General features: G+C 55.0%; 216 protein-coding genes and 3 riboswitches (1 of these 219 only partly in view). Of the genes, 70 read left to right on the top strand and 146 right to left on the bottom strand.

What is annotated here, in order from left to right:
* Positions 1 to 38: 38 nt before the first annotated feature.
* Entirely contained in the window at positions 39 to 1,883 is a 1,845-nt protein-coding gene (gene asnB, locus C7820_RS30225; RefSeq protein WP_116234194.1) for an asparagine synthase (glutamine-hydrolyzing), read from the top strand.
* A gap of 86 nt (positions 1,884 to 1,969) precedes the next feature.
* Here asnB and C7820_RS30220 read toward each other — a convergent pair whose 3' ends face one another.
* The 7 genes from C7820_RS30220 to C7820_RS30190 form a co-directional block, all read right to left on the bottom strand.
* The gene (locus tag C7820_RS30220; RefSeq protein ID WP_116234193.1) at positions 1,970 to 2,959 is read right to left on the bottom strand and encodes a LacI family DNA-binding transcriptional regulator; all 990 of its coding nucleotides are present in this window, start codon (positions 2,957 to 2,959) and stop codon (positions 1,970 to 1,972) included.
* Between the two features lie 99 nt (positions 2,960 to 3,058).
* The gene (locus C7820_RS30215) at positions 3,059 to 6,424 is read right to left on the bottom strand and encodes a GH36-type glycosyl hydrolase domain-containing protein (RefSeq protein ID WP_116234192.1); all 3,366 of its coding nucleotides are present in this window, start codon (positions 6,422 to 6,424) and stop codon (positions 3,059 to 3,061) included.
* A 156-nt stretch (positions 6,425 to 6,580) separates the two neighbouring features.
* Positions 6,581 to 8,740, bottom strand: coding sequence for a beta-glucosidase BglX (gene bglX, locus C7820_RS30210; RefSeq protein ID WP_116234191.1), 2,160 nt, complete (start codon positions 8,738 to 8,740; stop codon positions 6,581 to 6,583).
* Positions 8,741 to 9,131: 391 nt separating this feature from the next.
* Complete coding sequence (locus C7820_RS30205; RefSeq protein ID WP_116234190.1) at positions 9,132 to 10,730, bottom strand: type 2 periplasmic-binding domain-containing protein; 1,599 nt, start codon at positions 10,728 to 10,730, stop codon at positions 9,132 to 9,134.
* Between the two features lie 55 nt (positions 10,731 to 10,785).
* Positions 10,786 to 11,688 (bottom strand): carbohydrate ABC transporter permease, encoded by a 903-nt coding sequence (locus C7820_RS30200; RefSeq protein ID WP_076174223.1) that lies wholly within the window; start codon positions 11,686 to 11,688, stop codon positions 10,786 to 10,788.
* A gap of 18 nt (positions 11,689 to 11,706) precedes the next feature.
* The gene (locus C7820_RS30195) at positions 11,707 to 12,666 is read right to left on the bottom strand and encodes an ABC transporter permease (RefSeq protein WP_116234189.1); all 960 of its coding nucleotides are present in this window, start codon (positions 12,664 to 12,666) and stop codon (positions 11,707 to 11,709) included.
* A 14-nt stretch (positions 12,667 to 12,680) separates the two neighbouring features.
* On the bottom strand, positions 12,681 to 13,445 hold the full coding sequence (locus C7820_RS30190) for an alpha/beta hydrolase (RefSeq protein WP_116234188.1): 765 nt from the start codon (positions 13,443 to 13,445) through the stop codon (positions 12,681 to 12,683).
* A 550-nt stretch (positions 13,446 to 13,995) separates the two neighbouring features.
* Between C7820_RS30190 and C7820_RS30185 the strand changes: the two genes are divergently transcribed.
* Positions 13,996 to 14,901: a serine hydrolase domain-containing protein gene (locus tag C7820_RS30185; RefSeq protein WP_116234187.1), complete on the top strand. Its 906-nt coding sequence runs from the start codon at positions 13,996 to 13,998 to the stop codon at positions 14,899 to 14,901.
* Between the two features lie 123 nt (positions 14,902 to 15,024).
* On the opposite strand, the gene fucU is transcribed toward C7820_RS30185, so the two are convergent.
* Positions 15,025 to 15,453 (bottom strand): L-fucose mutarotase, encoded by a 429-nt coding sequence (fucU, locus tag C7820_RS30180; protein WP_076174215.1) that lies wholly within the window; start codon positions 15,451 to 15,453, stop codon positions 15,025 to 15,027.
* Between the two features lie 172 nt (positions 15,454 to 15,625).
* Between fucU and C7820_RS30175 the strand changes: the two genes are divergently transcribed.
* Positions 15,626 to 16,831 (top strand): SLC45 family MFS transporter, encoded by a 1,206-nt coding sequence (locus C7820_RS30175; protein WP_116234186.1) that lies wholly within the window; start codon positions 15,626 to 15,628, stop codon positions 16,829 to 16,831.
* A gap of 87 nt (positions 16,832 to 16,918) precedes the next feature.
* Here C7820_RS30175 and C7820_RS30170 read toward each other — a convergent pair whose 3' ends face one another.
* The 4 genes from C7820_RS30170 to C7820_RS30155 form a co-directional block, all read right to left on the bottom strand.
* Positions 16,919 to 17,788 carry an endonuclease/exonuclease/phosphatase family protein gene (locus C7820_RS30170; protein ID WP_258875585.1) on the bottom strand — a complete coding sequence of 290 codons (870 nt, stop codon included), beginning with the start codon at positions 17,786 to 17,788 and terminating at the stop codon, positions 16,919 to 16,921.
* 241 nt (positions 17,789 to 18,029) lie between these two features.
* Positions 18,030 to 18,653 carry an XTP/dITP diphosphatase gene (locus C7820_RS30165; protein ID WP_116234185.1) on the bottom strand — a complete coding sequence of 208 codons (624 nt, stop codon included), beginning with the start codon at positions 18,651 to 18,653 and terminating at the stop codon, positions 18,030 to 18,032.
* A gap of 1 nt (position 18,654) precedes the next feature.
* Positions 18,655 to 19,416, bottom strand: a complete 762-nt coding sequence (gene rph / locus C7820_RS30160; protein ID WP_116234184.1) for a ribonuclease PH — start codon at positions 19,414 to 19,416, stop codon at positions 18,655 to 18,657.
* 83 nt (positions 19,417 to 19,499) lie between these two features.
* Entirely contained in the window at positions 19,500 to 20,576 is a 1,077-nt protein-coding gene (locus C7820_RS30155) for a GerMN domain-containing protein (RefSeq protein ID WP_076174208.1), read from the bottom strand.
* A 223-nt stretch (positions 20,577 to 20,799) separates the two neighbouring features.
* On the opposite strand from C7820_RS30155, the gene C7820_RS30150 reads away from it, so the two are divergent.
* Positions 20,800 to 21,378 carry a phosphatidylglycerophosphatase A family protein gene (locus tag C7820_RS30150; protein WP_116234183.1) on the top strand — a complete coding sequence of 193 codons (579 nt, stop codon included), beginning with the start codon at positions 20,800 to 20,802 and terminating at the stop codon, positions 21,376 to 21,378.
* 150 nt (positions 21,379 to 21,528) lie between these two features.
* Here the strand turns inward: C7820_RS30150 and C7820_RS30145 are convergent, their stop codons facing one another.
* The 3 genes from C7820_RS30145 to C7820_RS30135 form a co-directional block, all read right to left on the bottom strand.
* Positions 21,529 to 22,521, bottom strand: a complete 993-nt coding sequence (locus tag C7820_RS30145; protein ID WP_258875584.1) for an MBL fold metallo-hydrolase — start codon at positions 22,519 to 22,521, stop codon at positions 21,529 to 21,531.
* A gap of 19 nt (positions 22,522 to 22,540) precedes the next feature.
* A complete protein-coding gene (locus C7820_RS30140) occupies positions 22,541 to 23,296 on the bottom strand; it encodes a class I SAM-dependent methyltransferase (RefSeq protein WP_116234182.1) in 756 nt (251 codons plus the stop codon).
* A gap of 164 nt (positions 23,297 to 23,460) precedes the next feature.
* Complete coding sequence (locus C7820_RS30135) at positions 23,461 to 23,997, bottom strand: GNAT family N-acetyltransferase (protein WP_116234181.1); 537 nt, start codon at positions 23,995 to 23,997, stop codon at positions 23,461 to 23,463.
* 239 nt (positions 23,998 to 24,236) lie between these two features.
* On the opposite strand from C7820_RS30135, the gene C7820_RS33625 reads away from it, so the two are divergent.
* Positions 24,237 to 24,419, top strand: a complete 183-nt coding sequence (locus C7820_RS33625) for a hypothetical protein (protein ID WP_181909242.1) — start codon at positions 24,237 to 24,239, stop codon at positions 24,417 to 24,419.
* Between the two features lie 158 nt (positions 24,420 to 24,577).
* On the opposite strand, the gene C7820_RS30125 is transcribed toward C7820_RS33625, so the two are convergent.
* The 3 genes from C7820_RS30125 to gpmA form a co-directional block, all read right to left on the bottom strand.
* The gene (locus C7820_RS30125) at positions 24,578 to 25,507 is read right to left on the bottom strand and encodes a manganese-dependent inorganic pyrophosphatase (RefSeq protein WP_116234180.1); all 930 of its coding nucleotides are present in this window, start codon (positions 25,505 to 25,507) and stop codon (positions 24,578 to 24,580) included.
* A gap of 128 nt (positions 25,508 to 25,635) precedes the next feature.
* Positions 25,636 to 25,986 carry a DUF1904 family protein gene (locus C7820_RS30120; protein WP_089548421.1) on the bottom strand — a complete coding sequence of 117 codons (351 nt, stop codon included), beginning with the start codon at positions 25,984 to 25,986 and terminating at the stop codon, positions 25,636 to 25,638.
* Between the two features lie 160 nt (positions 25,987 to 26,146).
* Complete coding sequence (gene gpmA, locus C7820_RS30115; RefSeq protein WP_116234179.1) at positions 26,147 to 26,896, bottom strand: 2,3-diphosphoglycerate-dependent phosphoglycerate mutase; 750 nt, start codon at positions 26,894 to 26,896, stop codon at positions 26,147 to 26,149.
* A 301-nt stretch (positions 26,897 to 27,197) separates the two neighbouring features.
* On the opposite strand from gpmA, the gene C7820_RS30110 reads away from it, so the two are divergent.
* A complete protein-coding gene (locus C7820_RS30110; protein WP_116234178.1) occupies positions 27,198 to 27,659 on the top strand; it encodes a DinB family protein in 462 nt (153 codons plus the stop codon).
* Between the two features lie 207 nt (positions 27,660 to 27,866).
* Here the strand turns inward: C7820_RS30110 and C7820_RS30105 are convergent, their stop codons facing one another.
* Entirely contained in the window at positions 27,867 to 28,535 is a 669-nt protein-coding gene (locus C7820_RS30105) for a DUF899 domain-containing protein (protein ID WP_116234177.1), read from the bottom strand.
* A gap of 172 nt (positions 28,536 to 28,707) precedes the next feature.
* On the opposite strand from C7820_RS30105, the gene C7820_RS30100 reads away from it, so the two are divergent.
* Positions 28,708 to 28,932 (top strand): DUF6199 family natural product biosynthesis protein, encoded by a 225-nt coding sequence (locus C7820_RS30100; RefSeq protein WP_116234176.1) that lies wholly within the window; start codon positions 28,708 to 28,710, stop codon positions 28,930 to 28,932.
* On the opposite strand, the gene C7820_RS30095 is transcribed toward C7820_RS30100, so the two are convergent.
* On the bottom strand, positions 28,927 to 29,253 hold the full coding sequence (locus tag C7820_RS30095; protein WP_116234175.1) for a GNAT family N-acetyltransferase: 327 nt from the start codon (positions 29,251 to 29,253) through the stop codon (positions 28,927 to 28,929). The two genes, C7820_RS30100 and C7820_RS30095, sit on opposite strands and share 6 nt — an antisense overlap.
* Positions 29,187 to 29,924: a GNAT family N-acetyltransferase gene (locus C7820_RS30090; RefSeq protein ID WP_181909241.1), complete on the bottom strand. Its 738-nt coding sequence runs from the start codon at positions 29,922 to 29,924 to the stop codon at positions 29,187 to 29,189. Before C7820_RS30090 ends, C7820_RS30095 begins: the two co-directional genes overlap by 67 nt.
* A 241-nt stretch (positions 29,925 to 30,165) precedes the next feature.
* Here C7820_RS30090 and C7820_RS30085 point away from each other — a divergent pair, with 241 nt between their 5' ends.
* Entirely contained in the window at positions 30,166 to 30,540 is a 375-nt protein-coding gene (locus C7820_RS30085; protein ID WP_076174186.1) for a hypothetical protein, read from the top strand.
* 152 nt (positions 30,541 to 30,692) lie between these two features.
* Here C7820_RS30085 and C7820_RS30080 read toward each other — a convergent pair whose 3' ends face one another.
* Positions 30,693 to 30,917: a helix-turn-helix domain-containing protein gene (locus C7820_RS30080; protein WP_036649309.1), complete on the bottom strand. Its 225-nt coding sequence runs from the start codon at positions 30,915 to 30,917 to the stop codon at positions 30,693 to 30,695.
* Between the two features lie 350 nt (positions 30,918 to 31,267).
* Between C7820_RS30080 and efeO the strand changes: the two genes are divergently transcribed.
* The 6 genes from efeO (at position 31,268) to nagA (ending at position 38,329) form a co-directional block, all read left to right on the top strand.
* Positions 31,268 to 32,170 carry an iron uptake system protein EfeO gene (efeO, locus tag C7820_RS30075; protein WP_181909240.1) on the top strand — a complete coding sequence of 301 codons (903 nt, stop codon included), beginning with the start codon at positions 31,268 to 31,270 and terminating at the stop codon, positions 32,168 to 32,170.
* Between the two features lie 3 nt (positions 32,171 to 32,173).
* Complete coding sequence (gene efeB / locus C7820_RS30070; RefSeq protein ID WP_116234173.1) at positions 32,174 to 33,475, top strand: iron uptake transporter deferrochelatase/peroxidase subunit; 1,302 nt, start codon at positions 32,174 to 32,176, stop codon at positions 33,473 to 33,475.
* A 48-nt stretch (positions 33,476 to 33,523) separates the two neighbouring features.
* Positions 33,524 to 35,344, top strand: coding sequence for an FTR1 family iron permease (locus tag C7820_RS30065; protein ID WP_116234172.1), 1,821 nt, complete (start codon positions 33,524 to 33,526; stop codon positions 35,342 to 35,344).
* 203 nt (positions 35,345 to 35,547) lie between these two features.
* A complete protein-coding gene (locus C7820_RS30060) occupies positions 35,548 to 36,432 on the top strand; it encodes a MurR/RpiR family transcriptional regulator (protein WP_076174180.1) in 885 nt (294 codons plus the stop codon).
* Complete coding sequence (gene nagB / locus C7820_RS30055) at positions 36,429 to 37,157, top strand: glucosamine-6-phosphate deaminase (protein WP_089548430.1); 729 nt, start codon at positions 36,429 to 36,431, stop codon at positions 37,155 to 37,157. Before C7820_RS30060 ends, nagB begins: the two co-directional genes overlap by 4 nt.
* Positions 37,154 to 38,329 (top strand): N-acetylglucosamine-6-phosphate deacetylase, encoded by a 1,176-nt coding sequence (nagA, locus tag C7820_RS30050; RefSeq protein WP_116234171.1) that lies wholly within the window; start codon positions 37,154 to 37,156, stop codon positions 38,327 to 38,329. The genes nagB and nagA overlap by 4 nt, the downstream gene beginning before the upstream one ends.
* A gap of 65 nt (positions 38,330 to 38,394) precedes the next feature.
* Here the strand turns inward: nagA and C7820_RS30045 are convergent, their stop codons facing one another.
* Together C7820_RS30045 and C7820_RS30040 are read right to left on the bottom strand one after the other, a co-directional pair.
* On the bottom strand, positions 38,395 to 39,417 hold the full coding sequence (locus tag C7820_RS30045) for a YhcN/YlaJ family sporulation lipoprotein (RefSeq protein ID WP_181909239.1): 1,023 nt from the start codon (positions 39,415 to 39,417) through the stop codon (positions 38,395 to 38,397).
* 103 nt (positions 39,418 to 39,520) lie between these two features.
* Complete coding sequence (locus C7820_RS30040) at positions 39,521 to 40,084, bottom strand: hypothetical protein (protein ID WP_116234169.1); 564 nt, start codon at positions 40,082 to 40,084, stop codon at positions 39,521 to 39,523.
* 198 nt (positions 40,085 to 40,282) lie between these two features.
* Between C7820_RS30040 and C7820_RS30035 the strand changes: the two genes are divergently transcribed.
* Complete coding sequence (locus C7820_RS30035; protein WP_116234168.1) at positions 40,283 to 41,200, top strand: NAD-dependent epimerase/dehydratase family protein; 918 nt, start codon at positions 40,283 to 40,285, stop codon at positions 41,198 to 41,200.
* A gap of 108 nt (positions 41,201 to 41,308) precedes the next feature.
* Here the strand turns inward: C7820_RS30035 and C7820_RS30030 are convergent, their stop codons facing one another.
* The 3 genes from C7820_RS30030 to C7820_RS30020 are packed head-to-tail and all read right to left on the bottom strand — an operon-like array spanning position 41,309 to position 43,146.
* The gene (locus C7820_RS30030; RefSeq protein WP_116234167.1) at positions 41,309 to 41,695 is read right to left on the bottom strand and encodes a hypothetical protein; all 387 of its coding nucleotides are present in this window, start codon (positions 41,693 to 41,695) and stop codon (positions 41,309 to 41,311) included.
* Between the two features lie 26 nt (positions 41,696 to 41,721).
* Positions 41,722 to 42,783: a glycosyltransferase family 4 protein gene (locus C7820_RS30025; RefSeq protein ID WP_116234166.1), complete on the bottom strand. Its 1,062-nt coding sequence runs from the start codon at positions 42,781 to 42,783 to the stop codon at positions 41,722 to 41,724.
* 27 nt (positions 42,784 to 42,810) lie between these two features.
* Positions 42,811 to 43,146, bottom strand: coding sequence for a hypothetical protein (locus C7820_RS30020; protein WP_116234165.1), 336 nt, complete (start codon positions 43,144 to 43,146; stop codon positions 42,811 to 42,813).
* A 196-nt stretch (positions 43,147 to 43,342) separates the two neighbouring features.
* Here C7820_RS30020 and C7820_RS30015 point away from each other — a divergent pair, with 196 nt between their 5' ends.
* A complete protein-coding gene (locus C7820_RS30015; RefSeq protein WP_116234164.1) occupies positions 43,343 to 43,975 on the top strand; it encodes a DUF1796 family putative cysteine peptidase in 633 nt (210 codons plus the stop codon).
* Positions 43,976 to 44,127: 152 nt separating this feature from the next.
* On the opposite strand, the gene C7820_RS33620 is transcribed toward C7820_RS30015, so the two are convergent.
* The 21 genes from C7820_RS33620 to C7820_RS29915 all read right to left on the bottom strand — a co-directional run bounded on the left by C7820_RS33620 (position 44,128) and on the right by C7820_RS29915 (position 68,002).
* Positions 44,128 to 44,304: a hypothetical protein gene (locus C7820_RS33620; protein ID WP_181909238.1), complete on the bottom strand. Its 177-nt coding sequence runs from the start codon at positions 44,302 to 44,304 to the stop codon at positions 44,128 to 44,130.
* 29 nt (positions 44,305 to 44,333) lie between these two features.
* Positions 44,334 to 45,551: a glycosyltransferase family 4 protein gene (locus C7820_RS30010; RefSeq protein WP_116234163.1), complete on the bottom strand. Its 1,218-nt coding sequence runs from the start codon at positions 45,549 to 45,551 to the stop codon at positions 44,334 to 44,336.
* 257 nt (positions 45,552 to 45,808) lie between these two features.
* A complete protein-coding gene (locus tag C7820_RS30005; RefSeq protein WP_116234162.1) occupies positions 45,809 to 46,522 on the bottom strand; it encodes a glycosyltransferase in 714 nt (237 codons plus the stop codon).
* Positions 46,519 to 47,448 carry an NAD-dependent epimerase/dehydratase family protein gene (locus C7820_RS30000; RefSeq protein ID WP_116234161.1) on the bottom strand — a complete coding sequence of 310 codons (930 nt, stop codon included), beginning with the start codon at positions 47,446 to 47,448 and terminating at the stop codon, positions 46,519 to 46,521. Before C7820_RS30000 ends, C7820_RS30005 begins: the two co-directional genes overlap by 4 nt.
* Entirely contained in the window at positions 47,409 to 48,257 is an 849-nt protein-coding gene (locus C7820_RS29995) for a dTDP-4-dehydrorhamnose reductase family protein (RefSeq protein ID WP_116234160.1), read from the bottom strand. The genes C7820_RS30000 and C7820_RS29995 overlap by 40 nt, the downstream gene beginning before the upstream one ends.
* Positions 48,257 to 49,240, bottom strand: coding sequence for a polysaccharide biosynthesis protein (locus C7820_RS29990; RefSeq protein WP_116234159.1), 984 nt, complete (start codon positions 49,238 to 49,240; stop codon positions 48,257 to 48,259). The genes C7820_RS29995 and C7820_RS29990 overlap by 1 nt, the downstream gene beginning before the upstream one ends.
* A complete protein-coding gene (gene wecB, locus C7820_RS29985; RefSeq protein ID WP_116234158.1) occupies positions 49,233 to 50,321 on the bottom strand; it encodes a non-hydrolyzing UDP-N-acetylglucosamine 2-epimerase in 1,089 nt (362 codons plus the stop codon). The genes C7820_RS29990 and wecB overlap by 8 nt, the downstream gene beginning before the upstream one ends.
* A gap of 17 nt (positions 50,322 to 50,338) precedes the next feature.
* The gene (locus C7820_RS29980; protein ID WP_116234157.1) at positions 50,339 to 51,790 is read right to left on the bottom strand and encodes a glycosyltransferase family 4 protein; all 1,452 of its coding nucleotides are present in this window, start codon (positions 51,788 to 51,790) and stop codon (positions 50,339 to 50,341) included.
* A gap of 145 nt (positions 51,791 to 51,935) precedes the next feature.
* Complete coding sequence (locus tag C7820_RS29975) at positions 51,936 to 53,075, bottom strand: CgeB family protein (protein WP_116234156.1); 1,140 nt, start codon at positions 53,073 to 53,075, stop codon at positions 51,936 to 51,938.
* Positions 53,076 to 53,107: 32 nt separating this feature from the next.
* Positions 53,108 to 54,193, bottom strand: a complete 1,086-nt coding sequence (locus C7820_RS29970) for a CgeB family protein (RefSeq protein WP_397334237.1) — start codon at positions 54,191 to 54,193, stop codon at positions 53,108 to 53,110.
* A 184-nt stretch (positions 54,194 to 54,377) separates the two neighbouring features.
* Entirely contained in the window at positions 54,378 to 54,704 is a 327-nt protein-coding gene (locus tag C7820_RS29965) for a FliH/SctL family protein (RefSeq protein WP_116234155.1), read from the bottom strand.
* 3 nt (positions 54,705 to 54,707) lie between these two features.
* Positions 54,708 to 55,007, bottom strand: a complete 300-nt coding sequence (locus tag C7820_RS29960; protein ID WP_116234154.1) for a hypothetical protein — start codon at positions 55,005 to 55,007, stop codon at positions 54,708 to 54,710.
* A complete protein-coding gene (locus C7820_RS29955; protein WP_116234153.1) occupies positions 55,004 to 55,354 on the bottom strand; it encodes an alpha-helical endospore appendage domain-containing protein in 351 nt (116 codons plus the stop codon). The genes C7820_RS29960 and C7820_RS29955 overlap by 4 nt, the downstream gene beginning before the upstream one ends.
* Positions 55,355 to 55,384: 30 nt before the next feature.
* Positions 55,385 to 55,672, bottom strand: coding sequence for a nucleoside-diphosphate sugar epimerase (locus C7820_RS29950; protein WP_076174121.1), 288 nt, complete (start codon positions 55,670 to 55,672; stop codon positions 55,385 to 55,387).
* Positions 55,673 to 55,824: 152 nt separating this feature from the next.
* On the bottom strand, positions 55,825 to 57,204 hold the full coding sequence (locus tag C7820_RS29945) for a glycosyltransferase family 2 protein (protein ID WP_181909237.1): 1,380 nt from the start codon (positions 57,202 to 57,204) through the stop codon (positions 55,825 to 55,827).
* Positions 57,205 to 57,254: 50 nt separating this feature from the next.
* Complete coding sequence (locus C7820_RS29940) at positions 57,255 to 58,223, bottom strand: GT-D fold domain-containing protein (protein ID WP_251679037.1); 969 nt, start codon at positions 58,221 to 58,223, stop codon at positions 57,255 to 57,257.
* Between the two features lie 113 nt (positions 58,224 to 58,336).
* Positions 58,337 to 59,068: a sugar phosphate nucleotidyltransferase gene (locus C7820_RS29935; protein WP_116234151.1), complete on the bottom strand. Its 732-nt coding sequence runs from the start codon at positions 59,066 to 59,068 to the stop codon at positions 58,337 to 58,339.
* Positions 59,065 to 59,853, bottom strand: a complete 789-nt coding sequence (locus C7820_RS29930) for a glycosyltransferase family 2 protein (RefSeq protein ID WP_116234150.1) — start codon at positions 59,851 to 59,853, stop codon at positions 59,065 to 59,067. The genes C7820_RS29935 and C7820_RS29930 overlap by 4 nt, the downstream gene beginning before the upstream one ends.
* On the bottom strand, positions 59,850 to 60,965 hold the full coding sequence (locus tag C7820_RS29925; protein WP_258875581.1) for a glycosyltransferase: 1,116 nt from the start codon (positions 60,963 to 60,965) through the stop codon (positions 59,850 to 59,852). Before C7820_RS29925 ends, C7820_RS29930 begins: the two co-directional genes overlap by 4 nt.
* Positions 60,966 to 60,970: 5 nt before the next feature.
* On the bottom strand, positions 60,971 to 61,753 hold the full coding sequence (locus tag C7820_RS29920; protein ID WP_116234149.1) for a glycosyltransferase family 2 protein: 783 nt from the start codon (positions 61,751 to 61,753) through the stop codon (positions 60,971 to 60,973).
* Positions 61,754 to 62,056: 303 nt separating this feature from the next.
* Complete coding sequence (locus C7820_RS29915) at positions 62,057 to 68,002, bottom strand: WIAG-tail domain (protein ID WP_116234148.1); 5,946 nt, start codon at positions 68,000 to 68,002, stop codon at positions 62,057 to 62,059.
* Positions 68,003 to 68,368: 366 nt separating this feature from the next.
* On the opposite strand from C7820_RS29915, the gene C7820_RS29910 reads away from it, so the two are divergent.
* Positions 68,369 to 69,472 (top strand): YheC/YheD family endospore coat-associated protein, encoded by a 1,104-nt coding sequence (locus C7820_RS29910; protein ID WP_258875580.1) that lies wholly within the window; start codon positions 68,369 to 68,371, stop codon positions 69,470 to 69,472.
* A gap of 123 nt (positions 69,473 to 69,595) precedes the next feature.
* Here C7820_RS29910 and C7820_RS29905 read toward each other — a convergent pair whose 3' ends face one another.
* From C7820_RS29905 to C7820_RS29895, 3 genes are read right to left on the bottom strand one after another with little or no spacing between them, the layout of a single operon-like run.
* On the bottom strand, positions 69,596 to 70,408 hold the full coding sequence (locus tag C7820_RS29905; protein ID WP_116234146.1) for an energy-coupling factor transporter transmembrane component T family protein: 813 nt from the start codon (positions 70,406 to 70,408) through the stop codon (positions 69,596 to 69,598).
* Positions 70,405 to 72,015, bottom strand: coding sequence for an ABC transporter ATP-binding protein (locus C7820_RS29900; RefSeq protein WP_258875579.1), 1,611 nt, complete (start codon positions 72,013 to 72,015; stop codon positions 70,405 to 70,407). Before C7820_RS29900 ends, C7820_RS29905 begins: the two co-directional genes overlap by 4 nt.
* The gene (locus C7820_RS29895; protein ID WP_116234145.1) at positions 72,008 to 72,619 is read right to left on the bottom strand and encodes an ECF transporter S component; all 612 of its coding nucleotides are present in this window, start codon (positions 72,617 to 72,619) and stop codon (positions 72,008 to 72,010) included. Before C7820_RS29895 ends, C7820_RS29900 begins: the two co-directional genes overlap by 8 nt.
* 79 nt (positions 72,620 to 72,698) lie before the next feature.
* A riboswitch (TPP riboswitch) is annotated at positions 72,699 to 72,812 on the bottom strand.
* Between the two features lie 281 nt (positions 72,813 to 73,093).
* Here C7820_RS29895 and asd point away from each other — a divergent pair.
* A complete protein-coding gene (gene asd, locus C7820_RS29890) occupies positions 73,094 to 73,888 on the top strand; it encodes an archaetidylserine decarboxylase (RefSeq protein ID WP_116234144.1) in 795 nt (264 codons plus the stop codon).
* An 18-nt stretch (positions 73,889 to 73,906) separates the two neighbouring features.
* Here asd and C7820_RS29885 read toward each other — a convergent pair whose 3' ends face one another.
* From C7820_RS29885 to pdxR, 5 genes are all read right to left on the bottom strand, one after another.
* Positions 73,907 to 74,764: an SDR family oxidoreductase gene (locus tag C7820_RS29885; RefSeq protein WP_116234143.1), complete on the bottom strand. Its 858-nt coding sequence runs from the start codon at positions 74,762 to 74,764 to the stop codon at positions 73,907 to 73,909.
* Between the two features lie 24 nt (positions 74,765 to 74,788).
* Positions 74,789 to 75,784, bottom strand: a complete 996-nt coding sequence (locus C7820_RS29880) for a phosphotransferase enzyme family protein (protein WP_181909236.1) — start codon at positions 75,782 to 75,784, stop codon at positions 74,789 to 74,791.
* 233 nt (positions 75,785 to 76,017) lie between these two features.
* Entirely contained in the window at positions 76,018 to 76,140 is a 123-nt protein-coding gene (locus C7820_RS33965) for a hypothetical protein (protein ID WP_258875576.1), read from the bottom strand.
* Positions 76,141 to 76,231: 91 nt separating this feature from the next.
* Positions 76,232 to 77,017: an AraC family transcriptional regulator gene (locus C7820_RS29875; protein WP_076174099.1), complete on the bottom strand. Its 786-nt coding sequence runs from the start codon at positions 77,015 to 77,017 to the stop codon at positions 76,232 to 76,234.
* Positions 77,018 to 77,206: 189 nt separating this feature from the next.
* Positions 77,207 to 78,670 (bottom strand): MocR-like pyridoxine biosynthesis transcription factor PdxR, encoded by a 1,464-nt coding sequence (gene pdxR, locus C7820_RS29870; protein WP_116234141.1) that lies wholly within the window; start codon positions 78,668 to 78,670, stop codon positions 77,207 to 77,209.
* 208 nt (positions 78,671 to 78,878) lie between these two features.
* Between pdxR and C7820_RS29865 the strand changes: the two genes are divergently transcribed.
* The 3 genes from C7820_RS29865 (at position 78,879) to C7820_RS33960 (ending at position 81,268) form a co-directional block, all read left to right on the top strand.
* Positions 78,879 to 79,532, top strand: coding sequence for a pyridoxamine 5'-phosphate oxidase family protein (locus tag C7820_RS29865; protein ID WP_116234140.1), 654 nt, complete (start codon positions 78,879 to 78,881; stop codon positions 79,530 to 79,532).
* A 165-nt stretch (positions 79,533 to 79,697) separates the two neighbouring features.
* Positions 79,698 to 80,999 (top strand): aminotransferase class I/II-fold pyridoxal phosphate-dependent enzyme, encoded by a 1,302-nt coding sequence (locus C7820_RS29860; protein ID WP_116234139.1) that lies wholly within the window; start codon positions 79,698 to 79,700, stop codon positions 80,997 to 80,999.
* A gap of 140 nt (positions 81,000 to 81,139) precedes the next feature.
* On the top strand, positions 81,140 to 81,268 hold the full coding sequence (locus C7820_RS33960) for a YjcZ family sporulation protein (protein WP_208629380.1): 129 nt from the start codon (positions 81,140 to 81,142) through the stop codon (positions 81,266 to 81,268).
* A gap of 109 nt (positions 81,269 to 81,377) precedes the next feature.
* Here the strand turns inward: C7820_RS33960 and C7820_RS29855 are convergent, their stop codons facing one another.
* The 5 genes from C7820_RS29855 to C7820_RS29835 all read right to left on the bottom strand — a co-directional run bounded on the left by C7820_RS29855 (position 81,378) and on the right by C7820_RS29835 (position 86,493).
* The gene (locus C7820_RS29855) at positions 81,378 to 82,598 is read right to left on the bottom strand and encodes an ABC transporter permease (RefSeq protein ID WP_116234257.1); all 1,221 of its coding nucleotides are present in this window, start codon (positions 82,596 to 82,598) and stop codon (positions 81,378 to 81,380) included.
* Positions 82,599 to 82,601: 3 nt separating this feature from the next.
* Positions 82,602 to 83,348 carry an ABC transporter ATP-binding protein gene (locus tag C7820_RS29850; protein ID WP_076174092.1) on the bottom strand — a complete coding sequence of 249 codons (747 nt, stop codon included), beginning with the start codon at positions 83,346 to 83,348 and terminating at the stop codon, positions 82,602 to 82,604.
* A gap of 91 nt (positions 83,349 to 83,439) precedes the next feature.
* Positions 83,440 to 84,903, bottom strand: coding sequence for a DEAD/DEAH box helicase (locus tag C7820_RS29845; RefSeq protein WP_116234138.1), 1,464 nt, complete (start codon positions 84,901 to 84,903; stop codon positions 83,440 to 83,442).
* A 163-nt stretch (positions 84,904 to 85,066) separates the two neighbouring features.
* The gene (locus C7820_RS29840) at positions 85,067 to 85,840 is read right to left on the bottom strand and encodes an SDR family NAD(P)-dependent oxidoreductase (RefSeq protein ID WP_116234137.1); all 774 of its coding nucleotides are present in this window, start codon (positions 85,838 to 85,840) and stop codon (positions 85,067 to 85,069) included.
* 194 nt (positions 85,841 to 86,034) lie between these two features.
* Complete coding sequence (locus C7820_RS29835) at positions 86,035 to 86,493, bottom strand: chemotaxis protein CheX (protein WP_076174086.1); 459 nt, start codon at positions 86,491 to 86,493, stop codon at positions 86,035 to 86,037.
* A 384-nt stretch (positions 86,494 to 86,877) separates the two neighbouring features.
* On the opposite strand from C7820_RS29835, the gene C7820_RS29830 reads away from it, so the two are divergent.
* Together C7820_RS29830 and C7820_RS29825 are read left to right on the top strand one after the other, a co-directional pair.
* Positions 86,878 to 87,780, top strand: a complete 903-nt coding sequence (locus tag C7820_RS29830) for a LysR family transcriptional regulator (protein WP_116234136.1) — start codon at positions 86,878 to 86,880, stop codon at positions 87,778 to 87,780.
* Between the two features lie 50 nt (positions 87,781 to 87,830).
* Positions 87,831 to 88,640, top strand: a complete 810-nt coding sequence (locus tag C7820_RS29825; protein ID WP_116234135.1) for a histidinol-phosphatase — start codon at positions 87,831 to 87,833, stop codon at positions 88,638 to 88,640.
* Between the two features lie 151 nt (positions 88,641 to 88,791).
* On the opposite strand, the gene C7820_RS29820 is transcribed toward C7820_RS29825, so the two are convergent.
* The 6 genes from C7820_RS29820 to C7820_RS29795 all read right to left on the bottom strand — a co-directional run bounded on the left by C7820_RS29820 (position 88,792) and on the right by C7820_RS29795 (position 94,596).
* A complete protein-coding gene (locus tag C7820_RS29820; protein WP_116234134.1) occupies positions 88,792 to 89,421 on the bottom strand; it encodes a GNAT family N-acetyltransferase in 630 nt (209 codons plus the stop codon).
* Positions 89,422 to 89,481: 60 nt separating this feature from the next.
* Positions 89,482 to 90,396: a metallophosphoesterase gene (locus tag C7820_RS29815; RefSeq protein ID WP_116234133.1), complete on the bottom strand. Its 915-nt coding sequence runs from the start codon at positions 90,394 to 90,396 to the stop codon at positions 89,482 to 89,484.
* Between the two features lie 182 nt (positions 90,397 to 90,578).
* A complete protein-coding gene (locus tag C7820_RS29810; protein ID WP_116234132.1) occupies positions 90,579 to 91,217 on the bottom strand; it encodes an ion channel in 639 nt (212 codons plus the stop codon).
* 168 nt (positions 91,218 to 91,385) lie between these two features.
* On the bottom strand, positions 91,386 to 92,150 hold the full coding sequence (gene sdhB / locus C7820_RS29805; RefSeq protein ID WP_116234131.1) for a succinate dehydrogenase iron-sulfur subunit: 765 nt from the start codon (positions 92,148 to 92,150) through the stop codon (positions 91,386 to 91,388).
* A gap of 16 nt (positions 92,151 to 92,166) precedes the next feature.
* Positions 92,167 to 93,912: a succinate dehydrogenase flavoprotein subunit gene (gene sdhA, locus C7820_RS29800; protein ID WP_116234130.1), complete on the bottom strand. Its 1,746-nt coding sequence runs from the start codon at positions 93,910 to 93,912 to the stop codon at positions 92,167 to 92,169.
* Between the two features lie 15 nt (positions 93,913 to 93,927).
* A complete protein-coding gene (locus C7820_RS29795) occupies positions 93,928 to 94,596 on the bottom strand; it encodes a succinate dehydrogenase cytochrome b558 subunit (protein ID WP_105446082.1) in 669 nt (222 codons plus the stop codon).
* 351 nt (positions 94,597 to 94,947) lie between these two features.
* Between C7820_RS29795 and C7820_RS29790 the strand changes: the two genes are divergently transcribed.
* On the top strand, positions 94,948 to 95,850 hold the full coding sequence (locus C7820_RS29790) for a LysR family transcriptional regulator (protein ID WP_089548454.1): 903 nt from the start codon (positions 94,948 to 94,950) through the stop codon (positions 95,848 to 95,850).
* Between the two features lie 70 nt (positions 95,851 to 95,920).
* Here the strand turns inward: C7820_RS29790 and C7820_RS29785 are convergent, their stop codons facing one another.
* The 3 genes from C7820_RS29785 to C7820_RS29775 all read right to left on the bottom strand — a co-directional run bounded on the left by C7820_RS29785 (position 95,921) and on the right by C7820_RS29775 (position 99,302).
* Positions 95,921 to 97,183 carry a cation:proton antiporter gene (locus tag C7820_RS29785; RefSeq protein WP_116234129.1) on the bottom strand — a complete coding sequence of 421 codons (1,263 nt, stop codon included), beginning with the start codon at positions 97,181 to 97,183 and terminating at the stop codon, positions 95,921 to 95,923.
* A 19-nt stretch (positions 97,184 to 97,202) separates the two neighbouring features.
* Positions 97,203 to 97,874: a potassium channel family protein gene (locus tag C7820_RS29780; protein ID WP_116234128.1), complete on the bottom strand. Its 672-nt coding sequence runs from the start codon at positions 97,872 to 97,874 to the stop codon at positions 97,203 to 97,205.
* An 87-nt stretch (positions 97,875 to 97,961) separates the two neighbouring features.
* Positions 97,962 to 99,302, bottom strand: coding sequence for a TrkH family potassium uptake protein (locus C7820_RS29775; protein WP_251679019.1), 1,341 nt, complete (start codon positions 99,300 to 99,302; stop codon positions 97,962 to 97,964).
* 67 nt (positions 99,303 to 99,369) lie between these two features.
* Positions 99,370 to 99,516, bottom strand: a riboswitch (cyclic di-AMP (ydaO/yuaA leader).
* A 258-nt stretch (positions 99,517 to 99,774) separates the two neighbouring features.
* On the opposite strand from C7820_RS29775, the gene C7820_RS29770 reads away from it, so the two are divergent.
* Positions 99,775 to 101,469: a CPBP family intramembrane glutamic endopeptidase gene (locus C7820_RS29770; RefSeq protein ID WP_116234126.1), complete on the top strand. Its 1,695-nt coding sequence runs from the start codon at positions 99,775 to 99,777 to the stop codon at positions 101,467 to 101,469.
* Here C7820_RS29770 and uvrC read toward each other — a convergent pair.
* Both uvrC and trxA read right to left on the bottom strand, forming a co-directional pair.
* On the bottom strand, positions 101,438 to 103,321 hold the full coding sequence (uvrC, locus tag C7820_RS29765) for an excinuclease ABC subunit UvrC (RefSeq protein ID WP_116234125.1): 1,884 nt from the start codon (positions 103,319 to 103,321) through the stop codon (positions 101,438 to 101,440). The genes C7820_RS29770 and uvrC overlap by 32 nt on opposite strands.
* A 229-nt stretch (positions 103,322 to 103,550) precedes the next feature.
* Positions 103,551 to 103,868, bottom strand: a complete 318-nt coding sequence (gene trxA / locus C7820_RS29760; protein ID WP_076174051.1) for a thioredoxin — start codon at positions 103,866 to 103,868, stop codon at positions 103,551 to 103,553.
* Positions 103,869 to 104,267: 399 nt separating this feature from the next.
* Between trxA and C7820_RS29755 the strand changes: the two genes are divergently transcribed.
* On the top strand, positions 104,268 to 104,426 hold the full coding sequence (locus C7820_RS29755) for a YqzM family protein (protein WP_089548459.1): 159 nt from the start codon (positions 104,268 to 104,270) through the stop codon (positions 104,424 to 104,426).
* A 142-nt stretch (positions 104,427 to 104,568) separates the two neighbouring features.
* Here C7820_RS29755 and dnaI read toward each other — a convergent pair whose 3' ends face one another.
* From dnaI to C7820_RS29735, 4 genes are all read right to left on the bottom strand, one after another.
* Positions 104,569 to 105,522: a primosomal protein DnaI gene (dnaI, locus tag C7820_RS29750; RefSeq protein WP_116234124.1), complete on the bottom strand. Its 954-nt coding sequence runs from the start codon at positions 105,520 to 105,522 to the stop codon at positions 104,569 to 104,571.
* Between the two features lie 31 nt (positions 105,523 to 105,553).
* Entirely contained in the window at positions 105,554 to 107,074 is a 1,521-nt protein-coding gene (locus C7820_RS29745) for a replication initiation and membrane attachment family protein (RefSeq protein WP_116234123.1), read from the bottom strand.
* Between the two features lie 36 nt (positions 107,075 to 107,110).
* The gene (locus tag C7820_RS29740; protein WP_116234122.1) at positions 107,111 to 108,802 is read right to left on the bottom strand and encodes an alpha/beta hydrolase family protein; all 1,692 of its coding nucleotides are present in this window, start codon (positions 108,800 to 108,802) and stop codon (positions 107,111 to 107,113) included.
* A 95-nt stretch (positions 108,803 to 108,897) separates the two neighbouring features.
* Complete coding sequence (locus C7820_RS29735) at positions 108,898 to 109,194, bottom strand: YuiB family protein (protein ID WP_076174042.1); 297 nt, start codon at positions 109,192 to 109,194, stop codon at positions 108,898 to 108,900.
* Between the two features lie 273 nt (positions 109,195 to 109,467).
* Between C7820_RS29735 and hemQ the strand changes: the two genes are divergently transcribed.
* The gene (gene hemQ / locus C7820_RS29730) at positions 109,468 to 110,217 is read left to right on the top strand and encodes a hydrogen peroxide-dependent heme synthase (RefSeq protein WP_076174040.1); all 750 of its coding nucleotides are present in this window, start codon (positions 109,468 to 109,470) and stop codon (positions 110,215 to 110,217) included.
* A 122-nt stretch (positions 110,218 to 110,339) separates the two neighbouring features.
* On the opposite strand, the gene C7820_RS29725 is transcribed toward hemQ, so the two are convergent.
* The 3 genes from C7820_RS29725 to C7820_RS29715 form a co-directional block, all read right to left on the bottom strand.
* Positions 110,340 to 110,600: a hypothetical protein gene (locus C7820_RS29725; protein ID WP_116234121.1), complete on the bottom strand. Its 261-nt coding sequence runs from the start codon at positions 110,598 to 110,600 to the stop codon at positions 110,340 to 110,342.
* Positions 110,600 to 111,793 (bottom strand): NAD(P)/FAD-dependent oxidoreductase, encoded by a 1,194-nt coding sequence (locus tag C7820_RS29720; RefSeq protein ID WP_076173727.1) that lies wholly within the window; start codon positions 111,791 to 111,793, stop codon positions 110,600 to 110,602. The genes C7820_RS29725 and C7820_RS29720 overlap by 1 nt, the downstream gene beginning before the upstream one ends.
* 89 nt (positions 111,794 to 111,882) lie before the next feature.
* On the bottom strand, positions 111,883 to 112,065 hold the full coding sequence (locus C7820_RS29715; protein ID WP_116234120.1) for a hypothetical protein: 183 nt from the start codon (positions 112,063 to 112,065) through the stop codon (positions 111,883 to 111,885).
* A 156-nt stretch (positions 112,066 to 112,221) separates the two neighbouring features.
* Between C7820_RS29715 and C7820_RS29710 the strand changes: the two genes are divergently transcribed.
* The gene (locus C7820_RS29710; protein WP_076173725.1) at positions 112,222 to 113,217 is read left to right on the top strand and encodes an NAD(P)/FAD-dependent oxidoreductase; all 996 of its coding nucleotides are present in this window, start codon (positions 112,222 to 112,224) and stop codon (positions 113,215 to 113,217) included.
* A gap of 203 nt (positions 113,218 to 113,420) precedes the next feature.
* Here C7820_RS29710 and sda read toward each other — a convergent pair whose 3' ends face one another.
* Positions 113,421 to 113,564, bottom strand: a complete 144-nt coding sequence (sda, locus tag C7820_RS29705; RefSeq protein ID WP_089548462.1) for a sporulation histidine kinase inhibitor Sda — start codon at positions 113,562 to 113,564, stop codon at positions 113,421 to 113,423.
* A 278-nt stretch (positions 113,565 to 113,842) separates the two neighbouring features.
* Complete coding sequence (locus C7820_RS29700) at positions 113,843 to 114,505, bottom strand: YheC/YheD family protein (RefSeq protein WP_116234119.1); 663 nt, start codon at positions 114,503 to 114,505, stop codon at positions 113,843 to 113,845.
* 194 nt (positions 114,506 to 114,699) lie between these two features.
* Between C7820_RS29700 and C7820_RS29695 the strand changes: the two genes are divergently transcribed.
* A complete protein-coding gene (locus C7820_RS29695) occupies positions 114,700 to 114,915 on the top strand; it encodes a hypothetical protein (protein WP_116234118.1) in 216 nt (71 codons plus the stop codon).
* Between the two features lie 81 nt (positions 114,916 to 114,996).
* Here the strand turns inward: C7820_RS29695 and C7820_RS29690 are convergent, their stop codons facing one another.
* Positions 114,997 to 115,356: a HesB/IscA family protein gene (locus C7820_RS29690; RefSeq protein ID WP_076173722.1), complete on the bottom strand. Its 360-nt coding sequence runs from the start codon at positions 115,354 to 115,356 to the stop codon at positions 114,997 to 114,999.
* Positions 115,357 to 116,175: 819 nt separating this feature from the next.
* Between C7820_RS29690 and mqnE the strand changes: the two genes are divergently transcribed.
* Together mqnE and C7820_RS29680 are read left to right on the top strand one after the other, a co-directional pair.
* Positions 116,176 to 117,282, top strand: coding sequence for an aminofutalosine synthase MqnE (mqnE, locus tag C7820_RS29685; RefSeq protein WP_076173721.1), 1,107 nt, complete (start codon positions 116,176 to 116,178; stop codon positions 117,280 to 117,282).
* 59 nt (positions 117,283 to 117,341) lie between these two features.
* Positions 117,342 to 118,403 (top strand): NAD(P)/FAD-dependent oxidoreductase, encoded by a 1,062-nt coding sequence (locus C7820_RS29680; RefSeq protein WP_116234117.1) that lies wholly within the window; start codon positions 117,342 to 117,344, stop codon positions 118,401 to 118,403.
* Here C7820_RS29680 and C7820_RS29675 read toward each other — a convergent pair.
* On the bottom strand, positions 118,400 to 118,654 hold the full coding sequence (locus C7820_RS29675) for a YuzB family protein (RefSeq protein ID WP_076173719.1): 255 nt from the start codon (positions 118,652 to 118,654) through the stop codon (positions 118,400 to 118,402). The genes C7820_RS29680 and C7820_RS29675 overlap by 4 nt on opposite strands.
* A gap of 162 nt (positions 118,655 to 118,816) precedes the next feature.
* Between C7820_RS29675 and C7820_RS29670 the strand changes: the two genes are divergently transcribed.
* Positions 118,817 to 119,062: a NifU family protein gene (locus C7820_RS29670; protein WP_076173718.1), complete on the top strand. Its 246-nt coding sequence runs from the start codon at positions 118,817 to 118,819 to the stop codon at positions 119,060 to 119,062.
* Positions 119,063 to 119,146: 84 nt separating this feature from the next.
* Here C7820_RS29670 and C7820_RS29665 read toward each other — a convergent pair whose 3' ends face one another.
* From C7820_RS29665 to C7820_RS29630, 8 genes are all read right to left on the bottom strand, one after another.
* Positions 119,147 to 119,932 (bottom strand): SDR family oxidoreductase, encoded by a 786-nt coding sequence (locus C7820_RS29665; RefSeq protein ID WP_116234116.1) that lies wholly within the window; start codon positions 119,930 to 119,932, stop codon positions 119,147 to 119,149.
* Positions 119,933 to 120,218: 286 nt separating this feature from the next.
* A complete protein-coding gene (locus C7820_RS29660; protein WP_116234115.1) occupies positions 120,219 to 121,067 on the bottom strand; it encodes a MetQ/NlpA family ABC transporter substrate-binding protein in 849 nt (282 codons plus the stop codon).
* A gap of 138 nt (positions 121,068 to 121,205) precedes the next feature.
* Positions 121,206 to 121,874, bottom strand: coding sequence for a methionine ABC transporter permease (locus C7820_RS29655; RefSeq protein WP_116234114.1), 669 nt, complete (start codon positions 121,872 to 121,874; stop codon positions 121,206 to 121,208).
* Positions 121,874 to 122,890 carry a methionine ABC transporter ATP-binding protein gene (locus C7820_RS29650; protein ID WP_116234113.1) on the bottom strand — a complete coding sequence of 339 codons (1,017 nt, stop codon included), beginning with the start codon at positions 122,888 to 122,890 and terminating at the stop codon, positions 121,874 to 121,876. Before C7820_RS29650 ends, C7820_RS29655 begins: the two co-directional genes overlap by 1 nt.
* A 152-nt stretch (positions 122,891 to 123,042) precedes the next feature.
* Positions 123,043 to 123,178: riboswitch (SAM riboswitch) on the bottom strand.
* 89 nt (positions 123,179 to 123,267) lie between these two features.
* Positions 123,268 to 123,987, bottom strand: a complete 720-nt coding sequence (locus C7820_RS29645; RefSeq protein WP_116234112.1) for a Cthe_2314 family HEPN domain-containing protein — start codon at positions 123,985 to 123,987, stop codon at positions 123,268 to 123,270.
* A gap of 24 nt (positions 123,988 to 124,011) precedes the next feature.
* Positions 124,012 to 125,778, bottom strand: a complete 1,767-nt coding sequence (locus C7820_RS29640) for a UbiD family decarboxylase (RefSeq protein WP_116234111.1) — start codon at positions 125,776 to 125,778, stop codon at positions 124,012 to 124,014.
* 101 nt (positions 125,779 to 125,879) lie between these two features.
* Positions 125,880 to 126,875 carry a COX15/CtaA family protein gene (locus C7820_RS29635; protein ID WP_116234110.1) on the bottom strand — a complete coding sequence of 332 codons (996 nt, stop codon included), beginning with the start codon at positions 126,873 to 126,875 and terminating at the stop codon, positions 125,880 to 125,882.
* Between the two features lie 309 nt (positions 126,876 to 127,184).
* Positions 127,185 to 127,529: a thioredoxin family protein gene (locus C7820_RS29630; RefSeq protein WP_116234109.1), complete on the bottom strand. Its 345-nt coding sequence runs from the start codon at positions 127,527 to 127,529 to the stop codon at positions 127,185 to 127,187.
* Between the two features lie 140 nt (positions 127,530 to 127,669).
* Between C7820_RS29630 and C7820_RS29625 the strand changes: the two genes are divergently transcribed.
* Positions 127,670 to 129,046, top strand: a complete 1,377-nt coding sequence (locus C7820_RS29625) for a DUF2515 family protein (RefSeq protein WP_116234108.1) — start codon at positions 127,670 to 127,672, stop codon at positions 129,044 to 129,046.
* A gap of 32 nt (positions 129,047 to 129,078) precedes the next feature.
* Here C7820_RS29625 and C7820_RS29620 read toward each other — a convergent pair whose 3' ends face one another.
* The 8 genes from C7820_RS29620 to C7820_RS33615 form a co-directional block, all read right to left on the bottom strand.
* A complete protein-coding gene (locus C7820_RS29620; RefSeq protein WP_116234107.1) occupies positions 129,079 to 130,713 on the bottom strand; it encodes a putative polysaccharide biosynthesis protein in 1,635 nt (544 codons plus the stop codon).
* Between the two features lie 69 nt (positions 130,714 to 130,782).
* Positions 130,783 to 131,268, bottom strand: coding sequence for a DUF456 domain-containing protein (locus C7820_RS29615; protein ID WP_076173695.1), 486 nt, complete (start codon positions 131,266 to 131,268; stop codon positions 130,783 to 130,785).
* 9 nt (positions 131,269 to 131,277) lie between these two features.
* Complete coding sequence (locus tag C7820_RS29610) at positions 131,278 to 132,024, bottom strand: Cof-type HAD-IIB family hydrolase (protein ID WP_116234106.1); 747 nt, start codon at positions 132,022 to 132,024, stop codon at positions 131,278 to 131,280.
* 244 nt (positions 132,025 to 132,268) lie between these two features.
* On the bottom strand, positions 132,269 to 134,320 hold the full coding sequence (locus C7820_RS29605; RefSeq protein WP_258875574.1) for a peptidoglycan D,D-transpeptidase FtsI family protein: 2,052 nt from the start codon (positions 134,318 to 134,320) through the stop codon (positions 132,269 to 132,271).
* A 253-nt stretch (positions 134,321 to 134,573) separates the two neighbouring features.
* Entirely contained in the window at positions 134,574 to 136,631 is a 2,058-nt protein-coding gene (locus C7820_RS29600) for a peptidoglycan D,D-transpeptidase FtsI family protein (protein ID WP_397334236.1), read from the bottom strand.
* A 309-nt stretch (positions 136,632 to 136,940) separates the two neighbouring features.
* The gene (locus C7820_RS29595) at positions 136,941 to 137,900 is read right to left on the bottom strand and encodes a helix-turn-helix transcriptional regulator (RefSeq protein WP_116234104.1); all 960 of its coding nucleotides are present in this window, start codon (positions 137,898 to 137,900) and stop codon (positions 136,941 to 136,943) included.
* 175 nt (positions 137,901 to 138,075) lie between these two features.
* On the bottom strand, positions 138,076 to 138,774 hold the full coding sequence (locus tag C7820_RS29590; protein WP_116234103.1) for a hypothetical protein: 699 nt from the start codon (positions 138,772 to 138,774) through the stop codon (positions 138,076 to 138,078).
* A 389-nt stretch (positions 138,775 to 139,163) separates the two neighbouring features.
* Entirely contained in the window at positions 139,164 to 139,325 is a 162-nt protein-coding gene (locus C7820_RS33615; RefSeq protein ID WP_181909250.1) for a hypothetical protein, read from the bottom strand.
* A gap of 271 nt (positions 139,326 to 139,596) precedes the next feature.
* Between C7820_RS33615 and C7820_RS29585 the strand changes: the two genes are divergently transcribed.
* The 3 genes from C7820_RS29585 to C7820_RS29575 all read left to right on the top strand — a co-directional run bounded on the left by C7820_RS29585 (position 139,597) and on the right by C7820_RS29575 (position 142,139).
* Positions 139,597 to 140,019 (top strand): MreC domain-containing protein, encoded by a 423-nt coding sequence (locus C7820_RS29585; RefSeq protein WP_116234102.1) that lies wholly within the window; start codon positions 139,597 to 139,599, stop codon positions 140,017 to 140,019.
* Positions 140,020 to 140,133: 114 nt separating this feature from the next.
* Positions 140,134 to 140,760 carry an AIM24 family protein gene (locus C7820_RS29580; protein WP_181909247.1) on the top strand — a complete coding sequence of 209 codons (627 nt, stop codon included), beginning with the start codon at positions 140,134 to 140,136 and terminating at the stop codon, positions 140,758 to 140,760.
* A 113-nt stretch (positions 140,761 to 140,873) separates the two neighbouring features.
* Entirely contained in the window at positions 140,874 to 142,139 is a 1,266-nt protein-coding gene (locus tag C7820_RS29575) for an MFS transporter (protein ID WP_116234100.1), read from the top strand.
* Between the two features lie 95 nt (positions 142,140 to 142,234).
* On the opposite strand, the gene C7820_RS29570 is transcribed toward C7820_RS29575, so the two are convergent.
* Positions 142,235 to 143,113 (bottom strand): EcsC family protein, encoded by an 879-nt coding sequence (locus C7820_RS29570; protein WP_258875572.1) that lies wholly within the window; start codon positions 143,111 to 143,113, stop codon positions 142,235 to 142,237.
* Between the two features lie 136 nt (positions 143,114 to 143,249).
* Positions 143,250 to 143,705: an Lrp/AsnC family transcriptional regulator gene (locus tag C7820_RS29565; RefSeq protein ID WP_089548473.1), complete on the bottom strand. Its 456-nt coding sequence runs from the start codon at positions 143,703 to 143,705 to the stop codon at positions 143,250 to 143,252.
* Positions 143,706 to 143,934: 229 nt separating this feature from the next.
* Here C7820_RS29565 and C7820_RS29560 point away from each other — a divergent pair, with 229 nt between their 5' ends.
* Both C7820_RS29560 and C7820_RS29555 read left to right on the top strand, forming a co-directional pair.
* Positions 143,935 to 144,774 (top strand): sulfite exporter TauE/SafE family protein, encoded by an 840-nt coding sequence (locus tag C7820_RS29560; protein WP_076173677.1) that lies wholly within the window; start codon positions 143,935 to 143,937, stop codon positions 144,772 to 144,774.
* On the top strand, positions 144,771 to 145,157 hold the full coding sequence (locus C7820_RS29555; protein WP_116234098.1) for a DUF1634 domain-containing protein: 387 nt from the start codon (positions 144,771 to 144,773) through the stop codon (positions 145,155 to 145,157). The genes C7820_RS29560 and C7820_RS29555 overlap by 4 nt, the downstream gene beginning before the upstream one ends.
* 60 nt (positions 145,158 to 145,217) lie before the next feature.
* Here C7820_RS29555 and C7820_RS29550 read toward each other — a convergent pair whose 3' ends face one another.
* From C7820_RS29550 to C7820_RS29540, 3 genes are all read right to left on the bottom strand, one after another.
* On the bottom strand, positions 145,218 to 146,768 hold the full coding sequence (locus C7820_RS29550; RefSeq protein WP_116234097.1) for a potassium/proton antiporter: 1,551 nt from the start codon (positions 146,766 to 146,768) through the stop codon (positions 145,218 to 145,220).
* A 288-nt stretch (positions 146,769 to 147,056) separates the two neighbouring features.
* Positions 147,057 to 148,754, bottom strand: a complete 1,698-nt coding sequence (gene ilvD / locus C7820_RS29545; protein WP_116234096.1) for a dihydroxy-acid dehydratase — start codon at positions 148,752 to 148,754, stop codon at positions 147,057 to 147,059.
* Entirely contained in the window at positions 148,751 to 149,446 is a 696-nt protein-coding gene (locus C7820_RS29540) for a GntR family transcriptional regulator (protein ID WP_116234095.1), read from the bottom strand. Before C7820_RS29540 ends, ilvD begins: the two co-directional genes overlap by 4 nt.
* Positions 149,447 to 149,682: 236 nt before the next feature.
* Between C7820_RS29540 and C7820_RS29535 the strand changes: the two genes are divergently transcribed.
* Positions 149,683 to 150,057 (top strand): winged helix-turn-helix transcriptional regulator, encoded by a 375-nt coding sequence (locus C7820_RS29535; RefSeq protein ID WP_116234094.1) that lies wholly within the window; start codon positions 149,683 to 149,685, stop codon positions 150,055 to 150,057.
* A gap of 206 nt (positions 150,058 to 150,263) precedes the next feature.
* Here C7820_RS29535 and C7820_RS29530 read toward each other — a convergent pair whose 3' ends face one another.
* On the bottom strand, positions 150,264 to 151,340 hold the full coding sequence (locus C7820_RS29530; RefSeq protein WP_116234093.1) for an SDR family oxidoreductase: 1,077 nt from the start codon (positions 151,338 to 151,340) through the stop codon (positions 150,264 to 150,266).
* Between the two features lie 254 nt (positions 151,341 to 151,594).
* Here C7820_RS29530 and C7820_RS29525 point away from each other — a divergent pair, with 254 nt between their 5' ends.
* Positions 151,595 to 152,722, top strand: coding sequence for a GNAT family N-acetyltransferase (locus tag C7820_RS29525; protein ID WP_181909235.1), 1,128 nt, complete (start codon positions 151,595 to 151,597; stop codon positions 152,720 to 152,722).
* A gap of 93 nt (positions 152,723 to 152,815) precedes the next feature.
* Here C7820_RS29525 and C7820_RS29520 read toward each other — a convergent pair whose 3' ends face one another.
* Positions 152,816 to 155,359, bottom strand: coding sequence for a beta-mannosidase (locus tag C7820_RS29520; protein ID WP_116234091.1), 2,544 nt, complete (start codon positions 155,357 to 155,359; stop codon positions 152,816 to 152,818).
* Positions 155,360 to 156,089: 730 nt separating this feature from the next.
* A complete protein-coding gene (locus tag C7820_RS29515) occupies positions 156,090 to 158,003 on the bottom strand; it encodes a sensor histidine kinase (protein ID WP_116234090.1) in 1,914 nt (637 codons plus the stop codon).
* A gap of 241 nt (positions 158,004 to 158,244) precedes the next feature.
* On the opposite strand from C7820_RS29515, the gene C7820_RS29510 reads away from it, so the two are divergent.
* The gene (locus tag C7820_RS29510) at positions 158,245 to 159,174 is read left to right on the top strand and encodes a hypothetical protein (protein WP_116234089.1); all 930 of its coding nucleotides are present in this window, start codon (positions 158,245 to 158,247) and stop codon (positions 159,172 to 159,174) included.
* A 74-nt stretch (positions 159,175 to 159,248) separates the two neighbouring features.
* On the top strand, positions 159,249 to 159,488 hold the full coding sequence (locus C7820_RS29505; RefSeq protein ID WP_076173667.1) for an NHLP leader peptide family RiPP precursor: 240 nt from the start codon (positions 159,249 to 159,251) through the stop codon (positions 159,486 to 159,488).
* Positions 159,489 to 159,574: 86 nt separating this feature from the next.
* Here the strand turns inward: C7820_RS29505 and C7820_RS29500 are convergent, their stop codons facing one another.
* Positions 159,575 to 161,479 (bottom strand): sensor histidine kinase, encoded by a 1,905-nt coding sequence (locus C7820_RS29500; protein ID WP_116234088.1) that lies wholly within the window; start codon positions 161,477 to 161,479, stop codon positions 159,575 to 159,577.
* 357 nt (positions 161,480 to 161,836) lie between these two features.
* Here C7820_RS29500 and C7820_RS33610 point away from each other — a divergent pair, with 357 nt between their 5' ends.
* Both C7820_RS33610 and C7820_RS29495 read left to right on the top strand, forming a co-directional pair.
* Positions 161,837 to 162,001, top strand: coding sequence for a hypothetical protein (locus tag C7820_RS33610; RefSeq protein ID WP_167372908.1), 165 nt, complete (start codon positions 161,837 to 161,839; stop codon positions 161,999 to 162,001).
* 72 nt (positions 162,002 to 162,073) lie between these two features.
* Complete coding sequence (locus C7820_RS29495) at positions 162,074 to 162,508, top strand: hypothetical protein (RefSeq protein WP_116234087.1); 435 nt, start codon at positions 162,074 to 162,076, stop codon at positions 162,506 to 162,508.
* Positions 162,509 to 162,598: 90 nt separating this feature from the next.
* Here the strand turns inward: C7820_RS29495 and C7820_RS29490 are convergent, their stop codons facing one another.
* Positions 162,599 to 163,633: a YeiH family protein gene (locus C7820_RS29490; protein WP_116234086.1), complete on the bottom strand. Its 1,035-nt coding sequence runs from the start codon at positions 163,631 to 163,633 to the stop codon at positions 162,599 to 162,601.
* Positions 163,634 to 163,851: 218 nt separating this feature from the next.
* Here C7820_RS29490 and C7820_RS29485 point away from each other — a divergent pair, with 218 nt between their 5' ends.
* Positions 163,852 to 164,754: a LysR family transcriptional regulator gene (locus C7820_RS29485; protein ID WP_116234085.1), complete on the top strand. Its 903-nt coding sequence runs from the start codon at positions 163,852 to 163,854 to the stop codon at positions 164,752 to 164,754.
* On the opposite strand, the gene C7820_RS29480 is transcribed toward C7820_RS29485, so the two are convergent.
* From C7820_RS29480 to C7820_RS29465, 4 genes are all read right to left on the bottom strand, one after another.
* Entirely contained in the window at positions 164,739 to 165,554 is an 816-nt protein-coding gene (locus tag C7820_RS29480) for a formate/nitrite transporter family protein (protein ID WP_116234255.1), read from the bottom strand. The genes C7820_RS29485 and C7820_RS29480 overlap by 16 nt on opposite strands.
* A gap of 346 nt (positions 165,555 to 165,900) precedes the next feature.
* Positions 165,901 to 166,914, bottom strand: coding sequence for a GTP 3',8-cyclase MoaA (gene moaA, locus C7820_RS29475; protein ID WP_116234084.1), 1,014 nt, complete (start codon positions 166,912 to 166,914; stop codon positions 165,901 to 165,903).
* Positions 166,915 to 167,011: 97 nt separating this feature from the next.
* Positions 167,012 to 167,818 carry a formate dehydrogenase accessory sulfurtransferase FdhD gene (gene fdhD, locus C7820_RS29470; protein WP_076173758.1) on the bottom strand — a complete coding sequence of 269 codons (807 nt, stop codon included), beginning with the start codon at positions 167,816 to 167,818 and terminating at the stop codon, positions 167,012 to 167,014.
* A 7-nt stretch (positions 167,819 to 167,825) separates the two neighbouring features.
* Positions 167,826 to 168,173: a Na-translocating system protein MpsC family protein gene (locus C7820_RS29465; RefSeq protein ID WP_076173660.1), complete on the bottom strand. Its 348-nt coding sequence runs from the start codon at positions 168,171 to 168,173 to the stop codon at positions 167,826 to 167,828.
* 324 nt (positions 168,174 to 168,497) lie between these two features.
* Here C7820_RS29465 and fdhF point away from each other — a divergent pair, with 324 nt between their 5' ends.
* Together fdhF and C7820_RS29455 are read left to right on the top strand one after the other, a co-directional pair.
* Positions 168,498 to 171,440 carry a formate dehydrogenase subunit alpha gene (fdhF, locus tag C7820_RS29460; protein ID WP_397334235.1) on the top strand — a complete coding sequence of 981 codons (2,943 nt, stop codon included), beginning with the start codon at positions 168,498 to 168,500 and terminating at the stop codon, positions 171,438 to 171,440.
* An 18-nt stretch (positions 171,441 to 171,458) separates the two neighbouring features.
* Positions 171,459 to 171,932 carry a helical membrane plugin domain-containing protein gene (locus C7820_RS29455; RefSeq protein WP_105445051.1) on the top strand — a complete coding sequence of 158 codons (474 nt, stop codon included), beginning with the start codon at positions 171,459 to 171,461 and terminating at the stop codon, positions 171,930 to 171,932.
* Between the two features lie 221 nt (positions 171,933 to 172,153).
* Here C7820_RS29455 and C7820_RS29450 read toward each other — a convergent pair whose 3' ends face one another.
* On the bottom strand, positions 172,154 to 173,062 hold the full coding sequence (locus C7820_RS29450; protein WP_116234083.1) for a hypothetical protein: 909 nt from the start codon (positions 173,060 to 173,062) through the stop codon (positions 172,154 to 172,156).
* A 249-nt stretch (positions 173,063 to 173,311) separates the two neighbouring features.
* Between C7820_RS29450 and C7820_RS29445 the strand changes: the two genes are divergently transcribed.
* Positions 173,312 to 174,229, top strand: a complete 918-nt coding sequence (locus C7820_RS29445; RefSeq protein WP_116234082.1) for a polysaccharide deacetylase family protein — start codon at positions 173,312 to 173,314, stop codon at positions 174,227 to 174,229.
* Positions 174,230 to 174,513: 284 nt separating this feature from the next.
* On the opposite strand, the gene C7820_RS29440 is transcribed toward C7820_RS29445, so the two are convergent.
* Positions 174,514 to 175,059, bottom strand: coding sequence for a glutathione peroxidase (locus tag C7820_RS29440; protein ID WP_116234081.1), 546 nt, complete (start codon positions 175,057 to 175,059; stop codon positions 174,514 to 174,516).
* A gap of 238 nt (positions 175,060 to 175,297) precedes the next feature.
* On the opposite strand from C7820_RS29440, the gene C7820_RS29435 reads away from it, so the two are divergent.
* On the top strand, positions 175,298 to 176,041 hold the full coding sequence (locus tag C7820_RS29435; RefSeq protein ID WP_116234080.1) for an SDR family NAD(P)-dependent oxidoreductase: 744 nt from the start codon (positions 175,298 to 175,300) through the stop codon (positions 176,039 to 176,041).
* Between the two features lie 81 nt (positions 176,042 to 176,122).
* Here the strand turns inward: C7820_RS29435 and C7820_RS29430 are convergent, their stop codons facing one another.
* Positions 176,123 to 177,496 carry an N-acyl-D-glucosamine 2-epimerase gene (locus C7820_RS29430; protein ID WP_116234079.1) on the bottom strand — a complete coding sequence of 458 codons (1,374 nt, stop codon included), beginning with the start codon at positions 177,494 to 177,496 and terminating at the stop codon, positions 176,123 to 176,125.
* A 134-nt stretch (positions 177,497 to 177,630) separates the two neighbouring features.
* Between C7820_RS29430 and C7820_RS29425 the strand changes: the two genes are divergently transcribed.
* Positions 177,631 to 178,011 carry a hypothetical protein gene (locus tag C7820_RS29425; protein WP_258875570.1) on the top strand — a complete coding sequence of 127 codons (381 nt, stop codon included), beginning with the start codon at positions 177,631 to 177,633 and terminating at the stop codon, positions 178,009 to 178,011.
* A gap of 238 nt (positions 178,012 to 178,249) precedes the next feature.
* Here the strand turns inward: C7820_RS29425 and C7820_RS29420 are convergent, their stop codons facing one another.
* The 4 genes from C7820_RS29420 to C7820_RS29405 form a co-directional block, all read right to left on the bottom strand.
* Positions 178,250 to 178,711, bottom strand: coding sequence for a DUF2269 family protein (locus tag C7820_RS29420; protein WP_116234077.1), 462 nt, complete (start codon positions 178,709 to 178,711; stop codon positions 178,250 to 178,252).
* Positions 178,708 to 179,328 (bottom strand): TetR/AcrR family transcriptional regulator, encoded by a 621-nt coding sequence (locus tag C7820_RS29415; protein ID WP_116234076.1) that lies wholly within the window; start codon positions 179,326 to 179,328, stop codon positions 178,708 to 178,710. Before C7820_RS29415 ends, C7820_RS29420 begins: the two co-directional genes overlap by 4 nt.
* 32 nt (positions 179,329 to 179,360) lie before the next feature.
* Positions 179,361 to 179,819, bottom strand: coding sequence for a DoxX family protein (locus tag C7820_RS29410; RefSeq protein WP_116234253.1), 459 nt, complete (start codon positions 179,817 to 179,819; stop codon positions 179,361 to 179,363).
* A 104-nt stretch (positions 179,820 to 179,923) separates the two neighbouring features.
* A complete protein-coding gene (locus C7820_RS29405; protein WP_116234075.1) occupies positions 179,924 to 180,556 on the bottom strand; it encodes a TraX family protein in 633 nt (210 codons plus the stop codon).
* Between the two features lie 171 nt (positions 180,557 to 180,727).
* On the opposite strand from C7820_RS29405, the gene C7820_RS29400 reads away from it, so the two are divergent.
* The 4 genes from C7820_RS29400 (at position 180,728) to C7820_RS29385 (ending at position 185,232) form a co-directional block, all read left to right on the top strand.
* A complete protein-coding gene (locus C7820_RS29400; RefSeq protein WP_116234074.1) occupies positions 180,728 to 181,930 on the top strand; it encodes a MalY/PatB family protein in 1,203 nt (400 codons plus the stop codon).
* Positions 181,931 to 182,244: 314 nt separating this feature from the next.
* Complete coding sequence (locus C7820_RS29395; RefSeq protein ID WP_116234073.1) at positions 182,245 to 183,042, top strand: SDR family NAD(P)-dependent oxidoreductase; 798 nt, start codon at positions 182,245 to 182,247, stop codon at positions 183,040 to 183,042.
* On the top strand, positions 183,039 to 183,815 hold the full coding sequence (locus C7820_RS29390; protein ID WP_116234072.1) for an SDR family NAD(P)-dependent oxidoreductase: 777 nt from the start codon (positions 183,039 to 183,041) through the stop codon (positions 183,813 to 183,815). Before C7820_RS29395 ends, C7820_RS29390 begins: the two co-directional genes overlap by 4 nt.
* Before the next feature lie 28 nt (positions 183,816 to 183,843).
* Entirely contained in the window at positions 183,844 to 185,232 is a 1,389-nt protein-coding gene (locus tag C7820_RS29385; protein WP_116234071.1) for a mandelate racemase/muconate lactonizing enzyme family protein, read from the top strand.
* Between the two features lie 227 nt (positions 185,233 to 185,459).
* Here the strand turns inward: C7820_RS29385 and C7820_RS29380 are convergent, their stop codons facing one another.
* The 4 genes from C7820_RS29380 to C7820_RS29365 all read right to left on the bottom strand — a co-directional run bounded on the left by C7820_RS29380 (position 185,460) and on the right by C7820_RS29365 (position 189,801).
* Positions 185,460 to 186,443 (bottom strand): mannonate dehydratase, encoded by a 984-nt coding sequence (locus C7820_RS29380; protein ID WP_089548502.1) that lies wholly within the window; start codon positions 186,441 to 186,443, stop codon positions 185,460 to 185,462.
* A gap of 226 nt (positions 186,444 to 186,669) precedes the next feature.
* On the bottom strand, positions 186,670 to 187,947 hold the full coding sequence (locus C7820_RS29375) for an ABC transporter substrate-binding protein (protein ID WP_258875568.1): 1,278 nt from the start codon (positions 187,945 to 187,947) through the stop codon (positions 186,670 to 186,672).
* A 64-nt stretch (positions 187,948 to 188,011) separates the two neighbouring features.
* The gene (locus C7820_RS29370) at positions 188,012 to 188,782 is read right to left on the bottom strand and encodes a carbohydrate ABC transporter permease (RefSeq protein WP_116234251.1); all 771 of its coding nucleotides are present in this window, start codon (positions 188,780 to 188,782) and stop codon (positions 188,012 to 188,014) included.
* A 53-nt stretch (positions 188,783 to 188,835) separates the two neighbouring features.
* On the bottom strand, positions 188,836 to 189,801 hold the full coding sequence (locus tag C7820_RS29365) for a carbohydrate ABC transporter permease (protein ID WP_374954734.1): 966 nt from the start codon (positions 189,799 to 189,801) through the stop codon (positions 188,836 to 188,838).
* A 933-nt stretch (positions 189,802 to 190,734) separates the two neighbouring features.
* Between C7820_RS29365 and C7820_RS29355 the strand changes: the two genes are divergently transcribed.
* Positions 190,735 to 191,640, top strand: coding sequence for an RraA family protein (locus tag C7820_RS29355; protein WP_116234069.1), 906 nt, complete (start codon positions 190,735 to 190,737; stop codon positions 191,638 to 191,640).
* A gap of 59 nt (positions 191,641 to 191,699) precedes the next feature.
* Here the strand turns inward: C7820_RS29355 and C7820_RS29350 are convergent, their stop codons facing one another.
* On the bottom strand, positions 191,700 to 192,869 hold the full coding sequence (locus C7820_RS29350) for a helix-turn-helix domain-containing protein (protein ID WP_116234068.1): 1,170 nt from the start codon (positions 192,867 to 192,869) through the stop codon (positions 191,700 to 191,702).
* Positions 192,870 to 192,915: 46 nt separating this feature from the next.
* A complete protein-coding gene (locus C7820_RS29345) occupies positions 192,916 to 193,563 on the bottom strand; it encodes a GntR family transcriptional regulator (RefSeq protein ID WP_076173642.1) in 648 nt (215 codons plus the stop codon).
* Positions 193,564 to 194,273: 710 nt separating this feature from the next.
* On the opposite strand from C7820_RS29345, the gene C7820_RS29340 reads away from it, so the two are divergent.
* Positions 194,274 to 196,277, top strand: a complete 2,004-nt coding sequence (locus C7820_RS29340) for a methyl-accepting chemotaxis protein (RefSeq protein ID WP_309545792.1) — start codon at positions 194,274 to 194,276, stop codon at positions 196,275 to 196,277.
* 224 nt (positions 196,278 to 196,501) lie between these two features.
* Here C7820_RS29340 and C7820_RS29335 read toward each other — a convergent pair whose 3' ends face one another.
* The 4 genes from C7820_RS29335 to C7820_RS29320 all read right to left on the bottom strand — a co-directional run bounded on the left by C7820_RS29335 (position 196,502) and on the right by C7820_RS29320 (position 202,528).
* On the bottom strand, positions 196,502 to 197,605 hold the full coding sequence (locus C7820_RS29335) for a Leu/Phe/Val dehydrogenase (protein ID WP_116234067.1): 1,104 nt from the start codon (positions 197,603 to 197,605) through the stop codon (positions 196,502 to 196,504).
* A gap of 196 nt (positions 197,606 to 197,801) precedes the next feature.
* Positions 197,802 to 199,544 (bottom strand): beta-N-acetylhexosaminidase, encoded by a 1,743-nt coding sequence (nagZ, locus tag C7820_RS29330; protein ID WP_116234066.1) that lies wholly within the window; start codon positions 199,542 to 199,544, stop codon positions 197,802 to 197,804.
* 208 nt (positions 199,545 to 199,752) lie between these two features.
* Positions 199,753 to 201,120: a (Fe-S)-binding protein gene (locus tag C7820_RS29325; RefSeq protein WP_397334234.1), complete on the bottom strand. Its 1,368-nt coding sequence runs from the start codon at positions 201,118 to 201,120 to the stop codon at positions 199,753 to 199,755.
* Positions 201,113 to 202,528: an FAD-binding oxidoreductase gene (locus tag C7820_RS29320; RefSeq protein ID WP_116234065.1), complete on the bottom strand. Its 1,416-nt coding sequence runs from the start codon at positions 202,526 to 202,528 to the stop codon at positions 201,113 to 201,115. The genes C7820_RS29325 and C7820_RS29320 overlap by 8 nt, the downstream gene beginning before the upstream one ends.
* A gap of 207 nt (positions 202,529 to 202,735) precedes the next feature.
* On the opposite strand from C7820_RS29320, the gene C7820_RS29315 reads away from it, so the two are divergent.
* On the top strand, positions 202,736 to 203,464 hold the full coding sequence (locus C7820_RS29315) for a FadR/GntR family transcriptional regulator (protein WP_116234064.1): 729 nt from the start codon (positions 202,736 to 202,738) through the stop codon (positions 203,462 to 203,464).
* A gap of 133 nt (positions 203,465 to 203,597) precedes the next feature.
* Here the strand turns inward: C7820_RS29315 and C7820_RS29310 are convergent, their stop codons facing one another.
* Both C7820_RS29310 and C7820_RS29305 read right to left on the bottom strand, forming a co-directional pair.
* Positions 203,598 to 204,215, bottom strand: a complete 618-nt coding sequence (locus tag C7820_RS29310; protein WP_309545791.1) for a glycerol-3-phosphate acyltransferase — start codon at positions 204,213 to 204,215, stop codon at positions 203,598 to 203,600.
* The gene (locus C7820_RS29305) at positions 204,212 to 205,321 is read right to left on the bottom strand and encodes a glycosyltransferase (protein WP_116234063.1); all 1,110 of its coding nucleotides are present in this window, start codon (positions 205,319 to 205,321) and stop codon (positions 204,212 to 204,214) included. Before C7820_RS29305 ends, C7820_RS29310 begins: the two co-directional genes overlap by 4 nt.
* 296 nt (positions 205,322 to 205,617) lie before the next feature.
* Between C7820_RS29305 and C7820_RS29300 the strand changes: the two genes are divergently transcribed.
* Positions 205,618 to 206,046: an Rrf2 family transcriptional regulator gene (locus C7820_RS29300; RefSeq protein ID WP_116234062.1), complete on the top strand. Its 429-nt coding sequence runs from the start codon at positions 205,618 to 205,620 to the stop codon at positions 206,044 to 206,046.
* Between the two features lie 142 nt (positions 206,047 to 206,188).
* Positions 206,189 to 206,827, top strand: coding sequence for an NAD(P)-dependent oxidoreductase (locus tag C7820_RS29295; RefSeq protein WP_116234061.1), 639 nt, complete (start codon positions 206,189 to 206,191; stop codon positions 206,825 to 206,827).
* A gap of 78 nt (positions 206,828 to 206,905) precedes the next feature.
* Here the strand turns inward: C7820_RS29295 and C7820_RS29290 are convergent, their stop codons facing one another.
* Both C7820_RS29290 and C7820_RS29285 read right to left on the bottom strand, forming a co-directional pair.
* A complete protein-coding gene (locus C7820_RS29290; RefSeq protein ID WP_116234060.1) occupies positions 206,906 to 207,256 on the bottom strand; it encodes a hypothetical protein in 351 nt (116 codons plus the stop codon).
* 110 nt (positions 207,257 to 207,366) lie between these two features.
* Complete coding sequence (locus tag C7820_RS29285; RefSeq protein ID WP_116234059.1) at positions 207,367 to 207,681, bottom strand: hypothetical protein; 315 nt, start codon at positions 207,679 to 207,681, stop codon at positions 207,367 to 207,369.
* A gap of 128 nt (positions 207,682 to 207,809) precedes the next feature.
* Here C7820_RS29285 and C7820_RS29280 point away from each other — a divergent pair, with 128 nt between their 5' ends.
* Complete coding sequence (locus C7820_RS29280) at positions 207,810 to 208,730, top strand: AEC family transporter (protein WP_116234058.1); 921 nt, start codon at positions 207,810 to 207,812, stop codon at positions 208,728 to 208,730.
* Positions 208,731 to 208,786: 56 nt separating this feature from the next.
* Here the strand turns inward: C7820_RS29280 and C7820_RS29275 are convergent, their stop codons facing one another.
* The gene (locus C7820_RS29275) at positions 208,787 to 209,650 is read right to left on the bottom strand and encodes a helix-turn-helix transcriptional regulator (RefSeq protein WP_220376686.1); all 864 of its coding nucleotides are present in this window, start codon (positions 209,648 to 209,650) and stop codon (positions 208,787 to 208,789) included.
* A 211-nt stretch (positions 209,651 to 209,861) separates the two neighbouring features.
* Here C7820_RS29275 and C7820_RS29270 point away from each other — a divergent pair, with 211 nt between their 5' ends.
* Complete coding sequence (locus tag C7820_RS29270; protein WP_116234057.1) at positions 209,862 to 210,881, top strand: aldo/keto reductase; 1,020 nt, start codon at positions 209,862 to 209,864, stop codon at positions 210,879 to 210,881.
* Between the two features lie 143 nt (positions 210,882 to 211,024).
* Positions 211,025 to 212,524, top strand: coding sequence for an MDR family MFS transporter (locus tag C7820_RS29265; protein WP_251678970.1), 1,500 nt, complete (start codon positions 211,025 to 211,027; stop codon positions 212,522 to 212,524).
* Positions 212,525 to 212,667: 143 nt separating this feature from the next.
* Here C7820_RS29265 and arsC read toward each other — a convergent pair whose 3' ends face one another.
* The 3 genes from arsC to C7820_RS29250 form a co-directional block, all read right to left on the bottom strand.
* Entirely contained in the window at positions 212,668 to 213,087 is a 420-nt protein-coding gene (arsC, locus tag C7820_RS29260) for an arsenate reductase (thioredoxin) (RefSeq protein ID WP_116234055.1), read from the bottom strand.
* A gap of 26 nt (positions 213,088 to 213,113) precedes the next feature.
* Complete coding sequence (locus C7820_RS29255) at positions 213,114 to 214,409, bottom strand: arsenic transporter (RefSeq protein WP_116234054.1); 1,296 nt, start codon at positions 214,407 to 214,409, stop codon at positions 213,114 to 213,116.
* Between the two features lie 91 nt (positions 214,410 to 214,500).
* Positions 214,501 to 214,827 carry an ArsR/SmtB family transcription factor gene (locus C7820_RS29250; RefSeq protein WP_116234053.1) on the bottom strand — a complete coding sequence of 109 codons (327 nt, stop codon included), beginning with the start codon at positions 214,825 to 214,827 and terminating at the stop codon, positions 214,501 to 214,503.
* A 158-nt stretch (positions 214,828 to 214,985) separates the two neighbouring features.
* On the opposite strand from C7820_RS29250, the gene C7820_RS29245 reads away from it, so the two are divergent.
* From C7820_RS29245 to C7820_RS29230, 3 genes are all read left to right on the top strand, one after another.
* Positions 214,986 to 215,435, top strand: a complete 450-nt coding sequence (locus tag C7820_RS29245) for a MarR family winged helix-turn-helix transcriptional regulator (RefSeq protein ID WP_116234052.1) — start codon at positions 214,986 to 214,988, stop codon at positions 215,433 to 215,435.
* Positions 215,436 to 215,808: 373 nt separating this feature from the next.
* Positions 215,809 to 216,621, top strand: coding sequence for an arsenite methyltransferase (locus tag C7820_RS29235; protein WP_116234050.1), 813 nt, complete (start codon positions 215,809 to 215,811; stop codon positions 216,619 to 216,621).
* Positions 216,622 to 216,750: 129 nt separating this feature from the next.
* Entirely contained in the window at positions 216,751 to 218,736 is a 1,986-nt protein-coding gene (locus tag C7820_RS29230; RefSeq protein ID WP_116234049.1) for a DUF2339 domain-containing protein, read from the top strand.
* Between the two features lie 153 nt (positions 218,737 to 218,889).
* Here C7820_RS29230 and C7820_RS29225 read toward each other — a convergent pair whose 3' ends face one another.
* Together C7820_RS29225 and C7820_RS29220 are read right to left on the bottom strand one after the other, a co-directional pair.
* Complete coding sequence (locus C7820_RS29225; protein ID WP_116234048.1) at positions 218,890 to 219,612, bottom strand: HAD family hydrolase; 723 nt, start codon at positions 219,610 to 219,612, stop codon at positions 218,890 to 218,892.
* Positions 219,605 to 219,817, bottom strand: coding sequence for a hypothetical protein (locus C7820_RS29220; protein ID WP_116234047.1), 213 nt, complete (start codon positions 219,815 to 219,817; stop codon positions 219,605 to 219,607). The genes C7820_RS29225 and C7820_RS29220 overlap by 8 nt, the downstream gene beginning before the upstream one ends.
* A 220-nt stretch (positions 219,818 to 220,037) precedes the next feature.
* Between C7820_RS29220 and qoxA the strand changes: the two genes are divergently transcribed.
* The 5 genes from qoxA to C7820_RS29195 all read left to right on the top strand — a co-directional run bounded on the left by qoxA (position 220,038) and on the right by C7820_RS29195 (position 225,138).
* Complete coding sequence (qoxA, locus tag C7820_RS29215) at positions 220,038 to 220,988, top strand: cytochrome aa3 quinol oxidase subunit II (protein ID WP_397334233.1); 951 nt, start codon at positions 220,038 to 220,040, stop codon at positions 220,986 to 220,988.
* Positions 220,989 to 221,015: 27 nt separating this feature from the next.
* Positions 221,016 to 222,962 carry a cytochrome aa3 quinol oxidase subunit I gene (gene qoxB / locus C7820_RS29210; protein ID WP_089548517.1) on the top strand — a complete coding sequence of 649 codons (1,947 nt, stop codon included), beginning with the start codon at positions 221,016 to 221,018 and terminating at the stop codon, positions 222,960 to 222,962.
* Entirely contained in the window at positions 222,959 to 223,555 is a 597-nt protein-coding gene (gene qoxC / locus C7820_RS29205) for a cytochrome aa3 quinol oxidase subunit III (protein ID WP_105445023.1), read from the top strand. Before qoxB ends, qoxC begins: the two co-directional genes overlap by 4 nt.
* 1 nt (position 223,556) lies before the next feature.
* Positions 223,557 to 223,838: a cytochrome aa3 quinol oxidase subunit IV gene (gene qoxD / locus C7820_RS29200; RefSeq protein WP_076173618.1), complete on the top strand. Its 282-nt coding sequence runs from the start codon at positions 223,557 to 223,559 to the stop codon at positions 223,836 to 223,838.
* 181 nt (positions 223,839 to 224,019) lie between these two features.
* Positions 224,020 to 225,138 (top strand): acyltransferase, encoded by a 1,119-nt coding sequence (locus C7820_RS29195; protein ID WP_181909234.1) that lies wholly within the window; start codon positions 224,020 to 224,022, stop codon positions 225,136 to 225,138.
* A 469-nt stretch (positions 225,139 to 225,607) separates the two neighbouring features.
* Here C7820_RS29195 and C7820_RS29190 read toward each other — a convergent pair whose 3' ends face one another.
* The 6 genes from C7820_RS29190 to C7820_RS29165 all read right to left on the bottom strand — a co-directional run.
* Complete coding sequence (locus C7820_RS29190) at positions 225,608 to 225,862, bottom strand: hypothetical protein (protein ID WP_181909233.1); 255 nt, start codon at positions 225,860 to 225,862, stop codon at positions 225,608 to 225,610.
* A 541-nt stretch (positions 225,863 to 226,403) separates the two neighbouring features.
* Complete coding sequence (locus C7820_RS29185) at positions 226,404 to 227,579, bottom strand: response regulator (RefSeq protein ID WP_116234045.1); 1,176 nt, start codon at positions 227,577 to 227,579, stop codon at positions 226,404 to 226,406.
* A 614-nt stretch (positions 227,580 to 228,193) separates the two neighbouring features.
* Positions 228,194 to 228,709, bottom strand: coding sequence for a mismatch-specific DNA-glycosylase (locus C7820_RS29175; RefSeq protein WP_116234043.1), 516 nt, complete (start codon positions 228,707 to 228,709; stop codon positions 228,194 to 228,196).
* Positions 228,710 to 228,733: 24 nt separating this feature from the next.
* Complete coding sequence (locus C7820_RS29170; RefSeq protein ID WP_089550357.1) at positions 228,734 to 229,588, bottom strand: MurR/RpiR family transcriptional regulator; 855 nt, start codon at positions 229,586 to 229,588, stop codon at positions 228,734 to 228,736.
* A 196-nt stretch (positions 229,589 to 229,784) separates the two neighbouring features.
* Positions 229,785 to 229,886, bottom strand: coding sequence for an NAD-dependent epimerase/dehydratase family protein (locus tag C7820_RS34150; RefSeq protein ID WP_397334232.1), 102 nt, complete (start codon positions 229,884 to 229,886; stop codon positions 229,785 to 229,787).
* 45 nt (positions 229,887 to 229,931) lie between these two features.
* Positions 229,932 to 230,686 carry the 3' portion of an NAD-dependent epimerase/dehydratase family protein gene (locus C7820_RS29165; RefSeq protein WP_116234042.1) on the bottom strand. It continues 187 nt past the right edge of the window, so only the last 755 of its 942 coding nucleotides appear in the window; its start codon lies off the right edge, out of view; the stop codon is at positions 229,932 to 229,934.

The following is a 230,686-nucleotide window of genomic DNA, read 5'->3' as shown; positions in this document are numbered from 1 at the left end:
CAGCGAGTGGACAAACGACAAAGAGAGGATGACCCATCATGTGCGGAATAACCGGTTTTATACAATGGAGCGGCGACTTAACCCAGGATTCGCAGATCCTTGTCAAAATGACGGAAACGATGTCGGATCGCGGACCGGACGCTTCGGGAACCTGGATCTCCAATCCATGCGCCTTCGGCCACCGCCGTCTGAGCGTCATTGACCCCGAAAACGGCGCACAGCCCATGATCGTTCATGATGATGATGATGTGTATGCGATTTGTTACAACGGGGAGCTATATAACGCGGCCGAGCTGCGGAGCGAATTGGTCAAAAGAGGACATCACTTCCGGACCCATTGCGATACGGAAGTTCTTTTGGTTTCATACATCGAGTGGGGGCCGGCCTGCGTGGACCGGTTCAACGGCATTTTTGCCTTTGCCATCTGGGACAGCGTCCGGGAGCAGGTGTTTATGGCTCGGGACCGCCTGGGCGTCAAGCCCCTGTTCTACGCCTACATCGACGGCACTTTAATATTCGGCTCCGAACCCAAAGCGCTGCTGCAGCATCCCAAGTTGGAGCCCGTGGTCGGCCCGGAAGGGCTCGCCGAGGTGTTCATTATCGGCCCGGCGCGGACGCCGGGACAGGGCGTCTATAAAGACATGAAGGAGCTGCGGGCAGGCCACGCGATGATCTTCAGCCGCGACGGGCTGCGCAGTTACGCCTACTGGCGTCTGGACAGCCACATCCACGAAGACAGCGTGGAGGAAACGGCAGCCAAGCTGCGCGAGCTGCTGCAGGATACGCTGGAGCGGCAGCTGGTTTCGGACGTACCGGTCTGCACGCTGCTGTCCGGAGGGCTGGATTCCAGCGCCCTGACGGCCCTTGCCGTCCAGTATTATAACCGGACCAACCAAGGGCAGGTCCACACTTACTCCGTCGATTACGTCGGCAATGAGAAGCATTTCAAATCGCATGCTTTCCAGCCGGGAGCCGACGCTCCGTTTATCCAGCGGATGGTGGAGGAACTCGGGACACAGCACCATTACATCGAATTTGATACCCCCGAGCTCGTGGAATCGCTCAACGCCTCCACCCTGACCCGGGACCTGCCCGGCATGGCGGACGTAGACGGCTCGCTCTACTTGTTTTGCCGTGAGATCAAAAAAGGGGCGACGGTAGCCGTCTCCGGCGAAGCGGCCGACGAAATTTTCGGCGGTTATCCCTGGTTTCACCGCGAGGAAATGCTGAATTCCGGCACGTTCCCTTGGTCGGTCGCACCCGACATGAGAGCCAGCCTGCTGTCACCCGAAATCCGCGAATGGATCCGTCCGCTGGATTACCTGGGGGACCGTTACGCCGATGCGGTACGTGAAGTTCCCAAGCTGCGCGGCGAGACCGGCCAGCAGGCCAAAATGCGGGTCATGTCCTACCTGAACATCACCCGCTTCATGCCGACGCTGCTGGACCGCAAGGACCGCATGAGCATGGGCGTCGGCCTCGAAGTACGCGTGCCTTATTGTGATCACCGGCTGGTCCAGTACGTATGGAATATCCCTTGGGAAATCAAAATGACAGGCGGTCGGGAAAAGGGCATTCTGCGCAAGGCACTGGAAGGCGTGCTGCCGGACGACGTGCTCTACCGCAAGAAGAGCCCGTATCCGAAAACCCACAATCCGGATTTCCTTGCCGCCGTCAAGCAGCAGATGCTCGACATTCTGGACGATCCGTCTGCCCCGATCCTGCCGCTGATCGACAAGAACAAAATTCTCGAGATCGCCGCTTCCCCTGAGGCGTCCTCGAATCTGCCATGGTTCGGCCAGCTGATGTCGGGGCCGCAGCTGTTTGCTTACCTGGCCCAGGTCAACAACTGGTTGAAAACCTACAATGTGGCCATTCGTTAACGTAAAATGAACATGCAAAAAGGGTATCCGACAGGCTCTAGTCAGCCGGATACCCTTCTGTTTGTTCACCGCGGTGTATGCGTGCTTCATCTAGCCACGTTAACCTGCCTGGCGCTTTTTCCGACAGATTCCCCTTTGATCAGCGTGACGTAGATGCGCTCATGCTCCACTTCCTCACCGGATAAAATTTTGATCAGCTGCTCCGACGCCAGCGCCCCCCATTTCCGTTTGGAGTAGTTGATGGTCGCGAGACGCGGCTGCATGTAGCTCGTCAGCTCAATATTATCGAAGCCGATCAAATGCACATGCTCCCCGATCCGGTAATCGGTCTCCGCCAGCCGGTTGCAAAAACCGATGGCCATTTCGTCATTGAGACAGAATACGGCCGCCGGGCCGGTATACTCACCGATGACCCGTTCGGCGGCACGTTCCCCTCCGCTTTTCTTGAAGTCGCCGGGGATCTCGATCCACTCCACATCTTCCGTGCGGTCCGCAACCATTTTGACCGCCTTCATGCGCTGAATGGAGTCAAACGAGTCATCAGGCCCCGTCACGACGTAAATCTTTTTGTGGCCCTGCTCGACCAAAAATTCGGTGGCCAGCGTAGCCCCTGCCTTATTATCCAGCAGCACCTGATTGATGTTGGGATGCTCGAGCTCCCGGTCCAGCACGACGATTTTGTGGTTCCGTTCGGCATACTTGAGCAGCTCGGCGTTCGTAAACGCATGGTCCAGAATAATGGCCCCGTCGATCATCCGCTCCGGAAGCATCCGGTGGGCCTGCTTGCCGCTGCATACGATCAGGTCGTAGCCTTGGGCGTTGCAGACCTCCTTCATCCCGTCGAGCAGGTCGCCATACACGTCCCCCTTAAAATCCGTCAGAAATACCCCGATGATGCGGGACTCCCGCTTCTTCAGCGATCTCGCGGCCGCGTTCGGCACATAGTTCAGTTCCTTGGCGATCGCCAAAATTTTCGAGCGGGTTTCATCCGTCACCTTGCTGCTGCCGTTCAGGGCATATGATACCGTCGATATGGAAACCCCGGCTTTTTTAGCGATATCCTTAATACTAACCAATGTTCCTCGCTCCCCCGTATCAAACCATTGCTAGGTCCAAAATTATCCATATTCCAGTTCTCATGGAAAAGGGCGATCCGTGAAGATCGCCTTAAACTGCTACATAAAAATCTCAACCACATTGTGGCCGTCCGGCTTCATTCCCTGCTCGAACACGTCCTTCGAAATCCGCAGTCCGCCCTCGCGGTACGGATTGCTCACCGCCGAAGCTTCCAGCTCCCGGCCGTTCAGCTTCACGCGGCGCTCGCCGGTGCCGTTCAAATGGTAAATGAAGGCCACGTCCTGACCGTCGTAGCGGAAGTCGAAGCGCAGGCCGTCCAGCTTCTGCGGCAGCACCGGATCCACGATGAGATCCTGCTGCTCCTGGCGGATGCCCAGCGCGTTCGAGATCAGCTGATTCATGTAGATCCCCGGGCCGCTGGAATAAATACGCCATCCGCCCTTCACCTGCACGCTGCCGCTGCGCAGCTCATCGAAATGCGCCTGCGCGTCATAACGCGTGTTGAACTTGCCGTCGGAGCTGCTGAAATAGGCGTTGCTCTGACGCAGCTCGGCATTCGGCACGACATTGCGGATGCCGACCGGGTTGATCACGTTCATGCCGTTCCATACATCATCCGCATGCCCGAGCTTCGCCATCGCTTCGATGAAGCGGATATGGGCGTGAACATACTGCAGGCCCACTTCGCGCCCGAAGTTCGACGCCTGCTCCGCCCGTTTGAAGTGCGTGCTGACGCCGCCGGCATACTGGGCCGGACGGTTCATGAGACGGACGCCGTCCGGGAAGAAGAGCTTCTCTTTGATCAGCTCATAATGCGCCTTCGCGCGCTCCGGATCCAGCAGCTCCGCAATCATGCTCCGGGTCATCGGCAGCAGGCGGTACTGAATGCCGGTCTCTTCGTCGGTCGGATGGAGCATCAGCTTCACCTCGTCCGGATTCTCCATATAGAGGAACCCAGGAATGACTTCCGTTCCGAGCATGTATTTTTCGTAATCGCGCTTGATTCCTTGCGCCATGTCATGAAGCTCCTGAGCCAATTCCGGCTTGGCGGATTTCAGGGCGCCTGAGAGCTGCGTCATCGTCTGGTACGTCAGGGCGACGGTCCAGCTGCTGACCATATACTGCTTCAGCTGGGCGTTGGCCGGCTGCAGCGTATCGTCCCAATCTCCATCCCCATAAGAGGACAGGTGGGTATCGTGCAGGAAGTGGCTGCGAATGTAACCGATCTCCTTGTACACGTGATCCAGAATCGTGGCGGTTTCTTCGGTAAAATGGAACTTGTGCTTGACCGTATACGGAACCTTCTCCTCGAGAATGCCGAAGTCTTCGGTCGCCCGCAGGTAATCGCTGAGCACCTTCAGCGGCCATACGATGATATCGCCGTGGCTCTCCTCCTGCTGGACGGTAAAGTAGTTGTCGAACATAAACCACTGCGGCCAGTTGCCGTCGTCTTCGTACTGGTGAGAGTACACCATTGTCAGAATGTCGCGCACCTGTTCGAATTTTTGCGTCGCCATAAAGTACTCGGTCGGCCCCTGGCAGACGTCCCGCGTTCCCCAAGCCGCGCCTCCGTACTGCTCCAAGCCATGCGGCACCGAATAATGAACCAGCATATTATGGGTGTACCACCAGGCCAGCGCATTCACTTTGAAAAAGTCCTTGCCTTCCGTGCCATCCCCGCCGGTTAAGCGGAATCCGTTCATCACGTCCCGGAAGAACTCCCGGTACTTCGCGATTTCATCCTCTGCGCTTCGGTTAGCCTCAGGAAGGTCTTCACCGTCCAGCAGCCCCTGCATCGTCAAAGTCCATTCCGAGGCAGCATCCAGCTTGAGCGTCACTACCGACGCTTCCCCAGCCTGAACGCCGCTTGCGAGTGCCGTTTCATCGCTAACAGCCGCCTTGGCGCCGTCAATCCGCATGGTATATTTCAGGTGCGGATAGGCTTCCTTCCGGAGTGCATCCTGGGCGCCGTGGAACGTCAGCACACCCGCCGATTCCGTCATGCGGACCGGTGCTTCGAACTCGTTGACAGCCATGGTGACCTGGCTGGTCACCAGGAATTCATACGTTTTGCCGCTCTCCGAGCGCACATGAAGGCGTACTTCAGGCGCATCCGCCGCCGCAAAATTAGTGATTACCAGCATGTCCTCCGCCGTTTTGTAATACCAGCGCACGTAGTTGAAGCCGATCTCGAACAGGGACGGCATCGTCAGGAGACGGTACACTCCCTCGATGTTTACGTATATCCGCTGTCCCGCCGTCTTCGGCACGTTCAAGGCGCTGCGGGCATTGCTCATCATTTTGTTGAAGTTGGTATTGCCCACCACCAGATGGGAGTTGAAAATGCCGTACATATAAGAGGTCGTCGTCACGACTTTGGCGCCCAGCTTGACGCTGCCGCCGCTCATCAGAATATGACCGTGCGGACGCTCCACCCGCAGCTCCTTCTCTTTCAGTACGACATGCTCATAGGTGTCGGTAAAGAACGCAAGAAGCTGTCCGTTCTCGGTCTCCTCCTCCTGTCTTTCATCTGCCGGGAAAAGGGCTTCGAGCTCCTCCGCGGTAAGCGGCAGGGTACGCAGCGGTTCACCGATCTCCGGATTCAGGCGGACCCGCGGCAGTTCGTGCAGCGGACCGGCCGCAGCGGCCAGATTTGCCTGCACCTGATCCCAGGCTTTCAGCACCTCGTCCTTGAATTCCAGCTCGGTTACCGCAGCCGCATGATCCGGCTTGAACAAGCCGTAGAACACGAAGCGTGCTTCCCCGTCCAGCGTTACCGCTTCGGACTGAAGCGCCGTGTAGGCGAACTCGTATTGATAGACCTCGTTCGCCAATTGAGGCTGGCTGAGGCATGCCGGCACGTTCGTTTCTTTATAAGACAGGCCGAAGAACTGGAAGCCGTCCGTAGAGAACCCCGCGGCACGCGTCAGCGAACCCTGCTGTATGTAAGGGAACGCTCCGCCCTGCGGCTGGTTCTGGCGCGAGCACACCACATAGCCGTGGTCTTTGTCTTCGAAGACGGTATGGTCGATATATTGGGACAGGTACGCCTCGTTGCTGCGAACGGCGCCCGGATCCGCGTCCCCGATATCCTGGCCGTAAACAACGTCGATCTTGAGGCCCTGCCCGGTCGCCCGGACGTCCCAGAACCATACGCCGAGCGGACTGAGCGCAAACGTCACGCTGTACGCTACCCCTTCGGCTTCGCCTGTCCAGACGATACGTCCCTCGCCTGTGCTGACCCTACTGTCCGAACGGATGCCGAGCAGCGGGTAGAAGCGGATGGCGGAATCGTCATGGATGCGGAGATACAGATTATTTAAAGCCCCATCGAGCGGGCTGCTCATCAGCTGGTTGATCATCGTTTTGCCGCTGACGGCTTGGAACAGGTCGCCGCTTTCCCAGAACGTAAAGGACAGATCGCCCGCCTGGACGTGAAGCTTGGAATTCGTAATGGTTGTCATAGTTGTTCATCCTCCTATCCCGGAAGCCGGCCGGAACCTGTCCGGTACGGCTTCGAGGCAGCTTTTACAGTATTTTTCATCCTGCATCGTCTTGTTGGTCAGCTCTCTCCAAGACCATACGCTGTTCTTTGTGTACACGCATGGCCGTCTGTTCATCTAAACCAGCCGGAACGACTCAACAAGGGTGTCCCGGCTGTTCGGACCGACAAACACCTGGAACGTTCCCGGATCGCTGGCTTGCGTAAGGTCGGAATGATGATAACGAAGCTGTTCCTCCGTGATCGTAAAGACCGCATCCGCGCTTTCCCCGGGAGCAAGCTCGAGACGTACGAAGCCTTTCAGCTCGCGCATCGGACGGACCACTTCACCGGCTACGTCACGGATATACAGCTGAACCGTTTCGATGCCTGCGCGATCCCCGGTGTTCGTTACGTTCACGCTGACCTGAAGCGGCTGATTGGCCGTTATCTCGTTTCCGGACAATTTCAGCTCGCCGTATTCAAACGTCGTATAGGATAGGCCGTATCCGAACGGAAGCAGCGGATCATTCGGACTGTCGATATATTTGGACACATACCGCTCTTCCGTTTTGTCCGGATTCATCGGACGGCCGGTATTGTAATGGTTGTAATAGACCGGAATTTGACCCACCGAATGCGGGAAGGACATCGTCAGCCGGGCCGAAGGATTCACGCGCCCGATCAGAATGTCGGCGATCGCGGCTCCGCCTTCGCTGCCCGGGAACCAGGCTTCCAGGACGGCGTCCGCTTCGTCAATGATTCCGTGCAGGTCCAGCGGACGGCCGTTGAAGATCACCGCAGCCATTGGCTTGCCAACCTTCTTCAGCTGCCGCACCAGCTCCAGCTGGGCTTCCGGCAGGCGGATGTTCGTTCGGGACCCGCCTTCCCCGCTCATGGCCGAATCTTCGCCAAGGGCGAGCACGATCACGTCCGCGTCTTGAGCCGCGGCGATGGCAGCGTCAATCTGCGATTGCTCCACGCTTACGAAGCCGGAGCCTTCGGCAATGACCAGCTGCCCCTCAGCCAGCCGCTCCTGCAGCGCGGTTCCCAGCTTCACGGCGTCTTCCTTCACGCCGACGCAGGACCACCAGCCGAGGATGTCGTCGCTCTGGGCGAACGGCCCAATCAGGGCAACCTTCTTTCCAGGCGCAAGCGGCAGCAGGCCGCCTTCGTTTTTCAGCAGTACGCTCGACTTGGCTGCCAGCTCGTAAGAAACGTTTCGATGTTCCTGACAGAACAGCACTTCGCGCTCACGCTCCGGATCGGCTCCTCGCAGCGGATTGTCGAACAACCCGAGCTTGTCTTTCAGCCGCAATATCCGCAGCACCGCTTCGTCGACCAAGGCTTCGTCCACGCGTCCGCTCTCGATGAGGCCCGGCAGATGCTGTACGTAACAAGGAGTCATCATCTCGATATCCACGCCGGCCCGGATCGCCCGGTAAGCAGCCTCGCAATCGTCCTCCGCCGCGCCGTGCGCGATCATTTCGCGGATCGACGCCCAGTCCGAAATCAGGACGCCGTCAAAACCCCACTCATCGCGGAGGATGCCGCGCATCAGCTTCTCATTGCCGGTAGCCGGAATGCCGTCCACGGTATTGAACGACGTCATGACCATCTCGCAGCCTTCCTCCAGTGCCGCTTTATAAGCCGGCAGATACTGCTCCCGCAGATTGCGTTCCGACATGTTGACCGTGTTGTAGTCGCGTCCCCCTTCAGGAGCGCCATATGCGGCGAAGTGCTTCACGCAGGCAGCCAGCCGCTCCGGCTCTTCCTTCAGGCTCCCGCCTTGATAGCCGCGGACAAAAGCCCGGGCAAACAGGCTGTTCAGGTACGGATCTTCGCCGGTCGTCTCCATGACGCGTCCCCACCGCGGATCGCGCACCAGATCGACCATTGGGGCAAAAGTTACGTGAATGCCGGCCACCGCCGACTCTCTCGCGGCAATTTCGGCGCTCTTCTCGGCCAGCTCCGTATCCCAGGAGCATCCGATCGCCAGCGGGATCGGAAAGATCGTTTTGAAGCCATGCACCACATCGGCCATAAACATCAGCGGAATGCCGAGCCGGCTTTTGCTTAAATATGATTTCTGCACGTCGATGACCGACTGCGCTCCCGATAACCCCAGAACGGAGCCGCTGGCGGTCACCATCGATTCGGTGATCCCCATTTCCTCAAGCGGTCCGGTGATTTGGCTTTTGCCGCCTTCATGAAAATTGGCGGTCAGCTGGAGCAGCTGCGCAATCTTCTCCTCCAGCGTCATCTGATGTAACAGTTCGGTTAACTGCCGGTTGTCCATTCCATTCCCTCCACAACAAAGTCGTATGATGATCCAGGCCTCCGGACACGAATGGTCCGGCGCTTTCAGACCCTTTCTCCTTTCTCAGGAGCTTGCACAAAACCTGGCTGACAAGGGCAGCAAGGATGAAACCCGTCCTTGGCGCTTATCTTTTGTGCAAATTCCTCATGAAGAAAAGCGTCTATCGATGTACAATTGCATTCTTTAATCGTTATAAGAATCCAAATCTCCTCCCTGTGGCCAGGCCGGCCTATCTATAATAGAAGGAACCTGGCCCGGCACCACCGTGGAAGAGAAGAACCCGGATGCATCAAAATGTGCTGCACACCGGGTTCCTTAGACTCGGACTGCGTATAATGCTCAGTTCTTATCCTTATTTCAGAACGATCTGTTACTTGGCAAATTTGCTGTTCAGTTCATCCAGAACCGGTTGAACGAGGGACTGCTTGCTTTGTACCCACTTTTTCCAGTTTGCTTCCAGATCGCCGCCTTGCAGGATCAGGTTGGCATACTCGTTCTGGTAATCGAAGGATGCCTGGCTCTTCGCTTTGGAATCGTACAGCTGCACATCCCAGTCGTAAGTTGCCAGCTTGCCGCCTTCACTGCCCAATTTCGCTTTCTCTTTAAACAGCTCAACGGCGCGGTCACGGTATTCCTTCTTGATCGCAGGGTTCACGATACTGAAGTCGTCGCCCAAAATGTACAGTCCTTCAAAACGTGCCGGATATTTGTCTTCCAGGGTCGTTCCTTCCGGAAGCAGGCTGACCGGCTCTTTGTTCTCGTCGTACTTCCAATCCTTGCCCTCAAAGCCCATGTTCAGGAGCATTTGTCCTTCTTTGGTCGTCGAGTAATCGATAATATCCATGATACGTTCGAACTTCTCTTTGCTGATGTTCGGCGAGAAGATCAGCGCAGACCAGAAGTTCGGCTGCTCCAGGTTGCGGTATTTGCCGTCGTCACCCAGAACGATCGCCGTATGGACGAGGTCGTCGCTGCTTACGCCCAGGTTCTTCTGCATGTTCTTGTCCATGTCTTGTCTGTACGAAGCCAGACCGCCCAGGGACATCATCGCAGCAACGCCTTTGACTCTGAAGTTGTCGCTGCCTTCGTTGTTTTTCCAGGTGTAGAATTCCGGATTAAGCAGGCCTTCTTTGTACGCTTTCTGCATCAGCTTCAGACCGGTCAGCGTCTCCGGATCGGCTGGTCCCCAATGGAACTTGCCGTCTTCTCCTTTGTAGAACGCCGATTCCACGCGGGAGTGCTCACTGTTGGCCATGATGATGTTGGTCAAAGCGTCATCCGCTGTGTATGAGATCGGAACGAGCTTGGAGCCCAGCTTCCCTGGGTCTTTCTCTTTGACCAGTTCCGCATAATGGATCAGTTCGCTTGTGGTGTATGCATCCTTCAGTTCAAACCCGACAGCTTTGGCCCAGTCTTTGCGGATCGCAATGACGCCGATTTGGTTCACAAGCGGATCGGCCGGTTTGTTCTGGTAGTACACAGGTTTCGGCAGAATGTAAGTACCGCCTGTCAGCTCTTCCAGCTTGTCGCCGAGGCCGGTCAGCTTGTAGGCCGCCGCCACATTCGGCCAGCGCTCTTTCCAGTCATCCGGGAATTTGTAGAGCAGTCCTTGATCGACATAGTTCATGAAATCGCCGTGCACGTAGTTCCAGCTGGCCACGTCAGGCAGGTCGCCGGAGTTGATCCACAAGCGGAGTTTTTCCGGCCAGGAATCCCACTGTACGTAGTTGTAATCCCACTCGACGTTGAATTTGTCCATCCAGTACTTGTGGAACTCGTTGTCGAGCACACCGTCTTTTACTTCTGTGGTCTGCGCGACGGAAATTTTTAATTTGTCCTTGTAGTTCCCGTCCGCGTCTTTTTCGTTGCCGCCGGATGATGCCGTGTCTTTCCCGCAGGCAGTCACCGTCAGCATCACCGCCGACAGCGCAACGGCCAGAAGCGGTTTGAACAGCTTTTTGGTGTTCATGTTTTTTCCCCTCTTTTGATCAGATTTTTTGTGGTAAAAAAAATCTATTGTGTAATCAGGTCTTGATAGCCCCTGTTAACACCCCTTTGGCGAAGTGCTTTTGCAGCATCGGGAAGAAGCACATGATCGGCACCATCGATACGAAGACCGAAGCCATCTTCATTCCCGTGGAAAAACCGGATTTGTTCAGGGCGTCCACGCTGGCCGCATTCGAAACGTTTGTCGACGATTCGACGATAATGGTCCGCAGGACGTTTTGCAGCGGAAGCATTTCCGCTTTTCGCAGGAAGATCATCGCATCATACCATCCGTTCCAGAAGGCCACGCCATAGAACAGCGTAATGGTCGCCATAATCGGCGCCGCGAGCGGAAGGACGACGGAGAACAAGATGCGCCATTCGCCCGCCCCGTCGAGCCGCGCGGATTCCATCAAGGACTCCGGCAGGCCCTGGAAGTAGTTCATCATCAGGATCATATTGAAGGCACTGAAGCTTCCTACCAGGATGACAGACCACAGGGAACCGGTGAGGTGCAGCGATTTCATGACCAGGTACAGCGGCACAATCCCGCCGTTAAAGATCATGGTGAACAGGACGAGGAAGAAAATAAACTTTTTCCCCGGGAACTTGTTGCGACTGAGGCCATAAGCCATCGTGCTTGTCAGGAACAAGCTCAGCGGCAGGCCAACCACCAGAATTTTAATGGTGTTCCAGAAGCCCGTCAGCAGCCTGCCGTCTTCGAACAGCGCACGGTAGGCGTCCAGCGTCGGATGCTTCGGCCACAGCATCATCGGATTATCGGCATATTCCTTCTGCGAGGCGAGGGAGATCGCGATCACGTTCAGGAACGGAATCAAAATAATTAAAGCCAACACAATCAACACGATAAACATGATGTAATCGAGAAGCGTCATTTTACCGACCCGGTATTTATGCCGTTTCTCAGCATGCGTACTCATCTCTCTAACACTCCTTTCCTAACGGAACAATCCGTCTCCGCCCATCAGTTTGGCCACGCGGTCCGCAGCAAGCAGCAGAATCATGTTCACGAGCGAACGGAACAAGCTGACCGCCGTCGAGAACGAGAAGTCCGTCGAAGACTGGAACGTGATCCGGTAAATGTACACGTCGAGCACCTGGGACACGTTCTGCGTCGCCGCATTCGCCAAGTTGAAAATCTGGTCGAAGCCGGCGGACATCAGGCCGCCCACGTTCAGGATGAACATGACCGTGACGGTCGGCAAAATGTTCGGCAGCGTAATTTTGAAAATTTGCTGCATTCGCGAAGCGCCGTCGATCTGCGCCGATTCGTATTGGTCCTGGTCGATCCCCGAGATAGCAGCCAGGAAGATGATGGCCCCCCATCCGGTGGATTTCCAGATGTCCGTCAAAATCAGCATCGGCAGGAACATAGGCTCGGAGCCGAGGAAGTTGATCGTCGGAAGTCCAAGAAGCTGCAGCGCGCTGTTCAGCAGGCCGTCATAGGAAAGGACGTTGATCACGATCCCCGAAACAATGATCCACGACAGGAACTGCGGAAACGTAAAGATCGTCTGGAACAGCTTCTTCGTCTTCCGCATCCGGAGCTCGTTCAGAAGGAGCGCCAGCAGAATCGGGAACGGGAAGGTGATGATCAGCTTGATAATGTTGATGTACAGTGTTCTCCACACCGCTTGGGCAAACGTCGGGTCGCGGAATACATACTTGAAGTTCTCCAGGCCGACCCAAGGGCTGCCCCAAATTCCCATATTGGCTTTGTAATGCTTAAATGCGAGCGATAAGCCGCCCATCGGCAGATAAGCAAACAGGATCAGCCAGATGATGCCGGGAATAAGCAGCGTATACGTCATCCGGTGCTTCCAAATTTCCGTAAACAGATTACCGGTTTTGGAACGCCCCTTTGCATTTTTGTTCGGCCCTAAGGCTGCGGGTTTCAATTGGCATCTCCTCACTATTCTTGGGTCTTGTCTTCAAACAGAAAATCAAAAGCGGTTTTTAAATGCTCTTCCCAAAAGAGCCAGTCATGCGTTCCCGGTCCCTCAACGTACCGGAAATCGAACGGGCTGTTCTCCATGCTGGCGGCAAACTGCCGGTTCATTTCTACGAACGGATCCTCCGATCCGCAGCAGCACAGCACCGGCGGCAGCCTTCGGCCCTCTTCGATCAATTTCGCGGACAGCGCATACACATCCTGATCCGGCTTCACCTCAAGCCCCGGTCCGAAGACGGCCTGCATCTCCCTGCGCATCCCTTCCGGCATAGCCGGGTCCTTCAGACGCTGACGGATGTCGGTCACGCCCGAGAAAGATACGGCTTTGGCGTACCGCTCCGGGTAGGTGAGAGCGCATTTGAGCGCTCCGTAGCCGCCCATCGACAATCCCGCCACAAACGTTCTTTCGGGATCGGTATTCAAATGCAGCAGGCGCCTGCACAGCTCGGGTAGCTCCTCCGTGATGTAGTGAAAATAGTCCAGCCCGTAAACCATGTCGGTATAAAAGCTTCGCCCTGCTTCCGGCATGATCACCGTACAGCCGTGCCTCGCCGCGAACATTTCCACGGTCGTCAGGCGGTGCCAGGTGCTGGCGTTGTCCCCCGCTCCGTGCAGAAGATACAGCGTGCTTGAAGTGGGGACGCCGGTATCCACCGGAGAGATCACATGGATGCTGGTCGTCATCCGCAGTGTTGGCGAGCCGGTATCGATCGTTAGATGCGCCATATGTAACCCCTTTCATTTCAGTTCGACTGCTCTATCGTGTTGTCCGCCTTAGTCAGCGGCAGCCCCCTTTCGGGAAGCCGGCCCGGCTGAGCCGATAACGGACAGTTTCGGCCCGTCATTGGTTCTTCTGATCGCCGATTGCGTTCCCGCCTAAGCAAGATCCGATTCAGCCTCATCGGGCGTTATCGGTAGCTGCCGCAGGAGCGTCAAAAGCGATGAAAGCGATTTTTTCGAATCGTTTCGATTAACATCATAAGCCCGTTGTCTAAACCTGTCAACAACCTTTTTTGCAAAGGCCCCGCGAACTGTATTTTTGTGCAAATCCCTGATCTCACTTACGTTAATGCGACAAAATCCCTATCGGATGACAAACGGTAACCGCTTACAAAATGGAGTTGACAAGATAAAGCACTCTGTTATAATCTCAAGATTAACGAGTCAATGTGGAAACGTTTCTATAGATTTCATTCTATTCCTGACGGCCGTAGTGGAACGGTCCATGCAGTAACCCGTTTCAGCCGTAGGGATCAAGCGGAAGGAAGGCTTAACGATGACATTTCAAATCGGCGGTTTTGTCGATAACGTAGGCAGCAGGAAACTGAACGTCTTATCGGTCCGGGTGCTGCAAAATGGGCAGCTGCTGGGGCTCTGGGACCGGGATGGCGACGCCCGCCGGCTTCAGCATTCGGTCAGCAAGTCTTTTACATGCATGGCGGTCGGACTTGCCATCGCCGAAGGAAAGCTGACACTGGATGCACGGTTAAACGATTTTTTTCCGAATTACGGGAAGTCGGTGAAGGATTCAGCCTATCCACCGGGAGAGCTGACCCTCGGTCATCTGCTCCGGATGGCCTCAGGCCACGATGCCCCGCCGCTCTGGGCGGAAGAGCGGGAAACGCTGCAGGAGAAGGATTGGGCAAAATACTATATGTCCCTGCCCTTGGACCGGATGCCCGGAGAGACCTTCACGTACAGCAGCGGCGACACGTTTATGATCTCGGCCCTGGTTCAGGCCGCGACCCTAGAGACGGTGCGCGATTATTTGGTGCCGCGGCTGTTCGAGCCGCTCGGTATCCGGGATGTCCGGTGGGACACGTCGCCGCTCGGCGTCACGCTCGGCTGCACCGGGCTGTGGATCAGCTGTGAAGAGCTGAGCCGGTTCGGCCAGATGCTGCTGCAGAAGGGGCGGTGGCAGGGCGTTCAGCTGATCCCGGAGGCATGGATCGGCGAGGTTACGCGGAAGCAAATCGACACGCCGGGAACGGCGGACTGGGGTGCGGGTTACGGCGGCCAATTCTGGATGTGCACGCATGGAGCATACCGCGCCGACGGCATGCGTGGACAGTTCTGCGTCGTCATGCCGGACAAAGAGGCCGTGATCGCCATCAACAGTGACGAGGATGATATGCAGGGCATTCTCGACGCCGTCTGGGCGGATATTTTGCCCCAGCTCTAAGCGTGTTACATTTTCGTGACATGTCAGAAAATACAACAAAACGGTGCGTCCTCTTAGGCGAGGAGAGCACCGTTTTTGCTTGCTTGGGGGTGAGGAATCTGGAGCTTTCGTATCGCCATTCCCTTAAGAAATGACCCCTTTGGACAAAATCAGGTTGCCGTACAACGCACGTTCTCCGGTCGCCACGACCGCGTAGGCTTTCTTCGCGCGTTCATAAAATTCGAAACGTTCCAATTCGGTGAACTTGATGTCTTCCCCTTCCGTCTCATGCACGATCTTGCGGTATACTTCCCACACCGGCGTTTCCACCGGATCTCCCGGCACCACCTGCATCAGCATGACGGGGTACTCCACGTACCTGTTCAGGGGCAGCAGCTCAAGCGCAGCCTGGAGCAGCTCGGGAATGCCGTGGCCGTCCGCCCGGACCAGCCGCTTGGCCAGACTGGCGGAAGGGAAATTTCCGTCGGCAAATACGATCTCGTCCCCGTGCCCCATTTCGCTTAATATTTTCAACAGCTCAGGAGACAGCAATGCAGAAATTCCTTTCAACATGACAAAAACCTCCTATTATGATCCCACTCGGGGTGTCCTGAAACATAATACGACACGCGGAAGGAATATCCTTCCTTAAATAAATTTTACAATCGCATGAAGCTACCGGATACACTGCCGTTGTATAATAGTGGAAAATGACCCCTAACACGAAACGGAGGATTTGTCGTCCATGAAAAAGACCTGGCTGCTCGGCTTCGGATTTTTCAGCATCAGCATTACCTGGGCGCTGTACAATGCGTTTGTTCCGTTTTTCCTCGATCCGTTCCTGAAAAGCGCCGCGTGGATCGGCTTCATGATGACCATCGACAACTATTTCGCCCTGTTCCTGCAGCCATGGATCGGCAACCGGAGCGACCGGACCGTCTCCCGTTTCGGCAAGCGGATGCCGTACCTGCTCATCGGGATGCCGCTCGCTGCCCTGTTCGTCATCCTGATCCCCTTTCACACCAGTCTGCTGACGCTGGTCCTGTTCATGATGCTGATGAACCTGGCGATGAGCCTCTACCGCTCGCCAACGATCGCGCTCATGCCGGACATCACGCCGGAAGGGAAGCGGACCAAAGCCAACGGCGTCATCAACTTCATGGGCGGCGTAGGCGGCATCCTCGCGTTTGCCGGCGGATCGCTGCTGTACAACCAGAACCGCTCCTTCCCGTTTATCGCCGCGGCGGTCATCACCCTGCTGTCGCTGTGGATTCTGTACCGCTTCGTCCCCGTTCGGGGAAGCGGTTCCACACCTTCCTCCGCGCCGCAGGAAGGAAGCCGGATCAAGCTGCGCGGCGAGCTGGACCGGACGACGGTGCTGCTGCTGATCGCCATCTTTTTCTGGTTCGTCGGGTATCAGGGCGTCGAATCGTTGTTTACGCTTTACGGCAAGCATCATATGGGGCTGCAGGAAAGCGCCGCTTCCTTCTCCCTGACCTTCTTTTCGCTGTTCTTCGTCCTGTTTGCCATCCCGAGCGGCTGGCTCGGCAACCGTTACGGGAAGAAGAAGATTATCCTGACGGGCGTCGCCGGCCTGTTTCTCGTGTTCGCGGCCGTTCCGTTCATCGGAACCGTGGGACTGCTCCGCGCGCTGCTTGCCCTCGGCGGCATCTTTTGGGCGTGCATCAATATTAATTCGTATCCGTTCATCGTATCGACCGGAAGCGAAGCGAGCATCGGAACCCGAACCGGACTGTATTACCTCGTGTCCTCCCTGGCCGCAATTACCTCGCCGCCCCTGCTCGGGCTGATCATCGACCAGTTCGGCTACGCCTCCTTGTTTGTCGTCGCGTCGGCCAGCCTGCTGATCGCCCTGCTGTTCCTGACGATGGTCCGCCATGACGGCAAAACGGCCGGCGCAGGGTCCGAGACAGCGACGCTAAACGGATAAACAGATGGGCGTATTACAAAAAAAACATCCGCGGCTGACGAAGCCAAGCGGATGTTTTTTTGCTGACATGCGAATTGCCAATGCCTGCTACACCAGCAGGTCGGCGACCACCGGAAAATGGTCGGAGGGCATTTTGCCCTGGCGGTGGTCGGTGATCACGCCAAAATTGCGCACCCGTACCCCGCCGGTCACGAAAATAAAATCGATGGCGCTCTCAAACTCGAGACCATGCTCCTCGCCCGAGCTCAAATACGCAGGAAACAGCCGCACGGCCGTTTCCCGGGAGTCAAAGCCCTGGAAGGTGAATGCCGGGCCGAAATGCCGGTAATCCGCGCTGACCGCCGCATCACGCAGCAGAGCCCTGCCCTCTTCTTCGCCGCAGAGGACGCGGTAGGCTTCCGAATCGCTGGTGACGTTGAAATCCCCGGTCAGCACCGCGGCGCCCTTTTCCACCAAGTCCCGGATCCGGCTTTTGATCAAATGTGCGCTCTGCTTGACCGCCTCGACGCCGATGTGGTCAAAATGAGTGTTCAGATGGATAAATTCTTTTCCCGTATATGTATCCTTGAACCGGCACCAGGTTACCATCCGGGTGCAGGCTGCGTCCCAGCCCAATTTGCCCGGCTTCTCCGGCTCTTCGGACAGCCAGAAATGTCCATGCTCCAGCGGCTCCAGCCGCTGCTTCAGGTAAAAGATGCAGGCGTATTCGCCGTCCTGCTTCCCGTCCTCCCGGCCGGCTCCGATCCAGCCGTACTCCGGCAGACGCTCTTCCAGATCCGTCAGCTGGTTATGCAGCACCTCCTGCATGCCGACCAAGTCGGCGCGGTGGAAGCGGACGATTCCGGCAACCAGGTCCCGCCGGCTGTTCCATGTATTCTCGCCTTCCTTGTCATAGTCGTTTTTGATGTTATACGACATGAACCGGAGCTCGATCTCCGGTTTAGCTGTGTTGCTCACATCAACACCTCATTTCTCAAAGTTTGCGCACGCCCATTCTACCATAATCCGCCGGAAAGCGATCACAAAATTTGGTTAATGGCACGAATAACCCCCTCCAGGCGGGTTCTCAGCTTTGATATGATCGTGCTCTGTTTTGTGGGATCCCCTATGCGGGACGCCAATACAGGACACGGCGAAAAGGCCGCCCCCATGGATCGGGTAGATCCAAAGGAACAGCCTTCATCGGAATCATCTTTATTTATGGGGCCAGCTTGGCCATCAGGCTGCGGAGCGCCGCTCCCCGGTGGCTGATCGCCTGCTTCTCCTCCATCGTCAGCTCGGCCATCGTTTTCCCGTATTCGGGAAGATAGAATAGCGGATCGTACCCGAAACCGCCCGAGCCGGCGCGGTCGGCGGTAATCCAGCCCTGAACCGAGCCGGAGGCCTCAATGAAGCCGCCCGTTGCCGGATCATACAGGATCAGCGTACAGACAAAGCTCGCCGGGCTGAGCAGCGAATCCTGAACGTCCGCGCCCATCTTTTTGTCCTCCAGCATTTGCAGCAGCTTCTCGTTGTTCTGCTCATCCGTGGCATGCTCACCCGCAAACCTGGCGGAGTACACGCCCGGACGGCCTTCCAGCTCGTCAACGCATAAGCCGGAATCGTCGGCCAGCACCGGAAGCCCGAGGGCATCGCCTACGGTTTTGGCTTTCTTCAGCGCATTCTCCGCAAACGTGCTCCCGTCCTCTACTACATCCGGGATGCCGGGATAGTCGAACATGCTTTTCACCTGTTTGCCCAGCGGGGCGAAGGCATGCTCAAACTCCTTGACCTTCCCTTTGTTCTTCGTCGCCACAATAATCGTATCGCCCGCCGGAATCATGCTAGGCCTCTCTTCCGGCTTGTCCCGAGCCGATCATCAGCGCAATGGGGCCAAGAGCTTCCTTCTGCTTGGCGATCAGCTCGCGGATGCCCTGCTCTCCAAGCTTCAGGAGCTCATCAAGCTCCTGCCGCGTGAACGGGCTTTCCTCGCCGGTTCCCTGCAGCTCGACGAACGCGCCGCTGCCGGTCATGACGAGGTTCATGTCCACCTTCGCCTTCGAATCTTCCTCATAATTCAGATCGAGCAGCGGCTCTTCACCGACCACACCGACGCTGACCGAAGCCAGAAAGTCGCTGATCGGGAACACCGGCAGCTTGTGCTGCTGGGCGATTTTGTTGATCGCAATGGCCATCGCCACAAACGATCCGGTAATCGACGTCGTGCGCGTACCTCCGTCTGCCTGAATGACGTCGCAATCCAGCGTGATAGTCCGCTCGCCCAGCGCCTGCAAATTCACAACGGAGCGTAGCGCTCTGCCGATCAGCCGCTGAATTTCCATCGTACGTCCGCTGAGTTTGCCGCGCGCGGCTTCCCGCTGGTTGCGGGATTGCGTCGCCCGGGGCAGCATCGAATACTCCGCCGTTACCCAGCCTTTCCCCTGTCCTTTCAAAAAAGGAGGAACCTTCTCGTCCACCGTGGCGGTGCAAAGGACTTTGGTGTCCCCCATTTCAATGAACACGGAGCCTTCCGCGTACTTGTTTACGTTCACTGTCAAATTCATCGGCCTAAGCTGATGGCTGCTGCGTCCGTTTGATCTCATCATTTCTGCCTCCTACTTCGTTCGCATCCTGTTTAAGCAACCTTTATTTTACCAAAATGGAGGGATAAAAACACCCTGAGCTGCCCTTAAAGCGGGATTTCGTTAATATAATCGGGGCGTGTAACCGGCTGGCTGTAGTCCAGATTGTCGGTTCCGACGACCTTGGACTCCCCGTTCAGCTCGATTTTGACCTTTGGATTCCCCGCGTTTTCCGCCACCGTCAGCACGACAGACTGAAGCATTTCGGTCGGTACCGCATCGCCTTCGGCGAACATGTCTTCCTTCAAAGATACCGTTACCGTGCCGTCCTTCTCCTTCTTCACGGACTGCAGCTGCGTCTCGTCGGTCATGACTTGTTCCAGGCCGTCTGTCTCCTGCGGACCGCGGATCAATTCGGCGAGTGCCGACTGCAGCGCGTCCTGTCCCGGTTTGACAAGCCGCGTTACCGGAACGTAATACTGGATGCCGGCCGGCGATGCCGCCGAGAAGTAAACGGTGACTGGCGACGAATTCGTCAGCGTGGCCCCCTGCCCGACTTCCAGATTGATGCCCATGCTCCGGCTGAGCGGCTGATCCAGCGGAGTTCCCCCTACAGGCATTTCCGACAGCTTCTTGCCGTCAACCCACAGCTGGACCTTTTGCACATCCGCATTACCGGTCAGGGTCCAGGCCAGCGATTCGAGAATTTTGCGCTCATCCGGCGCTTTGTATTTCGTGAATGCACTGTTAAACTCGACAACAGCCAGCTTGTTATCCTTGTCCACCGTGACCTTCTTGACCTCGGTTCCTGCAGGCAGGACGCCCGTGAAGCCTTCCGGAATATATTTGGCATAGGCTCCGCCGGAGACGAGCGTTTCTACCGACAGCTGAACCGAAGTTTTATCCTTTACTTCCGGCAGACCGAGGGTGACGGGGGCAAGCATCCCGTTCCCGTCCGCCAAATACACGGTCGTCGGGGTGCCGGTAAGCTCGGCCTTAGCCTTGGCGCCTGTGGTGCCTGTGCCGTCCGACATATTGAGCATCTGCTCCTCGACCGCTTTCGGCGGCGCATCGATGTCTTCCGAAGCCGAATGGGTCCCGAACAAACCGCAGCCGGACAGGATAACGGGAACGGCCAGCAATCCGGCGGCGGAAATGCCGCGAATTTTGTTAAGCTTGGTCATAAGTCTGGTTCCTCCTAATCATTTTGTACAGTTTGTACTACCATGTATACGAGCCCCCTTCCGAAAAAATAACAGCCGGTCCATATTAATTTTATTCAGGCTCCTGCGCCTTCCCTGCTGCTTGAGGATGCGTCAAAATGGGCATAACTGGACAAAGATATACTGCAAAACATACAATCAAATTGCGTGAAGCTACATACTACTTGGATGACGGGGTGACGTAATGAGTGAAGCAAATGAGGCAAAACAAGCAAAAATTCCATACAGCTTAAACAGTAAAAAGGTATCCGAAGCGACGCGGGAATGGCTTCATAACCGGGGCGTGAGGGTGGAGGAGATCGCCGAGCTCGTTATGCTGCTGCAGAAAAAGTACTATCCGAACCTGACGATGGAGGAATGCATCCTGAACGTGGAAAAAGTGCTGAGCAAGCGCGAGGTGCAAAACGCGGTGCTGACCGGCATCCAGCTCGATATACTGGCCGAGCAGGGCAAGCTGCTCTCCCCGCTGCAGGACATGCTGGAAAATGACGAGAGTCTGTATGGCGTCGACGAAGTGCTGGCCTTTTCCATCGTGAACGTATACGGCAGCATCGGCTTTACGAATTACGGGTATATCGATAAGCTCAAGCCCGGCGTGCTGGAGCGCCTGAATGACAAAAGCACCGGGGAAACCCACACGTTCCTTGACGATATCGTCGGCGCGGTCGCTGCGGCGGCCAGCAGCCGGATCGCGCACGGCAAACAGGCGGAGAAGGAAACGGGCGACGGGCCCGAGGAGGTTCGGCTTCCCGAGGATCACTAAATCAACTATCATCGAGGAGGGCTGATTCGTCAGCCCTTCTCTTGTCATTTGGTGAGGAAAATAACGCAGATAGTTCGGAGCCGAACGGATGCAACACTCCGAACGCAAACAAGGACGGCCTCTTGGCCGTCCTTCCTGCTCTTCCTGCCGCTATGTAACGGCGGCTTCATATCGGAAGATGCCGTCATGACCCGGCACCTTCATAACCTGGCCGCGCCGCTCCAGCTCCTGCGTATGCGCCAGCGTCTCGCACATGGCGAAGCGCATCTGGTGAATGCCGAGCGCGGTGCCGAACAGGGCGGCGCACAGCTCAAAACCGGTCACCGGTCCTGCCTGAATCCGTCCCAGCACCCGGACCAGCCGCTCTTCGTGATGCTGCAGGAGGGCTTCAAGCCGGGCCTCAAAGTGGTCAAACGGATTCCGGTGTCCCGGATAGGCCCGTTTTACCTGGAAGGCCTGCAGCTTCCCGAGCCCGTTCATAAACGAATGCAGCGGCTCGGGGTCGCTTCCGGGCAGCAGGCTGACGTTCGGGGAGATCTGCGGCAGCACCGCATCTCCGCACAGCATGACCCCGCTCTCCTCGTGCAGCAGCGACATATGGCCTGGCGCATGGCCCCACGTTTCGATGGGGGTCCATCGCCGCCCGCCCATCTCCAGCGGTTCCCCTTCGGTCAGCGGCAGCGCCGAAGGCAGCGGCTCCACCTGCGGGAAGAAGCTCTCCAAATGGGCGGGCAGCTGGCTTGTCCACGCCTCCGGCATGCCGTGCTGCCGAAACAATAGCGGCAGGTCGTCATTCATCGTGGATGCCTCGCCCCACATCCGCTGCATTTCCTCCGCCGCCCGCGCGGACATCCAGACCGGGCAGCCCGCCTTTTCCTGGAACCACCCCGATAATCCCAAATGATCGGGATGATGGTGCGTAAGCACGACCGACTCCACGTTTCCGAAACGGATATCCAGCTCATCCAATACCTTGTTCCAGGCAGCTTCATTCTCCGCGGTCCGCGGTCCCGGATCGATCACCGTAACCCCGCCTGAAGGTCCCCGCAGAATATAGCTGTTTACCCAGCGCAAAGGGTATGACATCGCCATCTTTACCTGAATGATGCCGTCTTCATAGTGCGTAATCTCGGGTATATTCAATGCCCCGTCCTTCTTTCATTTATGCTGTCTCTTCCTGCAGGCGCCGTCCCACAAAAACCATCCGCTGTGAGCGCCCCTCGTCATATTCGACTTCCTCATTATAGCCGCCGTACACTTCGTCTGTCATGAGCCCGGCTTCCTGCAGCATTTCCTCCAGCCGGCCGCGCGTGTACAGCTTCACCCGCTCATGATACTCCCGTGTGCCCTTGGTGCCGTGCATATCCGATATGGTGATGTCCTTGATGACAAAATCCCCTTCGATTCGGCGCTTCTCCACGATCCGCTGCCCATCCTCCTCCCGCTCCGATTCCGGAACCAGATGTCTCCGGACATAAGGGGAGTTCATGAAATCGATAATAAACCATCCTCCGGGTTTCAGCATTCGGCGAATCTCCCGGAGTACCTTGAGCTGCTCCCCGTCCTTGCGAAAGTACCCAAACGACGTAAACAGATTGACGACCGCGTCAAATCCGCCTTCCAGCGGAAGTTCGCGCATGTCGGCCTGCCGCCAGTCCACCCGCTCCTTCGTGTCCAGCTTCCGGGCTTCCCGCAGCAGTACGTCGGAGAGGTCAACCCCGGTGACGCGGTAACCCGCGTCCACCAGTGCGAGGGAGTGCCTGCCTGTTCCGCAGCACAAGTCGAGCACCTGCGCCCCTGGCGGCAAGTCCAGCCAGGAGATCATCGTCTTGACCTCCCGGGCTGCCCCTTCGATGTCACGGTGCTTATATACCAAGAGATAATCCTCTCCAAAGCTTTTTTCATACCAATCCTTCATCCTCTGCGTCATCCTCCTGTGTATGTAAGTCGGTTCCATGAATTATTACATTCAATAAGCACGGTTGAAACCTGCCCGCTGGGAGCCTGTGCCCGCCGTATGCAGTATAGGATTCGACGCGCCATGGGATTGTATGAATCGAGCCGATATAGGACTCGTCCGGTTTACGACTCAGGCACATATTCATGCGACAGGATCGAATACAGCCAGGAATTCGCAAAGCCTCCTTTGTTCGTCGGCATATGCTCGCGGAGATAGCCTTCTTTTTGCATGCCGATCTTCTGCATGACCCGCTCGGATCCGATATTTTCCGGACGGCAGGTCGCATAAATCCGGTGCACCCCCAGCTGCCGGAAGCCGAATTCCAGCATCGCCTTTGCGCATTCCGAAGCATATCCTTGACCCCAATGATCCGCATGGAAGCAATAGCCGATTTCTCCGTTCGAGCCCGATACGTTGATTCCGCAGCCGCCGATCAGCTCCCCGTCCGTTTTGCGGATTACCGCCCACTCATATTGGGTCCTTGGCTCTTTCTGCTGCATCGCCTTCATGCCTGCGACATAATCCTTCGTTTCCTCCTCGGTATTCGGACCCCAAAGGGGATAACGGGTAACTTTGGGATCTGATGCGTAACGGTGTACACTCTCCCAGTCTTCCGGCACAAACTCGCGGATGACCAGCCTTTTCGTCTCCAGCCTCATTTCATGTCTCCTCCTTCGAACCGAATTGAATGAATTGAATCCAGATTAATCCATCTGCCCTTCGGTGTCGACCCCCTTAATGAAGAGCATTAGGAGAGCTGCCACAGCCGCTATCATTTGCCGAAATATAGCGGAAAATAATGCGGAAACCTGCCCATATTGCGACAAACCTTTCACCAGACTGGTGATATAGTAAATATGCACTAATCATAGTGTTTTAAAAATTGGAGGGATTAGATATGGAGCATTTGGAATTGGACATCTTGATGGCTGACGAAGAAGCAGAACAGGAAGAGCAGATCGACGACATCGAAGAAGAAGATGAAGAGGCGGAAGACGAGGAAGAATCCGAATTCGTAGAAGAGGCGGATGAGGACGAAGACGAAGAAGCCGACGATGAAGAAGAAGACGAAGAAGCTTAACTGGCAACACAATCCCTTCTCCCAGATACACAGAAGCTAATCCAACAGACCTGTTCAGCGATGAACAGGTTTTTTGATTTCGATCGCAAAAATAGAACGAGCAGGCCGTCCTCCCATTTCAAGGAATCAGCCTGCTCCTGTTCAGCCGTTCAATGTAATTATTTGCTCAGCGTTTCGGTCAGCACCGGAACGATTTGCGATTTGCGCGACACAACGCCCTTCAATACGGCCGTATTGTTCTCAAGCTTCACGTTATAAGCCGTTTCAACCGCAGCAGCGGATTTTCCGAGGGCCAGCGCCACGGAATCGTTGTTCAGGATATCCGTTACGACAAACACGAACAGATCGAGACCCTTCTCGCTGATGATCGCGTTCAAGGCGTCCTCCAGTTCAGCCTGACGGTTCAGGACGTCGTTAGGGTCCACCGTGTTCACTTGGGCGATTTCCACTTTGCTGCTGCCCATTTGGAATTCTTTGGCGTCCAGGGAGATCAGCTCGGCAATCGTCTTGCTGCTGACATCTGCACCCGCTTTAAGCATGTCCAGCCCGTACTGCTCCAGGTTGACTCCGGCGATGTCGGCGAGCTCGCGTGCAGCGGCTACGTCCTCCTCGGTGCAGGTCGGGGATTTCAGCAGGAGCGTATCGGATACGATCGCGGATACCATCAGACCGGCGATTTGCGGCGTAACTTCAACGCCTTTTTCCTTGAACAGCTTGTTCAGGATCGTTGCCGTGCAGCCTACAGGCTCTGCGCGGTAGTACAGCGGATGGCTTGTTTCGAAATTCGCGATGCGGTGGTGGTCGATGACCTCGCTCACGCGCACCTGATCGATGTCGCTAGCGCTTTGCTGACGCTCATTATGGTCAACGAGAATAACCTCGCTTGCTTCGTTAGCCACGGTTTCCACTTGGCGAGGGGCCTCGGCTTTGAAGTAATCCAGCGCAAACTGCGTTTCGCCGTTGACGGCGCCCAAACGAACCGGCTCCGTATTATGGCCGAGATTATTTTTGAGGTAAGAGTATACGATCGCCGATGTGATCGTGTCCGTGTCCGGGTTTTTATGCCCGAAAATCAATGTTTTTGCCATGGTTTCAACTGCTCCTTTATCGTTTGGAATAAATGAAGACTTGGTTCATGCCGTAATCTACATACGATTATAGCGGGAATTGGGCTATATTCCAATTCCTTTACAGAGATTTATTCCTGAAGGCTCGATTACAACCTGATTTCGGGAGGCGTTTTGGCCGGAATCCGCTTCAGCGGCTGGCCCTCTTTATAATAGAGCGACGGATTCAGCAGCACATAGAAAATATGGGTATGCGGGCAACCAAGGTTCTCGAGGATCCGGTTGATGTTCTCAGCGATTGCATGATGCTTCTCTTCCTCGCGCGGGAACATGAAAATTTCCACGGACCGGGGGCTGTTTGTGATTTTTTCCACATGTAAAAGCTCAATTTTGACGATTTCTTCCGGAATGTTGGCGATTCCTGAAATGCATTCGATAATGGCCGGTGCGGCGGTCTCCACCACATTCTTTTCAAAACCTGTAAATCTGACAAAAGGCAAAGCCGTTCCCTTCTTTCTCTTTCTTTCTAAAGCTGTACCCGATCTAAATATATCGGCATTACTAACCTACCATAAAAACGGCAAAGGAGTCACCTCCCCAAGAGATCACTCCTCAATGCCAATGGATGCTGCTGATACCCAAATCCGATGCCTGACGCCGTTATTCCATAATTTTTGACGGGTTGGCGACGACGTCGATTTTCTCCTGCACGCGCTCCGGGCTCCCCAGAAAATGGCGGTTCAGCGGTTTCAAATCGTCGTCCAGCTCGTACAGAATCGGCACCGCGGTCGGGATGTTCAAATCCACGATGTCCTCTTCGCTGATATTTTCCAGCACCTTCATCAAGGCCCGCAGGCTGTTCCCGTGCGCGACGACGAGCACCTTCTTGCCCGCCTTGATCTGCGGCACGATCTCCGCTTCCCAATAAGGGAGCACGCGTGCGATCGTGTCCTTCAGGCTTTCTCCCAGCGGAATCTCCTGCTTCGTCAAGCTGCCGTACCGCTTATCCTTGGGAGGGTAACGGTCATCGTCGGCTGTAATCTGCAGCGGGGGCACGTCGTAGCTCCGGCGCCACAGCATGACCTGCTCCGCGCCGTATTTCTTCGCCGTCTCCTCTTTGTTAAGTCCCTGAAGCGCGCCGTAATGCCGTTCGTTCAGCTTCCACGATTTGCGGATCGGGATCCACAGCAGGTCGTTGACGTCCAAAATATAATTCAGCGTTTTGATCGCCCGCTTTAATACGGACGTATATGCGATATCGATTTCATAGGGAATATCCTGAAGCAGATGCCCTGCCTTGATCGCTTCCTGGACCCCTTTGTCCGTCAGATCGACGTCCGTCCAGCCGGTGAACCGGTTCTCGCGGTTCCACTCGCTTTCCCCATGTCTGACCAGAACTACCTTGTACATGGTGCCACACTCCTTTACTGCCTTACTCGTACTCGCAACAAACTACCGGTATAGCTTTTAACCGATAAGCATTTTTTAAACTTTTTCTTTTCATTCCAATCATTTTGCATACAGGCTGCGAGGTGAGCTGCCGTTCCTCTCAGGACTATGGTCTGCGGACCCTCAGCTCTTCCCAACACATGCTCTGCAGAGGTTCCCGCTGGGGCAGACTCCGGGACGTTCGCCCGGGTTGCCTCCCTGGCCGGGCAGATTTACAATAACTACTGTTACATCATAATCGGAGAACGACGGAGGTACAATAATGAGAAATGCTTATTTGTTCGGCCAAATCGAGCGCGTGCGCACGGGCATCATCAACAAGGTGTCTGCGCTGCCTGAATCCAAGCGGGATATCGTCCCCGACGGATTCAACAACAATATCCACTGGCACCTCGGGCATTTGCTGGTCATATCCGACATGCTCGTGCTCCAGTACAGCGGCAAGGATGGCGTGATTCCGGCCGAATACCGCCCTTATTTTACTTCGGGGACGAAACCGGCGGATTGGCAGGGCGAGGCACCGGCGTGGGATACCCTGATTTCGCAGCTCACCGAGCAGATTCGCGTGTTCCAAGAGCAGCTCGGTGACGACCTAAATCAGCCAGTCGCCAAAGCGGACAACTTTGCCAAAGCCGAGACGATCGACGAGCTGCTGGTCATGAACATCAGCCATGAGGCATCGCATGCCGGCATGATCAACGCCATGCTGAAGAAGCTGGCCTGATATCGGATCAGCAGACAGAACAAGGCAGCCCTTCTCTCCATGTTGGAGAAAGAGGCTGCCTTTATTTTTGGAGAGAACTCAGGTTAGAAACCGACGGTGGTAACCTTGAGTTGGGGTGGGTACGCGTGGACCCCACCGCTATCGCCACCAAACGAAGCATTGGTACATAACCAAATGCGGAGCGGCATCGCGTGTCGTCAAAACGGATTACCGATAGTCGTCATGCAGACGCCACCAGATGTAAGGCTGGGTTTGCGGCCATCCTTCAGGCGAATCCTCCCACGTTTCCTGGCGGCCAAAGGGTGTCAGGTCGAGCAAATTGAAGTCCGCGCGGATCCGGTCGACGCCGCGGGAAGCTGTGAAATAGGTGCGGAACACCTCATCTCCATCGTGGAGAAAGACGCTTAAGCCGAATCCGTCCCCAGCACCCATGTCATTGTTGAATTCGTTCCCGTTCGAAGAGAACCAGGGTACATTCCAGCCCATCCGGTCTTTGAACGGCTGGATCTGAGACAGGGGCGCGGGGGAGACCAGAATAAAGGTCGTATCACGGGCATTCAGGTGGGCAAGGTGACCGATGTTGTCGACAAAAGAGGAGCAGCCTGTGCAGCCTTGACTGGCGCCCGGAGCCATCATGAAGTGGTACACCACGAGCTGGCGGCGTCCGTCAAAAAGATCAAGCAGTCGCGCTGGACCACCTGGTCCCTCGAACATATATTCTTTGCCGATCCGTACCATCGGCAGCCTGCGGCGCTCTGCGGCCAGCGCGTCCAGCGCGCGGGTAAGCTCCTTTTCTTTGACAAGCAGCTTGTCGCGCGCGTCCACCCACTCTTGTTCCGAAACGATTTGCGGTAATGCTGTGTTTTTCGTATCCACGGGTATCCTCCTCCAAGTTTTAAAGGATTCGTTGATTCTGCCATTATCCTAGCATGTTTCATTCCCCGGGATTTCTTATGAATTGCGGAAAATGATATGAAACTGCATATTACTTGTGTCCTGGAACATCCCGATCCATTCAGACGTTCTATATAGAAAGGAGCTGATGGATATGGACGTATATCTGATCATCTTTGGGCTGATCTTGATTGGAGGCGGCATCATGAACCGCCGGAACCCGGGGAGGGGATGGCGGAGCAGTGAAAGCTGGAAGACAGAAGAAGAAGCGGAGCCCAGCGAGTCCTACCTGGAACTCCAAAAGATCCGTGGTTTCCTTGCGATCGTGCTCGGCTCGATTTTTATCGTGATCGGGTTGTTTATGCTGCTGTTTTTATGACCGCCCCTTCTCCAGAGAACAGACCATTTTAAAGTTTCCGGGAACCGCCTGATACCCCAGCAGATCGCGGTTGATGCGAAGCATGGGACCGTTCAGCGAATCGTTGTGGGTGCGCAAATAAGGCACACCAGCAGCGCGTGCGGTTTGTATGGCCAACAGCTTCAGCGCCAGCCCGATCCGCCGGCCCCTATACTCCGGAAGCACACCGGTAAACTGGTGATACATCGCCTGGGTTTGTTCGTTCTGCTGCAGGGTCACGACGCCGACATAGCGGTCCCCGTCCTTGGCGATATGTACATACTCCGGCCGCACGCCCGCCATGTTAATGTTCCATTTCTTCCATTCCTCAAACCAGGGGAAATCCTCGTTGTATCCCGGAATGTCCTGATGGGCGCGATCCTGTACAGCTCATGAAGCTTCCGCTCCTGTGCCTCTCCCGGCTCATCCTTCAGCGTCACGAACATAATACCGGATGACTCGGCGCTGCGAATGCTTGGCAGCAAAGCTTGGTCGGTAAAAGACGACAGGTCCAGCACAGATTCAAAGGTGTGGCGTTCCAGCAGGTAGCCCCGGCGCTCCGCAAACGCCAGCGAGGCCCCGTCATTTTTCCTCATAAAACAAACGAGACGGGAAGCCTTAACCAGGCACGCCCACTCGCGCACTTCCCGGGACAGAGCCCTGCCGGCTCCGCGGCCGCGTTCATCCGGATGGACGACAAGAGTAACGTTGAGGCTGCCGGGTTCGTTCCAGGGCGCACGCCAGGCGATGGCGTAACCGATGACCTCTCCCTCCCCGTTCACCGCGACCCATTTCGGGCGATCCCAGCCCATCAGCCGCCCCTCTTCATCGTAATGGAGCTGGCCCGGCGGAATGCTCTCCTCTTCTTCCTGCAGCTGCTTGGCAGTGACGGGTTCCGACCAAATCAGGCTCAGCAGCGCCGCGGCTGCTTGAAAATCCTCCCTGCCAAAACGGCGAATCGTATAGTTTGACAATATGTATTCCTCCAAAAAATGGTATTGGTTTGCCTCGCTCATTATCTCATGACATCACCTTGATGAAGAGATAAAGTTTGGATATAGCGTTTTTTTCCTTAGTTGGTGCGCTTTCCACTCCCCTACAAGCTCGTCATATATGAATCTATGAAAATCAAACATTTGCATACGATCATCTGTCCGATACCAATTGGTGAAGCCGGCATAGAATATATCAATCTTACGAAAAGGAGTGATATATTTGGCAAACAGCGATGTACGTCTTGCCCTTTGGTCCGGCATTAATTTTACGGGCCGCAGAATCTTGTTCAGACGCGGTGGAGTTGCGGTCCGCGACCTTGGAGCTTTCCGCTTCGACAATCTTCTCTCCAGCTTCCGTCTCAGAAATACGGTGCAGAGCAATCAAGTGACGCTTGTTTTGTTCTCACGGATTAATTTCCAGGGATCTTTCCGCGTGTTCCGTGGCAGCCAAAATGTAGCCAACCTGGGCAATTTCAACTTTAACAACGTCACGTCTTCTTTCATCCTCGTTGGACGCAACCTGACAAACGCCGAAATTTCCCAAATCCAACGCACAGGCAGACCGCCGCAAGACATTCTTATCATCAGACAGTAACCATCTGCAAAGGGTGCCCGACCGGGTACCCTTTCTCCTGTAACCATATCCCCGCATAAGATGGAAAGTGAACAAAATAAAGAACCTCCCGCCATGTCTTCCCGTCAAGGAAGACATCCTGCAGAAGGCCAAGGTCGCAAGAGAGGCTTCGATCAGATTTTTAATTCCCCAAGCTTGATCAGCTCGACAACGGCCTGAGAACGGCCTTTGACGTTTAATTTCTGCATCACATTGGAAATATGGTTCCGGACCGTCTTCTCGCTGATAAATAACTGACCGGCGATATCGCGTGTCGTTTTGTCCTGAACGAGCAGTTCAAATACTTCGCGCTCACGATGAGTCAACAAAAATTTGCTCTTATGATCGTTCCCCTTCAATGGTGTCACCCCTCCTTGCTCGGGTTTGTATGGTATAACAAGGTAAAGGGATACAGTCAACTCATATTATGTAAGGCACCGGGCTTTGGTGTCGTTATGCGTAAAAATTAGGCACCTGCCTCGAAAGGGCTTACAACAAGGAAGATTTCGGCATTTTAAAATGGCAGTTGACACATGGTCGGTAACTCATTATGATGTTGCTATCAATGAAATTGAGAATCATTATCAAATTGATCCATCCCCTTTCTTCTATAAGAAAATAGAGGAAGTTTTTCTTGTGGTTACAGAAACATTCAGCCCCGCTGAAAATGTATACATTCTATAATCTTAAAAAAGGAGCTGCTTTGAACTTGAAGTTACATACGATCATTCCCGCCGGTATTATTCTCTCCTCCCTGCTCTTCGCAGGCTGCTCGGAGAAAGAAAGCGCGGATCCTGCTGCCAGCGAGACGAAGACTGAGACGTCAGCCGCTAATACCGACACATCGGCGCAAAGCGCCGGTACCGATACAGCTGCGGCACAGACGGCCGATTTCAGCGCAGCCGTGGAATCCTACCGCACCTTCGCGGTGGAGCAGTGCGATCAATTCGTGAAGCAAACGGAAAAATTCACCGAAGCGGTGAAAGCCGGCAAGCTCGAGGAAGCGAAGGCCCTGTACGCCCCGGCCCGTTCCTATTACGAGCGGATCGAACCGATTGCCGAGGCGCTTGGCAATCTGGATCCCGACATTGACGCCCGCGTGAACGATGTGGATGCCGCCGAATGGCGCGGATTCCACCGGATCGAGAAGGGACTGTGGGAGGATAAGACGACCAAAGGCCAGGAAGCCTTTGCCGACCGGCTTCTGCAGGACGCGCAGCTGCTCCGTGCCAAGGTGGAGACGGTCGATATTGACGCCAGCCTGATGGTAACCGGAGCGGTTGAGCTGCTGAACGAAGTGTCTTCCTCCAAAGTAACCGGCGAGGAAGAGCTGTACTCCCATACCGACTTGTACGATTTTGCGGCCAATGTGGAAGGCGCCGCCAAGATTTACGAAATCCTGAAGCCCGACCTGGCCAAAAAGGACCCGGATCTAGAAAAGCAGATCGGGGAGCGATTTGATGCGCTCAAGAAAGAGCTGGACGCCTACAAGAAAGGCGACGGATACGTCAGCTACACCGAGCTGAAAGAGGACGAAGTCCGCAAGCTCAGCCAAAACCTGGATGCCCTGGCGGAGCCGCTGTCGAATATGGGCACCCTGCTTGGAGTGTAAAGCATGTCAAACCGTGAGCATGAGGAAACCAAAGATAAAGATTCGTCGATTTTGAAAAAGCCGCTGTCCCGCCGCGACTTGTTGCGGCTGGCGGGCACCGGCGGCCTGGGACTGATCATCGGGGGCGCCGGTATCGGCAGCCTCTTCGCTGCGAAGGAGCGGAAGACCGCAGCGGCCGTTGCCGGCCAGCCTGACGCCGGGGACCGCATCCCGTTCTACGGGAAGCATCAGGCCGGCATTATCACCCCCTCGCAAAACTTCATATACTTCGCCGCTTTCGACGTGACCACGACCGATGCGAAGGAGCTGAAGAAGCTGTTTCAAGCCTGGACCGCCGCAGCGGCGGCCATGACCGAAGGCTCCATGCTCGGGGAAGACAGCGCCAATCACAACCTGCCGCCGGTGGATACCGGAGAGTCGGCAGGTCTTTCGCCTTCCCGGCTGACCCTGACGTTCGGCGCGGGGCCATCCCTGTTTGATTCGCGCTTCGGGCTCGCCTCCAAGCGGCCGGCGAATTTCAGCGATCTCCCGGCCTTTAACGGGGATCAGCTGGACGCCCGCTGGTGCGGCGGCGATTTGGCCGTTCAGGCCTGCGCGGACGACCTGCAGGTGGCGTTTCACGCCATCCGCAATCTGGCGCGCATTGCCCGCGGCACGGCCGTGCTCCGCTGGACCCAGGAGGGCTTCCAGCGCACCGGCAGCGCCGACCCCGCAGGCGGAACCCCGCGGAATCTGCTCGGCTTCAAGGACGGCACGGCCAATCCGGATACGACAAGCAGCGAGCAGATGAACCGGGTCGTTTGGGCCGGGGCCGAAGGCGGCGCAGCCTGGATGGCCGGCGGCAGCTATATGGCGGTGCGCCGGATCCGGATGCGGATCGAGGTGTGGGACCGATCATCCCTGAAGGATCAGGAGGAGACGTTCGGACGGTACCGGGCCAGCGGCGCACCGCTTGGCGGACAGCACGAGTTCGACAAGGTCGACCTGTCCGCCAAAGGTCCTGACGGATCGCCGGCTATTCCGGCCAATTCGCATATGGCGCTCGCCCGCGGAGACGGCTCCGTGCAGATCCTCCGCCGGTCCTATTCTTATTCGGGGGGCATGGACGCCAAGACCGGTCAGCTGGATGCCGGACTGCTCTTTATTTGCTTCCAGCGCGACCTGCAGAAGCAGTTCATCCCCCTTCAGCAGAAGCTTGCGAAGAGCGACCGGCTGAACGAATATATTCAGCATGTCGGGAGCGCGGTGTTCGCCTGTTTCCCCGGCGCCTCTTCGGGAGGCTATATCGGAGAGACGCTGCTCTAGCCCGTAGATATCAAACTCTAGCAGAATTGACATAAAGGAGACTTCACCATGCTGCGAAGCAACCTTACCCCTCGTACCGGACGATGGAACCGCCCGCTGATCGGCGCCCTGCTGACCATTGCGATGCTCCTCCTGAGCATCTTGGCCCCGCGCGCCGAAGCGGAAGGAAATTCCGCCCTGGACTCCCTTCTGCCTTCTGTAGGCAGCGCCCTGGTTGAAGCGGGCCAGCAGGAATGGTCCAAAGCGAGCGAGGATCTGAACCAATTCAAACAGCTCTGGGAGCCGGTCAAAGCCGGGGACACAGATCATGCCGGCTTGATCGCGGCCGTCGACGCTGCGCTTCAAGACGCGCAGAACAAGCTTGCAAGCGGCGGACCGGAGGCAAAAACCGCGCTGTCTGCATTGGCCAAGGCGGTCAACACATACGTCACCGCAGCCGAGAGCCCGAGCGGATCTACTGGCACCGCCATAAGCGGCGTGGAATCGGCCAAGAAGCTGCTGCCTCTGGCGAAGGACAGCTTGAAGGCCATGCAGGCGGGGGACTGGGGCGCGGCCAAACGAAGCTATCAGTCGATCGTAGATGCCTGGCCGACGGCAGAAACGCCGATCCGCAGCGATAACTTCACGGTCTACGGACAGCTTGAAACCGGGATCAGCCTCGTGCGGATCGCCCTCCAGGCTGAGCCGGTACGCGAAGAGCAGGCCGTGCAGGAAATGCAGAAGCTGACTACGCTGATGACCGGTTATACCGAAGGAAAAATCGCTGCCGCCGATGCCGGTAGTGACGGAAATTACCGGCTATCCGACGTGCTGGGCATCCTCGAAACCGCACAACAGGATGCTCAGGCCGGCCGCAGCAGCGAAGCGGCGAACCAGATGACGAAGTTCATTTCCATCTGGCCGGCGGTCGAGGGCGAGGTGCGGGTATCTGCGCCTGACCTTTATACGGATATTGAAAATAAAATGTCAGCCGTTTCCGGCTACCTGCTCTCCAGTCCACCCAAACTGGATGAAGCCGTAAAGGTCATGGACGCGATGAAGTCCTCCCTCACCCCGCTTGCAGTCGATCACAAATATACCGCGTGGGATGCCGCACTGATTCTGCTCCGTGAAGGCCTGGAGGCCATTCTCGTGCTGTCCGCCCTGCTGTCTTATCTGAAGCGAAGCGGAAATACGCGCGGTCAGAAATGGATATGGGGCGGAGCCGGGTCAGGTCTCGTCCTCAGCCTCCTGCTCGCAGTCGTGCTCACCTTCTCCATCTCCAAAGCGGCTTCAGGCAGCGCCCGCGAGCTGATCGAAGGCATCACCGGTCTGGTGGCCGTGGTGATGATGCTGACCGTCGGGCAATGGCTGCACAGCAAGTCAAACACGGCCGCCTGGAACAAATACGTGGGCAGCCAGATGGATCAGGCGCTGGCCCGAGGAAGCCTGTGGTCTCTTTTCGTGCTGGCCGGTCTAGCCGTCCTGCGTGAAGGCGCGGAAACGACCATTTTCTATGCCGGGATGGCCTCCTCCATTGACATGGGGCAGCTGATCCTTGGAATCGCCGGCGCCTTTGCCGTTCTGGCTGTGCTCGCTTATGCGATTATCGTGCTCAGTGCCCGCCTGCCTCTGCGCGGCTTTTTCCTGGCGGCGACGGTGCTGATCTACTACCTGGTTTTCCGTTTCCTCGGCGACAGCATCCATTCGCTCCAGGTCTCGGGTCGCATTCCCGCCCATTCGGAAACCGGGCTGCCGTCCGTATCCTGGCTTGGCATGTATCCGACCTGGGAAACGTTCATTCCACAGATGGTCGTGCTTGCTTTCGTGCTATGGCAGCTGATTCGCGTGGAACTGCGGAATACGCAGGGATCTAAGGCACGCGCATAAATCTCTAATATAAACCGGACTCTAAGGAGTCCGGTTTTTTGCGCTTTCGCTTTTACAGAAATTTAACATTCCCACCCCTTGTAAACGTAAGACAAATGGCCTATGATGGGGATGAAACAAAAATTATTTTCTCAAAATCAGAATCAATCATTAAAATTATTTTCATTATCAGCATCAACAGTTTTATCCAAGGAGGCTTGCGATTGGCACCTATATTACACGCCTTGGCGCAGGAACAGGAACGGCTGTCCCAGCAGGAGCGCCGGATCGCCGATTTTATCCTCTCCTCCCCTTCCGAAGTCGTTCACATGGGGATCAAGGAGCTGGCCGAGCAGTGCGGGACCAGTCCCGCCACCGTGACACGGTTTTGCAAAGCGTTCCATCTCAAGGGCTACCCGGATCTAAAAGTGAAGCTGTCCGCCGAAATCGCCCATACGGAAATGCAGGAGCGGAGCGGCATGTCTTCCTATCAGGATATCGTGGCCAACAATCCGTTATCCCAAATCGTAGAGGCCATGGAAGCGAATCACCTGGCCTCCATCCGCGACACGACGTCCCTGCTCGACATGGACCGTCTGGCCCAGGCGATCCGCCTGCTCTGCGCCGCCGATCGGATCGACTTGTACGGGGTAGCCACCTCGTCCATCGTCGCCCAGGATTTCTACCAGAAGCTGATCCGGATCGGTAAGAACTGTACCGCCTTCGCTGATTCACATATGCAGATTACTTCCGCCTCGACGCTGTCGGGCCGGGATGTGGCGGTCGCCATCTCCTATTCTGGGGAAACGCTCGAAACGATCGATGCGCTCGCCTGCGCCAAAGACAGCGGGGCAGCGACCATTTCGCTGACGTCGTACAGCAGCAATACGCTGGCTGCCATGGCCGATATTCCTTTGTTTGCCTCTTCCCTGGAAAAAGGAATGCGCCGGGGAGACATGGCTTCGCGCATCGCCCAGCTCCATCTCGTCGACATCCTGTTTATGGGGATGAACAGCGAGCAGTTCGGACAGTATGTTCCCAAGCTGGAGCAGTCCTACCATAACGTACAGAATTACCGAAAATCCAGAGGAGGTCATTTTCAAGCATGAACATTTATACGTTTAAAAACGAAGCTGATTTTAACGCCACCGGGGCCAGCCTGATCGCCAGCCTGCTTCATACCAAACCGAGAGCGGTACTCGGCCTGGCCACAGGCAGCACCCCGGTAGGAATTTATGGACGGCTTATCGAAATGTACCAGCAAGGCCTGGTCAGCTTTGCGAAAGCATCCAGCTACAATCTGGACGAGTACGTCGGCCTGCCTGAGGGCCATTCGGAGAGCTACCGTACCTTTATGAACGAGAAGCTGTTCAACCATATCGATATTCAGCTTGAAAATACGCATGTTCCAAACGGCAACGCCGCCGATCTGGAGGAAGAATGCGTCAAGTACGACGCCATGCTGGAGCAGAACGGCCCGGTGGACCTGCAAATTCTCGGCATCGGCCACAATGGGCATATCGGATTCAACGAACCCGATGACAGCCTGGACGGCGGAACGCACGTGGCTGAGCTTCAGGAAAAAACCCGCACGGCGAACGCACGCTTCTTCCCATCGCTGGACGATGTGCCCAAGCACGCGATTACCATGGGGGTCGGCAGCATTCTAAAGGCAAAGCAGATTCTGCTGCTCGTTCGCGGCGAAGACAAGGCTGAGATCGTGAAGCGCGCGCTGAAAGGACCGATTACGACGCAGTGCCCGGCATCGCTGCTGCAATGCCATCCGAACGTCGTGGTGCTGCTGGATCAAGGTGCAGGGAGGTTGTTAGGATGAGTGAAGAAAATGTACAGCTGTTGTACGGCAAGGTCGTAACGCCGGCAGGGGTATTGGAAGAAGGAGCCGTCGCCATCCAGGACGGCAAGATCGTCTATGCGGGGCTTTCCCGCGATCTGCCGCAGCGCTGGACGGACTCTGCTGCAAGCCAATACAAATCGGACGGATACATCGTTCCCGGCTTTATTGATGTCCATGTGCATGGAGGCAACGGCCAGGATTTTATGGATTCAAACAAGGAAGTGCTGGATACCATTACCGCCTTCCACTGCTCACAGGGAACCACCTCGATTCTTCCGACGACCATGACCGCGCCAAAGGCCGCGATCGACCGCGTCCTCAAGGAAGTTCACGAGTATACACAGCATGACATGCCTTACGCAACCGTGGAGGGCGTTCATTTGGAAGGGCCTTTTATCAGCCCGAAATGGCCGGGAGCGCAAAATCCGGAGCATATCGTCCTGCCAAATGTAGAATGGCTGGAAGAATGGGAAGATGCGTATCCGGGTCTCGTTCGCCAAGTGACGCTGGCGCCGGAGCGCGAAGGCGCGCTGAATGCGATCGCCTGGATGACCGAGCACGGGATCAACGCCGCGCTGGGCCATACGGATGCGACGTACGACGAGGTGGAGGCGGCCGTGGAAGCCGGTCTGCGCCAAGGCGTGCATACCTTTAACGCGATGACGCCGCTGCACCACCGCAAGCCCGGAACCGCAGGGGCGGTGCTGAGCGATCCGCGCATCCATGCGGAAATCATCGCCGACGGCATCCATGTGCACCCGGCCTGCATCTCCATCCTGGCCCGGTTGAAGCAGGATAACAATCTGCTCCTAATTACGGACGCCATGTCCGCAGCCGGACTCGGGGACGGGGAATACATGATCGGCGACCTTCCGGTTGAGGTGCATGACGGAATCGCTACCTTGAAGGGTCAGCGGGACAGTCTTGCGGGAAGTACCTTGACGATGATTAAAGGCTTCCGCTACCTTATCAACAACGTGGGCCTGTCGATCGAAGAGGCTTCCCTCGCCGCCAGCTTCAACCCGGCCAAACGGTTGAGAATTGAAGACCGCACCGGCACGATCGAAATCGGTAAGCAGGCAGACGTTCTGCTGCTGGATAACCAGCTGGATATTCAAGGCGTTTGGGTTAAAGGACGTAAGGTATTTTAAAGAACGGATTATGTATAAGGGGCTGTCCATAACAAGCTTATGGCAGCCCCTTTTTATCGGCAATTTTACCGATTGGTCGTATCAAAATGGTGAACCGGGGCATTGTAATTGGTAGTGCGGTTGCCATTCCCGGCATTCATTGGGAAGATGCGCTCCACCATCGTCGACAGGTCGGACATGAGTCCTTTGATCGGATGTCCTCCTTGTGTTTGTGCCGATAAGTTAGCCAACCCTTGGACAAAGCCCGGATTTGCAGATACATAGACGTTCTTGATTGTGTTATCCGTGCTCTTGATCGTATTGGCGATACGGTTTTTGATATCGGACGTGATCGTGTCATTGCGGTAATCGCTGTAACCCCCGGCACCCATCAGGCCGGTACGGTTACCGGTGGAACCCACGGCATTGCCGGTACCCATACCGTTGTTGGTGCCGACCCCGTTATCCGTCGTGCCTGCCGTACCGTACGTCGTCATATTATAGCCGTTGTTCCCCGTAATGCTGGCCCCTTTAGACGAATAGTTGCGGATGTTATGATGCGCTGCGGCGGGATTTGGAGCGGTTCCGCGTACGCCGTTACGCACCGTTCCCGATTTGGACCGGTTGTTGAAGCTGCTTCCATTGCCTGTTCCGGCATTGTTAAAGCTGCTTCCGTTCATCATGTTGTGGGTACCGCCGTAGCTTTTTGCTCCCATGTTTCCGCCCGTGTTGCTTGCGGTATCCCGAAGGGACACGGCAACGTAGGCCGTATCACCGGCCACGAGAACGTTGGCGGATTTAACTTCCTTCATGGCTGCCACTTTATCGGACAGCTTTTGCGACAATTGGGCGTTCGTCAAGTTATGGGTGGTCGCTGCGTTGCCGTTATTCGTGCTGTTTGTATTGTATGTGTAGCCTTTCGGACTGATCAAGCCGTTTTCCCGCAGGGAATTCACGCCGATACGGCCCGTTCTGCCGTTGCCGTCAATGACGTTTTTGGTGCGGATGTTCGTATTTGCAGGCTCCTTCGTCGTACAGCCGGCAACACCGGCCATGCTCACGAGCAGGGCTGCTGATACCGAAAGACTAATCGCTTTGGATCGTAGCATGAGTTCATCCTCCATCTCTAATAGGTGTATTAATAACACCATTTAGGATGACCACCCGCATGATCCGGTATGCTGAAAGGTTTTGGCATGGCGGGAGCCGGTGCTACTGCAGCTGCTCAAGTTCCAGATAGGCGGACCTGCGAACGGCATAAGCCGCTGGGTCTTGCTGATTTAGTATCCACAGAACATTGGGCTCATCCGGCTCGGAGGCGACTTGCATCACCTTCGTTTCCCCTGATTCCAGTGTGACGGAAATCGTTCCTACAATGACTTCATTGTGCAGATCGGACGCGTTGCGGACCTCTCCTTGCTCTTGCCGAAGTCCGCGCAGCCCGGTGAGTCTATCCTTCGCCTCCGCTGCTGTGATTTCCGAGCCGTTTAGCAGCCACCGGTCAGATGGAAAACCCTCTTCAGCAGAACCTCTTTGGAGAATCCAGGACTTGGTCCGCCCTTCCCATTCCAACGAAATGACTTCCCCGTCCTCCCAGGTAAAAAGGCCGTTATTTCCAGCAACAGACCCGCTCTCCGATGCAGCGTCCTGCTGCGGAAATTGCCCTGCCTGCTGCGTAGGATGATTGCTTTCTCCCAGCCTCCATGCCAGCAGCGCGGCGCAAACCATCAGCAAACCCGCTGCGATTCCCAGACTCCATCTGCCGCTGCGTTTCATGGCTTATCCCTCCCGGTTCATCATGCGTCCCTCATTTAATCCGAATAAATGACCTTCCTAAGTTTATGTTACCCGTTCACGGCCTCTCCCATATCAAAAGCTCCGCAAATGGACGGGTGCCTAATGCCGATGCCTTTCGATCCTCATACGATAGAGCATGCATGACACTCACACATTTTAAGGGAGGTAGATATGCGCATGAGCACAGTAGTCGTGACTGGAGGCGCCGGTTTTATCGGTTCGCATCTCGTCCGCAAACTGATCGGTCTCGGCCATAAGGTGCATGTTATTGATAATTTGTCGACCGGGAAAGCGGAGCGTGTTCCCTCCGGCGCCGTCCTCCATATTCACGATATCCGCAGTCCAGGTGCCCATGATCTGATCGGCTTGCTGAGTCCTTCCGCCGTTATCCATTTGGCTGCCCAGGCCGATGTGCAGCAGTCGATACGCGAGCCGTTTGACGATATGGACGTCAATATCGGAGGAACGCTCAATATGTTGAATGCCTGCCGCAAAGGATCGGTTGAAAAGGTCATTTTTGCATCAACCTCCGGCGTATACGGCAATTTGCAGAAGGACATCCTGACGGAAGACGATCCGGTCATGCCGATCTCTTTTTATGGCCTGTCGAAGCTGACCGCAGAAATGTACATTCGATTATATTCGCAATTATTTGGCTTACCCTATGGCATTCTCCGTTTTGCCAATGTGTATGGGCCGGGTCAAACGGCCAAGGGCGAAGGCGGGGTCGTCGCCATTTTTATGGACCGGTTGTTCACAGGACGCCCGCTGGGCATTAACGGTGACGGGAACCAGACCCGCGATTTCATTTATGTCCTAGATGTAGCCGATGCGATCATCGCCGCCATGGAGTCCAAGGAGAACGGTACCTATCATGTCAGCACGGGGACTGCAAGCACCGTCAACCAGCTGGCCGGCCACCTCCGCACCCTTCATCCGAATGAAATCACCATCGAATACCGGCCGGAGAAAGCAGGCGATATTCGCCACAGCTGTCTTTCCAACGAAAAAATCAGCCACGCGATGGGATGGGCGCCGGTTTTCAGCTTTGAGCAGGGCCTTCAAGAAACGTACCGCAGCTTTTCGTCCGGTTGATAAGGGCAGAAATCGTTCAAACCAGCAAAACCCCACAAAGTGGGGTTTTGCTGCAGTACTTATTCCGACTGTCGCTCAATAAACCGTCCGGCTCCTTCAAGACGGATCCTAAGACGGGGCGTATACCGTTGCTTCCAGCCAATAATCGCCTGACAGAATCGCCCTGCTGTCAACGGATCTGACCGTTAAATAAAATCCGGTTTCTCCCTTTTCTGCGGTCCATGTGAAGGTTTCACGGGTACGGCTTTTTGCATAACAGGTTTCAAGAGTCCAATAAATGACCTGACCGTCCGGCTGACCGAGCCGAAGGCTTATTTCCATTTCTCCCATATCCCAATGTATCGGCTTTATCCAATTGACATCGATGCTAAAAACGATTTTGTCTCCAGGTGAAACCTTCTGAAGCGTCAACCCCGTCAGCACGATTTCCTGTTCACCGATGACAAAAGGCTCATAGCTTCCGGATGCAGCTCCTGATTTGGCCTTAAATTTCATACTTCACTCCTCACTCCTCTTTTCCCTTAAATATGATTCAGCATGTCGATAAAGCTCACGCAGTAGGTATGGGGGTTGAATTCATTCTTGAGCATTTGGAGGGCGTTTTCGCGTATCTTCTCCCGGAGCTCATGGTCGTATATGAGATTCAGGCCTTCGGCGACCGCTTGCGAGACTTGGCCAAGCGTGTAATTTTTACCGGTTATATTGTGCCTGATCGTAAGGGCGACTCCATCGGAATGGGTAGCGAGCACCGGGCATTTGCAGCTCATCGCTTCCAGAACGGACAGCGGACCGCCTTCCACTTTCGAGGTATTGCACATGAATCCCCCCGAGTCCCCTACGGCTGAAAAATAGTACTGCATTTCCACATTGGGAACGTTGGAGAACAGCAGCAAACGGTTGTGAAGCTGGAGGTCGGCCACCATTTTGTCAAACTGCTCCCTTTCGGAAGGGATGGACAGGTTTGCATCCTCGAACATCCACATCACCAGGTTGGGGACATAGTAGGACATCTGGTGGCCGATATTTAAAAATTCCCGCCAGTTTTTGTTGTCCTCCATTCGCCCGAGCCAGGCAATAACGGGGTGCGTCAACTTGTTCATGGGACGATAGGTAAACGCTTCGGTGTTAAAACAGTTCGGTATATTGAACTTCGGAATATTCGGAAACAGCTCCTGAAACAGGGCTGTAATATGCGGCGTGCAGGGATTAAGCAGCGCGGAAGCATAGGCATTCACGTATGGCACAGCCTCGGTGAGCTGCCGACGGGCGACCTCTCTTGGCCCATATCCCTGAATTTCCAGTACGAATTTGCCGGTATACCCGAGCTGCCGAAATCTTGGAAAGCTTTTATGGTCCGTAGTGACGACGATGACATCATATTGACCCGCATCCAAAATCTGTTTGATCTCCGCATCCTGATTCGTAATATAGATCGGAAAGTCCGCTTGGTTCTGCATCCCTGCTCCCCATGCAAAATACAAACAGGAAGCTTCAATTCCGTATTTTCGCAATTCCTGACAGCGCAGGCGGTTGATCGTGTCCATGCCTCCGCTCGGCACATAAAACACAAATAATACCTTCATGATCGTTCCTCCCGGCCTCCCCCTCTTTCAGTTGTATCGGTCAGCATCCTCTTGTGTGTATACTGCGATCAGATTACCGCGATCCTTCATCCTGAATACGGCCGCGGTATTATCCGCCGTGTTGATATTGGTCACCAGCACAATCTCAAAAGGGGTATAGTTCGTCATGATGTCGCATACCGGGACGATCTGGCCCGGCTCGGCATGAATCAGACTTACATAAAATAAACCACCGTTCCCATATCCGTGAACGAGCATATCAAAAGGTTCGAATCCACGATTCGCAATTTCCAGGTCAACGGCTTGAATATACCTGCAGTCGATCGGCCCAAATTCGGTCGACCCCAAACGCAGTACGGACATGACCATTCCTCCAGAGTAATTATCTTTGTACCAGACTATGGCTTTTAGAGGACAAAGGTACGGGCGGATGGAAGGGGCAGCCAACTTATTTGTCGTCCGCATTACACGGACATCCAAGCAAGCTGACTCGAATTGCATCTAATAATATGTAGTCGTATTCATATTTTTGAAGAAAACATAGAAAGGAGTGTCCCGCATGAAGTTATCCGAGATTCAAGGAACTTACGATGCCATATTCAGTCTTGGCAATCTGTGTCTGGTCTCGATCCAGCTGGAAAAGCACAACCTTCGCCCATATGCCGGGCCGCTGGATTGGATGTCCTCCCACAACTTATCCAATGTAAACCGACTGCTTGCCAAACGGTTCGCCGGGTTTATGGACAGGGATCACCTGGTCGTCGATAAGAAGCTGAGCGACGCCCTTTACCTCGTCCTGGAGACGGAATATAATATTGGGTCCAACCACGATTTCTTCACGCATGCCAACACCCCCGACAATCTGGCGGCCTATCCGTCCGTCAAAGCCAAATATGACCGGCGGGTTGAACGATTCCTGAACAAGTGCGCCACCAGCCGTAAAACGCTGTTTATCCGGACCGAAGGGACCTTGGAGCAGGCGGAGGAATTGAAAAATATTTTATCGGGATTGGTTGCACATGAATTCAACATACTGCTGGTCAATCATACCGACACGGTCCAAGGAATGGTAGAAACCGAATGCCCGGTCGATCGGGTATGCTCGCTGCTCATGCCGGAAGCGGGTTACTGGAGCGGGAACGATCCGCTGTGGGCCGATCTGCTCAGCAAGATCCATCTCGACGAATCCTGAAGCAGAGAACTTGAGGAGCTGCACGCACCCAAGTTCCCAATAAGAAAACCCCTCCCCTGAACAAATGGAAGCGCCAGAGCATCCATTTTCATCAGAGGGGGGTTCTTTATATATCTGCACGGGACCAAGATACATTCAAGTACACTATGCATTCAAAATGGTTTATCCAGAAGCAGCACTGCAGTATCGGGCAGTTTATAGTCCTTGGGCAGATTGGCAAAAATTTGGTTCCAGACGGCATAGTCCACCTTCACATCGATATGCGTCGCCTGAACCGTGAAAATCCGGTTGTACAAATCGCCGATGACCTGATACGGTTCTCCGGACAAGCTTTTCCTCTCCTTTCGCCACTAACGCATCAATGATTCATGACATAAGTGTACAGGTTCATCAGCCGGTCGAGCATCAGCTCCATGGACCAATGCTCCGCGGCCCAAGCAGCGGCGTTCCTGCCGAGCTGCAGCCGAAGCTGATCGTTGCGAAGAAGCAATTCCAGATGCTGAGCCAACGTCACGGGATCCCTGACCGGAGAGACCAGTCCGGTGAATCCGTGTTCCACCATCTCAGGCAGCCCGCCCGCATTCGATACGCATGCCGGAAGTCCGGCGTGCTGCGCCTCCATCACCGAAAACGGTTGGTTATCCTGAATGCAGGAGTGCACAAAAATGTCCGACTGCAGCAGAAGGGCCGGAATATCGTGGCGAACGCCGAGAAAGTGCACCAGACCCTGCAAGCCAAGTCCGTTAACCTGCCGTTCCAGCTCTTCTCTTTTGTCCCCGTCGCCGACAATCCAGCATTCCCAGTCATTGCGCATGTATTTCAGCATGCCCAAGGCCGAAATGAGCACATCGACGCCTTTGACGAAGGACAATCGTGCCGGGAAGATGATTACCTTTTTGCCCGGCGGCCGCTGCAGAGTCGTTCCCGCCTGCGCCCTGTGCCAAAAATCCGTTGTATCGAGACCGTATTGGAAAACGGTTATCCGGTGTTCCGGAATCCCAAAGTCGTACACCAGCTCATTCTTCTGCCACTGCGTTGACGTGATGGTCACGTCTCCGGCCGTCGCACCGTAATATTCGATCGATTTACAGTACCGCCAAGCTGGTGAATTTTCCTCGATGCCCAGATGCGGATGCAGGCGGAAATGATTGTGCAGCTCCCCGGATACGGAGCCGTGCACTTGGGTAATCAAAGGCACGTGAGCCGGCTTGACCCGGCTAAGGGCCCGACTCGAAAATATATCCTGGGTATGAATGATATCGTACTCTTTCAAACCCATATACGCGGCTGACAGCTCCATCATGTAACGGTTCTCTTCATAAAAGCGGATCAACGGATGACTGTGGAGTTCCGGGGCATAATCTGCCGCCAGCTTGATGTTCAGAAAGGGGCGAAGCTTATCTTTCGAAATGGCCCGGTTCCGGTTATAGATGCAGAAACCCGCATCGTCCATGCTGGTACCCATCAAATCCACCTGATGTCCCATCGCCTCGAGACGCTGCTGAATCTGGGTCATATACTTCCAGACGCCGCCGACGTGGGGGATCGCCCAGAAGGTAGCAAGCAAAATTTTCATATATCGCTCCTTTCATGAAATCGGCCGTGGCCGGACTGATAGAGACAGAAACGTTCAGACAATATACTATATTGAAAATAACACGGCTCGGACCCGACTTTTGGCCCGCCCTTGCCAGGTAAATTCGAGGAAAAAGCACACGGAAAAACGGGTATGTGTTTGAGGTCATAAAAATAGCCCCGAAACCGTCATTTCGGGGTTGAATAAGCCGGGTGGCCCTTATCCGAAAGAGGGATGCAGCCACCCCTGCATAAGGTTTACTCCATAGCCGCCACGATCGGAGCGATCGCCGTTCTTACGCTGGCCTGGGTTCTGGCATATTCGTGCAGGATCGCCTCACGGTGACGGATGGTGCCCATTCCTTCATGGCGCCGGTAGGCGACCAGCGGCTCATTTAAATAATGCATCGGAAAACCGGCCTGGATCGCCCTCGCCCAAAATTCCAGATCATGCGTGTAAGGCAGGCTTTCGTCGAACAGTCCGATGTGGGCAAACAGCTGTTTCCTCATCATTACCGTGCATCCATTCACCGGATTGGCATTTAGAAAGCATCGATAGAAGTCGACCATCCGCTCGAAGGAAACGCCGGCCCGGTAATGAGTGACCTGGCTGTATTGATCGATATAGTTAAAGTTCGTATGGGAAATCCATGCGTTGTGCTCCTGCATGAACAGCACCTGGTTGTTGATTTTATCGGGATAAAAGATGTCGTCCGAGCTCAGCCAGGCGATATACTCCCCGGATGCGCTCCGAATGCCGTGATTCAGGGCACTGGCCGTCCCGCCGTTCGCTTTGCCCAGGTAGTGGATATAGGGCATGAAAGGTGCGAGACGATCAACATACTGCCATGAACCGTCGTCGACGACAATGATTTCGATCGGACTGTAAGATTGCGAGAGGGCACTCTGTACGGCCTGACCGACGTAAGGATCATTGTAAAAGGGCATGACGATTGTCACTAAAGGTCTCATGGCGTACCTCCTTTCAGCCCCCGGTAATATTGAAGAACGTCCTGCAGGGACGTCCGCAGCGATATGGAAGGCTTCCAGCCGGCAAGCTTCGGCTCGGCTGCCTCCTGTGCTTCGGCCTTCACCCAGTCGTTGCTGTCCCCCCACTCTACTGGCGGTTTGCCGCCGGCAATCTCGAAGAACAGGTCGGCGATCTCGCCCAGGCTGACATACCGCCCTGAGCGGATGGGATACATCCCCCCGGGGTCACCATGCTCTAGCAGATAGCCGTAAGCTTTGACCGCATCTCTTACGTCCAGAAAGTCTCTGCGTACCGAACGGGAAGAGACCCGAAAAGCCGGGGCCGCCTTCCCCTGCTCCCAGTCCGCGATATAACGGCCGAGCAGAGCGCAAAAGCCGGTGGACGGCCCAGGACCGATCAAATTGGAAGGTTCAGCCACAATGACTGACTGTTTGTAAAGAACGCTCCAGGATACGGCCGCCGCCTGCTGCAGACTTTTACTAAGTCCGTAAGGATGAGGCGGACGAAACGGAGCCGTCAGTGGAAAAACCGTCATCGAACCGGCTACCAAAATCCGGCAGGAAGGAAAAGGCCGAAGAGCATTCAGCAGGTAAAGGGTAAAAAGAACGTTGGTCTCCATGAATGTCACCGGGTCTTCCCAGGATTCGGGGACTGAATTTTTACCGCCCAAATGAAGAACGTAGTCCGGAGAAACGGTATGCACGAGTTCTTCCAACCGTTCTCTGTCCCGAAGGTCACTGTGATAGTATTTGACCCCTTCGACGTTATCGGCAGGTTTGACCTGTCGTACGATGGCAGCCACCTGCATCCCCAGCCCGGCGAAATACCGGCAGGCATGGCTGCCGGTAAACCCCGAGGCTCCGGTGATCAGGATGACGCGCTTTCGGGCGTGGCTGAGCGCATCCATAGCTCCAACTCCTTCAGCATGTCACTGTAATGAGGAACCTGATAACTCCAATCATCACGGGTGGAGACCAGCGTCCGGTCCTGAACCGGGACGTCCGATCCAACGACGTCGATGTGCTGAAGATTCCAGATTTGCTTGAACAGAAGCAGCAAATCGTGCTTGCTGATGGGCACCGGATGGGCCAGATGAATAAGCCCGGATACGGAAGAGGCCAAAAGCGAATCGATCGCTTTGGCCAGCTCCAGCGTAGTCACGCCATTCCACATAACCCTGCGGTATCCGGATACGATTCCGCTCTGGCTCATGAACCAGTGCATCAACCCGATCCCGTGGGGACGAATTTCCGGACCGATAATGGACGTGCGGATCGTCAGATGGCCCGGTGCACGGACCTCACCGAGCGCCTTGGACATGGCGTAGACGCTCGTTCCGTCCGTTTCGTCGCTTTCCCGGTACCCGCCGCGCGTTCCTTCAAATACGCAGTCGGTGCTGATGTGGATCAGCCTGGCACCGATGGTATCCGCGGACCGGCGCAGACGGTGCGGAAGAAAGCCGTTGATGTGGTAGGCATTGATTTTATCCGCATCGGCAAATTGGTTCAGAACGCCGATCGCGTTAATGATGACATCGGGTCTGACGAGTTCGACCAGCTTCTCCACCGAGCTGATATCCGCCGCATCCAGAACCAGTCCCCCCGGATCCCGGGGGTCCCTTGTCGTATAAAACACCTGATGCGCGGCCTGCTGTTTGAAATATTTTACGAGCATGTGCCCGGCCATTCCGTTAGCTCCCAGTATTAAAAGTTTCATTACAGGAACCCTCCGCGCTGAAGGATTTCACGGATCTCCTCTTTGCTCATCAGATGGTAATTCGAGCTGAAGCTGCTGAATGAAACAGGCCGGCAGTGCTTATATCTCTCCTTCAGCTCCGGCATATTCAGAGTTGGAAGAATCACCAGGTATTCCTCGTCATAGACGACCGTCGTCAGGCTCTCATAATCGCTCATCAGGATTTCGTGAATTTTCTCCCCGGGACGGATGCCTGTCTCAACGATTTTGACATCTTCCCTGCCCGATGCTTCAATGAGCACTTCCGCCAAATCAACGATGCTGCAGGCAGGCATCGTCATAACAAAGATTTCCCCGCCAATGCTTTCCTCGGATGCTTTGAACAGCAGGGTAATCGCGTCGCGCAGCGTCAGGAAGAAGCGCGTCATGGCCATATCGGTGATGGAAACCTGGCCTTTGTTCCGGATCTGGTCCTTGAACACGTGCACCACACTGCCGTTGGTTCCGAGCACGTTGCCGCCGCGGACCGTTACGAAGCGGGTATCCGTGTGCAGGAGATTGGCATAAACGATCAGCTTCTCGCCGATCGCTTTGGTCATTCCGTAAAAGTTCGAAGGATTGGCCGCCTTGTCGGTGGAAATATAAATGACCTTTTTTACCTTGTTTTCGATCGCCGCTTCAATGACATTCTGGGTGCCGATGACATTCGTCTTCAGCGCCTCATACGGCTGGTCTTCACATACGGGTACATGCTTAAGGGCCGCCAGATGAAACACGTAATCGATGTTTTGGCATGCGGCGGTCAATGCTTCCTTATCCCGGATGTCCCCGATCCGGAAATGCAGCCGGTCGTTCTCGAACTCCCGGCTCATCGCCACTTGGGAAGACTCGTTCCGGGAGTATACCACCACTTCCTTCGGACCCAGCGGCAGCAGCTGGGCAATTAACTCATACCCCCATGAACCGGTACCGCCGGTCACCAAAATACGCTGATTTTCAAACATGCACTTTCCCTCCAAGCAGAAATTTGACAACCTTATCCGATACATCTTCCGCCAAGTATCCCTGCGGACACGCCCACTTCGTGTTCAGCTCCAGCATCAGGGCCGCTGAGTCGGCAATCCGCTTCGCATCCACGCCGGATACAATATTGCTTCCGCAATCCACCGTTTCCGGCCGCTCCGTCGTTTGCCTCATCGTGACAGTCGGTACCTGCATAATGCAGCACTCCTCCTGCACGGTTCCGCTGTCCGTTAATGCACAGCAAGCAGATCGCTCCAATTGGACAAAGTCGAAAAATCCAAAGGGTTCATGAAATTCCACCAGAGGGTTCATGGAAAAGGAGTGCTCGGCAATCCGCGAAGCGGTCCGGGGATGAATGCTGCAGATGATACGGCGGCCGTGATTTTCAGCAATCAGGTTCAACCCCTGCATAATCTGCTCCAGATGCTCTGGCCGGTCCACATTCTCCGCACGGTGCGCGGTGACAAGAAAATACTCCTTCGGCGCAAGACCCAGCGTTTCCAGAATGCTGCTGCTCCGGGTCTGGGGTTCGTAATGCTTCATCACTTCATAAATGGGGTTTCCCGTAAGAACGATTCGGTTGCTCGGAAAACCTTCAGCAATCAAGTGCTTCTTGCTCTGCTCCGTATACGGCATATTAATAGAAGAAATGGCATCAATGATACGCCGGTTTTTCTCCTCCGGAACGTTCAGGTCAAAGCAGCGGTTTCCTGCCTCCATGTGCACCACGGGATACCCGAGCCTTTCGGCCAGAATCGCGCAAAGGGCGCTGTTGGTGTCCCCGAGAAGCAAAATGGTGTCGGGCTTCTCCCGCTCCAGGATATCTTCCATTTGCGAGAACATCGCCGACAGCTGCGTTCCCAGGGAAGCCGCCGAGTCCTGCAGCACATAGTCAGGCTTTCGCAATCCCAGTTGGCTAAAAAAGATCCCGCTCAGCCTTTCTGCAAAATTCTGCCCGGTATGCACCAGCACGTGGCGCTCTGCATACCGGTCCAGCTTCGGAAGAATGAGACTGAGACGGATGATTTCAGGTCTTGTACCCAAAATGGTCATAATTCTCATAACTTCCGTCTCCTATTCTATCGCTTCGCCTTCCTCCGCCGTTTGGCGGACTTCATGAGTTTCAGCTTGCGAACTGCTTTTCCAGGCTTCCGTTTCCGGGACCTTTTCGCAGCTTTCTTCACCCTTCTCTTACGGATGATCCGGATACGGAAGGATGTTCTGCCCCTGGACCGCCGCGCCTTGCGCGGGGCAGGCGCCGGTTCGTCCGGAGGCTCAATCGGAGGCTGGGCCGATACCTCGGGCTCTGCTAAGATCAGCGGCGCGCGGTTTCCGGGCATCAGCCAGTGCGGATACAATGTACGCCACTGATTCATGATTTCATCCAGCCTCCGCTGATAGGTCTCAATCCCGTACATCGCCCTTGCCGTCGCTTCATTGTGGAATCCGGTGTTCGCCAGGGCAGCCGGATCGTCGAGCAGTCCGGCAACCTTGTCGGCCAGCCCTTGCACATCTCCGGCGGGTACGGCCAGGTGCCCATTGCCTGTACTAACCATCAGCTCGCCGAGCCCCCCGGATGCAAAAGCGACCACCGGTTTCCCGCACAGCATGCCTTCCAGCGCGGTCATTCCGAAGCCCTCCGACACCATGCTGGGGACGACAAGAATGTCCATCGCGCTGTAAACCGACTGTACCGATTCGACGAAAGGGATAAACTGGAACCTTGATTTATATCCGGAAAATCTGACATCCGCCAAACAGGCTTCGTAATAGCGATGATCCGCAGCCCTGCCGACGATCACAAAACGGCATTCGGGTCGTCTGGGGCATAGAGATATCGCCATACGAATAAACTCTTTTAAGCCTTTCTCCGGATGAATGAAAGCGGAAATGTAGCCGATGCACTTATGCTCCTCTTTCAGCCGCAGCCCTTTCCGCTCGCTCTGCCTGACCATCTCGCTGAAGGAATGCAGCCGTTCGCTGTCCGTAGACGGAGGCAGCAGGCTGATCGGGCTGCTGATTCGTCCCAGGAACACCCTGGCGGCAGATTCCGAAATCGAGATGATCCAATCACTGTAAAAGTCAGCAATGTTCAGCACGTCCGTCGTGAACTCGTTCTCCTGAATGACCTCCGTCACTTTCCAGACAACGGGGATTCCGAGTGATTTGGCGGCGATGGCCGGCAGCGCATTGACGATGGTGTTCGTCAGCACCAAATCCGGTGCAGTCTCTCCGATGAGCCGGACGACGGAGGTGTAATCGGGATGGCTGCGCAGCTCCTCGGCATTCTGCGGCAGCCGGGAATCCGGGTTATACATGCCGTACAACAACGGGAAGGTCTGAATCATGACCTGTATTCCCTGTTTACGGGCATGATCGGTCAGCTTGCCTTCGCCCGGGGCCACTAAGATGCAATTGAAATAGGCTGACATGTACCGGCAGAACAGGAGCAGCAGCTTCTCGGCTCCTGTAATGCTTTTGGTATTGCTGACATGTGAGAACAGCATTAATTTAGGTTTTGTCATATCCATGCTTTAGGACCACTGTAAAATCGTACAGGGGTACGAATCACACCTCCTTTCACCCAGGTAATACAAGATATGAGAGGCGCATATACGCCGGAACCGACACATGGTGCCCGCCATCCGTCCAAAAATGCGTTCAAACGTATAGGGCCTATGCGTAAATGATCGACAGCATCTCGTTCAGGCGCTTGCTGTACGTATGGTCCCTGAACGTTCTCTCCAATGCATTCAAAGCGATCTGTCTGCGTTCTTCCTCATGCGCAAGGTAATATTCGATTTTGTCCAGCAATTCCTCCGGGGAGCTGTACGTTTCGATCTCCACGCCCGGTGTGTAATATTTCGCCAGGTCGCTCCGGCTGTCGCTGATCTGGAGTGTGGCGCAGGCGGAGATTTCAAAGGTGCGGGGATTGGGGGAAGCTGCGGGAATTTTGACGGCGTTGTTGTTCACGGTATCGTCCTCATGGGAGCGGTGCAGATTGATGACGATCTTGGAACCGTTATAAGCCTCCGCAGTTTCAGCGGGCCCCATCCATTTATTGAGCTCGATCCGGTCCTGATAGGCCGTATATTTAGGCAGACGGTCCCACCAGATCCCGTTGATCACCGTTTTATGCTGCATGAGCCGGTCAATGATCGGGTCAAAAAAGGCGATGCGGTTCCAGTAGGCCGAGCCGATAAAGCTGACATCCCGGCGAAGCGGGGATATATTCCGGGACGGACGGTAGTATTCGGTGTGGGCGGCAAACGGCAAATGATAGACATGCGTGCAGCCCAGCTGCTGGTAATAAGGAATGCAGTTTGACTCCAGCGTAAAAATGTAGTCATAATGCTTGACATTCTCCATCGTCATGTCGGTATAGTAAGGATCGTCTGTAAGCCAGACAGCGCTCCGGATTCCGAGCTGCCGGACGGTATCCATCATTTCGTTATTCACGAACATACCGTCCAGAACAAGCACCAGATCGGGAGCGGCCTGCAGTACCGCTTCGACGGTAAGCTGCCCCGGCTCGATAATGATCACTTCGGCGACCATCGACCGGAGCGTGGAAGAGATGGCTTCATCCAGCGGAGAATACGGGAACCCTTTGCCGGATGCGATATACAGCACACGGATTTGACGGAACGGCACAGGATCCGCTGGCCGGCTGGCAATCACATCCGCACGTCCCCGCAAATAACCTTCATGATATCCGCTCCGGTAGCCGTCCTCACGTCCCCTGGCTCTCGCCTGGGCCGAATCGTAGCTCAGAGTCAGATCGGGAACCCTTGCGGGCCATTTAACCTTCGACATATCGACACTCCCTCGTTTGATATTGTCCGGTGTCAGAACTGTTCCAGGAACGTTCTCATCCGGGAAATAAACGTATGCTCCTGCCGGGTCGTGTACAGCCCGCGGGCCGCCATGATTCTCCGCTCTTCTTCATGCTCCAGATAATAGTTGATCTTGTTTTTAAGCTCCTCAGGGGATGTAAAGGTTTCGATGTCATAGCCCGGTCTGTAATAATTGGTGAGATCTTCACGGATGTCTGTAATCTGCATTGCACCGCAAGCGTTGATTTCATAGGTCCTCGGGTTGATCGATTTCCCGCTGATCCGGTGACTGTTGCGGTTGTCCTGCCCCCATTCATCGGGACGATGGATATTAATGACCACTTTCGATCCGTTGTAATAACGGACCGTCTCCTCCGGCGGAATAAATCCAAGCCTTACCGAGCGCCCGAGCAGGTCTTGCTGGGACAAGCGCTCCCAAAATCCCCCGGCAATCAGCACGTTTTTATCCCTCAGAAACGGCGCCAGTTCATCGAAGATGGCGACACGGTTCCAAAAGGCATTGCCTATAAAGCAAATGTCGTACAGATGCTCCGGTCCGCAGCGCAAGGGCTTGAACATGTCAACGTTCACGGCCAGTGGTAAATAGTGGACTCTTCTGACCCCGAGAGCACTGTAAAAAGGCACGCATCCCAGTTCGTGGGTAAACACGACGTCGTACGCGGTGCACGCGGCTGCGGTATCCTCACTAAAATAGGGATCATCGACAAACCAGACGGCCGTCTTGATCCCCATCGCGCGAACCCGCCGGATATCCTCCAAATGATTCTCGGGAAATACATGCAGTCCGTTCAATACGAGGATGAGATCGGGACGTTCCTTTTGAGCAAGCTCCAGCATCTTCGGAGCCTCTACGACGATACATTCTCTGACCAGGCTGCTCAGAGCGGCGGATATCCCCTGATCAATGGCATGAAAGCCCTGCGGAATATAAAACACTTTCATGTCCCGGTAATAAGGCTCGGTAGCAGGTATCCGTTCCATGACAGCCTGACAGACACCAAGGCGCAAGCCGTCCTCGTAGCCCTGAAGGTAACTGGCGCTTGCCGCCGTTTCAGCCACATTTTCCACAGTCTTCACCCTGTCTGTCATGAATTGTGAAAGAACAATATAAATATATGCGGAAGAGGCAATTGCATCATGGACGACAGCCTTCGTACGGCTAAATTGGCGGATGCCCTGCCAAAAAACGGCAAAAAGCCTTTCGCCCCATGGCTGTATCCATGGAGCGAAAGGCCTGACTGTGTCCCATTCCCTCACGTTATTACTTGGATTGATAGGCTAACAAATGACCATCTTCATAGCCTTTGGCAAAACCCGCGTTGAACCCTTCATTATAAGCTTCATCAAATCCTTGGCTGTACGCCGAGTCCGGACTGGTATGAGGCTCTACGCCTTGAGCCACAGGAACCGGCAGCACCGGTTTCGCGACCCGTTTCCGTTTTCTGCGGATGCTTTTGATCCGGTGTCTTCTTTTCTTCAGAAGTAGGCTGTTCCGCCGTTTTTTGGTCTTGGTGGCCCGTGCTTTACGGGCAAGCAGCAGGCGCTTCCCGGATTTTGACCTCCGAGGACGTTTTTTCTTCGTTATCATCCGTTAATCCTCCTGTAATTCTCGGGTGGCTGCGGAATGGGCGGATAGAGATGCGTTTAACCAGGGCGGCGCGGCATTCCCGCTACGGGGCTGGCACAGGCTGATGCCCGTGAGCATCCGGCACAATGCATCCTGATGCTGCGTCAGAAGCCGGATATTTTCAAGAAGTGCCCGGGCAGAGAGGTCCGACTCGGAAGAAATGTCGGCGATGCTCCCGAGAATCCGGGCCAGCGCCTTTTGGCTGAGCGCGATGGATCGAATGAGCTCCAGCTTCGTTTCCTGCTCACGAAGGAGCAAACTCATTTGCCCATGTCTCCGAGACCGTAATCACCGCCGCCGAACATGCCTTCCCCGCCACCGCCACCGCCGTACTCTTCTTCTTCCTGTACAAGCAATGCTTTCAAGTTGCTGCACAATCCATTCTCCATCTTCGTAAGCCCCTCCAGCAGTTCCACGATCTGACCGTGAATCTGCAGAGGCTCGCTCAGTTGATTTTCATGGCTTGCAAACGCGTCCGAGTTCAAATGATTCAGCGTCCAGTTCCGCATTTTCTCCGCTTCGACTGCTTTGGCTTCCAGAATCATGGCGATGTTCCACTGGATTTTGGAGGCGGCGTCCAGCATATGCAAAAAGGCCTGTTCTCTGCTCATACCCAGCACTCCCTTACGTTTCTCCCGAAGTTATTCCTCTTCATTGCTGCCCATCTCTTTCACCACGTGATTCAACGTTTCCGCCAGTGCTTCCTGCAGGTCAGCAATGCTGCTAAGGTAAGAAATGATGCTCTTGTTGATCTGGCTGGAATTTTCAATCAACCCGCTCACACCGTCAAACTCCGGATGTTCATCGGGCAAATCATGAATAATCTGGGCCATCCGGACCGCCACTTGACGCTCGGCATCCAGAACCCTGGCCATCTGTTGCTTGGAATGTGACATATGGGTGAGCATTTCATCAATTTTGCTCTGCATTCCGGTCCCTCCCTGGTGTTAGGTCACGCCGTCTGCGAATAGGCGGTCCGCCTGATCCGCATCTGCCTGCTATATCCTATGCCGCCGCCCTGAAGACAGTTACGCGAATGGAGGCGTGATCCGTTTTTTTTCTTATCATTTTTTTGTAATGATCAGAGCACAGGGTTGTCAAGATGCGGAGGTGCGATGATCAGATCCCCTTCCGGCACGGAACTCACCTGATCCATTGGCCATGCCGATTGTATTCTGTGGTCCATATGCCAGCGGTTCAGGGCATGCCTGGACGCAAAGGGCCTTAGCGTTCCGCGGGACCACTGGTACACGCGTCCGCCGGAGCCTGCCACCAGCAGACCGTCAGCCGCTTCGCCTGGTCCCGCGGACTGGGACTGGGATGCGGTATCCATCATCGTCCGGATCTGGTCGCTGGACAGCGGCTGCACGCCGTCCGGGATTTGCCGGATATCCATCATGGACAGCAGTGTGGCTTCAGCCGCATCCTGGTCCGTCCCGCCGCTGACAGGATATTTCTGTCCGTTCAGCAAAAAATACAGTCGTCCTGCCTGGTCCCGGACAAGTACGTGTGACGGGTACAGATCATGCCCGCTTCGAAGTCCGGGGAACCTCGCAAGCGCGCCTTCCTTCATGCTCGTCACCCAGGCGTAAGGGTTATCCCACTTATTGATGTAGTATGTCTCATTACGCTGGTGAACCGGTTCAAACTGCTGCCCCAGCTGCTTCATGCTCACGCTTCCGAAATGGTGAATAAAAGAGTCCCCCGCAATGATCAGCTTCCGTCCGGTAAGCCGAAGCCGGATGATCCAGTCATCGTCCTCATAGTTGCCGATCCGGTACCCTTCATCCAAATATCCGATGCGGTGCAGAACATCCCGGCGGAGCAGCAGGCAGAAGCCGACCAGGCGGTCGGTTTCACGCCATAACCCTTCGTTCGGGACGTTATAACGGGCGGCGAACGCCCACATCTCCTCGACGTTTTCATAGGGAACCGGAATCTGCTGCTCTCCGCCGATATAGTTCGTCACGGGCCCCACGGCGCCGATTCGGGGGTCGCTGTCCAGGCAGCGGAGCATATGGCTCAGCCAGCCCGGGGTGACGAGCGTATCATTATTCAGAATGACGACGGTTTCCCCCTTTGCCATCATCATGCCGTAATTGACGCCGCCGGCAAATCCGCGGTTCACTTCCAGTCGGGCATACCGGATGGGCCAATTCTGCCGCTGCAGGCGGGCGGCCGTATCATCCGTTGATGCATTGTCGACGACGATAATTTCATGCGGCTCCGGTGTATGAGCTTCGATGCTTGCAATGCATTGGATCAGAAATTCGGCTTGATTAAAGGTCGGAATGATGATGCTGGTGCCCTGGAACGGAATATGAAACGTGTCTTTTCCCCTTTGCAGTCCTTCCATATACCCGCGCTCGTAACCTTTGTTGTACCGGCTGCTACGAGGCGCCGCCAAGCTGGACAGCCAAGCCCGCTGTCGTTCTTCATCGATCCTGATCCGCCTCTTCATCTTGATCCCTCCCCGTTTGCACGAATGGTGTTCTTGTCGGTGGTGCATTCCTATTTTCCCGCGTATGGCGTCTCGCCGGATGCCAGCTTGTCGGCCAGATGCCCGAAGTCCAGCGCGACCTTGCCCAGCTGGCTGGCGATGCGCTCGCAGATCACGACAGCGGGAATGCCGCTTGCCACCACAGCCAGGTCAAACTCGCATCCGGCCGCCTCAGCCATGACTCTCGGGATGTCGCGAAACCCGCGTACCGGGCTGATCACGGCGGCAATATTCAGAGCAGCCGAAGCCCTGAGTACGTCTGCAAGCTCGGGAGCGCGGTCTCCGATCAGGAGCAGCCGTCTTCCATGGAGCAGCTGCTGCAGCAGGCCATGCTCATGCAGCGCATAATTGATCGTGGACGTCGTTAATGTCAGGCTGCGGTAAGATATCCCGTAATGCCGGAGCACGGGAAACAGCAGGCCCTGAAACGTCGGCAGGCGGGAATGCGGAATGCCGATGATTCCTGCTGTGCGGAGCGATTCGGCCAGCATGTCGCGGGCCTGCGGATCAGGCAGCGTCATTCCGGCGTTCGAGAGAAAGCGGCCCTTTTGCCGCACTTCCTCCACAGGGAGCACGGTATCATGAGCCAAGGCCAGCAGCTCACCGTCTCCCAGACGGACGACCGATAACGGCTGGCCGGTGGCCAAGGCATGCTCCATTCGTCCATAGACTTCCTCGGGGCGCAGCAAAGGCAGCCAATGCTCCTTGTATACCTGCAGCCCGGCAGCGATAACCTCCCCGGCGCCGATCTCGGGCAGCACTGTATAGGGCGGAAGATGGGAGGCGACCGTCTCCTCCACTCCCTCTGTGTATCCGGCACGGTAGGCTTCCTCACGCATGGCTTGTATATCGATTTCGGGCACCGGACGGGCTGCTTCCTTCAAGTCCTCCGGAGGGAGTTGAAGCGTATCGGGCGCAGGGACGAATAACGGCGGTTTCGGACGCACCTTGCCGTAACGGTGCTTGGTATTCCTGACCATTCTGCCGGGCGGAGCCTGGTGCCTGCGGGACGAAAGACGGCGCTTGGACCCCTTGAAACGAAGAGCCCTCTTCCAAGAAGGAATGAAGGCTCTCTTACGGATAGGAGGGCGGCTCATGGGAGAATTCCTTTCATCTTCTTGCCGGCCTCCTGGAGGGATTCAAACGTGCCCGCGTCGCTCCACCATTGCTGAAGGATATCGTATTCCAGCCGCCCGTCTGCGGCATAGACGTTGTTGACGTCGGTAATTTCCAGTTCCCCCCGGTCCGATGGGCGAATCCCGGAAATAATATCGAACACGGCGGTATCGTACATATAAAAGCCTGTGACACAGTATGAGGACTTGGGCTTCGCCGGTTTCTCCTCAATCAGGCTGATGAGTTCGGGATGTGCCCGGTCAAACACCGGAACGCCGTATCTCCGGGCATCCTGTACCTGCTTCAGGAGCACCCGAGCCGTTCCGGCGGGCTGCCGCATAAATTTGTTCACATACGGGCCCAAGTCGTCCAAAAACAGATTGTCTCCAAGCAGAACGACAAATTTTTCATCCTTGACAATAAAGCTTCTTGCCTGGTCCAGCGCTTCGGCGATTCCTCCCGCAGACTCCTGAATCCGGTAGGTCAGCTGTACTCCAAAGTCCTGTCCGCTTCCCAAGAAGTCCGTGTACAGGCCTGCGGACTGTTTACCCATGACAATGAGAATTTCCGTGATGCCTGCCTGGCGCAGTCTGTCGATGCCATAGACGATCATCGGATATTTTCCGACAGGAAGCAAATGCTTGTTGATCAGCCGGGTCAGCGGATACAACCGGGTACCTGTCCCGCCTGCCAAGATGATACCTCTCACTGCACTCCTCCTCCTTCAGATATGCTGCCTGCTTTTTCAATAAACTGGCGGGGATCGATATGCCACTTATCCATAAACAAGCGATGGTTCCGGTCAATCAGCTGTTGAATCTGGTCGGAGGCTGACCGCATGAAGCTGGCGCTGCCCTGATGGTATACAAGCGCGTCCCCGCACACTAGCAAGCGGTAACCGGCCAGCCGGGCCCTGTAGCAGTAATCGTCATCCTCATAATGACCCGGCGAGAATGCTTCGTCCAGGAATCCAATCCTGCTCAGCACATCCCGCTTCATGAGCAGGCACATCCCGATAATCCGGTTGACTTCTACCCAACGGGACGGATCTGACTGATTGTTCCGGGCAGCCACCTGCTGGAATTCCTCGATATTTTGAAAAGCGACCTCCACCTTCTGCCTGCCCGAGGCCGCATTCGTTACAGGACCGACCAGACCGACATCCTCCCTGCTGTGGAGAGCCGCAAGCATATTGGTCAGCCAGTTGGCCGTCACCGTGACATCGTTGTTGAGCAAGAGCAGATCGTCCCCTCCGGCTGCCGCCAGCCCCATATTGCACGCGATTGGAAACCCCCGGTTCTCCGGGAGGGAGATAAAAGGGATCCCTTCCTTGATGCAGTAGTGGTCGGTACCGTCCGTCGAGGCGTTGTCCACAACGATGATTTCATAGGGGGTATCGGTGTATTGGCGGATCGCCCCGACACAGGTCGCCAGCAGCGGCAAGCCGTTATAAGTGGGAATAATGATGCTTGTCATACGCGTGTCCGTACTCATCGTGCATTCCTCCGCAAGGCGACTTCCACGCGGGTGCCTGCCGATGCTGGAGGCATCCAGCCGGCACCGAGCAGCGCATGGAGCGCTTCCGCATGGTCCCCGATGATCAGGTCGGCCACGGCGTTGCCGGCACCCGTGTTGCCCGGGCGTTTCCGGTTCGCGGTGATCACGTCTACCGGCTTCACCAAAGCGAAGTGGTAGCCCTTTGCCAGAGCTAACGCTTGGGCCTTGGGAGGAACCATCAACTGCCCGACGCCAATATCAGCGATCAGACGTCCAGCCAGGGCATGGGGCACGGCCGTGAGGGAATTCGCCCCAAGCTCCTGGTGTCCAAGCACCGTATTCAAAAAGCTCTTGCACCGGGTAACTTCGTCCTGCTGTCCAAACAGCGGCAGATACGGATTCAGATCATTCAGTGCAGCATCCACGCCTTCATCCACCTTATATATAAAAGGGGCCAGCTCCTCGGCAGAGATCGCGACATCCCCGTCCGTAAACAGCACGATGTCCGCCGAAGTCATGGCGGCCCCCACGCTGCGGCCCACGTCATGTCCGAGCCGATCCGGAAAATGGAGCAGGCTGGCGATCCGGTGCTTTCGTGCGACCAGGTAGCTCTGATCCCGGCAGCCATTCAGTACGACAATGACTTCGCGAAGCGGCAGCCGTTCCAACTGCTGAAGCACCTTGCCCAGCGTATCTTCTTCATTGCTGGCACACACGACCGCTGCGGCTGATCCGGCCAGCGGCAGCGGAATGCGGTTATCCTTCCGGCCGCTGCCTTTGGCATAACCGCTGGTGTAGCTTCTGGACAGCCGGAGCATCGCCTGGATATCCGGACGCTTCTTCACATGGGCCGCGCACCAGTCGGCAAACGTCCGCTGAAGCTGCGATTCATGGAGAAGAGTCTCGGCTTCCTCTGAGATGGCGCCAGCCCCGGCGAGAAGCCCTGCCTGATAGGCGGCTTCCAACAAGGGACCTTCCTCCGCCCGGTTCACAGGCATCAACGCCACGCTGCCCCGTACCGCGATGGCCCGGCCGCGCGGCCGGGACCTTTGTCTGCCCCGCTTCCTGCGTACCGGAGCCAGTATGCTTTTTCTTGATCTTTTTCTCATCAGGCTCACCTTCTCACCCGCTTTCGTTCCCGCCCCAGGTCGGTTCGACCGCCTCTTGGACCGGTTTCGGACAAGTACCAATTGACCGCCTGGATATGATCCGTGAGGACGACCTGCTGCAGGGGATCTATCCCGTCCACTTTGGCCCTCCGCCGGTTCAACCGCCCGACCGGCACCTCATGAACCGTTTCGACCCTGAGCCCGGCGACGACCGCTTGTGCCAGGGCGAGGGGAGGGACCGACAGGCATTCCGTTCCGAGCAGATCGATGGCGCGGCGGCTTAGCGCATGCGGCACGGCGGTCAGAGAGGCTCCCTGCAGATCGGGACGGCGCAGCAGCGTGTTCAAGGCATGCTTGGCTTGAACGACCGGATGCGCCTGCCGGAGCCGGACCGGGCCGTTATAACGGTTCAGGGCGACATCTACCCCGCCAAGGACCGCTACTGCGAAGGGCCGGAGCTGCGGGGCCTTGATCGGCATATCTCCGTCCAGGTACAGCATGACTTGGCCCCGGGCCGCTTGCGTGCCTACGCTTCTACCTGCATCATGTCCCAGCGGCTGCTCATACCTTAGCACACGGGCTCCCGCGGACTCGGCCGCCTCTGCCGTCCGGTCGCGGCATCCGTTCGCCACAACGATAACCTCGCAGGAAGGATGCACCCGCAGAGCCTCCCGGACCACGGCGGCAATCGTCTTCTGCTCATTCATCGCAGGGATAATCACCGATACGACAGGGACAGCGTCGGAACGCAGCACCCGCCTTGCCTGCAATTTGGTGTTGAACCGCATCTTAGGCCTTGCCGCCGACTTCGCTGCCTGTCGGTACCTTCGGCGCATGATCCGATAGGACCGCCTGTATGTTATCCGCCTTTTCATCCGCCGCTGCATTCGGCACATCCCTCCCTGTCATGTCGGCTCGTATCTCATCACATCCTATGCCGGCGTTGGTGCAGGGGAAGCGGCTTTTGTGCATGTATTTGGGTCAGGTTCACCGCATTTCCTCCCCTTCTCTTGCCTGGCGGCACAACAAAACAGGCGCGGGGAACGCCCCGCGCCTGTAAATTTCAATCTGTAAGCTTCAATCAGTTAGCTTCAATCATGATCTGTAGTTTCACTAGGTTCGGCATCAACCCGATACGCGCTTCGCTGTCTCATGCTCCGCTGCGTGTATCCCGCGGCTCCTTTCCCCGACGGGGAGGCTGCCCCGATCGCGATCCAGGACAGAAATCCAAAGGTTTCCGGGCCGCCCCGTCTCCGCACCACTTCGATAAAGGCGATATCCTCCCGCTGCGTGTTCAGTACCGCATAGAAATCCGGATGGTTGCACATCGCCACGATCACATAATGGGTGTTCGGATAAGGTTCCTGCAGCGTAACCGGCACTTCCACCTGCACCTGGCCTTCGCCGATCCGGAAGGAAGTGATCCCGTACTGCTGCACGGCCGGCTGTCCCGAGGCGCTCTGTACAGGGGCAAAAGCAAGCTGCTCACTGGTAACCGATTTGGCGGCGATGTGTTTGCTCTGAATCGATCCGTTCTGGAGGTGGTCCGAGTGAACCGCCCCCGGTTGAAGATGCCAATCCTGTATGCTCTTCGCCTGCAGGTGAAGCGGAAGAATCGATTCCGGCTGAATATGGCTGCCGTCCACCGTGTTCGGGGCGATTTTGTCGCCCGTTACGGCCTCATCCTGCAGGGAATCGGTGGTGACGGATTCTGGCGCCAAGTGATGCATCTGGACGCTGGCTGCCTGCAAGTGACCCGATGTAATGGACTCGGGAGCGAGGTGCTCTGAACCGACAATCCCCTCGTTAAGATGATGTTCTTGGATGAGACCCGGCTGAAGGTGCCATTCCTGCACAATGCCGGACTGCAGATGGTGCGGCTGGATCGCTTTCGGCTGGATATGGCCGCTGCCAACTGCGTGGGAGGCAATTTTATCTCCCGTTACGGCTTCGCTCTCGAGCGCATCGTTGGTTACGGAATCCAGTGCCAGGTGGTGCGGCTGGATGCTGCCTGCCTGCAGATGATCCGGGGTGACGGACTCGGGGGCCAGATGACCCGGACCGACCGCTCCTTTGGCAAGGTACTCTCCCTGAATCAGGCCGGGCTGCAGATGGTGCCGCTCGATCGATTTCGGCTGGATGTGGCTGCCGTCAATCGTGTTCAAAGTAATTTTATCTCCCGTTACCGCCCCATCCAGCAGCGAGTCGGTAGTGACGGATTCCGGCGCCAAGTGATGCAGTTTGACGCTGCCCGGCTGCAGATGATCCGACGTAACCGATTCGGGTGCCAGATGATCCGGACCGACAATCCCTTCGTTAAGATGATGTTCTTGGATGAGGCCCGGCTGAAGGTGCCATTCCTGCACAATGCCGGACTGCAGATGGTGCGGCTGGATCGCTTTCGGCTGGATATGGCCGCTGCCGACTGCGTGGGAGGCAATTTTATCTCCCGTTACGGCTTCGCTCTCGAGCGCATCGTTGGTGACGGAATCCAGCGCCAGGTGATGCGGCTGGATGCTGCCCGCCTGCAGATGATCCGACGTAACCGATTCGGGTGCCAGATGATCCGGACCGACCGCTCCTTCGGCAAGGTACTCTCCCTGGATCAGCCCGTGCTGCAGGTGATGCCGCTCGATCGATCCCGGCTGAAGGTGGATTCCGTCAATCGCGTGGGAGGCGATTTTATCTCCTGTGACGGCCTCATTCTCGATCGCGTCGCTGGTGACGGAATCCAGCGCCAGATGATGAGGCTGGATGCTGCCCGCCTGCAGATGATCCGACGCAACCGATCCGGAGATCAGATGACCCGAACCGATACTCTCCTCCGCAATGTGCTGGCCTTGGATTAGCCCTGGCTGAAGGTGCCTTTCCTGTAAAATGCTTGACTGCAGATGGTGCGGCTGGATCGCTTTCGACTGAATATGGCCGCTGCCGACCGCAAAGGAGGCAATTTTGTCTCCCGTAACGGCCTCGTTTTCCAGCGCTTCATTAGTAATGGCCTCCGGCCCCAGGTGTTGCGGCTGAATGCTGCCCGGCTGCAGATGATCCGAGGTAACGGATTCGTGAGCCAGCTGATCCGGACCAACGACCCCTTCGGCTAGATGCTGGCCTTTAATAATGCCTGGCTGCAAATGCCAATCCTGAATGCTCTCGGCCTGGAGATGAAGCGGGAGGATCGATTCCGGCTGAATGTGGACACTACCTATCGCACCGGTGGCCAATTTTGCCGAGCTTACCGCCCCATCCTTCAGTGCATGCTCTTGAACAGCTCCTGCGGCCAGGTGCTCCGACGCAACGGCACCTGCCTGGATGTGGCTGCTTCCCACCGACATATCCGCCAGTTTGTCGCCCGTGACCGCACCGGGATGCAGCGCTTCGGCATGCACCGAACCTGTCGCCAGATGCTGCATGCCGACACTGCCTGCCTGCAGCTGTTCCTCTCCGACCGATTCGGGGGCTAAATGTCTGAAATCAACAGCACCTGGGGAAATATGCTGCTTTTGCACGCTCTTTTCCTGAAGCTGAGCTGAGCCGATCGATTTCGCTTGGATATGGCGGGTTGCAATCGAATCCGGCGCAACCTTCTCTCCGGTTACCGATTCGTCCTGCAGGGAATCCTCAGATACCGAATCAGGGGCCAAATGGCCGAACTGTATGCTGCCGGACGCCAGATGGGCGGCAGTGACGGTTGCCGGCGCCAGCTGCTTGGATCCTACAGCTTCTTCGCCCAGATGGACATTGCGGATGATGCCCTCCTTCAGATGTTCGAAACCGATGGAGGCCGGTTTCAGATGTTCGCTGCCAACGGATTCAGGAGCCAGCTTGGAGTCACCCACCGCACCATCCTGCAGCGCCTCCGGGTATACAGCACCTTCAGCCAAATGCTGGGCCTTGATGCTGCCGGACTGAAGCTGCTCTTCTCCAACGGAATCTGGAGAAAGATGCCGGAAGGCAACCGATCCCGGAGCAAGATGACGCTGCTGTACGCTTTTTTCATGCAAATGGATGGAGCGGACTGCATCTTGTTTGATATTGACGCTGCCGACAGATTCCGGTCCGAGCTTCGATGAGGTTACAGCCCCATCTTTAATGGCTTCCGTATTCACCGATACTTGGCTCAGATGGCGTTCCTGGATCAATCCGGACTGCAGATGTTCTGCGCCCACCGAACCGGGTGTGAGGTGGCGCTCGCCGATAATCCCCTCAGTCAAATGCCTTTCCTCAACGGCAAGGTCTTGCAGATGGTCGCCGGAAACGGCGCCGGCCTGAAGCTGACTGCCTCCCACCGAATCGGCCGCAAGATGGCGCTCGCCAATGATATGGTCGGCCAGATGCTTCTCTTCCACCACTCGGTTCTGCAGATGCACACCGGAGACGGAACCGTCCTGAAGCTGGTTCCCTCCGACCGAGCCGAACGCAAGGTGACGCTCACTGACGATATGGTCGGAGAGGTGTTTCTCTTCCACGGCTTGGTTCTGCAAGTGGGTACTGGATACGGACTCCACCTGAAGCTGTTTTCCTCCGACCGAGCCGGCTGTGAGATGGCGTTCACTGACGATGCCCTCTGCCAGATGCTTCTCTCCCACTGCTTGATTCTGCAGGTGGACACTGGATACAGACTCCGCTTGAAGCTGTTTTCCTCCGACCGAGCCGGCTGTGAGATGGCGTTCGCTGACGATGCCTTCCGCCAGATGCTTCTCTTCCACCGCTTGATTCTCCAGGTGGACACTGGATACAGACTGGGCCTGAAGCTGCGTCCCGCCGACTGAGCCGGCCGTGAGGTGGCGTTCACTGACGATGCCTTCCGCCAGATGCTTCTCTTCCACCGCCTGTTTCTGCAGGTGTACGCCCGAAACGGAACCGACCTGAAGCTGTATTCCGCCGACCGATTCTTCGGCCATGTGCCGCTGGGTTATCGCACCCAGGTTGATCGAGCGGGAAGTGACGGCATTGTCAGCCAGATGCTCACTGCTTACGGAGGCCGCAGCAAGCTTGGGGCCGCTCACGCTTCCGTCCGCCAGTTTGCCTGACGTCACTGCCAGGTCCTGGATTTTGTCGGTCGCAACGCTTTCTGGAGAAAGCTTCGGAGAGGTCACCGCATGATCCGATAAGTGGGCCGGATAAATAATACCTTGATTGAGATGTGCGGTTTGAATGCTGCCGGAAGCAAGCTTCTCAGAGGTTACCGCTTCGTTCTTAATAATGGAGTTATGCACAATGCCGGGTGTCAAATGCTCGGCATTTACCGACCCTTGAGCAATATGCTGGGATGTGACGGCCTGGTCCTGGATGGCGGATGACCGCACGCTTTTGTCGGCCAAGTGGCGGTCCTGGATCGAAGCCTGGCGGATATGTTCCCCGCCGACCCCACCTTCGCTGATATTGCGGCCGCCCACCGCGCCGTCAGCCAAAATTCCACTCGTCACGCTGCCACCGGCGAGCTTATCAAAGGTGACGGATTTATTCTGAAGATGACGGGAACCTACCGCACTGTCGGAGATATGCTGTTCGACAATAGCGCTTCGGGTGATGTGCCCCGAGCTGATGGACCCGTGTCTGACATGAGAACCCTCCACGACGTTGGCTGCGATATGGCTGCCATTAATCGCGCCCTGCTGAATGTGGGAGGTCTGGATCGAATTCGGCGCGATTTGCCCCTTCTGAACGGATCCCTGTGCCAGATGGCGGGTCTGAACCGCCTCATCGGCAATCTTCTGGGGCAGGATGCTCTGGTCGGCGATTTTGGAGGAGGTGACGGTCTGCTCGACGATATGAACCGTCCCGACCGACTGCTCCGCCAATTTGGTCGCCCCGACGCTGTGATCGGCCAAATGCGCCGTAGTGATTTCACCCGGAGCGATATGCTTGCCGCGGATGGTTGCATCCGCCAAGTGAGCGGACGTCACTGCAAAGGGTGCCAAAATCGGTGTGGTTACAGCTCCGTCCTGAAGATGACGGGTCCCGACCGCGTTTTCGGCAATATGCTCGCTCGACACGCCTCCCCCGGCGATTTGCTTACCGCCGACGGAACCGTCCTGCAGCACTTCCCCTCCCAGCGAGCCTTCCCGTAAATGAACGCTTTCGATGGAGCGCTCCTTCAGCTTGTCGCCCGTAATTTCGCCAGCCCGGATCTTGGAGCCGGTAACCGCGCCTTCGGCCAATTTCGAGGTGTCGATCACTTCATTCGTCAGATGCATGGTCTGAATGCTGGACCCCGCGATTTTGCTTGACGTCACGGCTTGGTCCTGCAGCAAATCGGTGGTCACCAGCAGATTGCTCAAGTGACGCGACGAAATGGAGCCGTCGGCAATTTTCGCGGAGTCGATCACCTGGTCGCCCAGCTTGGCGGACGTGATGCTGCCATCGCGGATTTTTTCGCCGCTGATGGAGCGGTCGCGGATTTTGCTGCCGCTGACCGCGCCGTCAATCAGATGCTCCTCCATAATGGATTCGGCGGCAATTTTGGAAGCGACCACGGAACCGTCGGCGAGATGAATATGGGTTACGGCGTAATCGGCAATCGCCTCGCTGCCAACCGAGCCGGGCTGGAGTCTGGCGGAGTCAATGGCACGCAGCGCAATCTTGGAAGTCGTCACCGAGCTGTCGCTCAGATCGTCCGTATAAATGATCGGTTCCGGCGATTGCGGCATCCTTTTTTCTTCAATAATCTCTTCCAGCACCTCACGGTCCAGTACCGGTGCCACTTCCTCAGGTATCTCTTCCTCGACAACCTCTTCCTCCTCAGGCACTTCTTCTGCCTCAGGCAGGATTTCCACCGTTTCCACCGTTTCCACGGTTTCAGGCTCTTGCTCCTGCTCGGATCCTTCCAACGCCGGTTCGGGCGCAGCCTCTTCCGTTATGATGGCATCTTCAAGAACTACGGATCGGATTTGCGCATGCGAATCCGGTTGGGTTATCTTTGGCGTTGTTACTTTGCTTTTAGGGATCAATTCCAGTTCCTGCATATCAGGATTATCGACAAAATAGAGGTTCTTGTTCGGTTGTTTAACCGTCCGGCTTTTATTCTTCTTCTTCAAAAGACCTCGCTCCTTCCTGACCGGATGCATCTTGGGCATCATATGCGAACAAATAGGCCGATGTCACTGACTTGGCGGTTTTTGCACGATTTTGGCCTAGAGAAACGGACCGGCTTGCCCGGCGAAACCGTTCCTGTGGACAGTTTGGCTGGATTTGCCGACGTGAAAACGGTGAAATTTAGGAGAGCTGGAGGGGATATATCCTCAACCGCTCAGGGTACCAGCCACGATAATAAGCTCCGAGCGGTTCGTCCGGCGGTTTATGCGAAAATAGGCAGTGCCTCACGGACAAAGACCCTTGCTTATAGCAATCTATGGCATAGGATATATAAACGTGGAACGACTGAATGCCAGGGAGGGATGAACGTGTGGATTTCTGATGTAGGAATTCTGCTGAATGCGGCGGTGCACCGGGGAATTCCCGGCGGAAAGACGGGAGCGGAATCCCTCGCCAATTTTGATGAGGCGGCCCGGATGTTCGGCTTGAACGCGTGCTATATGAGACTGCAGGATATCGACATCGATCACCATGAATGTACCGCATTTGTGCTGAGAGGCGGGAAATACGTTCAAACCAGACTACCGCTGCCGAAAGTCATTCATAACCGGGCGATCTACTTTGACGCACGATCAAAAAATAGAATAGAGCGGCTTTTGAACGAAGGCTACATTATTTTTAACGGCTACAACCGGTACGGGAAGGACGAAATTCATCACCTGCTTGCCGCTGACCCGCTGCTGGCACAGCATCTTCCCTATACGACTGCCGCCGCACCTTCCTCTATCCAGGATATGATGCGGCGGTATCGAGATCTCATATTAAAACCCTGCACAGGCAGCGTCGGCAGGGGAATCATGCGGCTCCATGCCAGCGGTCCTTACTGGTATTTAACATACGCCAGAACCGGCAGAACTAGAGGATGGACGACGGTCCGGCTCCACAACCATCGGCTTCCGGGCATCCTGCTCCGCCGGATTTCCCAGGTGCCCTTTCTCGTACAGGAACGGATCGCGCTGGCCGAATATAAGCAGCGGCCTTACGACCTCCGCGTGTCCATACAGCGGGGGATCAACGGCAGCTGGAGTCTGACGGGAATGTATGCCAAAGTCGCTGCGTCCCGGATGTTTGTCTCCAATGTGGCCCAAGGCGGCAAGGCCTTTCCGGCCGAACCGATCCTGGCCAAAAGCCTTCCCGGAATGCCGGTGAACAGCGTTGTGGACAGCGTGCAGCATCTCGCCTTCCGGGTCGTCCGGCAGCTGGAGCAGCACCTGCCCTTTATAGCAGATCTTGGACTTGATATCGGTGTCACCGCCAGCGGCAAGCCGTATTTTATCGAATGCAACGGACGGGACCAACGGTATGGATTTCAAAAAGCCGGGATGCATCAGCAATGGAAAAATACCTATCGCGAGCCGATGGCCTATGCCCGGTATCTGGTGAACCGGCAGCATGCCAGCGCGGCATTATAACCTTATACCGGCCGCTGCCATCTCACATTCAAATACCTGATAGAAAGCAAGAGACCGGAAAGTCCGCCCATGCGGCTTTCCGGCTCTGTGTTTTAACACATCGGCTAATAGCTATCATACGGCTTAACCTTGTCCATGGTACCTGACATCTTCGATGCCGAACCAGGGAAGGGCAGCGGCCGCATAGTACGCAGCCGCTAGGGCAATGACGAACATGAGAACCGCCAGCCCGTCATACCTGCTGAAAGCCGACGGATAATAGTACGTTCTGCGCCCCGACCCGCTGAACTGCTTCGCTTCCATCGCCACGGCAACGCGGTGCGCCCGGCGGATGCTCTGCGACAGCAGCGGCACCGCATACAGTCGGACATGCTCAAGGAGGCCACTTGGCCCCCGGCCTGTCCGCACGCCGCGAATCCGCAGCGCCTGCCTGCGGATGAGAAACTCCTCCCATACGATGGACAGCAGCCGGATCGACGCCATGAAGCTGTATGCGAATTTGGGGGGAAGGCGAAAATTTTGCATCAGCGAATAGAACAGCTTGACGGACGGCGTGGTCATGACGAAGAGCAGTCCTTCTGCCGCAAAGGCAATCGCCCGGAATCCCAGGTGCAGCCCGCGGTAGAAGCTTTCCTCGGATACGCGGAACAGCCCCCACTGCCACCAGACGTGATCCCCTTTCCCGAATAGGATCATCGTCAGGGATGAAGAGACGAATACGAGGCAGAAGGAGAGAACGAGCAGCGCCACCTTCCATGCCGGATAACCGCTGAGCAGAAACAGGAGGGCGATGTAGACCGCTGCCTGATAGACGGCAAAATCAATGCTTCGCGTCTGAATCGTAACGATAAACAACATGATCAGCACAGCGAGCTTCAGCGAGGGATTCGCCCGGTGCAGCCAGGTATGACGGCTCGGAGTCAAAAACCGGTTCATCCGCTCACCTCCCCCTGCGCATCCGAAGCTGCGCCTTCTCCCTCAAGCCTCCGCCTCCCGGGCTTTATGGCCGTCAAACTTCCGCCGCGGATTTCCCATACCTGGGTAGCGGCCAGCGCAGCGATTTCCCGCTCATGCGTCACCATAATGATCGCCGTGCCGCTGCGGCGAAGCGCTTCGCAGTATTCCAGGATGGCAAAGGCGTTGCGGGCATCCTGCCCGAACGTCGGTTCATCCAGCAGCAGCACCGCCTGACGGCGCACCGCCGCGGTGGCAACGCTCAGCCTGCGTTTCTGTCCGGTCGAGAGCTGATACGGATGCCGGTTCTCCAAGCCGTTCAAATGAAACGTCTTAAGGCAGTCTTCGGCTCTACGCTCCACCTCAGCCCGCGACATGCCGCCCTGCATGTGAAGGGAAAAGGCCGTCTCCTCCAGTACTGTCTGGGCCACAAACTGAAACTCCGGGTTCTGAAACACGAACCCGATCCGGTCCGAAGGGCAGGTCCGCTTCCTGCCCCTTCCCTGCAGCAGCCTGCCTTCCAGCGCGTAGCTGCCGGCTGTCGGAAGAAGCTGCATCAGGCTCAGCAGCAAGGAGCTTTTCCCCGCCCCGTTAGGACCGACAACGGCGACAAAATCGCCGGCATATACCTCCGCCTCTTCCACCATGATTGCCGGCGCATCTCCGCGAAGGCCGACAAAACCACGCAAGGAGAGGACCGGCGCCGCCAAGTCCGCACCTTGCTGCAGGGATTGCGCCAGGCCGCTGTTCCATGTATCCCGGTGACGGATGTAATCCTCCCAAACGCCGGGATACCAAATGCCATTTTCCTGAAGGGTTCGGCGATACGCCGTGAAGATTTCCGCCGGCTTGCCGTCGGCCAGAATGCTTCCGTCCGGCGCGAACAGAACGATCCGGTCGACCCAGTTCACGATTTCTTCGATCCGGTGCTCGACGATCAGCACGGTCCGTCCGGCCGATACGCCGCGAACCGCCTCCCAAATTTGCTGTCTTCCCTCGGGATCCAGCAGCGCCGAGGGTTCATCCAGCAGGAGCACTTCCGGTTCCAGCAGAAGGACCGAAGCGAGCGCGAGCCGCTGCTTCATCCCCAGGGACAGCCGTTCAATCGGAGTGTGCAGCTCTTCAAGGTCCAGGCCGACCCGTCCGAGCGCCTCCCGCATCCGAGGGACCATATCCTCCCTGGCTACTTGGCGGTTCTCCAGCACAAACGCCAGCTCCTCATCGACATACGGCATGCAGAACTGGGTATCCGGGTCCTGAAATACATACCCGCACGAGCGGGGCTTCCGGATGTCCGCATATTTGAGCGGAACGTCGATGACCGCCGGAATCAACCCGCCGAGCACCTGCAGCAGCGTCGATTTCCCGCATCCGCTTGGACCGAGCAGAAGCACCTTTTCCCCAGCCGGCACAGACAGGGAAACATCCTTGAACACGAACGCCTTCTCACCCGGAAACTTCAGGCGCAGGTCTGTTACCGAAACGGCAATTTGCCCGCTCCCTTGATCCGCCCTTTGATCCGCTCCTTGACCCGTCTCATGCACCGCCGAATGCTGCATCGTCGCGACACCCCGGTTAGCCTCAGTCATGATCGAGCGCTTCATAATCCTTGGCTGTCACTGGCCGGAGCAGCTGGGTTACTCCGGTTGCTTCCAGCGCTTTGGTCAGGGCATACGCCAGGTACCCTGCCAGCACCGCCGAGCTGATTAACCGCATCACGTACTTGAACACGATCATCCATGTCGTATAGTCCGTGACGTAGCCGTAGTACACATCCACCAGGAATGATCCCAATCCCGAAGCCATACCGGCCAGCGCCGCTACCCCCATGGAGAATTTGCGGTAACGGAACAGGGCGAAGATCAGCTCCGCGGCAAGACCTTGCGCCACGCCGTAAATCGCCAGCTGAAGGCCCCATTCACTGCCGAACAGAATTTCTACGTGAGCCGCGGCAACCTCGGCGAGGAGGGCTACGCCGGGCTTGCGGATCAGCAGCGCGGCAAGCGTCGAAGCGAGGAACCACATGCCGTACATCAGCTCATCCGCTTGGAAAAACAGCGGCTTGAACAAGTCGTTCACCGAACCCCAAAAATGGTACACCACCCCGATCACGAGGGATAGCAGAATCGTCACGAGCAGGTCGCTGAGCTTCAGCCCCTTCGGCCGATCCATCTGCATCGTACTGCTGTTCATTTGACAACATCCTTTCTTTTTCCAAAATTGGGCAATAAAAAAACCCCCTGGATAAGCGAGGGAGATCGTCAAATAAGCCCATAAAAGGACTTGAATTCTCTACGCTGGCATTATCCAGATCAGATTCCCGGTCAGCAGCGGTTCATTAGCTGCACTCTCAGCCCGATTCGCTCGAGCTCCCGTATTCCCATATGTACACAGATGAACGCAAGGCGCGGCATCGCCGCCTCCTGGTTCCGGAGCCATCGCTGTCCAAAGCGATGAGATGCTTGGGTTCAATTCCGTGTAACAGGCACCTCGCCGCGATGAGTCGGCATCGGGCCCGTATTGATTCCAAAATACATGATCCTTGAAGGATTGGCAATACCATTTTTCTCAGAGGCGGTTTCCAGCATTTGTTGCATATTGATTTGATAGCCGTTCTATGTCAATATATTCAGAGTGCTACAGGCACGTATGGAAGGGAGATTAGGCATGACAAAGAAATTACTGCGGCTCATGACAGAGCTCTCCTCGCGAAAGTGGCTCTCTTCCATGATGGGACGCTTCTCGCACAGCCGGCTCAGCAGAGGGGTCATCCCTACTTTTATCAAAAGCTATCAGATCCCAGCGCATGAAGCGGAGAAAGAAATCTATGAATACCGCACACTCAACGAATTTTTTTCACGGCGGCTGAAGCCCGGCATGCGTCCCGTTCACGAAGGCGAGCACGTACTCACGAGCCCCGTCGACGCCAAGATCACCGCAATGGGTGAAATCACCTCAGGCACGATTCTGAACGTGAAAGGGCAGGATTATTCGGTGGCGGAGCTGCTTAATTTCTCTCCCCACCTGGAGTTATATAAACATGGCTATGTCTTTGTGCTGTACCTCAGCCCTACCGACTACCACCGGATCCACTCTCCAATCACAGGCGTGAAGGTGGAGAGCGAGCATATCAAGGGACGATGCTACCCGGTCAATGATTTTGGCATGACCCAGATGAAATCCGTGCTGTGCCGCAATGAGAGGCTGATTACGTATATCAAGGGAGCCCTGGGAGAGGTCGCGGTCGTCAAAGTCGGCGCCATGAATGTCAGCAGCATCCGCTACGACGACGAAACCGCCAATTCCTGGCGTAACGGCGATCCGCTCGCCTATTTTGAGTTCGGTTCGACCGTCGTGCTGCTGATCCAGGACGGCGCGTTCACCCCGCGGACAGACCTCCGGACCGGAGATCATGTCCGCATGGGTCAGCTGCTCGGTCAGCTGCACCCGAAGAAAGGCTGAACCGGAAGCGAATCCGGCTCAGCCTTTTTTGCTTAGGAGCGCGACCATAATCCGCTGAAACCACCGGCCCGGAAGCAGCTGCTTGGCCTTCATCGTCCAGCGGGTGCCGGCAGGCAGCGCATAGCGGAATGCCGGCTTGTTCATACTTGCGATTCTTGCGATCAGCCGGGCCACATCGGCCGGATCGCCGCGCTGGCCGGCGTTGTCACGGGAAAAGGCCATCACCTGGTTCAGCATCCGCTCGTAGGGTGACCGTTCGGCGGCGCTCATCTGCGCAAATCCTTTGTCCCATATGGCCGTCCCGTACGAGCCCGGCTCCACCACCACGACATCGACGCCGAATGGCCGCATTTCCAGGGCAAGGCATTCGCTGAAGCCCTCTACAGCAAACTTCGACGAGACGTAGGGGCCAAAACCGGGAAATCCGACAGCCCCGCTGACGCTGCTGATCTGAATGATTGTTCCCTGGTGGGCCTCCCTCATCGCGGGAAGAACGGCCTGGGTGACCGCAACCATCCCGAAGAAATTCGTTTCCAGCTGCGCCTTCCACACGTCCATCGGAATCTCCTCGATCATTCCTCCGTATGCGGTGCCTGCATTGTTCACAAGCACGTCAATGCGTCCGTGGGATTTCAGGATGCCCGATACCGCCTCAAGCACCTGTCTCCCGTCCGTCACATCTAGCCTAACCACGTGAATATGCTGTCTGACCCCCGCCGTCTGCGCAGCGTCCATCAGGTCCCTGCTCGCTTCCGGCCTTCGCATGCCGGCAAAAACCGTGTATCCGGAGGCAGCCAGCTCCACGCTGGCCAGCAGCCCGAAGCCGCTGGAACCGCCCGTGACCAGCGCGACCGGCCGCTCATCATGTCCTCCCAATTGTGCTCCACTCCCGTTCAGATGTTATTTCGCCGGAAACAGAAACGGCTCTTCCGCCAAGTAGCTGCGGATCGCGGACAGAATATACCCCTTCTGTTCCTTCAGCGACGGAATTTCCTGCGGATTGCCGGCGTGAAACGCCTGATTCTCCAGGACCGCCTGCAGGAAAAAGGTTTCCAGCATGGACACGCTCTCCTTCGGAAGAAGTCGCATGCTTTCGTACCCGTCCAGCAGCATGCTCCGCTGTGCTGGGTACAGACCGATCAGCGCCTGCGCCAAATCGTATGCATAATAACCGAACCCGCACCGGCCAAAATCGATAGGGCAAGGTTCCCCGTCCTTGAATACAACGTTCCCTTCGTGGAGATCTGCATGGATCATACCGTATCGGGAAGGGCCCGGAGGCCATGCGGCGATCCGCCCTTTGATTAGGTCTGCCGCCTGTACATAAAGCTCCCATTCATCGGAACTCAGAAAGGCGCGGTGCCGCCGTTCCAGCCGCTGCATATCTTCTGTCAGGCTCGCAGCCCCCCATTCGGGTCTGACGAACCCTTCCGGCGGAACAAAGCTCTGTGCAGCCTGATGGAGCCTGGCCATAAGCACACCCATCCGGTACACCTGCCTGTCATCGAGACCGCCCTCCGCCTGCTCCCCTTCGATCCACCGCAGCAGCGTCACCGGCCAGCCCTGGCTCCGGTCCGCCTCGCAGATCGCCACGGTATTCCCTTCCTGGTCCGCTACGCCTTCCGGAACCGGCAGGCCTTGGGAAGAAAGCCAATTCAGCCACATCATTTCCGATCGGATGGCCGGTACGTCGGCCGACACCGGATGGATCCGCAGCAAAAATTTGCCGCCGGACCGCGCGCTCACCCGGTACGTAATATGGTCTGAAATTTGAATAAATTCCGCTTGCTCCTCCTTAATCCCAAACTTCTCCAGGGCGGACATCAGCACCTGCTCTGCCTGAACCAGCAGAAGGCGCAGGCTGTCCTCCGAATTTGCTCCGAATGCTTCATTCATTTCGCTATCCTCCATCCTCTGCTTAACACCTTGCTCCCACAGCATACCATAAGCCGGCAGGCCGGGGGAGAGCGCAACCGCGAACCGCATTCTCCGCGTAACCGGTACTATAGACCATTCCAATCTGATGATGCGCGCACAAAAAAGCAGCGGCGGGCTGGCATCCCGCGCTGCTCTTAGACATCATTTATATCATGTGTGATGAAGTTCATAAAAAAGGTTAACGAGTGGGGTTAAAACCATACGTCGCTCATGATGCTGACCGGTCTGAACCGGCGCATCCGGTTACGGCCTTTCCCCCGCGCCGCCGCAGCTGCGGCATACCCGTCACGCCTGCGAATCCGCCGTCTGCTCATCCGATGCTTTCCTCCCTTCGTTTATTCGGTGCATTTGCAAGCTTGAAGCTTATTACCCGAAAGGGGAAGACCGCGAAACAGCAGGAAACAATTACCGGATTTCGGACGGATTCTTGCCCGTATACTGTTTGAATTGCCGGCTGAAGAAAAAAATGTCGCGGTATCCGAGCGCATCGGCCACCTCCGTGACGTTCATGCCGGCATGCAGGAGCAGATGCTGCGCCCGGTCGATTCGCGTCCGGATAATGTAGGATTGGACGGGTGAGCCGATCAGCTCCTTGAATTTGATCGAGAAATACCGCGGCGACAACCCGGCGCGGGCCGCCAAATCTTCGACCCGGTGCGGTAAGCCGGGATGCTGCTGAATGTAATTGGCGATCTCGTGGATCACCTCGGTCAGCTGGTTGCTGACCTTCTTCTCCTCCGGCTGCTGCCGGTCGTGCCGGAGCAGATGGATCATCAGCTGCTTCAGGATGAGCTGCCCCTCTTCCTGGGCGGCGAAGGTGTTCACAAGAAACAGCCTGACGTAACGGGCAAGCATGTATTCAAAGTCAACGGTTTCCGTCAGCTTCCGGTACGGCAGCGGAATATCCGTCACAGGCTCGGACACCCGAAAGTGGCTGTAAGTCAGAACGAGCGGCTTCTGCGGGTTGTGCGTAGCGCTCGTGTGGTCGCCGGGCCTGAACAGGAAGCAGCTCCCCTTGCCGACCTCATACGGTTCGTCATTCCGGATGACGGTCCCCTCCCCGCTCCATACATAAAATAAATCGTAATTTTCCAGCGCCTTCTCGCGCTTCTGCCATTTCCAGCCGGGCTCGCACACAATTTTGGCGAGGGACGGCAATATTTCAAAAGATGACGGCGATGCGTGCAGCATGTCGTCATTCCCCCCTATATCATAGACTCATATCTTTCCTCCCTATGATACTATTTCGGCGCGGTTTTTGCACATCCGGCCCATATCCCCTGAACTTCCGCCGGTTTTACCACCACTGTAGGCCTGTCCAAAATCGCGCCTTCTCCCAATGCTCACAGCACAGTCAATAACCGCAAGTGCCTGCTTCGCCTACCCGTTCATACGATGACGGATATCCTCCCATGCCGCGGCCAGCCGGTCAACCCCCTCCTCCAGCTGCCGTTCATCCCATCGGGCATAGCTGAAAAAGGCGGCCGGCGGGCCCGGCTGGATCCTGTAGCCGGACGCGTCCCTGAACGTTACGCCACGAGCCGCTGCTGCGGCTGTAAAGGCTGCAAAAGCTTCCGGCGGTTGCAGCCAATAAGCATACACATGCAGGCCGGAATCCCCCGGCATCAGCGAGAACAGATGCCCTGCCTTCTCCCGCATCCGGGAGCAAAAATGGCGGTGGCGGGCACCATAGATCCGCGTCAGCCGGCGGAGATGCCGGCCATAATCCCCGCGGGCCATAAACCGGGCAAGCGCCCGCTGCTCAAGCAGCCCTGTCGTCAGCGGCTCGTACAGCGTTTTGGCCCGCAGCACCGCATCCACGAGCGATTGGGGGACGATGGCGTAACCCAGGCGCAGCCCGGCAAACATCGTCTTCGAGAAGGAGCCGATATAAATGACCCGCTCCCGCGTATCCAGCGTCTTCAGCGGCTCGATCGGCCTGCCGCCGAAGCGGAACTCGCTGTCGTAATCGTCCTCCAGGATGACCGCCTGATGCCGCTCCGCCCAGTCCAGCAGCTGCCGGCGCCGCTCCAGCGTCAGGACGGCGCCGGTCGGGTACTGGCGGCTCGGCGTCACCAGTACAAGGCGGGCGTCCCAATCGGACAGACGGATACCGTGGACATCGACCTCAGCCGGAATCACTTCCGCTCCGCAGGCAGCCGCCGCCCGGATGATGCCCGAATAGCACGGATCTTCAAGCACGGCCGCCTCGCCTTCATTCAGCAGCAGCTGAAAAAGCAGGGTAATGCCCTGCATCGATCCGCTGAAGAGCACGATTTGCTCCGGATCGGTATGAATTCCCCGCGTGACGCGCAGATGGGCGGCAAGAGCCTGCCGCAGGCCAAGGTCCCCGGCGGGATCAGCCCCGCGCTGCATATCCTCTCCGCCCCGGCCTCCTGCATAGGTCATGGCGCTGCGCCACTCCGCATAGGGAAACAGCTCCATGCTCATCCCGCCTCCCCCCAAGTCGATGCCGGCGGGAGCCTTCGCGCCGCCGGATCCCGGGATTGGCGGGAGCTCAAGCAGCCGCTCTCCCCAGCGGGATAGGGCAAGCGGGGCGGCTGCCAGATCCCCCCCTGCGGTTGGCGCAGGTCCCGCTTGAGCCACGAAGGTCCCCCGGCCCACTTCGCTGTGGACATAGCCTTCCGACACCAGCATATCGTAGCCTAAGGCGGCCGATCCTCTCGACAAGCCGTATTGATCCGCCAGCTCGCGGGTCGAAGGCAGCTTCGTTCCCCCAGGCAGCCTCCCCTCCATGATGGCGTCCCTCAAAGCGTGATACAGCGCAAGGTACTTGTAGCGGTGTTTCTCAATATAAGTTTCCAGATGCAGGGATATCTCCATGCCGTCCTCCCCTCCATTGCTGTGGAAAAACCAGATTCAACAAACTATTTTTCCTCCCTTGACCGCTTATCGTCTCAGCCGCCAGCAAAATGGACTATAAAAAATACTCTAAATTGGACCTTTTTCCTTGTCAATATTCCCGTTATGCTGTTGTCACCGCAGCGATAACCGCCGATCGGCAAGCGATGCATCAAGGAGGAGAAAACCAATGAGAAGAAATGAATTTGAAGTGACGCGTCAGGAAGAAATCGAGGCGTTTTTGTCGGAGATGAGCTTCGGCTTCCTGGGAACCATCGGAGAAGACGGACATCCGCGGGTGACTCCGATTAACTATGTGTATCATCAAGGCATGTTCTACATGCATGGCAGCCGTTTCGGCGAAAAAATGGACCACCTCGCCGCCAATCCCGCGGTGAGCTTCAGTGTCGCGGAGGAATATGCGATCATTCCTTCCTACTTTACCGACCCGCTGATGGCCTGCCCCGCCACTTCGTATTTCAAGAGCGTGACCGCATCGGGACGGGTCGAAATCGTACAGGACCTGGAAGAGAAAGCAGCCGCCTTTACCCTGTTTATGAACAAGCTCCAGCCCGAAGGCGGATACGCCCCCATTGACGCCGCCAACCCCAAATACGCTTCCAGACTGCGCGGGGTCGCCGTTCTGCGGATCGTACCCGACCGAATCACTGCGAAGTTCAAGTTTGGGCAAAACTTGACCGAGGACAAAAGGGAACAGGTGCTGCAGGGTCTGGACGCCAGAGGCCGCAGCAAGGATCGGGAGACGATGGAGCTGATTCGCAGCAGCGCTTGCCCTCATATGCAGCAAACCTTGGCCTCGGATCCCTATTCCGAAGAAGAGTAAAGCAGCATGGCTCACAAAGCGCCTTAGAGAGCCTTTTTCACAGCGCAACCATCCTTTTCCTTTTTCCGTGACGGCTCTCATCACAGGTGATATAATGTTAGGCAGTTAAAATGGCATATACCTTGCAAAAGCCTATCATTACACCGATTTGGAAGGATGGAAACCATGTTAAACCCACTCGCTGCACAGTTGAACGAAAGTTTGAAAGCCGGCAACGCGCATGTGTATGAAATGTTGTCCAAGCTCGGCCAGGAAATCTATTTTCCGAAGGAAGGCATCCTGAGCCAATCTGCGGAAGCGACCAGCCATGCCAAAAAATATAACGCAACGATCGGCATTGCGACCGAACAGGGCATCCCGATGCATCTGGCTGCTATCCAGGAGAAGCTGTCCGCATTCGCGCCGAAGGACCTGTACCCATACGCACCGCCCGCAGGCAAACCCGATTTGCGCGCTGCCTGGCTGGCGAAAATGATCGAAGAAAACCCGTCGCTCGCGGGCAAAACGGTCAGCAACCCGATTGTGACGAACGCCCTGACCCACGGGCTTAGTATCGTGGCCGATCTGTTCGTGGACGAAGGGGACGCCGTGATTTATCCGGACAAAAACTGGGAGAACTACGAGCTGACCTTCGGGATCCGCCGCCATGGCGAACTGGTCAATTATCCGCTGTTCACCGGGGACATGACCTTCAACAGTGACGGACTTCGCGAAGCCCTGCTGGCCCAGAAGGACAAAGGCAAAGCCGTCGTGCTGCTCAACTTCCCGAACAATCCGACGGGATATACTCCGGGTCCGGGGGAAGGCGAAGCGATCGTCGCTGCCATCAAGGAAGCTGCCGAAGCCGGCATCAATGTCGTGGCGGTTACGGACGACGCTTATTTCGGCCTTTTCTTTGAGGACTCCATCAAAGAGTCGCTGTTCGGCAAATTGGCGGATATCCATCCGCGCGTGCTTGCCGTTAAAGTCGACGGTGCCACCAAAGAGGAGTTCGTCTGGGGATTCCGGGTCGGCTTCATCACCTACGCATCCCAAGATACCAACGTGCTCGCCGCCCTCGAGCAAAAGACACTTGGCATCATTCGCGCGACGATTTCCAGCGGCCCCCATCCTTCCCAGACCTTCGTGCTGGACGCGTTGAAGTCGCCTGATTTCGCGGCTCAGAAGGAAGAGAAGTTCCACATCATGAAAGGCCGCGCCAACAAAGTGAAATCGCTGCTGGACAGCGGCAAGTACGGTGATGTGTGGGAGTACTATCCGTTTAATTCCGGATATTTCATGTGCCTGAAGCTGAAAGGCGTGTCGGCCGAGGAGCTGCGCAGCCACTTGATCCACCAATACGGAGTCGGCACCATCGCCCTCGGCGAGCATGACCTGCGCATCGCGTTCTCCTGCATCGACGAGGAATATCTCGAAGATCTGTTCGATTTGATCTATCAGGGCGTCCAGGATTTGCAGCGGAAATAAGCACGGAAGTACCGATTATCGGGCAACCATCAACAACCTATTTTTTTGGGAAAGAACGGGTGATTGCCCAAGCACAGCAGCCCCCCTAGACATAGGATACGGTGTAACGAAAAACAAACCACTGTAAAGGGGAATGCACAATGAGCGAAGAAGTAAGAGGCGGATATGGATACGGATACGGACATTGCCACGGATTGTTTGGCAACACAGGCGCCATCCTGGTTCTCTTCATCCTCTTGGTTATCATCACTCGTTCTTTCTGGTTATAATCGAAAAAGTAAACAGGCAAACCGCATTCAAACAGACTGCCGAGCTCTCGGCAGTTTGGACGGATGCACAAAAAGACCGGGAGCCTATTCCCGGTCTTTTTTCACTTGTCTATTCATCGTCATCGTCGTCACTCTTGCCCTTCCGGGACTGAAAATAACGGAACAGCACGCTGATCACGACCCCGCCAAGCAGCGTCAGCAGCATCGGTCCAATTCGGCCGCTCCCCGCACCCAGCATGGGCAGCCAGATCAATACAGCTACAACCAGCTGAATTTGAAACGCAAGGTTAACGGCGTTCTGCTTGCGTGATGCAGGCGGCACCGGATAAATGTGCAGCCAGAAGGATTCCTGGTGGTAGCGCAGCAGCGAGGACAGCTGCACGCCGATCACGAATACGAAAAACAGGTAAATCCCGCTGCCGAGCAGCCCTTGACGGGTCCACCATACGAGGAGCGCTGCGAGGATGCCTGCCCGGATCACGATGCTGAATACATCACTGCGGACAAAGCTCTTCGAAATTAAATAGCGGTACGCTGCCTCCGGCTTCCAGGGAACCCGGTTCCCCGCCCAGGACATCCACCTGCGCGGATAGACGCGCTGCTGCCTGCCTGGAACGTTGACGAACCAACCGAGGATCTGCATAACGCGGGCGCTGTGCGTTTTCTCCACGGCAATCAGCCGCTCCCAGGCCACCAAGTGCTTGGCCGGAATGCGCAGGGCGGCGATATAGGTCAGCGCCAGCAGCACGATAAACAGAAGGCTCCGCCACTCCGGCTGCCACAGCCAGGCGGCAACCGCAAGAATCAGCACGACGTAACGCAGCAGACGGTAACCTGCCGATGCCCGACGGGAAACCATCCGCAGCTCCTTCCAGCAGCCGTAGGAAGCCAGAATCTTCAAGGCAAACAGGAGGAGCAGGAACGGCCAGAAGGACTTGGGATCCGCATCACTGCGTACATACAGCGGCCAGGACAGGATGAAGACCAGGGCAAGGCCGATAAGTTTATAAACGACGCCGCTGGTCCAGCCTGCCTTGAAATAGTCGTTCATCCTTGACTCCTGAGGCAGCAGAAACACCGTGTCCGCCGGCTGCAGGTACGTCCGGAAGCTGCTGTTTACCGTCAGCGGCACGAACAGGATCAGCATAATCCAGCGAATCGGCAGCCCGGCTGGAATATGCTGAACGAGCGACGTGTACCACGCCGCAAATGCAATCAGCATAAACAGCAGCAGCACGGCCACACCGCTTTGGATCACGTAGCCGAGATAAGGGGTGACCTCCCCCCAGAAGCGGCCGCGCCGCTCCATCCGAAGTTTTTTCAAGTCCATCATTCAATCCCTGCCCTGCACGAGAGTATAGAACAGCTCCTCCAGCGGCAGTCCCGGTCTGCCAGCCTGCGCGGCGATGTCCTCCAGCGTCCCCTGCGCGATCACGCGCCCCTGGTGGAGAACGATAAAGCGGTCGCAGTAATTCTCGATCGTCGATAAAATATGGGAACTCAGCAGGATCGACGACCCGCCTTCTTTGAGCTCGACCATAAAATCAAGAAGGGAGCGGATGCCGAGCGGATCCAGGCCAAGGAACGGCTCGTCGATGATGTACAGGGAAGGCCGGGCCACGAACGCGCACATGATCATGACCTTCTGCCGCATCCCCTTGGATAAGTGCGTGGACAAGCTGTCCATCTTGTCCTGCATCCGGAAGATACGTGACAACCGGTCCGCCCGCTCTTCGTAGTCCTGGCGGTCAACGCCGTACGCTCTTGCGGTAAACTCCAAATGCTCCCTGACGGTCATCTCGTCATAGAGCAGCGGAGATTCCGGAACGAAGGCGAGCGCCCCGTGGTAGGTCCCGGCGTCTTCCTCCCGCTTCTTGCCCTTCACGCGGATGTCACCCTTTTGCGGATGCATTAATCCGAGAATATGCTTCATTGTCGTGCTTTTGCCGGCCCCGTTCAATCCGATCAGGCCGACCATCTCGCCGGACCCGACCTGAAACGAAATATCGTGCAGCACCGGGCGGTTCAGGCTGTAACCACCGATGAGGCCTTGAATATCCAGCACAGCCGTATCACTCATCAACACTTCACCTCATTCAATTCCCGGGCGGAACAGCCAGGGGCGCGTCCGCACGGGAGAATCCATCCGTACTTGCCTCCCCGCTCGCCGATTAAGGCCGGGGAGGTTTATTTTTCAACCATTTCGGGGCGCCCTTGTTCTTGCGGATACGCTCCCGTTCGCTTTGGCTCTGGCGGGCCGCCGGTTTGCCGCCCTTGAAAGGCTCACCACCCTGCCGGGTCGTTTCCCGGCCGTCGCGGCGTCCGCCGCCTTCCCGCGGTTCGCCCGGGCTGGATGAGCCGCGGACGCTCCCCTTGGCCGGCTTCGAATCGCCTTGCCGGCTGCCGCGCACTTCCGCCATGCCGGCTTGGCTACCGGATGGCCGAACCTGGCGCTGATGGGGCTGGCCTGACGGCTCCCCCTTCCGGGCCGCAAACTGCTCCGGCGACAGCACTTTGCCGGCGTACAGCACGCGCGGCTCGAGAGAGATGCCGAGCTCTCCTGCAAACTTCCGCATAATAAAGGTCTGGCGGTCCGTCACAATCGTGATGACACGCCCGCTGCGCCCCATCCGGCCCGTCCGTCCGGCACGGTGCACATAGTGCTCGGCGTCAGGCGCCGGGTCGAAGTTGATGACGAGCTCAAGCCCTTCGATATCAAGTCCGCGCGCCGCCACATCGCTTGCCACGAGCACTTTGAACCTGCCGTGGCGGAAGCCGCCCAGCACCCGGCTGCGCGCCAGTTTGTCCGCGTCTCCGTACAATCCCTCGGCCGCGATGCCCAAATGGTTCAGCTTCGCCTCCACCTCGGCGATCGATTCGGTCTGATTGACGAAGACGATCGCCCGCTGCGGGTCGTACTGGCGGATAAGGCGCCGCAGCATGTCGACCCGGTCGCGTTCCTCGGTGACGACATACAAATGCTCCAGCCCCGGCGCGGTCGTCTGGTCCGGGTCGATGCCGATTTCGACCGGGCTGCGCATTTCCCGTTTGACCAGCGCCGCCGTGCTCTCGCTGACCGTGGCCGACAGGAATACCAGCTGCCGGTCACGCAGTGCGCTGCTCAATATCCGGTCGACGTCGCCGGCGCCGCCGAGCTGAAATACCTGGTCGACCTCGTCCACCACGATGGTCGAGACGTGATGCATCTTCAGCTTGCGCATCTCGATCAGCTCGCGGACTCTGCCGGGAGTTCCGACCACAAGCTCGGGATGCAGCCGCAGCTTCTCCACCTGGCGCTTGACCGCGGCCCCGCCGATCAGCCCAAGCACACCGATGCCGCGGGCTTCTCCGTATTTTTCGCCTTCGCGTACAATCTGCATCGCCAGTTCCTGAGTCGGCGCAAGAATAAGCTTCTGGGTCGCCTTCAGCTCCGGATCGATGGTCTGCAGTACCGGCAGAAGGTAGGCCAGCGTTTTGCCGGTTCCCGTCTGCGAGCGGGCGAGCACATCCGCGCCGCGCAGCACGGCAGGAATGGCCTGCGCCTGGACCGGCGAAGGCTCCGTTATGCCGTACTCGGCCAGCTTGTCTATCCATACTCGGTCAATACCTGTTGCTTCAAAAGAAGTCGGGTTCATGAAATCGTTCATCCTTTATGTTTTAAGTCATTCTTTATCATTATATGCCAAAAGCGCCATCCCACCAAATGCAAGTATCGGACTCACCGCAAAATTCTGCGGGCGTAAAAAATAAGCCGGCCCCATATGGGAGCTGGCTTATTTATAGAGATCAGAAGGCGTATCACTTCCGGTTCATGATCCGGTAGGTCAGCCGGTCCGCCAGTCTAGGAAACATCTGATACAGGCGCATGGCGACCGCCGCTTTCCCCGGCAGGTTCATTTCTTCCTTCCCGGTATGCATCACCTTGACGATTTTGCGGGCTACATGTTCCGGCGTCATCATCAGCCATTTCACGTTGCTGACATATCCACCCGACGGGTCTGCAATGTCAAAAAACGGCGTATCGATCGGACCTGGATTGATCGTCGACACCCGTATGCCCGATTCCCGCAGCTCCTGCCGGAGAGCGTTGCTGAAGCCGAGAACGGCATGCTTCGTGGCCGTGTACGCCGTGGATTTGGCCGTTCCGATTTTCCCCGCCATCGACGCCACATTGATGATATGTCCCGCTTTGCGCTGGAGCATTGACGGCAGCACCGCCTTGGTGCACCGGACCGTGCCCATATAGTTGACGTCCATCATCTGTCCGAACTCCCGGGCAGGCATGTCCGTAATCGTCTCAAACTTGCCGTAGCCCGCATTGTTCAGCAAAATGTCAATATGGCCGTACTTATGTATAATGTCTTGCATCGTGGTGCTCACCTGGTCCTCCCGGGTCACATCCATGGCCCGCAGTTCGAAGGATCCCGTCATGCCCTCAGCTGCTTCCTGCAGGCGCTGCTCCGACCTGGCGGTCAGCACCGTCACCGCGCCTTCCGCTGCGGCCAGCTTCGCCGTCAAGGCCCCGATCCCGCTCGACGCCCCGGTGATCACGACGACTTTGTCCTTTAACATGGCTTCTCGTCCTCCTATAGGCAAACAAGCCGGAACACCTCGAATCAGCGCAGCAGCGCCGTCCAGAGATTGTTCCCGCCATTTCCCACTTCTGTAGGATAACGTCGCCCGCATGCTCACAGCGGACCAGCATCATGCCCAGGGATCAGCAAACGTAACGCTTGTGCTTCCTGCCGTTATTCCTTGCTGATATTTTAAGATATCATGACCTGAATATCCAGTTCGCCGATTCCGTCCATGAGCAGCGGAATGCTGAGCGCCTTTTGCGGAAGGAACGACTCAATGTGCTCGCTCTTCATCACTCTCGGAGGCGTAATGTCGACCGTGACCCCTTGGTTGGACAAAATCGTGCTGGCATTGCCGCTGATCATATTACCAAGTTCGGAGATGGCGCTCTGGCCCATTTCGTCCATTTCCGTCAGAATGTAACCGCCCATCATCACGGACACCATCCGCAGCGCTACATGCTCTTGAATTCCGAACACGATGTTGCCGGTAAGCTGTCCTGTCATCCCGATTTGAATCCAGATGTGATCCTCGATGATCTCCATATTCTTCACCCCGAGGCTGCCTGTAGAAGGGGTAACCTGAATCACTTGTTCAATGACGGTCCGGGCGGACTCCAGAAAAGGATTAATGACTTCAGCCTTCATATGTAATTACTGCCCCTTTCACAACGGGTTGGGACATGTCCCAAAAGTCCCATTACCATTGGAATAATTATACTTTAAACCCTGGAATAAATCACGAAAAATTCATGAAACGTCTTCAATCCAGGGTATAAATACCCTTATATATCCGCCGGCTTTCCTATTTAAGAAAGAAAACCGGGATGATTCCCTTTATCTATATCGGTACTTCCGGAGCAATTTTGAAGACCGTGGCGAATTTTGTAGATTGCTTTTTCCAAAAATAAACGAATCACCGGCTGCATCCGCCCGCGTTGCCCTGACTTCCGTAATCCCATATAATGAAAGGATACACTTGTTCGAACTGATCTGCTTGACGGCAGCTATCAACGCCGAAGGAGGAAATGCATGAACATTAGCCAATTGGAGACCCTGATTACCATCTCGAAAACGATGAGCTTCCGCAAAGCCGGAGAGCTGCTCAACTTAACCCAGCCGGCTGTGTCTGCCCAGATCAAAAGTCTGGAGGACGAGTTCAAGACGGTGCTTGTGGACCGGAATCAGCCCGTCACGCTGACCGACCGCGGAGAAGTGTTTCTCAGCCATGCCGAACGGATTCTAGCGATTGTGGAAGAGCTGAAGGAGCGCCTGTACGACCTGGATCAAACACCACAGGGACACATCGTGCTCGGAACGACCACTTCGATAGCCATACAAATTTTACCCAGAGTCCTTTCTTACTTCCAGAACCAGTTTCCACTCATCAAAACCTCTATCATGTCCATGGCTTCATCCCAGATTTACACCAGCGTGGAGAACGGACAGATCGATGTGGGCCTGGGTTATCTGATCGAGCGCAACCCCAATTTGATGACGTCGGTTCTGTACTATGACACGTTCGAGCTGATCGTCTCCCCGCGCCATCCGCTTGCCCGGAAGACGGGCGTCACAATCGATGTCCTCCGGGAAACACCCCTCATCCTGCTGTCTCCCGATACGGTGGGCAGACGGTTTGCCGATGATATTTTAAAAAAGCACGGAATCGAGCCCAATGTCGTCATGGAATTGTCCAGCAGTGAAGAAATCAAGCGGATGGTCGAAATCGACCTCGGCGCGGCGATCATGTCCAAACAGTCGGTCGCGAGCGAGCTCCGCCTCGGCACACTGAAGATCATACCGCTGACCGAACTGGAAGTGAGCCATCCCGTCGGCGTCATTTACAAGTCCGGCAAATACCTGAACTCGGCCATGCAGCAGTTTTTGAGCGACCTGAAAGGCATGCCGGAAACGAACTTCATCAGCTCGGAGTAAACCCGCCGCAGACCTTTGATTCCAACGATTACTGACAAGGAGGAGTACATATGAAATTCGATCTGCATACCCACCACTTCCGCTGCGGGCACGCCGACGGCAATATCCGGGATTACGTGGAAGCGGCGCTGGAGGCCGGGCTTCAAGTCATCGGCATTTCGGACCACACCCCTTATTTTGGTGAGAAAGAGGACCGGGCGTTTCCACGCATCGCCATGGGCAAATCGGAGCTTCAGCATTATGTGCGGGAAGTGCTTGATTTGAAAAAGGAATACGAGGGGCGCATCGACGTGCTGCTCGGCATCGAATCCGACTTTTTTCCGGAGCATGCCGAAACATACAGGAAGGTTCTTGCCGATGTTCCGTTTGACTACATCATCGGCTCGGTACATAGTGTGGGCGGCGTCAGCATCTTTAACAAAAACCGCTGGAAGGGGCTGTCCGAACAGGAGCGCATTCGCGTCAAGGAGGAGTATTACCGGCTGATCCAGGACTCCGCCCGAAGCGGCATGTTCCAAATCCTTGGGCATATTGACGCGATGAAAGGCAACTTCCCGGCCTTCTCCGACATTCCCGCCGATGAGATCATTGACGAAACGCTGCAGACCATTGCCGAGTGCGGAATCGCGATCGAAATCAATACATCGGGCAAAACGAAGCTAAGCGGCGGCTGGTATCCGGCGGACGCCATCCTTGAGCGGGCGCTCCACTTCGGCGTGGACGTCACTTTCGGCTCGGACGCTCATGTTCCTGGAAGGGTGGGAGACGAGCGGGACGAAGTAGCCCGGCGCCTGAAGGACATCGGATTCCGGGAATGGGTGTATTTCAAGGGCAAAGACAAAAAGGTGGTTCCCCTGTGAGGGAGCCTCTTTTTTTGGGCAAAAAAAATGAACCCGCACGATCCGGGTCCCAGAACATCATTTATATTTTCAAAAAGGGGGTCATGTGAATAAGTTTACCCGGTCTCTGTTAGAGTCCCATAACAGCAATATTTCATTTATGTTACAAATCTTACCTGATTTCATATGATTGCAGAGTCGGCGCATCCGCCTGGTTAGCCGGAAGCTGCAGCCCCTTCCGGTATTCATCATAGGTACGGTCGGTATGAGCGTACACCATCATCTCGACCGGCGCAGCGAAAAACATGCGTCTATGCTGAAAGGTACGGCTGAGCTGCATCCCGTTTTTTTGCATAACCCTGGCTGACGCCGTGTTGACCGCATGGCATCTGCCCTCGATATGCAGCAGTTTCAGCTCGGTGAAGGCATAGTTCAGCATCAAGCCGAGCGCTTCGGTGGCGATTCCCCTGCCCCAGTACGCTTGGGCGAGCATATAGCCGATCATGGCATCGCGCTTTTCCTCACGCCAATGCTGCATCGACACCACGCCGGCCAGCTCGTGCTCGCCATGAAGCCAGATGCCCATGTGCAGCGAGTCTCTGCGGCCGGTGCTCAGCAGCTCCGAGGCGATGCGCCGCGAGCGGGCAAAGCTGAAGAAGGAGCTCTGGGTCACGTATTTGATCACCTGGGGGTCTGCCAGGATATCCAGCAGCCTCGGCGCGTCCTGCGGTTCGATCGGTTTCATCATCAGGCGGCTGCCCGTAAGCAAAGGCATCGGCGTTCGTGTGTCCTCATTCAGCACGCTCTTCTCCCCTTCCTTCGCTTGATTCCCTTCGTTTAATTCGAATCGTTACCAGCTTGTCTAACGAGCGCCAGACTGCAGGGCGAAGACGGTAAGCTCCGGCTTGCATAACAAGCGGACGGGAAGGTGGGTCTCCCCGATCCCCCGGTTGACATACAGCGGCATTCTGCGTTCTCCCACTTCGTACATGCCCATGACGTACCGTTTGGATCCCGGAGGCGTCATCAGCGCACCGAGCAGAGGCAGACGCACCTGTCCGCCATGGCTGTGACCGGACAGCTGCAGATCGAAAGGAAACAGGGCGGCGTTACCGGCGTAATCCGGCTCATGCATCAAGAGTAAGGTGAACATGTCGTCCGGAATGCCGGATCTTCCCTTCTGCGGATCGGGAAATCCATGCAGCCAGTCATCCAAGCCGACCACCGCGATGGACTGTCCGCCGCGGTTCAGGAGCTGGCTGCTGTTCTGCAGGACCCGAAAGCCGGCCACCTGCAGCTTATGGCTCACATCCTTGCCGCTCCCTCCCCAAAAATCGTGGTTGCCCAGCACCGCAAATTTGCCTAAAGGGGCATCGATCGAAGCGAGCAGCGGAATATACTCGTTCATCGCCTCCGCACTCGAATCAATGATATCGCCGGTAAAGCAGATCAGCTCGGGAGCTTCCCTGCGAATGGCCGCGATCAGATGCTCGATGTGCTTCTTTCGCGTGTGAAACCCGAGGTGGGCATCGCTGAAATGGACGACTTTCAAGTTGTGAAAAGCCGCCGGCAGCCGCGGACATAACAGGCTCCGGTACACGGTATCCAGCTGCTGCGGCTCCCACAACCACGCATAGGCGCCTGTCAGCAATCCCGCTCCGGCCGCTAGGGCGACGCCGCGCTTCAAAAATTGCCTGCGGGTGAGCCGGCTGCCGGGCAGCTCCGGCTGGGCTGCATCCTGCCGATTTCCCGTTCCCGGATGCGGCGTATTTTTCATGCAGGCGGCCTCCTATATTGGAATAGAATAGGACTTTCCCCTATTATATCCTTCAGGCCGCCGCTCTTCCAGCAGTGCGGATCACTTCCCAGGAGGCGGTGCGCTCTCTCCGGACAAATGCTGTTGTTCAAAGGGATACGATGAACCGTTATGCGCGAAGTCCGGGCATAATGCGGGAAAGTTTACCCCTCCTCCTGACCTGCGCCCTCCGGGCCTTCTTTGAAAATTTTACGGAACACGCTGAGCAACGACATTGCGTAGGCAACCGTAATAAAACTGAAGGCGATCTCCATCACGACGGCACCTCTGGAGGTGTTATCGACAGGCGTGATATCCCCGTAACCGACGGTCGCAAAAGTCGCGACGCTAAAATACAGGAAGGAAATCAGCTGGCTCAGCAAATCATTGCCGATATTTTTGCCGTCGAAGCTGTTATGGCCGAAGAGCTTGTAAATTGACGTGTAGATAACGGTAAAAAAGAGGATGCACGTTAACGTGGCCATGCTGATGCGCGTAATGACGGTTTTAAGCTGCACTTCCTTTTTCAGAGCCGACTCGGCAATCCGGTTGAAAATATACAGTACGTAGAAGATAACCGAGCTCAGGCAGAAAATCAGAATCAAGGCCCGCATCCCGCCTGCTCCCGGTACGACCCGGGCAAGGTCGATCCAGCCGATCAGGTCTTCCAGGGAGACCAGAACATAAATGAGAATTGGCCCAAGCAGGATCGCCTTGCTCGTCCATTTTTTCTCCAACCCGTAAAACACCGCAATCAGGACAACCAAACCGGAAATATTGAGCACCCACATCCACCAAGACATGAGCCATCCTCCTCCATTCTCCCTGCACGTCTTCTGCCTGTAAAGTTTTAGAAGTCTTTATCGTTAGATTACCCCCGCCACAAGGGTTGGACGCATACCGAGGTATACCAAAAATCCCCTTGCCGCGAAAAGCTGTCCGCTGACAAGGGGATGATGATGAACGATGATTTATACACCCAGCCACTGTTTGAACATGTGCTTGGTGGTTTGCTTGTTCATTTCTGCGATCGACGTGGTCAATGGAATGCCTTTCGGACAGGAGCGCACGCAGTTCTGCGAGTTGCCGCAGCCTTCGATGCCGCCGTCCTGCATCAGCGCTTCCAGGCGTTCTTCCTTGTTCATTTCACCCGTTGGGTGGGAGTTGAACAGGCGAACCTGGGAAATCGCCGCCGGACCGATAAAGTCGGTCTTGTCGTTCACGTTCGGGCAGGACTCCAGGCAGACGCCGCAGGTCATGCACTTGGACAGCTCATAAGCCCACTGGCGCTTCTTCTCCGGCATCCGTGGTCCAGGACCGAGATCGTACGTGCCATCGATCGGAATCCAGGCTTTCACCCGCTTGAGCGCGGTGAACATCCGGCTGCGGTCGATGACGAGGTCGCGCACGACCGGGAACGTCTTCATCGGTTGAATCCGAATCGGCTGTTCCAGCTTATCGATCAGTGCCGCACACGCTTGGCGCGGCTTGCCGTTGATCACCATCGAGCACGCGCCGCACACCTCTTCCAGACAGTTGGATTCCCAACATACCGGGGCGATCTTTTCGCCTTTGGCGTTGACCGGGTTGCGCTGAATTTCCATCAGCGCGCTGATCACGTTCATTCCCGGGCGGTACGGAAGCTCGAACTCCTCGGTATAGGCAGCAGCGTCCGGGCCGTCCTGACGGGTTATGATAAACTTCACTTTTTTGGAAGATGCAGTTGCTTCCGCCATGTCAAATCCCCCTTCTTTACTTGTCTTTGGAGTAGTCGCGGATCCGTGGAGGGATCAGCGATACATCCACTGCTTCATAAGAAATTTGCGGGCCATCCGGTGTCCACGTCGCTTTGGTCGTCTTGAGGAACTCCTCGTCGTTGCGGTCCGGGAATTCCGGCTTGTAGTGCGCCCCGCGGCTCTCGTTGCGGAGCAGTGCTCCCAGCGTCATCGCTTCGGCCAGCTCCAGCATGTTCCACAGCTGGCGGGTAAACGAAGCGCCCGGATTGTTCCAGCGCGACGTGTCGTTGACGTTGATGTTTTTGTAGCGCTGCTTCAGTTCCTTGATTTTGGCGATCGTTTCTTCCAGCTTTTTATTGTAACGGACCACGGTCATATTGGCGGTCATGATATCGCCGAGCTCTTTATGCAGCCCGTACGCATTTTCCGTGCCGTTCATTTTCAGGATGCCTTCGTATTTGTCCGTCTGCTGCTTCTTATAGCGTTCGTATACGCTTGAAGGTACATCAGCTGAGGATTTTTTCATTCCCTTAATGTATTCCACAGCTTTCGGTCCGGCCACCATGCCGCCGAAGATCGCCGATACGAGCGAGTTGGCTCCAAGACGGTTGGCCCCATGGTATTGGTAATCGCATTCGCCGGCTGCGAACAGGCCTGGAATGTTGGTCATTTGGTTGTAATCGACCCACATGCCGCCCATGGAATAGTGAACCGCCGGGAAGATCTTCATCGGAAGCTTGCGCGGATCGTCGCCGACGAATTTTTCATAGATTTCGATAATGCCGCCAAGCTTGACGTCCAGCTCTTTCGGATCTTTATGGGACAGGTCGAGGTACACCATGTTCTCCCCGTTGACGCCAAGGCCCTGATTGACGCACACGTCGAAAATTTCGCGGGTCGCAATGTCACGCGGCACCAGGTTGCCGTAGGCCGGATATTTCTCTTCAAGGAAGTACCAAGGCTTGCCGTCTTTGTACGTCCAGATCCGTCCGCCTTCACCGCGGGCCGATTCGGACATCAGGCGCAGCTTGTCGTCGCCCGGAATCGCTGTCGGGTGAATCTGGATGAATTCACCGTTGGCGTAATGAACGCCCTGCTGGTACACGGCGCTGGCCGCGGTGCCGGTATTGATGACCGAGTTGGTCGTTTTGCCGAAAATGATCCCCGGTCCGCCGCTGGCGAGAATAACCGCGTCAGCCTGGAATGTATGAATCTCCATCGTGCGCAAATCCTGGGCACAGATGCCGCGGCAGATGCCTTCGTCGTCGATGACCGCCTGCAGGAATTCCCAGTGCTCATGCTTCGTGACGAGGCCTTCCGTTTCGTGGCGGCGCACCTGCTCGTCGAGCGCGTACAGCAGCTGCTGTCCGGTCGTTGCGCCGGCAAACGCCGTACGGTGATGCTTCGTTCCCCCGAAACGGCGGAAATCAAGCAGTCCTTCCGGCGTACGGTTGAACATAACCCCCATCCGGTCCATCAAGTGGATGATGCCAGGCGCCGCCTCGCACATCGCTTTGACCGGCGGCTGGTTGGCCAGGAAGTCCCCGCCGTACACGGTATCGTCGAAGTGAACCCATGGCGAGTCGCCCTCGCCCTTCGTATTGACGGCACCGTTGATGCCGCCCTGCGCGCACACGGAGTGCGATCTTTTGACCGGAACCAAAGAAAACAAGTGAACATGGACGCCTGCTTCCGCTGCCTTGATGGTGGCCATCAGACCTGCCAGACCGCCGCCCACGATAATAATATTAGATGTTGCCATGCCTGCTCACTCTCCTTAACTTAAAACTGACTTCACGGTATCAATCCATACCGAAGCTTCCTGGAATTCCGCTCTGCGGAAGGCGACCAGGGACAAAATAAACAGCAGTGCTACCAAGACGAACAGCGTCATGCACACATACGAGGATACCCGCTGTGCGCGCGGCCCGACCGTGATTCCCCATGCGACCAGGAACGACCAGAGTCCGTTCGCAAAGTGGAAGGACGCGGATACGACGCCGATCAGATAGAGGATGAAAAATACCGGCTGTGTCACGATATCATGCATAAGGGAGCCTAGCCCTTCGTGGGTCACGTTGCCGAGAGTGATCTGGAACCGGGTTTCGAATACGTGCCAGATGATGTATACGAACGTAATGACACCGGTAATCCGCTGCAGCAAATAACGCCAGTTGCGCTCATAATTGAAGTGTCCGTTATTCGGTTTCGCCTGATACGCGATATACAGCCCATACACGCCGTGGTAGATCAGCGGGAGATAAATCAGCACCCACTCCAGCACGAAAATGAGCGGAAGGTCGTTCAGCAATTTGACGCCAGCGTTAAACCGCTCAGGACCTCCTTCAAATGCGCCAAAATTCGTCAGGGCATGCTCGATGAAAAACAAGGCGAGCGGAATGACCCCAAGAAGCGAATGAAGCTTTCTGGCATAGTAACCTTTCATAAATTGACGTGCCCCTTTCTTCATAGTACAACGTTTTCATAATTCATTATTCGACATCATTCTGCCACCCTTTTTCTAACCTGTGAACAACTTGTGGCACTTTTCATGTTACTCTTTTTTTTCTTATAATGGAATTGCAATATAATTATTAAACGTTATAATGTAAATGCATAAGACCTGCGTTTAGCGGAAGTTTTTATTGCGATATAAGGAAGCTCTGTCTCCGTAGCCTATTCGTTCTTATATCTAAAGCCAATCAATTGTCGATGTAACTTCACAGAAGACAGACCGCACCTATAACCATCTTACCCCAAGCAGCCCCAGTCCAAAAGTTTCATGGAGATGAATGACATGTTTGAAGATCTGGATGTATTCGCCACGGTGGTGGAGCAGTCGAGCCTGAACAAGGCCTCGAAGCTGCTGAATTTGTCCCAGCCCGCCCTCTCGCGTAAAATTACCAAGCTGGAGGACGAGCTCGGCGTGCAGCTGTTCAACCGCCGCGGCAAGCGCCTTGAACTGACGGCCTTCGGCCAGTCGGCCTATACCTTTGCCCTGGAGCAGCGGCAGCAGCAGCAGAAGTTCATGCAGATGATCGCCAAGTACAAAGGGGACGATCAAATTTCGGTGACGCTCGGAGCCAGCCTGACCACGCTTCAGACGACGCTGCCGCCTTTGGTGAACGCGTTTATGGAGAAGCACCCTTCCGCTGAGCTGAAGCTGGTCACCGGGAAAACGCACGAAATCGTGTCGGCCGTCCGCGACAAGAAGCTGGACGCAGGCATCGTCGCCTCTTCCATCGAAGAGCCCGGCCTGCGCTGCACGCCGCTGTTCGACGACCACCTGGAGCTGGTGCTTCCCCGCAATCACAGGCTGTGCGGCCAGGATAACGTGAGCATGGATATGCTTCACGGCCTGCCGATGATTATTTTCTCAACCGGAACGTGGTACCGGAAATTGACAGACGAATTGTTCCACCGGGCCGGCGTCGTTCCGGACATCCGGATGGAAATGGATTCATTTGAAGCGATCGTCCGGCTTCTGCCCGCCTGCAGGGCGGCGGCACTGCTGCCCAAGTCGTATTTGCGCAGTCAGCTGCTGGACGACAACGACCTGGCGATTCTTCATATTCCCGATCTGCAGGAAACGCGGCGCACCACCTCGCTTGTCTACTCCGAAAACGGGGGACTGAGCGCCGGGGCGCGCCGCTGGATCGAAGAAACGAAAAAGATTTTCGGCCGCACCCGGGATGAGTAACGGGCGCCGCATATCAAGAGCCGTCAAGACGGGATTCCCCCGCTCCTGACGGCTCGGATCATGTTACAGGCTATTTCTTCCCCATGGGCCTGGAAGCCGCCGGCTCCGCCTTGACCTCAAGGCCCAGCTTGCGGGCGACAAGTCCCGTGGTGCTGGCCTGCAGCAGAATCGTCAGCATGATCGCCATGAACGTCACGGCCGAGATAACATCGGCGTGGGCTACGCCCATGCCGGCGATCATGCCCGAAAGGGCGGCGGGAATGACCCCGGTCTCCCGGACCCACATCATGAACAGCAGCTCACGCCAGGACCATTTGACCTTGCGGTCGGGCAGTGCGCAGAGCAGAATCGTGATGGGCCGGGCGATGACCATCAGCACCAGGACCGCCGCCAGGCTTGGCCAGAAGTAATCGCCAAGCACCCGGAAGTTGACCTGGCTGCCGAGCAGGATGAAAATCAGCATCCGCATCATGACGCTCGTATTGTCCGCAAACGATGCGGTCTCCTCCAGCTTATCGTCCATTGACAGCCCGAACGTATCCGCGTTCCCCCAGATCAGCCCGGCCACGAAGGTCGCCATAAATCCGCTGACATGAATCAGGTCTCCTATTAAATAAGAAGAAAGTGCGACGACGATCATCGTGATCGTCGTGTAGTCTTTCAGAACGCCAAGCCGGAAATGGGCAACGAGATACGTAAGAATCATAGATACGACAGCGCCGACGAGAACGCCGCCGACGGCGGTTTTTACGAAATCCCAGGTCATCGTCCCGATATGTAAGGAACCGCTGCCCGTCACCGCGGCCAGCAGCGCAAAGGTCAGAATCGAGCCGGTCGCGTCGTTGAAGGCAGACTCGCTCTCCACCGTCTCCCGGACCCTTTCCTTGATCTTTACCTGCTTGAACACAGGAATGATCGAAGCGGGGTCGGTCGAGGCAATGACGGCGGCGGCCAGGAAGGCAAAAAGCCAGTCCAGCCCGAACAGGTAATGCACGGCCGTTCCGACGATCAAGGTCGTGACGATGACGCCGGGAACGCTCAGCATGGAGAGTGTGATCCATACCTTCCGCAGCCCGCTCAGCTTCAGGTTCCGGCCGCCGTCAAACAGAATGAGCGCCGAGCCGACGGAGAGGATCAGCTGGTTGATCAGCGAGCTGCTTGCCTCGTTGATCAGATGCAGCCCCTGCCCAAGCAGCATGCCTGCCACGATAAACACAGCAACGTCGGGAAGCCTGAGCCAGGAGGCCAGTCTTCCGGACAGCATGCCGACGGCAATGATAAACAGCAGCAGTATTAAAATGTGATGAATGATTTCGGTCGTCGGGGATTCCATGTCTGTCTCACTTCCAGATTTACGATTTGACGTTCACCGCTTCGCTCTCGAAGCGGTCGATATTGCTGTTAGAGCCGATAATGACCATGATATCCCCCGCATGCAGCTGGTCCATCGCCGTCGGCGCAACGATGATTCCCTCAGGACGATGAAGTGCGACGATGCTGCAACCGTACCGGGCTCTCGTATTGACTTCGCTGAGCGTCTTTCCGTTCAGGCATTGCGGTACGGTCATCTCCACGATGCTGTATTCTTTGGACAGCTCAATGTAATCCAGCAAATTCGGCGTCACGAGCTGATGCGCCACCCGGATGCCCATATCCCGCTCCGGGAAGATCACCCGGTCCACGCCCAGTTTGGACAAGGCTTTGCCGTGCAGCATGGAGATGGCCTTCGCCACCACGGTCTGAACGCCGAGCTCCTTCAGCAGGATTGCGGCAAGGATGCTCATCTGGATATCGTCCCCGATCGCCACGATCCCGCAGTCAAAGTTACGGATTCCCAGCGATTTAAGAACCTCCTCATCGGTTGCATCCGCCACTACGGCGTGAGTCAAATGCTCGCTCATATCATTGACCACTTCTTCATTAATATCCACCCCAAGCACCTCGTAACCCAAATCCATAAGCTCCATGGCCAGGCTTGAGCCGAACCGCCCCAAACCGATGACGACAAACTGCTGTGTTTTCATTTCTCTCCAGATGCTCCTTATCCCTTAATGTTGATTTTATATATGATGACTTTGAAAAATTGAAACGTTGATTCATCCAAGCCACGGTTACCCGATAATGATTTTGCCTTCGGGATGGCGGTACAGCTCCTTGCCCTTCTTCGGACCGAGCGCATAGGCAAAGGTCAGGGGTCCAAGGCGCCCGGCAAACATCGTCACACAGATCAGGATTTTCCCGATCAAGGACAAATGCGGCGTCAGCCCGAGCGATAATCCTACGGTGCCGAAAGCCGAAGTTGTCTCGTACAGGATCATCAAGAAGCTGCTGTCTTCTGTCGTAGACAGAACCATGGATACGCCGACCACCAGGAACAAGGCCAGGAAGGTAATGGTCAGCGCTTTGAAAATCCGCTCCTGGGCCAAACGGTAACGGTACAAAACGATATCGTCGCGGCCGCGGATCATCGCAATCACCGCACCGACGAGAATGGTGAACGTCGTAGTCTTGATTCCGCCCCCCGTGGAGCCCGGCGAAGCGCCGATAAACATCAGGATGATCGTAAAAAATTGCGACGCCTGGCGCATACTTGCCAGGTCCAGCGTATTCGCCCCGGCCGTCCGCGGCGTAACCGACTGGAACAGCGAGGCGAGAATTTTGCCACCCCAGTTCAGGGAACCGAGCGTCTTGGGATTCGTGAATTCAAAGATAAAGATGACGACTGCTCCGATCACGATCAGGGCGCCGGTCATGGACAATACCACTTTCGTATGAAGTGACAGCTTCCGGTTTACCCGGTAATCTACCAGGTCGGACATGACGATAAAACCGATACCGCCGGATACGATCAGAAACATCACGACAAAATTGACGAGCGGGTCGTATACAAATCCCGTCAGGCTGTTAAAATGGCCGAACAGGTCGAATCCCGCATTATTGAACATGGACACACCATGAAATATTCCAAAATAGATTGCTTTTCCAAGAGGCATATCGAACGACCACCGGATGGCGAGCAGCAGCGCTCCGCAGCCTTCGATCGCCAACGAAAAAAATATGACTTTCCGGATCAGACGGACGATGCCTTCCATCGTATTTTGATTCATCGCTTCCTGCAGCAGGAGCCGGTCCCGAAGTGAAATCCGGCGCTTGAAAGCCAGAGCGACCAGGGTGGCCATCGTCATAAAGCCGAGTCCCCCGACTTGAATCAGCAGCATGATGACCACCTGGCCGAACGTGCTGAAGTATAGCCCCGTATCTTTGACAACCAAACCGGTCACGCATGTCGCCGAGGTTGCCGTAAACAAGGCATCAATAAAACTCAGCGGCTTTCCCGTCGTGTTCGAAATCGGCAAGGTGAGCAGTATGGCTCCGATCAAAATAATGGCCGCAAAACCCAGAGTTAATATTTGCGGAGGGGCCAGCCGGAACCACTTCCATTTACCAATCAATACATTCACCTCTTTAAAAAAGTCAAAAGAAAAAAAGCATCGGAAATCCAATGCCTTTCGGTTTGGCTCCTGCATGCACGACGCCTACGAGGTTAGCTGACGGATTCGGGCATGCACAGGTTGCCCTATTCGCGGACGACAAAACCGCCCAACGAAATTCACCCCAAAAAAATGGTTCCCCCGTTTTCAATGAGAAATTCGGCGTTCTTATTCATTTGCATCAAAATTATAATCTTTATTGTGGGACATCACAAAGGCCTTTTTCTGATGAATTGGTTGGAAAACAGCCTGATTCGCAATGCAAGTGGACACGGCCTGCGGTTATCTTCTCTTTTCGATGGCTTTCCTTGATTTTCATCGTTTTTTCACCACTATTTTCAGGGTATACTGGTTTTGGGCGAATCTTCTATGTTATGTTTACCGTACTGTAATGGGGGGAATGGTATCTTTATCACATTCAAGGGGGGATTTCATGGACCGGTTAAACCAGCCGCTGGAAATCAGGGCCAATTATAAATGGCTGGGCATTTTGGGAGTCATCGGCCTTATTTTATTCTTTTTCGTACAAGTGTTTCCGCAGACGAGCTCGGAGACGCTGGAGGGGCAAACGACCAAGGTCATCAGTAAATCGGAGGCGGAAGCAGCCGCCAAAGCGTTTGCCTCAGACCGGTTGAATATTCAAACAGGCATTGCAGATAAGCCGCTTGTCACATACCAGTCGGAATCGGACCTTTACGGTTATTTATCCAGAGAGAAGCTTCTTACGGAATATAACAAGAAATACGAACCGAAGTATCCTTATGACGTGTTCCGGGTCCGGCTTCCCGAGTCGAGCGATCAGGGATATGTCAATGTAGACGTACATATGAACACGGGCAAGGTGGTCGGGTTCTCCATCACGCCTCCGTATTCCAAGTATGCGGCCGCGATGGCTGAAACGAACGAAACGATGCGCAAGCAGAAACTGAGAATTGTCGAAGGAAACATGACGCTGGAGGATAAAGAGGAAATCGCCTCGTCCTGGCTGCAGAAGCTGGGCTACAACACAAGCTCCTTGAAAGTATCGAGCGGCAAGGATGAGCCCGGATTGATCTATACCGACTCCTCCTCGCACATCGGGGAATCGCAGCTGGAATTCAAGTTTGCCTTTGAGGATGGGGAGCTTCACTCCTTCCTCCCTGGATTTTCGGTCCCATCCGCTCATACGGCTTATGTAGAGAAGCAGACCAATAGCGCCACAATGCTGACCATGCTGGGATATGGACTGTTTACGATCGTCCTCGGCATTCTCGCCATCATTTACAGTGCGCTGACGCGGCGGTACACATCCTTTGCCCGCGGGCTGTTTTTATCCTTGTTTTATTTTGTTGTCTCATTGCTGACGACTTATAACATGCTGCCGGTGCTGGAAGCGGAAGGCTTCTCCCAGTTCGGGCTGATCGTGGCCATGGTCATTCAGGTGATCCTGAGCATAGCGATGACGGTGCTCCTGTATTTCTCCCTGGTCGGCGGGGACGGACTATGGCGCAAAGCCGGTTACAACGCCTGGGCCCGCGCCAAAGAGCCAGGATACGGGCGTTACGTGCTCCACAGCATGTTCACCGGGTATTTGTGGGCATTTATCCTGATGGGGGCGCAGTCGGTGATCTATCTCGTCCTGGACCGGACGATCCACAGCTGGTCCACGACGGACGCCTCGCAGTCCCCGTATAACATGCTGTACCCGTGGATGCTGCCGATCATGGCCTGGATGGCCGGCATCTCCGAGGAAGCCGTGTACCGCCTGTTCGGCATACCGATGCTGAAGAAAATCGTAAGGAACACATTTGTCGCCTGCGTCATACCGACGCTGATTTGGGCCTTCGGCCATACGCTGTACCCGATCTACCCGATATACACCCGGCCGATTGAGCTCCTGTTCATCGGTCTCCTGTTCAGCTTGATCTTCCTGCGTCACGGCTACATCGCGGTCATGTTCGCCCACGTCGTGTTCGACAGCATCCTGATGAGCTTCAGCTTGTTCAGCATGGGGGATCTGACGAACATTTTGGCGGGCGTGGTCACCTGCGTCATGCCGTTTATCGTCGCCTGGGTCATTTACCTGTTTTACGGCAAAAAGAAGGAGAAGCCGTATGCTACGACTCCTCCTCCTGAAGGGCTGCTATAATTTGTCCGGCGAGCTTGTCGCCGATCGAGAGAGGCCGGAAGTCTTCAATCCGGGCCTCTTTTATTTTTTTGAGCGAGCCAAAATGCTTCAGCAGCAGCTTGCGCCGCTTCTCGCCGATGCCCGGGATGGCGTCGAGCTTGGATGCCACCATCGACTTGCCGCGCTGCTCGCGGTGGAAGGTGATGGCGAACCGGTGCACCTCATCTTGGATGCGCTGGAGCAGGTAGAACTCCTGGCTGTCGCGCGGCAGCGAAATCGGCTCGGGCGGATCGCCCACCATCAGCTGCGCGGTCCGGTGCTTGACATCCTTGACCAGACCGCATACCGGGATGAACAGGCCCAGCTCGTTCTGCAGCACGTCGATCGCGGCGGAAATTTGGCCTTTGCCGCCGTCCACGACAATCAGGTCGGGCAGCTCCAAATTTTCCTTTAGCACGCGCTCGTAGCGTCTGCGGACGACCTCCCGCATCGTATCGTAATCGTCCGGTCCCTGAACCGAACGGATTTTGTACTTCCGGTATTCCTTTTTGTCGGGCTTGCCGTCGATAAACACGACCATCGCCGATACCGGATTCGTTCCCTGGATGTTGGAGTTGTCGAACGCCTCGATCCGGTGCAGCGACTCAATGCCGATATACTGGCCGAGGTTCGCGGCGGCCTTCGACGTCCGCTCCTCATCCCGTTCGATCAGGCGGAACTTCTCGTCCAGTGAGACCTTGGCATTCTCCTCCGCCATGGCCACAAGCTGGCGCTTCGTTCCCCGCTGGGGTACCAGCACCTTGATGCCGAGCCATTCCTGCAGGGATGCAGCGCCGCCGCCGGCATCGATCGATTCCGCGGCATCCTCTGGCCGGCTGTTGTCTTCCGCCTCTTCCCCTTTTGGCATGTCAGGCAGCAAAATTTCTTTCGGCAGCGCCGGATTGTCGCTGTAATACTGCGTCACGAAGGACATGAAATCGCTGTACGCCTCTCCATAGAACGGAAAAACAGACGCGTGGCGCTGAATCATTTTCCCCTGGCGCATATACAGAATCTGCACGCACATCCAGCCTTTATCCACGGCAAAGCCCAATACGTCGCGGTCTTTCGTGTCCGTCGTCGTAATCTTTTGCTTCTCCATGATCGCTTCAATATTGAGGATCTGGTCGCGCAGCTCCTTCGCCCGTTCAAAATACAGCTCCTCCGCCGCCTCCTGCATCTTGCGCTGGAGCTCCTTCTTAATCTCCTCGTGCCCGCCGCTCAGAAATGAATTAATTTCCTGGGTAATACGGTCATACTCCTCCTGAGGGACTTCCTTCTCGCACGGTGCCAGGCATTGGCCCATGTGGTAGTACAGGCATACCTCCTTCGGCATGACCCCGCATTTGCGCAGCGGGTACATCCGATCCAGCAGCTTTTTCGTCTGCTGCGCGGCGTAAGCATTCGGATAAGGGCCGAAATACTTGGCCTTGTCCTTGAGCACGCGGCGGGTCACCTCAAGGCGGGGATGCGGCTCATTAGTAATTTTAATATAAGGAAACGTCTTATCGTCCTTCAGCAGGACGTTATATCGCGGCTGATGCGTTTTGATCAGATTACATTCAAGAATGAGTGCTTCAATGTTGCTTCCGGTCACGATATATTCAAAATCCCGGATATCCGCCACCAGACGCTGCGTCTTGCCGTCATGGCTGCCGGTAAAATAGGAGCGGACCCGGTTCTTCAGCACCTTGGCTTTACCTACATAAATAATCTTGCCATCGGCATTCTTCATTAAATAACAACCGGGCAGATCGGGCAGCAAAGCCAGCTTGTTGCGGATCTTCTCCAGTGCTTTTTCCTGTTCCTGTAATTGCTTTGCAAAATCGTCCATGCCGTTTCGGCTCACCTCCCGGTACTTATATTATAGGAGAAAACGGCTGAATACAGCAATATGACCCGGCAAAAGTCGGGCCGCACCGGTGCCTGTCTTGGGTGCTTTGCGGTGACTTAGCACTGTGATCCTGTTTTCAATAGTCCCCGCGGGGGAAATTCCCGCCCCGATCACGAAATAAAGCGCCCCCGGAATCATCCGGAGGCGCCTGTCATCGGCCATGCACCAATTATTGGTGTTTAGCGATGATGTTTTTCAGGTTTTCTTTGGAGTTCAGGCCGACCACTTTATCAACCGGTTGACCGTCCTTGAAGAAAATCAAAGTCGGGATGCTCATCACGCCGAAACGGGACGCCGTTTCCGGATTGTCATCCACGTTCAGTTTGGCAATTTTCACGGAGTCTCCGAGCTCGTTAGCCAGGTCTTCCAGAATCGGAGCGATCATTTTGCAAGGACCGCACCATGGTGCCCAAAAATCTACCAGAACCGTACCTTGACCTTCGATTTCAGCGTTAAAGGATTGGTCGGATACATTCACAATTGCCATAATAGGTTTCCTCCTTATAAGAAAAAAATTCGGTGTATTCTGCTTCACAGAAGACAGACCATGTTTAGCGGCTGTACGCAGGGGACGAAAAAACGGCCATGCCGCTTGGTATCCCCCGTAATCGCAAGAGCGCAAATGGACGTCTAAACTGATATGTCTTTGTGGACAGTTTAAGTATAACACATTCCGTCAAGAAATGTGAAACCCTTAATTACAGATTAAACGAAATTCGGGCCCCTTAACCGTTCAGCCACCCTTCCCTGCCCCTATAAGTATTCACCATATATTCTTTACAAATTCTTTGAAGTTTGGGTATACTAATGTTAACTCGGGTTTCTCTGTTCATGAGAAGGCTCATTGACATCAGGCTGAAACCATGATGAGGAGGCATTTGTTCAAATGGATGCAAACGTGCACGCTAACGATCCGCGGAAACACGTGAACGAAGAGCCGCGCAATGATTTAATGGATCTGATGAATGGCTTTGGCGGAATGGCGCTGTTTATGACCGTTCTGTTTGCAGTCATGGTGATCATTAAATTTGTTATTTCCGGCTAATTAGCCCCATAGGGCTTACAAGAAAACCTGGCTTTGCCTGTCTTTTGGACAGGTTGGCCAGGTTTTTTTGGCTTATAAACAGTGAATTTGGTAATGATGCAAAATGCCGCTTGGCCCGGGTCCTTGTTGAAACGGCCCTTTATCACTGTCTGCGGCGCTGATTCTCCCCGTGCAAATGCACGACATCGACGAACGGCGCGATACGGTCCATCAGCCGCTGCCCCTTATGCCCTTCTTCGCCGTCTTTGTTCGTGAAGCTCAGATGCCTTTCCAGGCCGTCCAGAGCATAATTTGACGTATAGAAGGTCGGCTTGCGGTTCATCCGGTAATTCAGGATGGAGCCTAGCACGTGGTCGCGTACCCAGGGACTCAAATTTTCGGCGCCGATATCGTCAAAAATGAGCAGATCGCACGCCTTCATCAGCTCCACGGTCTCCTTCAGCTTCACGTTATCGCTAAGCATCCCCTTCAGATCCTCCACAAAATCAGGCATGTACACGATAACCCCGGTATGACCGGTAATCGCCAGCTCATGAAGGAGATAGCTCATCAGGAACGTTTTGCCGGTCCCGAACGATCCGTACAGATACAGTCCCTTGTTCGGCAGACCGTTCTCGCGTACGTCTCGGATATACCGGAATACCTGATTCACCGCCGGAGCCCGGTTCCGGTCCTTGCCCATAATTTCGACCTCGTTATATCCTTCGCTCAATGCACGCTCGTCCACGTAAAAGCTGCGGATCCGCTTCTTGATCTGGTCCTCTTGCTGCTTGGCCGTCTGCAGGGTGCAGGGAACCTTGCGTTCCACCAGTTCCGTAATCCCGTTGACGACCTCCACTTCCAGCTTGCTGTAATGTCCCTGAAAATCGTTCGGGCACCGCTCAAGCCCCGGGCAGCGGTCACAGTGCCGCCGGTCGGTTGCAAACTGGTACAGCCGGGTCACGTTCATCCGCAGCAGCGATTCTTCCAGCTCCGGATGCTCCTGCCGCAGCTCCCGTACCGCCGGATCCCTTAGCAGTTCGTCCGCGATCTCCTGCGACCGCTGTATAAAAGATGGCCCTCTCATCTGCTTCAGCAGCTGCCCCAAAGAATCCATGCCGGTTGTCCTCCCCTCTCTTCAGGCGGTTCTATATGCCGCCCTTTTTCTTGCTTGCCTGCATTTCAGCTGCCATACGCAGCATTTCCTCAAACTCTTCCTCGCTGACATCGCCGACCTGCCCATCTTCCTGGGCCAGCGGGATATCCGGCTTCATCTTCACCGTTTTGCCGCCGTATGTACGGGTTCTTACGCCGCCGGCTGCTGCGGCCTGCTTTCCTTTAACCTTGGACTGGTCGCGGATGTACTCCACCGCTTTCTCATAGGAGTTGACCTGCTTCAGCAGCATGTTGGAGGCGATGGCCTCGACAAAATTGCGGTTGATCCGCTGGTCGTTCCCGCCTTCGGTCAAAAGAGACATCAGGTAGTGGATCAGCACATTGATGACTTCACCCGGCAGCTTGTAGCTGAGGTCGATCTTCTCGAATATATCGATAAAATTGTCCGGCACCGAGCCCGGAAAATAAGTTCTGAGCAGCTTCGTATACGGCTCATTCCGAAGCATCATATTATACTGGTGAATGTCGCATTTGGATTGGAACTGAACCGGAACGTCGACGTAATATTCCATCTGCACGGCATGCTCCAGCGGAGCCTGCTCTTCTTCCGTTTCTGCCTGCCGGAAGGAAATGACCTTCCCCGCGTACACGTCCCGCTGTTCCTGGCGTCGCTTGTCCTGACGGAACTGCAGGCTGGCCTTATGCTGGAACTCGTCGAGCAGAATGTCGCCGTCGGGCCCAAAGATGCCGTCCTCATCGAGCAGGCGGCAAATGTCCTGGACGCTGAGATCGTATTTGCGTCCGACAAAATTGATGACGCCCATCTGCTCATGGTTGAAGCGCAGCCCCTCCACATGCCGGCGGTTGGCGGAATCCCGCGGGAAGCGCAGGATGATATCGGAATAGTTCAGCGCCCCTTCCTCATCGAGAACCCGAAGTCCAGGCTGTCTTGACGTGGATACCTCGGACAACGCCTGTTCCAGCTCGTAATCGATCACATGGGTGTTCAGTTCAAAAATATCGTAAAAGGCCAATGAAATATTTTCTTTATGGACGGACGATGATCCGGCATACTCTTCCGGTTCCTTCGACCACAGCTCCTCGCGCAGCGACAGGACGGCAAATTTGCCGATCTTATCGCGCAGCAGCAGCGTCAAATGCTGTGTATTAAAGAACTCCGACGGCGAGAGTGGTGCCTGGAGCTCGTATTCGTACATGTAATCTTCCTGCTCGGGCACGTAAATCCGGCAGGATTGCAGCAGCCCCACCGCTTCCAGACGGGAAGCCTGCTCAATCAGATATTTGCGTCCCTTCTCGCTCGGCTCAAGCCCAAGCGACAGGAAAATGCGCCGCTGCTGTTCAACCCGGGAGTAGCCCAGCTTCTCTGCCGGGATATGCTGAAACAGCAGGTGGTATAAGCTGATGGCAAATGCCCCGACCATGGGCTGGTATACGGAGCTGAGCATTCGGTTGTCGAGGCTGCTTAAACCAAAATCACGGAACACGCAGTACCGGTGGTTTTCGGTAAAATGCAGCAGGCTCTTCATATGCATAATCTATGCTCCCTCCCATCGATTCGTAGACTTTCTCTATTCTATCACAAAAGGGTCCGCTTCTTCTCCGTTTTTCGACAAGTCTTTCATCCCCAAATGAATCCAGTTTGCGACATCGGTGATGACCTCCTCAGGCACATTGCCGGGCAGCTTGTACTCCTCGCCGGTCGAGTTCTTACTATAATATATATACATATGATTAAGTCCCGGATATGACTTAAAGGCTACGTCTTTTCGTTGGCTCAGCGCACTTCTCCACACCTTGAGGCTCGGCGGAGGGACCTGCACGTCATTCTCCCCCTGGAGGATGTACATCGGGACGTTCTGATTTCTGGCGAGCAGCGGCCCGCTGTAGTTTCTGAAATCGAACCACCAATACGCGTTCGGCAGCGGAAAATGTTCCGGCAGGTGCTCCTTCGAATAAACGGGGTCCTTCAGCAGCGTAACGGCTTTTTCCCATGTGTCCACCTGCTTTTGCAGACGGGCCAGCTTCTCATCCGAAGCTCCCTCTTCTTCCGCCCGCCCTAATATTGACCGGTACTGCATCAGCATCAGGTCTTCCATCGGTCCGGATGGGGCGGACATCACGACCGCGCCGGCGATATGCTTGCCCGCATCCGAAGCGATGATGCGCGGGACAAGCATCCCGCCTTGGCTGTGGCCGAGCACATAAATCTGCTGCGGATCGATCCTTGGATCGGCGGCCAGCAGGGCAGCGGCGCTGACGGCATCGTCAACCGTCTCCTCCTGGACGGTAAAGGACGGGGTGGCGGAACGAAGCGGGTATTCCCGCGTCCGCTTTTCGTAGCGGAGCACCGCAATCCCTTCGCCGGCCAGCCCCACCGCCAGGTCCCTGAACAGCTTGCCTCCGCCGGAAGACTCGTCCCGGTCATTGGGGCCGGAGCCGTGGACGAGCACAAGCGCGGGAACCTTCTCCTGAACGTTCCGGGGGAGCGTCAGCGTGCCTGGAAGGAGCAGAGGGCTCTGGCCGACCTGCACTTCTTCCTCCGTGTACTTTTCCGGGTTGTCATAGGCGGGCGCCCGATAGCTGCTGGTCACATTTTCGATCCAGGCGATATCGTTCAGCAGCCCCTCCGGGCTGAACCGGAGCTCCATGCCGAACGTCTCTCCTTTTGGCGTCTGATAGACCAGGCGGGCGTTGCTGCGTACGGAATCCGTATAGGCTTCGGCATGCAGCAGGCTCCAGTCGAGGCCGTACAGCTTTTCCAGCCGTTCTTCGTACTTGGGAAGCGACGAAGTCGGATACGCCGCCGATAAGGACGCATCCATCATCCGTCCCGCATCTTCCCATTTCCCATGGCGCAGCAGGGTCATCCAGTAGATCGCCCGCCCCTTCCAGTCATCCGGATCGAGGGACCAGCGATGGTCCGCCCAAGTTCCCCGGATGCCCAAAGCCCCGGTAAACGATTGGAGCGGCACGAGCAGCGCTCCGCTGCCGTCCGTCACCGCGGTACGCGCAAGTTCATACGGCGCTTGGTCCAATAAGGACTGCTTGCTGCCGGGCGTGATTTTCCAGCGGGTTTTGCCGAGCGAGACCTGAACCCGCTTGTCCGCCCCGTCCCACAGCACCTTGGCGCCCAGCGCCTCAGCTGCAACCCGGAGCGGGATCATCGTCTGCTCTCCCGCGGACGCCGCCATCGCGTTTGGTAACGAAGCTCCCCCCATCAGCCCGGCGGCAAGCACCAGGCCCAATGCTTTTCTCCACATCCATCCGTCCCCCCATCATTCAACCCTTCAGCGCCGGGATAGCGCAAAACAGCCCCCCGGGTGGAGAGCTGTTTCGAAATCGGCCGGTTGCCGGCCTAGAACATTTTAAATCCGCTTCTGCGAAGCTTCTGGATGGACCAGCCGCTGATGACCGCGCCTGCCAGTCCGGCTACCCCCGTTAAATAGTCGACTACGCGAAAAGACTCCAGGTGACTGAGCAGCGACATTTGGCTGCGGTCCCATAAAGAGTATACGACCACCGGTAAAATAACGATGACAAACAAATAGCAAGGGAACCAGGTCGTTTTCATTAACATATTCAAAATAAAGCCGATGCCGAACATCATGACAAAAAATAACACCATCAGCACGAGAACGGGTATAAATTGCATCTCAGCCAAGTCACCTCTTCTTTTGTTTCGCCCCGCTAAAACGGATACAAACAGGCCGTTCACAGTCTTGCCACGTTTTGTGGACTAGTAGTTAGTTTACTAAAAAAACGGTCACGAATCAACGAACAATCGGTGAATAGATTGTGACTTCATTTGCTCTTGCGCTTGCGGTTGAGCTACAATGAAGAAAAACGTCTACGACCCTGATACTCGGGTCCAGCAAGTAACCGTGGGATCCGCTTACAGGCAACTATTTATAGGAGTGATTCATAGATGAATGAAGCAGCATCAACTCTGGAGGGCTGGTACGCTCTCCACGATTTCCGTTCCATGAACTGGGCGGCATGGAAGGCCGCCGACGACGAAGACCGCGCCATGGCGCTGGACGAGCTCCAGGCGTTCCTGAACGAATGGTCCGAGGTGGAATCCAGCAAGCAGGGCAGCACAGCAGTGTACAGCATCATCGGACAGAAGGCCGATTTTGTGTTCATGCACCTGCGTGAAACGCTTGAAGACTTGAACGCCATCGAGACTGCGTTTAACAAAACGCTGTTTGCGCAATATACGACGAAGTCCTATTCCTACGTCAGCGTCGTCGAGCTCAGCAACTATCTCGCGGGTTCCGGTGAAGGCGACCCGATGGAAAATCCGCATGTTGTCGCCCGCCTGAAGCCGATCCTGCCGAAGACGAAGTACATCTGCTTCTACCCGATGAACAAAAAGCGCGATCAGGCCGACAACTGGTACATGCTTGACATGGACGATCGCCGCAACATGATGCGCAGCCACGGGCTGATCGGCCGCAGCTATGCAGGCAAAGTGAAGCAGATCATTACCGGCTCCATCGGATTCGATGATTGGGAATGGGGAGTTACCCTGTTCGCCGAGGACGCGCTTCAATTCAAGAAGCTGGTCTATGAAATGCGCTTTGATGAAGTCAGCGCCCGCTATGCCGAATTCGGCGGCTTCTTCGTAGGAGCGATTCTGACGCCGGAATCTTTTGAGGACATGCTGAAAATTTAGAATACTTTCATATATTAAGAACGTCTATCGATGTACCTTCAAAGAAGACAGACCGCGTCTAGAGGAAGTTTAAAAAAAGGTTTGCCCCGAGTAAATTCAGGGCAAACCTTTTTGCTGTTTCCTTAGTCCTCTTCCTGTTGTTCATCCTGCTGCGATTTCATCGACTCCAAAAATTCGGCGGTCGCCCGGTCGCGGTCCCTTCCCTTTTCCTTCAGCCTTTCAATGGCCGGCAGGATGAGGATGTCCACTTCCTTTTGGACCGTGTACGACAGATCATACCGGTTCTGGTCCTCGAGGAAGGATCCCACTTCCATCAAGGCGTTATAACGGTCCAGTTCGTCCCGGGTCAACAACGCGCGGACTTGAACACTGCAGTGCCTCATTACAGGAATTTTCCTTTCTTCAATACCAGCGGAATGCCGCCGATAATAAATAGGTAGCGCATATCTACGATCTTCTTCAATTGAGCTGCCCGCCAGCCCTTGATATGCTTGTCGCCTACTACAGCGATACCTTCACCTTTACCCAGGGAAGCGACGGTGCCCTTGTTGCTGAATTCGAACTTTTTCGGCTGCTGGCCGCGGATTGCCGTGACGATGTTATGAGCACAGCACACGCCCTGCTGCATCGCGATCTGCGCCGTCGGCGGATACGGACGCCCTTCCGGATTCATAATCAGGGCGTTGTCCCCGATGACGTAGATGTGGTCGCTGCCAGGCGCCCGCAAGTACTCGTCAACCTTCACCCGGCCTCTTGCCGTTTCAAAGCCGGCCGCTTCAATCATATGGTTGCCGCGGATTCCTCCGGTCCACACCACAGTAGCCGCCTTGATCTCTTCACCGGTCGCAAGCACTACGCCGTCCGGCTTGCATTCTTTGATGGCCACGCCGATTTTGAAGGTTACGCCTTTCTTGCGGAGCACCTCCATGGCATATTCCACGAGCTCCGGAGCAAAACCCGGCAGCGCCGTCGGCGCCGCTTCCACATTGTAGACATTCACAAGATTCGGATCGACATCGTATTCCTTGCACAGTGCCGGAATGCGGTCGGCCAGCTCGGCAACAAACTCAATGCCGCTGAAGCCCGCTCCCCCGACGACAAAATTGATTCTTTCCTGCGGACTGCGTTCATTTTTATACAGCGCGAACTGGTACTCGATATGCTTGCGGATCAGCCGCACCGAGTTGATGCTGCGGATCGTCATCGCATATTCGGCCATCCCCGGAATGCCGAAGGTTTCAGATTCCCCCCCGAGGGCAATGACCAGGAAATCGTAGGAGAGCGTCCCGTCCTCCAGGATGACCTTCTTCTCATGCGGACGGATTTCCTGAACGGAGGATTTGACCAGATCGATCTTGAATTCGTCAATGAGCTTCGAAATCGGTACCCGTGTATTCTCGACGCTGTCCGTACCGGCAGCGGGCATATGCAAATGGGTCGTAATATAGTGGTAATCGTGACGGTTAACAAGCGTTACGTCCGCTTCATTATAATTCAATTCCTTTTGAAGGCGCTGTGCTGTCAGGATGCCGCCGTAACCCGCACCAAGGATTACTATCTTGGGAATGTTGCTCATCATCTTGCTCCTTCCAAAATGTCGGTCTCTATATATATTTGTGAACCATTACAAACGTTATTGTGAAATATTACACATTAGTTTGAACTTCAATGAATCTTTTTATCACAGGCAGCCTGTGTGAGAAAAAAAACAGCGGGAATACTACCAAAACCTGCCCGCACATAACTAAAATGATAGCCACTTTCCCATAAAAGATCAAGTATTATTTGGCCTTCCAAGTGAACATCCATGCCGTTTTCATTTTCCTTTTCATTCCAGTTTTCAGTCAAGTTTATTCTCTTATCCAAACGGAGAATTTGCAAAATAGGATGTAAACTTTTCAGCCGAAGCCCGGATGTATTATAATGAGATGGAATTTGAAGAATATACAGCGTGCTTAATTCCGCTAGCGTTCTTATTTATATTTGTTGGAGGTGCTTACACTAATGACATCGCAGCCGGCTGACATAACCGACCTGCTCATTATCGGAGGAGGTCCTGCAGGCATGTTCGCTTCTTTCTATTGCGGGATGCGCCAGGCATCAGTCACACTCATTGAAAGTATGCCCCAGCTTGGCGGGCAGCTTGCAGCCTTATATCCCGAGAAATACATTTATGACGTGGCCGGATTCCCTAAAGTAACGGCACAGGAGCTGGTCGACAATCTGCAAAAGCAGATGGACCTGTTCCAGCCGAACGTACGACTGGAGGAAAAGGTTACTTCCCTCGTTAAGCAGGACGAGCGCCATTTTGTGGTGACGACCGATAAAGGCGAATACCACTCCAAAGCCGTCATCATTACGGCCGGGGTCGGAGCCTTTGAACCCCGCAGACTGGAGCTTGAAGACGCTCGGAAATTTGAGAAAACGAATCTGCACTACTTTGTGAATGACTTAAACCGCTTCAAGGGGAAAAAGGTGCTGATCAGCGGCGGCGGAGACTCCGCTGTAGACTGGGCGCTGATGCTGGAGCCGATCGCCGAGCAGGTCACGCTGATTCACCGCCGCGACAAATTCCGTGCGCATGAGCACAGCGTCGAGAATTTGATGGCTTCCAAGGTTCAGGTCGTGACGCCGACGGAAATCACCGCCCTGCACGGGGAAGACACGATTACCAAGGTGACTTTGTCCCATGTGAAGACCAAAGAAACGCAGGAGATCGAAGTCGATGACGTCATCGTGAACTTTGGCTTCGTATCTTCCCTTGGCCCGATCTCCGATTGGGGCATTCAGATCGAGAGCAACTCCATCGTGGTGGATTCCCGCATGGAAACGAACATTCCCGGCGTATTCGCCGCCGGAGACATCACCACGTATCCGGGCAAACTGAAGCTTATCGCCGTAGGATTCGGCGAGGCGCCGACCGCGGTCAACAACGCTAAGGTATACATTGATCCGGAAGCTAAGCTGTCTCCCGGCCACAGCAGCAATATGAAACTTTAGCCCGAAGTAACGCGCAAATTGGGCAAAAAAAGAGGGTATCCTGATCTGATCGTCATGAAATCATGATTCAGACAGGATACCCTCATTTTGTTGCGATGCTGCCAATCTGGAAAATAGATGTTACACCTCCACACCTTCCATAACTTCCACGTCATATGCGCTTATATTACAACAGCATTTGTGGATGTGTACCGGGATGTGTCCTAATGAACTAAACTCTCTGATGAAGTCTCTAGATTCCTCTTGTGGATTTCGGCCAGGAGTAAAGCGATGAAATCATGATCCAGCATGAGTTCCACGGCCATATGATAAGAATCGAGCAGCAATTCATCCGACAACATAGCCATTATCTTCACATCCTTTCCTTAATTTTCCTCAAACCTATCATATCAAACATCGCATAAGAGAACAAGCGTTCGCTTTATCCACAACCTGTTGTGGAAATCCTGTGTATAATTTGTTAGCAAGTGTCGGAATACCAACAAAATTGCAGTGGATTTTGGGGATAAATGTTATACACAGGTGCTGTGCATACGACCCGGCTTTAAAAATTTTTTTCCATTTTCATAGTCTTATATAATGATATTACCCCGCCTTTATTCTCCTAAACATTCCCAGTTTTATTTTATTGAGGGCGCGTATTTACTTCAAAAATCCAAATTCTCCCGCTGTTGTCCAGGCCGTAGTCAAAGCCGAGCTCGCCGATGCCGGGAAAACGCCGCTCCAGAATTGCCGTACAGCGCCGGGTAAGGGAACGCATCTCTTTAAGCTTTGCTTTGGAAGAAATCTGCGGCAGGGAACGGCTCAGGCCAACGCGGCCTTTCAGCAAATAACCGCCCTTGCACAGATTGGTTACGAATAGTCCGCTGCGCGCGACTCGTCCCACCATTGCGGTAATGACCCAACGACCGTCCACTTTGACGTATTTGACCCGGTAATCGATCGGACGCCCATCGACCTGGGCCAATTTAATCCCCTGCTGAATTAAATAGGTCCTTCTCACCTTCAGCTTCCGAAAACCGCTGTACATGCCGGAGAAGCTGTCAAAATAATAGGTTTGAGAGAAGCGGGTTATACTATAACCGCTGCCGGTACGGGATATTTTCATGACACCGTAACCGCCTCCGCCGACGACCGGTTTTACGACGACAAAGTCATACATCCCCAGCATTTGCTGGAGATTCTCCCGGCTCATAGACCGGGTCTGCGGAATATATGGGGCAACATCCGGATCCGTCAGCAGCGCTTCGGTCTTCAGCCATTTGCTTGCCAGCTGTCTTCCCCCCATGTTGTCGCCTCCTTTCTGTGCTCCTATGTTGTTAACATACTCGTATCTACCGGTTCCCTCCTGTATGTTTGTGCATAGAAAAGGATAAACGCATAAAAACGGGGGATAGCGGAGCCTTGGCGTGCCTGTCTAAATCGGATATAATGAAATGAAGTGTGTAAATTTGGAATATCCTGCGAAGGAGGATAACAGCTGTGGCTCAATTTTTCGGGGTATTATACTGGGTCGGCATGATCGGCATGTCCCTTGCTCTGGTCGTGACAACCGTTTTAATCTTTGCTTTGGGCTTTAAATTTCTGAAAGACAGACGCAAAGGGCTCGGCACCTGCTGCATCGCCTTTTCAATCTTGGCAGCGGCCATGCTCGTCATGATGGTGAACAAAACGTTTATCGTTCCCGGGCTCTCCTAACGAACAAAAAAAGGCTCACAACCTGCTTCTGGACGAAGAAGGTGTGAGCCTTTTATCTTATTCATCCGCAAAGCGTGCCCGTTAGCACTCCTCGGGAGCCGGTTTACCTGCGTCGAGCGCTGTACGGAACGAAGCGCCGCATCCGCAGGTCGCCGTAGCGTTCGGATTGTTCATGGTGAATCCGCCGCTCATGCCGGACTCCTCAAAGTCGATTTCCAGCCCGTCAATCAGGCGGAGGCTTTCTTTATCCACGACCACCTTCAGGTCGTTAACGTCCATGTATACATCATCTTCGGTTTCGGCATCGTCGAAGCCCATGGCGTAAGAAAATCCGCTGCATCCGCCGGCCTGTACCCCAAGACGGAGGAACATCCCTGGAATTTCCTGTTCGGCGAGCATTTCTTTCAGCTTATCGGAAGCGGAATCGCTAATGTTGATCATAGGTAACCCTCCTTGGTTAACTGATGTGAATTTATTCATTGCAGGGCTTCAGCAGCGCACCTGAAAGGCGGCCGAGCAAAAGTCCCGCTCTGTGAGTACATTGCACTTACCTTTAGTATACTCCACAACGTTGTTCCCCTCAAGAGAGGTTCCGCCCGGCAGCAGCACCTCCGCTCCCATGATGTACCAGAAAGGCGGTCGGAACGCCGTATTCGCGCCTCCAAAAGGTATAATCAGGCCTAATCCGGAGGAATTATACGACGTTTGCCCCCTTCGCAGGATCTTTAAAGATGGTATGATTTCCGGATCTCCGCATGCCGATTCTGTATAACTGTATTGCGGACCCCGGATAGGCGGTTTATAATAGGTGGGTAATGAGGGAGCAAGTGTCGGTAATTTGTCATGGAAAAGACAACGGTCTGTCACTCTGGGTTGTAACTTTTTTCACATAAAAAAAGTCTATCGATTCATTCACAGAAGACAGGCCGCGCTTGGCGGATGTTTGTCTTGGGGTTATAGAGTTCTTCGGCTTCGTTGAAAAAATTATACATTCTATAATCTAAAAAAGGCGGGCCCCCTACTTTTTCTTTACCGGCCAAAAGCCTCTCCGGAGTGCTTACCAAAGCGTCTGGCCTTACGGCTTGGATGATCCGCTGAATACATATCCTCTGCGGTACATGGAAGACGCTGACCGATAAAATTGGCAAATCGACTGGACGGGTTGAACGCCGGACTCCTTCCAGGCGCTGCGGGTTGACTCTTGCGTCCTGCAAAGGGCGTGTCTTCCGCACGACCAAAATGCGAACAGGAGGAATGGAAATGTCCACTATTGTAACATCGAACACCGAAAGACGCATGCAGGAAATCATCGAGAAGGTCCGCCAGGGTGAGCGGCTGAACCTCGAGGATGGAGTATTTCTGTATGAAACCGATGATCTGCTGACGCTGGGGCAGCTGGCGAACGAAGCCAACCTGCGCAAGAACGGCAAAAAAGTATATTTCATCGAAAACATGAGCCTGTACTTTACCAATGTCTGCGAGGCGCACTGCGCGTTCTGCAACTTCCGCAAAGACCTTGGTGATGAAGGCTCCTATACGTATTCCGGTCCTGAAATGGTTGAATACATTGAGCAGCACATTCATCCGGGCGTCCGGGAATTCCATATCGTTGGCGGACATAACCCGCACGTGCCTTTCCAATACTATGTGGATTCCCTGCAGGCGCTGACCGACCGCTTCCCGGACGTAACGCTTAAAGCCTATACAGCGGCCGAAATCGACTTTTTCACCCGCATCAGCGGCCTCAGCATCAAGGAAGTGCTGCAGGAGCTGCAAAAAGCGGGACTGAAATCGCTGACCGGCGGCGGTGCGGAAATTTTGTCCGACCAATACCGCAAAAAAATGCGGGTGGAAAAGGCTAACGTCGAGCAATACCTCGAGGTGCACCGGACGGCGCATAACCTGGGCATGAAGACGCATACTACCATGCTGTACGGATCGATCGAGTCCCATGAAGACCGGATCCGCCACATGATGCAGATTCGCGACCTTCAGGACGAAACGAACGGATTTATGGTATTTATTCCTCTTTCCATGCAGCCAAGAAATAAAAATGCCGGCATCATGCGCCGTAACTCCGCCTACGAGGATCTGAAGACCATTGCCATCAGCCGTCTGATGCTGGACAACATCGACCACGTGAAGGCTTACTTCATTAATATCGGGCCGCAGCTGACCCAGGTTGCGCTGAGCTTCGGCGCATCCGACGTCCATGGCACCATCCTTAAGGAACGCATCAGCCATGCCGCAGGCGCGCTCACTCCGGAAGGCCTCACCCGCGATGAGCTGATCTGGCTAGTCAAAGGCGCCGGACGCATTCCAGTGGAACGCGACACGTTTTATAATGAAATAAAAGTTTATGAATAAGTAAGAGGAATTTTATACCTTTCCTCAAAGCCGACGTATGAGAAAGGAAAGACGGACATATGAGAAAATTCGTCATCCTGGGTGGAGGTTACGGAGGCCTTGCATTGATTCAAGGTCTCCTGAACAACCACTTCCCCCAAGATATGGAGCTGATTTTGATTGACCGCATGCCTTTCCAAGGCATAAAAACCGAGTATTACGCGCTTGCGGCAGGGACGGCAAGCGACTATGATCTGCGCATCCAGTTTCCGAACCATCCCCAGCTCACGAAAAAATACGGCGAAGTCACATCCATCGATCTGGAAGACAAGCGGGTGAATCTCGAAGGCGACGACCCGATCGAATACGACTATCTGACGATCGCCCTGGGCTGTACCGACCGTTATCACGGCATACCTGGCGCGGATCAATTCACGAACAGCATCCAGACGTTCTCAAGCACTCGCCAAACCTATCAGCGCTTGAACGATGTCAAGCCGTACGGAAACGTACATATTATCGGCGGCGGGCTCAGCGGCGTTGAAACGGCTGCGGAGCTGCGGGAGAGCCGTCCGGATCTTAACATCACGATTCTGGACCGGGGCAGCCGGGTGCTCTCCTCCTTTCCGCAGACGGTTTCCTTGTACGTGGAGCAGTGGTTCATGGATCATGAAGTGAATACGCGCTCCCACATATCCGTGTGCCGGGTGGAAGACGGTATCGTCTATAACGGGGATGAAGCAATCTACACCGACGCCGCGGTTTGGACGGGCGGCATTCAGCCGGTGAAGGTCGTTCAGGATTTGAACGTGCCGAAGGATCCGGGAGGCCGGGTCGTGGTCAACACGTATTCCCAAATTCCGGATTACCCGGAAGTGTATGTCGTGGGGGACTGCGCCAGCATTCCGTTCGCTCCCAGCGCCCAGGCGGCAGGAGCCCAGGCCAGACAAGTGGCTGATGTGATCCATGCGCTCTGGAAAGGCGAAACGCCGAAGATCCACAAGATCCACCTACGCGGAACTTTGGGATCGCTTGGCAGCAAGGCGGGCTTTGGCCTGATGGGGAAAACTTCGGTAAAAGGAAGAGTACCCCGCCTGTTAAAAAGCGGGGTACTCTGGAAGTCCAGACGCCATTTCGGCTAATCCAGCTCGAGGCTGTCCCAAGCCTCGAGTTCTTTTATTTTGGCCATAATGGCCTCATACAGCTCATCGGCGCTGTCAGCATCTATAATCTCACCGTTTACCATGGCGAAGGGCATCATGGCGCATTGGCCGCAATTGCTCAGGCATCCGTATTCGATCACGTCGTAATCCGGATTCTCCTCCAGCTTCTCCATGACTTCATCGGTTCCGAAATGCATGTTGTTGGTGCAAAACTCGATGATGGGTCTCAATGATATCACCTGCTTTAGGTATTGATTCTTAGGTAGGCCTTATCTTAGTTTACCGGGTGAAGCAGATAATATCAACGGTCTTGTCCGATGCAGCATATATAGCCATTTTATTTTGTCTCGGTTTGTAATATAATAAGGATTACAGGAAAGGAGTTGAAATCAATGAGCGAAAACGCACAGAGCACCATGTATGATGAAGTAGCGGAAGTGCTTGATAAGCTTCGCCCGTTCCTTCAACGCGATGGCGGCGACGTGGAATTGGTTGACGTGGAAGACGGCATCGTGAAGTTGAAACTGATGGGTGCCTGCGGCAGCTGCCCAAGCTCCACCATTACATTGAAAGCCGGGATCGAACGCGCCCTCGTTGAGGAAGTTGAAGGAATCAACGACGTTATTCAAGTATTCTAATCCCATTCAATAGCAAGAAGAGACCTGACTTCATTGAAGACGGGTCTCTTCTTTTTTTGTGGCGCGGGACGCCATCTCTGGCAGTCACATCCCGTGATCGGCCGGACCAATCCAGGGACGGATCGGATCCAGCCCGCCGGAGATGTCCATAATGTTGCCGGTGATAAAATCGGAAGCGTCGCGGCACAAGTACTCGATCACGCGCGCGATATCCTCGCCGCTGCCGGGTCTCCCCCGCGGCGTCTCGCCATCCTGCAACCCGGCGACCTCGGCAATGGTCTTCTCTTTGTTATCCCCGCGGATGTCCCCGGGACACACCATATTCACCGTAATGCCGTACGGGGCCTCCTCGACCGCCAGCGTCTTCGTAAAAGAAACCAGTCCGGTCTTGGCGGCGGCGTACACCGCCCGGTGCGGCCACGCTCTCGATTCCGCCGCATGGCCGAAGCCGAAGTGGACGATTCTTCCCCAGCGCTTAGTCCGCATCCCAGGCAGCACCAAATGGTCCAGCAGCATCGTGCCGACCAGATTGCCCTGGATGAGCGACAAAATTTCCGCCTGGGTATAATCGGAGAACCGTTTACGCTCGCGGATAAAAGGTCCCGCGTTGTTCACGACGATGTCCGGACTGCCAAGCTCGGACTCGACGCGAGCCACCAAATGCTCCAGCTGGCCCGTGTCGGAGACATCGGCTTGCACGGCGATGCTGCGCACGCCCAGTCCCTCGATGACCGCCCGCAGTTCCTCCGCTTCGCGGCGGCTGTGGACATAGTTAAGCGCGACGTCGCAGCCGGAACGTGCCAGCGTGAGCGCCGTCATTTTGCCAAGTCCCTTGGCACTGCCTGTGATCAGGGCAACCTTTCCCCTCAAAATGCCACCCTCCTTTCTGCTATCCGAACTTCCTATCCTTTGATCCATTCGATGACACATCATTCCTATAAAAATATAATGGTGTATGTATGTACAAACCTCACGCAAGATCATTGATCCTGTATAGTATAAAAGATTTCATTGCACCGCCGCAACTTGGAAACCCAGTACAGCCGAGCCGCGAGGAAAAGCGAGCCAAATAAAAAATGTCCGCCCGATGCAGATGCAAATAAAAAAGCCGCAGGGGATGAACCCCTTGCGGCTGTGCTGCGCCATTGCGCAGGCTTTAGAATGCCGGGATAACGGCACCTTTATACGTGTCTTCAATGAACTTCTTCACGTCGTCGGAAGTCAGGGCAGCAGCCAGCTTCTTGATGGCGTCGGAGTCTTTGTTGTCCGGACGGGCCACCAGAATGTTGACATAAGGGCTGTCTTTGCCTTCGATGAAGAGCGCGTCTTTCGTTGGATCAAGGCTGGCTTCCAGCGCGTAGTTCGTGTTGATGACAGCCAGGTCGAATTCGCTCAGCTGACGCGGCAGCATTGCTGCATCGACTTCCTTGATTTTCAGGTTTTTCGGATTGGCGGTAATGTCCTTCACCGTAGATTCCACTTTATTCGGATCCTTCAAAGTAATCAAGCCTTGTTTGGCCAGCAGGCTGAGCGCGCGTCCGCCGTTTGTCGCATCGTTCGGAATGCCGACAGTTGCGCCGTCTGGAATTTCTTCAGCGCTTTTCACCTTCTTGGAATAAGCACCAAGCGGCTCCAGGTGAACTCCTACGACCGGAACAAGGTCCATCTTGCGCTGTTCGTTTTCATTGTCGAGGTAAGGCTGATGCTGGAAAAAGTTAGCGTCGAGCTGTTTTTGGAACGTCTGCACGTTCGGCTGCACATAATCGGAAAACTCTTTGATGACGAGCTTCACACCCTCTTTTTCAAGCGCAGGCTGGATATGCTTCAAAATTTCGGCATGAGGCTTCGCCGTCGCGCCAACCGTCAGTGTAACCGTTTCGGCTGCAGCCGGTTTGTCTGCGGATTCGCCCGCAGCATCGCTGCTGCTGTTATTCGGCTTGCTGCCGCACGCGGCGAGCACGACAACCAGGGCCAGGGTCAGAAAAGAAACGAGCCATTTTTTCATTGGATAAATCCCCCTTAAATTCATAAGAATAATATGATTTATATTAGAAAGGCAGTGCTTTGATGTTACCTGCCTTGCCTTTCCAGGTCAAATCCGGTGATCCGGATGCATGACTGTGAGCCAAACACGTTGTACGTCTTACTTTCTGGTAAAGTGACGCACCAGCCGGTCGCCCGCCATTTGCAGCAGCTGCACCAGCACGATCATGAAGATGACGGAAATAATCATGACGGTCGTTTCATAGCGGTAATAACCGTAGCGGATGGCCAAATCGCCGAGACCGCCTCCGCCAACCATCCCCGACATCGCCGTATAGGATACGAGTGTCACGACCGTAATCGTAATTCCGGCCAGCAGGCCCGGTCTTGCTTCGGGCAGCAGCACCCGCGTGATGACCTGCCAGGTCGAAGCGCCCATCGAATGCGCCGCCTCGATTACGCCGCGGTCCACTTCGCGCAGCGACGTTTCCACCAGTCTGGCGAAGAACGGCGCAGCGCCGATCACCAGCGGCGGAATCGTCCCCAGCACCCCGAAGGTGACGCCGACAATCGCTTTCGTGACCGGGATCAGGGCGACGATCAGGATGATAAACGGGACCGAACGGAGGATGTTCACGATAAAGGAAATGACCGCATAGACGGCACGCACCCAGCCCGTCGTCGAGCGCGATGCCATAAACAGCACGACGCCGATCGGAAGGCCGAGGATAAAGGTGAACACCGCGGAAGCCCCGAGCATTTTCAGCGTATCCAGGGTGGCTACGCCAATCTCGTTCCAGTCAACCGAGGAAAAATCCAAACCCCACATCAGTTCATCACCTCCACGTCAAGCCCTTGCTCGCTCAGCTTCGCGAGCGTCGCATCGATCTGATCCCGTCCGCCCTCAAAGCGGACAATCAGCTGCCCGTACGGGGTATCTTTAATGGTGGAAATGGTGCCCTGCAGGATGGCGAAATCCGCCCCCGTCTCGCGCACGGTCCGGGACAGGATGGACTCGTACGTTTTGCTGCCGAGAAACGTAATTTTCACAGCCTGCGCCGAACCCGTTCCGGAAGCCTGGGCAGCCAGCTCAAGCGGTTCGCCCTGGCTCTGCTCCCCGCGGACAAAATCTTTGGTCACGGGGTGCTGCGGCTTCAGGAATACGTCCGTGACCGCTCCCTCTTCAACGATGCCGCCCTGATGGATCACAGCTACCCGGTCGCAGATGCTCTGGATGACGTGCATCTCATGAGTGATCAGGACAATCGTCAGATTAAACCTCTGGTTAATGTCCAGCAGTAGCTTCAGAATCGAATCCGTCGTCTGCGGATCGAGCGCCGAAGTCGCTTCGTCACACAGCAGCACCTGCGGATCGCTGGCCAGCGCGCGGGCGATGCCCACTCTCTGCTTCTGGCCTCCCGACAACTGGGCCGGATATTTATTGCGATGGGCTTCCAGCCCGACCAGCGCGATCAGCTCGTTAACCTTGGCCTCCACCTCCGCCTTGCCCTTACGGGCTAACCGCAGCGGAAAGGCGATGTTGTCATACACCGTTGCAGAGCTCAGCAGATTGAAATGCTGAAAAATCATCCCGATCTTCCGCCGTTCGTTCTGCAGCCGCTGCTTGCTCAGGCCCGTCAGATTGACGCCGCCTACCCATACCTCTCCGGAGGTCGGGCGTTCCAGCAGGTTCATGCACCGGATCAAGGTGCTCTTCCCTGCGCCCGAGTGGCCGATCACGCCGAAAATTTCTCCTTTATTAATGCTGAGGTTCAGCCCGGACAAAGCCTCCGTCGCCTTTGCCCCTTGGCCGTACCTTTTCGTCAGCTGCTTCAGTTCGATCAACCGAAGGGCCCCCTCTCTTCCCCCTATCCTACCCGAATAGGGTTCGCATAATCTATCTAAATGACCAGTCTATTCTATCGAATCCAGGCAAAATAAAAAGCCCCTCTGACAGAATCAGAAAAGGGGCTCCCTTATTTGTAAAAGTCGCTGCCTTCTCATCTGCCAACCTGCAGCTCAAGCTGCAGCTTGTAGGAATTAGCACCATGACATTCGAGTAACGGCGGATGCCGTGCTCAAATCGGTTGCCGGGCTTCATCGGGCCTGTCCCTCCGCCTCTCTCGATAAGAAAAGATTATGAAATTAATGATGACGTGTTTTCATTTTTACAGTATAGATATATTTGCCCACTTTGTCAAAAGGAAATTTGTTGTATCCCTTTATGGATGCATGCCTTCCTTTTTCCACAGCTTGTTGGCGTAATGAAAGGATGCCGAGAGCGACTTGCATACCATGTCCAGCCCCTGCTTCAGCTCGCTCAAATGCTGGTCCAGATCCTCCAGCTCAACCTTATCCTTAAGACCTTGGTGCCGCTGCCACAAGTCATCCTGCATCTCGGAGTTCATGTAATGAACCTCCGCATTGCGCCGTTTGCGCAGCACGTTCAGGGCGCTCTTGTATTCGTCCTTGATCTTTGACAGCTGCCCGGCCAGGCCTTCATGGGTTTTCATGTAGTGAAACTGCCGGAGCACCGTAAAATAGGAAAAATGCGGTTTGGTCTTCTGCGTGTTCAGATCAAACAGATCATTGAGCACCGTGCCGAGCTTGTCCAGAACGGAAAACACGCGGATAAACCCGTTTTTATAGAAGTATACGTACCTGGCGTACTCGGCCTGCTCCTCAATCGTCATGTCATCCACATAACCGGCCTTGACCGATTGACGGAAAAAGGAAGCGGCATACCAGCTCTGCTCCAATTCATCCAGGGAAGACACCAAACCGCGTGTCCATATCTCCAGTTTGCGGTAATCATGGCTGGGATCCTCATTCTTTTCGATCTCGTTCTGGAGCAAATGGATCGTCTCCACCATCGTTTCGATGGCATCTTCGAGCAGCCCGTTATTTTGGCGGGGCATCTCTCCAAGCAGCGTTCGCAGCATCGGCATTCTCTCCCTGATCAGTATTTACGCAAAATAACTGTTCCAGCGTTCATCCACCTTCTTGACGATATCCTCCCGCGGAATCAGTTCGTCCGGATACCCGGTTTTCATGCGTGCATCCACTACAATCGGCAGCCGGTACGACAGATGGTGATTCCGCACTTCGGCACCCGCATAGATGTCCGTGGCCGGGTTGAAGCGCGTAAACACCGTCCACAGGAAGGACGTCTGGTCAGCTGCTGTCTGGCGGGCATCGTCCACCAGAATAACGAGCGGCCATTGAATTCCCTTCTCCTGCAGCCGCTGCAGCAGGCGTTCCGGCAGCTCCGGCTCGTCCTCGTACCCTGCACCTGAGACAAGGAGGCATCCTCCGCAGTAAGGAACAATCTGTTCGATCTCCGCGATCGGTCCCTCTTCATAAGCACGCGGCAGTTCGCGAACCGGCTCCCCGATCCCCATCAGCACGGCCTTACTGCCGTGGTTCAGCTTGCGTCCGGTGTAATCGAGCGTATCGTGGGATGTCTTATTAAATATAAACAGATCGACGGCCGGGTTAAACCGCGCAAGCACCGTTTCCAGCAGCTCGCTGGCGTTCTCGAGATCGACCGGCTGGTCGGTCAGGATCAGGAATTTGGTCAGGGACAGCTGACCTTCACCCAGCATCCGGAAGGCGGATACGAGCGCTTCGCGGGAGTAACTGACGCGGACTATAGCCGAAGCAAGGGCATGGAATCCCGTCTCGGCATACGTCCACAGCGATTTGATCGAAGGCATGACGAGCGGGAAGGCCGGCGACAGCAGACGCTGCAGAAATTCGCCCATGAAATAGTCCTCCTGCCGCGGCTTGCCTACGATCGTTGCCGGATAAATGGCGTCCTTGCGGTGCCACATATGGTTGACGTGAAAGACCGGAAAGTCATGCATCAGGGAGTAATACCCGTAATGGTCCCCGAACGGGCCTTCCGGACGCCGCTCGAACGGCGGGACGAGGCCGCTGATCGCAAACTCGGCTTCCGCCGGAATCCGGTGCCCGCCGAGCGGATTTTCCACCATCGGCAGCTTTTCGCCGAGAATCATGGACGTGAGCAGCAGCTCGGGCAGCATTTCCGGGCCCGGTGCAATCGCAGACGCGATCAGGGCCGGCGGTCCGCCAAGGAACGTCGTCATGCGCAGCGCTTCGCCGCGCTGCTCGGCTTCGTGGTAATGGAAGCCGCCGCCCTTATGGATCTGCCAGTGAATACCGGTCGTCTGGTTGTCATAAATCTGCATGCGGTACATGCCCAGATTGTGGTCCTTGGGCCGCGATGGGCTCTCCGTATAAACGAGAGGCAGCGTAATGAACGGGCCGCCGTCTTCCTGCCAGCTTGTGACCCGCGGCAGGTCCTTCAGCGGCTGGTCGCTGCGGGAGACGCCGAGCACAGGAGCATCGCCCATCGGAACGGTTTTCATGCCTACCTTTAGAATGTCCTTGATCAGGCCGCGTTCATTCCACAGCGCCGACAGCGTCGGCGGAAGCATCGTATCGAGCGCACCCACCAGGGACTTCATCAGCTCCTCCGGACGCGGTCCGAACGCCATATCTACACGACGGCTGGTACCGAACAAATTCGTAGCCACGGGAAACGGAGTCCCCTGTACATTCGTAAACAGCAGCGCCGGCCCCTGTTCGTCGATGACCCGGCGGTGGATCTCCGCAAGCTCCAGGTACGGATCCACGGGAGCCTCGATCACTTTCAGGTCATTTTCCTTGCGCAAGGCTTCGAGCCATTGGCGTAAATTTTGATAGCTCACACGATCATTCCTCTCCAGAATAAGCCAAAAAATAATAAATAAACTTACAAACAAAGCCCTCGAATCACTTCGCGGACTTTGGATGTGCAGCGGTATTCAGTTCATCGTTTGCCGCCCTGCGGCTCAAAGCCGATTCCCCGGGCGGCCGAAGCGGACTTCGGCTGCTGAAGCGTCGCCCTTCCGGTCTGCCAGACACGGACGCTCAAATAACAGAGCACGCCGAACAGAGACGAAATCAGCAGATTGTGCAGCAGCGCGGAAAAGATGTAAACCTCCGGCTTGTTCAGCGTCGACACGATCGCCGCCCCGCTGAACACCTGCATCAGGCACAGCGTTACCGCGGCGATGCCGAGGCCCTGCAGCTCCCGGTTCCCCCGGTTCAGCCGGTAGCCGCAGACGGCCAGTACGGCGATCGCGATCAGCAGCAGCAGTGCCGCGATCCGGTGGACAAACGCGATAGTCACCCCTCCGGACAGCTCGGGAATGAACTTCCCGTTGCACAGCGGCCATCCCAGGCAGCCTCCCGCCGAGTTGGTATGGCTGACATATGCTCCGATATAAACGACGATATAGGAGTAGATGGTCACGGCCCATGTATAGCCGCGGAAGGTTGCACTGACGCGCGACGTACCGCCGGACGGGTACGAAGCCTCGCCCAGTTTGTCCATCCTGCGGGCGCCCAAGGCCAGCATCAGCGAGCTGGCAAACGCGATCAGCGAGAAACCGAAGTGGAAGGCAAGCACGGCCGAGGACTGGTCATACACGACGGCCATTGCCCCCATGACAGCCTGAACCAATACGAAAATAAGGGTCAACACCGAATACGTGCGCAGGTCGCGCCGGTTCTTGGCGAACAGATGGAAGGCGATCACCACCGCGACCGCTGTAAGCCCTGCCAGCCCGCTGACCAGCCGGTGCGAATATTCAATTAATGAGGCGATGGTATGCGCCGGAACGAACTCACCGTGACACAGCGGCCATTCATGCCCGCATCCGAGTCCGGAATCGGTCTTGGTGACCACGGTTCCGCCGAACGTCGCAAAAAACATCACGACAAACGTTAAATAACTGAGCCATTTCAATTGTCTGGTATTCAAAATTCTCTCACCTGCTGCTCATAATAAAAACTTTACCACTGAAGACAGGTACCTCAATATTTTACCAATCTCATCTATTATACCTGATTCCTTGACATACATCACGGCCACTTTGTGACAAAATGTCGGAGAAATGTCGGAGAAATGAAACAGCCCCACGAAGTGGGGCTTTGCTTCGCTGCCGGTTCGGCCAAATGGTAATGAAACCCGAATACCTTCGGATCCGTACAGCCATGCCATGAAGCTGCTCTCTAATGAGAAAAGCACCGCCTCAAATGCCTCTGTGCGGCAAGAGCGGTGCGAATTAGCTTATTTATGAATCGTTCTGTATACGTCCAGCGCCGTATTCAGGAATTCCTCAATTTCTTCGCGCGATTTGCGAAGCTTGTTTACCAGCCGCACCAGCTCCCGGCCGTCCGAAAAGGCCACAAAGCTCGGTATGCCCAAAATGTTCAGCTCCTGGCTGAGGTCGCCGACTTGATCCACGTCCACTTCGACAAGCGTCAGATCGTTCGAAAATTTCGTTTCCACGTCCGGCATAAACGGGTCCATAAATTTGCAGTCCGAGCACCAATCCGCTTTAAATACGGCTACGGTCAGTCTCGGAGACTGGATTGCGACTTGAAATTCGGCTTGAGAAGTAATTTTTTGCATGGATATCCGCCCTTTCTATCCCATATCTTGTCCAATTCTTGTCCATTTCTTCTCTTAGTGAATCAAAATACCGAGTGGAAGTCAAATTTTTTAGCCATACTGAAAGTAATGTGAGGTTTACAAGAAAGGAGGATGCGGTCATGCCGGTAACATCTGCGCAGCGCACCCTTGTACCCGCCTGGATCCGGATCATGTCGGCCCTGCCGAAGACGGCCGCCGAGGTCGCCCGCGGCAAAGCCGCCGGCTGGAAGGCCTCGCGGCAGCTGACCCGGCGCCGCCGGCCGCTCGACTGGAAGGAGACGTCCGCCCAGAGTATCCGCGACCAGCTGGACCGGATGGCCGGCGACATCGGCAGGATGCGGGAAATGCGCCACCACCTGGCTTATCCCCGCGATACGAATGCCCGCTCCCAGGAAGAGCAGGACATTCTTCATACGATCCGGACTCGCACCCGGGAGGTGAACCGCAGCAACATTACGCGGACGAAGGCCTATTACGATTGCTACCGGGAGTATCCCGAGCTCCATTGGTCCTTTTTGGCCCACATGGTGTCGCGGAACGCCGGCTGGAATATGAGTGACCTGAAGGGCGGACTTATGTCCGATCTGATGGAGCCTTCCGCCCGGGAGGACCTGTACCGGATGCTGGAGCGGTGCAACGCGCTCATTTTTCAGGACGCCTACCCCCAGCTTCTGCTGTACAGTCACAGCCGGCGCCTTGGACGGAGCTTGTTTCACCTGCTCCCGAGCTTTGGCGTGTCGGCGTTCATGAGCCCGTTCTGGGACCGCTTTTGGATTGAACGGGACAGCGCCCTGCTTGCCGTCGGGCTGATCATCAATGAACAAAATTATATTGAGGGCCGCGTCGTGCAGAACGGTTATTATCAAAGCCGGGTCCTCCGTAAAAGGGCATTTTCCCTGCACAGCAAATTTCAGATGAATCAAGTCGTCTTCCCGATGCTGCCGCATATCCCGGAGCTCGAAGCCGACGTGTTCCATACCCCCGAAGAAAAGTCCCGGATCCGCGAGTCAGCCGGCTACGCCGCCGATTCCATGGTCGGACTTATTCTGGAGCAGTTCTCCAGCCTGAACGAGAGGATTGCCTTCGGCAAAGCGCTGTACGCCACTCTGTTCGGTTACGAGGATGTATTGTCCGGCGTGCACTCGTTCGCCTCAGTCGTCGAGCATCGCGGTTCACGGAGCGAATATTGGCCGCAGCTGTTTACCCATGACAAGAAAAACGCGCTGAACTCCCCGCTGGAAAGTGTCGAGCTTATGAAGCAGGAATGGCTTCCCGGCGGCCGGCGCCTGTACAGCCCGCTCCTGCACGACGTGTGGCATGACCTCTACAGCGAACCGATCCCGCGTTATGACTGGTTCAAAAACGAGGATGCGATTCATTACGTAAGCCGGCCGAGACGGCCCTTTATGATCGAAATGACGCATGCCCACCGGTACGCGCTGCAAAAAACAGCCCTCACGCACGATGTCGGGAGGGCTGTGACTTCAACGTATTAGGTTGTCTATAAACGGATGCGGCACGGACCGTATTAACCCCGTTCCTGGGATTTCAACCGGGACGGCTGCAGGCGCATCAGCGGACGCAGCGCCTTCTGCAGGATACGCGGATAGCTGGACAGTTCCTGCTGGCGCAGAACGCCGAGCATGACCAGCAGCGCCAGATACAGCACCACGACCACGACGCCGACCACCAGGCAGGTGATCAGGAACGCCAGCCTGTCCGGCATAATGTGGACGAGCTGGTCGCCAGCGGCATTAAGCCCGTATCCAACGGCGCCGGTGACGATCACGGTAATGAGAAAGCCACGCCAGCGTTTCCCCAGAATGGAGAACGGCACGATTTTTTTCATGACGCGCAGGTTCAGCCACGTAATGACGAGGAAGCAGAGTCCCGTCGCGGCGATGATGCCGTAAATGCCAAGCCATGGAGCGAGAATAAGGCTTCCAAGGAGCTTGATGATTATGCCCATCATCACGCTGATGACCGTCAGGTACGCTTTGCCGACACCCAGCAGGATCGAGTTGGTCGTCATCATCGTAATCTGGAAGATCGTGCCGAACGTCAGCAGCATAATCAGTCCGCTGCCGTCCAGGCTGCTGAACAGCAGGCCGTTGATCGAATACGACGCCACGCAGAGGGCGATGACGATCGGCATGCCGGTCAGGATCGAGATGCGCAGCGCAAGTGTGATCTGCTGCTTCAAATGCGCTTCGTCCTTCCGGGCGAAGGCAGCCGAAATGACCGGAATCAGCGAGGTGCTGAGCGCGATGGCCAGAATCGGCGGAATGCCGGCAACGCTCTGCGCGCGCTGTCCGAGAATCCCGAGCAGCTGCGTCGCTTTCGCTTCGCCGATCCGGCCGATCAGGAGCGGATTGACGATCGACGAGTCGATAAAGTTGACCACCGGCACGGTCATCGATGACAGGACGATCGGAATGGAGATCGTAAAGATATCCTTGTAAATCTGTCCCATCGGCAGATGCGAATCCGGGCCGGCTTCCAGCATCAGCGCCCGGTCCTGCTTGCGAATCTTGACGGTGTAATACAGCATGACGGCAAATGCGCCGATGCTCCCGAGCACGCCCCCGAAAGAAGCGCCGGCCGCCACCCAGCTGTCCTCATATCCGCTCTTCAGCAGAATATAAGCCAGCAGGATCGCAGTGCCGACCCGGGCGAACTGCTCGACGATTTGCGAAATGCCGCCCGCGGTCATGTTGCCGCGGCCCTGGAAGTATCCGCGCATCATCGCGATCGCCGGGAACAGCAGCAGCGCCGGCGCCAGCGCGCGGATGGCGAGCGACGCTTCCGGCACTTTGGAAACGTAGGTCGCATAATACGGTGCGAGCACGTACAGCAGAATGGTGATGATAACGCCCGCCGCCGCGGCGAAAATAAGCGCTGCATGGTACACGCGCTGCGCTTCCGCCGGCTTCTTCAGCGCATAACGCTCGGATACCATTTTGCTCAGCGTACTCGGAATGCCTGCCGTCGCCACGGTCAGCAGCAGCAAATAGACGTTGTTCGAAATCGTAAACGAGGCCTTGCCTATGTCATTAAACAGGTGATCCAGCGGAACCCGCTGCACCAGTCCGAGCACGCGCGCCACCAGCGCAGCGGCAGCCAGAATGAGCGTGCCTCTAATAAATGATTCTTTCTTCGCCAAACCCTATTCCCCTTCTTTCCCCAGCAAGCACAACCCCGGACGGGTGACCGCCCATGCGTTATCTTCTCATTAGAAAAACACGATCCATACGAAAAATACGATGATCATGACGATTTGCAGGATCACTTTCATCACCATGCTGCTGAACAGGCCCACAAGCGTCCCGAAGCCCACTTTCACCGCTTTTGACGGCGACGATCCATTGATGAGCTCTCCCACAAACGCGCCTACAAACGGTCCGATCACAAGTCCGAAGGCCGGAATGACGAACGGCCCGATGATAGCCCCGATGGTGCTTAGAATGACCGACAGCCTGGAGCCGCCGAACTTCTTCGTTCCCCAGGCGCCGACGGCATAATCGGCTACGAACAGCACCACGATGATGAGGCCCTGGATGATCCAGAACCAGGTGTTGAAATGGGAAAACGTAAAAAACCAGCCATACACAAAAAAGGCAAAAAAGATAGCCAGCGCCCCCGGCAGTATCGGGTACACGGCGCCGGCCAAGCCGATTGCGAACAGCGCAATGACCAAAATCCAGCCAAGCACAGCCATCGCCTATGCTCACTCCTCGTTAAAAATGAATTTTTGGATAACCTCAGCGATTCCGTCATCGTTGTTGCTTGACGTAATATAATCGGCTGTATCTTTCACGACCTGCTGCGCGTTGCCCATAGCTACGCCGAGCCCGGCCTGCTGGATTGCCGCCAGATCGTTCATGCTGTCTCCGACCGCAATGACTTCAGACATCGTCAGGCCCAGCAGCTTGCACACTTCAGCAATGCCCGCAGCCTTGTTCACGCCTTCCGGGTTGATCTCCAGATTAAACGGCGAGGAGTTGGTGATTTCAAGGCCGCCCATATCCTGCAGCTTCATGAGTATACGGTGTCTCGCTTCGTCATCCTCTGTATGGTAGCCGAATTTGAGCCATTCCTTGCCTTCGACGTCATCCGTCCAATGATCCTTATTGTACAGCTGCTCAACGGAATAGGCCCAGTACCAGCAGTCCTCTTCCACCGCGATATCGTGCATCGCCTTCACCAGCTCCACATCCATCAATGAGCGCAGGTGAAGCTCATGCGGGGCACGCCATACTTCGCTGCCGTTTACCGTAATCATGGGCGTGGTCAGCCCGAGCTCTTCCCCATAAGGCAGGGCGCTCATAAATGCCCGTCCTGTCGACAGGCACACATGCACGCCGTGCTTCGATGCCTTGCGGATCCACTGCGCCGTTTCCTTCGAAATGTTCTGCTCATCGGTCAGCAGCGTTCCGTCCATATCCAGTGCGAGTAACTTGTATTTCTTAGTCATGCCGTTTCCCCCTGTCCTTGTTCCAGCGCTTTTCTTTCCGTTTTGACACAGACATACGGACATTTTACCACAAGGACCGGGACCTCACAAAAAGGATTTGCGGCGGCACTTCCATTGCTGGACAGGCCTACCATTAAAAAAGCAGGCAGCCGGGGAAAGTCCCGTGTCACTGCCTGCCTGCAATCAGCCAGTTTACCGCAAGCACCGATGGAATCCACGGCCTTGCAGGCACTGCCTGACTTTATTATGGGTTGCTTTGATCGTCGGTCGTTTCCTTCTTGCCTTTCGGAACGCCGTCCAGTCCGTACACCTCGTCGTACGCGTCGAAAATTTTACGCGCGATCGGCGCGGCGCTCTGCGAGCCGAAGCCCCCTTCCGGGATCATAACCGCAATGGCCAGCACCGGATTTTCCTTCGGAGCAAAGGCGATAAACACCCCGTTATCGATCAGCTTGCCGCCGACGCTCTGGGTCGATGTCCCCGTCTTCCGGGCAAAGCTGTAAGGGAAGCCTTCAAAGGAGGAGACGTCACTCTTCATCCCGCGCTTGATTTCATCCCAGTACGACTGGTTGAAATTGACGGTGTTCAGCACTTCCGGCTTGAACGTCTTAAGGATGTTACCTTTGTCATCGGTGATCTTGCTGACGAGCTGCGGCTTCAGCCGCTTGCCTTCGTTAGCCAGCATGGCTGCGTATTGGGCGAGCTGCAGCGTCGTGTATTTCCCCTGCTGCCCGAAGGAAGCATAAGCCATGGCCGCCTGGGTGGAACCTGCCGCTTTAATATCGAGATATTCCTTTCGGCCCTCCCATTCACCTGGCAGACCGCTACCCGTGCTTACGCCAAGGCCGAACGAGGTCATGTAGCTGTCCCATACTTGGATGGCTTTGGAGCCGTATTTCTCATACAGCTTCGTCCCGATCTTGTCAACCATAAATGCGTTGGACGATTTCTCGATGGCGCGTGCCGGGTCCATCCCGCCGTACACGTGACCCTGAGAGTTCTGTACGCGGGTCTGGTGGCCTTCTTTACCGAAGTAGGCCGCACCCTTATCCTCATAGTAAGTGTTTGTTGTGATCAAGCCTTCCTTCAGTCCGATCAGGACGCTGAGCGGCTTCATCGTTGAACCGAGCAGCACGACCGATTCCGGATGGCTGCCGGATTTCCCCGGGTTAAAGGAACGGATTGTGCCGTTCTGGTAAATGTTCTTAATCTTATCCCAGTTTTCCGGCGACACGCTGCCCGTCTGCCACAAGTTCGGATCGTAGTCCGGCATGCTGGCCATGGCGACGATGTTGCCCGTCTTCACTTCCATCGCGACGGCGAATCCCGTCGTGGCGTTCGGATGCAGCTTACCCGAAACCGGATGCGTATGGAGCCAGCTCAGCTGTTCAGTAATGGCCTGCTCCGTCTGCAGCTGAACTTCCTTGTTGATCGTGCTGTAGATGTTGTGCCCTTTCTCCGGGGGGACGATATCCTCCACGCCCTCGGGCATGTTGCGGGGATCAATCGGCACCTTCTTGTACCCGTTCTTGCCGCGCAGCTCGTCCTGGTACATGAGCTCCAGGCCGTCGAAGCCGACAAACTCGGGCTCGGTGTAAATCAGGCCCGGATCGGTCTGCGCATCGCCGCTGCGCTGCTGCTCGTCGATGGTTTTGTATTTGGTCAAACTTTTGGATCCCTTAAAGGTCCGGATGTACCCGATCGTCTGCACCGCCACGGTGTCGGGGTCATAATGCCGGATGCTTTCCTCTTCGATCGCGATACCCGGGAAATCGGACTTATGCTCCGAGAAGTAGGCGATTTCCTTGTTTGACAAATCCATCTTGATCCGGCGCGGTGAATAACCCGAATATTTCTTGTAATCCAGATCCATTGCATCTATGATATCCTGCTTGGTCATTTTCTCGCCGTTCGGATCGCCATATTTATTGAACACTTCCAGCAGATCCTCCGCCATCTTTTCGGCTTCCGGACGGTTCTTCTTCCCATTCTTCTCGCTGTAATCCTTCATCAAGGTAAGATACAGCGACTGGGTCGGCGTGGAATAGGCCAGCTTCACGCCCGAAGCGTCGTAAATTGTTCCCCGGACCGGAGGCAGCGGCACATCCTTGACGATGTTGCTGGACTCCTTCTCCGTCAGCGTGGGCCCTTCCACAAACTGCAGAATGGCGAGCCGGATAATGATGACACAGAAAATAATAAACGTACTGAAAAAGAACAGGTTAATCCGCAGGTTAAAGCTGTTTTTCCCTTTCTTCGGACCTTCCTGCGGGTGGTCCGTCGTATAGTCGCTCACCAGCATTCCTCCTTCCTGTCTGACCTATGTAAACCGACCTTTATTATTCTAGCATAAAAGGCATGCGTTCGACATCTTTCGCCCTTCCCCAGGATTGGGATATTAGCAAGCTGCTATTTTTTAAGAACAACAGAAGAAGACCGCCCGGAAAATCGGGTCGGTCTTCTTCCAATATATACATATGAAAGCATAGTTCTATCGGAGCGGAATCAGTGAAGCTGCTAAGCCGAATGGACGTTGCTTTCGAACGGTCTTAGGGGTTCACAGTCTGCTTGTTTTTCTTCGGCACCCCATCCAGTCCGTATTCCTGGTCATACGCATCGAAGATTTTGCGGGCGATCGGAGCCGCGCTGTATGCGCCGAAGCCTCCTTCCGGAATGACGACGGCGACGGCCAGCTTCGGATTGTTCCGCGGGGCATAGGCGATAAAGACGCCGTTATCCCGTTTGACCCCATCAGACGACTCCTGCTGGGATGTTCCAGTCTTTCTGGCAAAATCATATGGGAAGCCGGCGAACGCGGATTTTACATCAGTGTTCATCCCCCTCCGCACAAGGCTCCAGTAAGACTTGTCAAAGTCGTCCGTCTTGTTCAGCACCTCGCGCTTGAACGTTTTGACGACCTTGCCGTTCTGGTCGGTAATCTTGCTGACGATCTGCGGCTTGATCCGTTCCCCCTCATTCGCCAGCGTAGTGGCATATTGGGCGAGCTGAAGGGTTGTATATCTCCCTTCCTGGCCGAAGGATGCATAGACGAGAGACCCTTGGGCGCTGCCTGTTTGCGGGAACTTTCCGTTTTTGTCGGGCATATATTCCCGTTTGCCAAGGAATTCATTGGGGAGATCGATTCCCGTCGATACGCCTAAACCGAACTGCTTCATATATCTATCCCAAACGTCGACGCCCTTGTTGTATATGCCGCCCGCGTTAATATACTTCTTAAACAACCTGTCGCCGACCATATCCACCATAAAGGCGTTCGACGAATGCTCGATGGCCTCAGCCGGGGTGCGGAGGTATCCGTAGGCATGGTTCTGCGAGTTCCGCACAGGCTTCTTCTCTTTACCGAAATACGCAATGCCGACATCATTATAAGGTGTCGTCGTCGAGAACAAATGCTCCTGCAGGCCGACCAGCACGCTGAGCGGCTTCATCGTGGATCCGAGCAGCAGCGTGGACTCCATGTTGTGGCCTGATTTACCGGAGGAATAAGGAGTAATTGTTCCGTTCTGATAGTTGGTCTGGATCTTATCAAAATCTTTTGGAGAAATCCCTCCATTCCCCCAAACATTTGTGTCATAGTCAGGCATGCTGGCCATGGCCACAATTTTGCCGGTATCCACCTCCATGGCAACGGCGTATCCCGTCAACGCATCTTTATGTGTCTGACCAGACACGGGATTGTGATGCACCCAGTCCAGCTGGTCCATGATCGCCTGCTCCGCCGTCTGCTGCACCTGCTTGTTGATCGTCAGCCAGACGTCGTTCCCCTTCTTGGGCGGGACGATCTCCTCAACACCGTCAACGATGTTGCCCGGCGTTACCGAGACCACTTTATACCCGTTTTTGCCCCGCAACTCTTTTTGAAAGGACATCTCAATACCGTCGACCCCGACCAGCTCATCCGGCGTATAGACGAGTCCGGGATCCTTCTGGTCCTTGCGCGCCTCGTCATACTCTTTTAACGACTCCGTATGCTTGAAGCTCTTAATATATCCGACCGTTTGCACCGCGATCGTATTCGAGTTATACGTCCGCTTCGATTCCTCAATAATTTCGATGCCCGGAAATTCGGATTTCCGCTCCATGAAATAGGCGATCTCCCGCTGCGACAAATCCATCTTGATCCGGCGCGGATAATACCCGTGCTCTTTCTTGGAGTCCAGGTCCATCGCTTCGATGATGTCTTTCTTCTCGATCGGATCGCCCAATCCGTTAAAGACATCCGCTATTTTCTGAGCCAACTGCAACGCTTCCGCGCGGTTCTTCCTGCTTTTTTCCGTCGCGTTGCTGTAATCCTTCTGAAGGGTTATGTACAGTGACTGTACCGGCGTAGAAAAAGCCAGTTTCGTTCCGGTCGCATCCAAAATATCTCCACGGGCAGGCGGGAGCGGAATATTTTTCGTGTTTTGCCCTGTTTCTTTCTCCGTCAGGGTATCCGCTTCGACGAATTGTATGACGGCCAGCCGGATAATAATGACGCAAAAGATGACGAAGGTGCTGAAAAAAAACAAATTCAACCGTAAGTTAAGCCCGGACTTGGGCTCATTGTCCTTGTCGCCTTTCACGTTCCTTCCCAAAAAATTGTTCACCGATCTCCCCACTTCCTTGCACTCATCTCAAACTGGAAAACATTCCTTATAATTTTAACATATCTTGACAGTGAGGAGAATGATAGGAAAATGATAAACATACGATTTCCTGGGCTGTATCGTAATGACTCAAGTGAAGTCGGCCGTTCGTCGTTCGGATTCTCGAATGGGGCGGGAAAACATACCTGAAGTCGCTGCCATGCATGAAGAGGAATTGAAAAGACAGGGCCAGCATCCATCGGGAAGCGGGATGTCAACTGCTGGCATTTCCCTGTTGCAGGGTGAGCAATAAAGTGCGGGGATCCTGTATCATTTGTATAAAGCAAGCCATTTGCGCAAATTCCGTTTCATCATCTCCCTGTAAAATACGGGCTCCATAATTTCGGCTTCCGCCCCGTACTGGGACAGCCAGCTTATAAATTCAACCACGTTGGTCACACATAACTCCACAATCAGACTGCCGTCCCGGCTCTCCGCCATGCGCATCGGGGGAATAAACGCCTCGGTTCTGAACATATTCGCCATCCGGGGGGAGATCCTGATTTTAAACTGTATTTGGTCTTGCTCGTGCTGCTCATGATAAGGATCCAACAACTCTTGCTGAACATGCATATGTACTTTGACGAATACGTCATCTAAAACTTCTACCTGCTGAAAATTGCTGAGAGGGTAAATTTGGATATTCCCTTCCGAATGACTCCGGCCGACCAGATAAAAACGATGCTTCCAGGGTACGAGCCAGTAAGGATCGATCCTTCCGGACTTTCGCTCCCGGCGTTCAGAAAGAACGTATTCCGCCTGGATCGTATGCTGGGACAAGGTGGCCATGAGAATCGGGATGAGAAACGGCGGCTGATCCCGTATCGCTGCCGCAGACTTGTCCGCCGATGTCACTGCTTCTTGCTGCTCTGTTACCGCGGAATCTGCTCTTCGCTTATGGTTCGCCGCCATGACTTTCTCATATGCACTTTCAAACGCCGCGGGCAGGATCGGTTTAATCTGATTCATAATCGAAGGAAGCGCCGCGAAAGCGGACGTTTCCTCTTCCGTCCAATCCAGCGGATACAAGGCAAAATCCCCGATGAACCTGTACCCCTTGCCATGCCCCTGATGGGTAATCGGAATGTGCATGGCGCTCAGGGCATCCATATCGCGATATATCGTCCGCTCGCTGGTGCCGCAGCGCTCCGCAAGCTCCCTCGCCAGAATGCCGGGCTTGGCCTGAACGAGGGTGATAATGCGCATTAGTCGGATCAGTCTGTCTGTCATGTGGATTCTCCTAGCTCGTATAGTAAATTAGACTCATATCTCAACTTCCGAAGTAGTCCATTCGACTTGTAGCAAAGCGAATCCTGCTTTCATGTTCCGAAGACCATCCCCTTCGTTTTTGCTATTTTTTCTTGAAAAATATGTACTTGATATGGCAGGGTATACATGCGACTCCTTACCCGTTTCTGACCAAAGAAGTATTCCTATTCATGTAAGTTCCTACATAGTGCTCGCTGAGCTGGTACAGCATGTCGGCCTCGGCCAGCAAACGGCCGTCCGCGTTCCGGGCCGCGCTGATCAGCAGCTCGTCCCCCTTCCGGCGGAGCACCCATTCCCCATGCTCAATATCGCCGAATTCGAACAGCCTGATGGCTTCCTTGACTACTCCCGGTGTTTCCAGAAGTTTCACATGCTTATGGACGTGAAAATCCTCCGGCTGTCGCAAAAGCCCCATGTGATACGTGTAATTCATATAAAGTTCTTTGACGGGGAGCTCCTTGATCCGCTCCTTGTTCCGCTCCTTGTAGCGCCACTGGGCCGAGATAACGCCATGAAGACCTGGACTTTGCGGCTCAAGGGCAAGCTCGATCGCAAAGAACTGCTTGACTCCGTCCTGCAGATGCCCCAGCGGCACGATCAATGAATGATTCAGTCCTCTTCTTGCCTTTGCCCCGTAAATACGCAGCAAGGTCACATGCGGTTCCAGCCACAAGTGCAGCTCCACATCCCGGGCGATAAGCTTAGGGGAGGTTCGCCTCCGGGCAGGACGCAGCGTTCCTCCGTACCACTCGACTAGTAGAATAGCCTTATTCATTCCGCTGGCAAAAATATGATTGCGGTTCCATGTAAATTGATCCTGTATACCTGACTGCATGGATGTTCACCCCTATCTTAATTCATCGTCTTTATATCGTACCAATATTGGCTGACAGCATCTTGTCACGGAACATACGTTCGTATACATATATTTGTAAATAATATCACAACATTCCACTATTTTCTACCTGATTCTTCCTTTTTTTCGAGTAAACCACTCCCTTTATCGCGGCTTTTTCACTTCAATGCATCTTTATGTAAAAAGTCCTACGATTTGTCCTAAACTAGTATAAAAGAACGAAATTGAAATAAATGTCGAAACGTGTAGTGTAGATGCGAAGCGGCAAACTTTTTTTATCGGCATAAATTTCGCCCATGCGAAAAAAGACCCAGAATCTCGAAGGATTCCAGGTCTTTTGTGTTTTGAAATATGGTATTATTTAGACATTAACTGACAATTGCATTCATTTTGGTTTCGCTTGGACCGGCCGTTTCGCGGATTTGGACCGGTGCATACGTAACTTTGTCAATCCACAGCTCCTTGCCCAAAGGCTCGCCGTTAACGGTAATCCTAATCTTTTTATATTGTTGTTCTGTTTCACGCATCATTCATTGCTCCTTTTCATGTCGTATATATTCGTATATTTGAGAGGGCTTCTTCTATTCCTGGGACTGGCTCTTCTGTCCGCCTTTTGGTGCGTCATCCGGCTTCCCTTTTCATTTACCCGCTTTGGGCGCCATTTGAAACCGGTCCGGCAAAAATGGACGAAAGTGGAACTTATTCGCCGGTTTTCGAGTATATTCTATGGACGGCTCCGGCCTGTCCTGCTTGATGGACAACCCTCACTTTCTATAACTCTATGCAGGAGGTTGTTGCTTTATGAACCGGAACTTATCGCTGATCCGCCTATTATGCGCGGTGATGATTGTCATATGCGGCACGATGCTGTTCAAGACTTCCGTCAAAGCGAATTATTTCGACGATTTTTATAAAGGGGTGGAGACGTTCTCCGGCCTCCCCAGCGAAGTCAACCGGCTGAAGGAGAGCTACCGGGAAACCTTGGACGATCTCGACCGGGCTCAAGCCGACGCGAAGCAGTACCAGGAGCAGAACGCCGAGCTGATGGCTCAGAACAAGGAGCTGTCCGAAACCGTTCAGGCGCTGCAGGAAACCAATCAGGCCAGAGCAGCCAGGGAGCATAAGCTGAAAGTCATGCTGATCACGGTGGTTGCTCTTGCCGCCGGGTATTTTGTTTTTATCCGCATTATGCGGTACTTCATGCGCAGAGCCAACCGGATTTAGCGACCATCCCGGAGCCCGAAGTAGGAGGAATTGCCATTGAATCTGTCGATACAGGAACATGCAAGCCCGGACAGCGGACAAGCCGTGACCTTCCTGCTGGAACAAGGGGAAGAGATGCACTTTCTGCATCCGGAGCAGATCATCGCCTACAGGGGACCGTCCGACGGGCGGAGCGACCGGCTGATGAACATCAAGGGGATGTACCGTAAGAAAAAGCTGATTCAGGCGGATATGCGGGGGAGCTGCAGTTTTACCGCAGCGCTGCCTCCCGGCTACAGCGTCAAGCCGATTGAGCTTGCCGGCGGCAGCGATTTGCTGTACGACCTGCGGCATTTATTTTTTTACAGCTCCGGCATCACCATGAAAACGCGGATTCTGAGCGCGAAGAATATGCTGATTACCCGTGACGCCGTCAAGGTAAAATTTGCCGGGACAGGCACGATCGGCGTCTTGACCGAAGGCATGGTCCTGGAAGCGGAGCTTCATCCGGATGAGCCGCTGTACGTTGACGCGGGAAGCGTGATCGCTTATCCCGAGAATGCCAAGCTCGACCTGACGGTTTACGGCAATACGCTGGCCAGCCAGCACATGAATTATCATTTTAAAATGACGGGTGTGGGAACGGTGCTGTTTCAGGCCGGACACCGGAGCAGCCACCTGGAGAAGGACCTGAACAACGACGGGCTGATCAAGCGGGTACTGCGGGAGATCATTCCGTTCGGGGGAGTTTTTATCAAGTAAGGGGTATACGGTTTGCCTGAATCTGACATATAATCTCCTTAAACATTCCGAACGATAGAGGACCTGACATGTACATAGCCGATCCGTCTTGAGTTCAAACACCAGGAGGTAACATGTCCGTTCAAACGATGACCAAAACTTCACCGCCAAGTGGACAGCAGCCGCTGACGCAGCCGGATATGTCGGCCACGGTCTACCGGATCCTCATTGCCATCAGCCTCGTGCATCTGTTTAATGACTCGATCCAATCTGTCATCCCGGCGATCTTCCCGATTCTGAAGTCGTCCATGCACCTGACCTATACGCAGATCGGGATCATTTCTTTTGCGATCAACTTTACGTCCTCCATTATGCAGCCGGTGGTCGGATGGTTCGCCGACCGCAAGCCGACGCCCGCGCTGCTCCCGATCGGGATGGGCTTCACCTTCACTGGGATGCTGCTGATGGCCTTCGCTACCACTTATCCGGCCGTGCTGCTGGCCGTCGTGTTCGTGGGCCTGGGCTCAGCCGCCTTTCATCCAGAAGGCTCGAGGGTATCCCACATGGCCTCCGGAACGCGCCGCGGGCTGGCCCAGTCGATCTTCCAGGTCGGCGGCAACGCCGGGCAGTCCCTGGCTCCCGTGCTGACGATGTGGATTTTCATCCCGCTCGGCCTGTTCGGCTCGATCTGGTTTACCATCGTCGCCGCGGCCGGCATTGCGGTCCAAATCTTTATCGCCAGATGGTATGGCAACCGCCTGCGGACCGGGGCGTACCAGAAGAAGAAAACGCAGGCGCGCCAGCTGCGTCCGGAAGTGCGCTCCCGCGTCCGTTTCGCGATCGTGCTGCTGGTGCTGCTCGTGTTCGTCCGTTCCTGGTACAGCTCGTCCATCAGCACGTTCTTTTCATTTTATCTCATGGAGAATTTCCACCTTTCCGTGAGCGACGCGCAGGTTTACATTTTCCTGTTCCTAGCAGCCGGCGCCGTCGGCACGTTCTTTGGCGGTCCGCTGGCCGACCGGTTCGGCAAACGGAACATGATCTTCTGTTCGATGATCCTTGCTGCTCCGCTGGCCATCCTTCTGCCTTATGCGAATCTGTTCTGGTCAGGCGTGCTGCTGGCGCTCATCGGCCTGATCGTCTTCTCCAGCTTCTCGGTGACGGTCGTGTATGCGCAAATGCTGTTCCCCGGCAAAATCGGAACCGTCTCCGGCCTTATTACCGGCCTGGCTTTCGGGATGGGGGGCCTTGGCGCACTCGTGCTGGGTAAATGGACCGATATCGTGGACATTACGACCGTCATGCAGATATGCAGCTTCCTGCCGCTGCTTGGCATTCTGACTTATCTGCTTCCGTCCGACAAGCTGCTGAACCGGTGGTCCGAGGGAACGGAAGCCTGATCAGAGTGTTGCGCGTCCAAGCGATTCATCTGCAAAAAAGGACCGCCACCAGGCTTATTATAAAGCCCAGGGCGGTCCTTTTAAGTTGCCGGCCCTTATGCCTCATCGTCCGGCTGCTCCGAGCGCAGCTTGGTCACAATCCGCCGCTTCCTGTACAGCATTTTTCCGGCTTCGGCCACATCCTCAATCGTGCCCTTGTTGCTGATGGAGCCGAAGAAAATCCCGGCAATCGGTACGAGCTGGAACAGCTTTTTCCATCCGAAGCTGTCACGGTACGTCTGCACCACTTCCCGCCAGCCCTGAATCTGCGACATGACTTGAGCCGGCGCGTGGTCTCCGTCAAACTGCCCAAGCTCGTCCAGCACCGCCTTTTTGCCGACAATGTCGGCCGATGCGAACTGAAGGCACTTGACGATAAACAGGCGCTCTTTCTCATCCCTTGGATCGTAGCCGTAGCAAACGGCGATCTCCTGCAGCACCTTCAAAGAGAGGCCCAGCACCGCAGGGATGTCGATGGCCAGCGTCAATACGCCGCCGATGCCCGTTGTCGCCCCTTGGGCAGCAGCAAGCTTGGCGCGGCTCGCGGTGAGCTCATCCGCCACGCTGTCCATGACCGCAAGCGGCAGATTCGCCGCCTCGGCGAGCGTCAGTACGGCTCCATCCCCGCCGTCATGCCCATCGGCCGGTTCCGGCGCTCCCCTTCCCTCCGGACCGCTTCCCATATGCGAATGCGTCCGCTCAAGCCGTTTGAGAATGGATCTGCGCTGCACCAAATACTGCCCGCCGGTCTGCAGAAACCGTCCGACCTCGCCAAGCCCTTCGGCCAGCTTGTCCTGAATCACTTTCGGCGTCAGCCGGTCCAGCAGCATAAACGGCAGCCGGCTCCATTTTTCCCAAAACCACGCGCCTTTCTGATCCTTCTCCCATTTTTCAATCCGCCTTAATTCCTGCTCTAGCTGATCTTTGGTTTCCATCTGTCCAGACACCTCCCAAAATTGGTTGTTCATCTAACACGCCCGATACGCCTTCCCCGCGATCCGGTTACCCACATACAAAGATAGGCATGATAAACAAGAAAGACCGCATGGATGCAGCTGCATGAAGGACATCTTAAATCTGTATGCCTTCCCGCTCTTTGAACCGGCGGATCAGAAACTCGCTGTGCACATTCGTGATGCCCTCCACCGTCTGGAGCTTCCGCAAATATTTTTCCACATGCTCCTGGTCATCCATCAACGCATGGACATGCAGGTGCGGGCCGCCGCTCATCTGGTAGACGCTCGTGATTTCATCATCCGCAAGCAGCGTTTCGGCAACGGTCTCAAGCAGGTTCCACTCCACTTCGATCAAGAAGTACACCGACATGCTTTTTCCGGCCTTCAGCGGGTTGACAATCACCGTAAATTTATCGATGATTCCCTGCTCCATGAGGCCATTGACCCGTTCCCGCACGGCAGCCCGCGTCAGGTTCACAAACCGGCCGAGCTCGGCATGGCTGAGCCTGCCGTTATCGAGCAGATGATCCAGAATCATATTGTCTTTTTCGTCCAAATGTTTGAATTTCATGGCTTTCTTCCTCTCCCGGCATAAGCTTCATTGCTTCGTTGTATTTTACATTGTAAAAATAAACTACTTAAATATCGTCCGTTTGTATGGTCAATATTATACAAACGGTGTATAATGAATCCGTTCTACGGCATCCGGATGCGATAAGCCCCGTGTTTTTAGTGTACAGGGATACGGCGGAAGAGCGCAATCCGGACTCATATTTTCTGACACAGGCAGGTGTACTCATGTGATTACGTTATCTTTGGAAATTCTGCTCATCTCCGTTCTGGCCGGCATCGTCGGATCGGTGCTGGGGCTCGGAGGCGGCATCATCGTCACGCCGGCGCTGACGCTTCTATTCGGGGTCAGCATCGAGCATGCCATCGGCGCCAGCATCATATCCGTCATCGCCACTTCAAGCGGCTCCGCCATCGCCTACATCCGCGACCGGATCACCAATATGAGGGTCGGGATGTTTCTGGAAATCGCCACGACCATCGGGGCGATCACCGGCGCGTTTATCGGCGGCATCATCGCCCCTAATCTGCTCTATATCATCTTCGGGCTGCTGCTCATCTACTCCGCGTTTAATATGATCAAGAAGAAGAGCGAAGGTGCCGCCGGTGAGGTCAGCATGAGCCCGGCTGCCAAGAAGCTCCGGCTTGAAGGAAGCTATTATGATAAAGCCATCAAGCAGGACGTCCCTTACCATGCCGGAAACGTCTACGGAGGCTTCTCCGTCATGTACGGTGCGGGGATCGTATCCGGCCTGCTCGGCATCGGCAGCGGCAGCTTCAAAGTGCTGGCCATGGACGTGTTCATGAAGCTTCCTTTGAAGGTATCGACCGCTACCAGCAACTTCATGATGGGCGTGACCGGGGCGGCCAGCGCGGGAGTCTACCTGCTGCGCGGGGATATCGATCCGCATATCGCCGGACCGGTGGCTCTCGGCGTTCTGGCCGGAGCGACCGTCGGTGCGCAAATTATGCAGCGCCTCAAGAGCAAGACGATCCGCCTGCTGTTCATTCCGGTGCTGGCGTACGTGGCCGTGCAGATGATTTTGGAAGGAGTGGGACTGACGAAATGAGCGAACCGAACGAGCAACGCCAAGAGCGGCAACAGAAAGATATTTTGGAGGTGGAGCTGGCCGTCAGCCGCTGGCTCCGGGTCGGCGTCGTGCTGAGCGCAGCCGTCATCATCGTCGGATTGGTGCTCTTTTTTATGGAGGGAAGCAGCGGATACCCCGGCAGCTCTTACCCGCACAGCCTCCCCGATATTGTGAGCGGAATCGCGTCATTCAAGCCTTACGCCGTCATCACGGCCGGATTGATCCTTCTCATTCTGACCCCTGTACTGCGCGTCGCGATCTCCATCTGGGTATTTGTGCGCGAAGGCGACAAGCTGTATACGGGAATTACCACCCTGGTGCTCCTGATTCTGATCATCAGCTTTATCCTGGGAAAAGCCTGAACCTCCCGCATTCCAAAAAGCCCTGCTTCTTCGCAAAGAAGGCAGGGCTTTTGTGTTAAGTTAAGTCTCCTTTTCCGGAGGGTCGTCCGGTTCTTTAGGCGGTATGATGTTGGTGGCTTCTTCCGGCTTCTGCTTCACCTCGTTGAGATGAACCACCGGAAGTGCCGGGGAAGTCAGAATCGCCTTCACCTGCTTCCGTTTCGCCTTCGGGCTCAGCACATACACCGTATCTCCGGACTCGATCCTCGTGTTCCCGCGCGGAGCGATGATCTGTTCGTGGCGGATGATCGCCGTAAACAAAATGTCCTCCGGCAGGTCGAGCTCGGAAATTTCCTTACCGGCGATCGCCATCGTCTCGTTGACGTCCACGTGGTTGATTTCCGATTTGGCTTTGCCCAATGCTGTCAGCTCCAGGAGCGAAGGGTTGGACGGTTTGATTTCTCCCGCCAGCCCCAGCTTCCCGGCAAACGGGGAAATCGTTGCCCCCTGGATAATGGCCGAAGTCAGCACGACGAAAAACACCACGTTAAAAAATAGCCGTCCGTGCTCCATTTCCGCCAGCATCGGATAAGTCGCCAGCACGATCGGTACGGCTCCGCGCAGGCCGGCCCAGGAAATGAGCAGCTTTTCCCGGAAAGAATACTTCATCCCGAGTGTGCTGAGGAAGACGCCCACGGGCCTTGCTATCAGCATCAGAATCAGGGAGAGCAGCAGACCTTCCCCGACGATGCCCGGCAGCTCGGATGGAAAGACAAGCAGGCCGAGCAGCACGAACATGACGATCTGCATCATCCAGCCGAACCCCTGGTTAAAATGCATGATCGAGCGCCCATAGGCCAAATCGGAATTGCCCATGACGATGGCTGTCACGTAGACGGCGAGGAGCCCGCTGCCATGGATCACCGAGGTGGCGCTGTACGCCAGAATGGCGAATCCGAGCGCCATGACGGGATACAGTCCGGACGAATCGAAATTAATCTTGTTGATGACGTAAACCGCCAGCCTGCCGATGAGCAGCCCCATGACCAGACCGATGCCCATTTCCCAGAAAAACGACAGGATCATTTGGAAGATTTCCGCCTCGGGATGCTGATAGTATTCGATCAGGGAGACGGTGAGAAAGACGGCCATCGGGTCATTGCTGCCGGACTCGGCTTCCAGGGTGGAGGTCAGACGCTTTTTGATATTTTTCCCTCCAAGCACCGAGAACACCGCGGCCGCATCCGTCGATCCGACGATGGCACCGAAGAGAAAGCCTTCCACCCAGGACACGCCCAAAATATACTTGGCGCAGACGCCAACGATAAAGGTCGTCAGCAGCACCCCCACCGTCGCCAGCGACAGGGCCGGCTTGATGACCGGCTTGATATCGTCAAACTTCGTCTGCATGCCCCCTTCGAACAAAATGACAATCAGCGCCAAAATCCCGACGATCTGGGTGATGAGGACGTTATTGAAATACACGAACCGCGTAATCAGCATGCCGACGATGATAAACAGCACAAGGGCCGGCATGCCGAATCTCGAGGAAAATTTGGTGGTCAGCACGCCGACGAGCAGCAGGCCGGCCATTAATAGAACAAGTGAATTAACCAATGTTGTGGAATCCAAACAGCCTCGCCTCTTTAAAATGGAATGTAAACACGCCTTAATTTCGGTTGCGAACAAGAAAATTGACCTAGTTATATATAAACCAAGCAACTAACGTTACAAACAAAAGCGGGATTTCCCCTCCCCTTTAAGCGTCAATCGGCGGTGAGAACAGCCCTCTGAAAAGGGGAATCATGGGTCTACATTTTCCAAATAAAGGCGCGATTATGCGGGGTTATTGGACATGAGCGGATCATGGTAAATAAAAAAGGGAACACCGCATCTATCGCGGTGCTCCCCTGCTTCAAATTAAACGTCCCCATCGGTGACGGCTCCTTTGGATGCCGAGGATACGAGCCGCGCATACTTCCGCAGCACGGCGGCGGAATGCTTCAGCTGCGGCGGGAACCACTGCTTTGCTCTCTCCTCCAGCTCCTCGGAGCTGACCTGCATATTGATTTCCTGGGTTTCGCTGTCGATGGTAATGATGTCCCCTTCCCGAAGGAGGGCAATCGGACCGCCGACCTGAGCTTCCGGAGCCACGTGTCCCACCACAAAACCGTGCGAGCCGCCGGAGAACCGGCCGTCGGTCAGAAGCGCCACGTCACCGCCCAGTCCTTTGCCCACAATCATGGCTGTGACGGACAGCATTTCCGGCATGCCGGGACCGCCTTTCGGTCCGCAGTAGCGGATGACGACGACATCTCCCTTCCGGATCCGGTCGCCCACGATCGCTTCCGTGGCTTCTTCTTCACTGTCAAATACGCGGGCAGGCCCGGTAAAGGACAGCCTGCTCAAGCCGGACATTTTGGCTACGGCCCCATCCGGCGCCAAATTACCTTTCAACAGAACAAGCGGCCCTGTAGGCTTCAGCGGCTGATCCAGCGGTCTGACGACATTCTGCCCGCTCCGCAGCGGCGGCACCGCTGCCAAATTTTCCGCAATCGTATGCCCGGTTACGGTGATGCAATCGCCGTGAAGCAGGCCCGCTTCAAGCAGCAGCTTCATGACCGCAGGGACACCCCCGGCATCGCTCAGATCCTGCATCATATACCGGCCGCTCGGCTTCAAATCGGCAAGATGCGGCACCTTCTTGCGAATCCGCTCGAAGTCGTCGATGGTCAGATCGACCTGAACGGAATGGGCGATGGCCAGCAGATGCAGAAAGGCGTTGGTCGATCCCCCCAGAGCCATGACGACGGTAATGGCGTTCTCGAATGCCTTTTTCGTCATAATGTCTCTTGGATAAATTCCTTTTTCAAGAAGCCGGATTACCGTTTCTCCCGCCCTCGCACATTCATCGGCTTTTCCGCTTGCGATGGCCGCCGTCGATGAGGAACCAGGCAGGCTCATACCCATCGCTTCCGCGGCCGCAGCCATGGTGTTGGCCGTATACATTCCCCCGCAGGCTCCGGCACCCGGACAAACGTGGCACTCGATTTGATGGAGCTCCTCGGGAGTCATTTTGCCGTCATGATACTGCCCGACAGCTTCGAAGGCCGTCACGATATTTACGTCCCGGCCGTTCAGCGATCCAGGCTGAATTGTGCCTCCGTAAACGTATACAGCCGGAAGATTCATGCGTCCGATCGCCATCAGGCAGGCCGGCGTATTCTTGTCGCACCCGCCGATCGCTACCAGGCCGTCAAAACGCTCGGCGTTCACGACGGTTTCGATCGAATCGGCAATAATTTCCCGGCTGGGCAGCGAAAACAGCATGCCTTCATGCCCCATCGATATCCCGTCGGAAACGGTGACCGTATTGAATATGAGCGGAGCCCCGCCGCCGGCCTGAGCGCCTTTCTTGGCTTCCCTGGCCAATTCATCAATATGCATATTGCAGGGTGTCACTTCGCTCCAGGTACTGGCCACGCCGATCATCGGCTTCTTGAAATCCTCATCCTTAAATCCGACCGCACGGAGCATGGCCCGGTTCGGGACCCGGTTTACGCCCTCACTGATGACTTTGCTGCGAATCCGCAGATCAGGTCGATCTTGACTCGTCATTTCGAATCGTCTCCTTCCGAGTGGTTTTGAATGAATGCATAGAGCTCATTCATCGGTCTCAGCAAATTCTGCTTCATCACCGAGGCGGCCAGCGCCGCATCCTTCTTCTCGAACGCCTCAATGATGCGGGCATGCTCTTCTGCCGAGGCAGCGGTTGCCGACACCGGCTGAGCCAGAAAAACATACTTGAACCTCCGAATATGGATTTGCAGCGAGGCGCTGAAGGATGCAACGTAGGCATTATCAGAGGCGTCCACGATCAGGTTATGAAACTGCTCGTCAAGCTCCATCGCCTGGTACGGCTGCCCCTGCTTGATCGCGGCGGCAAAATCGGCGTTAAGCCCCTTCAGCTGTTCGATCTGCTCCGCCGAAATATGAGTCGCAGCCGTTTCAGCCGCCAGGGAATGTAAAGCAGCCAGGGTAGCGTACATTTTCAGAATGTCATCCTTCTCGACCGTCTGAACGCGCGTATCCCTTCCCGGATGCATTTCTACCAGCCCTTGAACTTCCAGCAGCTGCAGCGCCTCGCGTACGGGGGTGCGGGAAACCCCCAGCGCCTCCGCCAATTCGGCATCCACCAGTTTTTCTCCCGGTTGAAGGGTGCCGTCGATAATCCATCTCTGAATTTGGCTGAAGGCCCGCTCCTTAGCGGTCATACGCACAGGCGAGGAATAACTTTTAGGGATCGGCATGATCGCTCACTCCTTTATCTTATGTATGCAATATATCGCATACATATATTAAATTCAAGAATAAAAATAAAATGCCCTCCAATTTCCCGTCGCCTGTTATGCGGATCGCAACCAGTCATGCTATATTGGAAATAATCAGACGGATTATCGCTCCCTGCGGCCCCAGGTTATCCTATACAGTAGAGAAGACTTGAAGACGGCGGCGAACAGACCTTTACTTACGGAGGTGCGAACGTATGGATCAACCGGTGAAAATATACAATACGGCGGTGGAAGTAACCCTGGAGGTGATCGGTGGCAAGTGGAAGCCGGTCATCCTGTTTCATCTGACCTTCGGCAAAAAGCGGAACAACGAGCTCCTGCATCTCATTCCTTCCATCACCCAGAAAATGCTGACCCAGCATTTGCGCGAACTGGAAGACGAGGGCATCATTCAGCGCATTATCTACAATGAAGTTCCTCCCAAGGTTGAGTATGAACTGACCGAGTACGGCTGGAGCATGAAGGAGCTGCTGCACATGATGTGCCGATGGGGTGAAATGCATGTCGATAAAAAGTACCAGGGAACGGCGGCCATCAGAGAAAACTCCCGCTTGAAGTCTGCGCCGTAAACAAGCAGGTTGACCGGCTGCATGGGCAGGCGGCCATCGGCAGATCGGTCGTTTGAAAGGACCGGCGGCGCCAAGAGATCCTGCGGTATAACTCGGACGGATCAGAAGCATATATAAGCAAAGAGGCTGCATCCCTGCAAAATCAGGGGCAGCCTCTCTTTTTTATACGTTGGGGATATCATAGGCATGACGGCCAAACCTACACGTTACGGAATGACCTTACGCCGGCGCAAATCATCGAAAATGTTCATAAACATCTCTTCGGTATCCACGTACTCATGGAAGCCAAAGCGGCGGGCTTTGGTCCCGTCGGCGAAAAAATCGTAATCCCAGGAGAAGACGAAATCGCCGAAGCCCCAGGAAGAGACCTCTTGATAAGAATGCGGGGCCAGCCCGTGCTTCTTGACCATGTCATTCCACAACGGCTCCTTGTCGGCCATAACGACGTCCAGGGACATCTGAAGGGGCGGCGCCGTCTCCATTCCGAAGTAAGCGGCGATCTTCGGCCACATCTCGTTCCAGCGGAACAGATCCCCGTTGTTGATATTGAACGCCTGATTCGCGCATCGCGGATCGGTTGCGGCCCACACGGTAGCTTTGGCAAGAAGCCCGGCATCAGTAACCTCCATCAGCGTATGATAGGCCCCCGGTTTCCCCGGAAAACGGAGCGGAATGCCCAGTTCCTTGGAGATGGACGCGTATACGGCGATAACCATGGCCAGATTCATCGGATTGCCCAATGCAAAACCCGCTACCACCGAAGGACGAATGGCCGACCACGTCCAAGCCTTCCCCTGCTGCCGTTTCTCCAAAAACTGCTGCTGATCCACATTAAACTCGGGCGGCATATGACCGGCATCCGATTCCCTGGCCGGGGTTTTGAACGGGCCGAGATGCGCACCGTACACTTTGTACCCCTGCATCAGGCTGACATGCCGCAGCCCCGGCGATCCCGCTTCGACCGCCTCGACGCTGTTGACCAGCATGGCCAAATTCGGCGCCACCAGCTCGGCCCAGGTCGGACGGTCCTGATAAGCGGCGTAGAAAAGATGCGTCACTTCGGGAAGCGCGCCCAGGCGGCGCCGGGCATCTTCCGGGTCCAGCAGATCCGCCGCGATATAACGGACCCGCTCCCGGTCCTCTCCTCCCCTCCGGGATACCCCGATCACTTCCCAATCCGGCAGCGTCAGCAAATAGTCGATGAGATTGCGTCCAATCACCCCATTGGCCCCGACGACCAATGCCACTTTCCGTTCTTCCTTTACCGATTTATGATCATTCATGGAATGTCAGCTCCTTCGTATATTGTGCTTGGTGATGGCTCTATTGTGCACCCGGATGGCTCCTTCGGGAAGTACGCACTTCAAAGTCATTTAAGCACTTTTTTGTAACGTTGGAGCAGACAACGGCTTTCCGGGCATCTGTTTTTTTCAATAGAGGAAATGGTTCGTCCGTCTTCACTTTATCCCGTTAGAGGGCTATACTTATTCTCGACCTATTAGACAACAAGCAAGACGGATGAGGAGGCATATATAACTTGAAGATTCGGCTGCTTTATTCAAATGAATTACAACAGGCCGCAGACCTGTCAGACCTTGTATTTGGCAAACCCGGCCAGCCTTCTATGGGCAAATCGTTTCCGGCCCTGTTTTATCCGGGCGTCAGCCATTCATACGGCGCGTTCACCGATGAGGGCGAGCTGGTGGCGTTCATGGGACTGGCGCCGGACGTGGTGCGGATCGGGGAAGCCAGGCTGAACGTGTTCAGCATCGGTTCGGTATGCACACACCCTGACTTCCGCGGGCAAAATCTGGCCAGCACGCTTCTGGCGGAATGCATGGACCATGCACGCCGCTCCGGAGCTTCCCTCGTATTCGTATCCGGCGGCCGTTCCCTGTACCGCCGGGCAGGCTGCTACGATTTTGGCAGAGTCCATTATGCCATGCTGGATAGCGGCAGCGCGGCAGCCCTTTTGCAAGCGGATACAGATGAATGGAGCATTAGCCCTATGCGGCCGGAGGATACGTTCGGCATCTCCGCGATCCTCTCGGGCGCATCCCCGGCCTATGAGCAGGGCCCCGCACAGCTGCTCACGCTGCTGGGCAGCAGCGCCATCGCGGACATCACCATGATGCGCCAAGAGACGCTCACCGCTCGCAAAGACGGCGCGATAGCAGCCTTTCTGGCCGCCGCCGTGCCAACGGCTCCTGAATCCTCGCCGTCCGGCGAACCGGCCAAGGCCGTCGAGTGGGGAGGCCATCCGGAGGCCGTCGCCCGGCTGCTGGCCGAAATGCTCCAGCGCCACCAGATTCAGCGCTTGGAGGTTCCGGTGCCTTGGCAGGAGCAAGCCCTGCTGAAACTGCTGCAGCAGGCCGGCGCCGCGGTCCAATCCGGCCCGAACAGCGGCACCGTATGGATCGCGGACGCCCACAGCCTGCTCACGCAGTGTTCCCCGCTGTTCAAGGTGGACTGGAAATCCTTTATCCGCATCGATGAAGCCGGCGGCAGATCATACACGGTCACAAACAAGGGACAGGAACTCGTGCTGGATGACAGCGGTTTGCTGTCGCTGCTGTTTGATCCCGAGTCTCCCCACCTGGCGGGGGCTCCGGAGGATTTCTGTACGATACCTCTGCCTTATTTATCCGGACTGCATTATATTTAACAGCAGCGACTACAGCGCTGGTGCATACGCGTCCACCCCAAAGAAAAAGAGCCGTCCCGGTATACCCGGACGGCTCTTTTGTATGCAAATATTCTACTTTACGATAAAGTCCGCCATCGATTTCACTTCGATCTGACCAGGTCTGGCCGGGATGAACGGCTCTTCCCCTTCCGAACGGGCGTAAAACTGTACGCGCTGCTCCCTGCCCGGGATCAAATCGAAGAAATTGTCGCTGAAGCTGCCCTCCGCCTCGCTGGAAATCCATACTTGTTTGGCCAGCGTATCCGTTGTAAGAATCAGCGTATGACCCTCGCTGCCCTCTTCTTCCCGTACCGTGATATTCGCTTTGGCAAACGCAAACTCCTTAGCCGGCACAAAATAATGCTCCTTGCTGTCCACCACCTGTCCGGACACTTCAAGCTGGACGACCAGAAACGTTTCCTGAGGACGGCTTCCGCCCAGCAGCTGCTCCACGGAGCAGGTATGCACCTTTTCCGATGTGTTCGCGCTTATACTGAAGCTCTCCGCCGTTTCCTGCAGGACGTTCCCTTTCAGGTCCATGACCTGCAGCCGAAGATTTCCGGACAGCGGCTGAAGCACATCGGAAAGGACGTAAATGTCCAATTCATCGCCGCGCGTACCGTCAATGGAAACGGCGATGTCTTGGAAGCTGCGTTTGGCGTAATACTGGAGCGCCTTCCAGCGGCCGAAATAATCCATTCCCGCCCAGGAAGCCACCGGCCAGCAATCGTTCATCTGCCAATACAGCGTCCCCATGCAGTAAGGCTTCTTGCGGCGATGCGCCTCAATCGCCATCTTCATCGCCTCCGCCTGCAGCACCTGGCTCATATACAGGAAGGACGGAAAATCCTTCGGCTCGTTCATGTACATATCCATATACTGCTTGATCAGGCGGTTGCCCTGCCCGTTCTTCTGGTGGGCCAGCATCACTTCCGATTCCAGGGCCAAATCATGCTCTTCGGCATAACGGCGAACCGATTTGTATTCCGGGAACGACTGAAAACCGTATTCGCTCATGAAACGCCCGATGTACACGTTATAATTTTCAAACGGCTCCACATTGTGCCATACGCCCCAGTAATGGATATCCCCGCCTGTGGAGCTGTTCGTCGCATGCTGATGAATGTCCCCGGTCAGCTCGATCATCGGCGAAGACGGCCAGTAATCGGCCTGCGGCGCATAACGGGAAATCGCTTCCGGCAAAATCCGGTGGAAGATCGCCTCGTAATCCTGCCACAGTCGCTCGCGGAGCTCCGGAGAATACTGCTGCTTCCAGCCCCAGCCGGTATTTTCGGAATAGTGGGACCAAGCCGTATCAATTTCGTTATTTCCGCACCATAAAACAATCGAAGGATGATTTCTCAGACGTCTGACGTTTTCCTCCGCTTCCAGCCGCACATTTTCCAAAAAGGCTTCGTCGCCGGGGTACATGCTGCAGGCAAACATGAAATCCTGCCATACCATCAGGCCGTATTCGTCACACAGCTCATAGAAAGCGTCCTGCTCGTAAATTCCCCCGCCCCAGACGCGCAGCATATTCATGTTGGAGGCTGCTGCACTGGCAATCTCATGACGGTAGCGTTCGTAAGTTACTTCGGTAATAAAGCTGTCGTTCGGGATATGGTTGGCACCCTTGGCGAACACCGGTACTCCGTTCAGTTCGATATAAAAGGTGGAGCCCGCCTCGTCTTTATCGCGGACCAGTCTGACCGAGCGCAGGCCCGTTTTAACGCTTTTCTCGGCTGCCACGCTGCCGTCAACGATCAGCTCCGCGCGGAACTCATACACATTCGCCTCACCGAGTCCACGGCACCACCACAGCTTCGGATTGTCGATCACCAGCGGGAGTTCCACCGTCTGGGTGCCTTGTGACAGCTGGACCTTCTGGTCCCAGGTCTGACCGTCCGCGCTCAGGCGAACCAGCGCTTCCCCTTCCAGATCTGATTCCAGCTCGATCACGGCCGTTATCTTTGCGGACGCTGACGTAACCTCCGTCTGATCGATGTACACATCCTGAATCCGGATGTGATCCCATCCTTCGATATAGACATCCCGCCAAATGCCGCTGGTCACGAAACGAGGACCCCAGTCCCATCCGTAATGATACGGCGCCTTGCGGGCGAATACGCTGATTTTCCGGTCTCCAAGTCCTCCGACATCCGACTGGTCATTCGTTGCCGGCAAATCGTAGCCGAGGCGCTCCAGCTTGGGAAGATCCTCCTGGACCGGCGAGCGGAAACGAACATGGACCGTATTGTCCTTCGGCTGCAGCACATCCTTGACATCGGCCTTCCATGTGCGGAACATATTATCCGCCTGAAGAACAGGCTTGCCGTTCACGGCAACGTCCGCATAGGTGTCAAGCCCTTTAAAGACGAGCTCCAGATGCGGAAGGGACAGCAGCTCCTCCGGCAAATCGAACCGGCTTTCGTACTCCCAATCCTGCTTGTCGATCCACTGCACTTCCTTCTCATTCGTTCCGTAGAACGGATCCGGGATTTTTCCGTTGGCCAGCAGATCCGTATGTACGCAGCCCGGTACCTTCGCCTCCATCCATTCCTGGTCCTTGCAAGCCTTAAAGCTCCAGCCGCTGATGTTCCATTGCGTTTTGTCCATGATATCCTCCTGCCATTGCTCGTATTGTCCAAAGAAAGTTAGCATAATTTATTATAACAAAACTAACAATCTAGTAAATGATCATTTTCCCGCCAGCCGGATGTTTTCAACATTTTCGGATCACCGGGAAGGGACGGCACGAGGGCCAACCGGGACCTTATTTTTTTGCTCCTGTAGATAACATCTCGGCCGCCCCATCATACACTGCAATAAGACCTCTGGCTTCAGCTGCGGCGACAAGCTGTATAAATCTATTTCAGATGATCAAACATACATCGGTTTCTTTCCCCAGTCTATTTTCTCTTGGCCTCGGAACGACCCGAACGGCAGTAACATAACTTACTGTGAGTTCGTTAAAGCACCCTGTCATCGTTTTTTAAAGAAGGATTCTCACGCAAAGGAGTGTCTTAACGTGAAACCAGTGAAATCGGCAAAACCAAGGAAGCGGGTTAAATCAAGATCAAAACCGGCGAAGCCCGTTCGAATCAGCGGTTTGGTCCCCTCCGCAACCCCGGGAATGGGAGCAGGCGGGAGTATCGGTGCGATGAGCACCGGAAAGCAGCTTGCCTTTATTTCCGCTTTTCTGTTTCTTATTGCAGCAACGATCAGCTTATATCTGGCCTGGAGAGACCTCCACGGAGGGAACGCTCCTGAAGAGCTATTTTAAACGTAAAAAAATGACGCCGATGCAGGCGCCATTTTTTTGTTCCAGTGTATGCGGATCACGGGATTATTCCGTTCCCTGTTCGCCGGATGCGGCAGCCGGGAAACGGACGGTCATCACCGTACCGGCGCCTTTCTTGCTCTCAATCTCGATCTTTCCCTGCATCACCTCAATGATTCGGAACGTGACCATCAGGCCGAGCCCGGTTCCTTTCGATTTGTTGGAGTAATATGGCTCGCCGAGCCTCGCCACCTCTGATGGCTCCATCCCCTCTCCATTGTCGGCGACGCGAATGACGACCTGGCCATCCTCCCGGTAAGCCCGGATTTGAATGTGGCCTTCCTCCCGCAGCGCTTCAATGCTGTTCTTAATCATATTGATAAAAGCCTGCTTGAACTTCGACGAATTGCCGTAAACGAACAAGTCTTGGGGAATATCCGTCGTCATCCGGCCGCCTTGAAGGTTGGCCAGGGGGATCAAGATGCCCTCGATATGCCGGAATTCATACCCCACATTGAGCAGAGATACCTTCTCCGCCTCCGGCTTGGCAAACGTAAGAAAATCCGTAATAATCCCCGATGCCCGGTCCAATTCCTCAAGCGCCAGCCGGAGATACTCTTTCTCCCGGTCCCTCGACTTCTCCTGCAGCAGCTGCAGAAAGCCGCGGGTGACCTGAAGCGGGTTTCTCACCTCGTGCGCGACCGAGGCGGCCAACTCGCTGATGATTTCCATTTTCTCCGACCGCTGCAGCTCGCTGTTAAACATTTCAAGCTCCCGGGAATACACGACAATCTGCTGATGATTATGGGCGAACTTCCGGCCAAGGATCATAATGAGACTGATCACGAAGCCAAGGACTCCCCATTTCCACCAGAACAGCACGTAGTCCCCCTGGCGTACATAGAACCAGACAAGTTCACCCAGCGCCGGGATGGCGAACAAGGCAAATCCCGAAGCAAACACAGCCGCGTCCCTGTTTCCTCTGGCGGCGTAGGATATCGCGCTGGCCGCCAAAATCATCAGCAGAACGATCATAATGCAGCCGAGCACCTTGACGGAAAAGAAATAATAAATATCGGAGAAACGGCTGCCGCTAAGCAGGTTGATGACCATAAACCCGAGGCAAAAGAGCGAGTAGCCTACCTGGAATTTACGGCACATCCGGATGATCAACATGTAGCCGGGGCCAATGGTTCTTTCAAAATAATAGGTTATCGCCGGTAAGAGCGACAGCAGGCCAAGGTCAAAAACGACCTGAAACCATTCTCCATAGCTTCCGAACAGACTGTACACAAAAGGAGAATAAGTCAGGATCATGAGCCCGATCGACAAAATGACTACCGTCAGCGACAGCCAGCTGTTCCGCTCACTCCGGTTCAGGAGTACAGCCGAAATCAGCATAATCAGCGCAATGAATATAAACGAGCTTCCCAAAACGATATCACCCAGATTAGCCTTGATCAGCTTGGTCAGCAGCGTCTGGTAATCGCCGGCCCACACGGGACCGTCCATGCCGATCCGGCCGCTTCCCCCCTGAATTTTCATGAGCAGCGTTTGACCGGCGTCTTCACGGCTGAGCGGAAGCAAGATATGATGAACATCGTACCGGTAATCCCGATCGATTTCGTATCGTTTCTCTTGACCGACGTAGATGTCGATTTTGATTCCGTAAACCGGTTTGAGCAAAATGGCAGGCGTATTCCAGATGAGCGCCGGCAGCTTCGTTTCGAACCAGCCCGCCTTCTCTTCCCCGGTGCCTAGCTGCAGCGGCTGCTTCATCCGGTACGGCTCCCACCCGGAAGCCGGCCCGATGCCGTCCGTGCTGCGGCTGCCTGTACCTCCGCCCTCCCATGTGAACCGCCAGTCCGTCAGCGGCTTTAGAGCCGGTTCGGAACTGCCGTAACAGGAGGCGGCAAGCACAAGCTGGATGACTATACATATCGCCGCCGCGATGATGCCGTATTTTCTCGAAGCTTTCATATGTGCACCTCTACCGAATGTTAGTGTACCGGAACCAGCAGTCTGCAGCCTCGCATCCGGTTCTTTCAATTTCGGATTTCATAAATTGGAAATATATGCTAAACTAATCAAAACCTCAACTAAACTTCATATAACAACATACACACAACCTCATACTCATAACCAGTCAACGGCTCAAGGATGTCTTCAGCATCGGATACCGCCGCTTGGAACAACAATTCTATCTAAAAAAGGTGATTATATGGAATGGTTAGAGCCTTATGAAGCCGATTTGTCGTATGTATTCCGCGAAACCGAGTGCATCATTGCCGCGTTCCCCTCTCCGTTGAACACGAAAGGCCTTTCCTATTTAAGCCATTTTAACCCGCTCGAAGAAAACAGCGCCAAAAACTATATCTGCTATTTGCTGCCCTTCTGGCTGATGGAAACGGCAGGACTTTCGGCCGAAGACGCCCGGAAGCTGTCGATCGGCAACGTTTGCGCCATGCTCTATTTTTTCATTCAGGACGATTGCATGGATTCCTCCACGCCCCAGGACAAGGAGCAGCTGCCGCTGGGAAATTTGCTGTACCTGCAGTTTCTCGACATCTACCGCGGTTACTTCCCCCCAGCGTCCCGGTTCTGGTCCTATTTCCGGCAGTACCTGCATGAATGGGCGGAAGCCGTTACCAATGAGCACACGGCCGACTATTTCCGCGTGAACCCCCTGTTCATCGCACGCAAGGCTGCGCCACTGAAGCTGTCGAGCACCGGAGCGCTGCTCTTGTCGGACAGGGAGGAACAAATTCCGGCCGTGACCGACTTGCTCGAACACGTACTGGCTACGCTGCAAATGGCGGACGATTGGGTGGACTGGCGGGAGGATCTTGAGGAAGGCAGCTATAACAGCCTGCTCTCGCTGATCCGGTCGCAGTTTGCCCCCGACGAACCGCTCACTGCCGATCGTGTCGAGCATTATATTGCCGTTCACGGCATCCTGCGTTCATATGTCGCCGTAGCGGAAGCCAACCATGAGCACATCAAGCAGACCCCATTGCGCATTCCCCAGCTGCTTTCTTTTCACGAGCATATTCTGCTGTCGATTCAGGACGACGCAAACCGGATCGAAGATGAGAGAAACGCCTTGCAAAAAGGCGGATTAAGTTTATGGCTGTTAAATCATATCAAATAATGATAGATTTATAATTTATTCCATGGTATACTTATAAAGGTAATATTAACCATTTTGTTGAAAGGGTGATTCTAATGACAGCAGAAGCTATCCTTCACAACCAAGTTATTCAAAAAGCCTGGGAAGACCCAAGTTTCAAGGAAAGACTCCTGGCCGACCCTAAGGCCGCAATCAAAGAAGTGCTCGGTATTATTTTACCTGAACACATCAAAGTAAAGACAGTGGAGGAATCATCCAACGAGTTTTATCTCGTGCTTCCCCCAAGTCCAACAGAAACGGTCAGAGCGGCCGCGGCGCCGAAATACTCCTGGTAATTGAGACTACACACCTCATCTTGAATATACATAAATGATGAAAGGGTTGGGAACAAGCGAAGTTTGCCACCTTACCGTCAAGCGGCTTATACAGCCGCTGATGGAAAGGAGACGACCGCTTCGGTTCCCACCCCTTTTTCGCTTTTGAATTCAAGACTTCCCCCCATGGCTTCCACGATGCGGAACGTAACCATAAGACCAAGCCCGGTCCCTTTCGTCTTGTTGGAGAAATACGGCTCACCCAGCCGGGCAAGCTCCTCCTTGCTCATCCCTTCTCCATTGTCCTGAATATGGATGACAACCCGCTCGTCCATTTCGTAAGCCCATACGTTAATCTGACCGTCTCCGCTAAGCGCCTCGATGCTGTTCTTCACCATATTGATAAAAGCCTGCTTAAATTTCGAAGAGTTCCCTTTCACCTGCAGATGGTCCGGAACACGCATGTCGATCTGGGCGCCCTGGAGGTTCGCAAGCGGTACGATGACGCCCTCTACATGCCCCAGCTCCTCCTTGACGTTCAGGACGGAAATCCGTTCAAACTGCGGCTTGGCAAAGGTCAGGAAGTCGGTGATGATGCCTGCGGCCCGGTCCAGCTCCTCCAAGGCCATCGTCATATAGATTTTATCCTGGTTTCTGTACTTCTTGGTCAGCACCTGCAGGAAGCCGCGCGTCACCTGAAGCGGGTTCCGGACCTCATGGGCGACGGATGCCGCCAATTCGCTGATGATGGCCATTTTCTCGGAGCGCTGCAGCTCGTTGTTGAACATTTCCAGCTCCTTTGAATATTTTACAATCTGTTCGTGATTGATGGTATAGTTCCGGCCGAGGATCAGCATCAGGGAAATGATAAATACAGCTGCCCCCCACTTCCACAGAAACAGGTCATAATTGCCGTCCTTCAAATAGAACCAGACCATTTCGCCAATGACCGTCAAGCCGAACACCGCAAAACCGACGGTGAGAATCTCGGCGCTCCGGTTCCCTTTCACGGCATGGATGATCGAATTGCTGACGAGCAGCACGGCTTGTACGATCATAACGATTCCCAGAACACGGACCGACAGAAAGTAATGGATACCAAATAATTTATCGTTCAGCACGATGTTCGCCAGCATGAAGAGCAGGCAGAATGCCGAATATCCGATTTGAAAATACAGCAGCTTCTTGATCACCGACCGGTACCCGCTGCCGAAGATCCGTTCGATAAAATAGGTTAGTGACGGAAGCAGCACGAACAGCGCGACATCCCATAGGCGGGTGTAGAGCTTGCCGTAATCCTTGTAAAAGGTATAAAGAAACGGGGAATACGTGATGACCAGCACTCCGGCGGAGGCGATCACCAGACTCAGTGAAATCCAGGAGGCGTTCTGCTCCTTTTTCAAAAAAACCGAGCAAATGAGCATGACGAGCGCAATAAAGACAAACGCGCAGCCCAGTATGATATCGATCAGGTCTCTCTTGACGTAGTTGTCCAGCAATTCCGGATAGTTGCCCAGTTCAATGCCGTGGCGCAGTCCGATGCGGTCCTTGGCGGATTGAACGCCTATGTACAGTATTTTATCGGAATCATTTCTCTGAAGGGGAGTTAACACTTTGTTGTTATCGTAAATATAGTCGCGGTTTGATTCGTAGATGGGGGTCGTGCCGATAAAAATCGCAATGTTCTGTCCGTATATCTTAGGGATAAGCATGGAGGGGATGTCCCAGTTCAAGGCAGGGAGCTTCGTTCTGATCCATAATGTCGATGATGTTCCGGGCCTCTTCGGCAAAGCCATGCCGGATTGATTCGGGCTCCAGTCTTCGCTTGCCGTTACGGATCCGGGAACTGCCGCAAGATCCGGGCTGTCCGCCCATTTGACCTCCCACTCGGTAATCCAGCGCTCTCCACCCGTCTGAATCGCCCCAGCAAATACCGGTACCGTCACAAACAGCAGCGTCAGGCAAGCGATCAGAGCGAGCTTCGTGATTACGGATTTGGGGAAACCCTTCATAAAACACCTCAAAAGTTAATATTTGTAAATTTTCAACTGTTATGTAGATTCGCTATCATCATCGTCCACTCCTTCCTGTTCTTTCGGTCGTCGTCAAAAAATATATCATTTGCATAAATATACATATAACATCGAGTATACTGGCGACATTATTATATTTATGCATTTGAAAACATAACAATCCCCGGATTGACTTCAACCTGAGCGCAACTGCCTTCGGAGTTACACAAGCCGGGATTTATTTAATCATACCACTTTTTCCTAAGTATGGTAACGATGTTTCACCTTCAACGGGTACGTTTATTAAAGTAGCAAACGACAGAGACTTCCCGATCTGCGCTGAAAGGAGGATTACCCATGAGTGAATTCCGCCGGAACAACGTTGAGGTTGAGCATAAGGAAGTTCAGCAGAAGTCCGATTCCAGTCTTGTAGCAGCCACTTTTATCAAATATGCCGCGTACATTATTATTTTTTTCGGTTTCCTCTACTTCTTGATCCGATACGTATTTCCTAAGTTTTAATCCGGGAGCGGATATACGGGCTCATTTCGGGTAACGGTAAGGAAAGAAAATACGTCAAAGGAGATGGATGACATGGCTGATGAGTACAATAAGGATATCAAAAGCGATGCCGATTTGACCTATGAACGCTACGACCAGCAGCGCGAGCTTCCGCCCGAGTTTGAGCTGCCCCGGGATGACTTCAAGGATACGGGAACATACACCAAGCAAAGCATCAGCCGTGAGCCGGAAGCGGAGGACGTGGAATTCTATGTTCGGTCCGACATGAGTTCCGAGCTTGGGGGCCGGGACTCGGTTCCAGCCTCTGGCGGGACGTCCGGCGCGTATGCAGGTGAATCCTCGGCCGTAAACGAACTGACGGAGGACGAAGAGCTGCCGGACGTTCCGGATGCGGACGACATTTCGGCGAACAGTCCGGTCGATCCTTCCGCGATCGCCATGGTGGAGGATATGCACGGAACGGACCTGATCAATGGATATGACGGCGACGATTCCGAAGAACTGTAGCCGGTACTTTCATTTAAGATTGTAAAAAAGAGGACTCCGCCGTTCCCGGCCGGAGTCCTTCTTTAGGTGTTGGCCGGTACGTTCCGGCGTTTATGCTAATCCCAGCGCCTTGACCAGCACATATCCGACGCCGGCAAGCAGGCAGGAGCCGAGCAGCGCTGCGGCGAACGGCCGGCCCCCTTTGCGCCCGAACACGGCAAAGTCGACGTTCAGGCCAAGTCCGGCCATGGCCATGGCCATCAGCATATAAGCTGCCGTGACGATCTGCGAGGCAGCCGATTCCGGCAGGATGCCCAGCGTATGAATGCCGCTCATCACCAGGAAGCCAAGCACAAACCAGGGGATGGGAATACGGGTTCTTTCCCCCGGTGCGGTGCGCCCTCCCTTGCGGCTGCTCCAGAGGCCGACGAGAACGGCGACGGGAACGAGCAGCGCCACCCGTGTCAGCTTGACGATGACGGCCATATCTTCGGCCTCCTTGCCCCCTGGCGCTGCTGCCGCGATGGCATGGGCGACTTCATGGAGCGTGCCGCCCGCAAACACGCCGTAACCGGCCGGCGACAGGCCGAGCAGCGGATACAGGCCGACGTACAGCAGCGTAAACAAGGTGCCGAGCAGGGCAACTACCGCGGCGCTGACCGCCGTCTCCTGCTCGTTCGCCCGAACCTGCGGCGCGATGGCGGCCACAGCCGCCGCCCCGCAAATGGCCGAGCCGCAGGCGGCCAGCAGCGACATGACCGGATCGACCTTCATCAGCCGGGCGATGCCGTATACCGCGAGCAGCGTCACGCTGATATTGACCGCGGCCAGCAGCAGAACCTTCGGCCCGGCATGAACGATGTCCGCCAGGTTCAGCCGCATGCCGAGCAAAATAATGCCCAGCCTGAGCAGCTTTTTATTGGAAAAGGCGATGCCGGGCATCGCGTACTCCGGCACGCCGGCGAATGCGCGGTAAACCATGCCAAGCAGGATGGCCAGCACCAGCTGCCCCATGATGCCGAGAAAAGGCAGCAGCGCCAGCTCCTTGGCCAGCAGTGATAATACAAACGTGAGGCAGAGCCCCAGCATATAAGCGTTCAAATTGCGCTTTTTGCGCGGCAGGGCCGATCCCTGAGATGCAATCATGATTCATTCCTCCCGTCCGTAGCCTGATCATTCATGCGGCTATCAATACGCTCACTATAGAATGTCCGGCTCCGGAAGGGAAATACCGATTTGCTATCCCGATCATCAGGATAACTTATGATTGATTGCAGCCCTCCCCCACGTTACACTGAGTGTAATCTTCAGCGCCGCCTTAGCCTCGCTTGCCGCTGAAGAAATGATGAACAGGAGTCCACGCCATGATCACAGACACACTAAAGGTCTTCGTCACCGTCGCCGAAGAGCGCAATTTCTCCCGCGCCGCCAAGCTGCTCCATCTGTCCCAGCCGGGGGTTAGTTTGCACATCCGGAACTTGGAAGATGAGCTGGGCGCGAAGCTGATGCTCCGGTCCCCGAAGCAGGTCAGACTGACCGAGGCCGGCGAAATCTTGTTCCGGAAGGCCAAGCAGATGCTGGCGCTGTACGAGGAGGCCCAGCAGGAGATCCATCTGCTGCGGGATGTCGTGACCGGCTCCTTGAGCATCGGTGCAAGCTTTACGATCGGCGAATACATCCTTCCGGCCGTTCTCGCCGAATATGCGCACCAGTACCCCGACGTCGATGTGCAGGTTCACATCAGCAACACCGACAACATCGTGCACGATATCCGCGAAGGGCGGTTTCACATCGGTCTGGTTGAAGGCAGCACGACCGCCAGGGACGTGCAGCTGACCACGTTCATGGAGGACGAAATGGTGCTCGTGATGTCGCCCGACCATCCCCTCGCCGCCTACAAATCGATTGATCCCGGCATGCTGCAGGACCAGGTGTGGGTCTTGCGCGAAAGCGGTTCGGGCACGCGGGCCTACAGCGACCGGCTGATTGAGGAGGGAGGACTTGCGGTCAAGCGGAGCTTCGTCTTCAGCAGCAGCCAGGGTGTCAAGGAAGCAGCCGCCGCGGGCCTCGGCATCGCTGTCCTCTCTCGCTGGGTCGTCCGCAAGGAGCTTGGCAGCGGCGAGCTGTGCGAGGTCAAGCTGAAAGGAATGAAGCTCGGCCGGAACCTGCTGATGGTTCAAGGCAAAGATCAGCCGGCCGGCATGGCGCTGCTCAAATTCGTGCATATTTTGGAGCAGTACGCCAAGCGGCATTACGCCGATTTATGATTCGCCTTCTCGGCCAGAGGCAGCATGGAGCCGGCGGGCTGGCGGTAAGCGGCGAAATACGCAAGGGCCACAAAGACCGCTCCGCCGATCAGGTTGCCCAGGAACACCGCCGCGAAGTTCGGGAAGTATTGACTCCAGCTCATCTGTCCGGCAAAGATCGCAGCCGGAATGACGAACATGTTCGCGACCACGTGCTGAAAGCCGATGGCGACAAACGCCATGACCGGAAACCAGATCCCGACGATTTTTCCGGTAACATCCTTCGCGCCGTAACCGAGCCAGACCGCCAGGCAGACGAGCCAATTGCAGCCGATGGCCGATACAAAAGCCTGCAGGAACGAATCATGCACCTTTGCTTCGGCCACAGCAACCGTTTTGGCCAGAAAAGCCCCTTCCGTCAGCCCGGCAACATGCCCGAAGAAATAGGCGACGAACACCGCCCCGATAAAGTTGGCGACCGTGACGAGAATCCAGTTTTTGAGGACGGCGCCAAAGCCGATTTTACGGGAAAACCACGCCATTGGAAGCGTCATCATGTTACCCGTTAATAGTTCCCCTCCGGCCAAGACGGTCAGGATCAGCCCTACTGGGAAGACAGCTGCACCCAGAAATCCGGCGACCGAGCCCCATTCCTTCGGAGCCGTTCCGATGACACGGATATCCAGCAGAAAACCAAGCGCAATAAACGCGCCCGCCAGGAAGCCGAGAATGAGGACCGCGGGCAGCGGCAGTTTGGCTTTCTTCTCCCCTGTTTCAATGGCAATATCACGAATTTGCTGCGGTGAATAAAAAGACGACATCGTACCATTCCTTCCATTTTCCTTCGTAACTTTGTTCGATAAAAGCCTGTGTTTCACAAAAAAATCCATTTTCACTTGTTCTTTCCAACAACAAAAAAACCGCCACAAATCAAACCCCGGCCCTGCAGCCGAAAGTTGATTGACAGCGGTTAATTCCCCTACCCGATTCCTATAGGGAGATCAAACACACATGACACGTAACGAATAGGGCAGGTGCATTCCCTACATCCACCCCATTTGTCTATGACATTTCATACATATGATAAACACCGGTTCATAAATTTGTCAACAATTTTAAAAAACGATGACCAACGACCATTCTAAGAAGCCAGACCGGAACAAGCCGTCATCCGCCGATCCGGGACATTTCCACCTTGGCTTCCCGGCCCGTATCGGTGCCGGCTTTACCGCGGTCCAGCGAATACCGGTCATGGCGTCCTTCCCAAATGGCTATGATATGCTCCGCGATCTCGTCGTCGGTTGCTCCTGAACGCAACCACTCCCTTAGGTCATGCCCCTTCGTCGCGAACAGGCAGGTGTAGAACATGCCGTCCGCCGATAATCGTCCCCGCGTACAGGTGGAGCAGAAGGCGTCGCTGACAGATGAAATGACGCCAATTTCGCCTTGGCCGTCAAGAAACCGGAAGCGGGAAGCCACCTCTCCCTCATAATTAGGATCGGCAGGCGCCAGCGGAAATTCGGCGTGAATCCGCTCCAGCATCTCGCGCTTGCTGACGACCTGATCCCAGTTCCATCCGTTCGTATTGCCGACGTCCATATATTCGATCATGCGCAAAATATGGCCCCGCTCGCGGAAATAGCGGACCATAGGCAGCAGGGCATGCTCGTTGACGCCCTTCTGCACCACCATGTTAACCTTCACGGCCAGACCTGCTTCGGCGGCGGCGTCAATGCCCTCCAGCACCTGCGCCACCTTGGCCTTTCCGCCGTTCATCGCCAAAAAAGTGTCGTCATCGAGCGCATCCAGGCTGACGGCGACGCGCATCAAGCCCGCCTCACGCAGCGCCCGGGCTTGCCGGGCGAGCAGGCTGCCGTTCGTCGTCAAGGCAACGTCCTCCACGCCAGGGATCCGGGACACCTCCCGGATCATATCCGGAAGCTCCTTGCGCAGCAGCGGTTCGCCGCCGGTGATGCGGATTTTGCGGGCCCCGAGACGGGTGAAAATCCGCGTAATCCGCACCGTTTCCTCAACGCTGAGAATATGTTCTCTGGACAAAAAAGCATAATCCTTGCCGAAGATTTCCTCGGGCATGCAATACCGGCAGCGGAAATTGCAGCGGTCCGTCACGGAAAGCCTCAAATCTCTGAGTATACGGTTGTATTGATCATGGGTTTCCATGATGATCCCTCCTTCATTTGAAGCTGCAAATTCCCTTGATGTGTGGGCTGGTGCCCGAAACAATTCGTGCTGCTGCAGCAGGTACGCCTGGGGCCGCTCAGGATTGCGGCCTGCACTCCACGATGCGGTGCGGGTGGGTATACACGTTGCAGGATTGGCCGCGGATAAAACCGACGGCGGTAATGCCCAAATTGTCCGCCAGCTCAAGCGCAAGCTCCGTTGGCGCCGATTTGGAAAGGATGACGGCACAGCCGATTTTCGCCACCTTCAGCAATATTTCCGAGGAAATTCTGCCGCTGAATACGATGATTTTATCATCCACCGCGATGTCGTTCTTCAGGCAGTAACCATAAATTTTATCCAGTGCGTTATGCCGCCCGATATCCATTCTCGACAGAAGAATCCCGTTTCGGTCGCACAAAGCGGCGTTATGCACACCGCCTGTACGGTTAAACGTCTCGGCTCCCTCCTGCATCTCCCGCACGAGCCGGAAGCAATCGTCAAAGGATAGCTCCACCGGAGCCTGATCCAGCACCTTGGCCGTTTTCGCGTCATTGAAAAACACAAAGCCCTGCCGGCTGGCGCCGCAGCAGGACGTGACGTACCTTTTGCTGTATAGCTGGCGATGGAGAGGACTCCACTTGCTTACAGACGCGTGAACGAACCCCTCCTCTTCCTGAACCCATAAGTCCTTGATTTCCTCAATGCTTGAAATGACGCCTTCCGATGCGAGATAACCGACAGCCATATCTTCAATGTATTCGGGCGTACAGACGAGGGTCGCAAATTCCTCGCCGTTGATTTTGATCGTTACCGGATGCTCGTTCACGACCAAGTCGGTCTTTTCCTCCATCTTTCCCTGTTCGTACCGGATCATGCCCGGCCTGCTCGTCACAGCCTCCATCATCGCTTCATCCCTGCTCTATATTTTTCTCGAACATAAAGACCGAAACGGCCATGTCTTCTTCCACCTTGATATCCGTAAACAGATGGATCAGCTTCGATCCGCACAGCTCCTCCAGCCCTTCCGGGACCTGGGATTTGTACAGCTCCTTGATCATGTGTGTTCTCGCGCTGTGCACCATCTTCTTGCCGTCTTCGGACTGTGCGATAAACTTTTCAGTAGGTGTGAAATTGCCGTGCATCCGGGTGATCGCCATGTTCTCGACAAACGTGGTATGAATGCGTTCCGGACCTTTTCCGAACGTATCTTTCCTCACTTTGCGAATGATATCGTTAAACGCAACTTCCTTCTTCATCCCATTCTCACCTCATCACAAGTTTAACACTATACTAAATCTTAGTAGGATTGTACAGAATAATTCAACCTTGTTTTTCTGCCGGGGCGTAGTATAATCATGACGAGAAAACATTTATGCCATACAGGCGCCGGAATGATCCATTAGTAGGCCAATGCTAATCGGTTACTCCACTACAACCTGCCGCGCACAATGATTAGCGGAGACGGGTTTAGTGGAGTTTTTTTGTTTTTATGGCCTGCTCTTTAGCTTATGGACACCCGCCGAAGCGCTGCACCTGGACGCTTGGCGGCTCCATTTAACATTGGGGTGAAAAGGGGTTTTATGTTCGTGAACCAAAATCTTGTTAACATTACGCTCGACGGACAGGCGGTGGAAGTCACATCGGGCATGACCGTGCTCGAGGCGATCAATCTTGCCGGCCTGTCGCATCCGCAAATTTGTTATGTCCCTGAGGTAGACCCGATCCAGACGTGCGACACATGTATTGTGGAAATCGACGGGAAGCTTGCGCGCGCCTGCTCGACCATTGCCGTTTCGGGAATGAACGTCAAGCTGTCTTCCGCATCCGCCAAGGCTGCACAGACGGAAGCGATGGACCGGATCCTCGAAAACCATCTGCTCTACTGCACCGTATGCGACAACAACAACGGCAACTGCAAGCTGCACAATACCGCCGAAATGATGGAAATCGAGCACCAGAAGTACCCGTACCGGCCGAAGGTTGAACCTTCGGAAGTCGATATGTCCCATCCGTTCTACCGTTATGACCCGAATCAATGCATTGCCTGCGGACAGTGTGTTGAGGTCTGCCAAAATCTGCAGGTGAATGAAACCCTTTCCATCGATTGGGAAGCAGACATCCCGCGGGTCAAGTGGGACAACGGGGTCGATATCAACGACTCGTCCTGCGTCAGCTGCGGCCAATGCGTCACCATCTGCCCGTGCAACGCCCTCATGGAAAAATCGATGCTGGGCGAGGCCGGCTTCATGACAGGCATCAACGAGGAAGTGCTGAATCCGATGATCGACCTCGTCAAGGAAGTGGAGCCGGGATACAGCGGCATCTTCGCCGTTTCGGAAATCGAAGCGGCGATGCGGGACACACGCACGCGCAAAACCAAAACGGTATGCACGTTCTGCGGCGTCGGCTGCTCCTTCGAGGTATGGACCAAAGGCCGGAAAATTTTGAAGGTACAGCCATCCCACGACGCACCGGTCAACGCGATCTCCACCTGCGTCAAAGGCAAATTCGGCTGGGATTTCGTCAACAGCGAAGAGCGGATTACGACCCCGCTGATCCGGCAGGGAGACGCCTTCGTCGAAGCTACCTGGGATGAGGCGCTGAGCCTGGTCGCCGAACGCCTCGGAGGCATCCGTAAGGAGTACGGCAACCATTCGGTCGGCTTTATTTCTTCCTCGAAAATTACGAATGAAGAGAACTATGTGATCCAAAAGCTGGCCCGCCAGGTGTTTGAAACGAATGACGTGGACAACTGCTCCCGCTACTGCCAGTCTCCGGCGTCGGACGGACTGATGTCGACGGTCGGCATCGGCGGCGACGCCGGCACGATTCAGGACATCGCGGCGGCCGGCCTCGTCATCTTGATCGGCTGCGCGCCGGCCGAAGGCCACCCGGTCCTGGCGACCCGGATCAAGCGGGCGCACAAGCTGCACGGCCAGAAGCTGATCGTCGCCGACCTGCGCAAGCATGAGATGGCCGAGCGCTCGGACCTGTTCATCCGTCCGAAGCAGGGTACGGACTTCGTATGGCTGACGGCCGTCACGAAATACATGATTGACCAGGGATGGCATCAGCAGGCGTTTATCGACCAGTATGTCAATCAGTTTGCCGAATACCAGCAGCTGCTCGATACCTTCACGCTCGAGTACGCCGAGCAGGAAACCGGCATTGCCAAGGAGACGCTCATCTCGATCGCCGAGATGATCCGCGACGCCGACGGCACCGTCATCTGCTGGGGCATGGGCGTCACCCAAAACATCGCCGGCTCGCACACGTCGGCGGCCATCTCCAACCTGCTGCTCGCTACGGGCAACTACATGCGTCCCGGCGCCGGAGCCTACCCGCTGCGCGGACATAACAACGTGCAGGGCGCCTGCGACATGGGCACGCTGCCGCCGTGGCTCCCAGGATACCAGCATGTCTCGAACGACGAGGCGCGGACACGGTTCGAAAAAGCTTACGGCGTGGCGATTTCGCCGCAGCCGGGTATGGACAACATCCAGATGATCGATGCGATCGACCGCGGCGACATGAAGGCGATGTACCTCGTCGGCGAGGATATGGCCTGGGTCGACTCCAACGCCAACCACGTGCACGAGGTGCTGGCGAAGCTCGACTTCTTCGTCGTGCAGGACGTATTTCTGTCGCAGACGGCCCAGTTCGCCGACGTCATTCTGCCTGCCGCGCCGTCGCTGGAGAAAGAAGGCACCTTCACCAATACGGAGCGGCGCGTTCAGCGCCTCTATCAGGTGCTGGAGCCGCTCGGCGACTCCAAGCCGGACTGGTGGATCACGACCCAGATCGCCAAGCGGCTCGGGTATGACTGGGGTTATACCCATCCGAGCGAAATTTTCGACGAAATGGCCAGCCTGACCCCGTTCTTCTCCCAGTGCAGCTATGATGTGCTGGAAGGCTGGGGAAGCTTCATCTGGGGTTCGGCTAGCGGGGAACACACACCGCTGCTTTATACGGACGGCTTCTTCTTCCCCGACAAAAAGGCGCGCTTCTCGCTGGTCGGCTACGTTCCGCCGGTGGAATACCCGGCCGAATTCGATCTCGTTCTGAACAACGGGCGCCTGCTGGAGCAGTTCCATGAAGGCAACCTGACCAACAAATCGCACGGAATCAATCTGAAGCTGCCGGAAGTGTTCGTGGAAGTATCGCCTGAGCTGGCCGCCGAACGGGGCGTCGAGAACGGATCCTTGGTGCGGCTCGAATCGCCTTACGGCGCGATCAAGCTGAAGGCGGTCATTACCGACCGCGTCCACCGCAACGAGCTGTACGTGCCGATGCACTCGGTCAGCCACGAAAACGCGGTCAACCTGCTCACCGGCAATGCGGTCGATGTCCGCACGCACACGCCGGCCTATAAGCAAACGCGCGTGCGGATGCAGATTCTGAACGTGAAGGGTACCAATCCGCTGCCGCTGACCAATCCGCGCAACAAGAAGCGCTATCCGCAGGACGGCGTCGAGGTGCACCGGAAATGGAGCCGGCCTGATTATGTATCGCTCGTCGATTAAAGGAAAGGTGGAATCTATATGGCACAACCGATTTCATACATCAAAAAACGCGAGCTGACGGAAGAAGAGCTGAAGCAGCAGTCGCTGGAGCAGCTGACGGATTCGATCGCCGAGCATGAGCAGGCGCTGGAAAAAGCCATCGGGGTGCTCAGCGAGCTGCACGACAGCGGCATTCTGGAAGCGGCTGAGTCGCTGCTGAAGGCCAAAGCCAAAGTGGCCGAAATCGTCCTGGGTCAGGCCACCCGGCCGGAAGTGACGAACATGATCAACAACGGCATGGCCGCCGCCGGCGCACTCGCCGCTATCGATCCGGAGCAGACGGCGAAGCTGCTCGGCAGCGTAGCCAAGGGCCTGGAGGAGGCCAATCAGCCGCAGGATAAAAAGGTGACGGTCTTCTCCCTCATGAACGCGCTGAAGGATCCCGATGTGAACCGGGCGATCGGCTTCGGGTTGCGGTTTCTGAAAGGAATGGGCAAAGGCCTGGGGGAATAAGTCAAATAAGAACAGCCGATGATCATAAGCCGATAAAAACAAATGGATAGAAATAGCAAGATGAAACAGACCCTTTGCGGGAAGTGCCGCAAAGGGTCTGTTTTCTTTAATAACTAGCTGTCCGAAGGATTGGTGCTCCGGCGAAGCTGCTCATATTCCGGATCGCCTGGCATCAGGTCGACCCTCGGGTTATATGCGCAACTGCTGGATTTTATCAACAGTCAACAGTCGGAATTCATCAAAATTGGTTCCAATACCCAATCCTTATCTCCGCCTGGTTCGAATCTTTTGACTATATTATTTATATAACTTTCGTCTTTAAAGAGGTCTACTACTCGTTTACTTATTAATATTTTCCTATGGACAAAATTGTAGTCTTTATACTCATAGGTATAGTTGAAGTCCTTGATCTCTTTCAAATCTTCTGGACTATAATAATAAGGCGCAAAAAGATGGCCTCCTAATTTACAAATAGGGCACCTATTTGATTGATTATTAATGTACGGGTCGTCGAGATATTTATAAGGTATACATTGTGGAGCTAATGTATTTGTCGGTCTGATCTGATAGCCCTTTACTGCAGCTTCCTTTTTCCCATTATGTTCAACTTCCACAAGATCGTACCCGCTAAGTCCAGAGTTATGTAACTTTTCAGCTAATATTTCAGAAATAACCAATGAATGATCAACATAGAGGATTGGATTTTTGATTAACTTGTTAGCATCGATTAACGGCTCTTGGCCGTCTTCTATTTTTTTTCGGTTACAATGATGGCAGAAGACCTCAAGTTTTAGTTTTTGTGATTTAATATACAGTCCTGCCTTATTACCAATAGATTGAATAAAGAAAAGTGGCGAAGAAGTGTAGTCTTTTTCTTCGTAGTCGAAAGAGAATCCAAAATAATCTGCAGTGTCCTGGATAGCGTTGTCTAACTTATTGAGATCACGTAGACAGCTTTGTACAATCCTGGGACTATACGCTACCTTTATTGTATAAGCAAAATGTTCACGGCTCCCAACGCTTAAATCCTCAAATTCGGCTGTTGCCTCATACTTATGAATAATGTCTTCGACTTGTTGTTTTTCCCTTTTCGAATACACAATGATACTTATAACTGCATTAAGGATCAATGAAAACACCTCCACAACCAATAATATGATACCACTAGAATAAGCTAACGGTTCCACATTATTGTTTGTTTGCTAATCTTGTATTCGTGACTTGGGAACAACTTTATTATGTCTAGAAAACTCAGCTAAATACTCCTACACAGGCTGTTAGACTCTTTATAAAGTTGGGTGACAATTTGCTCGGGCTCCCGACGTATGTATAACAATATCTCAACCATCCCGATTCTGTTCGTCAGGAGGCGACGTCCCTTGAACCTCGCTCAAGCTTTGGGCTTCCCGCCGGATGAGCGGCTGCTGATCATCAATGCGGATGACTACGGCATGTGCCACTCGGCCAATGCGGGCATCCAGCTGCTGCTTGCCGAAGGGGCCATTTCCTCGGCAACGATCATGATGCCGTGCCCGTGGGCCAAGGAGGCTGCCCAGTGGGCGGCCTCGCGTCCGGACGTGGACGTCGGCGTCCACTTGACCTTTACCAGCGAGTGGAACACCTACCGCTGGGGGCCGGTCACCCGCCGGCAGACGGTGTCCTCCCTCATTACGGATGAGGGGTACTTTCCCCGCGACTGCCGCACGGTGGAGAGCAGAGCCCAGGCAGCCGAGGTGCACACCGAAATCATCGGCCAAATCCGGCTCGCCCGGCGCATGGGGCTGAATCCGACCCATCTCGATAATCATATGGGGAGTCTATACGGGCTCGAAACAGGACGGGATTTCCTCTCCCTCGTCCTTGGCGTCTGCGCGGAGAACGGCCTTCCGTTTCGGCTGCCAAGGCATATTCCCGCTTCGCTTCATCTCCCTTCCGCCGCCCGGCGCATCCATAAGGCGCGGGTTCGTGAAGCGGACTCGCTCGGGGTCGTCATTCCGGATCATTTAATTCAGCTGCCCTTTTCTCTGCGCCCGGGAGAAACATACGGAGCCTTCAGGGAAAGCGTAGCGGATGCGCTGTGCTCGCTCCAGGCCGGAGTCAGCGAGCTGTATATCCATCCGGCGGTCATTACGGATGAGCTGATGGCCATCCATCACGAGTGGCTGAAGCGCGGCATGGAGCTGCAGGTTTTCCGCGATCCCTGGATCCGCGAAGTGATGCGAAGCCAGCGCATCCGGCAGATCTCCTGGCGCAATCTGCAGCAGCTGCAGCTGCGCAGGCGGCGCCAGAAACCGTAAGTCCGGGGCCAGGCTGCCCTTGCGTTTATGCGGGGAGGGGGCGTACAAGCGGCGTTCATCCGCCCCCGACGAAGCCTTTTACGAAAATTGGACAAAAAAATAGACCCTAGTCCCGTGCCTAGGGTCAATTCATATATAAAAGGGGTATGAATGCATTATATGAGAGTTTTCTTAAAAACACCTGAAAATTACCTTCAGAATACATTAAAATTCAAGGCAATTCTATCCAAATGGCCGTTTCGCGCCGCCACTGGAATGGATAGCCGCTAACAATCGTTAGTGTTTTAGATCAGCGCATCAATGGCCGATTCCAGCTCCAGCGGACCGACCGGTGTCTCAAACCGCTCCACCACCCGTCCTTCCCGGTCGATCAGGAACTTGGTGAAGTTCCACTTGATATCGTCGCCCTCCAGCAGCTCGGGCTGTTCCTTCTCAAGGAACGATTGCAGCATTTTCCCTTCGGAATTGTCCGTGCTAATCCCCTTAAACGGAGCCTGCTCCGTCAAGTAAGCAAACAGCGGATGCTTGTCTTCTCCGCGCACGTCCACCTTCTCAAACATCGGGAAGCTCACACCATAGTTAATTTGGCAGAACGTATCGACTTCCTCATTGCTTCCAGGCTCCTGCTCGGCGAACTGGTTGCTTGGAAATCCAAGCACCTTGAATCCCTTGTCACTGTATTTCTCGTACAACTTCTGCAGGTCAGCATACTGCGGGGTGAACCCGCATTTGCTCGCCGTGTTCACAATGAGAAGCACGTCCCCCTTATATTCCGAAAGTTCTTTTTCCGCGCCGCGAATGCTGTTTGCTGTAAAAGAATAAATACTCATGGTCCCATCCTCCACTTAAATTATATTTTATAAAATTAAATTGTAAACAATTTATATATCGAATGTACCACCATCTTTTCCGGAAAGCAAGCTCTTTTGCTCCGTTCGCGGCATTTTATTCGCACGATATCTCGAAAGCGTCGGCTAATATTTTCAGAAAATTGGGTAAATTAACAAAGATGAACCCGATTCCGGTGACGGATACGGACAATTGCTGTGAGAAGGAGTGACGCGAATTATGAAACTTTCCGGTAAAGTAGCGATCATTACGGGCGGTGCCAGCGGGATCGGACAAGCCACCGCGCGTCTGTTTGCCCAGGAAGGCGCCAAGGTCGTCGTGGCCGACCGCTCGGAAGCAGGACAGGAAGTATCCGACCATTTGAAAGAAAAAGGGTACGACTCGATCTACGTCCGGGTGGATGTGACCAAGGAGGAGGAAGTCCAGGCGCTGGTGGAACGGACCGTGCAGGAATACGGAAAACTGGACATTATGTTTGCCAATGCGGGCGTGGCCAACGATGAGCCAGCCGATCAGCTGTCGCTGGACAAATGGCAGCGCACGATCGACGTCAATCTGACAGGCGTCTTCCTGTCGGATAAACACGCCGTGGTCCAAATGCTGAGACAGGGCACCGGGGGTGCGATCATCAATTCCGCTTCGATCCACGGCCATGCGGCCAAGGCGGGAGTTACCGCTTACGGCTCCGCCAAAGGCGGCGTCGTCCTGCTCACCCAGACGCTCGGCATTGAATATGCCAAACACGGCATCCGGGTGAATGCCGTCTGCCCGGGTTATATCGATACGCCGCTGCTAAAGGCGCTTCCGCCGGAAGCCAAGCAGCACCTCGTGGAGCTGCATCCGATCGGCCGGCTCGGCACCGCGGAAGAGGTGGCCAAATCCGTCCTGTTCCTGGCCAGCGACGACTCTTCGTTCGTGGTCGGAACGAGCCTGATGGTAGACGGCGGATATACCGCCCAATAATGCTTACGGAAAATATAAAAGAAGCGTCCTCGGCGGCATCGCTGCCGCCGGGACGCTTTTTTTCATGCTCAGCTTCCTCTATTACCCACGATCCTGCTCTACTTTCAGTCTCTGGCCGATCGGGGTTTCACCAGACTTTTTGCCTTTCACATGCCATAGTCCCGGCGTATCCCGCATCCCGCTGACCTCGACCAGTACAGGCCGCCGGGGAAGCCCGCTCACCCGCAGCCATAAACGGTTACCGTCGACGGCCCTCTGCTCGATGGTGATGCCGGCAAGAGGCCCGGCCTCCGTGTTCTCCTCCGCAAAGAACAGCACCGTTCCCAGCGTATCCGGATCAATCCGTTTGTTGAACGAAACCGTCAGTTCTTGTTCTCCGCGCATGACGGCTTTCACAGGGACAGGCGGTTCGTCATACATATACCCGCCGAGATGGTATTCGTACGCCATCCACGTATCGTAGCCGAGCTCGTAAACCGTGTTCTGGAAATCATTGAGCCAGCGCCGGTTCTTCACCATGCTGCTCCGGGAGCCGATGTCGGCCTGAATGCCAAGGGGAAGTCCGGGATAGGCGGCCCGGATCGGTGCGGCGAAGCTCTCGTATCCGCCCGCGTACTGCGGCGGCAAATGGCGCTTCATCCAGTCCGGCCAGTGGGTTTGAAGCACGTGCATATCCGGCCGGACCTTCCCGATCATCGAGATCGCATCAAGCCCCTGCCATTCCTTCAGCCGGAGGGTGGATACCGCTCCGCCGTCAACCGCCAGCGACCAGGTCGCCACGGCAATATCCGGGCGGACACTTCTTGCGCCTCCGCTGCCGTTAATAATTTCATCGATGAGTCCGTTCACGGCGTCCACGCGGAAAGTAATCCATTTGCCGTAGATGTCAGGTATCTTTTTATAATAGTTAGCCGCCCGTTTGTTCAGAAATTCGGGAATATCATGGCCGTACTTGTCCCGGAACGCTTGCTTCGCATGGGGGCCGACGTCGCCGTATACCCCTCTGCGGATGCCGTCCCATTCCGGAAAATAGGGCTCGGCGATCTCGATCCCGTCAAACGGATGCTCCCTGACGACCCGGGCGACTGCTTCCTTTTTCCATTCCACGTAAGATGCCGAGAACGGGGAAAACCGCTCAAAGCCGTCATTCTGCTCCTTCAGCAGCCCCATCCTCCAGGAACGCCAGTCCCGGGGGAGATGATCGGTAGCGAACGTTCCGTTCCCGATTACAAGCGCCCATACGGCAATATCCCGGGCGTGAAAAGCCTCAATGATGTCCGTTCGGACCCTGCTCTCGTTCACGACAAAATAATGCACCGTCCGGTAGCCGGACAGCTCGATCTCTTCGGCGATGCTCTCGGCGGAGCGGTCCGCATAATAAGGAAACAGCGGGTCGATTTGAATGCTGGGCCCTTCCAGCGCCCATGGTCTTGATATCACCCTGCTCTCGTTCATGGTTCCTCCTTTCGCAAATCTAAAGCCGTCTTTGGTTTACCCGTGTAAAACGGCCTGTGATTCTCTTCAAAAAATCGAAGCACCCGCCCAGTTCAGGGCATACAATGCAGTAAACGTTCATCGGAGGGATCCAAGTGCTGCTCACGAAGTTTAAAAGAAATATAACCCTGCAGGAGCGTCTTGCCAAATTCACCGGGCATCTGGTTGAAATCAACGGCGCAGGCCTGGGTCTGGAGCCGGGGCGGCTGCAACATGTGTATAAAAGCAGCTTTATCCGTGTACAGGGGGAGCTGTTCGTTCCGCTCAGCCTGCAGACCATCCGCGTCTTTGACGTCAAGCAGCCGGCAGTGTTCCGCCGCGTCGGAATCCGGACGGTATTCCAGTCCGGCAAAGCCTTTTCCAACATGAAGCTGGTGCTTATCGGCTCCGACTTCATCGAGGTGCAGGCCAAAGGGAAATCGCCATCCCGAATTTTATTTCCCCTGAATCAAGTCGAAGGAATCTTTCCGGTCTGATCCGCGCTTCCCTTATTGTACATCTTTGAACCGGAAAATGCCCAGACACTGCGCTTTGGGTTCTGCCCAGCCATGTTGGCGTTTTATTTAAGGTATGCTCTATTTCTTTCCATAAAAACCGCACCTATACCCTCATTTTTGCGGACCCTGCAGCTGCTGGCGACGGCCTCTTGTCTCCCCTTATCGGCAAACCAAAAACCGGCCGTTATACTTAACGGCCGGTCGTTTGCGCCTCATTTTAAAAAGGCTTGCTGACCATGAAGTACAATATAAAAAGCGGCAGCAAGGTGGCAAGAATTCCGAAAACCGCCCAATACGCCGACAACTTCTTGTAAGCTGCGGAGATCGTCCCGTTTTCGAGCGCCTGCCGGCTGAGCCGGATCATTCCCCGCTGCAGCGGGATTAATACGGCCAGCCACAGCACGCCGGTGATCCCGAACAGGATTAGCGAAGCCGTGAGCCAGTTCAGACCTGCCAGCGAATAGCCGCCTTTGGCGGCCATCAGGCTCCCGGTGACGATCAAGAGCAACAGCCCGGGCAGCGTAAACGCATAATCGGCGAGCATCACGTTGTTCACGGTGCGGTGAATCTCCGCGGCATCGCCCCGAACGTCGGCGCGGACTTTCCAAAAAGCAGCCGTAATGATATTGCCCAAGAAAAGCACGCTTCCGGCGATATGCAGGAACAGGAGCAGCGTCATGACGTCGGAGCACCTCCTTGACGGTCCGGCCGCAGCGTCCGCATAATCAGCTCCGAAAACTCCTGAATGCCGAACCCTGTGCTGCGAACTCCGATCAGGCTGCGCATCCGCAGCCCGAAGGAGAGCAGCTCAAACAGCTCCGCCGCCTGGTCGGCATTGACCGATGAAGGGATGACTCCGGACTCCTGGCCTGTGACGATCCACTTCTTGGACGTGGCGACCGCCTGCCGGTAAAAGTCCGCGACGATGCCGGCCGCTTCCGGCTGATCGCTTTTCCCGATCAAATACATCATGATGAGATTGCTCACATCTTCCCGGCTCTCCAGCTTGGGCAGGCTCTGCGCGATTGCATTCATCGGCCCGTCGAATTCCTTTACTGCAGGGGCATCTACCGCGTCCATGAAGCTCGTATTCGTCTCTTCCAGCTTAGCCTCAAGCACCTTCACGAATAGTTCATCCTTGCCGGATACATAATGGAATATGGCTCCTTTGGACAAGCCGGTTCTTGCCATAATATCGCTGAGCGTCGTCTTGGTGCAGCCCTTCTCCAAAATGAGCTCCTCGGTTGTATCCAGCAGCAGTTTCATCGTCTGCTCGCGTCTTTCTTCCTGTTTCATCTCCATCCTCCTCCTGATTTAGTTCCAATCCGTCATGCCCATGCTCCCGGCGGGATCCACCCCGCAGCGAGTACGGCAGCCAAAAAAACGACCTGCAGCACGGTTCGCGGGACAAGCGGCATCACCGCTCTGCCGTCCAGAGTCAGACGGTTATTCGCCGCGTATACATTGGCCGGAAACATGGCCAGCAGCATCAGCGCGAGCCCGGTGGAAGCCGCCTCGGCCATAATCGGAATCATCATGCCGACGGCGCCGGCGATTTCCAGCCAACCCGTCAGCGTAACCAGCGCGCCCGGTTGCGCGAACCGCGGCGGTACCATGGCGACCAGCTCCGCGCGGCGTTTGCCCCAATGGGCCGATGCGGTCAGCAAAAACATGACGGCTACCGCAAAGCGCAGACTGATGATCCAGTCATTCATATACTCCCAGCCAAGCCATCCCATCAAGCGAAACCCTAACAGCGAAACGATTAATCCAATCAAAGGAGCCATTTCCCTCACCTTTTCCCTTGTTTTGTTAGCTCCATTATAAATACCGACCATCGGTTTGTAAATAGGGTGGCTGTAAATATTTTCAACAAAAAAAGGCTGGTGCATTAAGCATCCAGCCGCTGCAGCACAGCCAGCACGGTCAGATGCAGCGGATAAAACGACCGCCACACCCATGCCCTAACTCTGGCCTGCTCGATCTTTTTCCATAAATAACGCCCGTATACAATCACCAGGGTCGGTACGATGCTCAGCATCTGCAGAACAGCCCCTGCTCCGAATGCTATCAAATACAGTATGTTCAGCAGCAGATGGGCACCCAGCAGTTTCTCGGAGGAAGCATACCGGAAGGCAATCACCAGCAGCAGGCCGTATGCTCCGTAATCAAACGGGAACCCTTCCATCAGAACGCAAAAAGCCAGAACGATCCCGGCTTTGGCCGCCATGGACAGATTGCGCTCCAGAATTTGCAGGACGGCGGCTGCCACGAACAGCGTGACGACCACGTTCAGCCCGTCCGGGTCCAGAGCCAGCTGGTATGGAATTTGGGAGAGCAGCGCCAGTATAAACAGCCTGAATAAATATTTGGTCCGGCTTCGGGTAAAATAATGTCCCTGTACGAGTGCATAGGCGTAAATCGGAAATGCGATCCTTCCGATCACCCTCAGCCAAATTTGATCCGGAAAAAACACGATCCCTGCATGATCGATCAGCATGGTCAGCATGGCGATCAGCTGCATGTCCTTCCTCCTTTCGGATAACCCGTAGGCGTCGTTCCTCATGCGTTCATTGTACTTGAGATGCAGGATGGTTTTCAAAGCTGATGTGTACCCAAAAACTTGCCTTTATCTGTTATGATTATATTCGTGGATAGACGAACTTTTGAATGACCTTCCAAGGAGGAGAACAGCTTGAACTTTCATCAACCAATCGAACGTATAAATACAGATAGTTTTAAATGGGACGACCTGAAGCGGATTTTCGGCGTGTCCGACGTCCTTCCGATGTGGGTAGCCGACATGGATTTTGCCGCACCCGACTCGGTCATTTCCGCACTGAACAGCCGCGTAGAGCACGGGGTATTCGGCTATACGATGCAGTCTGATGCGTATAATCAGGCCGTCGCGGACTGGATGAAGAGCCGCCACCGGTGGTCCATCGACAAGGAATGGATCGTCTTCTGCCCGGGCGTCGTGCCCGCCCTCAGCTTCATCGTGCAGGCTTTTACCGAGCCGGGAGACAAGGTTGCCATCCAGACGCCGGTGTACCCTCCTTTTTACAGCGTCGTCACCGATCACGGCCGGGAGCTGGTGCAGAACCCGCTGAAGGAGCAGGACGGGTATTATACGATGGACCTCGAAGCGCTTGAGCAGAGCCTGGACGATCAGGTCAAGCTGTTCATCCTGTGCAGCCCGCACAATCCGGTCGGCCGAGTATGGCGGCGCGAAGAGCTGGAGGCGGTTGCGAAGCTCTGCATGGAGCGCGGTATTCTGATGGTGTCCGACGAAATCCATGCGGACCTGGTTTATGAAGAAGGGACCCATATTCCGTTCGCCAGCTTGTCGGAGGAGATTCAGGAGAACTGCATCATTTGTACTGCGCCGAGCAAAACGTTTAATATTGCCGGGCTGAATACTTCGAATATCATCATTCCGAACGATTCCATCCGGCGCCGGTTCAAAAAGACGCTTGAGCTCTATCATGTCAATTCGATCAGCACCCTCGGCAGCGCAGCTACCCAAGCCGCCTACAATGACGGCAAGGCTTGGCTGGATGAAGCGCTGGTGTACATGAAAGCGAACATGGAGTATGTGAGTCAATATCTGGGTGAACATATTCCGGAAATCAAAACCCGGGTACCTGAAGCGACGTACTTGATGTGGCTCGATTTCCGCGCGCTGCAGTTGTCGCCCGACGATCTGGAACAATTTCTGCTGAACAAAGCCAAGCTTGCCCTGAACAAGGGTTCGGCTTTTGGCAAGGAAGGCGAAGGCTTCATGCGCCTGAACATTGCCTGCTCCCGCTCCCTGGTCGAGGAAGCGATGAAGCGTCTTGACCAGGCGGTCCAGGAATGGCGCAAGGAACAGCAGCAACAACAGCAGCAGCCGGTATAAGCAACCGGTGTAATAGAAGCGTGACGCTTCCCCAAATTAGGCATTAGACTAGGCTAAAAGCATGGTCCGAACAAGCGGCAATCGGCTTGCGTAGGCTTCCCGTACAGGGCAGCATTCGCTCCGGGCGCCGCTTTTTTCTTGCTTCCGGTTTAGAACCGCCGCTCAGAATGCTTCGCAATCCCCTCTTCCCTCCCCTTTTGAAAAAAATCAAACAAAATCGTAAGATTCACATCTCGAAGCCGGCAGCGCCAACCTTTTATGATGAAGTTGAACGTACCGACAGCCATCAGTACCGCTCTATCCGGAGGTGATTTATGAATCATTCTGCACAAGTCGTCCTGATCACGGACGCAGACACTCCTGTCGGCAGAGCCATGATCCGGCGTTTTTCGGCCGAAGGCGCCCATCTCGTGCTGAACAGCGCATCCGGCGGTGCCGAGGCGGCAGCTGATATCGCTGCAGCCCGGACCGCAGGCTCGAACGTCATCGTGGCGAGCCTCGACCTGAGCGTCGGAGCAAACGCGAACCGGCTGGTCGAGACCGCGGAGCGGGAGCTCGGCGGACTGGACGTCCTGGTCCACAATAACGATCTGCTCGCCCCCGCTTCCGTCGAGACTTGTTCGGAGGCGCTGTTTCAAGAAGTGATGCATGCGAATGCGAAGTCCGCCTTTCTGTGCGCACAAGCCGCAGGAAAGGCGATGGTATCCAGGCAGTCGGGCTGCATCGTCTTTGTTTCGTCGATCCATGCCGAGAAGCCGACCGGGTCTTCCTTTGTCTACAGCGCGTCCAAGGGCGCCGTCAAAATGCTGGCGAAGGAAGCGGCACTGGAGCTAGGCCGGCACGGCATCCGCGTCAATACGATTGAAGCGGGGCCGGTAGAAGGCGATGATGAACGCTTCCGCAGCAGGCTTACGACGCTGTATCACAGCTACGAAACCAAGGTGCCGAGCGGGCAGCTGGGAAGCGCTGAGGATATCGCCCATGCCGCAGGCTTTCTCGCCTCAGCGGAAGCCCGCTACTTGAACGGCGCGGATCTCCGGCTGGACGGCGGTTTCCTGCTGCACTATATGGACCATAAAATGAAACGGCCAAAGGGAGGCGATTCGCCATGAGCATGGCAGGCAAAGTCGCCCTGGTGACGGGAGCGGGAACCGGCATCGGCCAGGGAGTTGCGCTGGAGTTCGCACGCAGAGGCGCAAGAGTAGCGGTCCACTATAACCGCAGCGAAGCCGGCGCCCTTGAAACGAAGCGGCGGATCGACGAGGCCGGCGGGGACTGCTTCATCGTTCAGGCGGACGTCGCCAGGCAGGACGAGATTATCGCGATGGTAAGGGAGGTCGAGCAGCGCGGCGGGGGCATCGACATCCTGGTGAACAATGCCGCCGTGCAGCTGAACTACGACCTGTTCAAGCACGATGAAGAGACATTCAGCCGCATGATGAATACGAACGTGAAGGGCTACTGGCAGTGCATTCAGGCCGTCGTTCCGGCCATGAAGCAGAAAGGCGGCGGCCGCATCATTCTCATCTCCTCGGTGCATGCGAAGCGGCCGACCGATTTCGATCCCGTCTACGCGATGACGAAAGGCGCGATCCGGATGCTTGGAAGGGAGAGCGCTATCGAGCTGGCTCCGTACGGCATCACGGTGAACATGATCGAGCCGGGAGCCGTCGACGTCGGCAAATATGAGCGCATATTAGCGGACGATCCCGATGCGCAGAAGAAGCTGGAAGAGCGGCGCAAGCGCCAGCTGGCCAAATTCCCGATGGGCCGCGTTGGCGTCCCGCTCGATGTCGCCAGGCTCGCCGCCTTCATCGCCTCGGACGAAAGCGAATATTTGACAGGCTCGGCCATCCGTCTGGACGGCGGGAGCATGCTGCTGTAACGAACCATCCAATAGGGGGAGTGATTTCATGATTAACAAAGAGTCTTACGAGCAAACGTTGGCCCATGTAAGCACCGCTTCGAGACCCTCGGAGCTGAAAATTACGGACATCCGCTTCACCGATATCGTCGGGGGGCCTTTTCACAGCAGCCTGATCAAGGTGTATACCAACCAGGGGCTCGTTGGCTTCGGGGAGGTCCGTGACGGCGCGGACAAAGTATACGCCCTCATGCTGAAGAGCCGGCTGCTCGGCGAAAATCCCTGCAACATCGACAAGCTGTTCCGGCGGATCAAGCAGTTCGGCGGCCATGCCCGCCAGGGCGGCGGTGTCAGCGGAATCGAGCTCGCGCTGTGGGACCTGGCCGGCAAAGCCTACGGGGTGCCGGTCTATCAAATGCTTGGCGGCAAATTCCGCGATAAAATCCGCATGTACTGCGATACGGAGGTCGTCGGCAAGGATACCGGCAAGGCGATGGGCGAAGCGCTGAAGAAACGGATGGACGCCGGCTTCACCTTTCTGAAGATGGACCTCGGCATCGGACAGATCATCAATGAGCCGGGTACGCTGAGCGCTCCGCTCGGTTTCCTGGAGGAGATGAGGGAAAAGTCGAAGCGCCGCTACAATCAGAACTTCGACAGTTTGTCGGAAGACGAGCTGCGGGAAATTACGAACCGTCACTACGATATTTACAACATCCCCCACCCCTTAACCGGCATTCATGTCACGGAAAAAGGACTCGACATGCTCGAGCAGTACGTTGCGGACGTCCGCTCCGTCATCGGCTACCAGGTGCCGCTCGCCATCGACCATTTCGGCCATATCGGGCTTCAGGACTGCATCAAGCTGGGCCGGCGCATCGACAAGTTCAACCTGGCCTGGATGGAAGACATGATTCCTTGGCAGTACACGCAGCAGTACGCCCAGCTGTCCCGGGCCGTCACCACTCCGATCTGCACGGGCGAGGACATCTATCTGAAGGAGAATTTCAAGCCGCTGCTCGAAGCGGGCGGCGTCTCCGTTATCCATCCCGACGTCCTGACTACCGGCGGCATTCTGGAGACGAAGAAAATCGGCGACATGGCCCAGGACTACGGCGTCGCCATGGCGATCCATATGGCGGAGAGTCCGATCGCCTGCCTTGCGGCCGCCCATGTCGCCGCCGCGACCGAAAACTTCCTTGCGCTCGAATACCATTCCTGCGAGGTGGATTGGTGGGACGACATCGTCATCGGCAGCAGGCTGCCGGATAAACTCGTCCAGAACGGGTACATCACGCTGACGGACGCGCCCGGTCTCGGCATCGACGATCTGAACGACGAGGTTCTGGCCGAACATGTCCACCCGGAGATCGGCGGAATCTGGGAGTCGACCGACCAGTGGAACAAGTTTTATTCCAACGACCGGCTGTGGAGCTGACGGCTGGCGGCAATACGAACCACCCGCACGGAGGAACGCTGTGCGGGTGGTTTTTTCTCGTATGGATGACGACAGGTAGACGCGTGAAAGGACGCTGATCACCGACCACCCTTTCTTTTGTTCCCCTTTATCGACGAAAGGCATGCCTCGTCAAAACGAAAAGGCACGGATAGGAGGGATCCGTACCTTGATAATGATTGATCTTTCTGTTTGGAAATGAACGAAGCTTAAGACGTCACCGAAGCCCGGCTCATCTTGGCCGCCGCTTCCATCAGTCCGGTGATATAGCCGACGCCGTACAGGCGGCCGAGCAGCTCATATCCCGGGTTCGTATTGTCCTCGCCTTCCATCGTCGGGACATGGTCCGGTCTCGCCGGCCCGTCAAAGCCGACCTCGTAATAGGTCTTCATCGCTTCGAGCATATCCGTCTTGCCGTCGTCGTGGAAGGTCTCTTCGAACTTCTCCGGCGTGCCTTTCACGTCGCGGAAGTGGACGAAGAACAGCTTCTTCTGGCCGGCGAACTGGCGGATGACCGCCGGAATGTCCTCGCCCGCCGTCGCCAGCGTTCCCTGACACATCGTCATGCCGCTGTATGCGCTCGGCACCAGATCGATCGCCCGCTGCAGCGCGGCCGCGCTCGTCAGAATCCGCGACACGCCGCGGATCGGCGAGATCGGCGGATCGTCCGGATGGAGCGCCAGCTTCACCTGCGCGGATTCGGCGACGGGCACGATTTTTTCCAGGAAATAGTGCAGGTTCTCCCACAGCTGCGCCTCAGTGACGATGCCGGCCTCCGTCAGCGGGGCATCCGCCATCAGGCTGTGGTCGTAGCTTGATACAAGCGCCCCGCCGCGCGTGCGGGTTGTCGTCGAGGTGCGGAACCAGTTAAACTGCGCCATGAAGTTGTAGCAGAGCACAGGAATGCCGGCGGCGCCCATGTTGACGATGAACTGCTGAAAAATCTCGATCTCCTCGTCGCGGCCGGGCGTCCCGAGCTTGATGTTGTTGCTCGGCGGCATCGATTCGATGACGGACAGCGTCAGTCCGAAATCGGCGTACCGCTGCTTCATGCGGATCAGCGGCATCAGATCCCACGGCTTCTCCGACTTCTCTTCCCACGGCAGGCCGCCAACCGCATAGTTCACGTTCATCTGCTTCGCCAAATGCCACAGCCGGTTCGGCTGCGAAGAGAAAAATTCCGCCAATTGCATGGAATGAACACCTCTTTCTCATTAGCTTACTCATCAAAATTAGGATATCAATTCAGGATAACAGCAGCACCGTCTCACGAACAGAGAAGCTTTTTCATACGGTGTCCCCCGCCGATTGATATTGCCACGCCCCGTGCTGCTTCCGGTTCAACGGAACATTAGGAAGAATCGTAACAGGGGTCGCCTTTCGAGAGCTCCACTTCCCTAAAGGCGCTGATTCCCCGGCTCAGTTTCCTGCTTTGGCTGCCAGCTCCTTGCCGAGCTTGTCGATCTTGTCAAAGGCCTGCTCCAGGCTCTGCTGGCCGAACGTGACCGCGTCCATCTCTTTCTTGTAGGCGTCCACCCATTCCGTAAATCCGGGAGCCGGCGAGTAGAACGGCAGCGCTTTGTCGACGGACTGATCGTAAATTTCCTTGCCGAGCTTATCCTTCGCTTCCAAACTCGGCTCGAGCTCCTTGTAAATTTCCGGATTGATCGGAATGCCGCGGGTCAGTCCGAGCACTTTTCCCGCATCCTTATCCGTCACGAACCATTTGACGAAATTTTTTGCCTCTTCCTTGTTCTTCGAATTGGCGCTGACGCTGAGGAAAATAGTCGACTGTGCCCAACCTCCGCCGGCCGGACCGGTCGGCATATTGACGACACCCACTTTACCCGGCATCAGCTGCTCCAGCGCGCTGACCGAGCCGGTCGTCGCACCCCGGGTCATGACGACGCCGGAAGCCATCGGGTCCGCCTGCGGGTCGTTCTCCAGGAACGAGGCCGCCTGGTCCGCCGGAGGCACGATTTTGTCCTTGCGGAACTGTTCATAGGTTTGGTAGAACTTCATGAACAGGTCTTTATCCAGCGTGAACGTCTTGCCTCCGTCAGCCATGATCGGCGGCTTGCCCATCGCCGTCTGGTAGTAGTTGAAGCCGTCCCATGTCGTCGTGTCGCCGATCGGATACTTCCCTTCCGGCAGCTTGGCGCGGGCGTCCTTCGCCCATTGGAAATACTCATCGTACGTCCAGTCTTTATGCGGCAGCGGGATGCCGTATTTCGCCAGATCCTCCTTGTTGAAGGCGATCCCCTGCGCGTTCTGGCTGAGCGGAATGCCGTACAGCTTGCCGCCGATCTTCAAATTCTCGAGGACGCCGGGATCCACGATACCGGTCAGGTCGATATCGGACAAATCCTCCAGCTGCCCCCGGCTAACGTACTCCTGCAAATAGGCGGCGTCCATTTGAAGGACATCGGTAATCGTTTTCGATGCCGCCAGCGTCGGCAGCTTTTGCCAATAGGCGTCCCAAGCCATGTATTCCGGCTTGAATTTTACGTCCGGATGCTGCTGCGTGTACAGATCCAGCGCTTTTTTGGTCGCTTCGTGCCTCTCGTCAGGCCCCCACCACATGATGCTCAGCGTCTTTCCGCTCCCGCTTCCTTTTCCGCCGCCACTGCAGGCCGTGATCGCGAAGAGCAGCGCCAGCAGGAGAGAGACAAGGCTCATTCGTCTCATGTTCATCATCTTCCGTTTCCCCTTTCGTTTTATATCAGCCATTTTTTTCGTGGAATCTTATTACGCAGCCAAGCTACCCTTTGAGGCCGGTCGTCGCAATCCCCTCGACAAAATGCTTTTGCGCAAACAAAAAGATAAGCATGGACGGGAGGACGGACAACAGCGACATGGCGAGCAGCTGTCCCCATTGGATATCGAACTGGTCGATGAACATCCGCAGCGCCAGGCCAACCGTAAACTTTTCGACCGAGCTGATGTACAGCACCTGCGCGAAGAAATCGTCCCAGCTCCAGATAAAGGTAAATATCGCGACCGTCATGAGCGCCGGCTTGATCAGCGGGAAAATGATCCGGAGGAAGATGCCGTACACCGACGCGCCGTCGATTTTCGCCGCCTCGTCGAGGTCCCGGGGAATGCCCCGGATAAACTGGACCAGCAGGAAAATGAAGAACGCCCCGCCGCCAAAAAAATGCGGCAGCACCAGCGGCACGTAGCTGTCCACAAGGCCCAGCTTGTTAAAGAGGATGTACTGCGGAACGATCGTTACCTGTCCGGGCAGCATCATCGTCAGCAGCAGGATGGAAAACCAGAAGCCCCGCAGCTTGAAGCTCAGCCGGCCGAAGCCGTAAGCGACGATGGCGGCGGTCAGCACCCCTCCAACGACGTTGCCGAGCTCCATCAGAAGCGAATTGCCGAAGAAGTGGGCGAACGTGTACTCGCTGGAGAAATGCCAGCCTTTGCTGTAATTTTCCCACATCGGCGTCTTGGGCCAGATCGTCGGCAGACTGAGCTCTTCGGTCTTTTTCAGGGAAGCGCCGACCCACCAGATGACCGGGTACAGCATAAGAAGCGAGAACAAGGAGAGAAACAGATGATTCGTTACCTTGGACTTCAGCTTCACTTCGTTCCCCCTCCTTCCGATTCGTAGAATACCCAGTAGCGGGATGCGGCGAAGTTCACGATGGTCAGGAGTGCGACAATGGCGAGCAGGATCCAGGCCAGCGCCGAGGCATATCCCATCTGGTAATGCTTGAACGCCTTCTCGTATAAATACAAGGCGTACACGTAAGTGGAGTTGACCGGACCGCCCTTCGTAATGATAAACGCGGAGGTAAAGGTCTGGAAGGAGCCGATGACACCGAGGATCAGGTTAAAAAACATGACGGGAGACAGCATCGGCAGCGTAATGCTGATGAACCGGCGGATCTTTGCGGCGCCATCCACGGCTGCGGATTCGTACAGCTCCTGCGGGATCTGCTTCAGTCCGGCCAGGAAGATGACCATCGTCGAGCCGAATTGCCAGGTGTTCAGGAGAATGAGCGTGCCAAGCGAAGTGTCGGGATTGGAAATCCAGCCTACGCCCTGAATGCCGAACCAGGCGAGCACCTGGTTGATATAGCCGTCGAGGCCGAACATGTTGCGCCACAGGGCTGCCACCGCAATGCTTCCGCCGATCAGCGAAGGAAAATATATGGCCGTCCGGTACAGGTTCATGCCTTTTAACTTCTGGTTCAGCGCCATGGCCACGAGGAGCGAGAAGAACAGCTTCAGCGGCACGGAGAACAGGACGAACAAAAAGGTGACGCTAAGCGATTTGGTAAAGGTCGAATCATTCGTAAAAATGTTGACGTAGTTTTCGGTTCCGACCCAGACGGGGTCTTCCAGCAGCGAGTAGTCGGTAAAGGACAAATAAAACGATTGGGCGATAGGCCACAGCGTAAGCAGCAAAAAGCCGATGAGCCACGGGGAAATAAAGATGTAACCCGCCAAATGGGTGTCCCCGGTCTTTGCGCGCTTTCGGACGGCGCGTCGGGTCTTTTCCGCTTCGGCTGTCGTTTTCGTTTCTGCAACCATCCTTTTCATTTCCTCCCCTCTTGCATTCCATCATCAGAAAAATGATTGTAGTACTACTTTATTCGAAAGCGGTTTCATGATTAAAGGCGACGATTTTACGATAATGTTTGTTTTTTTAAAATCCGTCTGCGTCTCCCCCGCTCCTTCAACTTCAGGTGGGAAAAATGAGACATGCTCTGAAACGCCAACAACTTTATCTGGTAAAAATGAGAATGCTCCGAAACGCCAATAACTTTAGATGTAAATTTCAATGGCGTTGGTTCACTTATAGCGAACACAACTTAGATTTGTATCGTTCCAGGAGTTTGTTCACTGACAACGAACAGATTGCGATTTTGTCTTTCAAAAGGTGGACAAACGCACCCTATCTTTGCTCTCCATCCTTGTCCCATATATTGGTTGGAATCTGCATGTTAATACAAGATGTAGAGAAATTTGCTTTCACATCGTCCGTAGAAGTATATAGTGCCGTGTCCATCTTTTATAAAACAAAACAGGAATATGTCCATTGGATAAGGACAGAGAATGTACGAGAGCTATTTCAAAATGGACAGTGCGGAGAAAAGACCGATTGATTTGAGATTTGCGGAGTGCCGGGGAGCAGTTGATTGGTTTATGTTCTGGAGAGTGTCATAGATAAGCCGTTTGGTTTGAGCTCTGGAAAGTGCCATAGAAAGGCCGTTTGGTTTGAGCTCTGGAAAGTGCCATAGAAAGGCCGTTTGGTTTGAGTTCTGGAAAGTGTCATAGAAAGGCTGTTTGGTTTGAGCTCTGGAGAGCGTCATAGATAGATAAGCTGTGCGATGATCAAATGGATCAGCTCTGCTGAAAATTTATAAATTCGATCATCTAAAGAAAGTCGCATCGACAAAACGGAATCCGTCCTTAACAATGGAATCAAGCACTAGGTTCGAAAGCATCTATTGATCGAGGAGGGATTTTGGAATGAAATTTGACAATCCGGAAGATATCATTCAGTTGACGCCGCAGTGGAAGGGCGAGCGGTTCGAGAACGGACGGCCGAAGGTGCCCGAAGACGTGCTGAGAAGAATCCGCAAAATTACGCTGGAGGAAGCGTGGGGGCCGCTCTGGCACCGGGGTTACAAATTCCAGTTTGAAGGCGCCTTCAAAATCGTGCATCCCGACCAGGTCATGGTGGGACGCGCGGTCACCGCGGTCATGGTACCGCAACGGCCGGATCTGCACGAGACGCTGCTGAACTACGGTCATGAACAGGAAGGCCGCAGCGGCTTCTTCAACCAGTGGGTGATCGATTCCCTGGTTGAAGATGACGTCGTCGTGGTCGATATGTTCGACAAGGTCCACCTCGGCACTTATGTCGGCGGCAACCTCTCGACGGCCATCTCCACCCGCACCAAGCGCGGCGGAGCCGTGATCTGGGGCGGCATCCGCGACAATCAGCAGGTGTCCGAAATCAAGAACATCAACGTCTACTACCGCGGTAGCGACCCGACGGCGATCGGTGAAGTCACCATGGTGGGCATGAACGTGCCGACCCGGATCGGCAAGGCGATCTGCCTGCCGGGCGACGTGGTGCTGGGCACGCCGGCCGGCGTCATCTTCATCCCTCCCCATCTGGCCGAGCTGACGGCCGTGCAGGCGGAGAAATCGCAGGTGCGGGACATCTTTGGCTTCGTCCGGCTCAAGGAAGGCGTCTACTCCACTGCGCAGATCGACGCCTCCTGGACCACGGCGCTGTGGGAGGACTTCACCCAGTGGTTTGAGAGCGACGAGGCTGCCGCCGAGTATCGGCATCTGACCTGGGAGGCCGAGCTTGAGGAAGCCCGGAAAAACGAGCTCGACGGTCCGCGGAACGACGTGCGGCTGTAGCGGGCTCACAACAAGAAAAAAGGAGGCAGGCTGAATGGCCTGCTTCCTTTTTTCGCTGCCTATTTGCAGATCGACTCCCGGTACTCGCTGGGGGAGACACCGACCTTCTTTTTAAAAATTTGGCTGAAGTAGCGGGAATCCTGGTATCCGACCTTTTCGGCAACCTCATAGTTTTTGTAATGGGTGGTCCGCAGCATATCCTTGGCCTTGTCGATCCGGATTTCGGTCAGGTGCTCAATGAACGTCTTGCCGGTGTTCGTCTTGAAGAGCAGGCTCAAATAAGTCGGCGTAATGAACACCTTTTGCGCGACGCTCTGCAGCGAAGCATACTGGCATTCCTGCTCCATGTAATGGATGGTCTTTTTAATAAGGCTGCGATGGCTCTCTTTGAGCGTTGGCGAAAAGACTTCCCACAGGCCGGTCAGAAACCGGGTGACGTAGCGCTTCAGTTCATCCAGCGTGCCGATCTTCACCAGCGACGTCGCTTCAAAAGGCTTGTAAGCGCCTCCATTCCCTTCGTCGGCAATTACCCTTTTTTCGATACCGACCAGCATCCGGATTGTCAGCTCATACATACTCGTCACGTCAATCGGGCCTTTCTCCAGCAGCGCGGCATAAAACTGGTCCACCGCTTCTGCGATCTCCGCCTCCGTAGCGGCCGAGCGGAAGCTGGCGTACAGCTTTCTCTCCTTCTCGGCCGGGTAGCGCCCGACCGGCTCCATCCGGCGGATTTCGCTGTAATGGATGATCTGACCCGTCCCGCGGTAAAACTTGTTATTCAGTGCAGCCGATGCCTGCCGGTAAGAGAGATGGATGTCGCTCAAGTGGCTGCATGGCTTACCTACTCCAATGTTCACCGGATGGGGGAACCGCTGTTGAAGCATCGATTGCACCCGGACCAACACCTCTTTGGAAACCCAGGAGAACAGCAGTCCGATCCTCCCTTCCTCGTCCAGAAAGACGACGCTCCCTTCCGGCACATGCTCCTGAAGATCGGCGCGCATGTTCTCAAGATATGCCAAGCGGTCATGCTCATGGTCATAAGGAGCGGTCGGCTCAAATAACGCAATGGCGGGAAACGTATAGTACGGGTTCAGGCGAAGCCGGGACAGGCTTTCCTTCAGTTCCCCCTTCATATTCGCTTTGCCGGAAATGAGGTGCCTTAGCAGGCGGTCCCTCATCCAAGTCATAACATCCTGGTCATCGAACAAGAAACGTTCATTTAACATGCTTCATTTCCCCTTTGTGAAAGGATAACGAACGAGAGGCATGGTTCTAGTCCATATGGATGAACTTATAGGCATGCATATGCTCGATAAAAGCCTCCTCAACCGCGTCCCCGTCCCCTGTCTGGAGGACGGTGATCAGCCGCCGATGCCACTCGGCCAGCAAATCCGTCGTGTGGTGACGATTGGAGATGGCCATAAAGCGCATCACCTTCGTCCTCATCTGGTTCCAGAGCTCCAGAATAGCCTGATTGTCGCAGCGTTTGTAGAAAAATCCGTGAAAATCCATATCCAGCTCGAGGATGCCCAGCGTGTCATCGCGCTCGACGGCTTCCTCCATCGACCGGATAATCATTTCCAATTGCTCGTAATCATCCTCCGATAAAGTTGGCATAGACGTTCGCACGGCGTAACCCTCAATAATTTCGCGAAGCACGAAAATATCTCTGATCTCCTTCGACGTAATATTGGAAACGACCGACCCTTTATTCGGAATGCCGTTGATTAATCCTTCCTGCTTCATCCTCTCCAGTGCTTCGCGCACAGGCGCCTGACTGACCTGAAATTTACCCGCGATGTCCAGCACGATGAGCCGCGTTCCCGGCTGCAGCTCGCCTGCGATAATTTCCCGCTTAAGCGTCAAATATATCTGTTCGCTGATGGAATTCCCCAAAGGGATGTAACTGCTGTTTGACATGACTCTCAGTCTCCATTCGCCGATCATCCATGACCGCAGATTTGACCAACACATACGTAACGGCAGTCAAGTAACCGTTTTCAAAACGGTCGGTCGATAGTTTCGCTGACTTACGCTCCATCATCCCTCCCGCTATTATCGATTATCGATAATTTGTTTCCATCATTATATGGGGGCCAGATGCCTTCTGACAACGGAGAATTTTGACGAAAAGGGTTTGATTTTTTATGATCTTTTCGCGTATATCGACAAGTTGTTTCCGAGGGGCTTCCATCCCTGCCCCTTCCCGCCGCAAGCCCTATCCGCCAATCGGGCAATCGAATGTTTTCCAATAAAAACCAACGCCATACACCCTGTTTTCGGTGTACTCCGCATAGTTCGTCTTACCTATCTAGGAAAAAAACAGGAAATGAATGGTTCTTCCTTTCATTTTTTCAGAAAAAAATGCCGGTTTATGAAATAAAGATATGAAAATATCGGGGATACTTGTCGAAATATAGAATAGGAACTAAAACCGGTCGGAATCCTTTCCGCTCAGGCATGCCGTCCGCCGAAACGCATGAATCCATTCAAATATATTACATACCTATTGACGGATTCTCACGGATCGCACATACGGCCCGCCCGGAGCTGCTCTTTTAAGCGCTGCGCCTGTTCACACAGGTGCTGCCGGAACTTTAGACCTATATCGACTGCAGGGGGAATCTCGTTTGAACAAGCTACTCAAGCAAATATCCGGGCTTTTCAACATTAAAAAGCTCAGAAGCAGACTGATGCTCTTCATCTGTCTCATGCTCATTATCCCGACCGTTGTGCTTGCCGTCTTCGCCGTGAACAGCGCCAAAGCACAGCTTCAGGACAAAATGGAAGACACCACGAAATCAAGCGTCATGCTGCTCGACAAGCTGATCAACACGATGGTTGAAATGCAGCTGTCCAACATCAAGCAGCTCAGCAATCAGATCACGTATGCCGACATCGAAAGTCATTCTGTGGAGACCCGAATCCTGATTGACGATTTTAAAGCGCAGCATCCGGAAATTGAAATCGTCTCGATCGGCACCGACAACGGGTCCTGGATGAAATCTCCTGACCCCGGCCAGCAGAAGTTCGATCCCCGGACCCGCAACTGGTACAAGCTGGCCATGAACAACAAGGGACAGGCCGTTGTCGACGATCCGGCGATTTCGGCCACGACGAAAAACTATGCGGTCGCCATTTCCAAAACGCTGCCCGACGGCAAAGGGGTTATCAACATCAGCCTGAGCATCGGGAACATCAACAACATCGTGAAACAGGTTCATCTTGGCAACGAGGGCTACATCTACTTAGTGGACCGCAACGGCCTCTTGATGTCGCACCCGACCGAGAAGGTGGGTGCCAAGTTTGTCGGCGACCAGCTCAAAACGATGCAGGGTAAAAATGAAGGACTTCTCAACTATACGAACCCGCTCAATGGCGTTGGCCAGCGCGGATATTTCGTGACCAACGAGCTGACCGGCTTCAAAATCGTCGGCATCCTTCCGGAGAGCGAATATACAAAGGCGACGACGCCGATCTTCTGGACATCGGCCATCGTTCTCGTGATCTCCGTCATTGCCGCGCTGATCGTGATGTTCTTCATCATCCGCAGCATGACGCGTCCGATCGAGCAGCTGAACCGTTCGGCAAAGCGCGTGAGCGAAGGGTATCTGAACGACCGCGTCGTGACGAAGCGGCGAGACGAAATCGGAGACCTGGCGCATAACTACAACGCCATGGTCGACTCGCTGCGCCGGATGGTACTGGACATGTCCGAAACCTCCAGTCAGCTGGCGGCCTCGAGCGAGGAGCTGACCGCCAGTACGGAGCAGAACGCGCAGAGCGTCGAATTCGTCTCCAATCTGATGACGGATTCAGCCCAGGAGGCCAACAATCAGGCCATCGCCGCGCAGGAAAGCGCGCGCACGATGGAGGAAATGGCCAGCGGTATCCAGCGTATTGCCGAATCGGCCAGCACCATCGTCGATTCGTCGAACCGTACGGAAGAAGACGTGCACGCCGGCAGCCGGAAAGTTCAGCTGGTCAGCACGCAAATGGACACGATCAAGAAGTCCACGCACGAGTCTGCTGCGCTGATCGAGAAGCTGAACGACCACAGCGCAAGCATCGCCGCAATGAGCACGGCGATCTCCGAAGTGGCTAAGCAGACCAACCTGCTCTCCCTGAACGCCGCGATCGAAGCGGCGCGGGCCGGCGAGCATGGACGCGGCTTCGCCGTCGTCGCCGAGGAAGTCCGCAAGCTGGCGGATCAGTCGAACCTCACGGCGGAGGAAATCCAGCACACGATTCAGGAGATGACGATGCTGATCACTGACGCGTATAATGTGATGCGTCATAAAGTGCAGTCCGATGTGGATCAGGGGATGGAAGTTACGGCAGAGGCGCTTGAAGCTTTTGCCAATATCGAAAAGTCCGCCAAGCAGATTACCGACCAGATCCAGGACATTTCCGCCGTCACCGAGCAGATGTCCGCGAGCAGCGAAGAAGTGTCCGCCTCCGTGCAGGAAGTGGCCAGCATTTCGCGCAACACGGTCGCGTCGTTCGAGCGCGTGAGTGCCGCGAACCAGGAGCAGCTGGCGTCCATGGAAGAAATCTCATCTTCGGCGAACAGCCTGTCGAAGATGGCGGTGGACATGCAGGAGAAGATTGACCGCTTCAAGCTGGAGGGCTGATTGGGGCGGGCAGCAGCCCGCTTGATTTCCCGGCCCCCGGAGGTTTAAGAAATGTTAAAAAGCGTACCGTACGGTTTAAGTCCGTGCGGTACGCTTTTTGGTGTTTATTACGGGTGTGTCCCCGTCGGTATGCCTTTTAGTGCTTGCAGGTTGATGTGTTTTCCCACGAACCTGAGCGGTTCCGTGGAGCGATTCCCTGCATAGTTTCCAGCGGGCCCTCTCGCTTAACGCCCAAAACGTCGGCTCAGCACATGATGCGGATTTTGCAGGAACGGGCTGCGCGTATTTTTAAGCGTTTCGATGCGCTCGATCGCAAGCCGGTCCGCGGCTGCATACGTCGGGATGCCGGCTTCCCGGGAGATGTCGAAGATGCGGGAGATGCTGTTATAGATCCCGCTGATTTGCTTCCAGGCGCGGTCCTTGTTATAGCCGTTCAGCTCGTCGGCAATATTGATGACGCCGCCGGCGTTAATGACGTAATCCGGCGCGTAGACGATGCCCAGCTCGTGAATCAGGTCCCCGTGCCGGGCTTCCTTCAGCTGGTTGTTGGCCGAGCCGGCAATAACCTTTGCCTTCAACTTCGGAATACTCTCATCATTGATGATGGCGCCCAGCGCACAGGGGGAAAAAATATCGCAATCAACGCCGATAATATCCCCCGGCGCCACCGCAGTGGCGTTATACTTCTCCACCGCCCGGCTGACTGCCTCCTCGTTGATATCCGTCACGATCAGCCGGGCGCCCTCCTGATGCAAATACTCGCACAGGTGGAACGCCACGCTGCCGACGCCCTGCACCGCAATCGTCCGGCCTTCCAGCGAATCGGAACCGAAGGCTTCTTTAGCGGCGGCCTTCATACCTTGATATACGCCGTAGGCCGTCGCCGGCGACGGATTGCCGGACGAGCCGTAGGTCGGGGAGATCCCGGTCACAAAATCCGTCTCCTGATGAATGATATCCATGTCGGCCACCGTTGTGCCGACATCCTCTGCCGTAATGTAGCGGCCGTTCAATCCTTGTATGTATCTTCCGAAGGCCCGGAACATCGCTTCGTTCTTGTCTTTTTTCGGATCGCCGATGATGACGGTCTTGCCTCCGCCCAGGTTCAGGCCTGAAATGGCGTTCTTATAGGTCATGCCCTTAGCCAGGCGCAATGCGTCTTCGATTGCGGCTTCCTCGGAAGCGTAAGTCCACATCCGGGTCCCGCCCAGTGCCGGCCCGAGCGTCGTATCGTGAATCGCAATGATCGCTTTGAGTCCGGACGACTTGTCCTGACAAAAAAGCAGCTGCTCATAATCGTACTGTTCCATTGCGCTAAACAGTTCCATATCGGTGTTCCCTCCATTGTGATTCATGCCTCATGCTACTCACGCTTATAAGCGTAACAGGATCATTATAGTAATGATTTGACTTGAAAGTAAAGTTTTCACCCGTGTTATCCGACTTTCCGGGCTATACCCGACGAGGCGTGCATGAACACAAAAAAGACGGCTGACGCCGCCTTAAAATGCTTGTCCCTGCTTCTCACGCTTCCGTCTGCAATCCCCAACCGGCGGGATACGATGCGCCGAGCGATACCGGCAGGCGCCCTTTGAAAGGGATAGCGCCGGCGATCGCCTTGGCGGTGCTCACAAGCGCCAGCGGACGGCTCTCGTAGGCCGCAACCAGTGCAGACGCTTCCGGAAAACACATCAGGTCGTACGGATTGCGAAGCGCGGCCACCACGACCGGTTTGCCAAGCGCGAGCAAATCCTGGACCAGCTTGATCTGCGCCGGGTCAAACTGCGCATTGTACGTGCCCACGACGATCTGCCGCACCTCCCCGCCTCCGGCTTCCTCCATAAGGCGGCCCGCCTGCTCCGCCACTTCGGCCAGCAGCACCTGACGGTCGCTCACATCGATTCCCTGTGCGGCCAGGGCACTGCCCAGGCTTTCCGTCCTCGCGATCGCTTCGTCGGCGATCGTCAGCGCGGCAGCCGCGACCGAGATGACCAGCGTGCGCTGCCGTTTCAGCGGCAGGATGCCATCCCTTGCTTGCACCAGCGTAATGCTTGCCTCGCTGATCCGGCGGGCCAGATCCATGTGGGCTTTGCTCCCGGAGAGCCTGTCCCGCAGTCCGGGCGCTGCCTGTTTGCCATTCTGGGCCACGTCGTCCTGCAGCCCATGAGAGTCTTCGACAACCTGCCCGTCCAGCTCCGGCCGCAGCGTCCCCGGCTCCGCAGGGCTCCCGAGCAGCCCGCGCTTCGCCTTCAGCGCAAGCAGCCTCCGCACGGAGGCATCGATCCGGCTCTCCGCGATCCGGCCGGAGCGGACCGCCTGCTCCAGTGCCTCCATCGCCTCCACCTGCAGCTGCGGGGTCTGGCTGATCAGGACGGTGTCTGCTCCCGCTTCGACCGCCATCACCGCAGCCTTGACGGTGCCGTAATGCTCGGCGATCGCTTTCATCTCCATGCAGTCGGTCATGACGACGCCGTCGTAGCCGAGCTCCTCGCGCAGCAGGCCGGTCAGCACGGCATGCGACAGCGTTACCGGCAGCTTGGAAGGCTCTAGCGCCGGAAAATAAATATGCGCCGACATGACCGCGTCGATGCCTTCGGCGAACGCCTTTTTGAACGGAATGAGCTCCACCTCATCCATCCGCTCCCGGTCGTGTGTAATCGTCGGCAGGTCCAGATGGGAGTCCACGGCGGTATCCCCGTGACCCGGAAAATGCTTGGCCGTGGCCGCGACGCCCGCGTCCTGCAGGCCGCGGAAAGCAAGCGTCCCGTACTCCGCCACCGCTTCCGGGGACTCCCCGTAGGAACGGACGCCGATGACCGGATTCAGCGGATTGTTGTTCACGTCGAGCACCGGCGCAAAGTTCAGGTTGATGCCGAGGGAACGCAGTTCCTCTCCGCTGACGCGCGCGGACTCGTACACCCAGTCCGCCGAGCCCGCGGCGGCCAGTGCCATATTTCCCGGCATCAGAGCGACGCCTTCCGTGATCCGGGCGACCATGCCGCCTTCCTGATCAATGGAAATCCACAACGGCAGCGTCCCCGATGCCGCGGCCGCCTGCTGCAGATCCCGGCTCAGCCTGCCCACCTGCTCCGTCGTCTTCACGTTGCGGGCGAAATAAATGACGCCGCCGATCTGATGCGTGCGGATGAACTGCCGCAGCTCCTCACTGATTTCCGTCCCCCAAAAGCCGCAAACGAACATCTGCCCGATTTTTTGCCGCAGGCTCATGCTCTTGATCAGCTGATCGATCTTCCGTTCCTGATTCATCGTGATATCCCCCTAGCTCATATGCTGGTTCAATTGCGCTGCTGCTTCCGATCTGATTCCAATATCTGCGAAATACCACCATCGCTCCCAAATCCATTGCAGCATGATTTAAAATATCGATTCTGATAGGATTCGAATCTTCAATGATCCATTACTCTGATTTCAATTTCGATATACCGGACCCGGTTCCCCTTGCGATTCCTTCACCCTATTCCGTCCGCTCCTGCAGCCGCTCATGCAGAAAATCGACGATATGGACGGCCTTCATGCTGCCGCTGAGGCCTTCCTTCTCAATGCCGTGCTTCATCTGGAGCAGACAGCCGGGATTGCTGGTCAGGAGATACTGGGCCTGCGTCGCTTCCACATGCTCCATCTTGTGATCCAGAATGCTGCCGGCCATTTCCGGCTGCGTCACGTTGTAAATGCCGGCTGAGCCGCAGCAGCGATCGGCGTTTTTCATTTCGATATACTCGGCGCCCTCCACTTGGCGCATCAAAACGCGCGGGGCGTCAGACGATTTCATCACGTTGCGCAGATGGCATGAATCCTGGTAGGTGATTCTCACCTTCGGGTCCCCTTCTGGAGCAGGTCCTGCCGAAGGGACGCCAAAGTTTAAGCTTCGGCCCGCACGGACAAGCAGCTCGCTGACGTCGACGACACGCCCGGCGAACCAGGCTGCATCCTCCCGCCACTGCGGATCTTCATGCAGCAGATGGTCGTATTCGGTCAGGATCGCCCCGCAGCCGCCCGCATTGGAGACGATATAGTCCACATTTGCCTCCTTGAAGGCGCGGATGTTGCCGCGGGCGAGCTCCCGCGCTCCTTCCGCTTCGCCGCTGTGCGCATGCAGGGCGCCGCAGCAGTTCTGTGCCGCCGGAATCACTACATCGAAGCCGGCTGCGGTAAGCAGATCCACGGTATGAATGTTCGTGTCCGTGAACAGCACATCCATAATGCAGCCTCTGAAGAGCGCTGCAGTTGCGATTTTCTCGCCTTTTGCCGGATGATACGCGCCGATCTTCTCCAGCACGCCCTTGCCCGAAGCTTCGGGCAATATTTTCTCCATATCGCTGATATGCTTCGGAAACAGCTTCATGATGCCGGTGGACCGCGCTACCTTCCGCAGCCCCGACTTCTGGTACAGCTCGAGGCCCCGGCCCACGAGCTTCATCCGCTTCTGATGCGGAAATACCGTTTTGAACGCCGCATGACGGGCAGCCTTCACCAGCGGTTTATGCTGCTTGTGATCCTCGATCGCGTCCCTTGCCTGTTCAATAAGCTGCCCGTATTTGACGCCCGCCGGACAGGCCGGCTCGCAGGCGCGGCAGCCGAGGCAGTGGTTCATCTGCTCCTCGAACGCCCCATCCGGCTCCATAATGCCGTCCGCGACGGCCTTCATCAGGGCGATCCGGCCCCGCGGCGACTCGGCCTCGATGCCCGTCTCGGCAAAGGTTGGACACGCCGGAAGGCAGAAGCCGCAGCGCATGCAGTTGGTCAGCTGGTCCTCATCGAGGCGCAGCCGGAGCGTCTCGGCGAGCGGATTCGCCCGCTCCTTCACGTTCACCGCGTTACCCACGATCGATCACCACCCGTTTTCTCGTTTCTTTTGCGAACATTTTCCCCGGATTCAGCAGGTTATGCGGATCAAAGGACTGCTTGATCGCCTTCATGACCTCCATCCCCGCTGCCCCGACTTTCCATTCGAGGAACGGCGATTTGACCAATCCGACCCCATGCTCGCCGGTAATCGTTCCCCCGAGCCGGATCGCTGCCTCGAAGATTTCCTCGAATGCTTCATCCACCCGGTGAATTTCCTCCTGATTGCGCGCATCGGTCGTTGCCGTCGGATGAAGGTTGCCGTCTCCCGCATGGCCGAAGGTGCAGATCTGGACGTCATATTTCTTCGCGATGCGGTTGATCTCAAGCACCATATCCGCGATCTTGGAACGCGGCACCGTCGCGTCCTCGAGAATCGTCGTCGGCTTCAGTCTTGCCAGCGCGGTAAACGCGCTGCGCCGGGCGGTGAGCAGCTTCTCAGCCTCCTCCGCGCTCGCCGCGATGCTCACCTGATCGGCCTGCTCGCTTCGGCAGATGTCCGTGATAAGCGCAATATCCCGCTCCACGGTTTCCATGTCGCCGTCCTGTTCGATCAGCAGGATCGCTTCCATGTCGAGCGGCAGCCCCAGCTTCGCATAATCGTCCACGACCCGGATCGTGGAGCGGTCGAGAATTTCCAGGGTAGCCGGAATGATCCGGTTCTCGATGATTTTGGATACCGTACGGGCCGCGCCGTACAAATCCTTGTACATCGCCAGCATCGTCTTCTTGTACTTTGGCGGCGGAATCAGCTTCAGCGTCGCCTCCGTGATGATGGCCAGTGTTCCCTCCGAACCGACCAGCAGCTTCGTCAGATCGTAACCGGCCACATCCTTCATCAGCTTGCCGCCGGTTCGAATGATGTCGCCGCTCGCCAGAACGGCCTCCAGCCCGATCACGTAATCCTTGGTCGTTCCGTATTTCAGCCCGCGCAGGCCGCCCGAGCATTCGGCGATATTGCCGCCGAGGGTCGAGATCGACATGCTGCTCGGGTCCGGCGGGTAGAACAGGCCGAGCTCCTCCACATGCGTAATAAACTGTTTCGTATTCAGCCCCGGCTGAACGATCGCCGTTAAATTTTCCATATCGATCTCGAGGATCCGGTTCATCCGGTGCATGACCATGACGACGCCGCCTTGAACGGGCACCGTGCCGCCGCACAGATTCGTTCCCGAACCCCGGCCGACGACTGGGATTTTATGCCGGCTCAGCACCTTCATGACCTCGGAGACCTGGCCGGTATTTTCCGGGTATACGACTGCATCCGGCAGCGACTGCAGCATCGGCGTGCCGTCATACGAATGCGTGACCAGCGACTGGGGATCATCCTTTACATAAGAGCTGCCCAAAATGGCGACAAGCTCGCGTTTTACGTCTTCCTGCAGCAAGGAAAACACTCCTTTACATTCCATAATCGATATCAGTGCAAAATAAATTAGTCAGGTCATCTGATGACTTTTATTGTGATCAAGTATACACTAAAATAAATGAATCTAAATAGATTGAATTCAAGAAAGTCACATTTTAGACACAATTATTCCTCGTAGATCAAGGAATGACTAGTAAAAAACTTTAAACGGAGGGACGCTTGAACGATGAATCCGCAGCGGCCGTTGAAACAATATGAGTGGGTAATGAATGATTTGAAGCGGCAGATGGACGAGGGCTCGCTTCAGCCGGGGGACCGCCTCTCCTCGGTCGTGGACCTGGCGCTTCAGTACAATGTGGGCAGATCGACCATCCGCGAGGCGCTCAGCGCTCTGAAAGCGATGGGGCTGCTGGATATCCGCCAGGGCGGAGGCACGTTTGTGCGTACACCGCCCGCCGATCCGCTGCCGGTACATCCCGGACAGCTTTACGCGGACCTGTGGGAGGGACGCGCGGCTTCGCTGCGCCATCTGCTTGAGGTCCGGCGCGTGCTGGAGACCGGCTGCGCCTCCGTTGCCGCATCGAACCGCAGCGAGACGGATCTGGCGGCTTTTGAGGAAATACTGCGCGAAATGGAGAACGCCGCCGATGAGCAGGTCAGCGAGCAGGCGGACGTGAAATTCCATCAGCAAATCGCCGCGGCCACGCATAATCCGCTGCTGCTGGATTTGATGGAATCGTTATCGAACAAGCTGCATGAAAACATGAAGGATATGCGCGCCTTGTGGTTCTATGCCGAGCGCTCCTCTGCCGAGCGGCTGCTGCAGGAGCATGCGTCCATCTACGAGGCGATCCGGACACAGGATGCCAAGAAGGCCCTGGCCCGGATGGAGGCCCATATCACCAAAGTGGAGCAGGTGCTAAGCGAAAAAGGCGCGGGCGACCAACCGCTTTGACCTCCAGGCTTAAGCCTGAGCCGCAGATGCGAAAGCTCAATGCCGCTGCCTAAGAGGCAAGCCCGATTTAGCGTCCTCCCTTGCCTCCTGCCCACCCGCGTTTCAATTTACCCGGCATAGGCAGCACACCATGTTAACCTCCTCGCCGCCCGCTGTACCTTTTTAAAAATACTTCCAGCTTCCTTTTATTCGTATAGACGAGAATCAGCAGATTTACGAGCCATATGCACAAATATGGCCACGGGAAGCCCCGGGCGATCAGATAGACAGAAACGAGCATGAAGCCGGCCACCACTTGGAAGCCGCTCGCTTCCGTGGACAAGGGCCGCCGGCTCATCAGCTTAGAGGCGATCAGCAGCAGCGCCAAAATGATGGCCAGCGCCAGCGATACCTCAAACCGGGTCAAGGCGCTCCATACCCCGAAGGTGACGGCGATTGCCTTGCCTCCCTTGAACTTCAGAAACGGCGAGAAGGCATGCCCCGCAACCGGGGCCGCGGCGACAGCCACCAGGCCATACCCGTGCACGGTGCCGCTGCCGGCGATCCATACCAGGGGCATATATCCCTTCAAAAAGTCCAGCGCCACCCCCGCCAGCCCCAGCTTATACCCCGCAGCGCTCCAGAGGTTGAACGCACCCGGGTTCCCGTCTCCCACCGCCTTCAAATCCTTGTGCGCCGCCCGGCCCAGCCAATACGAGAACATCAGCGAGCCGCACAGAAATTCCACAGCCGTCAACAGTAGGATCATCATGGTTCCCTATGACCCCCAACATCCACGGCCCTGTCCTTCCACATGACATGCCCCAGAAACATGACCTGATAAGCGGAATACAGCATCACCACCAGGAAAAAGAGCGTGGATAAAATATGAAGAACAGGCATTACGAAGCCGAATTTGCCGACATTTTTGATCAGATAGCCGATGTGTGCCATGTACAGCAAGTAGCCCGCAAGCAAGGGGATTCCCCATGAGGTGTTCCATAGAAAGAACGTCCCTGCGGAGCAGACCAATCCGATAAACCAGAGCGCAATCAGCACGATCGTCCATGGACTCAGCTTGGCCGTGCTCAGCACCGCTCCTTTGCCGAATCCCTGCAGCTCGCTCTTAATACCGTGCGGGTACATGCGGAACGATACCATCCCCCGGCCGATAAAATTCGTTACGCCGATGCCAGCTTCCATGTACTTAGCGCCCAGGTTTAAATCGTCCAGTATTTCCGACCGGATGCTGCTGTGGCCGCCGACCTGCTCATAATCATGCCTTGTTGTCAAAATGCAGGAGCCGTAAAGTCCTTTCCGGAGATTGCGGCGTTCAAAAGGGGAGGTAAACGCAAATATGCCCAAAATATTCGGAATGAGTGCAAGGCGTTCGTAAAATTTCTCGGTGTGGTGAAAGGGGACGACGGAAATGACGCCACCGGTACGGGAGCGAAGCTGCAGAAGCGAATCCAGCGCATGCGGTGACAAGCGGATGTCGGCATCCAGAAAAACGAACGTATCCCCGGAAGCATGGAGATAGCCGTTCCACACGGCCCATGTTTTTCCCGTCCATCCGGGAGGAAGCGGCGGATTCTGCACGATGGTCACTCCGAAGCCCGCGGCGACATCCCGGGTCCGGTCCTCCGAGCCGTCGTCGACGACAATGATCTCATGCGGCTGCAAGCTTTGAGCCCGGAGCGATTCCAGGAGAAAAGCCAGATTCTTCTCCTCATTCCGCGCCGGAATGATCACGGAGAGCTTAGCCCCCGCCTGCCGCCCTGCGCCATCGCTGCGAGGGATCCGATTTTTGCGGAACAAAACAATCCCGGAAAGGATGCCGATAACAAATAACAGGTAAAGAAACAGGTAAAGCCCCATAGCCAACAACCCCATCTCTCTAAAGTAGCTGGAACCTTGGAAGGTTAGAGCCTTTCGTGCGTCTGCCGGATCTGTCATGAAGCGTTATCATTGAATGATGCAACCATAGTGTAGCCGAGCATTCCTCCCTTTTCAATACATTATATTCCAGTCCCTTGGCCAAGGATTCGCGGATTGCGGCATCCCTTCTGAAATACTTTCTGGCCCCTTCGGGCCATGCTGCGCAGCAGAACGCCTTTTATGATAAAATAATGTTATTACTCCCAGTACAGGGCGGCGGCAAGGAGGCATAATCCATGAATATCAGCAGCCGGTTTTCCGTGGCTATTCATATCCTTTCGATTCTGGAAATCAACAAGACGGGTACCAATACGTCTGATTTTATAGCTTCAAGCGTCAATACGAACCCGGTCGTGATCCGGAGAATTACAGGCATGCTCAGCAAGGCGGGATTGGTCGAAGTGAAGCCGGGGGTTCCCGGTGCCAAGCTGGCCAAGGATCCCGGCGATATAACGCTGCTGGACATTTATAATGCGGTTAATGTCGTGGAGGAGAACGGCCTGTTCGGCGTCCATGATTCTCCCAACCCGGATTGTTTGGTGGGCCGCAATATCCAGGGAGTGATCGTCCCGCTGTTCACCAGCGCCCAGAAAGCGATGGAGAACGTGCTCGCTGCCGTTAAGCTCCAGGACATCATCCAGGACATCGAAGCGCATGAAATGTAACGCACGCCCCGACTCCCGACCCGGAAGAGGGGCGTGTTTTTTTCGTGTTGAACGTTTGCCGTCCTTTTTGATTTGACATTCGTCCGACATGTAACTACAATAGTTACAGGAAAGAACATGATAACCAGGAGGGAACTTTTTTATGAATATTGGAGTTATTGGAGCCAGCGGTAAGGCTGGACGCCTTATTGTAGAGGAAGCGTTGAACCGCGGACACCAGGTAACGGCGATCGTTCGTGATGCAGGACGCGTTACGGGAAACGTCAGCGTTCTGGAGAAAGATGTGTTTGACCTGACGGCTGAAGATGTGAAGCCGTTTGATGTTGTCGTCAACGCCTTCGGCGCCAAGCCCGGGGACGAGCATCTTCACGTCGAAGCCGGAAGATCGCTGATTTCCGCCCTGAAGGAAGCACCGTCGACCCGGCTGATCGTCATAGGAGGCGCAGGCAGCCTGTTTGTCGACGAAGCACAGACCACCCGCGTCATGGATACGCCAGATTTTCCGAAGGAATACTTCGCTACGGCATCCAATCAGGGCAAAAACCTCGAGGATCTGCAGCAGTCCAGCGGGATTCAGTGGACCTTTATCAGTCCATCGGCCTTTTTTGATCCCGAAGGGGCAAGAACCGGCTCCTACCAGGCCGGAAAGGACCAGCTTCTCGTCAACTCAGCCGGCAGCAGCTATATCAGCTACGCGGATTACGCTATTGCCGTCCTTGATGAAATCGAGCATCCGCAGCATCGGAACGAACGGTTCACCGTTGTGGGCGAAGCCAAATAATTAGATGTATTGACAAAAGAGACGATCCCCTTTCTTGGGACCGTCTCTTTTATTTACCCGGAAAAGGCAATGTCACGCTTATTTCGATTCCATCACCGAAGGAGCGGCCTCCCAGCTCATCTCCTCCAAAAGGGCGCGAACCCGTTCCAACATCATGTCCACATGTTCGGCATGCATATCTTTGAGAAGCGACATATTTTCCGGCTCGGCAATATAGCTGAGCGTGTTCAGGAACAGCTCCGTCTCCAAATCGATTAACGCGATTTCCCGTGCCCGGCCAATTAAATCCTCGTAGGGCATGCAATCCGGAGGGACTTCGAGCCTAAGATGCAGAGCGATCTCCTTCAGCTTGGTTTTCGCCGCCATATGGGCGAGAATCAGTGCCGGCTGCAGCTGTCCCTCGTCTTTGAGCAGGATCGCCAGATTCATATGACTCCTGGATAATTCACTCCAAATGCGGGACTTGGCGGACTGGAGGGAATCCCTATCCGCATTAAGTTCCCTTTCTTTAACCAGGCTCGAGTTTGTTGTGTATGGACTCATTCCCAATCATACCTCCCTTGGAGCAGCACTTCTGCAGGAACTGAAGCCGGTATGGCTTGCCGGCGCGAAGTAAGGGGGTGCATACTCATCTTGAGTGTCGGCATATAGACTGCCGAAAGTGCTTGCCGCCTGCGGCTTCCTGTATCGGTCATCCAAGACGGGAACGTTCCCATCTTGACCGTTGCGGGCTTTAGGCTTGATAACTGCTGGCACTCCTTGTTGTATATTTCGGTTTTTTCTGCATCAAAATGAAGGGTTTTCCATATTAAAACGTTTTCTCCAACCATTTGTTTGTTTTTGGGATACGCCATGGCAAGGTGGCCCTCCCGCTTCCTGCTTCCTCCCTATTTTTTTCATCACGGCTCCAGGTACGGTGCTATAATGAAGAGGTTGGTTTCAAATACATCATGACAATGATCTCGAAAAAGGAAGCTGAGCTATGATTGGAGACATACTTCTGGAAGTGGTGCTGCCCGTCTTTGTGCTGATTGGAATCGGTTCATGGATGCAGCGCGTGTTCCGCTTGGATTTGTACACACTGGCCAAAATCAATTTTTACTGCATAACCCCTGCCGCCGTCTTTATGAGCATGTATCATTCGGATATGTCGGGCGAGCTGCTCGGGAATGTGACGCTCTTTTACGCACTATATGTATTCATTCTATACGTGATAGGGACCTTGGTCGCCCGCCCGCTGAAATTCACCCAAAGCATGCGCGCCGCGTTCAACAACAGCATCATGCTGGACAACTCGGGCAACTACGGGATGCCGATCAATGCCCTGGTGTTCAAGGGGGACCCCCTCGCCAGCTCCATGCAGGCGCTGATCATGTCGCTGCAGAGCCTCCTGACGTTCACATATGGAGTCATTTCGATTCAGGGCGCCAAGCTGAAAGGCAATTACCGCAGCATGATTATCGGTTTTCTGAAAATGCCGGTCCCGTATGCGCTCGTGCTCGGAATCGTGCTGCATGCCGTGCATGCCCCGCTGCCCCTGTTCGTATCGCAGCCGCTCACCTATGCCCAGCAGTCGATGGTGGCCGTCGCCCTGCTGACGCTGGGGGCCCAGATCGTCAAGTATCCGCTCAAACTGTACCGTGTGGACGTATATATCAGCCTGTTCCTCCGCCTCATCATCGGCCCGGTCATCGGCGTAACACTCGTGTTTGCGCTCGGAATGAAGGGGATTCCGGCCCAGGCGCTGCTCATCGCATCCGGCATGCCGACCGGGGTCAACACATCGATTTTGGCGGAAGAGTACAACAACGAGCCGGATTTTGCGGCGCAAACCGTCCTGATTTCCACGCTGTTTAACATTATTACGATTACGGGATTGATATCACTGGCAAAAATGTTCTGAAATAGAGGCGAAATGCCTCTATTTTTTTGTTTATATCGGCCAAGTCTGCTCCTGCCTTAGCGGGAACCAAGGACGAATTGGCGCGGCGTAACGCCGAGCACCCGCTTGAAATGCCGGTGAAAATGGCTTTGGTCGCTGAAGTTAAGCACTGCCGCCACTTCGTGAACGGGAAGACCGGACAGCAGCAGCTGCTGTGACCTGCGGATCCGCTCCCGGATAATATACTGGTGCGGCGGCAGGCCTGTGGTCTGCTTAAACAGCCTCACCAGATGGGACGAGCTGATATGGGCGGCTCCAGCCAGGTCTTCGAGAGAGATATCCTGGTCCAGAAACGCATCGATGTACTGCAGCGCTTGATCCAGTTGATTTTTGTCCAGCTTATGCGGGGCTGTCCGGCTCCCGGCTCTGGTGCCTGAACCGTAGCGGTCGAGCATATGTACGGTGAGCATGCGCATCAAGGAATCCGAGTAGAGCCTGCCGCCCATCCCCCCGCTCTGCTGCTCTTCGTGGAGCCAGCGGACCAGCTGGACGATCCGTTCATCCTGCAGCCGGATCTGTGTCGCGAAATCGATCTGCCTGGCTCCTCCGGGGAGCTCCAGCTCACCGGCTACCTTTTGGACCAGGTCAGGGCTCAGGTCGAGACGGAAGAAATCGAGCTCCCTGTCCCACCGGCACAATGACATGTCGCCTGCAGAAAATACGTTGATATGTCCCGGCCAGGCCATCCCTTCCCCGCTGTATCCGTCGGACCGCTCAAACACGCGGACCGGCTCCTTGGTACGGTGAATGACCATGAGGTGCCCCGTTAATACCGGCTCAAAGGCTTCCTGCGGGGGGACTTGCTCCAAACTGGACAACATATACTCCGGCTTCTCCACGATCCTGTTTTCACCCTTTCCCACTGCTGGCCGTATCGGCAATGCGTTCTCCTCCCTGCCGCTTGGATGCCAATGAAACGCTTTTTTTTCATTCTAAACGCTGCTTCCTTCCCTGACAAAGGGTACTTCGGCCCAAATGAGCATTTTGTTCAAAAAAGACGATCAACCGGTTCAAGAAACCGTCCCCGGATTCCCCGTATACTTGGGTTCAAGAAGGGCATCAACCCTATAACATGAATGGAGGCGTTAAAGCATGAAATATGCAAGACTCGGAAACTCGGGACTGATCGTGTCCAAACTGGCATTCGGAGCAATGACTTTTGGCACGGGAAACCTCCCAAGCGTCTATAAGGTAGGTCCATCAGCTGCCCGGCAGCTGGTGGACGAAGCGCTGGCGGCAGGCATCAATTTCTTCGATACTGCGGATGGTTATGCCGACGGGCAAAGTGAGGAAATGCTGGGGCAGCTGCTCGGCTCCCGCCGGCAGGAAGTGGTCATTGCCACCAAAGGCGGCTTCCGTGCGGGCCCTGCGCTTGTTCAGTCGGGCTTGTCCCGCAAGCATTTGTTTGCCGCCGCAGAGGCGAGCCTGAAACGCCTAGGCACCGATTACATCGATTTGTACATCGTTCACAAGACGGATCCCTTCACGCCGCTGGAAGAAACGCTCGAAGCGCTGAACGACCTGGTCCGGCAGGGAAAAGTCCGCTATATCGGCTTCTCCAACTGGCCGGCCTGGCTGGCGGCCAAGGCGGTGCAAATCCAGCGCGAACGGGGCTGGGCCACCTTCATTAGCGGACAGATGTACTATTCCCTGGTCGGCAGGGACGTCGAGTATGATATCCTGCCGTTCATGAAGGACGCAGGCGTCGGGCTGACGGTATGGAGCCCGCTGGCCGGCGGATTTCTAAGCGGCAAGTATTCCCGCAGCAATTTGCAGGATCCGGACGGACGGCTGAGCGGCTTTGACATCATTCCGTTCGACAAGGAATGGGGTTTTACCGTGCTGGACCACGTTCACAGCATCGCCGATGCGCATGGCGTGACGGCTGCGCAGGTATCGCTTGCCTGGCTGCTGTCCAAAACCGGCGTCAGCAGTGTCCTGGTTGGCGCCAGCAAAATGAGCCAGCTGGAGGATAATTTGAAAGCCATCGACCTGGAGCTGACGGCTGAGGAGATGCTGCTGCTGGATCAAGCCACACAGCCGCGCCCGCTCTACCCGAATTGGTTTGCCGATTCGATGCTGGATGCGGAGCACATGAAAGCGCTGGGGTAACGTAGAAGTACGGCGGATAATGGAGACCCGACGTTGCGTATTTTATTTTCACTAGTTTTCCGGTTCGTTCATATTCAGTTCATAAACATCGTGTATTTTGGTTTCATTCCAAAAAAGCAAATAGAGAAATGAGGGAGTTTGGAGTGAAATCAAATCGAAACACGCTGATTTTGATCGGACTGATGATCGGTCTGATTTTTGCGGAGCTGGACGAAACCGTCGTGTCCACGGCGATGCCTACCATCATCCGCGATTTGCACGGCCTGGCGCTGTACGGCTGGGTCGCCGGCATTTACATGCTGGCTGCGACCATTTTCATGCCGATCCTCGGCAAGCTGGCTGACATTTACGGCCGGAAAGTCGTTTACTTAAGCTGCATGGCGCTCTTTATCGCAGGATCGATCGTGTGCGGCCTCGCCCCATCGATGACGGTGCTGCTCATCGGCCGGGGCATTCAGGGCATTGGAGCCGGGGGGCTCATGCCGATCGCCTTAGCCATCATCGGAGATTCGTACCCGCTGGAGAAACGCGCCAAAATCCAGAGCCTGTTCGGCCCCATGATGATCATTCCCCAGCTGCTGGGTCCGACGGTGGGCGGATATTTGGTCGGTCACGTCAACTGGCACTGGGTGTTCCTGATCAACATTCCGGTTGGCCTGATCGCCGCCCTGGTGCTCGGAATCGGCATGCGGGAATCGCGCGGAGACGAGAAAAAGCCGATCGACTGGCTTGGTTCATCGGTGCTTACCTTAAGCCTGCTGTCCCTGCTTATGTCACCGGTTTTGATCGATAACCAGGGTCTGGCCTGGTCTTCGCCGACGATTATCGGGCTGCTGGTTATCGGCGCCTTGCTGCTCGGTCTGTTTATCTGGATCGAGACAAAGGTCAAGGAGCCGATTATCCCGCTGCATTTGTTCCGTAACCGCAATGTGGTCGTGCTGTCGCTGCTGGTCTTTATTCTGATGCTTGGTCTGATGGGCGGCATCGCCACCTTCCCGTACTTTGCCCAAAATGTGATGGGACTGACACCGACGCAATCTGGTTATCTGATGCTGGCGTTTATGGCCGGCGCCATTCCGTCGAGCATCGTCAACGGATTTTTAATCACCCGGGTTCCATACCGCAATCTGTTTATTATCTGCTTTATCCTGCCGGTCATCGGCATCTATCTGCTGACGCAGCTCGGCATTCACACGTCCGTGGTGTATATCGTTGCTTCCTTCTTTATTCTGGGCCTCGGCCTCGGCGCCCTGTTCGGCGGCGACAATCTGATCGTGCAGGAATCGGTGTCCAAGGAGAACAGCGGCATTGCACTCGGCACCGTGCAGCTGATCCAGTCACTCGGCACGACGATCGGCCTCAGCGTCTTCGGCAGCCTGCTTGCCAAACATATCAAGGATGGCGTCTCCTCCATTGCCGGACAGCTTCCTGAAGGAAGCGCAGAGCACCTGGCTACGGGAGGCATCCCGGCAAACCTGGCACCGGACTTGGTGCTGAAGGTGCAGACCGTCTTTGTGGACGCGTTCCAAAACTTGTTCGGCATCGCGTTCGTGTTTATCCTGGTCTCCTTTGTCATCACCTGGTTTTTGAAAAAGGGAGTGCTCACCAGCAAAGAAGCGGCGGCCGAGTCGGGTCACAGCTGAGCCGGCTGACCGTAGTTCTAAACTTATAAATGTGGCTGAATGCTTCTCTAGGCATGCATGGCAATCCAAAATAAATAGCGACAGTCTTGGGACCAAAAATCTCCCCGGACTGTCGCTATTTCATTTCCAGCTTTCCGCTGTCTCTATTCCCCCGTTTTGGCAAATCGCTCGATTCTTTCGCCGATCTGATCGCGTACACGTTGAAATACGGCCCACTTCTCTTCGTCTGTACCCTGGGCTTTCGCCGGATCGTCAAATCCCCAATGCTCACGTCTGACTTGCGGCGGTGTGACGGGGCATTTGTCAGCCGCATCGCCGCATAGGGTCACCACGAAATCAGCCTCGTGAAGGAGAGTGGGATCAATGATATCAGAGGTTTGACCGGAAATATCAATCCCTGCTTCTTCCATGGCTTTGACGGCATTGGGATTGAGCCCGTGAGCTTCAATTCCCGCACTGTGTACATTCCAGTCGTCACCCAGGTATTTTTTCGCCCAGCCTTCAGCCATTTGACTCCGGCAGGAATTGCCTGTGCACAAAAAGTAAATTGTTTTCTTGTTCATATAGGCGTGTCTCCTTGATATGAAAATTATAAGATCGCTAACCACAAATACAGGCCCAGCAGCGTAATCAAAAGGGTAGGAATTGTCAGGATGATGCCGGTTCTAAAATACGTCCCCCAGGAGATTTTGACCCCTTTGGCGGACAGCACATGAAGCCAGAGAAGCGTCGCAAGTGATCCAATGGGGGTCATCTTTGGACCTAAGTCGGAACCGATGACGTTGGCATACGCCAGAGCCTCTTTGATGGCAACGGTTGTGTGGGTGGATTGTATGGCCAGGGCATCAATCATGACGGTTGGCAAATTGTTCATTACAGATGACAGCACGGCAGATATAAAGCCCATCGAGATCGTTGCCGCAAACAATCCCTGATCAGCAGCCGACTGAATGACTTGAGCTAATAAGTCCGTCAGCCCGGCATTCCGCAAGCCATACACCACCACATACATGCCAATGGAGAAAAAGACGATCGCCCACGGGGCCCCCTTAACCACATCCTTGACCGGAACGATTGGACTTTTTCTTGCCATAAGCAAAAAGAAGATCGCGATGACACCAGCGACGATGGATACCGGTATATTTAAAAATTCGCTCGCAAAATATCCAACCAGCAGAATGGCAAGCACAACCCAGGATAATCTGAACATTGCAGGATCCTTGATCGCATCCTCCGGGTTCCTTAGATCGGCGGCATCAAACTTCGCGGGGATGCTCTTTCGGAAGAACAGGTAGAGAACGATGATGCTGGCTCCCAGAGCAAATAAATCCGGGATGATCATATGGCCGGCGTATTCCATGAAGGAAATACCGAAGAAGTCAGCAGACACGATATTTACGAGGTTGCTGACAACCAGCGGCAGTGAGGTCGTATCTGCAATAAACCCGCTGGCGATAATGAACGGGAACACCTTCTTTTCATCGAATCTGAGCGCCCGCATCATCGCGAGAACAATCGGCGTTAGGATCAGCGCAGCACCGTCATTTGCAAAAAATGCAGCCACAATGGCACCGAGGAACGAGACATAAATAAACATCCGCAGACCGCTGCCGCGGGCGGCCCTTGCCATATGAAGCGCAGCCCACTCGAAAAATCCGATGCTGTCCAGAATAAGCGAAATAAGGATAATGGCTACAAAAGCGAGCGTAGCATTCCAAACGATTTGTGTGACATCCCAAACGTCCTGAAACCGGACCACCCCAAGCAGCAGAGCAAGAACCGCGCCTCCGCAGGCTGACCACCCGATCGACAGGTTTTTGGGCTGCCAGATAACGAGAACTAATGTGATCAAAAATATGACGCAAGCCAATACAACGGTTACCATTTAAAACCTCCGTGCGAACTGTCGCTGATCTTGTTTGTAAACATTCGCAAATCATTATATAACTATGTACTTATATGATCAACAAATAAACTTACTTGCACACGGAAGTTAAATGTTGTTTGTTTAATGCGGTTAATATGGTTAGGGAATCGGGCGTGAGATCCAATACAGCCTTGATATACGGTTTATCATTTACATTTAAGGAGTAGTACACCCATTGTCCACGCTTACTTTCCTTCACCAGTCCCTGAGATTTCAGCTTTCTTAAATGCTGGCTTACCGCAGGCTGGGAGACCTCCAGAATCTCAACAAGCTCACAAACACAAAATTCCCGGTCCTTAAGTAAGGATAATATGGTAAGGCGGGTGTTATCGCTGAGCAGCTTTAGCTTATCCGCCATTTCGCGAATTTGTTCCATAAGGGTCCCTCCTTTTCGTGATATATAAGCGAATGATTATATGATATGATGATGAGAAATAAAAATCAAATTCATAGAAACGCATCTTTATCTCAAAAAAAACATTTGCACATTGCAAATAAATACAGTATAAATGAATCACGAGGTGAAAAAACGCCATGGAAAGCACTCGCGAACTATTCCAGATCATGACCCGCCGCTTTGGTTTACTCAATAAAAATTGCTGTACCGTAGGTGGGCACGATCTCACACCGGTTCAAAGCCACATTTTGTTTGAGGTCGACCGCCAGCATCATCCTTCGATCCAGCAGATCGCGGAAACATTAGGCACCGATATCACAACATTCAGCCGCCAAATACAATCCCTGATCAAAATGAACTTGATCAAAAAGACGCCTGATCCTACAGATCGCCGGGTTTCAACGCTCGCTCTAACGGTTGAAGGGAAATACGTCGCCGCCACCATCGACCATCAAATGAACGCTTATCTGGATGATGTATTTTCTTTTATGACCGAGTTTGAGAAAGAAACCGTTCTCCGTTCCATAAAATTGATGAATGAAGCGATGGCCAAATCCGAATATTGCTGCAAGCCAATGCTAGGGTAATTTTTTTACCTTTCAATACTTGCAATTTGCAATTAATTTTCAACATGTACAATCCTTTGATCTGATGTCAAATGGCTTTGCTGCTCCCGCAGCGGGTCATTCAACATACACAACCATATAAGGAGGTCCTTCGATGTACGATCACTTTTACACCGCCGAGTACCTGATGAAAATGAACGAACAACAAGTGCAAAAAACGGCCCGGCAAGCTTGGAAATGGTCCACGGAAAAACCAAAAAGGGGGCGGTATAAGTTCCTGGACTCTGTCCGTAAAGCGAAGACAGTTCCTTGCTGCTCTCCACCCATTCAGGCTTGCTGCTGATGTGCTGCTGTCCATTGATCGAATCCAAACCCATTCTAAGGAGTGTTATCCATGTCAAAGTTAACGAATGATGAAATCCGCCAAAACGTGCGTAGCCGATATAAACAGATTGCCGTTGCCGAGATGAATGCTGGATCTTGCTGCCAACCGGACAACAGTCAAGCCAGCTGCTGCAGCACGCCTTCCGATTTTAATTCGATCTCGAGCCGACTAGGTTACTCTGATGATGAATTAAATGCGGCTCCTGAAGGCGCAAACCTTGGTTTGGGATGCGGTAACCCGCAGGCGATTGCTTCTTTAAAGGCTGGTGAAGTCGTGCTGGATTTGGGAAGCGGCGGCGGATTTGACTGTTTTCTGGCATCACGCCAGGTAGGAGATACGGGTAAAGTCATCGGCGTCGACATGACTCCCGAAATGGTCAGCCGTGCACGCAGCAATGCAGTGAAAGGCAATTTTAAGAACACCGATTTCCGTCTGGGAGAAATTGAGCATCTTCCCGTAGCCGATCACACGGTTGATGCTATTATTTCGAACTGCGTGGTCAATTTATCTCCAGATAAACAGCAGGTGTTTCACGATTCTTTTCGGGTGCTAAAAAGCGGAGGCCGGCTGGCCATTTCGGATATCGTTACTACAGCAGATTTACCTCCTGAGATCAAAAACGACCTGGATGAGTTGTATTCTGGCTGCATTTCAGGGGCTTCTTCCGTCAGCGAAATTGAAGCGATGCTTAGACAAAGCGGGTTTACAAACATTAGCGTTGAACCTAAGGATGAGTCCAAAGCTTTTATTAAGGATTGGGTCCAAGGATCAAATATTGAGGATTACATTGTTTCGGCCGTCATCCAAGCCACCAAGCCTTAAGCTTAGTGGAATGCCGTCCTGTTTACCCATGTCCACCCATATTATGGCTCTTGTTCCAGCCGAGATGTGTTATATTAGTACCATCTCGGTTAAATACATAATTATGGAATTTTTAGGGGTGAACAGCTATTGGATTTGGAAAGAAGGATTGAGCAGCTCGAAGCGAAAATGAAAGCGATGGAGCTGGAGCTGAACGAACTTAGACGGGAGAGGCCGGGTATGGGTGATCCTCGGCAGCAGCCGGTGAATCCGGGAGCCCATGCCCAGCGGCCGGTGCAGCCGCAGTTTCCGCCTCAGGCTCCCTACACGGCGCCGCAGGCACCGGGCGCTGCATACCCGAACCCGCCTGGGGCACAGCCTTACCAAGGGCATCCAGGCCAGCAGCCGATGCCTGGGCGGCCGGGAGTGCCGGGGTACCCTGGGGGTCCCGGCATGGGGCCGTATCCGGGCCAGCCGGGAACCGCAGGTTACCAGGCACAGGCGGGCCCGCACCAAGGCCAGCCGGGCCAAGGGCCGTATTATGGCCAGCCCCGTCCCGCCGGGCCGCAGGCCCAGCGGCCGCCCAAGCCGCCTAAGTCGCCCGTGGACTGGGAGCATGCCATCGCCCGGGTATGGCTGCCGCGCGTGTTTATCGTCGTGCTGCTGCTCGGCGTCCTGTGGGGCTTTATCGCCGCCGTGTCGGCGGGGTATCTGACGCAGCCGGTACGCTGCCTCCTCGGTCTGGTTGCCGCCGGCGCCATGTACTTTTTCGGGGAGCGGCAGGTCCGGGCGCAGCGGGAAGGATTGGCGCAGGTGCTGCTCGGCGGCTCCGTCGCCGTGCTCATGCTGACCTTTTTTGCGGCACATCATCTATATGAATTGATTCCGTCCTGGTTAGCTTTCCTATTATATATCTTGTCCATCGCCCTGGGGGTGTGGACCGCCGTAAGGCGCCGCTCCCAGACACTCGTGATTATCATGACCGTCGGCGGTTATCTCATTCCGTTCCTGGTGAAATCCACGGAGCCGAACGCCTGGATCGCCGCAGGTTTCGAGCTCGTCTTTTCCCTGGCGATGACGGCGCTGTCGATCCGTTATGCTTACCGCGCCGCCTACTTCGTGTCCATCGGCGTGCTGCATCTGCCGCTGATGATTCTGTATATGGCGGGCGATTTCGAAGGCAGCCGGCATGTCTTCCTCGGCGCGGTATTCCTGCAGCACGCCCTGCTGCTCGTCCTCTCGCTGGTTCGTCCGTACCGCCACCGCGTAGACGAGACGGTATCGCTCATGACCGGCTTCGGGCTGGTCGTGCTGTGGATTTACGCTTTGTACAATCAGGCGGGCGGCCCCGGTCCCGAGTCGATGATGTTGATCATCTGGGCCGTCATTTACAGCCTGATCGCCCTCTGGCGGGTGATGAGCGCCCGGCTTCCCCACGAATACATGGCGATCGCGACCTGCGCCTGGCTCCTTTGGCTGGTTGAAATCGTCAGCCGGGAGGCACTGCCGCTGTCTGTCCTGATCGAGGCGTCCCTGGGGCTCGGCCTCGGCATCCTGCTGAGAAGCCGGATGCAGCAGCTCACGTCCGCCATCCTGTATTTGTTTGGGGGACTCGGCATTCTGCAGCTGATCATTCACGAGATCCTGTCGATCGAAACGCTGTCCTGGATCGCGCTCCTGGCCAGCCTGGCAGGCTTGTCGGCGGTCCTCCGCAGACATATCGCCGAAGAATGGCAGCGGAAAGTACCGGATATTCTGATGTGGTCCGCCGCGCTGCTGTCCATCGTCTTCCTGACGGAAGTAACCTCGGTTCTGACGCGGAATCTGTCGTTCGACCTGCAGCATTTGATCCTGTCGGCCGAATACGCGCTCTATGCGATCATCGTTATTATTTACGGCGTCATGGTGCGTAAATCGATGGTCCGCCTGGCCGGCCTGATCGTCCTGCTGATCACGCTGCTCAAGGTCATTTTCTTCGACCTGCCGGGCGTGTCGCTGGCCGTGCGGGCGATTCTGTTCATCGGACTGGGCGTCGCCGGGATCGCCGTTTCCCGAATTTTGTACAAACGCAAAGGGGCCGATCCCGAAGCCCCACCGGGACCTCCGGCGGGAACTCCGCCGCTACCGCCGGAATAAAATCGAAATGACCGCGCTGCGCGAGAGTTATTCTACTTGACTCCAAAAGCGATGGCACGGCAGCCATGCTTGTCGATTTCCAAAATAAAGGGTGCCTGCACATCCCCGATAGATGCTGGCACCCTTTTTTTCATGAAAACAGCCAACCACCCGCTAGCCGCCCAGCAGAACGGATCTCAGCTCCCCATAGCCCCCCAGAATATGATGGGGCTGATGTCCGGTCGCAAACGGCTCGACCTTCCGATGGTTAAACCAGACCGATGTCCACCCCGCCTCCAGCGTGCCGATGACGTCGTTGTTCCAGGAGTCGCCGATGTACCAGCTTGCCGCAGGCTCCGTTGCCGTTACCTTATTGACATGGCGGAACAGCCGGGGATCCGGCTTGTCGATGCCCACTGCCCCGGATACGAATACCCGGTCCAAGCCCACAAGCTTGTCCAGTCCGAGCGCACGGACTTTGTTCATTTGATGTTCCTTCGGGCCATTGGTGATCACGCCGACCACATCGCCCCGCTCCTGCAGCTCCCGGATCAGCTCCTGCGCCCCGGGAAACAGGCGAATGTCGAACTGCCCTTCCAAATAGGCCGCCTGAATCGCAGCCGCCTGCTCCCGGTCCACGTCGATGCCGAACTCCGCAAGGGCCAGCTGAATCCGCTGCTCGCGCATGTCCTCCAGATCCCCCGCATTCGCCGGATCATTCACATGTCCATGCCGGGCCGACAGCAAGTCGCTGTAGTGCCGGAACCGGTGGTATACTTGTTCATAAGGAAAGCCGTCCGGCGGCGATATCAAGCGATCGAGCGCCTGCCTCAGCGGTTCCAAATGGTCATACAGCGTATCGTCCACGTCAAAAAATACCGCTCTTTGTTTACCCATTTTCTTTTTCTCCCCCCAACTGCCTGTCCACGATCGCATGCTGGCTGCTGCCCGCATTAGCCCTCATATTGTACCATACAGCGGGCTTTTGGGACTCCTCAGCCGCTGTTTCAGCAGGAAAAAATCCGGTTAACGGCTTATGATAAGCCCTTTCAATTGTGACGAAACTGGCAACATTGACAAAGCCTTGTGCAATTTTGAACAAAAATGAAAATCCCCGATTTTCAGCGATTACAGTGATTTTTCGCACAATTTGAGGTTTTTTTAAAAATCATGTGAAGATGTTCACAGAATATCTGTAAATGATTTACATTTATTACTTTTGTTGCATTTGTTTTCGTTCCCCCGGATTACTAAGCTATGGCTATAAGGTTCATTATTTTTAGACCAATTCAGCTACATGTAACGCTAGAAAGGAGCTCACTGTGAAGAAAAAAAGATGGTTATTTTTTGGTTTATTTGTATCCATCATGTTGCTGCTTAGCGGATGCGACTCGTCGTCACTCATCGTACTAGATCCGAAAGGTCCGCAGGCAAAAACGCAATCCAGCACGATTATTTTCTCCATCCTGATGATGGCTTTCGTCCTGATTGTTGTTTACATCTTGTACATCATCATGCTGACCAAATACCGGGCAAGCAAAACCAGTGACGATTATATCCCGCCTCATATAGAAGGTAACAAATGGCTCGAGTTCACCTGGATTGCGATTCCGGTTATCATTGTGGCCATTCTATCGGTTGTCACGGTCAAAACGACCAGTGCGGTGGAAAGTGTTCCTGCCGGTTACGAGGATCAGAAGCCGCTTGTTATCTATGCCGCATCGTCCAACTGGAAATGGCACTTCAGTTACCCTGAAGAAGGCGTTGAAACGGTGAACTATGTGAATATTCCTACAAACCGCCCGATCGAGTTCCGCCTGTATTCTTACGGACCGATTACGAGCTTCTGGGTGCCGCAGCTTGGCGGACAGAAGTACGCCATGAGCGACATGGTCAACACGCTTCACCTGCTGGCCGACACACCGGGTTCCTTCATGGGACGTAACTCCAACTTCTCCGGTAAAGGCTATGCACAGATGGAGTTTGAGGTACAGTCCATGAGCGCCGGAGACTTCAGCAAATGGGTCGACGACGTGAAGAAAACCGCGCCTAAATTGACTGAGGACAAATTTAACGCGCTGCTGAAAACCTCCTACGTTGGACGGGAATCCTTCTCTTCCACGCACCTCGGGTTCAACCCGCCGCCTGAAATGGATATGTCCGAAGGACATCACGGCAGCGGCAGCAGTGACAAAGATTCCGGCTCGGAAACGATGGATCATTCGGATATGAGCAATATGGAAGATATGGGGTCCATGGAACATGGAAACTAACATCTACTGGAAAGGAGACCTACCTGCATGAAATGGGACGAATTTTTTGTTACCGGTGAGCCGATGATCTATGCTGCCATGGTCAGTATCGTCGTCGTTTCCCTCGCCATCCTGATCGGCCTGACCTATTTTAAAAAGTGGGGCTATCTGTGGCGCGAATGGCTCACAACGGTTGACCATAAGCGGATCGGGGTCATGTACATCCTGTCCGCACTCATCATGCTGTTCCGCGGCGGGGTTGACGCCCTGCTGATGCGTACGCAGCTCGCGGCTCCGGAAATGAAGTTTCTGGATGCGCAGCACTATAACGAAATCTTTACAACGCACGGCGTTATCATGATCCTGTTCATGGCGATGCCGTTCGTTATCGGACTTATGAACGTTGTCGTTCCGCTGCAAATCGGGGCGCGCGACGTAGCTTTCCCTAGACTGAACGCCGTCAGCTTCTGGATGTTCTTCTTCGGAGCGATGCTGTTCAACATTTCCTTCGTCATCGGGGGATCGCCGGATGCCGGCTGGACCGCATACTTCCCGCTGGCGAGCCTGGAGTTCAGCCCGACCGTAGGTAACAACTTCTACTCTCTGGCTCTTCAGATTTCCGGTATCGGTACGCTGATGACCGGTGTCAACTTTATCGTAACGATTCTGAAAATGCGTGCGCCAGGCATGAAACTGATGCGCATGCCGATGTTTACCTGGTCCGTCCTGATTACGAACGTTATCATCCTGTTCGCATTCCCGGTTCTGACCGTTGCCCTTGCCCTGATGATGTTCGACCGCATCTTCGGCAGCCAGTTCTTTACGATGGCGAACGGCGGTATGGATATGCTCTGGGCCAACCTGTTCTGGGTATGGGGACACCCTGAAGTATATATCGTTATTTTGCCGGCCTTCGGTATATTCAGTGATATTATTTCCACGTTCTCGAAAAAGAATTTGTACGGTTATAAATCGATGGTTGCCAGTATGGTGGTCATCTCGCTCCTGTCCTTTATCGTATGGGCTCACCACTTCTATACGATGGGCGCGGGCGTTATGGTCAACGGCTTCTTCTCCATCACGACGATGGCGATTGCCGTACCGACCGGCGTCAAAATATTCAACTGGCTCTTTACCTTGCAGAAAGGTAAAATCTCGTTCACGACACCGATGCTGTACGCGATGGCCTTTATTCCGATCTTTACGATCGGCGGCGTAACCGGCGTCATGCTGGCGATGGCCAGCGCGGACTACCAGTACCATAACACGATGTTCCTGGTTGCCCACTTCCACTATGTGTTGATTCCGGGTACCGTCTTCGGGGTTCTGGCAGGCATGTACTTCTGGTTCCCGAAAATTTTCGGTTTCCGTCTGAACGAGAAGCTCGGCAAGACCGCCTTCTGGCTCATCGTCGTCGGCTTCAACACAGCCTTCCTGCCACTGTTCTTCCTTGGACTGAGCGGCATGACGCGCCGGATGTACACGTATTCGGCCGACACCGGCTTTGGCCCGCTGAACATGGTGGCTACGATCGGTGCCTTTATCCTGGCCATCGGCTTTGTCGTTCTGTGCTACAACTTCTACTGGAGCTTCCGTTACAGCCCTCGCGACGAAAACGGAGATCCATGGGATGCACGTACGCTGGAATGGAGTACGCCAAGCCCTGTGCCGGTGTACAACTTCGCCAAGGTACCTAACGTCAAATCCATGGATGCGCTGTGGGAAGCCAAAGTCAACGGGGTACCTCTCTACGAGGAAGGCCCTTACGAACCGATTCATATGCCTAACAACAGCGGTCAACCGTTCATTCTCGGCGTCATTATGTTTTTCCTAGGCTTTTTCCTGGTATTCAGCTGGTTCATTCCTGCAATCATTGCGGGTATCGCTGTCGTAGTCATGCTGGCTCTGCGTTCCTTCGAACGCGATCATGGCTATCACATTTCACCTGAGGAAATTGCCGCCACTGAACAGAAATTGCGGGGTGATTCCGTATGAAAATAAATGATTCACTGCCACTTGAGTATAGAACGGAAGAGAACAGCAACAAGATCTTCGGGTTCTGGCTCTTCCTCGGGGCAGAGATCGCCCTCTTCTCCACACTGTTCGCCGTCTATTTCACGCTGTGGAACCGGACGGGGAGCGGCCCGACGGGGAAAGAGCTGTTCGAACTGAACGGCGTCATTTGGGAGACATTCCTGCTCCTGACCAGTAGTTTCACCTGCGGCCTTGGCATTCACGCCATGCGCCTCGGTCTGAAGAAACCGATGATGATCTTTTTCGTCATCACGCTGCTCATGGGTCTCGGCTTCCTGGGCATTGAGATCACCGAGTTCGTCAACTACGTTCACGAAGGCGCTACGCTGCAAACGAGCGCGTTCCTGTCCAGCTTGTTCGTCCTGCTCGGTACCCACGGTCTTCACGTGACGATGGGTATTCTCTGGGGCGCCGGCATTCTGATTCAGGTCGGCCGTCAAGGCTTTACGGATGAGACGGCGAACAAATCGTTCATCTTCTCACTGTACTGGCACTTCCTTGACGTTGTCTGGATCTTCATCTTCAGCTTTGTCTACATGAAAGGACTGATGTAATATGGCACGTTTATTTCCAATACGGCACGTGATCGGATACATCTTCTCGCTGATCCTTTCAGTGGTTGGACTGGGCGTGGTGTTCTGGGATTTGAACCCGACCGCCGGACTCTGGATCCTGATCGTGTGTGCGCTCATCCAGGCGTCGCTGCAGCTCGTACTGTTCATGCACATCGGCGAGACCGACAACAAAAAGTCGCTGTACTTCAACATTGCTTATGCGTTGTTCGTCGGACTGGTTACGATCTTCGGTACGCTCTTCACGATGCTGTGGGGATGGTAAGAAGCTCAGCTTGAGCTCAGATGAATCAAAGGCTTTTCTGATCCTAAGGGTCAGGAAAGCCTTTTTTCATTGTATTATTTTTTTCTGTTAAAAAAGGAATGTTTTTATGCTAAATCGAATCTAACCATTGGCTCGTCAATTGTTGCCATACGATAACGTTCCAATGGAGGCGAACAAAGTATTGGCCCAAAAACAGAGGATCACCTATTTGGATCTCTTGCGCGGCATTGCTATTCTGGCTGTAGTCACCATCCATGTGACATCCTATCCGGTAGCCTTTCTGTCCATGGATTCCACCGTGTACCCGCTCTATTTTATCCTGAATGCGGCTTCTCAATTTGCCGTACCGGCGTTTCTGTTTTTGAGCTCGCTCGTCCTGTTCTACCGCTATGACGGCGGCGTTCAGGGCAACTGGCTGCTTTTTTATTGGAAACGCTTAAAGCGGATTCTGCTGCCTTACTTGTTCTGGTCCGTGTATTACTCCACTTATCTGTCGTATATCCAGCATATTTCATTCTCAGACGGTCTCCGTAAGTTTCTTAGAGGCTTGCCGCTTGGCGGCAGCTATGACCATTTGTATTTCATGATCATTATCGCCCAGTTTTATGTGCTGTTTCCTCTATTATCGCTGTTGTTTCAAAAGATAGGACAGGTCCGGCGGCATCCCATACTCGTGGGGGCTGTGCTGCAAATCGCCTTCTATCTGCTGAATTATTACGTGCTCCATATGCATAAAACCGGGACCTTCGTGATGACCTACTTCGTTTATTTCTTTTTGGGTGCCTACATGGCCGAACGGTTAAAGGGCTTGTCTTCTGATGAAACGCCGAAATGGAACTACCGGTGGACGGCTCTGTTTCTGGGATCCGCAATGCTCTTTATCGTGCAAAAATGGCTGCAGCTGGCTAGCCCCCATTGGATTCGCCAGCCTTTTCTATCCAACATCAACTTTATAACGGATTACGCCTACTGCAGCATTGCGTGTGTATTTTTGGTGCTGTTCGTTCGAATCCTGGAAGGGAAACCTCGACTTCAAAAAGTACTGTTTTCTCTCGGATCCTGCGCCTTCGGCATTTACTTTATACATCCCTACTTCCTGATTTTGTGGCGGCATTTTGTGATGACGAGCGGCCCGATCGCCTATCACCTGCTCACCTGGGCAGGCGGGGCTGCTGCGCTGGCCGCATCCTGGCTGATCACTTGGCTCCTCATGCATACGCCGCTCGGCGTCTATCTTGTCGGGGAATCCAAATGGAAGGCCCGGAACAACCGCGGCGCCTCTCAGAGCGGAACGATGTGAGCTTGGGAATGAAGCTGCGCAGCCTGTTGGCCCAGAAAGAGCAGGAAAGTCGTGAAGATCAGAATCGATAAGATCAAGAACAATGTCGAACTCAAGTTCACTAAAGAACTGCAACATCTGTAAGTCCACTGCGCAAACGGCTCATTCCTCCGATCGCTGTTGCCAGCCCATGTTTTGGATGATATAGACCACTCTGAGGTTAACATGGGCTGACAAAGGCGACCACTCCGTTTCTCCGGAATCGACCCGTCCGCTCCGCTGGATTCATGGATGAAAAAGCAGCCTGCCGTTTTATGCGGCAGGCTGCTTGCTTTATACTACTTCGTTTACATTGCTTTGATCCTGCTTACTTTACCCTACTTGCCTTATACTACAACTGCTTTTGGGCTGCGTGTTTCTTCTTGAATGCGAGCAAGGCTGCGCCCAGAGCAATCAAGATGCCTGCCCATAGTTTGATCTTAATCGGTGGTCACCCGCTTTTCTTCCCGGATTTCTCTTCCCAGACCATCCCTGCAAATAAGACGCGTTTCGGTTCCGGTGTAAGCGTGCAGCTCTCCCAGTGGTCCATCTTCACAAGCCCCCGCCGAACGAGCGCAAAAACGGTATTGGTCGTACAATACCACCCCGGCTTCGATAGGTTCCGGGAGTCATCCGGCTCCCTCTCATAAGTCCAATACCCGCCATGCTTCCAGCGTTGCAGCCGCCCGCCATGTTTTTGAGCCATGCTTAGGGCTTCCATTTGTTTGTCGGATAGTTTCATATGATCACCACATAACCTTTTATTTGTCTTCTCGCCGCAGAGACGGCGGATCAGGCATTAATATACTGATACCCAGCATACTCCGATTAAACCATAACGGACTGGATAAATTCTGAATATGGACAAAAAACAGACCTTTAACACACTTAGGCTTTTCTAAAAAAACAAACGGATGCTTATTCCAGCACCCGTTTTCTTCTTCATTCCCATGCTATATTCAGATAAAGTTCATTTCTACTTTGTATAATACAAACATATACTTTATATCGTGGAACCCGAGATTTGGGACCGATACGTCAGAGATAAAGATATTTGAGGAGGATCCATGGAAGTTACGCGCATTCTCAAGGAAACGTTGCTCAAATATAGTACAATGTCCGACGCAGAAATCAAGGAGATTCTCATAAAAGAACAAGTATTATACAAGATCGTAGACATAGCTTCCAAAAAACAAGAGCCTGCAAAGCATTTCCCTTAACAGCGGAAGTTCACGCTTAAACGCTCTTTATTGGACGTCTGCTTCTTCCTTCTCATACACGCGTTCCTTCTCCCACGCCTCGAACCAGGCTGAGATCTCTTTACTGGGAACCATATCGTAGTCTTCCAAGAAAACCGATGTCATCTGCTGGTACAGCCGGCGGACTCCGACCCGTTGATTGAGGGAGGCATACAGCTTCATTAATCCTTCGTATCCCTCTTCCCTGTAAGGCATTTTTCGGATCATTTCCTGATACAATCCGATAGCTTCCGCATGCTGTTCAAGACCAGCACAGCATTCGGCGATTCTCTTCGCATGGTCAAACCAGAGCAGCCGGGTGCGCTCCTGTTCGGGCTCTGCCCACCCGTACCCGTGTTCATCCAGAAAATCTCCAGGGTACTTATCCATGATGGCGATATGCTCCGGTAGGCTTTCAGGCGCCACTGGCGGGGCATTGCGCAGATCTTTTTCCCATTCCTCGATATCCAGCGTCACATTTCCGAATTCAAGCCGGTACCCTTCATCCTGAAACTTGATATGTAGATCCATGCCGCTCGTTTTAATTGTTTTCCTAATTTGATAAATGGCCGTGTGAAGCTGGGTTGTCGCTCTCTTCAGGTTAAAATCCGGCCATAACAGGTCGATCAGGGTTTGCTTGCTTACGGTTTTATTCCGGTAATAGATCAGATACGCAAACAGTTCCGGTGCCTTCAGGGTTCTCCATGAAAAAGACTGGGGCTTGCCGTCGGCGGATCGAAAGTGCAGGTTTTTCAGGCAGCAAAGCATCATATGATTTTCGGATCGGCCCTCCTCTTCTGAAGGGGCACCCGCCGGCGGTGAGGAAGCCACCCGTTTCATCGTGACAGCCAGTCGATCGGGATGAATCGGTTTGAGCAAATAGTCCAGCGCGTTAATCTCAAAAGCTTTTATAGCAAACTCCTGATAGGCGGTTACAAACACTACCTCCAGACCGGGATACATCCCGAGCAGGCGGTCAGCCAGTTCAAAACCCGTCATTTCCGGCATATCGATATCCAGGAAGGCAAGGTCCGGGGCGTCCTCCGCCGCTGCATCCAGCGCTTGAAGAGGGCTTTGGAAGGCTCGAACAGTCAGCGGCTCCAGATTTACGCCTTCCAGCGACTGCAGGAGCCGTTCCATTTTCTTCAAAGCAAGATATTCGTCATCAACAAGAATAATCTTCAAGGTTTATGCGTTCTCCTTTCAGGCCATTTCGAACACGACGTCTTCTAATGATGCGATTTTGTGCTAGAGTCAGATCATTTACGGCAATACCGCAAGCAGCCCCGCAAAAAAGCTTCATCACAGAGCTGCTCCACGATTACCCCACTCGAGCGTATCATTAATTCGGCATCGCTTCAATTCGTTTAGTAAATTAGTGAATTTAAGTACGGAGGACAAACGACCTTTAACTGTAGAACGCGATATTGATCAATTTTATAATTAAAGCAATGATAACAATAAATGACGAGGTATACGCGAGTTGGTTCAGTTTTTGATCTTCTGCGGACTGCCGGCGCCTCTTTTTCGGACGAAGCTTTCTTTTGGCGTCATTTCTTTTGGTGTCATTCCTTTTGGTGAGGTTCCTTTTGGACATATTGGAAATCCTCCATTATCTGAGGTGTCACGCTGTAAAGGCTGTGCCGGCGGTCTTCACGCTCAGCACCTTATTCTACTTATATGTAGCTGAAAGGACAATGGGAACTATCTGTGTCCTTCTGTCTCGTTACCCGCAGGTTTTGAACGCAAAAAAGCCGGGCTTCCAATGAGCTTCGCCTGCTTCGATGGGCCGGTGCAAGTCAGGATCCCTGCTTCTCTATAAACTCCGCCAGCCGGCGGTAGATTCCGACGATCTCCTCCATCGGCATCCGCACGAGCCCGCTTGAGCTGGGGGCCACAAACTCATGGATTTCCGGGATGACGGGGTCCGGCTGAAATCCCCAATCCACTTTGGAGCGCCGGCTGTATTCCGTGTACACGCCTTTGCCGACAAAACAGGCGATCCGCGGCAGGTACTGCCGCAGTTTTCTCCGGAGAATCTCCCTTCCCTCCGCGTACTCCTGCCGCTCGATATCGTCCACGCCCCGGGTTGGTCTTGCCACAATATTCGTGAAACCGTAGCCGAGCTTCAGAAGGTCCTGGTCCTCCGAAGCATCGTACAGTCTCGGCGTCAGCCCTGAGCGGTGCAAAATACGGTAAAAATTGTTCCGCGGGTTAGCGTAATGGTGCCCGGTTTCTCCGGACTGCAGGCTGGGATTAAAGCCGATAAACAGGATGGACAAGCCATCATCGAGATGATCTGGTACCTCGGGCATCCTCATCCCCTCCTTTATTTCCGGTTAGTACAATTTATCCGATGTCGCTTTGGCCGTGATCTCCCGGTACTTCAGCGCTTCATCCTTCATCCGCAAAGATACGGCGACGTTCAGCATGTCGATGACGGCCAGCTGGGACATTTTCGCCGACAAAGAGCTTCCCTGAAGCGGATTCTCCCGGCCTACCATAATCAGCACGATGTCCGCCACCTTCGTAATCGGGGAACGGGCGTTGCTCGTAATCGCAATAATGCGGGCACCCGCCTTTTTCGCCAAATTCAGATTGTCGATCGTATCCTTGGTGCTGCCCGAGATGGACAAGCCTACGGCTACGTCGCTGCTCGTCATAAGCGAAGCGCCCATCGCCTGAAAATGGGTATCCGCGACCGCCGTACTCCGCTTGCCGATCCGGGCAAAGCTGTGAGCGCCCTGCATCGCCGTCAGGCCCGAGGACCCCACTCCAAAAAAGTGGATGGACGATGCGCTTAGCAGGCACTCAATCGCTTTGCTCAGCTGCTCCCCATTGATTAGCTCGCGCGTCTGGTCGAGGGTCTGGATGTGCGTACCGATAATTTTCTGGCTGAGCGTGACCGCGTCGTCATCCTCGGAAATCTCTTTATGAATATGGTCCGTCGGCTTCACCAGATCCTGCGCCAAAGACAGCTTGAAGTCCTGAAAGCCCTGAAACTTCAGCTTGCGGCAGAAGCGGAGCACCGTCGTTTCCCCGACATCCGCCTTCTCGGCGAGCTCTGTCACCGATTCATAGATAATATCCTGGGCATGCTCCAAAATGTATTGGGCCACCTTCTGCTCGGTTTTCGTCAGTCCGTTCAGATGGCTGCGGATGCTCAGCAGGGTCTTTCCCATTTCCTGCACCATGGACACTTGTATCTTCCCCTTCCTCTTTTAAGCCGGTTCGCGGTTATTAACCTGCATTCATTTTAGGAGATAAATTCCCAAATCATAAATAATGGAGGTTAATTTCTCCAACAACAATACAATTTTATTGTATAGGCAAAAAAAGAGGATTGCAAGCCGAGGGGATGGGGAAGCGGGCATGCACTAAAGGGCCCCTTCATTCGGCGCACGGTACACTGACGGAATAGGCTTGATCCAACAGCCGCGGCACCAGGCGCCTCCCAACGCGGCCGGTTGCTCCCGTTATCAAAATTTTCATGTCATGATTCCTTTGCGTCGATATAATATAGATACATCTATGGGATTAAAAAGGGTTACCATCCCTTAACCAAGTTGCATATTCGGCAATCGCAAGGTCCAGGGTATACCTGGGCTGCCATCCAAGCTCCTCATAAATCCGGGAAATGTCCATGGCAGGATACTGCGGTCCGTCTCCCTTCCCGGAACGCAGCTCCAGTCTCGCGTCCGGTATGACCCGCAGAATGGCTTCGACCATCTGTTTATGGGTCGTTACCTGCCCGGTTCCGATGTTGTAGACGGAATGGGCCAGAGATGGGGCCGTCTGCAGCCGGGCCAGCGCCTCAGCCGTGTCCGTGACATAGGCCACATCCATGCCTTCTTCTTCGTAGGGGAGCAGTCCTCCCCGCAAATAAGACGACAGCGGTAGGCCATTGACGGCTGCGTGGACAGCCTGGGCCGGCAGGAAGTACAGTCCGCGGGCCAGCGGGCCAAAGGCGGAAAAGCGAGCGCTGACCACCTCTAGTCCGGCTTGCCGGGAATAAAAATCGCCTATCGTCTCCGTCACTTTTTTGTACGCCGTCATCGGATAGGGAGCCTGTACCGGCAAAGTGTCCTCCTCCCGCCACAGCGGCATCTCCACTCCCGCGTAGACCGCAATGGAACTGGCAAGGACGACACGTCTCACCTCTAACCGGCTGCCGCACTCCAGAACATGGAGCAGGCTTTGCACGGTTTGCTGCGTCCCCTCTGCGGGCGGCACGTTCATACGGGGAGACGCCAGATGCATAAGCCCGGTGACCGCGTGCTTTTTTCCTGCTC

Origin of the sequence: Paenibacillus sp. VMFN-D1 (assembly GCF_003386155.1) — a bacterium.
Lineage (GTDB): Bacteria > Bacillota > Bacilli > Paenibacillales > Paenibacillaceae > Paenibacillus_AQ > Paenibacillus_AQ favisporus.
This window is presented reverse-complemented; position numbering and strand designations above follow the sequence as displayed.

Coding starts and splice junctions, on each gene's coding strand:
- C7820_RS30100 (WP_116234176.1), top strand. CDS start 28,708: ATGGACGTATATCTGATCATCTTTGGGCTGATCTTGATTGGAGGCGGC.
- C7820_RS30175 (WP_116234186.1), top strand. CDS start 15,626: ATGAAAAAGACCTGGCTGCTCGGCTTCGGATTTTTCAGCATCAGCATT.
- pdxR (WP_116234141.1), bottom strand. CDS start 78,670: ATGGAGATATCCCTGCATCTGGAAACTTATATTGAGAAACACCGCTAC.
- C7820_RS29990 (WP_116234159.1), bottom strand. CDS start 49,240: ATGTTTGAAAATCAGCGTATTTTGGTGACCGGCGGTACCGGTTCATGG.
- C7820_RS29245 (WP_116234052.1), top strand. CDS start 214,986: ATGGAAAGCACTCGCGAACTATTCCAGATCATGACCCGCCGCTTTGGT.
- C7820_RS29755 (WP_089548459.1), top strand. CDS start 104,268: ATGGATGCAAACGTGCACGCTAACGATCCGCGGAAACACGTGAACGAA.
- C7820_RS29535 (WP_116234094.1), top strand. CDS start 149,683: ATGGATCAACCGGTGAAAATATACAATACGGCGGTGGAAGTAACCCTG.
- C7820_RS29285 (WP_116234059.1), bottom strand. CDS start 207,681: ATGGCGTATCCCAAAAACAAACAAATGGTTGGAGAAAACGTTTTAATA.
- C7820_RS29440 (WP_116234081.1), bottom strand. CDS start 175,059: ATGAGTATTTATTCTTTTACAGCAAACAGCATTCGCGGCGCGGAAAAA.
- C7820_RS30005 (WP_116234162.1), bottom strand. CDS start 46,522: ATGAGACCTTTAGTGACAATCGTCATGCCCTTTTACAATGATCCTTAC.
- C7820_RS29925 (WP_258875581.1), bottom strand. CDS start 60,965: ATGAGAAAAAGATCAAGAAAAAGCATACTGGCTCCGGTACGCAGGAAG.
- C7820_RS29575 (WP_116234100.1), top strand. CDS start 140,874: ATGTCCGTTCAAACGATGACCAAAACTTCACCGCCAAGTGGACAGCAG.
- C7820_RS29875 (WP_076174099.1), bottom strand. CDS start 77,017: ATGCTGCACGCATCGCCGTCATCTTTTGAAATATTGCCGTCCCTCGCC.
- C7820_RS30110 (WP_116234178.1), top strand. CDS start 27,198: ATGAGAAATGCTTATTTGTTCGGCCAAATCGAGCGCGTGCGCACGGGC.
- C7820_RS30010 (WP_116234163.1), bottom strand. CDS start 45,551: ATGAAAATTTTGCTTGCTACCTTCTGGGCGATCCCCCACGTCGGCGGC.
- C7820_RS29465 (WP_076173660.1), bottom strand. CDS start 168,173: ATGAAGAAGGAAGTTGCGTTTAACGATATCATTCGCAAAGTGAGGAAA.
- C7820_RS30165 (WP_116234185.1), bottom strand. CDS start 18,653: ATGATTCCGGCGGGCGATACGATTATTGTGGCGACGAAGAACAAAGGG.
- C7820_RS29720 (WP_076173727.1), bottom strand. CDS start 111,793: ATGAGCAACATTCCCAAGATAGTAATCCTTGGTGCGGGTTACGGCGGC.
- C7820_RS30065 (WP_116234172.1), top strand. CDS start 33,524: ATGCTGCGAAGCAACCTTACCCCTCGTACCGGACGATGGAACCGCCCG.
- asd (WP_116234144.1), top strand. CDS start 73,094: ATGACAAAGAAATTACTGCGGCTCATGACAGAGCTCTCCTCGCGAAAG.
- C7820_RS30140 (WP_116234182.1), bottom strand. CDS start 23,296: ATGAAGGATTGGTATGAAAAAAGCTTTGGAGAGGATTATCTCTTGGTA.
- C7820_RS29350 (WP_116234068.1), bottom strand. CDS start 192,869: ATGTTAAATGAACGTTTCTTGTTCGATGACCAGGATGTTATGACTTGG.
- C7820_RS29785 (WP_116234129.1), bottom strand. CDS start 97,183: ATGGAATCCCCGACGACCGAAATCATTCATCACATTTTAATACTGCTG.
- C7820_RS29380 (WP_089548502.1), bottom strand. CDS start 186,443: ATGCAATTGGCGGAATTTTTCTCTTCGCAGCCGAACCGGCTGTGGCAT.
- C7820_RS29500 (WP_116234088.1), bottom strand. CDS start 161,479: ATGAAGGGTTTCCCCAAATCCGTAATCACGAAGCTCGCTCTGATCGCT.
- C7820_RS29355 (WP_116234069.1), top strand. CDS start 190,735: ATGAAATTTGACAATCCGGAAGATATCATTCAGTTGACGCCGCAGTGG.
- C7820_RS29660 (WP_116234115.1), bottom strand. CDS start 121,067: ATGAAAAAATGGCTCGTTTCTTTTCTGACCCTGGCCCTGGTTGTCGTG.
- C7820_RS30015 (WP_116234164.1), top strand. CDS start 43,343: ATGAAGTTATCCGAGATTCAAGGAACTTACGATGCCATATTCAGTCTT.
- C7820_RS29940 (WP_251679037.1), bottom strand. CDS start 58,223: ATGGTCAGGAATACCAAGCACCGTTACGGCAAGGTGCGTCCGAAACCG.
- wecB (WP_116234158.1), bottom strand. CDS start 50,321: ATGAGAATTATGACCATTTTGGGTACAAGACCTGAAATCATCCGTCTC.
- C7820_RS29580 (WP_181909247.1), top strand. CDS start 140,134: ATGCACTTTCTGCATCCGGAGCAGATCATCGCCTACAGGGGACCGTCC.
- C7820_RS29745 (WP_116234123.1), bottom strand. CDS start 107,074: ATGCATATGAAGAGCCTGCTGCATTTTACCGAAAACCACCGGTACTGC.
- sda (WP_089548462.1), bottom strand. CDS start 113,564: ATGGCTATGTTGTCGGATGAATTGCTGCTCGATTCTTATCATATGGCC.
- C7820_RS30205 (WP_116234190.1), bottom strand. CDS start 10,730: ATGAACACCAAAAAGCTGTTCAAACCGCTTCTGGCCGTTGCGCTGTCG.
- C7820_RS29680 (WP_116234117.1), top strand. CDS start 117,342: ATGAGAAAATTCGTCATCCTGGGTGGAGGTTACGGAGGCCTTGCATTG.
- efeB (WP_116234173.1), top strand. CDS start 32,174: ATGTCAAACCGTGAGCATGAGGAAACCAAAGATAAAGATTCGTCGATT.
- C7820_RS29740 (WP_116234122.1), bottom strand. CDS start 108,802: ATGTGGAGAAAAGCATTGGGCCTGGTGCTTGCCGCCGGGCTGATGGGG.
- C7820_RS30025 (WP_116234166.1), bottom strand. CDS start 42,783: ATGAAGGTATTATTTGTGTTTTATGTGCCGAGCGGAGGCATGGACACG.
- C7820_RS29655 (WP_116234114.1), bottom strand. CDS start 121,874: ATGTGGGGTTTGGATTTTTCCTCGGTTGACTGGAACGAGATTGGCGTA.
- C7820_RS29830 (WP_116234136.1), top strand. CDS start 86,878: ATGAACATTAGCCAATTGGAGACCCTGATTACCATCTCGAAAACGATG.
- C7820_RS29280 (WP_116234058.1), top strand. CDS start 207,810: ATGATTGGAGACATACTTCTGGAAGTGGTGCTGCCCGTCTTTGTGCTG.
- C7820_RS29345 (WP_076173642.1), bottom strand. CDS start 193,563: ATGTCAAACAGCAGTTACATCCCTTTGGGGAATTCCATCAGCGAACAG.
- C7820_RS29595 (WP_116234104.1), bottom strand. CDS start 137,900: ATGACAGACAGACTGATCCGACTAATGCGCATTATCACCCTCGTTCAG.
- qoxC (WP_105445023.1), top strand. CDS start 222,959: ATGAAAATAAATGATTCACTGCCACTTGAGTATAGAACGGAAGAGAAC.
- mqnE (WP_076173721.1), top strand. CDS start 116,176: ATGTCCACTATTGTAACATCGAACACCGAAAGACGCATGCAGGAAATC.
- nagB (WP_089548430.1), top strand. CDS start 36,429: ATGAACATTTATACGTTTAAAAACGAAGCTGATTTTAACGCCACCGGG.
- C7820_RS33615 (WP_181909250.1), bottom strand. CDS start 139,325: ATGATGCGTGAAACAGAACAACAATATAAAAAGATTAGGATTACCGTT.
- fucU (WP_076174215.1), bottom strand. CDS start 15,453: ATGTTGAAAGGAATTTCTGCATTGCTGTCTCCTGAGCTGTTGAAAATA.
- C7820_RS30200 (WP_076174223.1), bottom strand. CDS start 11,688: ATGAGTACGCATGCTGAGAAACGGCATAAATACCGGGTCGGTAAAATG.
- C7820_RS29995 (WP_116234160.1), bottom strand. CDS start 48,257: ATGAAACTTTTAATACTGGGAGCTAACGGAATGGCCGGGCACATGCTC.
- bglX (WP_116234191.1), bottom strand. CDS start 8,740: ATGGACAACCGGCAGTTAACCGAACTGTTACATCAGATGACGCTGGAG.
- C7820_RS29700 (WP_116234119.1), bottom strand. CDS start 114,505: ATGGGGGGAAGACAGCTGGCAAGCAAATGGCTGAAGACCGAAGCGCTG.
- C7820_RS29955 (WP_116234153.1), bottom strand. CDS start 55,354: ATGAGCAGAGAACAGGCCTTTTTGCATATGCTGGACGCCGCCTCCAAA.
- C7820_RS29690 (WP_076173722.1), bottom strand. CDS start 115,356: ATGATCAACATTAGCGATTCCGCTTCCGATAAGCTGAAAGAAATGCTC.
- C7820_RS33625 (WP_181909242.1), top strand. CDS start 24,237: ATGGAGCATTTGGAATTGGACATCTTGATGGCTGACGAAGAAGCAGAA.
- gpmA (WP_116234179.1), bottom strand. CDS start 26,896: ATGTACAAGGTAGTTCTGGTCAGACATGGGGAAAGCGAGTGGAACCGC.
- nagA (WP_116234171.1), top strand. CDS start 37,154: ATGAGTGAAGAAAATGTACAGCTGTTGTACGGCAAGGTCGTAACGCCG.
- C7820_RS29235 (WP_116234050.1), top strand. CDS start 215,809: ATGTCAAAGTTAACGAATGATGAAATCCGCCAAAACGTGCGTAGCCGA.
- C7820_RS29900 (WP_258875579.1), bottom strand. CDS start 72,015: ATGACTGAGGCTAACCGGGGTGTCGCGACGATGCAGCATTCGGCGGTG.
- C7820_RS29410 (WP_116234253.1), bottom strand. CDS start 179,819: ATGGCTCCTTTGATTGGATTAATCGTTTCGCTGTTAGGGTTTCGCTTG.
- C7820_RS29565 (WP_089548473.1), bottom strand. CDS start 143,705: ATGAAATTCAAACATTTGGACGAAAAAGACAATATGATTCTGGATCAT.
- C7820_RS29860 (WP_116234139.1), top strand. CDS start 79,698: ATGTTAAACCCACTCGCTGCACAGTTGAACGAAAGTTTGAAAGCCGGC.
- C7820_RS33610 (WP_167372908.1), top strand. CDS start 161,837: ATGAGTGAATTCCGCCGGAACAACGTTGAGGTTGAGCATAAGGAAGTT.
- C7820_RS30155 (WP_076174208.1), bottom strand. CDS start 20,576: ATGACCAAGCTTAACAAAATTCGCGGCATTTCCGCCGCCGGATTGCTG.
- C7820_RS29980 (WP_116234157.1), bottom strand. CDS start 51,790: ATGGATATGACAAAACCTAAATTAATGCTGTTCTCACATGTCAGCAAT.
- C7820_RS29855 (WP_116234257.1), bottom strand. CDS start 82,598: ATGGACTTGAAAAAACTTCGGATGGAGCGGCGCGGCCGCTTCTGGGGG.
- C7820_RS29815 (WP_116234133.1), bottom strand. CDS start 90,396: ATGAAAAATACGCCGCATCCGGGAACGGGAAATCGGCAGGATGCAGCC.
- C7820_RS29310 (WP_309545791.1), bottom strand. CDS start 204,215: ATGATGATCCTACTGTTGACGGCTGTGGAATTTCTGTGCGGCTCGCTG.
- C7820_RS29415 (WP_116234076.1), bottom strand. CDS start 179,328: ATGAAACAGGAAGAAAGACGCGAGCAGACGATGAAACTGCTGCTGGAT.
- hemQ (WP_076174040.1), top strand. CDS start 109,468: ATGAATGAAGCAGCATCAACTCTGGAGGGCTGGTACGCTCTCCACGAT.
- C7820_RS29630 (WP_116234109.1), bottom strand. CDS start 127,529: ATGCAAAAAATTACTTCTCAAGCCGAATTTCAAGTCGCAATCCAGTCT.
- C7820_RS29770 (WP_116234126.1), top strand. CDS start 99,775: ATGGACCGGTTAAACCAGCCGCTGGAAATCAGGGCCAATTATAAATGG.
- C7820_RS30000 (WP_116234161.1), bottom strand. CDS start 47,448: ATGGATGCGCTCAGCCACGCCCGAAAGCGCGTCATCCTGATCACCGGA.
- C7820_RS29335 (WP_116234067.1), bottom strand. CDS start 197,605: ATGGAACTGTTTAGCGCAATGGAACAGTACGATTATGAGCAGCTGCTT.
- trxA (WP_076174051.1), bottom strand. CDS start 103,868: ATGGCAATTGTGAATGTATCCGACCAATCCTTTAACGCTGAAATCGAA.
- C7820_RS30190 (WP_116234188.1), bottom strand. CDS start 13,445: ATGGCGCATCTAACGATCGATACCGGCTCGCCAACACTGCGGATGACG.
- C7820_RS29780 (WP_116234128.1), bottom strand. CDS start 97,874: ATGAAAACACAGCAGTTTGTCGTCATCGGTTTGGGGCGGTTCGGCTCA.
- C7820_RS29420 (WP_116234077.1), bottom strand. CDS start 178,711: ATGACGCTGCTCCTGTTCCTGCATATCGCCGGAAGCGTGCTTTTCTTG.
- C7820_RS29625 (WP_116234108.1), top strand. CDS start 127,670: ATGCCGGTAACATCTGCGCAGCGCACCCTTGTACCCGCCTGGATCCGG.
- C7820_RS29895 (WP_116234145.1), bottom strand. CDS start 72,619: ATGAACAGCAGTACGATGCAGATGGATCGGCCGAAGGGGCTGAAGCTC.
- C7820_RS29175 (WP_116234043.1), bottom strand. CDS start 228,709: ATGCCCGAGGTACCAGATCATCTCGATGATGGCTTGTCCATCCTGTTT.
- C7820_RS30035 (WP_116234168.1), top strand. CDS start 40,283: ATGAGCACAGTAGTCGTGACTGGAGGCGCCGGTTTTATCGGTTCGCAT.
- C7820_RS29295 (WP_116234061.1), top strand. CDS start 206,189: ATGAATATTGGAGTTATTGGAGCCAGCGGTAAGGCTGGACGCCTTATT.
- C7820_RS29480 (WP_116234255.1), bottom strand. CDS start 165,554: ATGTCGTCTTTTTATTCACCGCAGCAAATTCGTGATATTGCCATTGAA.
- C7820_RS29570 (WP_258875572.1), bottom strand. CDS start 143,113: ATGGAAACCAAAGATCAGCTAGAGCAGGAATTAAGGCGGATTGAAAAA.
- C7820_RS29505 (WP_076173667.1), top strand. CDS start 159,249: ATGACAGCAGAAGCTATCCTTCACAACCAAGTTATTCAAAAAGCCTGG.
- C7820_RS29375 (WP_258875568.1), bottom strand. CDS start 187,947: ATGATGAACATGAGACGAATGAGCCTTGTCTCTCTCCTGCTGGCGCTG.
- C7820_RS29950 (WP_076174121.1), bottom strand. CDS start 55,672: ATGCAGAGCAAAATTGATGAAATGCTCACCCATATGTCACATTCCAAG.
- asnB (WP_116234194.1), top strand. CDS start 39: ATGTGCGGAATAACCGGTTTTATACAATGGAGCGGCGACTTAACCCAG.
- C7820_RS29865 (WP_116234140.1), top strand. CDS start 78,879: ATGAGAAGAAATGAATTTGAAGTGACGCGTCAGGAAGAAATCGAGGCG.
- C7820_RS29455 (WP_105445051.1), top strand. CDS start 171,459: ATGGCACAACCGATTTCATACATCAAAAAACGCGAGCTGACGGAAGAA.
- C7820_RS29225 (WP_116234048.1), bottom strand. CDS start 219,612: ATGGGTAAACAAAGAGCGGTATTTTTTGACGTGGACGATACGCTGTAT.
- C7820_RS30185 (WP_116234187.1), top strand. CDS start 13,996: ATGACATTTCAAATCGGCGGTTTTGTCGATAACGTAGGCAGCAGGAAA.
- C7820_RS29385 (WP_116234071.1), top strand. CDS start 183,844: ATGATTAACAAAGAGTCTTACGAGCAAACGTTGGCCCATGTAAGCACC.
- fdhF (WP_397334235.1), top strand. CDS start 168,498: ATGTTCGTGAACCAAAATCTTGTTAACATTACGCTCGACGGACAGGCG.
- C7820_RS29170 (WP_089550357.1), bottom strand. CDS start 229,588: ATGGTGCAGGAAATGGGAAAGACCCTGCTGAGCATCCGCAGCCATCTG.
- uvrC (WP_116234125.1), bottom strand. CDS start 103,321: ATGGACGATTTTGCAAAGCAATTACAGGAACAGGAAAAAGCACTGGAG.
- nagZ (WP_116234066.1), bottom strand. CDS start 199,544: ATGAATCAGGAACGGAAGATCGATCAGCTGATCAAGAGCATGAGCCTG.
- fdhD (WP_076173758.1), bottom strand. CDS start 167,818: ATGGAGGCTGTGACGAGCAGGCCGGGCATGATCCGGTACGAACAGGGA.
- ilvD (WP_116234096.1), bottom strand. CDS start 148,754: ATGACGAGTCAAGATCGACCTGATCTGCGGATTCGCAGCAAAGTCATC.
- C7820_RS29725 (WP_116234121.1), bottom strand. CDS start 110,600: ATGAGGCACTGCAGTGTTCAAGTCCGCGCGTTGTTGACCCGGGACGAA.
- C7820_RS30135 (WP_116234181.1), bottom strand. CDS start 23,997: ATGAGGCTGGAGACGAAAAGGCTGGTCATCCGCGAGTTTGTGCCGGAA.
- C7820_RS29645 (WP_116234112.1), bottom strand. CDS start 123,987: ATGCTGCGAACGCTGCTTGGAGAGATGCCCCGCCAAAATAACGGGCTG.
- C7820_RS29515 (WP_116234090.1), bottom strand. CDS start 158,003: ATGAAAGCTTCGAGAAAATACGGCATCATCGCGGCGGCGATATGTATA.
- C7820_RS29405 (WP_116234075.1), bottom strand. CDS start 180,556: ATGCAGCTGATCGCCATGCTGACCATGCTGATCGATCATGCAGGGATC.
- C7820_RS29495 (WP_116234087.1), top strand. CDS start 162,074: ATGGCTGATGAGTACAATAAGGATATCAAAAGCGATGCCGATTTGACC.
- C7820_RS29530 (WP_116234093.1), bottom strand. CDS start 151,340: ATGAATGATCATAAATCGGTAAAGGAAGAACGGAAAGTGGCATTGGTC.
- C7820_RS29365 (WP_374954734.1), bottom strand. CDS start 189,801: ATGAAAAGGATGGTTGCAGAAACGAAAACGACAGCCGAAGCGGAAAAG.
- C7820_RS29975 (WP_116234156.1), bottom strand. CDS start 53,075: ATGTCGAAGGTTAAATGGCCCGCAAGGGTTCCCGATCTGACTCTGAGC.
- arsC (WP_116234055.1), bottom strand. CDS start 213,087: ATGAACAAGAAAACAATTTACTTTTTGTGCACAGGCAATTCCTGCCGG.
- C7820_RS29490 (WP_116234086.1), bottom strand. CDS start 163,633: ATGATTGCATCTCAGGGATCGGCCCTGCCGCGCAAAAAGCGCAATTTG.
- C7820_RS29930 (WP_116234150.1), bottom strand. CDS start 59,853: ATGAGTACGGACACGCGTATGACAAGCATCATTATTCCCACTTATAAC.
- qoxB (WP_089548517.1), top strand. CDS start 221,016: ATGAAATGGGACGAATTTTTTGTTACCGGTGAGCCGATGATCTATGCT.
- C7820_RS30125 (WP_116234180.1), bottom strand. CDS start 25,507: ATGGCAAAAACATTGATTTTCGGGCATAAAAACCCGGACACGGACACG.
- C7820_RS29300 (WP_116234062.1), top strand. CDS start 205,618: ATGAATATCAGCAGCCGGTTTTCCGTGGCTATTCATATCCTTTCGATT.
- C7820_RS29945 (WP_181909237.1), bottom strand. CDS start 57,204: ATGAAGAGGCGGATCAGGATCGATGAAGAACGACAGCGGGCTTGGCTG.
- C7820_RS29835 (WP_076174086.1), bottom strand. CDS start 86,493: ATGAAGGCTGAAGTCATTAATCCTTTTCTGGAGTCCGCCCGGACCGTC.
- rph (WP_116234184.1), bottom strand. CDS start 19,416: ATGATGAGATCAAACGGACGCAGCAGCCATCAGCTTAGGCCGATGAAT.
- C7820_RS34150 (WP_397334232.1), bottom strand. CDS start 229,886: ATGAAAATTTTGATAACGGGAGCAACCGGCCGCGTTGGGAGGCGCCTG.
- C7820_RS29430 (WP_116234079.1), bottom strand. CDS start 177,496: ATGAACGAGAGCAGGGTGATATCAAGACCATGGGCGCTGGAAGGGCCC.
- moaA (WP_116234084.1), bottom strand. CDS start 166,914: ATGGAAACCCATGATCAATACAACCGTATACTCAGAGATTTGAGGCTT.
- C7820_RS29305 (WP_116234063.1), bottom strand. CDS start 205,321: ATGGGGCTTTACCTGTTTCTTTACCTGTTATTTGTTATCGGCATCCTT.
- C7820_RS29880 (WP_181909236.1), bottom strand. CDS start 75,784: ATGAATGAAGCATTCGGAGCAAATTCGGAGGACAGCCTGCGCCTTCTG.
- C7820_RS29255 (WP_116234054.1), bottom strand. CDS start 214,409: ATGGTAACCGTTGTATTGGCTTGCGTCATATTTTTGATCACATTAGTT.
- C7820_RS29840 (WP_116234137.1), bottom strand. CDS start 85,840: ATGTTAAAGGACAAAGTCGTCGTGATCACCGGGGCGTCGAGCGGGATC.
- C7820_RS30150 (WP_116234183.1), top strand. CDS start 20,800: ATGAGTGAAGCAAATGAGGCAAAACAAGCAAAAATTCCATACAGCTTA.
- C7820_RS29850 (WP_076174092.1), bottom strand. CDS start 83,348: ATGAGTGATACGGCTGTGCTGGATATTCAAGGCCTCATCGGTGGTTAC.
- C7820_RS29710 (WP_076173725.1), top strand. CDS start 112,222: ATGACATCGCAGCCGGCTGACATAACCGACCTGCTCATTATCGGAGGA.
- C7820_RS30215 (WP_116234192.1), bottom strand. CDS start 6,424: ATGACAACCATTACGAATTCCAAGCTTCACGTCCAGGCGGGCGATCTG.
- C7820_RS29825 (WP_116234135.1), top strand. CDS start 87,831: ATGAAATTCGATCTGCATACCCACCACTTCCGCTGCGGGCACGCCGAC.
- C7820_RS29845 (WP_116234138.1), bottom strand. CDS start 84,903: ATGAACCCGACTTCTTTTGAAGCAACAGGTATTGACCGAGTATGGATA.
- C7820_RS29315 (WP_116234064.1), top strand. CDS start 202,736: ATGAATCCGCAGCGGCCGTTGAAACAATATGAGTGGGTAATGAATGAT.
- C7820_RS29965 (WP_116234155.1), bottom strand. CDS start 54,704: ATGATAACGAAGAAAAAACGTCCTCGGAGGTCAAAATCCGGGAAGCGC.
- C7820_RS29790 (WP_089548454.1), top strand. CDS start 94,948: ATGTTTGAAGATCTGGATGTATTCGCCACGGTGGTGGAGCAGTCGAGC.
- qoxD (WP_076173618.1), top strand. CDS start 223,557: ATGGCACGTTTATTTCCAATACGGCACGTGATCGGATACATCTTCTCG.
- dnaI (WP_116234124.1), bottom strand. CDS start 105,522: ATGGATTCTTTGGGGCAGCTGCTGAAGCAGATGAGAGGGCCATCTTTT.
- C7820_RS29555 (WP_116234098.1), top strand. CDS start 144,771: ATGAGCGAACCGAACGAGCAACGCCAAGAGCGGCAACAGAAAGATATT.
- C7820_RS30040 (WP_116234169.1), bottom strand. CDS start 40,084: ATGAAACGCAGCGGCAGATGGAGTCTGGGAATCGCAGCGGGTTTGCTG.
- C7820_RS29960 (WP_116234154.1), bottom strand. CDS start 55,007: ATGAGTTTGCTCCTTCGTGAGCAGGAAACGAAGCTGGAGCTCATTCGA.
- C7820_RS29590 (WP_116234103.1), bottom strand. CDS start 138,774: ATGCAGTCAGGTATACAGGATCAATTTACATGGAACCGCAATCATATT.
- C7820_RS29270 (WP_116234057.1), top strand. CDS start 209,862: ATGAAATATGCAAGACTCGGAAACTCGGGACTGATCGTGTCCAAACTG.
- C7820_RS29520 (WP_116234091.1), bottom strand. CDS start 155,359: ATGGACAAAACGCAATGGAACATCAGCGGCTGGAGCTTTAAGGCTTGC.
- C7820_RS29250 (WP_116234053.1), bottom strand. CDS start 214,827: ATGGAACAAATTCGCGAAATGGCGGATAAGCTAAAGCTGCTCAGCGAT.
- C7820_RS33965 (WP_258875576.1), bottom strand. CDS start 76,140: ATGAGCAGACGGCGGATTCGCAGGCGTGACGGGTATGCCGCAGCTGCG.
- C7820_RS29905 (WP_116234146.1), bottom strand. CDS start 70,408: ATGAACCGGTTTTTGACTCCGAGCCGTCATACCTGGCTGCACCGGGCG.
- C7820_RS29920 (WP_116234149.1), bottom strand. CDS start 61,753: ATGCGGTTCAACACCAAATTGCAGGCAAGGCGGGTGCTGCGTTCCGAC.
- C7820_RS29670 (WP_076173718.1), top strand. CDS start 118,817: ATGAGCGAAAACGCACAGAGCACCATGTATGATGAAGTAGCGGAAGTG.
- C7820_RS29615 (WP_076173695.1), bottom strand. CDS start 131,268: ATGGCTGTGCTTGGCTGGATTTTGGTCATTGCGCTGTTCGCAATCGGC.
- C7820_RS29810 (WP_116234132.1), bottom strand. CDS start 91,217: ATGTCTTGGTGGATGTGGGTGCTCAATATTTCCGGTTTGGTTGTCCTG.
- C7820_RS29795 (WP_105446082.1), bottom strand. CDS start 94,596: ATGAAAGGTTACTATGCCAGAAAGCTTCATTCGCTTCTTGGGGTCATT.
- C7820_RS30030 (WP_116234167.1), bottom strand. CDS start 41,695: ATGAAATTTAAGGCCAAATCAGGAGCTGCATCCGGAAGCTATGAGCCT.
- C7820_RS29610 (WP_116234106.1), bottom strand. CDS start 132,024: ATGACTAAGAAATACAAGTTACTCGCACTGGATATGGACGGAACGCTG.
- C7820_RS30045 (WP_181909239.1), bottom strand. CDS start 39,417: ATGCTACGATCCAAAGCGATTAGTCTTTCGGTATCAGCAGCCCTGCTC.
- C7820_RS29190 (WP_181909233.1), bottom strand. CDS start 225,862: ATGGCTCAAAAACATGGCGGGCGGCTGCAACGCTGGAAGCATGGCGGG.
- C7820_RS33960 (WP_208629380.1), top strand. CDS start 81,140: ATGAGCGAAGAAGTAAGAGGCGGATATGGATACGGATACGGACATTGC.
- C7820_RS29585 (WP_116234102.1), top strand. CDS start 139,597: ATGAACCGGAACTTATCGCTGATCCGCCTATTATGCGCGGTGATGATT.
- C7820_RS29370 (WP_116234251.1), bottom strand. CDS start 188,782: ATGCTGTACCCGGTCATCTGGTGGGTCGGCGCTTCCCTGAAAAAGACC.
- sdhA (WP_116234130.1), bottom strand. CDS start 93,912: ATGGCAACATCTAATATTATTATCGTGGGCGGCGGTCTGGCAGGTCTG.
- C7820_RS29435 (WP_116234080.1), top strand. CDS start 175,298: ATGAAACTTTCCGGTAAAGTAGCGATCATTACGGGCGGTGCCAGCGGG.
- C7820_RS29290 (WP_116234060.1), bottom strand. CDS start 207,256: ATGAATCTGGCGATCCTGCTCAAAGACGAGGGACAGCTGCAGCCGGCA.
- C7820_RS30020 (WP_116234165.1), bottom strand. CDS start 43,146: ATGTCCGTACTGCGTTTGGGGTCGACCGAATTTGGGCCGATCGACTGC.
- C7820_RS29485 (WP_116234085.1), top strand. CDS start 163,852: ATGATCACAGACACACTAAAGGTCTTCGTCACCGTCGCCGAAGAGCGC.
- C7820_RS29540 (WP_116234095.1), bottom strand. CDS start 149,446: ATGCCGATCCCTAAAAGTTATTCCTCGCCTGTGCGTATGACCGCTAAG.
- C7820_RS29735 (WP_076174042.1), bottom strand. CDS start 109,194: ATGCAATTTATACCCGTTCTCGTGCTGATGGTGTTATTTTTTGTCATG.
- C7820_RS29395 (WP_116234073.1), top strand. CDS start 182,245: ATGAATCATTCTGCACAAGTCGTCCTGATCACGGACGCAGACACTCCT.
- C7820_RS29390 (WP_116234072.1), top strand. CDS start 183,039: ATGAGCATGGCAGGCAAAGTCGCCCTGGTGACGGGAGCGGGAACCGGC.
- sdhB (WP_116234131.1), bottom strand. CDS start 92,150: ATGGCGGAAGCAACTGCATCTTCCAAAAAAGTGAAGTTTATCATAACC.
- C7820_RS30095 (WP_116234175.1), bottom strand. CDS start 29,253: ATGGCGGGCGTGCGGCCGGAGTATGTACATATCGCCAAGGACGGGGAC.
- C7820_RS29510 (WP_116234089.1), top strand. CDS start 158,245: ATGGAATGGTTAGAGCCTTATGAAGCCGATTTGTCGTATGTATTCCGC.